At 51.6% G+C, this 230,686-nt stretch carries 211 protein-coding genes, 5 tRNA genes, 4 rRNA genes, 1 other RNA gene, 1 pseudogene and 1 riboswitch (1 of these 223 cut by a window edge); of the genes and pseudogenes, 135 read left to right on the forward strand and 87 right to left on the reverse strand.

Features of this window, described 5'->3' with window-relative positions; translation table 11 throughout:
* The 6 genes from CG67_RS00005 to metA form a co-directional block, all read left to right on the forward strand.
* A 23S ribosomal RNA gene (locus CG67_RS00005) occupies positions 1-2,621 on the forward strand; the annotation flags it as partial.
* 511 nt (positions 2,622-3,132) lie between these two features.
* Positions 3,133-3,248 (forward strand): 5S ribosomal RNA (gene rrf, locus CG67_RS00010).
* 183 nt (positions 3,249-3,431) lie between these two features.
* Positions 3,432-3,547: ribosomal RNA gene (rrf, locus tag CG67_RS00015) — 5S ribosomal RNA — on the forward strand.
* A gap of 14 nt (positions 3,548-3,561) precedes the next feature.
* Positions 3,562-3,637: transfer RNA gene (locus CG67_RS00020), tRNA-Thr, on the forward strand.
* A 26-nt stretch (positions 3,638-3,663) separates the two neighbouring features.
* Positions 3,664-3,779, forward strand: a 5S ribosomal RNA gene (gene rrf, locus CG67_RS00025).
* Between the two features lie 348 nt (positions 3,780-4,127).
* Positions 4,128-5,057: a homoserine O-succinyltransferase gene (gene metA, locus CG67_RS00030; RefSeq protein WP_025900930.1), complete on the forward strand. Its 930-nt coding sequence runs from the start codon at positions 4,128-4,130 to the stop codon at positions 5,055-5,057.
* Between the two features lie 188 nt (positions 5,058-5,245).
* Here the strand turns inward: metA and citG are convergent, their stop codons facing one another.
* Genes citG through CG67_RS00070 form a run of 8 tightly spaced genes read right to left on the reverse strand, consistent with a single transcriptional unit; the run spans position 5,246 to position 12,648 of the window.
* Positions 5,246-6,133: a triphosphoribosyl-dephospho-CoA synthase CitG gene (citG, locus tag CG67_RS00035; protein WP_025900931.1), complete on the reverse strand. Its 888-nt coding sequence runs from the start codon at positions 6,131-6,133 to the stop codon at positions 5,246-5,248.
* Positions 6,111-6,650 carry a citrate lyase holo-[acyl-carrier protein] synthase gene (citX, locus tag CG67_RS00040; protein WP_025900932.1) on the reverse strand — a complete coding sequence of 180 codons (540 nt, stop codon included), beginning with the start codon at positions 6,648-6,650 and terminating at the stop codon, positions 6,111-6,113. The genes citG and citX overlap by 23 nt, the downstream gene beginning before the upstream one ends.
* Before the next feature lie 2 nt (positions 6,651-6,652).
* On the reverse strand, positions 6,653-8,164 hold the full coding sequence (citF, locus tag CG67_RS00045) for a citrate lyase subunit alpha (RefSeq protein ID WP_025900933.1): 1,512 nt from the start codon (positions 8,162-8,164) through the stop codon (positions 6,653-6,655).
* A gap of 10 nt (positions 8,165-8,174) precedes the next feature.
* Complete coding sequence (gene citE / locus CG67_RS00050; protein WP_025900934.1) at positions 8,175-9,050, reverse strand: citrate (pro-3S)-lyase subunit beta; 876 nt, start codon at positions 9,048-9,050, stop codon at positions 8,175-8,177.
* Positions 9,047-9,340, reverse strand: a complete 294-nt coding sequence (citD, locus tag CG67_RS00055) for a citrate lyase acyl carrier protein (protein WP_025900935.1) — start codon at positions 9,338-9,340, stop codon at positions 9,047-9,049. The genes citE and citD overlap by 4 nt, the downstream gene beginning before the upstream one ends.
* 18 nt (positions 9,341-9,358) lie before the next feature.
* Positions 9,359-10,387 (reverse strand): [citrate (pro-3S)-lyase] ligase, encoded by a 1,029-nt coding sequence (gene citC / locus CG67_RS00060; RefSeq protein ID WP_025900936.1) that lies wholly within the window; start codon positions 10,385-10,387, stop codon positions 9,359-9,361.
* A gap of 5 nt (positions 10,388-10,392) precedes the next feature.
* Entirely contained in the window at positions 10,393-11,268 is an 876-nt protein-coding gene (locus CG67_RS00065; RefSeq protein ID WP_025900937.1) for a fumarylacetoacetate hydrolase family protein, read from the reverse strand.
* 21 nt (positions 11,269-11,289) lie between these two features.
* Entirely contained in the window at positions 11,290-12,648 is a 1,359-nt protein-coding gene (locus CG67_RS00070) for a 2-hydroxycarboxylate transporter family protein (protein ID WP_025900938.1), read from the reverse strand.
* A 356-nt stretch (positions 12,649-13,004) separates the two neighbouring features.
* On the opposite strand from CG67_RS00070, the gene CG67_RS00075 reads away from it, so the two are divergent.
* Both CG67_RS00075 and CG67_RS00080 read left to right on the forward strand, forming a co-directional pair.
* A complete protein-coding gene (locus CG67_RS00075; protein WP_025900939.1) occupies positions 13,005-14,612 on the forward strand; it encodes a sensor histidine kinase in 1,608 nt (535 codons plus the stop codon).
* A gap of 34 nt (positions 14,613-14,646) precedes the next feature.
* Positions 14,647-15,345: a response regulator gene (locus tag CG67_RS00080; protein WP_025900940.1), complete on the forward strand. Its 699-nt coding sequence runs from the start codon at positions 14,647-14,649 to the stop codon at positions 15,343-15,345.
* 24 nt (positions 15,346-15,369) lie between these two features.
* On the opposite strand, the gene CG67_RS00085 is transcribed toward CG67_RS00080, so the two are convergent.
* On the reverse strand, positions 15,370-16,047 hold the full coding sequence (locus tag CG67_RS00085) for a UTRA domain-containing protein (RefSeq protein ID WP_025900941.1): 678 nt from the start codon (positions 16,045-16,047) through the stop codon (positions 15,370-15,372).
* A 250-nt stretch (positions 16,048-16,297) separates the two neighbouring features.
* Here CG67_RS00085 and CG67_RS00090 point away from each other — a divergent pair, with 250 nt between their 5' ends.
* From CG67_RS00090 to CG67_RS00115, 6 genes are all read left to right on the forward strand, one after another.
* A complete protein-coding gene (locus CG67_RS00090) occupies positions 16,298-17,359 on the forward strand; it encodes an ABC transporter substrate-binding protein (RefSeq protein WP_025900942.1) in 1,062 nt (353 codons plus the stop codon).
* Positions 17,360-17,380: 21 nt separating this feature from the next.
* Entirely contained in the window at positions 17,381-18,202 is an 822-nt protein-coding gene (locus CG67_RS00095; protein WP_025900943.1) for an alkaline phosphatase family protein, read from the forward strand.
* A complete protein-coding gene (locus CG67_RS00100) occupies positions 18,199-19,044 on the forward strand; it encodes an ABC transporter permease subunit (RefSeq protein WP_025900944.1) in 846 nt (281 codons plus the stop codon). Before CG67_RS00095 ends, CG67_RS00100 begins: the two co-directional genes overlap by 4 nt.
* Before the next feature lie 11 nt (positions 19,045-19,055).
* Positions 19,056-19,835, forward strand: coding sequence for an ABC transporter permease (locus CG67_RS00105; protein ID WP_025900945.1), 780 nt, complete (start codon positions 19,056-19,058; stop codon positions 19,833-19,835).
* Positions 19,836-19,843: 8 nt separating this feature from the next.
* Positions 19,844-20,836 carry an ABC transporter ATP-binding protein gene (locus CG67_RS00110; protein ID WP_025900946.1) on the forward strand — a complete coding sequence of 331 codons (993 nt, stop codon included), beginning with the start codon at positions 19,844-19,846 and terminating at the stop codon, positions 20,834-20,836.
* Positions 20,837-20,962: 126 nt separating this feature from the next.
* Positions 20,963-22,588, forward strand: coding sequence for a Na/Pi cotransporter family protein (locus tag CG67_RS00115; protein WP_025900947.1), 1,626 nt, complete (start codon positions 20,963-20,965; stop codon positions 22,586-22,588).
* A gap of 32 nt (positions 22,589-22,620) precedes the next feature.
* On the opposite strand, the gene CG67_RS00120 is transcribed toward CG67_RS00115, so the two are convergent.
* The 3 genes from CG67_RS00120 to CG67_RS00130 all read right to left on the reverse strand — a co-directional run bounded on the left by CG67_RS00120 (position 22,621) and on the right by CG67_RS00130 (position 27,311).
* Entirely contained in the window at positions 22,621-23,541 is a 921-nt protein-coding gene (locus CG67_RS00120; protein WP_025900948.1) for a bile acid:sodium symporter family protein, read from the reverse strand.
* 264 nt (positions 23,542-23,805) lie between these two features.
* The gene (lysC, locus tag CG67_RS00125; RefSeq protein WP_025900949.1) at positions 23,806-25,161 is read right to left on the reverse strand and encodes a lysine-sensitive aspartokinase 3; all 1,356 of its coding nucleotides are present in this window, start codon (positions 25,159-25,161) and stop codon (positions 23,806-23,808) included.
* An 89-nt stretch (positions 25,162-25,250) separates the two neighbouring features.
* A riboswitch (Lysine riboswitch) is annotated at positions 25,251-25,448 on the reverse strand.
* Positions 25,449-25,499: 51 nt separating this feature from the next.
* On the reverse strand, positions 25,500-27,311 hold the full coding sequence (locus tag CG67_RS00130; protein ID WP_025900950.1) for a sodium:proton antiporter: 1,812 nt from the start codon (positions 27,309-27,311) through the stop codon (positions 25,500-25,502).
* 199 nt (positions 27,312-27,510) lie between these two features.
* On the opposite strand from CG67_RS00130, the gene pgi reads away from it, so the two are divergent.
* On the forward strand, positions 27,511-29,157 hold the full coding sequence (pgi, locus tag CG67_RS00135; RefSeq protein WP_025900951.1) for a glucose-6-phosphate isomerase: 1,647 nt from the start codon (positions 27,511-27,513) through the stop codon (positions 29,155-29,157).
* A 358-nt stretch (positions 29,158-29,515) separates the two neighbouring features.
* Here pgi and CG67_RS00140 read toward each other — a convergent pair whose 3' ends face one another.
* A complete protein-coding gene (locus tag CG67_RS00140; RefSeq protein ID WP_025900952.1) occupies positions 29,516-31,579 on the reverse strand; it encodes a YadA family autotransporter adhesin in 2,064 nt (687 codons plus the stop codon).
* Positions 31,580-32,144: 565 nt separating this feature from the next.
* On the opposite strand from CG67_RS00140, the gene psiE reads away from it, so the two are divergent.
* The 3 genes from psiE to ubiA all read left to right on the forward strand — a co-directional run bounded on the left by psiE (position 32,145) and on the right by ubiA (position 34,148).
* Positions 32,145-32,570, forward strand: coding sequence for a phosphate-starvation-inducible protein PsiE (gene psiE / locus CG67_RS00145; RefSeq protein WP_025900953.1), 426 nt, complete (start codon positions 32,145-32,147; stop codon positions 32,568-32,570).
* A 157-nt stretch (positions 32,571-32,727) separates the two neighbouring features.
* The gene (gene ubiC / locus CG67_RS00150) at positions 32,728-33,255 is read left to right on the forward strand and encodes a chorismate lyase (protein ID WP_025900954.1); all 528 of its coding nucleotides are present in this window, start codon (positions 32,728-32,730) and stop codon (positions 33,253-33,255) included.
* A gap of 8 nt (positions 33,256-33,263) precedes the next feature.
* Positions 33,264-34,148: a 4-hydroxybenzoate octaprenyltransferase gene (gene ubiA / locus CG67_RS00155; RefSeq protein WP_025900955.1), complete on the forward strand. Its 885-nt coding sequence runs from the start codon at positions 33,264-33,266 to the stop codon at positions 34,146-34,148.
* A gap of 65 nt (positions 34,149-34,213) precedes the next feature.
* Here ubiA and plsB read toward each other — a convergent pair whose 3' ends face one another.
* Positions 34,214-36,652, reverse strand: coding sequence for a glycerol-3-phosphate 1-O-acyltransferase PlsB (plsB, locus tag CG67_RS00160; RefSeq protein WP_025900956.1), 2,439 nt, complete (start codon positions 36,650-36,652; stop codon positions 34,214-34,216).
* A gap of 109 nt (positions 36,653-36,761) precedes the next feature.
* Here plsB and CG67_RS00165 point away from each other — a divergent pair, with 109 nt between their 5' ends.
* The 3 genes from CG67_RS00165 (at position 36,762) to dinF (ending at position 39,344) form a co-directional block, all read left to right on the forward strand.
* Complete coding sequence (locus CG67_RS00165) at positions 36,762-37,139, forward strand: diacylglycerol kinase (protein WP_025900957.1); 378 nt, start codon at positions 36,762-36,764, stop codon at positions 37,137-37,139.
* A gap of 96 nt (positions 37,140-37,235) precedes the next feature.
* On the forward strand, positions 37,236-37,850 hold the full coding sequence (gene lexA, locus CG67_RS00170) for a transcriptional repressor LexA (protein WP_025900958.1): 615 nt from the start codon (positions 37,236-37,238) through the stop codon (positions 37,848-37,850).
* A gap of 171 nt (positions 37,851-38,021) precedes the next feature.
* The gene (gene dinF, locus CG67_RS00175) at positions 38,022-39,344 is read left to right on the forward strand and encodes an MATE family efflux transporter DinF (RefSeq protein WP_025900959.1); all 1,323 of its coding nucleotides are present in this window, start codon (positions 38,022-38,024) and stop codon (positions 39,342-39,344) included.
* 23 nt (positions 39,345-39,367) lie between these two features.
* Here the strand turns inward: dinF and zur are convergent, their stop codons facing one another.
* Positions 39,368-39,886, reverse strand: coding sequence for a zinc uptake transcriptional repressor Zur (gene zur, locus CG67_RS00180; protein WP_025900960.1), 519 nt, complete (start codon positions 39,884-39,886; stop codon positions 39,368-39,370).
* 46 nt (positions 39,887-39,932) lie between these two features.
* Here zur and CG67_RS00185 point away from each other — a divergent pair, with 46 nt between their 5' ends.
* The 3 genes from CG67_RS00185 to pspG all read left to right on the forward strand — a co-directional run bounded on the left by CG67_RS00185 (position 39,933) and on the right by pspG (position 41,662).
* A complete protein-coding gene (locus CG67_RS00185; protein ID WP_152975017.1) occupies positions 39,933-40,169 on the forward strand; it encodes a hypothetical protein in 237 nt (78 codons plus the stop codon).
* Entirely contained in the window at positions 40,156-41,190 is a 1,035-nt protein-coding gene (gene dusA, locus CG67_RS00190; RefSeq protein WP_025900962.1) for a tRNA dihydrouridine(20/20a) synthase DusA, read from the forward strand. Before CG67_RS00185 ends, dusA begins: the two co-directional genes overlap by 14 nt.
* A 199-nt stretch (positions 41,191-41,389) precedes the next feature.
* On the forward strand, positions 41,390-41,662 hold the full coding sequence (gene pspG, locus CG67_RS00195) for an envelope stress response protein PspG (RefSeq protein ID WP_025900963.1): 273 nt from the start codon (positions 41,390-41,392) through the stop codon (positions 41,660-41,662).
* 195 nt (positions 41,663-41,857) lie between these two features.
* On the opposite strand, the gene CG67_RS00200 is transcribed toward pspG, so the two are convergent.
* On the reverse strand, positions 41,858-42,841 hold the full coding sequence (locus CG67_RS00200; RefSeq protein ID WP_025900964.1) for a quinone oxidoreductase: 984 nt from the start codon (positions 42,839-42,841) through the stop codon (positions 41,858-41,860).
* Between the two features lie 106 nt (positions 42,842-42,947).
* Here CG67_RS00200 and dnaB point away from each other — a divergent pair, with 106 nt between their 5' ends.
* The 6 genes from dnaB (at position 42,948) to CG67_RS00230 (ending at position 48,650) form a co-directional block, all read left to right on the forward strand.
* Positions 42,948-44,354 carry a replicative DNA helicase gene (gene dnaB, locus CG67_RS00205; protein WP_025900965.1) on the forward strand — a complete coding sequence of 469 codons (1,407 nt, stop codon included), beginning with the start codon at positions 42,948-42,950 and terminating at the stop codon, positions 44,352-44,354.
* A gap of 83 nt (positions 44,355-44,437) precedes the next feature.
* Positions 44,438-44,917, forward strand: coding sequence for an Lrp/AsnC family transcriptional regulator (locus CG67_RS00210; RefSeq protein WP_025900966.1), 480 nt, complete (start codon positions 44,438-44,440; stop codon positions 44,915-44,917).
* Between the two features lie 229 nt (positions 44,918-45,146).
* Entirely contained in the window at positions 45,147-45,758 is a 612-nt protein-coding gene (locus CG67_RS00215; protein WP_025900967.1) for a YitT family protein, read from the forward strand.
* A gap of 46 nt (positions 45,759-45,804) precedes the next feature.
* Positions 45,805-46,995 (forward strand): amino acid aminotransferase, encoded by a 1,191-nt coding sequence (locus tag CG67_RS00220; RefSeq protein WP_025900968.1) that lies wholly within the window; start codon positions 45,805-45,807, stop codon positions 46,993-46,995.
* A 200-nt stretch (positions 46,996-47,195) separates the two neighbouring features.
* Complete coding sequence (locus CG67_RS00225) at positions 47,196-48,320, forward strand: alkene reductase (RefSeq protein ID WP_025900969.1); 1,125 nt, start codon at positions 47,196-47,198, stop codon at positions 48,318-48,320.
* 15 nt (positions 48,321-48,335) lie between these two features.
* Entirely contained in the window at positions 48,336-48,650 is a 315-nt protein-coding gene (locus CG67_RS00230; protein ID WP_025900970.1) for a helix-turn-helix transcriptional regulator, read from the forward strand.
* A gap of 39 nt (positions 48,651-48,689) precedes the next feature.
* Here CG67_RS00230 and CG67_RS00235 read toward each other — a convergent pair whose 3' ends face one another.
* Positions 48,690-49,079, reverse strand: a complete 390-nt coding sequence (locus tag CG67_RS00235; RefSeq protein WP_025900971.1) for a tautomerase family protein — start codon at positions 49,077-49,079, stop codon at positions 48,690-48,692.
* Positions 49,080-49,181: 102 nt separating this feature from the next.
* Here CG67_RS00235 and CG67_RS00240 point away from each other — a divergent pair, with 102 nt between their 5' ends.
* Together CG67_RS00240 and CG67_RS00245 are read left to right on the forward strand one after the other, a co-directional pair.
* The gene (locus CG67_RS00240; protein WP_025900972.1) at positions 49,182-50,117 is read left to right on the forward strand and encodes a LysR family transcriptional regulator; all 936 of its coding nucleotides are present in this window, start codon (positions 49,182-49,184) and stop codon (positions 50,115-50,117) included.
* A 163-nt stretch (positions 50,118-50,280) separates the two neighbouring features.
* Positions 50,281-51,099: a DUF4225 domain-containing protein gene (locus CG67_RS00245; protein WP_025900973.1), complete on the forward strand. Its 819-nt coding sequence runs from the start codon at positions 50,281-50,283 to the stop codon at positions 51,097-51,099.
* Here the strand turns inward: CG67_RS00245 and CG67_RS00250 are convergent.
* The 3 genes from CG67_RS00250 to uvrA all read right to left on the reverse strand — a co-directional run bounded on the left by CG67_RS00250 (position 51,096) and on the right by uvrA (position 55,719).
* The gene (locus CG67_RS00250) at positions 51,096-51,410 is read right to left on the reverse strand and encodes a hypothetical protein (RefSeq protein ID WP_025900974.1); all 315 of its coding nucleotides are present in this window, start codon (positions 51,408-51,410) and stop codon (positions 51,096-51,098) included. The two genes, CG67_RS00245 and CG67_RS00250, sit on opposite strands and share 4 nt — an antisense overlap.
* Positions 51,411-51,644: 234 nt before the next feature.
* Complete coding sequence (locus CG67_RS00255) at positions 51,645-52,709, reverse strand: NAD(P)-dependent alcohol dehydrogenase (RefSeq protein ID WP_025900975.1); 1,065 nt, start codon at positions 52,707-52,709, stop codon at positions 51,645-51,647.
* A 178-nt stretch (positions 52,710-52,887) separates the two neighbouring features.
* On the reverse strand, positions 52,888-55,719 hold the full coding sequence (gene uvrA / locus CG67_RS00260; RefSeq protein WP_025900976.1) for an excinuclease ABC subunit UvrA: 2,832 nt from the start codon (positions 55,717-55,719) through the stop codon (positions 52,888-52,890).
* 452 nt (positions 55,720-56,171) lie between these two features.
* Between uvrA and ssb1 the strand changes: the two genes are divergently transcribed.
* Together ssb1 and CG67_RS00270 are read left to right on the forward strand one after the other, a co-directional pair.
* Positions 56,172-56,717, forward strand: coding sequence for a single-stranded DNA-binding protein SSB1 (ssb1, locus tag CG67_RS00265; RefSeq protein ID WP_025900977.1), 546 nt, complete (start codon positions 56,172-56,174; stop codon positions 56,715-56,717).
* A 209-nt stretch (positions 56,718-56,926) separates the two neighbouring features.
* Positions 56,927-57,217 (forward strand): hypothetical protein, encoded by a 291-nt coding sequence (locus CG67_RS00270; RefSeq protein WP_152975018.1) that lies wholly within the window; start codon positions 56,927-56,929, stop codon positions 57,215-57,217.
* A 1,049-nt stretch (positions 57,218-58,266) separates the two neighbouring features.
* Here CG67_RS00270 and CG67_RS00275 read toward each other — a convergent pair.
* The 3 genes from CG67_RS00275 to CG67_RS00285 are packed head-to-tail and all read right to left on the reverse strand — an operon-like array spanning position 58,267 to position 63,212.
* Positions 58,267-59,418 carry a response regulator gene (locus CG67_RS00275; protein WP_025900979.1) on the reverse strand — a complete coding sequence of 384 codons (1,152 nt, stop codon included), beginning with the start codon at positions 59,416-59,418 and terminating at the stop codon, positions 58,267-58,269.
* Complete coding sequence (locus CG67_RS00280) at positions 59,415-59,879, reverse strand: hypothetical protein (protein WP_025900980.1); 465 nt, start codon at positions 59,877-59,879, stop codon at positions 59,415-59,417. Before CG67_RS00280 ends, CG67_RS00275 begins: the two co-directional genes overlap by 4 nt.
* Positions 59,880-63,212, reverse strand: coding sequence for a hypothetical protein (locus tag CG67_RS00285; RefSeq protein WP_025900981.1), 3,333 nt, complete (start codon positions 63,210-63,212; stop codon positions 59,880-59,882).
* Positions 63,213-64,071: 859 nt separating this feature from the next.
* On the opposite strand from CG67_RS00285, the pseudogene CG67_RS17215 reads away from it, so the two are divergent.
* Positions 64,072-64,206, forward strand: a pseudogene (locus CG67_RS17215) (transposase); the annotation flags it as partial.
* A 92-nt stretch (positions 64,207-64,298) separates the two neighbouring features.
* On the forward strand, positions 64,299-64,757 hold the full coding sequence (gene tnpA, locus CG67_RS00290; RefSeq protein ID WP_025900982.1) for an IS200/IS605 family transposase: 459 nt from the start codon (positions 64,299-64,301) through the stop codon (positions 64,755-64,757).
* A 173-nt stretch (positions 64,758-64,930) separates the two neighbouring features.
* Here the strand turns inward: tnpA and CG67_RS00295 are convergent, their stop codons facing one another.
* Genes CG67_RS00295 through CG67_RS00325 form a run of 7 tightly spaced genes read right to left on the reverse strand, consistent with a single transcriptional unit; the run spans position 64,931 to position 71,157 of the window.
* Positions 64,931-67,003 (reverse strand): flagellar biosynthesis protein FlhA, encoded by a 2,073-nt coding sequence (locus CG67_RS00295; RefSeq protein ID WP_051546275.1) that lies wholly within the window; start codon positions 67,001-67,003, stop codon positions 64,931-64,933.
* Between the two features lies 1 nt (position 67,004).
* A complete protein-coding gene (gene flhB, locus CG67_RS00300) occupies positions 67,005-68,129 on the reverse strand; it encodes a flagellar type III secretion system protein FlhB (protein ID WP_025900984.1) in 1,125 nt (374 codons plus the stop codon).
* A complete protein-coding gene (gene fliR / locus CG67_RS00305) occupies positions 68,113-68,895 on the reverse strand; it encodes a flagellar biosynthetic protein FliR (protein WP_025900985.1) in 783 nt (260 codons plus the stop codon). Before fliR ends, flhB begins: the two co-directional genes overlap by 17 nt.
* A 5-nt stretch (positions 68,896-68,900) precedes the next feature.
* Positions 68,901-69,173 carry a flagellar biosynthesis protein FliQ gene (gene fliQ / locus CG67_RS00310; RefSeq protein WP_025900986.1) on the reverse strand — a complete coding sequence of 91 codons (273 nt, stop codon included), beginning with the start codon at positions 69,171-69,173 and terminating at the stop codon, positions 68,901-68,903.
* 2 nt (positions 69,174-69,175) lie between these two features.
* Entirely contained in the window at positions 69,176-69,925 is a 750-nt protein-coding gene (fliP, locus tag CG67_RS00315) for a flagellar type III secretion system pore protein FliP (protein ID WP_025900987.1), read from the reverse strand.
* Entirely contained in the window at positions 69,922-70,302 is a 381-nt protein-coding gene (locus CG67_RS00320; protein WP_025900988.1) for a FliM/FliN family flagellar motor switch protein, read from the reverse strand. The genes fliP and CG67_RS00320 overlap by 4 nt, the downstream gene beginning before the upstream one ends.
* 3 nt (positions 70,303-70,305) lie before the next feature.
* The gene (locus CG67_RS00325; protein ID WP_025900989.1) at positions 70,306-71,157 is read right to left on the reverse strand and encodes a FliM/FliN family flagellar motor switch protein; all 852 of its coding nucleotides are present in this window, start codon (positions 71,155-71,157) and stop codon (positions 70,306-70,308) included.
* Between the two features lie 352 nt (positions 71,158-71,509).
* On the opposite strand from CG67_RS00325, the gene CG67_RS00330 reads away from it, so the two are divergent.
* The 7 genes from CG67_RS00330 to CG67_RS00360 are packed head-to-tail and all read left to right on the forward strand — an operon-like array spanning position 71,510 to position 77,873.
* A complete protein-coding gene (locus CG67_RS00330; RefSeq protein ID WP_025900990.1) occupies positions 71,510-72,499 on the forward strand; it encodes a sigma-54-dependent Fis family transcriptional regulator in 990 nt (329 codons plus the stop codon).
* Positions 72,500-72,519: 20 nt separating this feature from the next.
* Positions 72,520-72,855: a flagellar hook-basal body complex protein FliE gene (gene fliE, locus CG67_RS00335; protein ID WP_025900991.1), complete on the forward strand. Its 336-nt coding sequence runs from the start codon at positions 72,520-72,522 to the stop codon at positions 72,853-72,855.
* 12 nt (positions 72,856-72,867) lie between these two features.
* Positions 72,868-74,442, forward strand: coding sequence for a flagellar basal-body MS-ring/collar protein FliF (gene fliF / locus CG67_RS00340; protein WP_025900992.1), 1,575 nt, complete (start codon positions 72,868-72,870; stop codon positions 74,440-74,442).
* Complete coding sequence (locus CG67_RS00345) at positions 74,417-75,448, forward strand: FliG C-terminal domain-containing protein (protein WP_025900993.1); 1,032 nt, start codon at positions 74,417-74,419, stop codon at positions 75,446-75,448. The genes fliF and CG67_RS00345 overlap by 26 nt, the downstream gene beginning before the upstream one ends.
* Before the next feature lie 12 nt (positions 75,449-75,460).
* Positions 75,461-76,138 carry a FliH/SctL family protein gene (locus CG67_RS00350; protein WP_025900994.1) on the forward strand — a complete coding sequence of 226 codons (678 nt, stop codon included), beginning with the start codon at positions 75,461-75,463 and terminating at the stop codon, positions 76,136-76,138.
* Positions 76,135-77,457, forward strand: coding sequence for a FliI/YscN family ATPase (locus CG67_RS00355; RefSeq protein ID WP_025900995.1), 1,323 nt, complete (start codon positions 76,135-76,137; stop codon positions 77,455-77,457). Before CG67_RS00350 ends, CG67_RS00355 begins: the two co-directional genes overlap by 4 nt.
* Positions 77,454-77,873 (forward strand): flagellar FliJ family protein, encoded by a 420-nt coding sequence (locus tag CG67_RS00360; RefSeq protein WP_025900996.1) that lies wholly within the window; start codon positions 77,454-77,456, stop codon positions 77,871-77,873. Before CG67_RS00355 ends, CG67_RS00360 begins: the two co-directional genes overlap by 4 nt.
* On the opposite strand, the gene CG67_RS00365 is transcribed toward CG67_RS00360, so the two are convergent.
* From CG67_RS00365 to flgA, 3 genes are all read right to left on the reverse strand, one after another.
* Positions 77,870-78,316: a flagellar protein FlgN gene (locus tag CG67_RS00365; RefSeq protein ID WP_025900997.1), complete on the reverse strand. Its 447-nt coding sequence runs from the start codon at positions 78,314-78,316 to the stop codon at positions 77,870-77,872. The two genes, CG67_RS00360 and CG67_RS00365, sit on opposite strands and share 4 nt — an antisense overlap.
* Complete coding sequence (flgM, locus tag CG67_RS00370) at positions 78,313-78,591, reverse strand: flagellar biosynthesis anti-sigma factor FlgM (protein WP_025900998.1); 279 nt, start codon at positions 78,589-78,591, stop codon at positions 78,313-78,315. The genes CG67_RS00365 and flgM overlap by 4 nt, the downstream gene beginning before the upstream one ends.
* Before the next feature lie 65 nt (positions 78,592-78,656).
* Positions 78,657-79,352 carry a flagellar basal body P-ring formation chaperone FlgA gene (gene flgA / locus CG67_RS00375; RefSeq protein ID WP_025900999.1) on the reverse strand — a complete coding sequence of 232 codons (696 nt, stop codon included), beginning with the start codon at positions 79,350-79,352 and terminating at the stop codon, positions 78,657-78,659.
* Between the two features lie 166 nt (positions 79,353-79,518).
* On the opposite strand from flgA, the gene flgB reads away from it, so the two are divergent.
* The 24 genes from flgB to CG67_RS00495 all read left to right on the forward strand — a co-directional run bounded on the left by flgB (position 79,519) and on the right by CG67_RS00495 (position 100,345).
* Positions 79,519-79,866: a flagellar basal body rod protein FlgB gene (gene flgB, locus CG67_RS00380; RefSeq protein WP_025901000.1), complete on the forward strand. Its 348-nt coding sequence runs from the start codon at positions 79,519-79,521 to the stop codon at positions 79,864-79,866.
* Positions 79,867-79,884: 18 nt separating this feature from the next.
* Positions 79,885-80,307 carry a flagellar basal body rod protein FlgC gene (flgC, locus tag CG67_RS00385; RefSeq protein WP_025901001.1) on the forward strand — a complete coding sequence of 141 codons (423 nt, stop codon included), beginning with the start codon at positions 79,885-79,887 and terminating at the stop codon, positions 80,305-80,307.
* The gene (locus tag CG67_RS00390) at positions 80,304-80,960 is read left to right on the forward strand and encodes a flagellar hook capping FlgD N-terminal domain-containing protein (protein WP_025901002.1); all 657 of its coding nucleotides are present in this window, start codon (positions 80,304-80,306) and stop codon (positions 80,958-80,960) included. Before flgC ends, CG67_RS00390 begins: the two co-directional genes overlap by 4 nt.
* A gap of 33 nt (positions 80,961-80,993) precedes the next feature.
* Entirely contained in the window at positions 80,994-81,809 is an 816-nt protein-coding gene (locus CG67_RS00395) for a flagellar hook-basal body complex protein (protein WP_025901003.1), read from the forward strand.
* The gene (gene flgF / locus CG67_RS00400; RefSeq protein WP_025901004.1) at positions 81,809-82,540 is read left to right on the forward strand and encodes a flagellar basal-body rod protein FlgF; all 732 of its coding nucleotides are present in this window, start codon (positions 81,809-81,811) and stop codon (positions 82,538-82,540) included. Before CG67_RS00395 ends, flgF begins: the two co-directional genes overlap by 1 nt.
* A gap of 27 nt (positions 82,541-82,567) precedes the next feature.
* Positions 82,568-83,353: a flagellar basal-body rod protein FlgG gene (gene flgG / locus CG67_RS00405; protein WP_025901005.1), complete on the forward strand. Its 786-nt coding sequence runs from the start codon at positions 82,568-82,570 to the stop codon at positions 83,351-83,353.
* A 9-nt stretch (positions 83,354-83,362) separates the two neighbouring features.
* Positions 83,363-84,031, forward strand: a complete 669-nt coding sequence (gene flgH / locus CG67_RS00410) for a flagellar basal body L-ring protein FlgH (protein WP_025901006.1) — start codon at positions 83,363-83,365, stop codon at positions 84,029-84,031.
* Between the two features lie 30 nt (positions 84,032-84,061).
* On the forward strand, positions 84,062-85,135 hold the full coding sequence (locus tag CG67_RS00415; protein ID WP_029990526.1) for a flagellar basal body P-ring protein FlgI: 1,074 nt from the start codon (positions 84,062-84,064) through the stop codon (positions 85,133-85,135).
* Positions 85,132-85,506 carry a rod-binding protein gene (locus CG67_RS00420; RefSeq protein ID WP_025901008.1) on the forward strand — a complete coding sequence of 125 codons (375 nt, stop codon included), beginning with the start codon at positions 85,132-85,134 and terminating at the stop codon, positions 85,504-85,506. The genes CG67_RS00415 and CG67_RS00420 overlap by 4 nt, the downstream gene beginning before the upstream one ends.
* The gene (flgK, locus tag CG67_RS00425; RefSeq protein WP_025901009.1) at positions 85,506-86,855 is read left to right on the forward strand and encodes a flagellar hook-associated protein FlgK; all 1,350 of its coding nucleotides are present in this window, start codon (positions 85,506-85,508) and stop codon (positions 86,853-86,855) included. Before CG67_RS00420 ends, flgK begins: the two co-directional genes overlap by 1 nt.
* Before the next feature lie 14 nt (positions 86,856-86,869).
* Positions 86,870-87,781, forward strand: a complete 912-nt coding sequence (locus CG67_RS00430; protein WP_025901010.1) for a hypothetical protein — start codon at positions 86,870-86,872, stop codon at positions 87,779-87,781.
* Between the two features lie 2 nt (positions 87,782-87,783).
* On the forward strand, positions 87,784-88,806 hold the full coding sequence (locus CG67_RS00435; RefSeq protein ID WP_025901011.1) for a hypothetical protein: 1,023 nt from the start codon (positions 87,784-87,786) through the stop codon (positions 88,804-88,806).
* A 93-nt stretch (positions 88,807-88,899) separates the two neighbouring features.
* Positions 88,900-89,763 carry a flagellin gene (locus CG67_RS00440; RefSeq protein WP_025901012.1) on the forward strand — a complete coding sequence of 288 codons (864 nt, stop codon included), beginning with the start codon at positions 88,900-88,902 and terminating at the stop codon, positions 89,761-89,763.
* Positions 89,764-89,943: 180 nt separating this feature from the next.
* Positions 89,944-91,218 (forward strand): flagellar filament capping protein FliD, encoded by a 1,275-nt coding sequence (fliD, locus tag CG67_RS00445; RefSeq protein WP_025901013.1) that lies wholly within the window; start codon positions 89,944-89,946, stop codon positions 91,216-91,218.
* 12 nt (positions 91,219-91,230) lie between these two features.
* Positions 91,231-91,617: a flagellar export chaperone FliS gene (gene fliS, locus CG67_RS00450; protein WP_025901014.1), complete on the forward strand. Its 387-nt coding sequence runs from the start codon at positions 91,231-91,233 to the stop codon at positions 91,615-91,617.
* A gap of 1 nt (position 91,618) precedes the next feature.
* Entirely contained in the window at positions 91,619-91,921 is a 303-nt protein-coding gene (locus CG67_RS00455; RefSeq protein ID WP_025901015.1) for a hypothetical protein, read from the forward strand.
* A gap of 4 nt (positions 91,922-91,925) precedes the next feature.
* Positions 91,926-93,167, forward strand: a complete 1,242-nt coding sequence (locus CG67_RS00460; RefSeq protein ID WP_025901016.1) for a flagellar hook-length control protein FliK — start codon at positions 91,926-91,928, stop codon at positions 93,165-93,167.
* A gap of 22 nt (positions 93,168-93,189) precedes the next feature.
* Positions 93,190-93,633 (forward strand): flagellar basal body-associated FliL family protein, encoded by a 444-nt coding sequence (locus tag CG67_RS00465; protein WP_160318950.1) that lies wholly within the window; start codon positions 93,190-93,192, stop codon positions 93,631-93,633.
* A 9-nt stretch (positions 93,634-93,642) separates the two neighbouring features.
* Positions 93,643-94,362, forward strand: a complete 720-nt coding sequence (locus CG67_RS00470; RefSeq protein ID WP_025901018.1) for a FliA/WhiG family RNA polymerase sigma factor — start codon at positions 93,643-93,645, stop codon at positions 94,360-94,362.
* Positions 94,356-95,225 (forward strand): flagellar motor stator protein MotA, encoded by an 870-nt coding sequence (gene motA / locus CG67_RS00475; RefSeq protein WP_025901019.1) that lies wholly within the window; start codon positions 94,356-94,358, stop codon positions 95,223-95,225. Before CG67_RS00470 ends, motA begins: the two co-directional genes overlap by 7 nt.
* Positions 95,222-96,142 (forward strand): flagellar motor protein MotB, encoded by a 921-nt coding sequence (locus CG67_RS00480; RefSeq protein WP_025901020.1) that lies wholly within the window; start codon positions 95,222-95,224, stop codon positions 96,140-96,142. The genes motA and CG67_RS00480 overlap by 4 nt, the downstream gene beginning before the upstream one ends.
* Positions 96,142-96,882: a C40 family peptidase gene (locus CG67_RS00485; protein WP_025901021.1), complete on the forward strand. Its 741-nt coding sequence runs from the start codon at positions 96,142-96,144 to the stop codon at positions 96,880-96,882. The genes CG67_RS00480 and CG67_RS00485 overlap by 1 nt, the downstream gene beginning before the upstream one ends.
* A gap of 602 nt (positions 96,883-97,484) precedes the next feature.
* Positions 97,485-99,866 (forward strand): glucose/quinate/shikimate family membrane-bound PQQ-dependent dehydrogenase, encoded by a 2,382-nt coding sequence (locus tag CG67_RS00490; RefSeq protein WP_025901022.1) that lies wholly within the window; start codon positions 97,485-97,487, stop codon positions 99,864-99,866.
* A gap of 149 nt (positions 99,867-100,015) precedes the next feature.
* Positions 100,016-100,345: a hypothetical protein gene (locus CG67_RS00495; protein WP_025901023.1), complete on the forward strand. Its 330-nt coding sequence runs from the start codon at positions 100,016-100,018 to the stop codon at positions 100,343-100,345.
* A 24-nt stretch (positions 100,346-100,369) separates the two neighbouring features.
* Here the strand turns inward: CG67_RS00495 and soxS are convergent, their stop codons facing one another.
* A complete protein-coding gene (gene soxS, locus CG67_RS00500) occupies positions 100,370-100,780 on the reverse strand; it encodes a superoxide response transcriptional regulator SoxS (RefSeq protein ID WP_025901024.1) in 411 nt (136 codons plus the stop codon).
* A 100-nt stretch (positions 100,781-100,880) separates the two neighbouring features.
* On the opposite strand from soxS, the gene soxR reads away from it, so the two are divergent.
* The 3 genes from soxR to CG67_RS00515 all read left to right on the forward strand — a co-directional run bounded on the left by soxR (position 100,881) and on the right by CG67_RS00515 (position 104,720).
* Positions 100,881-101,411, forward strand: a complete 531-nt coding sequence (gene soxR, locus CG67_RS00505) for a redox-sensitive transcriptional activator SoxR (protein ID WP_025901025.1) — start codon at positions 100,881-100,883, stop codon at positions 101,409-101,411.
* Positions 101,412-101,566: 155 nt separating this feature from the next.
* The gene (locus CG67_RS00510) at positions 101,567-102,916 is read left to right on the forward strand and encodes an NCS2 family permease (protein WP_025901026.1); all 1,350 of its coding nucleotides are present in this window, start codon (positions 101,567-101,569) and stop codon (positions 102,914-102,916) included.
* A gap of 154 nt (positions 102,917-103,070) precedes the next feature.
* Positions 103,071-104,720: a Na+/H+ antiporter gene (locus CG67_RS00515; RefSeq protein WP_025901027.1), complete on the forward strand. Its 1,650-nt coding sequence runs from the start codon at positions 103,071-103,073 to the stop codon at positions 104,718-104,720.
* Between the two features lie 37 nt (positions 104,721-104,757).
* Here the strand turns inward: CG67_RS00515 and CG67_RS00520 are convergent, their stop codons facing one another.
* Positions 104,758-105,660: a LysR family transcriptional regulator gene (locus CG67_RS00520; protein WP_025901028.1), complete on the reverse strand. Its 903-nt coding sequence runs from the start codon at positions 105,658-105,660 to the stop codon at positions 104,758-104,760.
* A 102-nt stretch (positions 105,661-105,762) separates the two neighbouring features.
* Here CG67_RS00520 and CG67_RS00525 point away from each other — a divergent pair, with 102 nt between their 5' ends.
* From CG67_RS00525 to CG67_RS00535, 3 genes are all read left to right on the forward strand, one after another.
* Positions 105,763-106,191: a CidA/LrgA family protein gene (locus CG67_RS00525; protein WP_025901029.1), complete on the forward strand. Its 429-nt coding sequence runs from the start codon at positions 105,763-105,765 to the stop codon at positions 106,189-106,191.
* Positions 106,184-106,885 carry an LrgB family protein gene (locus CG67_RS00530; RefSeq protein WP_025901030.1) on the forward strand — a complete coding sequence of 234 codons (702 nt, stop codon included), beginning with the start codon at positions 106,184-106,186 and terminating at the stop codon, positions 106,883-106,885. Before CG67_RS00525 ends, CG67_RS00530 begins: the two co-directional genes overlap by 8 nt.
* A gap of 118 nt (positions 106,886-107,003) precedes the next feature.
* Entirely contained in the window at positions 107,004-107,546 is a 543-nt protein-coding gene (locus tag CG67_RS00535) for a YfaZ family outer membrane protein (protein WP_025901031.1), read from the forward strand.
* Between the two features lie 67 nt (positions 107,547-107,613).
* Here the strand turns inward: CG67_RS00535 and acs are convergent, their stop codons facing one another.
* Positions 107,614-109,578: an acetate--CoA ligase gene (acs, locus tag CG67_RS00540; protein WP_025901032.1), complete on the reverse strand. Its 1,965-nt coding sequence runs from the start codon at positions 109,576-109,578 to the stop codon at positions 107,614-107,616.
* Between the two features lie 510 nt (positions 109,579-110,088).
* On the opposite strand from acs, the gene gltP reads away from it, so the two are divergent.
* From gltP to CG67_RS00555, 3 genes are all read left to right on the forward strand, one after another.
* The gene (gene gltP / locus CG67_RS00545; RefSeq protein WP_025901033.1) at positions 110,089-111,399 is read left to right on the forward strand and encodes a glutamate/aspartate:proton symporter GltP; all 1,311 of its coding nucleotides are present in this window, start codon (positions 110,089-110,091) and stop codon (positions 111,397-111,399) included.
* A 159-nt stretch (positions 111,400-111,558) separates the two neighbouring features.
* The gene (gene murQ / locus CG67_RS00550; protein ID WP_025901034.1) at positions 111,559-112,473 is read left to right on the forward strand and encodes an N-acetylmuramic acid 6-phosphate etherase; all 915 of its coding nucleotides are present in this window, start codon (positions 111,559-111,561) and stop codon (positions 112,471-112,473) included.
* A gap of 238 nt (positions 112,474-112,711) precedes the next feature.
* Positions 112,712-113,755 (forward strand): YncE family protein, encoded by a 1,044-nt coding sequence (locus CG67_RS00555; protein ID WP_025901035.1) that lies wholly within the window; start codon positions 112,712-112,714, stop codon positions 113,753-113,755.
* A 37-nt stretch (positions 113,756-113,792) separates the two neighbouring features.
* Here CG67_RS00555 and CG67_RS00560 read toward each other — a convergent pair whose 3' ends face one another.
* Positions 113,793-114,704 (reverse strand): ParB/Srx family N-terminal domain-containing protein, encoded by a 912-nt coding sequence (locus CG67_RS00560; protein ID WP_025901036.1) that lies wholly within the window; start codon positions 114,702-114,704, stop codon positions 113,793-113,795.
* A gap of 224 nt (positions 114,705-114,928) precedes the next feature.
* A complete protein-coding gene (gene sbmA, locus CG67_RS00565) occupies positions 114,929-116,164 on the reverse strand; it encodes a peptide antibiotic transporter SbmA (protein ID WP_025901037.1) in 1,236 nt (411 codons plus the stop codon).
* Positions 116,165-116,466: 302 nt separating this feature from the next.
* On the opposite strand from sbmA, the gene CG67_RS00570 reads away from it, so the two are divergent.
* Genes CG67_RS00570 through CG67_RS00580 form a run of 3 tightly spaced genes read left to right on the forward strand, consistent with a single transcriptional unit; the run spans position 116,467 to position 120,326 of the window.
* Positions 116,467-117,204, forward strand: a complete 738-nt coding sequence (locus CG67_RS00570; protein ID WP_025901038.1) for a gluconate 2-dehydrogenase subunit 3 family protein — start codon at positions 116,467-116,469, stop codon at positions 117,202-117,204.
* A gap of 2 nt (positions 117,205-117,206) precedes the next feature.
* Positions 117,207-118,991: a GMC family oxidoreductase gene (locus CG67_RS00575; protein ID WP_025901039.1), complete on the forward strand. Its 1,785-nt coding sequence runs from the start codon at positions 117,207-117,209 to the stop codon at positions 118,989-118,991.
* A gap of 12 nt (positions 118,992-119,003) precedes the next feature.
* A complete protein-coding gene (locus tag CG67_RS00580; protein WP_025901040.1) occupies positions 119,004-120,326 on the forward strand; it encodes a cytochrome c in 1,323 nt (440 codons plus the stop codon).
* 68 nt (positions 120,327-120,394) lie between these two features.
* On the opposite strand, the gene CG67_RS00585 is transcribed toward CG67_RS00580, so the two are convergent.
* Positions 120,395-121,804, reverse strand: coding sequence for an MFS transporter (locus CG67_RS00585; RefSeq protein ID WP_025901041.1), 1,410 nt, complete (start codon positions 121,802-121,804; stop codon positions 120,395-120,397).
* A gap of 222 nt (positions 121,805-122,026) precedes the next feature.
* The gene (locus tag CG67_RS00590; protein WP_025901042.1) at positions 122,027-122,899 is read right to left on the reverse strand and encodes a nucleoside-specific channel-forming protein Tsx; all 873 of its coding nucleotides are present in this window, start codon (positions 122,897-122,899) and stop codon (positions 122,027-122,029) included.
* Positions 122,900-123,339: 440 nt separating this feature from the next.
* On the opposite strand from CG67_RS00590, the gene CG67_RS00595 reads away from it, so the two are divergent.
* From CG67_RS00595 to CG67_RS00605, 3 genes are all read left to right on the forward strand, one after another.
* Positions 123,340-123,813, forward strand: a complete 474-nt coding sequence (locus CG67_RS00595; protein WP_025901043.1) for an OsmC family protein — start codon at positions 123,340-123,342, stop codon at positions 123,811-123,813.
* 38 nt (positions 123,814-123,851) lie between these two features.
* Complete coding sequence (locus CG67_RS00600) at positions 123,852-124,748, forward strand: LysR family transcriptional regulator (protein ID WP_025901044.1); 897 nt, start codon at positions 123,852-123,854, stop codon at positions 124,746-124,748.
* A 114-nt stretch (positions 124,749-124,862) separates the two neighbouring features.
* Positions 124,863-126,068 (forward strand): MFS transporter, encoded by a 1,206-nt coding sequence (locus tag CG67_RS00605; RefSeq protein ID WP_025901045.1) that lies wholly within the window; start codon positions 124,863-124,865, stop codon positions 126,066-126,068.
* 35 nt (positions 126,069-126,103) lie between these two features.
* Here CG67_RS00605 and CG67_RS00610 read toward each other — a convergent pair whose 3' ends face one another.
* On the reverse strand, positions 126,104-127,573 hold the full coding sequence (locus tag CG67_RS00610; RefSeq protein WP_025901046.1) for a peptide MFS transporter: 1,470 nt from the start codon (positions 127,571-127,573) through the stop codon (positions 126,104-126,106).
* Between the two features lie 490 nt (positions 127,574-128,063).
* Here CG67_RS00610 and CG67_RS00620 point away from each other — a divergent pair, with 490 nt between their 5' ends.
* Positions 128,064-128,762 (forward strand): EAL domain-containing protein, encoded by a 699-nt coding sequence (locus CG67_RS00620; RefSeq protein WP_025901048.1) that lies wholly within the window; start codon positions 128,064-128,066, stop codon positions 128,760-128,762.
* Between the two features lie 141 nt (positions 128,763-128,903).
* Positions 128,904-129,611 carry a hypothetical protein gene (locus CG67_RS00625; protein ID WP_025901049.1) on the forward strand — a complete coding sequence of 236 codons (708 nt, stop codon included), beginning with the start codon at positions 128,904-128,906 and terminating at the stop codon, positions 129,609-129,611.
* 133 nt (positions 129,612-129,744) lie between these two features.
* On the opposite strand, the gene CG67_RS00630 is transcribed toward CG67_RS00625, so the two are convergent.
* The 8 genes from CG67_RS00630 to frmR all read right to left on the reverse strand — a co-directional run bounded on the left by CG67_RS00630 (position 129,745) and on the right by frmR (position 139,259).
* Entirely contained in the window at positions 129,745-130,806 is a 1,062-nt protein-coding gene (locus tag CG67_RS00630; protein WP_025901050.1) for a fimbrial protein, read from the reverse strand.
* Between the two features lie 11 nt (positions 130,807-130,817).
* Positions 130,818-133,376 carry a fimbria/pilus outer membrane usher protein gene (locus CG67_RS00635; protein WP_200910033.1) on the reverse strand — a complete coding sequence of 853 codons (2,559 nt, stop codon included), beginning with the start codon at positions 133,374-133,376 and terminating at the stop codon, positions 130,818-130,820.
* 23 nt (positions 133,377-133,399) lie between these two features.
* A complete protein-coding gene (locus CG67_RS00640; protein ID WP_235501088.1) occupies positions 133,400-134,083 on the reverse strand; it encodes a molecular chaperone in 684 nt (227 codons plus the stop codon).
* A 32-nt stretch (positions 134,084-134,115) separates the two neighbouring features.
* Complete coding sequence (locus CG67_RS00645) at positions 134,116-134,658, reverse strand: fimbrial protein (RefSeq protein ID WP_038024494.1); 543 nt, start codon at positions 134,656-134,658, stop codon at positions 134,116-134,118.
* Positions 134,659-135,206: 548 nt separating this feature from the next.
* A complete protein-coding gene (gene copC / locus CG67_RS00650) occupies positions 135,207-135,581 on the reverse strand; it encodes a copper homeostasis periplasmic binding protein CopC (protein ID WP_025901054.1) in 375 nt (124 codons plus the stop codon).
* 488 nt (positions 135,582-136,069) lie between these two features.
* On the reverse strand, positions 136,070-137,461 hold the full coding sequence (locus CG67_RS00665) for a uracil-xanthine permease family protein (protein ID WP_025901056.1): 1,392 nt from the start codon (positions 137,459-137,461) through the stop codon (positions 136,070-136,072).
* Between the two features lie 380 nt (positions 137,462-137,841).
* Positions 137,842-138,951, reverse strand: a complete 1,110-nt coding sequence (locus tag CG67_RS00670) for an S-(hydroxymethyl)glutathione dehydrogenase/class III alcohol dehydrogenase (protein ID WP_025901057.1) — start codon at positions 138,949-138,951, stop codon at positions 137,842-137,844.
* Positions 138,952-138,983: 32 nt separating this feature from the next.
* Positions 138,984-139,259, reverse strand: coding sequence for a formaldehyde-responsive transcriptional repressor FrmR (gene frmR, locus CG67_RS00675; protein ID WP_025901058.1), 276 nt, complete (start codon positions 139,257-139,259; stop codon positions 138,984-138,986).
* 258 nt (positions 139,260-139,517) lie between these two features.
* Between frmR and CG67_RS00680 the strand changes: the two genes are divergently transcribed.
* Together CG67_RS00680 and CG67_RS00685 are read left to right on the forward strand one after the other, a co-directional pair.
* On the forward strand, positions 139,518-139,817 hold the full coding sequence (locus tag CG67_RS00680) for a putative quinol monooxygenase (RefSeq protein ID WP_025901059.1): 300 nt from the start codon (positions 139,518-139,520) through the stop codon (positions 139,815-139,817).
* A gap of 164 nt (positions 139,818-139,981) precedes the next feature.
* On the forward strand, positions 139,982-140,518 hold the full coding sequence (locus CG67_RS00685) for a GNAT family N-acetyltransferase (RefSeq protein WP_025901060.1): 537 nt from the start codon (positions 139,982-139,984) through the stop codon (positions 140,516-140,518).
* A 93-nt stretch (positions 140,519-140,611) separates the two neighbouring features.
* Here the strand turns inward: CG67_RS00685 and CG67_RS00690 are convergent.
* The 5 genes from CG67_RS00690 to aspA form a co-directional block, all read right to left on the reverse strand.
* Positions 140,612-140,687: transfer RNA gene (locus CG67_RS00690), tRNA-Phe, on the reverse strand.
* Between the two features lie 322 nt (positions 140,688-141,009).
* Entirely contained in the window at positions 141,010-141,576 is a 567-nt protein-coding gene (locus CG67_RS00695; RefSeq protein ID WP_029991381.1) for a transcriptional regulator, read from the reverse strand.
* Between the two features lie 50 nt (positions 141,577-141,626).
* A complete protein-coding gene (locus CG67_RS00700; protein WP_025901062.1) occupies positions 141,627-143,369 on the reverse strand; it encodes a protein-disulfide reductase DsbD in 1,743 nt (580 codons plus the stop codon).
* Positions 143,345-143,668: a divalent cation tolerance protein CutA gene (cutA, locus tag CG67_RS00705; protein ID WP_025901063.1), complete on the reverse strand. Its 324-nt coding sequence runs from the start codon at positions 143,666-143,668 to the stop codon at positions 143,345-143,347. The genes CG67_RS00700 and cutA overlap by 25 nt, the downstream gene beginning before the upstream one ends.
* Before the next feature lie 117 nt (positions 143,669-143,785).
* On the reverse strand, positions 143,786-145,219 hold the full coding sequence (gene aspA, locus CG67_RS00710) for an aspartate ammonia-lyase (RefSeq protein ID WP_025901064.1): 1,434 nt from the start codon (positions 145,217-145,219) through the stop codon (positions 143,786-143,788).
* 364 nt (positions 145,220-145,583) lie between these two features.
* Here aspA and CG67_RS00715 point away from each other — a divergent pair, with 364 nt between their 5' ends.
* The 4 genes from CG67_RS00715 (at position 145,584) to CG67_RS00730 (ending at position 148,979) form a co-directional block, all read left to right on the forward strand.
* Entirely contained in the window at positions 145,584-146,048 is a 465-nt protein-coding gene (locus CG67_RS00715) for an FxsA family protein (RefSeq protein WP_025901065.1), read from the forward strand.
* A 283-nt stretch (positions 146,049-146,331) separates the two neighbouring features.
* Entirely contained in the window at positions 146,332-146,625 is a 294-nt protein-coding gene (locus CG67_RS00720; protein WP_025901066.1) for a co-chaperone GroES, read from the forward strand.
* A gap of 48 nt (positions 146,626-146,673) precedes the next feature.
* On the forward strand, positions 146,674-148,320 hold the full coding sequence (gene groL / locus CG67_RS00725) for a chaperonin GroEL (protein ID WP_025901067.1): 1,647 nt from the start codon (positions 146,674-146,676) through the stop codon (positions 148,318-148,320).
* 305 nt (positions 148,321-148,625) lie between these two features.
* On the forward strand, positions 148,626-148,979 hold the full coding sequence (locus tag CG67_RS00730; RefSeq protein WP_025901068.1) for a DUF4156 domain-containing protein: 354 nt from the start codon (positions 148,626-148,628) through the stop codon (positions 148,977-148,979).
* Between the two features lie 69 nt (positions 148,980-149,048).
* Here CG67_RS00730 and CG67_RS00735 read toward each other — a convergent pair whose 3' ends face one another.
* A complete protein-coding gene (locus tag CG67_RS00735) occupies positions 149,049-149,474 on the reverse strand; it encodes a DUF1090 domain-containing protein (RefSeq protein ID WP_025901069.1) in 426 nt (141 codons plus the stop codon).
* Positions 149,475-149,665: 191 nt separating this feature from the next.
* Complete coding sequence (gene epmB, locus CG67_RS00740) at positions 149,666-150,694, reverse strand: EF-P beta-lysylation protein EpmB (protein ID WP_025901070.1); 1,029 nt, start codon at positions 150,692-150,694, stop codon at positions 149,666-149,668.
* A gap of 42 nt (positions 150,695-150,736) precedes the next feature.
* Here epmB and efp point away from each other — a divergent pair, with 42 nt between their 5' ends.
* The 3 genes from efp to epmA all read left to right on the forward strand — a co-directional run bounded on the left by efp (position 150,737) and on the right by epmA (position 152,757).
* The gene (efp, locus tag CG67_RS00745) at positions 150,737-151,303 is read left to right on the forward strand and encodes an elongation factor P (protein WP_025901071.1); all 567 of its coding nucleotides are present in this window, start codon (positions 150,737-150,739) and stop codon (positions 151,301-151,303) included.
* Positions 151,304-151,354: 51 nt separating this feature from the next.
* Positions 151,355-151,486, forward strand: coding sequence for an entericidin A/B family lipoprotein (locus tag CG67_RS17220; protein ID WP_174371900.1), 132 nt, complete (start codon positions 151,355-151,357; stop codon positions 151,484-151,486).
* A gap of 293 nt (positions 151,487-151,779) precedes the next feature.
* Entirely contained in the window at positions 151,780-152,757 is a 978-nt protein-coding gene (gene epmA, locus CG67_RS00750) for an elongation factor P--(R)-beta-lysine ligase (protein WP_025901072.1), read from the forward strand.
* 46 nt (positions 152,758-152,803) lie between these two features.
* Here epmA and mscM read toward each other — a convergent pair whose 3' ends face one another.
* The 3 genes from mscM to rsgA all read right to left on the reverse strand — a co-directional run bounded on the left by mscM (position 152,804) and on the right by rsgA (position 158,189).
* On the reverse strand, positions 152,804-156,133 hold the full coding sequence (gene mscM / locus CG67_RS00755; RefSeq protein ID WP_025901073.1) for a miniconductance mechanosensitive channel MscM: 3,330 nt from the start codon (positions 156,131-156,133) through the stop codon (positions 152,804-152,806).
* 17 nt (positions 156,134-156,150) lie between these two features.
* Entirely contained in the window at positions 156,151-157,047 is an 897-nt protein-coding gene (gene asd / locus CG67_RS00760) for an archaetidylserine decarboxylase (protein ID WP_025901074.1), read from the reverse strand.
* 89 nt (positions 157,048-157,136) lie between these two features.
* Positions 157,137-158,189, reverse strand: a complete 1,053-nt coding sequence (rsgA, locus tag CG67_RS00765) for a small ribosomal subunit biogenesis GTPase RsgA (protein WP_025901075.1) — start codon at positions 158,187-158,189, stop codon at positions 157,137-157,139.
* Between the two features lie 101 nt (positions 158,190-158,290).
* On the opposite strand from rsgA, the gene orn reads away from it, so the two are divergent.
* The 4 genes from orn (at position 158,291) to CG67_RS00785 (ending at position 159,285) form a co-directional block, all read left to right on the forward strand.
* Positions 158,291-158,839 carry an oligoribonuclease gene (gene orn / locus CG67_RS00770; RefSeq protein ID WP_025901076.1) on the forward strand — a complete coding sequence of 183 codons (549 nt, stop codon included), beginning with the start codon at positions 158,291-158,293 and terminating at the stop codon, positions 158,837-158,839.
* A gap of 149 nt (positions 158,840-158,988) precedes the next feature.
* Positions 158,989-159,064: transfer RNA gene (locus CG67_RS00775), tRNA-Gly, on the forward strand.
* A gap of 35 nt (positions 159,065-159,099) precedes the next feature.
* Positions 159,100-159,175 (forward strand) — tRNA-Gly (locus CG67_RS00780).
* Between the two features lie 34 nt (positions 159,176-159,209).
* Positions 159,210-159,285, forward strand: a tRNA-Gly gene (locus CG67_RS00785).
* Between the two features lie 307 nt (positions 159,286-159,592).
* Here the strand turns inward: CG67_RS00785 and CG67_RS00790 are convergent.
* Both CG67_RS00790 and CG67_RS18620 read right to left on the reverse strand, forming a co-directional pair.
* A complete protein-coding gene (locus CG67_RS00790) occupies positions 159,593-160,450 on the reverse strand; it encodes a branched-chain amino acid aminotransferase (protein ID WP_025901077.1) in 858 nt (285 codons plus the stop codon).
* 534 nt (positions 160,451-160,984) lie between these two features.
* Positions 160,985-161,110, reverse strand: coding sequence for a hypothetical protein (locus CG67_RS18620; protein WP_256360137.1), 126 nt, complete (start codon positions 161,108-161,110; stop codon positions 160,985-160,987).
* Between the two features lie 149 nt (positions 161,111-161,259).
* Between CG67_RS18620 and CG67_RS00795 the strand changes: the two genes are divergently transcribed.
* The 14 genes from CG67_RS00795 to rlmB all read left to right on the forward strand — a co-directional run bounded on the left by CG67_RS00795 (position 161,260) and on the right by rlmB (position 177,470).
* The gene (locus tag CG67_RS00795) at positions 161,260-162,765 is read left to right on the forward strand and encodes an NAD(P)H-hydrate dehydratase (RefSeq protein WP_025901078.1); all 1,506 of its coding nucleotides are present in this window, start codon (positions 161,260-161,262) and stop codon (positions 162,763-162,765) included.
* 3 nt (positions 162,766-162,768) lie between these two features.
* Entirely contained in the window at positions 162,769-163,245 is a 477-nt protein-coding gene (gene tsaE / locus CG67_RS00800; RefSeq protein ID WP_025901079.1) for a tRNA (adenosine(37)-N6)-threonylcarbamoyltransferase complex ATPase subunit type 1 TsaE, read from the forward strand.
* The gene (gene amiB, locus CG67_RS00805) at positions 163,242-164,846 is read left to right on the forward strand and encodes an N-acetylmuramoyl-L-alanine amidase AmiB (RefSeq protein WP_038024453.1); all 1,605 of its coding nucleotides are present in this window, start codon (positions 163,242-163,244) and stop codon (positions 164,844-164,846) included. The genes tsaE and amiB overlap by 4 nt, the downstream gene beginning before the upstream one ends.
* A gap of 50 nt (positions 164,847-164,896) precedes the next feature.
* Positions 164,897-166,789 carry a DNA mismatch repair endonuclease MutL gene (mutL, locus tag CG67_RS00810; protein WP_025901081.1) on the forward strand — a complete coding sequence of 631 codons (1,893 nt, stop codon included), beginning with the start codon at positions 164,897-164,899 and terminating at the stop codon, positions 166,787-166,789.
* A complete protein-coding gene (gene miaA / locus CG67_RS00815; protein ID WP_025901082.1) occupies positions 166,782-167,732 on the forward strand; it encodes a tRNA (adenosine(37)-N6)-dimethylallyltransferase MiaA in 951 nt (316 codons plus the stop codon). Before mutL ends, miaA begins: the two co-directional genes overlap by 8 nt.
* A 97-nt stretch (positions 167,733-167,829) precedes the next feature.
* Positions 167,830-168,129, forward strand: coding sequence for an RNA chaperone Hfq (gene hfq, locus CG67_RS00820; protein WP_025901083.1), 300 nt, complete (start codon positions 167,830-167,832; stop codon positions 168,127-168,129).
* A 76-nt stretch (positions 168,130-168,205) separates the two neighbouring features.
* Positions 168,206-169,486, forward strand: a complete 1,281-nt coding sequence (gene hflX / locus CG67_RS00825) for a ribosome rescue GTPase HflX (RefSeq protein WP_025901084.1) — start codon at positions 168,206-168,208, stop codon at positions 169,484-169,486.
* 92 nt (positions 169,487-169,578) lie between these two features.
* Positions 169,579-170,808, forward strand: a complete 1,230-nt coding sequence (hflK, locus tag CG67_RS00830) for an FtsH protease activity modulator HflK (protein ID WP_025901085.1) — start codon at positions 169,579-169,581, stop codon at positions 170,806-170,808.
* The gene (hflC, locus tag CG67_RS00835; RefSeq protein WP_025901086.1) at positions 170,808-171,812 is read left to right on the forward strand and encodes a protease modulator HflC; all 1,005 of its coding nucleotides are present in this window, start codon (positions 170,808-170,810) and stop codon (positions 171,810-171,812) included. The genes hflK and hflC overlap by 1 nt, the downstream gene beginning before the upstream one ends.
* A 59-nt stretch (positions 171,813-171,871) precedes the next feature.
* Positions 171,872-172,060 carry a DUF2065 domain-containing protein gene (locus tag CG67_RS00840; protein WP_025901087.1) on the forward strand — a complete coding sequence of 63 codons (189 nt, stop codon included), beginning with the start codon at positions 171,872-171,874 and terminating at the stop codon, positions 172,058-172,060.
* Between the two features lie 158 nt (positions 172,061-172,218).
* Positions 172,219-173,517, forward strand: a complete 1,299-nt coding sequence (locus CG67_RS00845) for an adenylosuccinate synthase (protein ID WP_025901088.1) — start codon at positions 172,219-172,221, stop codon at positions 173,515-173,517.
* A 199-nt stretch (positions 173,518-173,716) separates the two neighbouring features.
* On the forward strand, positions 173,717-174,160 hold the full coding sequence (nsrR, locus tag CG67_RS00850) for a nitric oxide-sensing transcriptional repressor NsrR (protein ID WP_025901089.1): 444 nt from the start codon (positions 173,717-173,719) through the stop codon (positions 174,158-174,160).
* A gap of 14 nt (positions 174,161-174,174) precedes the next feature.
* Entirely contained in the window at positions 174,175-176,667 is a 2,493-nt protein-coding gene (rnr, locus tag CG67_RS00855; RefSeq protein WP_025901090.1) for a ribonuclease R, read from the forward strand.
* 68 nt (positions 176,668-176,735) lie between these two features.
* Positions 176,736-177,470, forward strand: coding sequence for a 23S rRNA (guanosine(2251)-2'-O)-methyltransferase RlmB (rlmB, locus tag CG67_RS00860; RefSeq protein WP_025901091.1), 735 nt, complete (start codon positions 176,736-176,738; stop codon positions 177,468-177,470).
* A 27-nt stretch (positions 177,471-177,497) separates the two neighbouring features.
* Here rlmB and bsmA read toward each other — a convergent pair whose 3' ends face one another.
* Positions 177,498-177,839 (reverse strand): biofilm peroxide resistance protein BsmA, encoded by a 342-nt coding sequence (gene bsmA / locus CG67_RS00865; protein WP_025901092.1) that lies wholly within the window; start codon positions 177,837-177,839, stop codon positions 177,498-177,500.
* A gap of 41 nt (positions 177,840-177,880) precedes the next feature.
* A complete protein-coding gene (locus CG67_RS00870; protein WP_235501089.1) occupies positions 177,881-178,342 on the reverse strand; it encodes an Ivy family c-type lysozyme inhibitor in 462 nt (153 codons plus the stop codon).
* Between the two features lie 277 nt (positions 178,343-178,619).
* Here CG67_RS00870 and rpsF point away from each other — a divergent pair, with 277 nt between their 5' ends.
* Genes rpsF through rplI form a run of 4 tightly spaced genes read left to right on the forward strand, consistent with a single transcriptional unit; the run spans position 178,620 to position 180,060 of the window.
* A complete protein-coding gene (gene rpsF, locus CG67_RS00875) occupies positions 178,620-179,015 on the forward strand; it encodes a 30S ribosomal protein S6 (protein ID WP_025901094.1) in 396 nt (131 codons plus the stop codon).
* A gap of 3 nt (positions 179,016-179,018) precedes the next feature.
* The gene (priB, locus tag CG67_RS00880) at positions 179,019-179,339 is read left to right on the forward strand and encodes a primosomal replication protein N (RefSeq protein WP_025901095.1); all 321 of its coding nucleotides are present in this window, start codon (positions 179,019-179,021) and stop codon (positions 179,337-179,339) included.
* Between the two features lie 4 nt (positions 179,340-179,343).
* A complete protein-coding gene (gene rpsR / locus CG67_RS00885; protein WP_000135199.1) occupies positions 179,344-179,571 on the forward strand; it encodes a 30S ribosomal protein S18 in 228 nt (75 codons plus the stop codon).
* Between the two features lie 39 nt (positions 179,572-179,610).
* On the forward strand, positions 179,611-180,060 hold the full coding sequence (rplI, locus tag CG67_RS00890; protein WP_025901096.1) for a 50S ribosomal protein L9: 450 nt from the start codon (positions 179,611-179,613) through the stop codon (positions 180,058-180,060).
* Between the two features lie 74 nt (positions 180,061-180,134).
* On the opposite strand, the gene CG67_RS00895 is transcribed toward rplI, so the two are convergent.
* Positions 180,135-180,677 carry an OapA family protein gene (locus CG67_RS00895; RefSeq protein WP_038024455.1) on the reverse strand — a complete coding sequence of 181 codons (543 nt, stop codon included), beginning with the start codon at positions 180,675-180,677 and terminating at the stop codon, positions 180,135-180,137.
* A gap of 320 nt (positions 180,678-180,997) precedes the next feature.
* Between CG67_RS00895 and fklB the strand changes: the two genes are divergently transcribed.
* The 3 genes from fklB (at position 180,998) to CG67_RS00910 (ending at position 184,718) form a co-directional block, all read left to right on the forward strand.
* Entirely contained in the window at positions 180,998-181,618 is a 621-nt protein-coding gene (fklB, locus tag CG67_RS00900; RefSeq protein ID WP_025901098.1) for an FKBP-type peptidyl-prolyl cis-trans isomerase, read from the forward strand.
* Positions 181,619-181,795: 177 nt separating this feature from the next.
* The gene (cysQ, locus tag CG67_RS00905) at positions 181,796-182,536 is read left to right on the forward strand and encodes a 3'(2'),5'-bisphosphate nucleotidase CysQ (protein WP_025901099.1); all 741 of its coding nucleotides are present in this window, start codon (positions 181,796-181,798) and stop codon (positions 182,534-182,536) included.
* Positions 182,537-184,511: 1,975 nt separating this feature from the next.
* A complete protein-coding gene (locus tag CG67_RS00910; protein WP_025901100.1) occupies positions 184,512-184,718 on the forward strand; it encodes a DUF1107 domain-containing protein in 207 nt (68 codons plus the stop codon).
* Positions 184,719-184,757: 39 nt separating this feature from the next.
* Here CG67_RS00910 and CG67_RS00915 read toward each other — a convergent pair whose 3' ends face one another.
* The gene (locus tag CG67_RS00915) at positions 184,758-186,080 is read right to left on the reverse strand and encodes a hemolysin family protein (RefSeq protein WP_025901101.1); all 1,323 of its coding nucleotides are present in this window, start codon (positions 186,078-186,080) and stop codon (positions 184,758-184,760) included.
* Between the two features lie 535 nt (positions 186,081-186,615).
* Between CG67_RS00915 and CG67_RS00920 the strand changes: the two genes are divergently transcribed.
* From CG67_RS00920 to CG67_RS00930, 3 genes are read left to right on the forward strand one after another with little or no spacing between them, the layout of a single operon-like run.
* Complete coding sequence (locus CG67_RS00920) at positions 186,616-188,322, forward strand: autotransporter assembly complex family protein (RefSeq protein ID WP_038024501.1); 1,707 nt, start codon at positions 186,616-186,618, stop codon at positions 188,320-188,322.
* Positions 188,319-192,140 (forward strand): translocation/assembly module TamB domain-containing protein, encoded by a 3,822-nt coding sequence (locus tag CG67_RS00925; RefSeq protein WP_025901103.1) that lies wholly within the window; start codon positions 188,319-188,321, stop codon positions 192,138-192,140. Before CG67_RS00920 ends, CG67_RS00925 begins: the two co-directional genes overlap by 4 nt.
* Positions 192,140-192,478: a gamma-glutamylcyclotransferase gene (locus CG67_RS00930; RefSeq protein WP_025901104.1), complete on the forward strand. Its 339-nt coding sequence runs from the start codon at positions 192,140-192,142 to the stop codon at positions 192,476-192,478. Before CG67_RS00925 ends, CG67_RS00930 begins: the two co-directional genes overlap by 1 nt.
* 66 nt (positions 192,479-192,544) lie before the next feature.
* On the opposite strand, the gene ppa is transcribed toward CG67_RS00930, so the two are convergent.
* Together ppa and fbp are read right to left on the reverse strand one after the other, a co-directional pair.
* Entirely contained in the window at positions 192,545-193,072 is a 528-nt protein-coding gene (gene ppa, locus CG67_RS00935) for an inorganic diphosphatase (RefSeq protein ID WP_025901105.1), read from the reverse strand.
* A gap of 343 nt (positions 193,073-193,415) precedes the next feature.
* On the reverse strand, positions 193,416-194,423 hold the full coding sequence (fbp, locus tag CG67_RS00945) for a class 1 fructose-bisphosphatase (RefSeq protein WP_025901107.1): 1,008 nt from the start codon (positions 194,421-194,423) through the stop codon (positions 193,416-193,418).
* Positions 194,424-194,573: 150 nt separating this feature from the next.
* On the opposite strand from fbp, the gene mpl reads away from it, so the two are divergent.
* Positions 194,574-195,935: a UDP-N-acetylmuramate:L-alanyl-gamma-D-glutamyl-meso-diaminopimelate ligase gene (gene mpl / locus CG67_RS00950; protein WP_025901108.1), complete on the forward strand. Its 1,362-nt coding sequence runs from the start codon at positions 194,574-194,576 to the stop codon at positions 195,933-195,935.
* Between the two features lie 39 nt (positions 195,936-195,974).
* Here the strand turns inward: mpl and yjgA are convergent, their stop codons facing one another.
* The gene (gene yjgA, locus CG67_RS00955) at positions 195,975-196,520 is read right to left on the reverse strand and encodes a ribosome biogenesis factor YjgA (protein ID WP_025901109.1); all 546 of its coding nucleotides are present in this window, start codon (positions 196,518-196,520) and stop codon (positions 195,975-195,977) included.
* A 114-nt stretch (positions 196,521-196,634) separates the two neighbouring features.
* Between yjgA and pmbA the strand changes: the two genes are divergently transcribed.
* Positions 196,635-197,975 (forward strand): metalloprotease PmbA, encoded by a 1,341-nt coding sequence (pmbA, locus tag CG67_RS00960; protein ID WP_025901110.1) that lies wholly within the window; start codon positions 196,635-196,637, stop codon positions 197,973-197,975.
* Positions 197,976-198,050: 75 nt separating this feature from the next.
* Positions 198,051-198,437 carry a cytochrome b562 gene (cybC, locus tag CG67_RS00965; RefSeq protein WP_025901111.1) on the forward strand — a complete coding sequence of 129 codons (387 nt, stop codon included), beginning with the start codon at positions 198,051-198,053 and terminating at the stop codon, positions 198,435-198,437.
* A gap of 216 nt (positions 198,438-198,653) precedes the next feature.
* Here the strand turns inward: cybC and rnpB are convergent.
* Together rnpB and rsmI are read right to left on the reverse strand one after the other, a co-directional pair.
* An RNA gene (rnpB, locus tag CG67_RS02030) (RNase P RNA component class A) lies at positions 198,654-199,028 on the reverse strand.
* A 33-nt stretch (positions 199,029-199,061) separates the two neighbouring features.
* Entirely contained in the window at positions 199,062-199,937 is an 876-nt protein-coding gene (rsmI, locus tag CG67_RS00970) for a 16S rRNA (cytidine(1402)-2'-O)-methyltransferase (RefSeq protein ID WP_025901112.1), read from the reverse strand.
* Between the two features lie 62 nt (positions 199,938-199,999).
* Between rsmI and CG67_RS00975 the strand changes: the two genes are divergently transcribed.
* The 4 genes from CG67_RS00975 to dolP are packed head-to-tail and all read left to right on the forward strand — an operon-like array spanning position 200,000 to position 203,723.
* Positions 200,000-202,195, forward strand: a complete 2,196-nt coding sequence (locus CG67_RS00975; protein WP_025901113.1) for a penicillin-binding protein activator — start codon at positions 200,000-200,002, stop codon at positions 202,193-202,195.
* The gene (locus CG67_RS00980; RefSeq protein ID WP_025901114.1) at positions 202,141-202,536 is read left to right on the forward strand and encodes a YraN family protein; all 396 of its coding nucleotides are present in this window, start codon (positions 202,141-202,143) and stop codon (positions 202,534-202,536) included. Before CG67_RS00975 ends, CG67_RS00980 begins: the two co-directional genes overlap by 55 nt.
* 15 nt (positions 202,537-202,551) lie before the next feature.
* The gene (gene diaA, locus CG67_RS00985) at positions 202,552-203,139 is read left to right on the forward strand and encodes a DnaA initiator-associating protein DiaA (RefSeq protein WP_025901115.1); all 588 of its coding nucleotides are present in this window, start codon (positions 202,552-202,554) and stop codon (positions 203,137-203,139) included.
* 14 nt (positions 203,140-203,153) lie between these two features.
* Positions 203,154-203,723 (forward strand): division/outer membrane stress-associated lipid-binding lipoprotein, encoded by a 570-nt coding sequence (gene dolP / locus CG67_RS00990; RefSeq protein WP_025901116.1) that lies wholly within the window; start codon positions 203,154-203,156, stop codon positions 203,721-203,723.
* A gap of 32 nt (positions 203,724-203,755) precedes the next feature.
* Here dolP and CG67_RS00995 read toward each other — a convergent pair whose 3' ends face one another.
* A complete protein-coding gene (locus CG67_RS00995) occupies positions 203,756-204,469 on the reverse strand; it encodes a pirin family protein (protein WP_025901117.1) in 714 nt (237 codons plus the stop codon).
* Positions 204,470-204,575: 106 nt separating this feature from the next.
* Here CG67_RS00995 and CG67_RS01000 point away from each other — a divergent pair, with 106 nt between their 5' ends.
* Positions 204,576-205,490: a LysR family transcriptional regulator gene (locus CG67_RS01000; RefSeq protein ID WP_025901118.1), complete on the forward strand. Its 915-nt coding sequence runs from the start codon at positions 204,576-204,578 to the stop codon at positions 205,488-205,490.
* A 32-nt stretch (positions 205,491-205,522) separates the two neighbouring features.
* On the opposite strand, the gene CG67_RS01005 is transcribed toward CG67_RS01000, so the two are convergent.
* The 9 genes from CG67_RS01005 to CG67_RS01045 form a co-directional block, all read right to left on the reverse strand.
* Positions 205,523-206,503, reverse strand: a complete 981-nt coding sequence (locus tag CG67_RS01005; protein ID WP_025901119.1) for a glutathione S-transferase family protein — start codon at positions 206,501-206,503, stop codon at positions 205,523-205,525.
* Positions 206,504-206,661: 158 nt separating this feature from the next.
* The gene (locus tag CG67_RS01010) at positions 206,662-206,946 is read right to left on the reverse strand and encodes a YqjK-like family protein (RefSeq protein ID WP_025901120.1); all 285 of its coding nucleotides are present in this window, start codon (positions 206,944-206,946) and stop codon (positions 206,662-206,664) included.
* A complete protein-coding gene (locus CG67_RS01015) occupies positions 206,943-207,341 on the reverse strand; it encodes a phage holin family protein (RefSeq protein ID WP_025901121.1) in 399 nt (132 codons plus the stop codon). The genes CG67_RS01010 and CG67_RS01015 overlap by 4 nt, the downstream gene beginning before the upstream one ends.
* 2 nt (positions 207,342-207,343) lie before the next feature.
* A complete protein-coding gene (locus CG67_RS01020) occupies positions 207,344-207,649 on the reverse strand; it encodes a YqjD family protein (RefSeq protein ID WP_025901122.1) in 306 nt (101 codons plus the stop codon).
* 110 nt (positions 207,650-207,759) lie between these two features.
* A complete protein-coding gene (locus CG67_RS01025) occupies positions 207,760-208,008 on the reverse strand; it encodes a DUF1090 family protein (protein ID WP_025901123.1) in 249 nt (82 codons plus the stop codon).
* A gap of 168 nt (positions 208,009-208,176) precedes the next feature.
* Complete coding sequence (gene mzrA / locus CG67_RS01030) at positions 208,177-208,497, reverse strand: EnvZ/OmpR regulon moderator MzrA (protein WP_025901124.1); 321 nt, start codon at positions 208,495-208,497, stop codon at positions 208,177-208,179.
* Complete coding sequence (locus tag CG67_RS01035) at positions 208,497-209,168, reverse strand: DedA family protein (RefSeq protein WP_025901125.1); 672 nt, start codon at positions 209,166-209,168, stop codon at positions 208,497-208,499. The genes mzrA and CG67_RS01035 overlap by 1 nt, the downstream gene beginning before the upstream one ends.
* A 329-nt stretch (positions 209,169-209,497) precedes the next feature.
* A complete protein-coding gene (gene sstT, locus CG67_RS01040) occupies positions 209,498-210,766 on the reverse strand; it encodes a serine/threonine transporter SstT (protein ID WP_025901126.1) in 1,269 nt (422 codons plus the stop codon).
* Between the two features lie 244 nt (positions 210,767-211,010).
* The gene (locus tag CG67_RS01045) at positions 211,011-211,973 is read right to left on the reverse strand and encodes a TerC family protein (protein ID WP_025901127.1); all 963 of its coding nucleotides are present in this window, start codon (positions 211,971-211,973) and stop codon (positions 211,011-211,013) included.
* 341 nt (positions 211,974-212,314) lie between these two features.
* On the opposite strand from CG67_RS01045, the gene CG67_RS01050 reads away from it, so the two are divergent.
* Positions 212,315-214,003, forward strand: a complete 1,689-nt coding sequence (locus CG67_RS01050; protein ID WP_025901128.1) for a chloride channel protein — start codon at positions 212,315-212,317, stop codon at positions 214,001-214,003.
* A gap of 101 nt (positions 214,004-214,104) precedes the next feature.
* Positions 214,105-215,229, forward strand: a complete 1,125-nt coding sequence (gene rlmG / locus CG67_RS01055; RefSeq protein ID WP_025901129.1) for a 23S rRNA (guanine(1835)-N(2))-methyltransferase RlmG — start codon at positions 214,105-214,107, stop codon at positions 215,227-215,229.
* A gap of 187 nt (positions 215,230-215,416) precedes the next feature.
* On the opposite strand, the gene CG67_RS01060 is transcribed toward rlmG, so the two are convergent.
* Positions 215,417-216,163, reverse strand: a complete 747-nt coding sequence (locus CG67_RS01060) for a polyphenol oxidase family protein (RefSeq protein WP_025901130.1) — start codon at positions 216,161-216,163, stop codon at positions 215,417-215,419.
* Positions 216,164-216,274: 111 nt separating this feature from the next.
* Here CG67_RS01060 and CG67_RS01065 point away from each other — a divergent pair, with 111 nt between their 5' ends.
* Entirely contained in the window at positions 216,275-217,072 is a 798-nt protein-coding gene (locus CG67_RS01065) for a 5'-nucleotidase, lipoprotein e(P4) family (RefSeq protein ID WP_025901131.1), read from the forward strand.
* A gap of 147 nt (positions 217,073-217,219) precedes the next feature.
* On the opposite strand, the gene ddlA is transcribed toward CG67_RS01065, so the two are convergent.
* The 6 genes from ddlA to betI form a co-directional block, all read right to left on the reverse strand.
* Positions 217,220-218,320: a D-alanine--D-alanine ligase gene (ddlA, locus tag CG67_RS01070; RefSeq protein WP_025901132.1), complete on the reverse strand. Its 1,101-nt coding sequence runs from the start codon at positions 218,318-218,320 to the stop codon at positions 217,220-217,222.
* 117 nt (positions 218,321-218,437) lie between these two features.
* Positions 218,438-219,112 carry a Fe2+-dependent dioxygenase gene (locus CG67_RS01075; protein ID WP_025901133.1) on the reverse strand — a complete coding sequence of 225 codons (675 nt, stop codon included), beginning with the start codon at positions 219,110-219,112 and terminating at the stop codon, positions 218,438-218,440.
* Between the two features lie 49 nt (positions 219,113-219,161).
* Positions 219,162-221,477 (reverse strand): catecholate siderophore receptor Fiu, encoded by a 2,316-nt coding sequence (locus tag CG67_RS01080; protein WP_029989780.1) that lies wholly within the window; start codon positions 221,475-221,477, stop codon positions 219,162-219,164.
* A gap of 220 nt (positions 221,478-221,697) precedes the next feature.
* Positions 221,698-223,377 carry a choline dehydrogenase gene (betA, locus tag CG67_RS01085; RefSeq protein ID WP_025901135.1) on the reverse strand — a complete coding sequence of 560 codons (1,680 nt, stop codon included), beginning with the start codon at positions 223,375-223,377 and terminating at the stop codon, positions 221,698-221,700.
* A gap of 22 nt (positions 223,378-223,399) precedes the next feature.
* Entirely contained in the window at positions 223,400-224,872 is a 1,473-nt protein-coding gene (gene betB / locus CG67_RS01090) for a betaine-aldehyde dehydrogenase (protein WP_025901136.1), read from the reverse strand.
* Between the two features lie 3 nt (positions 224,873-224,875).
* On the reverse strand, positions 224,876-225,481 hold the full coding sequence (betI, locus tag CG67_RS01095; protein ID WP_025901137.1) for a transcriptional regulator BetI: 606 nt from the start codon (positions 225,479-225,481) through the stop codon (positions 224,876-224,878).
* Between the two features lie 260 nt (positions 225,482-225,741).
* Here betI and CG67_RS01100 point away from each other — a divergent pair, with 260 nt between their 5' ends.
* The 3 genes from CG67_RS01100 to CG67_RS01110 form a co-directional block, all read left to right on the forward strand.
* The gene (locus tag CG67_RS01100) at positions 225,742-227,772 is read left to right on the forward strand and encodes a choline transporter (protein ID WP_025901138.1); all 2,031 of its coding nucleotides are present in this window, start codon (positions 225,742-225,744) and stop codon (positions 227,770-227,772) included.
* 117 nt (positions 227,773-227,889) lie between these two features.
* On the forward strand, positions 227,890-229,257 hold the full coding sequence (locus CG67_RS01105; RefSeq protein WP_025901139.1) for an MFS transporter: 1,368 nt from the start codon (positions 227,890-227,892) through the stop codon (positions 229,255-229,257).
* A gap of 365 nt (positions 229,258-229,622) precedes the next feature.
* Positions 229,623-230,686, forward strand: partial view of an aldehyde dehydrogenase family protein gene (locus CG67_RS01110; protein WP_025901140.1) — the 5' portion only. It continues 313 nt past the right edge of the window; 1,064 of the gene's 1,377 nt are visible here — the first part of the coding sequence; it begins with the start codon at positions 229,623-229,625; its stop codon lies off the right edge, out of view.

Genomic DNA, 230,686 nt, shown 5'->3' on the forward strand with positions numbered 1-230,686 from the left:
GTGTGTTAATGGAAGCGTCTGGAAAGTCGCACGATACAGGGTGATAGTCCCGTACATGAAAATGCACACATTGTGAGTTCGAAGAGTAGGGCGGGACACGTGGTATCCTGTCTGAATATGGGGGGACCATCCTCCAAGGCTAAATACTCCTGACTGACCGATAGTGAACCAGTACCGTGAGGGAAAGGCGAAAAGAACCCCGGCGAGGGGAGTGAAAAGAACCTGAAACCGTGTACGTACAAGCAGTGGGAGCACCTTTTAGGGTGTGACTGCGTACCTTTTGTATAATGGGTCAGCGACTTATATTCTGTAGCAAGGTTAACCGTATAGGGGAGCCGCAGGGAAACCGAGTCTTAACTGGGCGTTAAGTTGCAGGGTATAGACCCGAAACCCGGTGATCTAGCCATGGGCAGGTTGAAGGTTGGGTAACACTAACTGGAGGACCGAACCGACTAATGTTGAAAAATTAGCGGATGACCTGTGGCTGGGGGTGAAAGGCCAATCAAACCGGGAGATAGCTGGTTCTCCCCGAAAGCTATTTAGGTAGCGCCTCGTGAATTCATCTCCGGGGGTAGAGCACTGTTTCGGCTAGGGGGCCATCCCGGCTTACCAACCCGATGCAAACTGCGAATACCGGAGAATGTTATCACGGGAGACACACGGCGGGTGCTAACGTCCGTCGTGAAGAGGGAAACAACCCAGACCGCCAGCTAAGGTCCCAAAGTCATAGTTAAGTGGGAAACGATGTGGGAAGGCTCAGACAGCCAGGATGTTGGCTTAGAAGCAGCCATCATTTAAAGAAAGCGTAATAGCTCACTGGTCGAGTCGGCCTGCGCGGAAGATGTAACGGGGCTAAACTATGCACCGAAGCTGCGGCAGCGACACTTATGTGTTGTTGGGTAGGGGAGCGTTCTGTAAGCCGTTGAAGGTGGTCTGTGAGGGCTGCTGGAGGTATCAGAAGTGCGAATGCTGACATGAGTAACGATAAAGCGGGTGAAAAACCCGCTCGCCGGAAGACCAAGGGTTCCTGTCCAACGTTAATCGGGGCAGGGTGAGTCGACCCCTAAGGCGAGGCTGAAAAGCGTAGTCGATGGGAAACAGGTTAATATTCCTGTACTTGGTGTTACTGCGAAGGGGGGACGGAGAAGGCTATGTCATCCGGGCGACGGTTGTCCCGGTTTAAGCGTGTAGGCTGAGATCCCAGGCAAATCCGGGATCTCTTAAGGCTGAGGCGTGATGACGAGGTACCACGGTACTGAAGTGACAGATGCCCTGCTTCCGGGAAAAGCCTCTAAGCTCCAGGTAACACGAAATCGTACCCCAAACCGACACAGGTGGTCAGGTAGAGAATACCAAGGCGCTTGAGAGAACTCGGGTGAAGGAACTAGGCAAAATGGTGCCGTAACTTCGGGAGAAGGCACGCTGGCGCGTAGGTGAAGGGACTTGCTCCCGGAGCTGAAGCCAGTCGAAGATACCAGCTGGCTGCAACTGTTTATTAAAAACACAGCACTGTGCAAACACGAAAGTGGACGTATACGGTGTGACGCCTGCCCGGTGCCGGAAGGTTAATTGATGGGGTTATCCGTAAGGAGAAGCTCTTGATCGAAGCCCCGGTAAACGGCGGCCGTAACTATAACGGTCCTAAGGTAGCGAAATTCCTTGTCGGGTAAGTTCCGACCTGCACGAATGGCGTAATGATGGCCAGGCTGTCTCCACCCGAGACTCAGTGAAATTGAAATCGCTGTGAAGATGCAGTGTACCCGCGGCAAGACGGAAAGACCCCGTGAACCTTTACTATAGCTTGACACTGAATATTGAGCCTTGATGTGCAGGATAGGTGGGAGGCACTGAAGTACGGACGCCAGTTCGTACGGAGCCAACCTTGAAATACCACCCTTTAATGTTTGATATTCTAACGTAGACCCGTAATCCGGGTTGCGGACAGTGTCTGGTGGGTAGTTTGACTGGGGCGGTCTCCTCCCAAAGAGTAACGGAGGAGCACGAAGGTTAGCTAATCACGGTCGGACATCGTGAGGTTAGTGCAAAGGCATAAGCTAGCTTGACTGCGAGAGTGACGGTTCGAGCAGGTGCGAAAGCAGGTCTTAGTGATCCGGTGGTTCTGAATGGAAGGGCCATCGCTCAACGGATAAAAGGTACTCCGGGGATAACAGGCTGATACCGCCCAAGAGTTCATATCGACGGCGGTGTTTGGCACCTCGATGTCGGCTCATCACATCCTGGGGCTGAAGTAGGTCCCAAGGGTACGGCTGTTCGCCGTTTAAAGTGGTACGCGAGCTGGGTTTAGAACGTCGTGAGACAGTTCGGTCCCTATCTGCCGTGGGCGCTGGAGAATTGAGGGGGGTTGCTCCTAGTACGAGAGGACCGGAGTGAACGCACCACTGGTGTTCGGGTTGTCATGCCAATGGCATTGCCCGGTAGCTAAGTGCGGAAAAGATAAGTGCTGAAAGCATCTAAGCACGAAACTTGCCCCGAGATGAGTTCTCCCTGACTCCTTGAGAGTCCTGAAGGGACGTTGAAGACTACGACGTTGATAGGCCGGATGTGTAAGTGCAGCGATGCATTGAGCTAACCGGTACTAATGACCCGTGAGGCTTAACCTTACAACGCCAGAGGCGTTTTGCNCTGGAGAATTGAGGGGGGTTGCTCCTAGTACGAGAGGACCGGAGTGAACGCACCACTGGTGTTCGGGTTGTCATGCCAATGGCATTGCCCGGTAGCTAAGTGCGGAAAAGATAAGTGCTGAAAGCATCTAAGCACGAAACTTGCCCCGAGATGAGTTCTCCCTGACTCCTTGAGAGTCCTGAAGGGACGTTGAAGACTACGACGTTGATAGGCCGGATGTGTAAGTGCAGCGATGCATTGAGCTAACCGGTACTAATGACCCGTGAGGCTTAACCTTACAACGCCAGAGGCGTTTTGCAGAGACGCAAAGAATTTTCAGCGAAGTTCCGGATTGCTAATTTAACAATTTAGTGGGAATGAAAGATTTTACGTTCAGACAAGGCGGTAACCGCGTGATGAGAAGGAGCATACATAAGTATGTGACTGAACAGCACAAGGGAAACCAACGCCGTATGAACGAAAAAGATTCATTTCCGCACAAAGAATTTGCCTGGCGGCAAGAGCGCGGTGGTCCCACCTGACCCCATGCCGAACTCAGAAGTGAAACGCCGTAGCGCCGATGGTAGTGTGGGGTCTCCCCATGCGAGAGTAGGGAACTGCCAGGCATCCAATNTTCAGCGAAGTTCCGGATTGCTAATTTAACAATTTAGTGGGAATGAAAGATTTTACGTTCAGACAAGGCGGTAACCGCGTGATGAGAAGGAGCATACATAAGTATGTGACTGAACAGCACAAGGGAAACCAACGCCGTATGAACGAAAAAGATTCATTTCCGCACAAAGAATTTGCCTGGCGGCAAGAGCGCGGTGGTCCCACCTGACCCCATGCCGAACTCAGAAGTGAAACGCCGTAGCGCCGATGGTAGTGTGGGGTCTCCCCATGCGAGAGTAGGGAACTGCCAGGCATCCAATTTAAAGTGCTGATATGGCTCAGTTGGTAGAGCGCACCCTTGGTAAGGGTGAGGTCCCCAGTTCGACTCTGGGTATCAGCACCAGTTATACAATTAAGTAAAAGAATTTGCCTGGCGGCAAGAGCGCGATGGTCCCACCTGAACCCATGCCGAACTCAGAAGTGAAACGTTGTAGCGCCGATGGTAGTGTGGGGTCTCCCCATGCGAGAGTAGGGAACTGCCAGGCACCAAATCAAGTAAAAGGCCCTGTCTGATGACAGGGCCTTTTATTTTTCGGGATATAAAGTAGAAAATGGCCGAAACCGCCGGATTTTCTCTCCTGAATGTCAAAAGGCCACCCGAAAGGGTGGCCTTTTTGCGTTTAATCCTCTCCCAAACTGCCGATAAAACCGGCCACAGGTTGTTTTTACGCCTTTTTTCCCGCGCAACCCACCGTCTTTTGCGGAGAGTTGCTAAACTAAGCTGAAACATTTTCATTATCGGCGAATCATTCTCGACTTTTCTGCAGTCCCACGTTAACCTTGGCTATCTGGATGTCTAAACGTTTATATGGTTAAATAAAAGGTGTCAGGTAATGCCAATCAGAGTGCCGGATGAACTCCCTGCAGTAAATTTTTTGCGTAATGAAAATGTCTTTGTGATGACCTCATCCCGTGCGCTGGTGCAGAATATCCGGCCGCTAAAAATTCTGATCCTCAACCTGATGCCAAAAAAGATAGAAACTGAAAATCAGTTTCTGCGCCTGCTTTCTAACTCGCCACTGCAACTGGATATTCAGTTATTGCGGATTGATAACCGTGAATCCAGAAACACGCCGACAGAGCATCTGGACACTTTTTACCGTAATTTCGCCGATATTCGCGATGAAAACTATGATGGTCTGATTGTCACCGGTGCGCCGCTGGGTCTGGTTGACTTTGATGATGTGGCTTACTGGCCACAGATACAGCAGGTATTACACTGGGCGAAAGATCACGTCACTTCCACGCTGTTTGTCTGCTGGGCTGTTCAGGCGGCACTAAATATTCTTTATGGGTTACCTAAAATTACCCGTGAGCAAAAGTTATCGGGCGTATACCAGCATAGTCTGGTACAGCCGCATGCATTACTGACCCGGGGGTTTGATGATCAGTTTCTGGCCCCGCATTCACGCTATGCAGATTTTCCGACGGATATTATCCGTGAACATACGGATCTTGACCTGTTTGCTGTCTCAGAAGAGACCGGGGCCTATCTGATGGCGAGCCGGGATAAACGTCTGGTCTTTGTGACCGGCCATCCGGAATATGATTCACATACATTGGCCGACGAATATTTGCGGGATATCGGTGCCGGTATTGATTCGCCGCTGCCTTATAATTACTTTCCGGGCAATAATTGTCGCCTGACACCACAAGCCAGCTGGCGTAGTCATGGTCATCTGCTGTTCTCAAACTGGCTGAATTATTATGTTTACCAGATAACACCGTATGATCTTAAACATATGACGCCGACCCTGGATTAACCCCTCCTTTCACAGGAAACCGCAGTCAGACACGATTCAGCCTTATGAAACTGCCGGTCCGATAAAATATTTATCGTCGACCCGGATTGTCTCCCGATATTCTGAGATCCGGGTAGCCCCGCCGTGGCGTCCGGCAACAGGTTACGGCCTCAGCCATTTATCATGCTGTCTGCCCGGGTTCGTTACCTTCACCTGCAGCTCACCGTCTGGCATGGAATTTTATAGAATGCTGATTCCGGAGGAGACGGTAAAAAGTCTGCCAGTACCATGGCGACGGCCAGTAAATCTGCACTTCCGCCAGGGCTCAGTCTTCGCAGAATAAAGTGACGATCCATTTCTTCCAGCTCCGTCGTTCCCCAGGGAGCCATCAGTGCTCTCTGCGCAGAATGGCGTACGAACTGCAGACCCTCTATCCCGCCGCGGGAAACCAGGTTACTGTCTGCGTTGACGGCCATTAGTCTTAACAAAGCATTATGATGCTGCCGGTCACCGCTTTCCTGGTGCCAGTAAGGTAGTACATACCGGCGGACGGTAAGAAATCCGCTTTCTGCTTCTCCTCTGGCACCGGTCAGGGAATACTGCTGATAGAGCCTGGCGCCCGCAGATGACGGTGCCTGACCAGAGGCCAGTTCACGGGCCACCATTCCCTGACAGATAGCGCTGATTTCCAGGCACAATGCCGTGGTGCTGAGGGGCTCTTTTCGCCCGGCTAAACGACCGGCAGCACAGCACAGCAGTCCCAGAGAAAATATCCCTCCCTGATGAGTATTCACCTGCCCGGTGGCAGAAAACATCGCTTTTTCACATGCCAGCCCTGCGGGCCGTAGCAAAGACAACTGATTTTCCGCCGGCAGGAAAGCGTGTCTGTACCCCAGTTGCTCAAATACCGTAAACCACGGGGTGATTGCACGGATACTCTGCATAAACAGAGCGTGATCCATATCATGGTGGGCACCGTTATTATTACGGTCAACCAGTCCCGGCTTGGGGGTCAGGTCCAGCTCACGTTGTAGTGCGGCGATCACTTTTTCCGGCAGCGTGGTGACCGGAGCACTAATTACGGGTAAACCAGTCATTGATGATCTTCTCTACGCTTGCCAGGACCTCTGTCTGAGAATGGCATTGTGAACGGGAACAACAGGCTGCTGGTTCATTGCATACCAGGCATCTGCGGCTATGCCGGTTCAGTGATTGCCTGCCGACGGGGCCGGCGACCGGACAGATGACATCAAAGTCCCAGAGCCTGCCCAGCGGATGGGTTTGTTCAGTGTCAATCAGATGTGCTTTTACCTCCGGGGCCGGGTGATCGACACACCATAAGGCTTCCGGCCCTGTCGGCAGCCAGTTTACTTCCCTGGCGATGACTGGCCAGCCATTATTCCTCAGCCGCTGGTCACACACCCGGAGCGCAACCCCCATGATATTTTCATAGCGGGCACTGGTTTTCACCGGGCCCGGCGTGACCAGAGTCAGAGAAATGAGCGGCCGGGAATAACGGCCTGACCATTCCGCCTGACGTTTCGCGCGTTCTTCTTTAGCCAGTAACAACGCTTCCAGGCTGACAGAAGTCCGGGTATGCCCCCGAATCACCATAATTATTCCTCCTTCAGTATCTGGCGGACCACATCAATGACACTGCCGTCACGGTAGTGGATGATACCGACGACTTTATCGGTAAATTTTATCGGCTGTGGCTCACCACAAATCAGTAATGCGCGCTGCCAGAGATCATCAATGGACAGGATGGCCATCCCCGCATCAATAAGACGCTGGCGGAGATCCGGGCGGGAAGGGTTGACGGCAATCCCATGGTCAGTGACCAGAATATCGATGCTTTCTCCGGGGGTGACCCGCGTAGTGACGCGTTTGACCACTGTCGGAATACGGGTGCGGATTAAAGGGGCGACCACAATGGTCAGATTCGCGGCTGCAGCGACGTCACAATGCCCTCCGGATGCGCCCCGCATCACACCATCTGACCCGGTGATCACATTGACGTTAAAATCGAGATCGATCTCCAGTGCACTGAGGATCACCACATCCAGTTGGTCACAGCTGGCACCTTTACTGGCAGGGTTTGCGTAGACATTAGTGGAGATTTCAATGTGCTGAGGATTACGGGCCAGAGATCCGGCGGCCTGACTGTCAAAGCACTGTGTATCGAGCAGCGTTTCGATCAATCCTTTTTCATGAAGATCCACCAGGCTCCCGGTGATCCCGCCGAGAGCAAAACGGGCGTGGATCCCCTGCGCGGCCATTTTGTCGCCCAGGAACCGGGTACAGGCGGTTGCTGCGGCTCCGGAGCCGGTCTGCATAGAAAAACCTGGTGTGAAATAGCCTGAATGTTCAATAACATCAGCGGCACGGCGGGCAATCAGTAACTCACGGGGGTTGCCCGTCATCCTCGCTGCGCCAACACCGATCTTTGCAGGATCGCCCACGCATGCCGTACGAACAACATAATCCACCTGATCCTGCAAAATACTGGCCGGTAAATTCGGGTAGGGCAGCAGATCTTCGGTCAGCAGTATCACTGTGCGGGCATAACGGGCATCAGTCATTGCATAGCCGAGTGAGCCACAGGCCGAATGGCTGCCTGTGCCACGGGCATTGCCGAACTCATCGCAACCGGGGACGGCCAGGAAGGCAACATCAATCGTGATTTCACCGTCCTGCAGTAGTTTCACCCGTCCGCCGTGTGAATGGATATGAACGGGGTTTTCCATCAATCCGTTGGAGATGGCTTCTGCCAGCTTACCTCGCATTCCGGACGTATAAATGGAGGTGATGACCCCCTGACGGATCGGTTCAATCAGGGGAGAGTTGCAGCTCATTAACGAACTGGATGCTAACGTCAGATCCTTAAAGCCCAGAGAGGCCAGCACGGTCACCACATCATTAATGACCTTATCCCCTTCGCGGAAGGCATGATGAAAAGAGATGGTCATCCCGTCTTTTAACCCGCTACGGCGTATTGCCTCCTCCAGTGAGTGACAGAGTTTACGGGTGCGTTTTTCCCGCGGGTCAGCAAGCCAGGGAGTGGCGTCATTCGCACCGCCGAAAGGTACAGAAGGGGTAGTGCCGGACAGGCTATCGATAGCGTTCATTCTCTCATCCTTAGTGATATAAACCGGAGGCAGCAGCACGTTCAAGAACGGTCTGCGCATGGTTGATAATGGGGGCATCGATCATTTTTCCGTTCAGTGAGACCACGCCCAGACCTTGTTTTTCTCCTTCACTGGCCGCTTCAATCACCTGTTTTGCATGTTCTACTTCCTGCGGAGTCGGGGAAAAGGCATGGTGCAACAGCGCTATCTGACGGGGATTGATCAGTGATTTCCCGTTAAATCCCATCCGGCGGATCAGGTCGGTTTCTTTCAGGAAACCTTGCTCATCATTGATATCGGACCAGACCACATCAAACGCATCAATACCGGCGGCCCGGGCAGCGTGGAGCACTGCACAACGCGCATAAAACAATTCGGTACCGTCACCCCGCTCGGTCTGCATATCCATGACATAATCGAAAGCGGCCAGTGCTATCCCTATCAGGCGTGGTGAACTGCGGGCGATGGCCACGGCATTAATGACTCCGGTCGCGGACTCTATCGCGGCCATCAGGCGTGTCGAGCCTGTCTGGCGTCCGCAGGCTTTTTCAATGGCTTCGAGATGCGTTTCCAGTACGTAAATATCTTCCGGTGAGTCTGTTTTTGGAAGGCGGATTACATCGGCACCGGCGTATACGGCAGCATGAAGATCCTTTAGTCCGAAAGGGGTGGTTAATGCATTGATACGGACAACTTTTTCAATATCCCGGTACATCGGATGCTGTAATGCGTGAAATACCAGCAGTCGTCCTGCATCTTTTTCATGTACCGACACAGCATCTTCCAGATCGAACATAATGGAATCCGGCCGATAGATAAATGCAGTGGAAAGCATGGCCGCACTGGTCCCGGGCACAAACAGCATACTGCGACGAAGTTTTTTCATACCAGCTTCTCCGGGTCCAGTGAAGTGACTTCTGCGGCACGTAAAACGGCGCACTGTATCCGTGCGCGAAGCACGCAATCGAGAGCGCCTTTATCTTCGATAATGACTAATCCGCTGTTAACGCCCAGAGTTGCCAGTGTTTGTACGGCGACCGCATGGATTTGCTGTCCGAACTGCTGCATGACCTCACTGCGGATCACTATTTCTGTTATGCCGTCCGCAGGGATCACTTTGATCTTTGCATCTCCGGATTCCAGAGTGCCTGCTAACGCCTCTCTGAGAATATTCATGATATTTTTCCTTTTTATTCAGTGTGATACCAGTTGCGCGCTATGCTGCGCCTCCAGATACGAATAGGTGGTCCGCGGAACCTTGTTACGTAGCTGGTCATAATGCCGGCCAGCCAGTAACCGGCGAACTTCTGAGGCTGAAACTGCCGTTCCGTCAGGGCTGGAAATTCGGGGTATTTCTTTCACCGTTATCTTTCCGGCCAGCAGGGTATGCATCGTTTCGTTATAACGACGGGTGGTCGGACAAAAGGGCTCAGAGCCGATATAGCGGTGGGTGATCCCCAGTGCCGGTGCGATGTGATCGCGAAAAAGGAGAAGATCGATAGCGCACCAGGCCTGATCGACGACGGGAGTTTCTTTCAGGAAATAGGCCGGGAAGGTCGCTCGTGAAATAATGTAGGGAGACCCGCCATGCACCGTGACATTGGGCAGATGTGCCACCCCCCGGGTGACCAGAGTAAGCCTGTCGGCATAAGAAAAGAACGAACCTTCTTCACCGACTAAAAACAGGTGTAACCAGTCACACTGACGTGCCGCCTGCTCTGCGAGGAACTGATGGCCAAGGGTGAATGGATTAGCATTCATCACAATTGCTGCGATTTTCCCCCCGGGTTGACGCCATTGCGCTAACTGCCGGCAGTAATGCTGCAGACCCACGGGATTATTTTCCATCAGAACTGCACGATCCCCCTCCTGTGCCAGGGGCCAGAAACCACACTGGCGGAACTGCCCGATATTCTCCGGACGGGTACAGAGGAACAGTGTGGAGATCCGGTTCCTCAGAGCGAAACCTTCCAGTTCAGACAGTAACCGGGCGGTCAGATTCATGCCGCGCCAGGGAAGGTCAGTCACCACACATTTGATGATATTGCCGGCGAGACCGGCACAGCCCGCCAGCCGGTGGCCGATAAAGGCTTCGGCAAAAAATTCGATATCGGCATCGGGTTGTATATTGTACTGCTGAAGAAACGTGTTAATGCGTTCAACGCGCTGAGCGTGTCCGGCGACGCGGGTGAGACGCAGTTGAAATGCGGGCAGTCTGTCCATGGCATTCAGGCGCTCCTTTTTCTCGCAGGCAATGTCGTCACCACGGGATCATCGGCGACGGTGTTGATCAGATGGCCGATCTGTTCTATTTCCACTTCGACCCGATCTCCGGCGTACATAAAAAGAGGAGGATGGCGCTTTTTCCCGACCCCGCCGGGGGACCCGGTAATGATGACATCGCCGGGGCTGAGCCGGGTGAACGTGCTGATATATTCAATCAGCCCGGGAATTTTATGGATCATATGGCAGGTATTATCCTGCTGAACGACGTTGCCGTTCAGCCAGGTTCTGATCATCAGGTTATGGGGATCGTCGATTTCATCGCTGGTGGTCAGGCAGGGCCCGAAGCTGCCGGTATTACGCCAGTTTTTCCCTGCGGTAAACCAGCTGTGCTGCCAGTCTCGTGCTGAGCCATCCATATAACAGCTGTAACCGGCAATATGGTTAAGCGCCTGGCTGCGGGGAATATGGCTGCCCCCGATACCGATAATGACCGCCAGCTCACCTTCATAGTCAAATTCATTGGAATAATAAGGTTTAAGCAGCGGTGTGTTATGGCCGGTCTGTGAATCCGGAAAACGAATAAATAAGGTCGGTGCAGGATCCGTTTGCTCAAATTCCTGACGTTTTTCAGCGTAATTCATCCCGACACACAGTATTTTATTCGGATGCTCAATGACCGGTAAGTAATGAACTTCCTGCCCGGTAAAGTCTGCCTCCTCTCCGAGATACTGCTGTACGGAAGCGAGTTGCCCCGCCTCCAGTAATGATTTCAGGTCAGGAAACCGGAGGCTCAGGCGACTGCCTAAATCGATAATCCCCTCAGGTGTCACTATCCCGTAACTGCGGGTTCCCTGGTGCAGATAACTGGCAATTTTCATTTTACGTCCTGCAAAATACGGTTAAATAAGGAAGTTACCCAGAATAAGTAACGACACTGAAACGTTAATGGCCCCCCCGATACGGGTCGCAATCTGTGCGAATGGCATTAACACCATCCGGTTGCCTGCGGTAAGAATGGCGACATCCCCGGTGCCGCCTTGTCCGCTCTGACAGCAGGAAATGATGGCGACATCAATGGGGTGCATGCCCAGTTTTTTACCCACGAAGAAGCCGGTGACGACCAGTGAGAAGACGGTGCTGATAATGATCAGCAGATTACTCAGCGTGAAGGCATTCACCAGTTCCTGCCACGGTGTGATAGCGACGCCGACAGCAAACAGAATCGGGTAGGTGACGGCGGTCTGAAAGAATTTGTACACCACCTGAGAGCCCGCCAGCAGACGGGGAGATACGCCGTTGACGAGTTTGATAAACACCGCGACGAAGAGCATGCCGACCGGAGCGGGTAAGCCGATGTATTTATGGCCCAGCATACCGACCATATAGAGCAGTACGGCCAGCAGCACTCCGGAGGCAAAGGTGGTGACATCCGGTGCAGCACTGACCGGCTGAGGGAGCTCTTCAGGTTTACCGGAAAGACCGGCGTTAGCTGAAGATGCCGGCATAAGCTGACCTTCTCCGGTTAAGTGCGGGTAACGTTTACCGAGCTGATTTAAGCAGCCGGAAATCACGATGGCGGTCAGACTACCGAGCATGACCATCGGCAGCACCCGGCCGAGTGCCACGCCCTGTTCCATGTGAAGTAACGTGGCATAGCCAATCGACAGAGGGATGGCCCCCTCACCGACACCGCCGGCCATAATGGGTAAGATGATAAAGAAGAAAATCTGGAAAGGTTCCAGCCCGAGTGCGATCCCGACCCCCATACCGACCAGCATCCCCACGATTTCACCGCACAGCATCGGGAAAAAGATACGCAGGAACCCCTGAATTAACGTGGTCCGGTTCATACTCATAATACTGCCGACAATAATGCAGCAGATATAAAGATAAAGAATGTTAGTGGATTTATAGAACGTCTTCGTGGACTGAATGACGACGTCCGGTAGTAAACCATAATAAACCAGTGCCGAGGGAATAAAGGTCGCACAGATAGCCGCGGCACCAATTTTACCGACAATCGGCAGCCGCTTACCAAATTCACCACAGGCGAAACCGAAAAAGGCAAGGGTTGCGACCATGACGACAATATCACTGGCAAGCTGACCTGCCAGACAATCAATAGTGATAAGAACACCGCAGAGTATAAATAAAGGCAGCGGAATAATTCCTATTTTCCAGGTATCCAGGATATGCCACCACTTTTCTTTTAGCGATTTTTTTTCCGTCGTGGGTACTGAGATATGTTTTATCATCATTGCTCTCCTTATTGTTACGCTAAAGTGTGCAGGTGCCGGGCTATTGATGTTGTGATAAGGCATTTAATTATTGAGGAGATTTTATGGCGATTATGGTTTTTATGGATTTTAAGGCGTTAATGGATTTAAACAGCAGAAGTCAGCTCAGGGATATTAATTTTAATTTAGTAATATGTTTTATTTTTGTTTTCTTTTTTTTGAATTTATGTTTTTCGGATTGAAGAAGCGCAACTGAAATGAATCCTTCGCAGACAAATAAGCTGTGCAAAGGATCACAAGTTCTTTTGAAAATAAAATAGGATGAAATGAATAATGTTATATTACCAATAGTGTCAGCATACTCTGGCGGACGGGATATGAAACTCTCTTTTCAGATAAAGTTATTTATCTCACTGATGGTGATGTTTTTATTATTATTTTCGGTTTTTGCACTCTATTACTATCTCGAGGCAGGGCGACGGGTTTCTCAGGAAATGGGCGTACGGACACGGGTGCAGGCGGATTTGATCTCTGCTATGCCGGAATTACGTTCTGCGGTAATCCAAAGAGATCTTCAGAAAATAAAACACGTTATGAGTAATATCGTTCCGCTGAGTGACGCCAGTTTTATTGTTATCGGAGATAATAAAATAAATCACTTATATCATTCGGTGAGCCAGGAAAAAGTCGGCACTCCGCTGGTGGGCGGGGATAACGATGAAGTCCTGCGGGGTAAAACGGTGATCACCTGCCGTCGGGGCGGGTTAGGGATCTCTTTACGGAGTAAAGCCCCGGTATTTGATAACCTGGGAAATGTGGTCGGGATTGTTTCTGTCGGATATCTGAAAAGCGATATTGATAATATTACGTTAAGCAAAGCAGTTAATGCGTTCATTATTCTTTCCCTTCTGCTGGTAAGTTTATTTATATATTCCTGGTTTTTTACACGAAGTATAAAAAAACAGATGTTTTCTCTGGAACCCGGGGAGATAGGGCTGCTGGTCCGGCAGCAAAAAGCGATGCTTGAATCCATTTTTGAAGGCGTGATTGCTATCGATGACCAGTTAAGCGTTATTGTGGTGAATAAAGCGGCTCAGCTCCTGCTCGGGATTAATGGTACAGAAAAAGCGCTTACGGAAAAAAAGATCCATCAGCTGATAAAGCCGGTGACATTCTTTGATCTGCCGGTCATGCTGGAAAACGATACCCATGATGAAATTTGTCATTTTAATCAGCGGACCGTTATCGCCAGCCGTGTCCGTATATGGCAGGAAGATAAATTACAGGGATGGGTGATTACGTTTCGTGATCGACAGGAAATAGAGAGTCTGACCGCTCGCTTAAGCCAGGTGAAGTGTTATCTGGAAAATTTACGGATAATGCATCATGAGCAGTTAAACCAGACCACCGTGATCTCCGGATTATTACAATCCGGCCGATATCAGGAAGCCATCAACTTTATTCAGTTACAGTCTGAACATGCACAAAGTGTTCTGGATTTTATCTCAGCGCATTTTGCTTCGCCAATGTTATGCGGCTTGCTGCTGGGGAAAGTCTCACGTGCCAGGGAGAAAGGGGTCGAACTGATTTTTGACCCGACCAGTGAGCTGTTACAGCCTTTTCACGGGCTACCGGAATCGGAACTGATCTCTGTGATCGGTAATTTGCTGGATAATGCGATTGAAGCGACGCAACAGGTTGATCCTTTACACCGAAGGATCGAGGTGTTGATTGCCGGGGGGAATGGGGAGCTGATCATTGAAGTCGCTGATAACGGTGTCGGGATCCCGCCAGAGCTGAAAGATCATCTGTTTGAGCGCGGAATAACCTCAAAGGATAGTGAAGGCCACGGTATCGGACTGTATCTGGTTCACAGCTTTGTCACGCAGGCAGGGGGAGTGATTGAAGTGACTGAAAACCCCGGGGGAGGGACCCTTTTTTCTGTATTTATTCCTGAACGCCCGTCGGATCTGACTGATCCCTGAATGTCAGGATCAGCACTAACGAAAGATAACGCTTATGCCTGATGATCACATTGATGTACTGATTGTTGAAGATGAAAGTGCCCTGGCACAGTTACATGCCGGGCTTGTGAATAATTTTCCGTGTCTGCGGGTCATCGGGATTGCTTCCACCCTCCGGCAGGCCAAAGAGATGATTGAACAACGCAGTCCGCAACTGGTATTGCTGGATAACTATTTACCGGACGGACAGGGGATCACATTAATCAGCTCAGCCATGTTCAGTCGCGCTCAGTGTGCCGTTATTTTTATTACCGCCGCCAGTGATATGAATACCTGCAGCCAGGCCATCCGTGTGGGGGCCTTCGACTATATTCTTAAACCGGTATCGTTGAAGCGATTAAGCCAGTCGCTGGAAAACTTTATCCGTTTCAGCCGGCAGCAACGGGAGTGGAAAATTGTAGACCAGAAAAATGTAGATTCCCTCTACCAGCTACAGGCTAAAAATTTTCGACAGCGGGAAACGGATAAAGGGATTGAGGAAAATACCCTGGCCCGGGTACGAAAGCTTTTTACGGATGACCAATCCTGTCTGAGTGTGGATGAGGTGATGACAGGCTCCGGCCTGAGTAAAACAACGGCCAGGCGCTATCTGGAATACTGTGTCAGAGCAAAGTTACTGGGCGTGGAACTGGTTTACGGCAAAATAGGCCACCCCCGACGTTTGTATCGTCACCGTAAAGCAGGTGAGCCGTGACGGGATCCCGGCGGAAAGTCGTGGTCAGGTTTCAACATTGATGCACAGGGCATCATATCGCCAGTATTCATGATCACAATCGATTACCTGCTGATGCTGGTTCTGATTAATCCGTGTGATACAAATTCCCGGGCTGCCCGAGGCGACATTCAGTGCCGGGGCGGCAAATACCGGCAGAGGGCCAGGCAGAACGGTAAAGCGCACCCCGCCATAACGAATGTTATAGAGTTTCTCATACAAATGGGTCAGGGAAAGGGTCAGGTCTTCCTGCAGCAGATTCGGGAAAAAAGCCGGATTCAGATAATGCTCTACATAGAGGACTGCCCGTCCATCAATACGTCTTCTCCGCCGGATACAAAACAGGGTATCGCCGGTCCCGACCTGTAATTGCTGTGCCAGTAGCGGGGTTGCGGAGATCTTGTCGGCACTGAGCACTTCGGTATTTGCCTGTCTGCCCTGACGGGCCGCCATTTCATGAAAATGGCTGCGTAACAGAGGGTTATAGACCAGTCTGGGAGGGGCGATAAACCATCCGCGTCGGAGTTCACGATAGATCTCGCCGCGCGATTCAAGTAAGGCTAATGCTTCACGCAGAGTAATTCGGGTGGTGGAGTATTCTTCGCTGAGTTGCCTTTCTGAAGGCAGGCGTCTGTTGATAAACTCATTGTTCTTCAGTCTCTTAAATAAAGAGTCCGCAATCATATCTACCGTTTTAGTGTTTCCGGAGATCACGTGTCAGCCCTGTGTTGGTGCATACCTGCACTTACGGAGTTCATTTTCAGAAGAAAGTCAGATGTCAGTTCTGTCAGCGGCCACCGCTGCAGCTTGCAGAGTATTGTAAAAACACAGCTATCACAACGCTGTCATAAAATTTTCATACGCTGTCACTATATTGGCTTGGATTTTGCTGGACTAGACCAGTGAGCTTGTCACTTATCCGCAGGAGCCCGATATGAAAGCCAGTATTGTAACTCTGTTATCAGCCGCTATTTTTCTTGCTCTTCCCGCGGCGCATGCTGCGGACAATAACCTTGCTGCGCTTGAGAAAGCCGCCCGTAGCGAAGGTCAGGTCAACAGTGTCGGTATGCCTGATAGCTGGGCAGACTGGAAAGATACCTGGAATGACATCAGCCGGACGTATGGTATTAAGCACAGCGACACGGATATGTCATCGGCACAGGAGCTGGCGAAATTTGCCGCCGAAAAACAGAATGCCACCGCAGATATCGGCGATGTCGGGGCAGCATTTGGTCCGATCGCAGTCGAAAGAGGTCTGGCGATGGCTTACAAGCCGGATCACTGGGATCAGATCCCTGACTGGGCGAAGGATCAAGGGGGCCACTGGATGCTGGCTTATACCGGTACCATCGCCTTCCTGGTGGATAAACAGCAGGTAAAAGATGTCCCTCACAGCTGGGCTGACCTGAAAAAAGGCAAATATGTTGTCACCATCGGGGATGTCGGGGTAGCGGCACAGGCGGCGAATGGTGTGCTGGCCGCTAACTATGCCCTGGGCGGTGATGAAAAGAACCTGAAACCGGCGCTGACCTTCTTCGGTGATTTAGCCAAACAAGGGCGTCTTGGCTTAACCGATCCGGTGATCGCGAATATCGAAAAAGGTGAGATCCAGGTGGCTGTCGTCTGGGATTTCAACGGACTTAACTACCGTGATCAGATCGATAAAAACCGTTATGAAGTGATCATCCCGTCAGACGGATCGGTCACTTCCGGCTATACCACTATCATCAACAAATACGCAAAACATCCGAATGCCGCCAAACTGGCGCGGGAATTTATTTTCTCCGATGCCGGACAAATTAACCTGGCACGCGGCTACGCCCGCCCTATCCGTGCGCAATATCTTAAATTACCTGCCGATGTTCAGGCCAAACTGCTGCCTGCCTCAGAATATAAAAATGCCCGTCCTGTCAGGGATCAGGCCGCCTGGGATAAGTCATCGAAAATGTTGCCGTCTCTGTGGCAGCAATACGTGATGATCAATATGCAGCAATAACCGATGACCCGGAGGTAAGTGATGAAAACAATACTGGTGGTACTGGATGGGCTGAGTGACAGCGTGGCCGGGTATGCCATGGGGTATTTACACGCTGAATGTGCTCAGGGTAATGGCCAGTATTATTCCATTACCTGTGAATTACCTTCACTGTCGAGACCGCTCTATGAATGTATCCTGACCGGCGTTCCGCCGGTCATCAGCGGGATCATTCATAACGGTGTCTCCCGTATGAGTCACCAGCGCAGTATTTTCCATTATGCCCGTGCGGCCGGGCAGGTGACGGCGGCGGCCGCTTACCACTGGGTCAGTGAGCTTTATAACCGCACGCCGTTTAATGCGGTCCGCGACCGCCATACCCTGGATCCTGAATTGCCCATTCAGTACGGGCATTTCTATTCCGATGACAGTTATCCGGACTCTCACCTGTTCGAGGATGCTGAAAGTTTGAGATTGCAGCACGACCCGGATTTTTTACTGATCCATCCGATGAATGTGGATGATGCCGGGCATAAGTTCGGGCTTGATTCCACCCAATACCGTAACCGGGCCCGCAGAGCTGATGGTTATCTGTCGCACTGGATGCCGCAATGGCTGGCACAGGGCTATCAGGTGATTGTGACCTCTGACCACGGTATGAATGAGGACCATTCGCACGGAGGAACACTCCCTGAAGAAACCGGGGTCCCGCTATTTGTGTTTGGTCAGGCATTCTCACTACAGAAGGTTCTCAGCCCACGACAGACCGAGCTTTGCGGCACGGTATGTGAAATTCTGGGTGTTCCTCACGATAAACCCGTTTGCCGGGGTTTGTTAGCACGAGCCTTCAGGGAGGAGGAATGAAAGGAAAACGTGTAGCCCTGCTGTGGCTGCTCCCCTTTGCTGTCTTTTATCTGGCTTTCCAGGTCGCTCCGCTGGCCTGGGTTGCCGGAAACAGTTTCTGGAGCGATGTTAACAGCCGCTGGGGGCTGGATAATTACCATGACATTCTGACCTCACCGTTCTATCTGCAGGCGATCCGTTTTTCGCTGGATATTTCGTTCTGGTCGAGTCTGTATGGCGTGTTGATCTCGCTGGTGGCAGGGTACTCCCTCAGTCAGCTGGCAGAAAGCAAACTGCATCGGTTCCTGCTGGCTTTCACCAATATGACCAGTAACTTTGCCGGTGTGCCGCTGGCCTTTGCCTTTATTATTCTGCTGGGGCTGAACGGGTGCCTGACACTCATCATGCGCCGCTATGGTATGGGCGGAGACTTCCGGCTGTTTTCCCGTGACGGCATGATAGTGGTCTATACCTGGTTTCAGATCCCGCTCGGGGTGATGTTACTGCTGCCTGCTTTTGATGGCCTGAAAAAGGAGTGGCGGGAATCTGCAGCGTTGCTCGGTGCCGGACGTCTTAGCTACTGGCGTCACGTTGCACTGCCCATTCTCTCACCGGCATTACTGGGTACATTTGTGATCCTTCTGGCAAATGCTCTCGGAGCGTATGCCACCATCTATGCATTGACCAGCGGTAATTTTAACGTCGTCCCCGTACGGATCGCAGCTCTGGTCTCCGGAGATATTTCACTCGACCCCTATATGGGGAGCGCGTTAGCGATGTTGCTGGTTGTGCTGCTGACAGTGATCACCGTCGTACAGCAGTACCTGGTGCGTCGCAGCTACTTAAATGTTAAACGCAGTTGAAGGGAGTCACTATGTCTCAGGCTGAAAAACTGTATCACCGGGTCGTTTGTGGCGTATTACTGGTCATCCTCGCACTTCCGTTACTGGCGACATTGCTCTATGCCCTGTCCCGGGAATGGAGTGACACTATTATGCCGCAGGGGTTGACGCTGTCATGGTTTATTGAGCTTTGGCAGGACCCGCGTTTTCTGGCCGCGCTGGTTCACTCATTAGTCATCTGTCTCGGGGCATTAGTTTTCTCGTTACTGCTGGTACTGCCAGCGATGTTTGTGATTGCTTACTATTACCCCAGGCTGGATAGCATCATGGGTGTGTTGATACTAATGCCCTTTGCTGTGCCCCCGGTGGTTTCTTCGGTCGGCTTGTTGCAACTCTATTCCTCAGAGCCACTAATGCTGACCGGTACCCCCTGGATCCTGATTGGCTGTTATTTCACTATCGCGTTGCCTTTTATGTATCGCGCTATCGCTAACAATATGCAGTCAGTCAACCTTAAAGAACTGATGGATGCGGCACATCTGTTAGGTGCAGGGACTTTCCGTGCCGCGCTGTTTGTTGTGTTACCCAATCTGCGTAAAGGCGTGATGGTCGCGGTGCTCCTGTCCTTCTCCTTTCTGATAGGTGAGTTTGTATTCGCTAACCTGCTGACAGGCAACAGCTATGAAACTCTGCAGGTGTATCTCTACAACATGCGCAACGGCAGTGGTCATTTTACCAGTGCGTTAGTGATCTCCTATTTCACTGTTATTTTACTGGTCACCGGGGTGGCCAATCTGCTTAACCGTAAGTGAGGCTCTGTATGGCAACGCTGAATGTAAAAAAACTGAATAAGAGCTTTGGTACGACGTCTGTGTTCCGGGACATCAATTTTACGGCGAACGAAGGTGAATTTGTCACTTTACTGGGGCCGAGTGGTTGCGGGAAATCGACGTTATTACGTTGTCTGGCAGGGTTAACCCCGGTGGATAGCGGGGAGATTTTTTTAGCGAATAAAAATATCGTTAACCAGCCGGTTCAGCAGCGGGGAATTGGCATGGTGTTTCAGAGTTATGCCCTGTTTCCGAATATGACCGTCGAAAAAAACGTCGCTTTTGGACTGAAAATGCAAAAACTCCCCGCCACGGAGATCCGTCGGCGGGTTGCTGAGGCGCTGGAAATGGTCGAACTGAATGAGTTTGCCAATCGCTATCCTCATCAGTTGTCCGGTGGCCAGTGTCAGCGTGTGGCGCTGGCTCGCTCGCTGGTGACCCGACCGGCATTATTGTTACTGGACGAGCCGCTTTCTGCCCTGGATGCCCGTATCCGCCGTCATTTACGTGATCAAATCCGCCTGATCCAGAAAGAACTTAATCTGACGACTATTTTTGTCACTCATGACCAGGAAGAAGCTCTGACGCTATCGGATCGTATCGTTTTGATGAATAAAGGTAATATTGTACAAAACGGTGGGGCTGAAGAACTGTATACTCAACCGGCAGATTTGTTTGCTGCCGGATTTATAGGCAACTACAATTTACTCACGCCGGAACAGGCAACACGGTTAACCGGGCAGGTCTTCAGCGCTCATGTGGCTATCCGGCCGGAAACCTTGAGTTTCTGCCAGAGCGGTCAGGGGTTAGCCGCACGTATCCTGAGCAGCAGTTTGCTGGGAAATATCATCCGCTACCGGGTGGAGTGCCAGGGCATTGAATTATCAGTCGATATTCTCAATCGTCACGATGATGATCTCTATGCTGCCGGGCAGCGAATCGACTTACTGGTGGATGCTGGCACATTACGGAATGTTGCCTGAGACAGACGTCAGGCGATGTGATTCAGTAAGACGGAGGTGAAGGGCCTGAATGCGATAGCCTGTCCGGAGGAGATTGGCTCATTTTCGTCACCGGCGGAAATAGACAGGAAAAGGAGCAACCTTAGCGTGTTAACACTATTAAATTTACTTTCAGCGGTCGCATTACTGGTATGGGGCACACATATTGTCCGTACCGGGATTATGCGGGTTTACGGGGCGGATCTACGCCGGGTCATCAGCCGTAGTGTGGAAAAAAAGCCTCTGGCTTTTCTTGCCGGCATCGGTGTCACCGCTCTGGTACAAAGCAGTAACGCCACCACGTTACTGGTAACCTCTTTCGTGTCGCAAAATCTGATGGCACTGACCCCTGCGCTGGTGGTGGTGCTGGGGGCCGATGTCGGGACCGCCATTATGGCCCGGATCCTGACCTATGATCTGTCCTGGCTATCCCCCTTATTTATCTTTATCGGTGTCATTTTCTTTCTTAGCCGTAAACAGACCCGGCTCGGGCAAATCGGCCGAACCAGTATTGGCCTCGGGCTGATCTTACTGGCGCTGCAACTGATTGTGCAGGCGTCTCATCCCATCACTCAGGCCGCCGGGGTACAGGTGCTTTTTTCTTCACTGACCGGGGATATTCTGCTGGATGCGCTGGTCGGTGCCGTCTTTGCGATTGTCAGTTACTCCAGTCTGGCTGCTGTGTTAATCACCGCGACCCTGACCGCGACCGATGTTATCTCGTTTAAGGTGGCGTTGTGCCTGGTGATTGGTGCGAACCTGGGGAGCGGGTTACTGGCCATGATCAATAACAGCGGCTCGACGACAGCAGGAAAGCGGGTAGCGCTGGGTAGTCTGTTGTTTAAGCTGATCGGCTGCGTCATCATCCTGCCGTTTGTGAATCTGATTGCAAACGGGCTGTCGACCGTGCCGATGAGTAATTCCGAACTGGTGATCTCCTTCCATGTTTTCTATAACGTCATCCGGTGTGTCGCTCTGGTACCGTTCAGCGGCATGATGGCCGCATTGTGCCGGCGACTGATTGCCGATGATGTTGAGCATGATCTGCGTTTGCGCCCGAAACACCTGGATTACAGTATGCTGGATACCCCGGCATTGGCACTGGTGAATGCGGCCCGGGAAACCCTGCGTATCGGCGATGTGGTTGAGCAGATGCTGGAAACGCTGAATAAGGTATTGCAGGGTGAAGTGCGTGAAGAGCGCAATATCCGGCGGCTGGATGATGACGTGGATGTATTGTATACCGCGATAAAACTCTATCTGGCACAGATGCCGAAAGAAGATCTGGCGGCGGAAGATTCCCGGCGCTGGGCGGAGATTATCGATCTGGCGCTGAATCTTGAGCAGGCTGGCGATATTATTGAACGGATGTCCGCAGAAATTGCGGCGAAATCTCTGGCTGCCCACCGTCCGTTTTCTTCTGAAGGGGTGCTGGAGCTGGAATCGATGCAGGAACAACTGCTGAAAAACCTGCATCTGAGTATGTCGGTCTTTATTTCACGGGACATCACCACGGCAAAAAGGTTACGCCGGGCGAAACACCGTTTCCGCATCCTGAACCAGCGTTATTCACTGGCCCACGTCAATCGTCTGCATCAGCAGAATGTGCAGAGTATCGAAACCAGTTCGCTGCATCTCGGATTGCTGGGGGATATGAAACGGCTGAACTCGCTTTTCTGTTCTGTGGCTTACAGTGTGCTGGAACAGCCGGAAGAAAATGACCTCCGCGACTGATCCGGATGCCGGACGTGCCGGCATCCCTGGTTTTAGTCTTTGCGTGTAATCGGTTTGCCTGACCAGTAACCCGACAGTAAAGAGCCGGAAAAGTTATGCCAGACGGAAAATAAAGCGCCGGGTAATGCGGCGACCGGGGTGAAATAGAGTTTGCCCAGGGTCGCCGCCAGTCCTGAATTCTGCATACCCACTTCCAGTGCCAGCGTCCTGCAGGTCGATTCATCAAATCCGAACAGCTTACCGCCGAAATATCCTCCCAGCAGACCAATGGCGTTATGCAGGATCACGGCGGCAATCACCACCAATCCCACAGAGCCGATAAACGCCCGGCTGCCTGCCACCACGGCACTGATGATCAGCAGAATACAGACCATCGAAAACGCGGGCAGATAAGGCTCTGCTTTCTTTACCAGGCGCGTCGCGCTGTGATGCACTATCAGGCCCAGGCCAATCGGGATCAGAACGATTTCTATAATGCTCCAGAGCATGCCGGCAATATCGACCTGAATATGTGTATCCACATACAGCCGGGTCAGCAGCGGAGTCGCTACGACACCGACCAGGGCGGAAACAGACGAAATGGTCACCGAGAGTGCCACATCGCCTTTGGCAAGATAAATCATGACATTAGACGCCGTACCACTGGCCACACTGCCGACCAGGATCATCCCTGCCGCCAGATCCGGGGGCATATGGAACAGCTTCGCCAGCCCCCAGGCCGCCAGTGGCATCACAAAATAGTGTAAAAATGTGCCGGCCAGTACGGGGGCCGGGCGGGTGATCACACGCTTAAAGTCATCAATACTCAGCGTCACACCCATGGCGAACATAATCAGCATCAGTAATTCACTGACCCAGGGACCGATAGGCAGAAACAGGCCGGGTGAAAAATAAGCCACCACAGAAAGCAGAATAGCCCAGAGGGGGAACAGACGGGTGATGTTGGCGAGCATAGCCGGGAGTCCTTATAATTTTAACGTTACTTTTTTATCATGAGCAGGATTGCCACAGAAAAATGCCTCCGGGTGCATTCAGGAAGGCAAAATTTATCATAACATTTCGATCTGAATGCAACAGGGACATCACAGAACTTCGCCGGATGTGCTTTGAAAAACAGGAAAACCAGAGGATTATCAGGCCATTCAGGGCAGGAATAGCCTGTCTTAAGGGAAGACGGACAGACTGCAGTGGATCATTGCTGTCCGTCCGTCGGCGGCTTAGCCGAAAAGATGTTTATGCAGGGTACGAACGACGTCTTCTGCTTCGTCCGACGGGATCAGGAAACACAAGTTATGGCTGCTGGCACCATAGCAAATCAGGCGCAGGCTGAACGGATCCAGAACGCCGAATACCTCTTTACCCATTCCGGTGGCTTCTGCCAGGTGGTTGCCTATCAGGGCTACCAGAGACAGGTTTTCCTCGACTTCCACACGACAGAGTGATGAAAGCTCAGTGAGTAATCCCTGGGTCAGCAGACTGCCTTTAGACGAGGTAGAACCGGTCGTATCCAGCGTTAATGCCACACTGACTTCGGAAGTCGTGATCAGGTCGACCGAAATATTATGACGGGCCAGAATGGCAAACACCTCGGCGAGAAAACCCCGCGCATGCAGCATATTCAGGCTGTGAAGGGTTAACAGCGTCTGGCTGCGGCGTAACGTCACGGCCCGGAACTGAGGCTGATGCCGTGTCTGGTTATCGACCAGCGTTCCGCCGGCTTCCGGGGTTTTACTTGACCCGACGAAGACCGGAATATCATTGCGTACTGCCGGGATCAGCGTGGCCGGATGCAGCACTTTTGCGCCGAACGTCGCCATTTCAGCGGCTTCTTCAAAGGTAATTTCATCGATACGCACGGCCTCAGGCACGATGCGGGGGTCGGTGGTATAAATTCCGGGCACATCCGTCCAGATATCGATGCGGCGTGCCTGTAAGGCTTCACCGAGTAATGCGGCGGTATAATCACTGCCGCCCCGGCCGAGGGTCGTCGTCAGGCCGTTTTCTTCACAGCCAATAAAGCCCTGGGTTATCACCAGAGAATCATTGACCAGGGGCACGAGCAGGGACTGAGCAAGCTCCGCCAGTGTGGCAATATTGGGTTCGGCACGCCCGAAATGATTATTGGTTTTCATGACCTTGCGGACATCAAACCACTGCGCGGGCACATCGCGCTCGCGTAAAATTTCGGTAAACAGCAGGGTGGACAGTAACTCGCCGTGACTGACTATTTCATCGGTCAGTTCTGCACAAGGGGAGTGGGTGGCTTTTGCCGCCAGCAAAGCGACATTTTCAATGATACGTTCGATTTCAGTGTGGATCACTGCGGCCGATCGCAGGCGATTGGCAATGGCATACTGTATTTGACCGAGGTTTTTCAGTAAATGCTGACGTTCGTCGTCAGGTTGGCCTTCGGCCAGAGAAACCAGCAGGTTAGTGACGCCGGCAGAAGCTGAAAGAACGACAACTTTTACGTCGGGCCGGGACAGGACAATATCAGCGCTACGATTCATTGCTTCATAATCAGCAACGCTGGTTCCGCCAAATTTAGCAACGATTAATGCGGATTGGGACATGCAAATACAACCTCGAGTCAGGGTCTTAATTCAGGCTTGACACAAGGGTGAGCGGATACAGGCAGACCGGTGCAGCATTAAACAACGAGTCAGCCAGAAGCGCCCCACCTTGTGAAACATTCATCACGAACGCTACGCTACGGTGACAACCCAGAGGATTCAGCCCCTGTGGTCGGCATAACAAACACTCCGCATGTTTGTTGCCTCGGCGCCGCTCCCCCTGATATGCCGTCACCGGATACGGATCCTCTGACATACTGCCTGGGCGGCGCGCCTCTTCTGGTCTACGCATCAATACGTAAGAACTTCTTTAGAAATATCGTGTAATGGGCTGACTGTCAACGGCTATCGGCCTGAATCTCCTCATTTTTTACCAATGCAATCAGCGTGCAAGGCAGCTCCGGCGGTTGACCCGTGCCTATCGGCGTCAGCTTTTTCTCTTCATTCAGGCTGAATAAGGGAATAACCCCATGATTTTTATTGAGATAATCCTCCCAGCCGAAGTTTTCATTCAGTCGGGTCGCTTTTATCGTCGCTCCGGCAGAAATTAAGCGGCTGAGATGGCCAAAGGTATACTCCGGACTGAACAGGGTTTCCTGTCGGCGGAAGCGGCTGCTTTCCCTGTCATGCTTACCACGGACACTCTGGGTATTACCTGAACGCACGGCAGAGACCTTGTCTTTACCGAGAATGTGACTGAAATGATAGACCGCCAGCGCATTCTGGTGCCGGTTTGACGACATGGCCAGTACCCGTGACGTCATGTTCAGGTCCAGATAGTTTTCCGCATGTTCTGACCAGGCATAGCCATAGTAAGCCGTCAGGCCATCCATCCGCGCCTGACGATAATTTTCCCAGCCATTATCGGTCAGTTGTACCGCTAACCCCTGTTTCTGTAACGCCTGTGCCAGAGCACGGGCAACACTGTTTGCCCCGATGATCAGCACGCCCCGCGGCTGTTTTTTCTGCACCTGTAGCCAGCGGGCGATCGGCAGACTGGTCAGACTCTGTAGCACCACGGTACCAATAATGATGGCAAAAACGACCGTGACTAAGCGATCTGCACCGGGATAGCCATTTTTGGCCAGGGTCAGCGCAAATAACGAACTGACGGCTGCGGCGACAATACCGCGGGGGGCAATCCAGCACAGCAATAACCGGTCGCGCCAGCTCAGAGAAGAACCGGTCGTTGAGGCGGTAATACAGAGTGGTCGTGCAACAAACTGTACTATCAGCAGCACACCGACTAACGGCCAGCCCATGCCGGTTAAGGCATGGATATCCAGACGAGCCGCCAGGATGATAAATAACCCGGAAATCAGCAGGGCAGAAAGCTGTTCTTTAAACTCAATAATGTCCGTCAGGTCGACATCACGCATATTGGCCAGCCAGATCCCCATCACGGTGACCGTGAGCAGGCCGGATTCATCCGCCAGGGCATTCGATAAACCAAAGGCACCCAGCATCATAGCCAGTACGGCAAAGTTCTGCAGGTAGCCAGGCAGCCAGACTTTACGCAGTGCCAGACCGACGATCCACCCGGCAACAATGCCGGCGATTAACCCGACACCTGCCGTTTTTCCGAGTGTCATGAACAGGTGTGAATAGGATCCAGCCTGCTGATGCAGCACAATAAATTCAAACACCAGCAGGGTAAAAATCGCCCCGACCGGGTCGATAATAATCCCCTCCCAGCGCAACACCTGATTGATGGTATTCTTCGGCCGCACCACCCGCATTAACGGGGCGATAACGGTCGGACCGGTCACGACCGTAACGGCCCCGACCAGTGCAGACAATTCGGCCGAAAAGTGCAACAGCAGATGGCAGGCGATACTGATGACCAGAAAGGTAATCAGCATACCGACGGTCACCAGGTTGCGTACCACGCCGCCCAGCCCGCGAATTTCACTGAACCTCAGGGTTAGCGCACCTTCGAACAAAATGATGGCCACTGATAGTGATACTAAGGGAAATAACAAATTACCGAACAGTAAATCCGGTTGTAGTATATGAGTCGCAGGCCCGAGCAGGACCCCGAAAATCAGTAACGGCAGAATGGCGGGAAGTCGCAGTAACCATGCCAGCCATTGGGCTGCCAGTGAACTGAGACCTATAATAACCAATAATAGCGGGGGCGATAACGCCATAAACGTTTTCCTTTCAACAGCAAGAGTCGTCATACTGGGGGTAATCATCCGTCGTGCTGGCTGGTAAATGCAAGCGACGTCGGGGTTTCTGTTTAATCATAGCTTCACTTTGTGGCAATGTATGGCCAGGGTCAGCCTGGCACAAGTGAAGCGTTGTCAAAGCCAGATTCTGAATTCATTAATCAATAAGAGTGTTGTTATGAAAAATATCAATCCGACACAAACTGATGCATGGAAGGCGTTACAACAGCATTTCTCTGACATGAAAGCGGTGAGTATTGCTGATTTGTTTGCCCGTGACCCGCAACGTTTCTCAAAATTTTCCGCCACGTTCGATGATCAGCTGCTGGTGGACTATTCAAAAAACCGTATCACCGGCGAAACGCTGGACAAATTACTGGCGCTGGCAAAAGAAACTGACCTGGATGGCGCGATTGCCGCCATGTTTGCGGCCGAAAAAATTAACCGCACCGAAGATCGCGCCGTTCTGCACATCGCATTGCGTAATCGCAGTAATACGCCAATCCTGCTGGATGGCAAAGATGTGATGCCGGAAGTCAACGCGGTATTGGCAAAAATGAAAAGCTTCTCTGAACGCATTATCAGCGGAGAGTGGAAAGGTTACACCGGTAAGGCGATCACGGATGTGGTGAACATTGGTATCGGCGGGTCCGACCTGGGGCCACTGATGGTCACAGAGGCACTGCGTCCTTACAAAAACCATCTCAACATGCATTTTGTCTCCAATGTCGATGGTACGCACATTGCGGAGACCCTGAAAACGCTGAACCCTGAGACAACGTTATTCCTGGTGGCGTCAAAAACCTTTACCACTCAGGAAACCATGACCAACGCGCACAGTGCCCGTGACTGGTTCCTGGCCAGTGCCGGGGATGAAAAGCATGTCGCCAGCCACTTTGCAGCGCTGTCGACTAACGCCAAGTCGGTCGGTGAATTCGGTATCGATACCGCTAACATGTTTGAGTTCTGGGACTGGGTCGGCGGTCGTTATTCACTGTGGTCGGCGATTGGTCTGTCGATTGTCCTGTCTGTCGGCTATGACAACTTTGAAAAACTGCTGGCAGGTGCCCATGCGATGGATAAGCACTTTGCAGAAACCCCGGCAGAAAAGAATATCCCTGTGCTGCTGGCACTGATCGGTATCTGGTATAACAATTTCTTTGGTACCGAAACCGAAGCGATTCTGCCTTATGATCAGTATATGCACCGTTTTGCGGCCTACTTCCAGCAGGGGAATATGGAATCTAACGGTAAGTACGTTGACCGTGAAGGTCATGCGGTAGATTACCAGACAGGACCGATTATCTGGGGTGAACCAGGCACCAACGGCCAGCATGCGTTTTATCAGCTGATCCATCAGGGGACAAAGACTATCCCTTGTGACTTTATCGCCCCGGCGGTGAGCCATAATGCGTTAAGCGATCACCACCCGAAATTACTGTCTAACTTCTTTGCGCAGACGGAAGCTCTGGCCTTCGGGAAATCCCGTGATGAGGTAGAAAAAGAGTTCGCCGATGCCGGTAAAGCGCCTCAGGACGTGGCCCATATCGTGCCGTTTAAAGTATTTGAAGGTAACCGCCCGACGAACTCCCTGCTGCTGCGTGAAATTACCCCGTATTCACTGGGAGCGCTGATTGCGCTGTATGAACATAAGATCTTCACTCAGGGCGCTATCCTGAACATTTTCAGTTTTGATCAGTGGGGTGTGGAACTTGGTAAGCAACTGGCGAACCGTATTCTGCCTGAACTGAGCGGAAACGAAGATGTCACCAGTCATGACAGTTCGACCAATGGCCTGATTAATCGTTATAAAAACTGGCGTTAAGTGACGCAGATGCGAAACAGGAAGCGGCCGCAGGGCCGCTTTTTTTGTTCCTGCGGCCGTGCCGCGGATTCATTATTGTGATATTAATTACTCTATCGCAGTAATGATTCTCGCTGACCGAAAATTTTTATGGCTATGTAATGATGAGTGACTTTGTCGTGTGACGGGGCAAGCGGCGGGACGGAATCTCTCAGGATTTCGCTCATACAGCCAATCATCAGCAGGTAAGATTGACGTATCATCGTTGTAAAAGAACCGTCCGATATGGACGGTTCTTTATATCTGCCGATCAATTCCTGCCAGGTAAGGCAGGTGTTCTGATATATCCTGTCAGACTATCTCTTACAAGGACGGTGACTTACCACCCCCCTGCAAAGCCAACACCAAGCGCGCTGTTATGAGATGAGTCCAGGGACATATTCACTCTGACCGCAGTTCTTTCTGAGGTTCTCACCTGAACACCCCCGGCAATAGCCTGTCCGTTACTGTAAGTACCTGCACCAACACCATACGATACGTGATAGTTATTCAGATAAGGAATAGACGCAATTGCGGTTACTCCGGCAATACCAGCATTTAATCGATTATTAGTCTTATTAATTTCGTTATTTAACCTTTTAAAATTCTCATTATTTTGTGAATTTACTGAAGAAATCTGGCTGTTCGTATAAGTATTAGCCGAATTCAGTGTTTTATCAGCTGTATTATCCGTGTACTCATTAGCGGATTTCAGAGTGCTTTTGGCTGAGTTATCCGTGTACGTATTAGCCGAGTTCAGGGTACTTTTCGCTGAGTTATCCGTGTACGTATTGGCCGATTTCAGCGTATTTTTGGCTGAGTTATCTGTGTACGTATTGGCCGAGCTCAGGGTACTTTTCGCCGAGCTGTCTGTGTACGTATTGGCGGACTTCAGGGTATTTTTCGCTGAGTTATCCGTGTACGTATTAGCCGAGTTCAGGGTACTTTTGGCTGAGTTATCCGTGTACGTATTAGCCGAGTTCAGGGTACTTTTCGCTGAATTATCTGTGTACGTATTGGCAGAGTCCAGCGTATTTTTGGCTGAATTATCTGTGTACGTATTGGCAGAGTTCAGGGTACTTTTGGCTGAGTTATCTGTGTACGTATTGGCAGAGTCCAGCGTATTTTTGGCTGAATTATCTGTGTACGTATTGGCAGAGTTCAGCGTGTTTTTGGCTGAACTGTCTGTGTACGTATTGGCAGAGTTCAGCGTGTTTTTGGCTGAACTGTCTGTGTACGTATTGGCAGAGTCCAGCGTATTTTTGGCTGAACTGTCTGTGTACGTATTGGCAGAGTTCAGCGTGTTTTTGGCTGAACTGTCTGTGTACGTATTGGCAGAGTCCAGCGTATTTTTGGCTGAACTGTCTGTGTACGTATTGGCAGAGTTCAGCGTGTTTTTGGCTGAGCTGTCTGTGTACGTATTGGCAGAGCTCAGGGTACTTTTCGCTGAGTTATCCGTGTACGTATTGGCAGAACTCAGGGTACTTTTCGCTGAGTTATCTGTGTACGTATTAGCAGAGTCCAGCGTATTTTTGGCTGAATTATCTGTGTACGTATTGGCCGCGCTCAGCGTTTTTTCTGCGGAGCTATCCGTGTAGGTATTGGCCGCGCTTAACGTTTTTTCTGCGGAGCTATCAGTATAGGAATTCGCTGCGCTTAACGTGCTGGCAGCCTTTTCATTTAACTGAGTGACATTCACAGCATCAGTATCTGCAGTCCCCGCAGCGACATTGGTAACCTGACGTTCACTCCCCGAGCTACCCACAGATACCGTATTAGCACGATCAGCCACTGAATTTGAACCTAATGCGACCGATTGAGCTGCACTGGCGGTACTCCCGGAACCAATAGCAGTGGAGCTTGTCGTGCTGGCCGTCGAGTTGGAACCAATCGCAGTCGCCTGGGATCCTGTTGCATTGGCTCTGAAACCGTTTGCAACCGCATTATTTGCGGTAGCAGACGATGCAGCACCGGTGGCTGTGCTATTTGTCCCGCTAGCGATACTGCTGGCACCTGTAGCGGTACTTCCCTGCGATGTCGCTTTACTCGCATATCCGGTCGCAAGGCTATTGTCGCCGGATGCATTGCTCTTATTACCCATAGCTACGCTGTTAAGGCCACTTGCAGTACTTGCCTGTCCTGTCGCTGTACTTGACTGTCCAGTGGCTGAGCTTGCCTGACCGGTTGCAGTACTGCTTGAACCACTGGCTGTACTCGATTGCCCTGTGGCGGTGCTGGAGTATCCGGTCGCGTTACTATTTTGTCCGGTTGCAGTGCTGTTAGTGCCATTGGCTACGCTGGAATCTCCGGTAGCCGTATTGCCTGTGCTATCTGCATAGGCAACATTCATAGAGAAAGATAAAAGGCTAAGAACAAGCAGTGATAACTTATTTTTCTTATACATAAGATAATCCGGTTATGACCAAACGAAGGTCGTAGTGAAATAAAATAGATGAGCGGCATCACATGGGAAGCTAAGAAATAACCCGGTATGCCCTCATCATCATTGAGTGTGAAATTTTAGTTTTTAGATTTTTATTGATTATTGGTGCTAATTTTTTCAGGAGGAATGTAACAAAATAAAAACAATTTAACAATTGGCTTGGCCTATTAAATTCCTGTCATTGATAGGTGTTTGTTGTTTTTGGTGATTTTTTTTGCATAATTATATTTAATGTATGTGCGAGGGCGTCCACGAAATTTCTTGTTTTACGAATAGTTAATTAAGCACCTTCACTGCGTTACAGGCATGCTCATGCTCCTGGCTTAGGATAATCTCTGATTTCACAGATAAGATTCTTTAACTGATATGATATTGAAAAGAGCATCACAATCCGACAGGGTCAGAGAGGAGAGTTTGGTGATAGAAGATATAAATAATACAATGAAATGAAATAGTATAAGCTGCCTGGTATCACTATCAGTTGTCGCATTATGCACTCTCCGGAGTACGGTATTCAGAGGACAGAATGGAAAGCACAAATAAGGTCGTTAAATCCACCGTGGCTAGCCTGATTGCTGCAGTATTGCAGTGGGTATTAAATATTGGTCTGATTATTCTGGCCGTTATTCTGGCGATTTTCTTAGGCAAAGAAACATTGCACCTGGCCAATGTGCTGTTTCATACGGGAGAAGAGTCATCCTCGTATCTGCTGATTGAAGGCATCGTGATTTACTTCCTGTACTTCGAGTTTATTGCGCTGATCGTGAAATATTTCCAGTCAGGCTTCCATTTTCCGCTGCGCTATTTTATTTATATCGGCATCACCGCCATCATTCGTTTAATCATTGTTGACCATAAAGATCCGCTGGATACGTTATTCTACTCCGGTTCGATCCTGATTCTGGTCGCTACCTTATGGCTGGCCAATACGAAACGGCTGAAGCGGGAATAAGCCGGTTCGTCCTGTCGCCCCGGCAGGCCGGACTTCCGGGGCTTTACACAGAACACCCTGCTTCATTCGCATGAGTCTGGTATAGTTCAGCCCTGACATGCGCTGTGTTTATTTCCGGCAGCGCAGAGGGTTATTAACCGGTTTTCTGAGAGTAACAATGTCTGCACAGGAATTGCGCAAGCTGTATCAGTTGCAGTGGCTACCGCTGTCTTCTCCGAAACTCACTCCTGAGTTATCTGACTGGCTGTCAGAAGAAACGTCGATGACAGTCCGTCTGGAACGTTATTGTCGCGAACTGACGGTGAAAGTGGTCAGAGAAGGTTTTGTCGGCAGGCAGGCGTTACTCGGACATGAATCCGGGTATTCCGGTTTTGATAACGAGACCCGATTCTGGTTACGCGAAGTGATTCTGTACGGAGATGGTCATCCCTGGCTGGCCGGGCGAACTATTTTACCGGAAGATACCCTGAGCGGGCCGGAAAAATCCCTGATGAGTCTTGGTGAGTCCCCGCTGGGACGTTACCTGTTTTCCTCTCCCTTACTGAGCCGGGATTTTATTGTCCCGGGGTACAGCGGCTCTCTCCGGGGACGGTATTCATTGTTACGGCTCTCAGGCAAACCTCTGATACTCACAGAAATGTTTTTACCACATTCACCACCGTATACACCCCGGGCGAAAGGATAACAAACCCCGTGCAGGACACCATAAAACTCACCAAATTCCAGGCCTATCAGCGCCTGATGCGTATCGATAAACCCATAGGAACACTGTTGCTGCTCTGGCCGACGCTCTGGGCTTTGTGGCTCTCGGGAAGGACATTGCCTCCTTTTAAGGTTCTGGTCGTCTTTGTGCTGGGCGTGATTGTGATGCGTGCCGCAGGTTGCGTGATCAATGATTATGCTGACCGGAAAGTCGATGGCCATGTAGAGCGTACGCGTCAGCGCCCGTTACCTGCCGGGCTTATCAGCGAACGTGAAGCGAAAGGTCTGTTTGTGGCACTGGTACTGGTGGCATTTCTGTTGGTGCTTACCATGAGTGGTATGACCATCCTGCTTTCGGTGGGCGGCATCCTGCTGGCCAGTGCTTATCCTTTTATGAAACGCTACACCCATCTGCCGCAGGTGGTGCTGGGGGCGGCTTTTGGCTGGGCCATCCCGATGGCATGGATGGCAGTGAGTGGGGACTTACCTCTTTCCTGCTGGCTGGTATTCCTGGCGAATGTTTGCTGGACAGTGGCCTACGATACCTTCTATGCCATGGTGGATCGCGATGATGACCTTAAAATCGGGGTGAAGTCGACCGCGATCCTGTTCGGGAAATATGATTGCCTGATTATTGGCGGGCTGCAGGTGGCGACTCTGGCGCTGCTGGCCGTGACGGGTCGGTTATTGCACCTGAATGGCTGCTATTATCTGTCGTTACTGGTCGCCGCTGGCTTCTTTATCTATCAGCAACGTCTGGCTATCGGTCGGGAGCGTCAGGCCTGTTTCCGCGCCTTCCTGAATAACAATTATGTCGGACTGGTGATTTTTGTCGGTGTGGTACTCAGCACACTGCCTTTTATTAATCTGATGTAAGCGTCATCGTCTGGCGGTAAAAAAAAGGGCGTTCCTCAGGAACGCCCTTTTTTAGTGGACAGGGATCAGGCTGAAGGTTCCGCCTCAGACTCAATAGCATTCTCAATCGTCTGGCGAACATCGCGGGTCGTCAGATCCAGCAATATCTGACGCATTCCCCGGGTTTTCTCCGGTTCCGCATCATCTTTATCACGGATATAGCCTTCATCACGCAGAGTGAGTACTAACCCCGTGAATACTGCCTTGTCGAAGAACTCCGGCGCATTTATCCCGTGAAGTACGGATAAACGTTGTGCCAGAGTACGGCTTTCTTTCTCAAGCGTTCCGCGGTTAATCGTCGGTTTGGCATTGAGGATCGCAAAGGTGATCGCGTAGCGTTGCAGCGTCTCCCGTACCCCTGCGGCCAGTAAGCCGAGCACCCGATGGCGTGCCGGCTGAACAGAATAGTGTTCACCGTCCTGAGTGATCAGTGACTGGTTCACCAGCTCTCCGCACAGGCGGTCCAGCACTTCCGGTAACTGCTCTTTATCCCAGCGAAGGAATAATTCACTCCTGAGCATCGGATAAATCAGGGAGACCTGACGCAATAACTCTTCTTTATGCAGCGTGCCGTGTTGCTGAATAATGGCAGCAATCAGGGATGGCATCACCAGCAGGTGCAGAATGTTATTGCGGTAGTAGGTCATCAGCACCGCCTGCTCTTTCGGCAGAATAATAATGTCGCCAATATTATCCTGTTCGGTGGTGAACTTATTCATGCTCATCGCATGGTCAAGCAGGTCTTCAACGCTCATATCCGGCACAGTACTGCCTTCAGAGTACGGAACATTACGCAATAAACCGGTATAACACCTCAGTTGATCAAGCAATTGTTCGCGTGTCAGGGAACGCTGTGGTGACGCCAGTAATGCCGTCACACACAGGTTCATGGCATTGGCAGCACCGGCGTTATTGATACGGACCATAATCTGCTGTGCGACATCATTGACGACCGGGGTCATCCATGCCGGACGCTGTGATTCTATCGGGTCGATAGAATCACGCCATTCCGGGACATGGGTATTCAGGTAATTGACCAGCGGCAGTGGTTCGCCGAAGTTCACATAGCCCTGACCCAGGTTACGCAGCTTGCGTAGCCCGCGCAGCATCTGCAGCAGACTCTCTTTCTCTTTGGTCGCACCGCGCAGTTCTTTGGCGTAAGTGGCCACTTCCATCACATGCTCGTAACCAATATAGATAGGTACCAGTGTGATAGGACGATTCCCTCCGCGTAACATCGCCTGCAGTGTCATCGTCAGTGTGCCGGTTTTCGGGTCGAGCAGACGCCCGGTACGGGAACGGCCGCCTTCGACAAAATATTCTACCGAGTAGCCACGGCTGAACAGTTCACCCAGATATTCACGGAAAACGGTGGAATAGAGCTTATTGCCTTTAAACGTCCGTCGGATGAAGAACGCGCCCAGGTGACGGAAAATCGGACCGGCAGGCCAGAAGTTCAGGTTGATGCCGGCCGCGATATGCGGTGGTACCAGCCCCTGATGATAAAGGACATAAGAGAGCAGCAGATAATCCATATGACTGCGGTGGCAGGGCACATAGACCAGCTCGTGGCCGTCCTGAGCTAACTGACGGATACGTTCGCCACCACTGACATTGATCCCTTTATACAAGCGACTCCACAACCAGCCCATCACGCGGTCGGTGATACGGATAGCTTCGTAGGTGAAATCAGCCGCAATCTCTTCCATCATGGCTACTGCATTTTTCCGGGCCATCTCGATAGAGATTTTCTTACTGCGGGCCTCGTCTTCAACGGCTTTCGCAATCGCTTTGGATTGCAGCAGCTTGTTGAACAGATCCTGGCGGGCCGGTAGACGCGGACCGACAGCAGCCAGACGCTGGCGGGAAAAATGAATATGAGCTACCCGGGAAAGCTTCTGAGCAATCGACTGGTCGGTACCGTGTTCATCGGCCATCTGGCGTAAGGACATTTTCGGGGAGAAGCGGATAAAGCTATCCCGCCCCAGCCAGAGGATGGCACAGAATTTCTGTAATCCGTTGAGTTCACGCAGTAATGGTGTCTGCGTCCCCTGAGTTTCCTTGCCTGGCGCCCGGCCAAACATTACCGACACCGGCACCAGTTGAACATCCAGCGCCGGATTATTCCTGTGCAGATCCAGATAATCGTGGAAAATTTTCACGGTTTCCTGGTTCGGAGTGAAATAAGGCAATAACCGCGGGCCGTCATGAATAAAGACATGACGCGGTAGCAAACTGCCGTCGATTTCCAGAGGTTCTAAAGGGTCCGGCAGATCATGCTTCAGGCATTCGGTACGAAGTGCCAGCAGATCTGCTTTGGAATCATAGGGAAATACATAGATAATAGGGCGGGTAGGGTCCAGACCGAGTTCGGCCACAGGATCACCCGGGATCACCTTGCTCTTTACCAGCAAAGATAATGGAATACTTAGTAATTTATAATAAAGTTTACGCCAGCCTGACATAGATAAATCCGGAGCCTCTTTTGATAGCAAAGCGGCGCAATCATACCAGAAACTGCAAAGAAGATCTGTGACCAGGTGCAGTATTGAAAATTAACAGGAGAGCGGGCGAATGGCAGGAAGGACAACGGGATGGCGGCGTCTGGTGAAGGCGAGCGGCTATTCATGGCAGGGGTTGCGGGCTGCCTGGCAGCATGAGGCGGCCTTCCGGCAGGAAACCGTGGTGGCTATCGTGGCCATCGTCATTGCCGGCTGGCTGGATGTGGATACGGTTTCACGTATTCTGCTGATTGGCTCGGTGGTGCTGATTATGATCGTTGAAATTATCAACAGTGCGATAGAGGCCGTGGTCGATCGGCTGGGCCCGGAAATACACCCCTTATCCGGACGGGCGAAAGACCTGGGATCGGCCGCGGTATTACTGGCGATCCTGCTTGCGGTGTTTGTCTGGGGAAGTGTGCTCTGGCAATGGTGGTCACTGGCGGGATAATGACCGACAGTTGTTTGTTTTATGACGGTTTTTGGTTTTCATTTCCGAAAGACCTGTATATACTCACAGCGACTGTATAAACAACCAGGGGGCGGGATGAAAGCATTAACCAGCAGGCAGCAGCAGGTCTATGACCTGATTCGCGACCATATTCAACAGACGGGTATGCCGCCGACACGTGCGGAAATTGCTGCCCGCCTCGGTTTTCGCTCCCCGAATGCGGCAGAAGAACATCTGAAAGCCCTGGCACGTAAAGGTGTCATTGAGATTGTCTCCGGAGCCTCACGCGGTATCCGCCTGCTGATGGAAGAAGAAACGCCGGAAGGTCTGCCTCTGATTGGCCGGGTGGCTGCGGGCGAACCTCTGCTGGCCCAGCAACATATTGAAAGCCACTATCAGGTCGATCCCGGGCTGTTTAAGCCGGGGGCTGATTTTCTGCTACGTGTCAGCGGGATGTCGATGAAAGATATCGGTATCCTGGACGGAGACCTGCTGGCGGTTCATAAAACCCAGGATGTCCGTAACGGGCAGGTTGTGGTGGCCAGAATCGATGACGAAGTGACCGTGAAACGCTGGAAAAAACAGGGGAATACGGTACAGTTATTGCCTGAGAACAGCGAATTTTCTCCGATTGTGGTGGATGTCCGCGAACAGAACCTGACGGTGGAAGGGCTGGCCGTGGGTGTTATTCGTAACGGAGAATGGCTGTAACTGACGGGCGATTGTCCGTCAGCCGGTGACCGGCAGAGAGTCACTCCGGTCGCTAAGATTGACCCCGCACCCTAATACACTACGCTGAGTTGCTTCTGCGGCTATCAGCGTTCGTCCGCCGGTCACCTTTTCCCCGTCCGGCGGAGACACTGTGCTCTGTCAGGAAAATCCATGTCCTTTTTGAATACCACCGACAAAAAACTCTGGCGACTGGCATTACCGATGGTGTTATCCAATATTACGGTTCCGTTACTGGGACTGGTGGATACCGCGGTGATCGGGCATCTGGACAGTGCTATCTACCTGGGCGGTGTTGCCATCGGTACTACGGTCACCAGCTTCCTGTTTATGCTGCTGCTTTTCCTGCGTATGAGTACGACGGGGATGACGGCTCAGGCATGGGGATCCGGAAATTCAGCCGCCCTTGCCAGGGCACTGGCTCAGCCACTGATCATCAGTCTGGTGGCCGGGCTCATCTTTATTGTGGTGCGTGACCCGGTCAGCCAGCTGGCCAGCGGAGTGATCGGCGGTGATGCGGATACGCTGGAACAGGCTCGTGTGTTTATCCGTATGCGCTGGCTCAGTGCGCCAGCGACCTTTGCGAATCTGGTGCTCCTTGGCTGGCTGCTGGGCGTTCAGTATGCCAGGGCTCCGGTGATCCTGCTGGTGGCCGGTAACCTGGTCAATATTCTGCTGGAAGTATGGTTTGTTCTGCACCTGCATCTGGGTGTCCGGGGGGCAGCGGCGGCCACAGTGATCTCTGAATATGTCTCGCTGCTGGTCGGTGTTCTGCTGGTGTTGCAGGTATTTCGTCGGCGCAAGATATCGGTACGTTTACTGCTGGAGGGCTGGCGTGGCGATATTAAACGTTTGCTGGGCCTGAACCGCGATATTCTCCTGCGGACGTTACTGTTGCAGGTCTGCTTTGCTTCCCTGACTCTTATCGGTGCCCGGATGGGAGCACAGGTCGTTGCGGTGAATGCACTGCTGATGATGTTTCTTACGTTTACCGCCTATGCACTGGATGGATTTGCCTATGCGGTGGAGGCGGTGTCCGGAGAAGCCTACGGGGCGCGTGAAGCCGGAAAACTGCATGAAGTCTGGCGCGCCTCCTGCCGTCAGGCAGGCATTGTCGCACTGCTCTTTTCGCTGGTGTATGCGCTGGCCGGGCAGTACATCATTGCGATGATGACCTCACTGCCTTCCCTTCGCCATCTGGCGGATCACTACCTGATCTGGCAGGTTATTCTGCCTCTGGCAGGCGTCGGCGGGTATTTACTGGATGGTTTGTTTATCGGTGCCACGCGCGGACGGGAAATGCGTAACAGTATGGCGATTGCCGCGGCAGGGTATGGCCTGACATTGTGCAGCGTTCCCTGGCTGGGTAATCACGGCCTCTGGCTGGCGCTCTGTGTCTTTATGCTATTGCGGGGGATCACGCTTTGGCACTGCTGGCAGCAACATCAGCGCAGGGGAACCTGGTTTGATCACTGACCCTTCACTGAACTCACGGGGAGTTAGCGGCCTGCCCGTTTTTTAACTTCGCTGCTGTGATCATGCTGGCACTGCTCCTGATTATCACAGGCCGCGATCTCTGCACATTTCACACACAAGCCATGGGCTTCAATCACACTGTGGCGCAGAACAAAACCCGCCTGCTTTGCCTGGGTGACAATCAGATGTTCCACCCCTTCAGCATGACGTTCGCTCACCGAAGCACAGTTATCGCAGACCAGCATCACAGAGGTATGAGACGGGTGTTCAAAGTGCGGACACACCACATAGCTGTTATTGGATGCCACCCGGTGAATAAACCCCTGTTCCAGCAGAAAATCCAGCGCACGATAGACTGTCGGTGGCTTGGCCTGTGGCTCGCTGATCCGCAGTTTATCCAGCAGGTCATAGGCGCTGATCGCACCTTGTTCTTCGGCCATCAGACGTAACACTTCTGCGCGCTGGGGTGTCATACGTACCCCACGTTTCAGGCAGAGGCTCTGCGCCTCGGCAAGGATCTGAGCGGGAAGTTGCTGTTGCATGATGGCTTTCTCCAACGAATAATCTGCGGTAACGGGCTATCTTAGCATGGCTGGCGCGTTAATGCTGATCCTCTATGGCGGAGGGCGGCGGGCGACATTCGCTGCCTGCAGGTTGCCTTTACTTCGTGGCCCGGGGGGAAGCTTTGCGGTCACCCCCGAACTGCCGTTTTTCTATGCTATAGTAGCGCATGATTTTGTCCCTTTTTTCAGTCCTTCCTGCCACTCCCGGGTGATGACGGGGGCTGTTTTACCTGATGATATGAAGAAAAATGCACGAAAATAAAGAAACCTCTTACCCGCACCCGACCTCTCAACCGCAGGCCGCAACGCCTGAATATCCGGCCGGACGTTTTTCCGTCGCGCCGATGCTCGACTGGACCGATCGTCATTGCCGTTATTTCCACCGTAAACTGACCGGTCAAACGTTGCTGTATACTGAAATGGTGACAACAGGTGCGATCATTCATGGTAAAGGTGATTACCTGGCGTATAACGACGCGGAACATCCGGTGGCGTTACAGCTGGGAGGCAGTGATCCTGCGGCTCTGGCACAATGCGCCAGGCTGGCTGAACAACGGGGCTATGATGAAATCAACCTGAACGTGGGCTGTCCGTCTGACAGGGTGCAGAATGGTCGTTTCGGAGCCTGTCTGATGGGGGAAGCGGCATTAGTCGCAGACTGTATTAAGGCGATGCGTGATGTGGTTTCGGTGCCGGTCACCGTGAAAACCCGTATCGGTATTGATGAGCAGGACAGCTACGCGTTCCTGTGCGACTTTATCCGTACCGTGGCGGAGAAGGGCGGATGCGAGTCTTTCACTATCCATGCCCGTAAAGCCTGGTTGTCGGGCCTGAGTCCGAAAGAAAACCGTGAGGTTCCGCCGCTGGATTACCCGCGTGTTTATCAGTTAAAGCGTGATTTCCCGCACCTGACGATGGCGATTAACGGGGGAGTCAAAACCCTGGAAGAAGCCAAAGCTCACCTGCAACATGTGGACGGGGTGATGATGGGGCGTGAAGCCTACCAGAACCCGGGGATCCTCGCGCAGGTGGATAATGAGATTTTCGGCAGCACGTCGGCCAGCCCGGATCCGTTTGACGTCGTACGCTCAATGTACCCGTATATTGAAGCAGAACTGAGCCAGGGCACGTATCTTGGACACATTACCCGCCATATGCTGGGACTGTTTCAGGGGATCCCGGGGGCCCGTCAATGGCGCCGGCACCTGAGCGAAAATGCGCATAAAGCCGGAGCCGATGTCCGTGTGGTAGAGCAGGCCCTGTCACTGGTGGCCTCCCGCTAAGTCGTATGCCGGGGAGAGCCCCCGGCAATGCCATACCGCGAATTACGCCAATTCCTGGTTTTTTTCACCTCTTCCGGCAGCAACATTATTTTCAATATTTTGTTGTTATTCATGCGGTTAACAGGATGGCATGATCCTTGTATCTGTCATAGCAGACGCGTTAATCGCTAACGCATTATTCTGCGGTGAAAGAGGTCTCATGGAAGTCTTATTTGTTATCGGTTTTTTTGTGGTGTTGTTACTGACCGGCGTTTCAGTGATCGGAGTACTGGTCGCGTTATTTGCCGGTGCAGTGTTGCTGATGTTCTCCGGTTTCTTATTGCTGGCGATGAAGCTGCTGCCCTGGTTGCTGCTGGCGGTCGCGGTCGCCTGGATTTATCAGACAGTTATTGCGCCGAAATCATCACCTCCGGCCACGCGTCGCTTTGATAAGACCATGGCTAAAATTGACCGGATGAACCGGCGCGGCTAACCGGCGGTAAGGGGTGAGGCACAGTTTCTGACGTCAGAGTTCGGAAATGTGAATTACCCCGTATTTCCGGCAGACAAGTTCTGCGATGATAGCAGCGTATTTCGGCGAAAAGCTGACGCTCTGTCCCTACACCAGTGCGAAAAATAAAAAAACAGGGCTTTCTACGGGAAGCCCTTTTCTATGCACCAAACGACATCAGGGGATGAGCAGGCAGGAGCCTTGGGTGGCACGGCTTTCCAGTTGCTGATGGGCAAGAGCGGCGTCTTTCAGAGCAAACTTCTGGTGCTCCGGGACCTCCGTTTTAATGGCTCCGCTGGCCAGCAGAGTAAAGAGCTCGTGGCTTGCAGCATCCAGTTCCTCCGGCGTGGTAATGTAACCAAACAACGATGGACGGGTGACAAACAGGGAGCCTTTGCGGGTGAGGATCCCGAGGTCAACCCCGGTTACCGGGCCGGAGGCATTGCCGAAGCTGACCATCAGCCCGCGGCGTTGCAGACAATCCAGTGAGGCTTGCCAGGTGTCTTTACCGACCGAATCATAGACGACCGGCACTTTTTTACCGTCCGTCAGTTCGCTCAGGCGGGCGGCAATATCTTCCTCGCGGTAGTTAATCGTCGCCCAGGCCCCTGCCTGGCGTGCAGCGTCTGCTTTTTCTGCTGACCCGACAGTTCCTATCAGCTTCGCTCCCAGCGCTTTTGCCCACTGACAGGCAATCAGCCCGACGCCCCCGGCAGCGGCATGAAACAGAAAGGTTTCTCCGGCCTTAATCTGATAGGTCTGGCGCAACAGATACTGGACCGTCAGCCCTTTCAGGAAAGAGGCTGCGGCCTGCTCAAACGAAATGGCCTCCGGCAGGATCGCCAGCCTGTCTTCGTGAACAATATGGCTTTCACTGTAGGCTCCGGCCGCTGACAGCGCATAGACTACCCGATCGCCCGGCGAAACCCGGCGGACGGCCCGGCCGGTGCGCACCACAATACCGGCGGCTTCGGTACCGAGACCTGCGGGCAGGGAAGGCGGAGGATAAAGTCCGCTACGAAAATAGGTATCGATGTAATTGATACCTATTGCCTTATTTTCCACCACGACCTCATGATCGCCTGGTTCCGGCGATGTAAATGAAGTCCACTCCAGAACTTCCGGCCCGCCGTGGCGGCGATACTGGATCCGGTTTGGCATAGCAGCTCCTTGAAATCATCTTGTTTGCCGGGGACAGGGCGACAATTCGGGTAAAAAAAAAGTATACTGTGACGCCCCTTGTTTAACACTGGTAATGACATTCACTATGGCAGGAAATACACCCGCGAACAAATCCAACGAATCCCGTGATCGTCAGCTGGAAGGCGTGAAGATGCCGCCCCATTCTGTCGAGGCAGAGCAGTCCGTTCTGGGGGGATTAATGCTGGACAATGAGCGCTGGGACAATGTTTCCGAGCGTGTGGTTGCCGGCGATTTCTACAGCAGACCTCACCGGCTGATTTTCTCCGAGATGCAGCGTTTGCTGGAACTCGGTCAGCCCATCGATCTGATCACCCTGTCAGAATCCCTGGAAACCCGCGGAGAGCTGGAGCTTGTCGGGGGGTTCGCCTATCTGGCGGAGCTGGCTAAGAATACCCCGAGTGCGGCGAATATCGGTGCCTATGCGGATATCGTGCGCGAGCGTGCCGTCGTCCGTGAAATGATCTCAGTGGCGAATGAGATAGCGGATGCCGGGTACGATCCTCAGGGACGTAATAGTGAAGATCTGCTGGATCTGGCGGAATCCAGCGTGTTTAAAATCGCCGAAAAGCGGGCAAATAAAGAAGACGGTCCGCAAAATATTGAGCAGGTTCTGGAAGCGACCATCAACCGTATCGAATCACTGGTCGGCACACCCCATGACGGTGTGACCGGCATTGATACCGGTTATCAGGATCTGAATAAGAAAACCGCTGGCCTGCAGGGATCCGATCTGATCATTGTCGCCGCCCGTCCTTCGATGGGTAAGACGACGTTTGCCATGAACCTGTGTGAAAATGCGGCAATGATGCAGGATAAGCCGGTACTGATTTTCAGTCTGGAAATGCCCAGTGAGCAGCTGATGATGCGTATGCTGGCCTCTCTGTCCCGGGTCGACCAGACGCGTATCCGTACCGGCCAGCTGGATGATGAGGACTGGTCGCGTATTTCCGGCGCCATGGGCATTCTGCTGGAAAAGAAAAACATGTATATCGATGACTCTTCCGGCCTGACACCGACAGAGGTTCGTTCCCGTGCCCGACGAATTTTCCGTGAAAATGGCGGCCTGAGCATGATAATGATCGATTACCTGCAACTGATGCGGGTACCTTCATTGTCTGATAACCGTACCCTGGAAATCGCCGAAATCTCCCGATCACTGAAAGCGCTGGCAAAAGAGCTGAATGTGCCAGTGGTTGCTCTTTCTCAGTTAAACCGTTCACTGGAACAACGTGCCGATAAACGACCGGTCAACTCGGATTTGCGTGAATCCGGATCCATTGAGCAGGATGCGGACCTGATCATGTTTATCTACCGGGATGAGGTCTACCACGAAAACAGCGACCTGAAAGGGATTGCTGAAATCATTCTGGGTAAACAGCGTAATGGCCCGATCGGTACCGTCCGTCTGACATTTAATGGTCAATGGTCGCGGTTTGATAACTATGCCGGCCCGCAGTACGACGACGAATAACGGCCTGAGCAGCCTAACGACTCATTTTTACAACAATGCGGAGCCTCTCCGCTTTTTTGTCAGCCCGGGGAACGGAGCACAGTATGGATCGTATTGATGATCACGATATTCACATCCTGAGGTTATTACAGGGTAACGGGCGGTTGACCAATCAGGAACTCAGTGAGCTGGTCGGGCTGTCCGCGTCCCAGTGCTCCCGGCGCCGTATACAGTTGGAACAGACCAGCAAGATCCTCGGCTACTATGCCAGGCTTTCGCCCGATGCGCTGGGGCCGGAAATTACCGGTCTGATTGAAGTCCGGCTGATGAATCATACCCCCGAGTATGTGGACGATTTCCATCACCGTATCATTAATGATCCTTCTATTATCGATGCCTATAAGACGACCGGGGATGCCGATTATCTGTTAAAAGTGACCGTGACCGACCTCAATTCACTGAGCACACTGATAAGTCAGTTGGTGGCCGGCTACCAGAGTGTGGCGCATGTGAAGACCTCGGTGGTGCTTAACCGTATCAAAGAAGGCGGGCGGATACTGAAGACCCCCGACGGATCCGCATAATTTTTTTCTGCACGACCCGTTCGGGATCGTGCATTTCCCCTCAAATAATGCATAAATAGTGCGGCGGAGTGGTTTGTGATGCATGTTATGCCTTTTATTGCCGGTATGACCGCATGCCTCTGTTACCGTACCGGTATTTTCATAAACACGGCAACGTGACTCTTCCGGACAGTAAGGAAGGGCTCTTTGTGCTGATTGACTGTTTTGTTACGGGGGGAATATGTCATTAATGAAAACGGCCGAAGCGGAGAAAATTCCGCACAGCCTGGCGGAAGATGCACTGGCCATACTGTTCGGTACCTTACTGGTGTCGTTCGGGATTGTGATGCTGAAACAGGCGGGCGCGCTGACCGGCAGTACCGCCGGTATCGCTTTTTTAATCAGTTATATTTCACCCTTATCCTTTGGTGGTGCTTTTTTCCTGATTAACCTGCCATTTTACTGGCTTGCCGTGAAACAAATGGGCTGGGAATTTACGCTGAAAACCTTCAGTGCGGTGGCACTGGTCTCGCTGTTTACGCATCTGCACCCACTATTTATTCACTTTTCGTTGCTTAACCCTTTCTATGCAGCCCTGTTTGGTAATATTGTGATGGGCATGGGGTTCATTGTGTTATTCCGTCATAAAGCCAGCCTGGGAGGCGTGAATATTCTCGCGCTCTGGCTTCAGCAACGGATCGGACTACGGGCAGGAAAATTACAGATGGCGGTGGATACCTGTGTGGTACTGGCGTCTTTGTGGGTCGTGTCTTTGCCAATGTTGCTGGCGTCAGTCTGCGGTGCTGTGATACTGAATCTGATTATTGCGATGAACCACCGTCCCGGTCGCTACAGTGTATAAGCCTGCCTGCGACCCTTTACATTGATCAATGATGGAGAAGTCCACCGTGTTCCAACATGTCGATGCCTATGGCGGCGATCCTATCCTCACTTTGATGGAAAAATATAAAGAAGACCCACGCGCAGAGAAAGTAAACCTGAGTATCGGTCTCTACTATAACGAACAGGGGATTATTCCGCAGCTTCAGGCCGTGGCGGAGGCCGAAAAAAGGTTACAGGGCGCGTCCGAAGAGGCTTCGCTCTACCTGCCGATGGAAGGGATGACCGCTTACCGCCAGGCTATCGTTGAGCTATTGTTTGGCACGCAGGCACCGGCCGATCACGATCGGATTGCCTGTATTCAGACACTGGGCGGCTCCGGCGCACTGAAAGTCGGGGCTGACTTCCTGAAGGCGTATTTTCCGCACTCTGACGTCTGGGTGAGTGACCCGACGTGGGAAAACCATATCGCGATTTTCTCCGGGGCGGGTTTCAATGTGCATCGTTATCCGTGGTATGACGCTGCGACCGGGGGAGTCAATTTCCCGGCCTTTATTGATGCCATCAGCGCACTCCCGGAACGCAGTATTGTGCTGTTGCATCCTTGCTGCCATAACCCGACCGGTGCTGACCTCACTCCGGCACAATGGGACCAGACTCTCGATGTGCTGAAATCACGCCAGCTTATTCCGTTTATGGATATCGCTTATCAGGGCTTCGGTGCCGGGGCGGAAGAGGACTGTTATGCTATCCGCGCGGCGGCGAAAGCCGGACTTCCGGCCCTGGTCAGTAACTCCTTCTCGAAAATATTTTCACTGTACGGTGAGCGCGTCGGTGGCTTATCGGTTCTCTGTGAAAGCAGCGATGAAGCGGGTTGTGTTCTGGGTCAGTTAAAAGCCGCGGTACGTCGTAACTATTCAAGCCCGCCGACGTACGGTGCAAAGCTTGTGATGACCGTGCTGAAAGACAACGGATTACGCGCACAGTGGCTGGCTGAGCTGGAGGCGATGCGTTTACGTATTCTGGAGATGCGTCAGGCACTGGTTGAAACACTGAGCCAGGCGCTGCCGGACCGGGATTTCAGCTATCTGGAGAAGCAGCGGGGGATGTTCAGCTATACCGGGCTGAGTGCACAGCAGGTGGACAGATTACGTGAAGAGTTCGGTATCTATCTGATAGCGAGTGGCCGTATGTGTGTCGCCGGACTGAACCGCAGTAATATTCATCGCGTTGCGGAAGCTTTTGCCGCAGTGATGTAAGCCTCTGTCAGGGTCACCGTATCCTCTGTACGACCGGTGCGGTGACCTTACTGAACATTCTGTGCGACCTGTGATTTTGTATTCAATTGATATTTAACAATTTTTGTTTCACTTCTTCGCTTTTTTATATTTATACATTTAAATATTTAAATGTATAAATATAATGGCGCATCAGACTTATCAGATGAAGGAAGATTGTTGTGCAGAAACAGACCCTGTTCAGCCCGCTAAAACTGTCCGGCTTTACCTTACGCAACCGGATTGTCCTGCCCCCGCTTACCCGTTGCCGCAGCCAGCAACCGGGCAATATTGCCGGCGATTTAATGGTGGAATACTATCGCCAGCGTGCCAGCGCAGGTTTTATGATCACCGAAGGGACGCAAATCGAACCGCGAGGACAGGGCTATGCCTGGACGCCCGGGATCCATAGCGCGGAACAGATTGCGGGCTGGAAAAAAGTAACAGAGGCGGTTCATCAGGAGGGCGGAGTGATTTTCTGTCAGCTCTGGCATGTGGGGCGAGTTTCCCATACCGCGTTACAGCCAGACGGGCAGCCTCCGGTGGCTCCCTCTGCGATCCCGGCAACCAATGTCAGGGTCTTTATCGAAACAGGTCCGGGGACCGGGGAACTGACTCAGCCTTCGGCACCCCGCGCATTAACAACGGAAGAGGTCCGTGAGCTGGTGGAACTTTACCGCCAGGCAGCGCGGAATGCGAAAGAAGCCGGTTTTGATGGCGTTGAGTTACATGCGGCGAATGGCTACCTGATCAATCAGTTTATTTCTGAGCATACCAACGTCCGCACCGATGAATACGGCGGTTCACTGAAAAATCGTCTGCGTTTTCTGCAAGAGGTGACCCGGGCCGTCAGCGATGTCTTCGGCAGCCGTAATGTGGGTGTTCGTTTTGCCCCCTTATTCTCCAGCACCGATGAAGACCGGGTGTATCTGGGGCTGGTGGAGCCGGATCCGCAACTGACTTATCTGAGTGCAGCGCAGATGCTGAATGATATGCAGATTGGGTATTTATCGATTGCCGAGCCGGACTGGGACAATAGCCCTGATTTACCGGAAACATTCCGCCAGAGCCTGCGTGAAACCTTTGACGCGCCGATCCTGTGTGCCGGGCGTTATACCCGCGAGAAAGCCATGCATATTCTGGAAAACGGCTGGGCAGACTTATTTGGTTTTGGCAGAACATTTATTGCCAACCCGGATCTGCCGTACCGTTTACAGAACAACCTGCCGCTGAACGATACCGATGTAACATCGCTGTATGGGGGGAACGCTGCAGGGTATACTGATTACCCCGTTTATCGTTCCTGAAGAATATGAGGCAGCATGACACCAGAAAACGCCATAAAGCTTCTGGCAAACCCGACCAGGATGTCAGTATTACAGTGGCTCAAAGATCCGCATACTTCATTTGCAGAGTACAGCCAGCTTTATGATTTCAGTACCTATGGTGTCTGTGCCAGCCTGATCAGTGAAAAAGCCGGGCTGTCTCAGCCAGCGACCTCATTATGCCTGAAAGCGTTATCTGAGGCCGGATTGCTTGATGCCAGCAAAGTCGGTAAGTGGACGTATTACCGTCGCAATGAGGCAAAGATGCATGATATGACGACCATGGTCGCCCGGCACCTGCAGGCGCTGTAACCGGTACTGTCCTTCGGGGCAGTACCGGGAACGGCAGGATTATAACGTGCCCGTCATATACTGCGCTTCGCCATAACCAAAGCTCCAGTCGCCTTTGTTATTGCTGATAAATGAGATCATCAGGTCATTCCCTTCAATACCACAGACGGTGCGGAGTTCTTCTGCCAGTCGTTTCATAAAGAACTGTTTTTGCTCGTCACTGCGCGGGCTGGTGAAGACCCGGAGCATCACAAACTTTTCACTGCGTTCAAAGCCGAGCCCGGTATCCTGGAAGACCATCTGCCATGCTTTATTTTCATGAACAATCTGATAGCGATCACGTTCAGGCACGCTGAAGGCTTCCAGCACGACCTTATGCGCCGTATCCAGCAGTGTTTTTACTTCCTCTTCGCTACGACCTTCAATAATATCAAACTGTAGTAATGGCATTTCTCTTCTCCTGAACGGTTGAGTCTGATTATTCTGGCCCGTAAATGCCGTAAGAAAAAGCGCTGTCAGTGAAATGATTGTTTAACAGGGTGAACAATAACGATGAAAAAAAGCCATGCCGACGCATTATGGGTACACCTGCACTGGCTGATTGTGCTGGCCGAACAGGAAAGTTTTACGCGTGCGGCTGAACAACTGGAAGTCAGTAAAGCGGCGGTCAGCCAGAAGATAAAACAACTGGAAACCCTGGCCGGTGTGGCGCTGGTACAGCGAACGACCCGCAGTGTGCGTCTTACGGAAGCGGGTAAAAAGCTGGTGGCGGATTTGCGCCAACCTTTTGAGCAGATTGAACAGCATTTTAATGCTCTCCGTGACACCAGCGGGCCTCTGCGTGGCGTTATCCGCGTGACAGCGCCGGTGGCCTTTGCCAGGCAACAGTTACTGGAGCCTGTACGACAGTTTTTGCGTCAGTATCCGGAGGTTCGCATTCAGCTTGAAGTCTCTGACCAGCTATTATCGCTGGCCAGTGAAGGCTATGATCTGGCTATCCGCCATAGCCATCGGGTGCCGGACACCCATGTAGTGTTGCCCCTGTGCGATACCAAAACAGTGCTGGTGGCCGCCCCGGATTATCTGATGCAGGCGGGCAGCCCGCAGCATCCGCAGGATCTGGCCCGTCACGATTGTCTTTACTACCCACGGGGGAATGAGCTTCCGCACTGGAAACTCTGCCACCCGCAGACCACAGAGTCTTTTTCTGTGGCAGTCAAAGGCGGGTTTGCCACCAATAACAGCGAATCGATCCGTGATGCCGCGATCAGTGGCCTGGGGATTGCGATGTTACCCGATTTCAGCGCGCGTGCGGCGCTGGCCTGCGGCCAACTGTTACCGGTACTGGAAGACTGGCAGGTTGCCGGCGGATTTGCGGATAAAATCTGGCTGGTACGGCCTTATTCCGCCCGGGTTCCGCGGGCGGTTACTGTCTTCAGCCACTGGTTGCAGGAGTGTTTCCGGGCGCAGCGGCGCCCGGCAGGGTAATGGCGTATACCCTGGGGGGAAGGCGGCCGGTAGCGTTATCTGGCGGCCATTTTTTCGAACACTTCGGGATAGCGTGACCCGGCAATATTTTCCGGACGGAAAAATAGTTTATAGCTGATAATACCGGAGCTTGGTTGGTGAATTAATATACAGGGAGAACAGAATGGACGCGGCATTCCCCGATATGATGCGCTCAGGCGGGAGAAATAAAGCCCGGGATGAAACAATGATTAACCTTGAAGCCAGAAAGCTGGTTGATACTGCTAACAGACTTTCCGCCTGTCACCTTCAGGACGGTCTTACCCGAATTAATTTTATTCAGGAAATAAAATATGTTGCAGAGCAGCAATTTGCTGCAGCCCGTCGCGCGGAATCAGATGACGAGTGCATAGCGTGCATCAAAAATCTGAGAGCAGAGACCGAAAACCTCGAAGAACAGGGCCGGATGTTACGTATTAAGACGGCAAAACTTTATGCCAAAGTGGAGTTCGTCCGGGAAAATAACAAAATTGCAGGTTATGTGATTTCTGCTGTTCATATTGTGGTATCAGGTGCAGCATTGTTTGGCGGAATGATCATGATGTCGACAATGACTCCTATTGGAGTGCTTGCCGGAGCAATACTTTTCGTTGACGGTATCAATGGGATCACAAAAGAGGCCAGCCATCTTCGTTATGGCGATCAGTTCAAGTCAGAGGGAATATTTGCAGACAGTTCTAAGGAAGCTGCTAAGTATATGGGTTTTAAACCTGAAGCAGGGCTGGCAATTTATAATGCAGTTACGTTAAGTGCCAGTGTCTATAGTATTTTGGGGCTGGCAAAACAGCCCGGAGCCTGGCGCTTATTCAGATGGCTTCCCCGGGATTATTACCGGAAAGTTGAAACTATAAGCAGAACAAAACTCACGATGAAAATTGTGGGTTATGGTGTAAAAGCAAAGGTCATTTTTGACCTTTTGACCACAGATAACCCCTGCACTTAACGTCGATGAATTCTTTGATAACGCCAACATTTATAGGCAAGCACTGGCGGTTGTACAAATATTGCCACCGCAATACCGCAAAGCAGCCCGACTGAGCCAGAGAACAGGATTTCGGCTGAACCAAACAGAACCAGCAAAACGAATACGGTAAGGCAACCCGCGACTACAGACAGGGCTATGACAAAGCGATTCGCCAGATCCCGAAGGGTATCACCCATTGAACCCCCGTAATCTTCGGTATTGCTTTTAATTTTCAGGATATCGGTATGACTGAAGCCGGACTCCAGCAGTGTTTCTTCGCTCACTTTCATGAATTTTTATCCCTAAAATTCATCAGAACATCTCCGGTCAGCTTACCCAAAACCGGGTAATAAATCACCACCGAAAACCCGGTTTTGACATTATCCGTCACGCCAGCAGATGCGGCCGGTATTACGCGCGTTTATCGGTTTTTTTCTGCCATCAGCGCTGCTCCCGGCAGGGCTAAGCAGACGGCGGTGTAGCATGCTGGCAGCCTGGCTGCCAGCATAAGGGGCTCAGATAACTCAGGCCGCGGTGCTGTTTCTCAATGTATTGATATCAATAACAAAACGGTATTTTACGTCGCTTTTCAGCATCCGTTCATAGGCCTCATTGACCTGTGCAATATCGATTAGCTCAATATCGGAAATAATATTGTGCTGCCCGCAGAAATCGAGCATCTCCTGGGTTTCGGCGATCCCGCCGATCAGTGATCCTGAGACACTGCGACGTTTAAAAATCAGGCTGGCGATGTCGGGGGCCGGATGGTTATGTTCAGGGACACCCACCAGCGTCATATTCCCGTCCCGCTTCAGCAGATTAATAAAGGGCGTCAGATCATGGGTGGCCGCGACCGTATTAAGAATAAAATCAAAACTATGGGTGTGTGCTTCCATCTGTTGCGGATCTTTAGAGACGACGACTTCATCTGCCCCCAGGCGTTTACCGTCCGCAATTTTTGAGGCAGAGGTGGTAAACAGAACGACTTTTGCGCCCATGGCATGGGCAAGTTTGACTCCCATGTGTCCCAGCCCTCCCAGGCCGACGATCCCGACTTTCATGCCCGGACCGACTTTCCAGTGTTTCAGTGGGGAGTAGGTGGTGATCCCTGCGCATAACAAAGGAGCGACGCCTTTAAGATCCAGATGCTCCGGCACCTTCAGGACAAAATCTTCATGCACCACGACCCCGGTCGCATAGCCGCCGAAGGTTATTTGATTATCAACGCGGTCTCTGGCGTTATAGGTGGCGGTAAAACCTTCTTCACAATACTGTTCCACCCCTTCTTCACAGCTTTCACAATGGCGGCAGGAATCGACCATACACCCAACACCGACCAGGTCACCGATGCTGAATTTATGGGTTTTTGCACCCACAGCCGTGACCCGGCCGACAATTTCATGGCCCGGTACCATGGGGAAAATACTGTTACGCCATTCATTGCGGGCCTGGTGCAGGTCGGAATGGCAGACGCCACAGAACTCAATTTCTATCTGAATATCGTGGTCACGTAGCTGTCGGGGTTCATAACTGAAGGGGGCAAGGGGAGAGTTTTCGTTCTGCGCGGCGTAAGCATGGATAATCTTCATCATTTCTCCTGTCAGACAGATCACAGCTAATCCCCGGTGATACATCCGGGAGTGAGGAACCTGAAATAAGGATAGTCAGAGATACGGCAGAGGGACACCGCCGATCGCAGCGAATACCCCCGGGCCTGATCCTTTTCAGGATCAGGCCCGTCAAGGAAATTACTGCAACGTTATGATGTTAAACAGATTTTAGTAATGGTTTCAGGAAGCGAGCGGTATGTGATGCGTCACATTCTGCAATAGTTTCCGGGCTACCGGCAACCAGGATCTCGCCACCACCGCTGCCGCCTTCCGGCCCCAGGTCGACTATCCAGTCTGCGGTTTTAATCACATCGAGGTTATGTTCGATAACCACAATGGTATTCCCCTGGTCCCGTAACTGATGGAGCACGGCCAGCAGTTGCTGGATATCCGCGAAGTGGAGGCCGGTGGTCGGTTCGTCCAGAATATACAGCGTCTGACCCGTTCCGCGTTTAGAAAGCTCGCGCGCCAGTTTCACCCGCTGTGCTTCCCCGCCCGACAGCGTGGTCGCTGACTGACCCAGACGGATATAGGACAAGCCGACATCCATCAGGGTTTGCAGTTTACGCGCCAGTGCCGGTACCGCTTCGAAGAAGTCACGGGCTTCTTCGATGGTCATTTCCAGCACTTCGTGGATGCTCTTGCCCTTGTATTTTATCTCCAGTGTTTCGCGGTTATAACGTTTACCCTGGCACTGGTCACAAGGGACATAGATGTCCGGCAGAAAGTGCATTTCCACCTTAATCACCCCATCCCCCTGGCAGGCTTCGCAGCGTCCGCCACGCACGTTAAAACTAAAGCGGCCCGGCGTATATCCACGGCTGCGGGATTCCGGTACCCCGGCAAACAGTTCACGTACCGGGGTGAAAATACCGGTATAGGTCGCCGGGTTGGAACGCGGTGTCCTGCCGATCGGGCTTTGATCGATGTCGATCACCTTATCGAAATGCTCCAGTCCTTTAATATCACGGTACGGCGCCGGTTCGATGACGGTTGCCCCGTTTAACTGGCGCTGAGCCAGCGGGAACAAGGTGTCGTTGATCAGGGTAGATTTCCCGGAACCGGACACCCCGGTCACACAGGTAAACAGACCCACAGGCAACGTCAGCGTCACATTCTTCAGGTTATTACCGCGGGCACCGGTCAGGGTTAATACCTTATCCGGCGACCCTTTTACCCGTTCTGCCGGGACTTCAATGCTGCGTTTGCCGCTGAGGAATTGCCCGGTAAGGGAGGCTTCATTGGCCATAATCGCATTAACATCCCCTTCCGCGACGACCTGACCGCCATGAACCCCGGCACCGGGGCCGATATCGATCACATGGTCAGCCGCCCGGATAGCATCTTCGTCATGCTCGACCACAATGACGGTATTCCCCAGGTCACGCAGGTGCACCAGGGTACTCAGCAGGCGTTCATTATCACGCTGATGTAAGCCGATTGAGGGTTCATCAAGCACATACATCACTCCGACCAGTCCGGCACCGATCTGGCTTGCCAGACGGATACGTTGTGCTTCACCCCCGGAGAGGGTATCCGCAGAGCGGGAGAGCGACAGGTAATTCAGACCGACATTGACCAGAAAGCTCAGACGTTCGCTGATCTCTTTTAAGACTTTTTCGGCAATTTTTGCCCGCTGGCCTTCCAGCTGTAGCTCATCAAAGAAAGTGGTCGCGTGACCGATACTCATCTCTGAAATTTCCGGCAACGTTGTTTCTGCGACAAAGACGTGACGTGCTTCTTCACGCAAACGGGTGCCATGACAACTGGTGCAGGAGCGGTTACTGATATATTTTGCCAGCTCGTCACGGACGGCATTGGATTCCGTCTCTTTGTAGCGGCGCTCCATATTATGCAGCACCCCTTCAAACGGGTGACGACGTACAGAGGTATCTCCGCGGTCGTTCACGTATTTGAATTCGATGTTTTCTTTACCGGATCCGTAAAGAATGACTTTTTTCACCTTGTCACTCAGGGTGTTAAAGGGGGCTTCCACATCGAACTCATAATGTTCGCCCAGCGAACGTAGCATCTGGAAATAATAGAAGTTACGACGGTCCCAGCCACGGATAGCGCCGCCGGCCAGAGAGATATCTTCATTCTGTACTACGCGCTGCGGGTCAAAAAATTGCTGTACCCCCAGGCCGTCACAGGTCGGGCAGGCCCCGGCCGGGTTATTAAAGGAAAACAGACGCGGTTCCAGCTCACGCATGCTGTAGCCGCAGACCGGACAGGCAAAGTTCGCTGAGAACAGTAATTCCGCGACGCTGCTGTCATCCATATCGGCGACAATGGCTGTGCCGCCGGAGAGTTCGAGTGTCGTTTCGAAGGATTCCGCCAGTCGGGTGGCCAGATCATCACGCACTTTGAAACGGTCGACAACGACCTCAATGGTATGTTTCTTTTGCAGTTCCAGTTTTGGCGGATCAGACAGGTCACAGACTTCACCGTCGATCCTGGCACGGATATAGCCCTGCGCGGCCAGGTTTTCCAGTGTCTTACTGTGCTCACCTTTACGGTCTTTGATGACCGGTGCGAGCAGCATCAACCGGGTGCCTTCCGGCTGCTGCAACACCTGGTCGACCATCTGGCTGACGGTCTGGGCCGCTAAAGGCACATTATGTTCAGGGCACCGCGGTTCACCGACTCTGGCAAATAACAGGCGCAGGTAGTCATGGATTTCGGTGATGGTACCGACCGTCGAACGCGGGTTGTGTGAGGTCGACTTCTGCTCAATAGAAATGGCCGGAGACAGCCCTTCAATATGGTCGACATCCGGCTTTTCCATCAGTGATAAAAACTGACGGGCATAGGCGGACAATGATTCCACATAACGGCGCTGACCTTCTGCATACAGTGTGTCGAATGCCAGCGAGGATTTGCCAGAACCTGATAACCCGGTGACAACGACCAGCTTGTCGCGAGGGATAATCAGATTGATGTTTTTCAGGTTATGGGTGCGGGCACCCCGTACTTCTATCTTATCCATTCACCTTTCCCGGAGTATCAGCGTCGTCCATGCCTGCTGAGGAGACATGGGGAGAATCAAACGAACCATTATGGCATAAAAAATAAACTGATTAAATATCCAGTAGTCTGACGAAAGAACCGGTCACCGGCAGAGGCAGGTCAGTCCCGGACGTGCGTATCTGTTTTTCGTCAGTGACTGCCTTTTACTATAGATGATTTATGTCAGGCTGCTGTGTCGTGGCGTGTGGCGCACGGCTGTCTGGCGGAATTTCCGGCAGAAAAAGGCCCGCCGGCTGTTTTTTTAATCATCCGCGGCAGGGGAGCATCGGGGTTTTCGGCCTCCGCCCGGGGCGCAGAGTGAGAAGTGCGGCATGACTGCCGGAAAGCGGTTCGAAAGTATCACTATCGGTACGTGACGTGGTATGATTTACCGCTTAGACTTTGAGTAATTATTCTTCAGGAGAGACCTCTATGGCCAGTCGCGGCGTTAACAAAGTGATTCTTGTCGGGAATCTGGGACAGGACCCGGAAGTCCGTTATATGCCAAATGGTGGTGCGGTTACCAACATTACACTGGCCACCTCAGAAAGCTGGCGTGACAAGCAGACCGGTGAAAACAAAGAAATTACCGAATGGCACCGTGTGGTCCTGTTCGGCAAACTGGCTGAAGTTGCCGGTGAGTATCTGCGTAAAGGTTCTCAGGTTTACATCGAAGGTCAGTTACGTACCCGTAAATGGCAGGATCAGGGTGGCCAGGACCGTTACACGACCGAAGTGGTTGTTAACGTTGGTGGCACCATGCAGATGCTGGGTAGCCGTCAGGGCGGTAACGGCGGAGCACCTGCCGGCGGGCAGGGGAATAATAATGGCTGGGGTCAGCCACAGCAGCCGCAGCAGTCACAGGGCGGTAACCAGTTCAGCGGCGGCGGTTCAGCACCGGCAGCACGTCCGCAACAGAACAGCGCCCCGGCCAGCAGCGAACCACCGATGGATTTCGACGACGATATCCCGTTCTGATATTTAACTAAAAATGATTTAGTGAGTTATCTATCAAGCCCCTGTGAAGACAGGGGCTTTTTGTTTTTTATTTCTGAATAGTGTCAAACTCCGATAGACATCTCTTTGCCAGGTCCTGTGAGGAATTCCCGGATTACGTCAATTATGATGTACAGGTTCGTATTAAAGGTGATAGTACAGAAATATTGGATCGAATTAGGAAACGCTTGGTGACGTTGGAAGAAATGCTTTCTATTGCTGATGCAGTAGTAAAAAGCGGCGAGATGGGGGCTGATCGCTGGTATCACCGAAAGAAAACTGTCACTCGGCTTAGTGAGTTAGACGCTATTTTAGATAATGCAGATATTGAAAATGGTGCTCAGATTAAACTTCGGGGCAATGATTTCAGCCAGCTTCGCCGCGCTGCCGATACAAAGTCTATTGAGGTTATTGAGCAAAAAGGCAAAGAAGCTGTGAGGTTGGATAATTTGACTGCTTTGTTAGGAGGTGGCTTTGGATAACCTATTGGTAAATATAGATATTAATTCCATCGTGAACCTAATTCGAAGGTGGCAGGAACCAAAACTGTCCTGGTCAGCAATCTGTGAGGCGGTAGAACCATTGGCTTAAAAGTTGCCGTCAAGACAGCTCCTTAATGTACATGAAGCAATAGTGACTGCCTATCAAACGAAGAAAGAAGCACTTAAAGGGTGTGCTACCAAAAATCCGCGTCCAGCTAGTTTGAATATTGCAGCAGCCAGGATTGAAATCTTGAAAGTGAAATTGAAGAGCGAAAGGAACAGAACCGGAGGTAGAAACAGCAGTTTATGATCTGGCAATACAATGCATACAAACATGGAATGACAGAACATCAACTTAATGCGCAGCTGACAAAGATTGACCGTGAGCGTTCTGATGGAAAAAGAAGATAACTGTTAAATCCGGTGACGAGTTTTGTGTTTTGCATAGGTGAGTTTTTTAGCTTGTGTAAAGGATGAGATAATTAAGCTAATAAAAAGTTAATAAACAAAATAGTAATATTGGGCTTTTAATGGGGGAGGGATTTATTCTTGACTAGGGCTATATATCACAAGGGATAGTTGGCTTAAATAATAAAGTTAAAATGAATATTTTATTTAAATATAGAATCCTTAAGTTGTAGAATTTTAATGATATTTTAGCTTGAACTATAAAAGTCAATTAGTAAAAAGCAATGATGCTCTGTGCTCTTGAATATTTATACCATGGTATTTTCTTTGATTCCCATATATAAAACAAGAACAAGGTGTACAGTAGATTTTTCCTACAAGTTTAGGTGTCTTAGCTATCGTACTTCTATATCTATTTCGCTGGGATTTTAAACGAAATATATGATGGCGACGCCAGGCCCGACTTCTAAGAAATTAGATTTACTCCAATTTTCTAGCGCGGCGTCATGCCGCGCCCTTATCAACCTTTGGAGAGTGATATCAAAATTATCATTTATTAATACCTCTAGAGTTTTCAATTATATTAATCACTATCAAACAAAATTGGTTATGCTTACATTATACGTCTAACATTAATTTTGTCATTGCAAATAAATAATGAAAATTATAGCTATTACAGGAATGTATGTGGCCTTGACTATCGGAGCAATTAAATTCATCACAGAGTCAATGCTCTCAGCGAAGATATTAGTACCCCTCATGTCAAATAGATCAACTTCTGAGTTCTCTATCGCATTAAACCAGCTGTGCAATATATTATTCTTTTCAGAAAAGAAAGTACTATGCCCACCCTTAAAAAAACGATTTACTAAATTCTCGTGATAGCCATTAAATCCTATTCTACCTGCATGACCGAGTCCAAAACAAAACATATTGCTAAATATAAGGGCTTTATCGTCATAGGCACAATCATTAATCAGTTTCAGAGTTCGCGTCTTATCTATAAAATCAGAAATGTCGTAATCTTGTTTTAAAACACTGCCACATAGAATTATATTATTAATTTCCGGAGGGAACAAAAAATTAGCATTTTTCAAAGCTGTTATCGTCATGTATGTTCCAAAACTATGAGAAATGAAATTAAGTTCAGCTGTCGGGTGTTCTTGGCATGTTTTTATTACAAAGTCCACATAGGAATTCAATATTTTTTTACGAGTCCGAGGCAGAAGTATTTTAAAGGCTGAAAAGTGAGGGTATCTAAAAGGAATAATCTCTTTGGCTGTATCTTTAAAAACCTCGGTTACTTGTGATTGCCATTTCCCACTAGTCATAATCCCATGAGTTAATATGATGATTTTATCATGACCAGATCTCTCTGCTACACTTGTAGTGTATTTAAGTATCCATTTTAGTTTTCGCGAAAGGACATCCTTCCAGATATCGATATTATAATCATAAATGTTAAAATCAAATTTTTGAAACTTAGGTCTTTCATTTTCTGACAAATCTGAAAATTGTGTTAACCCAATAACATGGCTAGGTGTTAAAAAGTATGGACTCGTCAATTTGTATAAAATCGTGGAACCACCATCTGGGATTGGATGGCCTGATTTTCGTAACGGTAAACTCAAATCAAGTAAAAGAACGTCGTATTTTTTTTCCCTTAAAAGAGTAAGTGCATCATTAACATTATCAACAGTTTTAATACTTAATGACATGACACCTTCATTGATTAAAAAGGTTATGATGTCCTGTGCTTTATTGTCATCATCTTCAACAATGAGAATGTTCATTTTAGTTCCATGTTTAAAATAAAGTTATCTAATTTTGACTTCCAAGAGTCTGATTGGAAATCAAATAAAACCGAGCCCTTTATAATATCTGGATAAAGTCCATTTATTTCATTAAATATATCATCGATTGAAGTTAGTTGATTATGCCTCCCAAAAACTTCAAATTGAGTAACTAGTATGACGGGTGAGCAAAGCTTTCTATAGGCCATGGACGAAATTATTTCCTTCCCAGCTAAAGGTCTGTTTCTGCTTTCACTAACTGTAGCGGACTTGTCATTTGAATCAAAAGTAGGCATGGTCATATCTAACAGGATTAATGAGAAAATATTCTCAAATATTTGCTTTCTAGTTGAATTAAATGAATAACTCTGGCTTATGTCCGCATCAGGAAATTTATTTTTTATATATGCGCTAAGGATGTCTTGTTTATAGATGCTATCATCAGCAATAAGAATTTTCAATTACTTTTCCTTAATTGGTTCAATGTCTTCGATAAGAATTAAAACTTCAAATTTCTTATTTGAATATACAACGGTAACTCTATTTTCAACTTTTAGATGATGTGTAATTATTTTTTTTACTTTATAAATACCACTGCCATTATCTTTAGTGGAATTATCAATCCTATTTTCGGCAAGGTCTTCATTTATTTGTACTATTTTCTTGCATTGTTCTTCATGTAAATCAAAATCTAAGATGTTTGTAAAAATCAGTTGCAATGAATTATTATGCTCATTAATATTGTAGGTGATAGAGTAATTATCACGAGGATTTGAATGTTTTAGTGCATTATCTATAATTAAGGTTAAAACCATAACAGTGTCGGTAAAATATTGACCGAGAAAATTAGATGTAGAGTTGTTATATCCACTTAAATTGAACTTTAACCAGGGATAGTATTGACTGGCAGCAGACTCTGCTTTTTTAAGTGCAACGTTTAAATCGAAATTTGTTTTAGTTTGTTTAGCCCAGTCAAACCACGTTCTTAATTGGATAAATGATTCTTTCAACTCATCCTTTGATTTTGATACCGCGCGCTGAATTGCTATAACATCCAACCCATCACTTTCAAGTTTATCCTTGAGATTTTTTATTTCTTCAAACATTTCCTTTTCAATTGAATCCACGAACTCTCCTCTTGCAATAGCCATTTTCTCATTCGTCTGCTTGTCAAGATAAAGGAATACATCATCAATTAACGTTTCTGCAGATAGAGAGTCTATTCTACTTGCTACAGAGGCTTGGTAGTCAGGTTCAAGCGAAAACTCGAATAGTTTAGAGTTGTAACCAAACTCACCAGTATCTATATGAACTTTATTTTTTGCTTGGTTGATTATTGCATTTGCCTTTTTATTAAAATCGACCAAAGCATTGTCGATGCCATCAAGGATTGAATCATTAAAATATCCAAAGTCTGTACGCCAAACTGGGTTGGGTGAGAATTTATTTTCATCATGTTTTTTAGCTGAAATATTGTTACGTTTAAGAGGCGCCCAAAGTAAATTAACAAATCCTCCATGCCTTATTCCCATGTTCAATGACTGATCGAGACCATATAATTTATCCAAAGTATAAGCGTTTGTGATTTTATATAATAATGCCATTACGCCATTGAAAAATTCGTTATCAGAACTATAAAATAATGCATCATATTCTTCATCTGTATCCTGTATTTGATATGACAAATCACGCTCTTCATATTTTTTCAATATATCTAAATCATTTTTCACTTCGTCATTGATTTTGTTTCTTATACTGGTTTTGTCTATGTATATTCTGCCAGCGCCAGCCTCATGGGAACATAAATTAATAACAATTTTATTCAGAAGAGATCGAGCTTCCTCAAAAATAAAGCTGCGTTTTTTAATATTATAAGAGTCTAGATTAGACAGCAAAGTTCTATTGATGGATACTCTAAAAAAGAGCACATCGCTATCCGTATTGAAAAATGTACTCATGCCATCAAGCACTTCTAAATTTAATATTCTCTCTAATAAAAAAGTGTTTATATTTGGATTTTCAAATTTAATTTCATGATATTCAAAAATACCAAGATTATTAAAATAATTCTCACAAATATCTGATAGAGGTTGGGTGTAATCGTTAGAAATATATTGGTTGTAATAGTGTAAGATTATAGCGGAATTCAATAGTTTATTATTGTCAGTGGTGAAGGTAATGTTTTTTATAATGTCGTTAACTATAATTTTTATTGGTAAAGTTTTAGGATTCGTCTCCTTTAGTAATTCCGTGGCCATAATTTCATTAGCCTTATCAGTATTGCCCAGTTTGTAATAGCACTGTATTATTTTAGAGCGTGCATATGATTCATCACGCGAATTTAGCATTTTATAGTATTTTAGTGCTTGCTTATATTCTGTTGAGTGATATAGGTGATCAGCTGTATACTTATTTTTTCGCCAATCCGGTATTGATTCGTTATTGATGATATCTTTGCTGAGTTCATCAAGATCCATTATGTTATTGTTAAGTGAACATAAGTCTACAAAACTGTATTTTTTATGAGTGTTACTATCACCTTCAGCGTTATAACTAGCTAGAACACAGTTTAGGATGAATGACCAATTATAATCATTCAGTACTTGACTTATTTTCATTAACTGCGCAAGGGAGTTCTCAGTGTCGTTATCTAATGTAATATTAATTATTAAATTGATGATCTCACCCAAGACATTATTAAAGGAACAGTATTTTCCAAGTTGTATTAATGATTTTGCGTAAGGGATATAGATAACAGATAAGTTAGGTTCGTCAACCAGTGTACGTTCACATAAATCTACTACTTCTTCATATGACTCCTCAAGGTAAAGCATTATGATTTTTTGGTATAAAACCTGACCCTCATTTATTCTGTTATGATTAAAATCACGCATATTACTTACTAAGTTTTTTAGCTCTTTATCATCGATCAGTAAATTTAATTGCTTTAAGGTGGATTCTGATTCATCGGATAGTAAACTACAATTTTTCAAATATAAAACAAACCTCAGATAGGAAATATATTGGTCTATTATTCTTATGTCATAGTCATTTTTATATATGTTAATTATAGATTCATAGTTGGCTGAAGGGTCGAATAAATGCCTGTAACAAATTGTATCGATCGCATGAAAAGCGCCATCCAACCTCACTTCCTCAATCATTTTTCCAATAGAAAAAACGTATCTTTCAGCCGAGATATTCCTGTTGCATCTTACTACCTCATATCCTATGCGAGATTTAGAATATGAATGTTCGAGTAATTGCATTTCTTTAGATATACGGTTGAATTCTGCCAAATCTTTTTTGAAATAGACTAGTATCATCTTGTTTGTCAAACTCCAAAAAGTTTTCCCAAATTTATGCTCTATTCCGTCTAATAGTTTTTCTGCTTCACCAAATGATGAATTCATAAGTGATTTAATGAATTCATTTCTCATTAATATAAACTCATTAATTTCATTCGAGAAATATGATAATGTGGTTGTTACCCAATTTATAATATCCGTGCTTGTTTCTTTTTCAATTACGCGTATGTGACTGATTTTAAATATATTTTTGTCATTGGATATATATCTTGCGCGCATTAACTTATCGGCATCTTTAGTGCTTAAGAAATTTTTGTAGGCATGTATAGCTGCTGTAGTAGAAGTCTGTCTTAGTAGTGATAATTCATTAAATATAATTGATGTTTTTTCTTCATTTGTTTTATTTTGCTTAATTATTTTTTCAAACTTTCGTTTTTGGCTTTCCATCTTGCTTCTCACAGAGGTAAATCTTTTGTTCGTTTTCATTATGATTCCTTTTGTAATAGAATGTTCTAATTTGTAAACAAATTATAAGGAGTATATTTGCATTTAGTCTGGCCGGAAATTTAGTGATTCTATGAAATATATAACTGTTAGGATGATCAGTGGAGTATTGTTTTAGTGAAAATTTTTAAGTCTTTTGTTGATCTTACTATCGATGGGTTAATTAATTTGAGGCTAGGGGTATGCTACCGCCCTCACTTATTGGTGTTGCTTAAGTGATCGAGAATGTGATTGTAACAGACTATAACTCATAGTTGGACGCATAAGAAATGAAAATTTAGTCACTAGCGTGGATTTCTTTATTTCGCGGGGGGGGGGGAGGGGAGGGGACGTTATTTAGATGGTTTCAATAAGTGAAAAAATATTCAGCGTGCGGTTTCCAAGAGGTTTCAACGCAATCTTCGAATGACTAGGCTCGGGTTTAACAGGCACTTCACAGTCCATCAGACTAACCTATCCTCTTAGTAGTCGCTGACAACAATGTAATGTTTCACAGAGTATGCTATAAAAAATTTTACATATAAAATTACACTTTGTGGTTTTGGTCGAAAAGATTGTGATAATTTTCTCTACTATATAAGCATTTATTGTTTTCATGAGATTGTTCATGGTATATCAGGTAAACCTAACCGTTCTGATCATCGTCTGATCAAAGCGATTTTGTCTGTCGATAAGGCCCCGTAACACGGGGCTTTTTTGTATCCAGAAAACCCCCAGCTAGGCTGGGGGTTCCGTAAAGCTTTCAGCTTTGGGCCGTATATAAAAACCCCTTTTGATTTGTTAAAACACCTTGCGGTCTGGCAACTGCAAAGGTTCAACAGGAAATCAAAAGGGGGTCCCAATGAGGGACGAAAAGAGCTTAGCGCATACCCGATGGAACTGTAAATATCACATAGTTTTCGCACCTAAGTACCGAAGGCAGGTCTTTTATGGAGAGCGGCGAAGGGCAATAGGGAGCATTTTAAGAAAGCTGTGTGAATGGAAAAATGTNAACCCCTTTTGATTTGTTAAAACACCTTGCGGTCTGGCAACTGCAAAGGTTCAACAGGAAATCAAAAGGGGGTCCCAATGAGGGACGAAAAGAGCTTAGCGCATACCCGATGGAACTGTAAATATCACATAGTTTTCGCACCTAAGTACCGAAGGCAGGTCTTTTATGGAGAGCGGCGAAGGGCAATAGGGAGCATTTTAAGAAAGCTGTGTGAATGGAAAAATGTGAATATCCTGGAAGCGGAATGTTGTGCTGATCATATTCATATGCTTTTGGAGATCCCGCCGAAGATGAGTGTCTCGGGCTTTATGGGGTATCTGAAGGGCAAAAGCAGTCTGATGCTGTATGAACAGTTCGGGGATTTGAAATTTAAGTATAGAAACAGGGAGTTCTGGTGCCGTGGATACTATGCAGACACGGTAGACAAGAACACGAAAAAGATACAGGAATATATAAAGCACCAGCTCGAAGCGGATAAAATGGGAGAGCAGTTGTCGATCCCTTATCCGGGAAGCCCGTTTACGGGCCGTAAGTAATCCAAAATGCAAATGTCAGATTGCGATGCGCCTGTTAGGGCGCTGCTGGTAAGAGAGCCTTACAGGCGCATTTGAAAAACCTCCGGCTATGCCGGAGGATATTTATTTATGCCAAAAAAAGCGGTTCTGTCCGGCCAGCCTTTTGCCGGAGATACGGCGGTCACCCGCCGGGTTTAAGACAGATGCCCGCGGATCACCACTTCCAGGTCTTCAGGGACCTCGTTATAAGAAAGCACAAACAGCTCACGTGAAAATGAACGGGCATAGCGCGCCAGCAGTGGCCGTAATGCCGGTGGGACGATCAGTACCGGAGGCAGGTTTTCGGCTTTCATCTGTTCGGTGATCAGCGGCATATTGGTTTGTAACTGCGTTAACAGATGCGGATCCAGCGGCACGTTATCCAGTTCTTTATTACCTGCCGCCTGCTGGGCGCGTAACAGCAGGTCCTCTAAGGCATCACTGAGGGTGAATACCGCAAACTGCCGGCGATCCTTATTGATCCCGTGGACTATCTGACGACGAAGAGCGTAGCGGATATCGGCGGATAACAGCAGCGGATCTTTGGTGATCTGGTGCCCGGCGAGCAGTGCCGTGGCAATGGTGACAATATCCTTCAGGCTGACATTGTCGGTCAGTAACTGACGGTAGATACGTAACTGTTGGGTGTAATTCAGTGCTGCATTTAAGTCTTCACTTAACCGGGGTGCGGGCTGGGCTAACCGGCGATGCAGTGCCGTAATATCATCGTACTGAAAAAGCTCCGGCAGATACTGCTTCACGACTTTATTTACATGCGTTGCAATTACGCTGGCGCAATCGACTACCTGATACCCGAAGCGTAGCGCCTGGCTTTTCTGTGCAGGATCAATCCAGATAGCAGACATACCATAGGCGGGATCGGTCCCGAGAATACCGTCCAGTTCGCCATAGACTTCACTGCTGGCGAGCGCCATCAGTTTATCGGCATGGACTTCCCCCAATGCGGCGCGGACACCATGGATCATAATACTGTACTGCATGGGCTTCAGACGGAAGTTTTCCCGTACCTGAATTTCGGGCAGCAACACACCGCTACTCTCAGAAAGTACCTGCCTGACGCCGGTGATCCGCTGAGACAATAAACCGCCCTGATGTTTGTCGATCAGGCTGACCAGCCGGTAACCGAGGTTAAGGCCGACCGGTTCGGTGACGGAGAGGTTTTCCCAGTGCAGCTGAGGGACTTCCGGCTCCAGCGCATTCTCCACCACATCCGTCGCGGACTGGCTGGCTGCCAGAACACGTTTTGACTGACGCCATCCGGCAAAACTCAGCAAAAGCGCAAAGCTCAGGAAGGCAACATGTGGCATCCCGGGGACGAGCGCCATGGCGAGCATAATGCCGGCAACGGTATACAGAATGGCAGGCTGGGCCAGTAGCTGTTGACGAACTTCGTGGCGGATATCCTGGCCATCACTGACCCGGGTCACAATGATCGCGGCCGCCGTTGACAGCAGCAGTGAAGGCAGTTGCGCGACCAGACCATCGCCGATCGTCAGCAGGGCATACTGCTGAAAGGCATGACCGGCATCCAGATGGTGTTTAAATATGCCGATAGCGACGCCACCGACCATATTGATCACCAGAATCAACATACCGGCGATCGCATCACCCCGCACAAACTTCGAGGCCCCATCCATCGACCCATAGAAGTCAGCTTCGCGGGTCACTTCAGAACGTCGTTCGCGGGCCTGGGCCTGAGTAATGATCCCGGCGTTAAGGTCGGCATCAATGGCCATTTGTTTGCCGGGCATGGCATCCAGCGTAAAGCGTGCGGAGACCTCAGAAATACGTTCCGCGCCTTTGGTGATCACCACGAAGTTAACGATCATCAGGATCACAAAAACGACAAACCCGACCAGGAAGTCTCCGCCAATCACGACCTGACCGAAGGCTTCTATCACTTTCCCTGCCGCCCCTTCGCCTTCCTGACCATGCAGCAGCACAACCCGCGTTGAGGCGACATTCATGGACAGTCTCAGCAGCGTGGTGATCAGCAGCAGTGTCGGAAAGATACTGAAATCCAGGGGTCGTTGTGCATTGACGGAGACCAGCAGGATCAATATTGCCAGCACAATATTGAAGGTGAACAGGCAATCCAGTATCAGTGGGTCCAGCGGCAAAATGATCATGGCCAGCACTGCCATAATCAGCAGTGGCAGGCCCAGCGGAAGCGCTTTGCCGCGCCGGAGCCAGTGAATCAATGGCAATTTATTCACGGAATTGTCCTTCTGAAGGCATCGGGATTTTTCGATTGATGGTCGGTTTTAGCTGAGATTTATCCTGCCGCCAGCGTCGTAATTGCATGACGTAGGTCAGTACATGGGCGATGGCCTGATAAAGCTGATTCGGGATCTGCTGATTCACACGTGTCGAGGCATAGACGGCCCGGGCCAGCGGCGCGAACTCAACGATTTCTATCTGATGTTCTTCGCCAATCTGTCGGATATAAAGCGCCAGTTCATCGGCCCCTTTCGCGACCACATACGGTGCTGCCGCCGCCTGCGGATCATATTTCAGTGCCACCGCATAGTGGGTCGGGTTGGTGATAATCACATTGGCCTGCGGCACGGTTTTTCTGAGTTGCCCCTGGGCCAGCTGGCGTTGTAACTGGCGTAAACGTCCTTTGATCTGCGGGTTCCCTTCGCTGTGTTTAAATTCATCTTTGACTTCCTGTCGCGTCATTCGCATTTTACGCCGGAACTGATAGCGGCTGAGTGGCCATTCAATCAGGGCAAACCCCAGCATCAGCAGCACAAAATAGCCGAAAAGACGGGCGACCAGAGTCAGTCCTTTGCTCATCGCCACAGGCCAGCCGAGCTGCGATAACAACATGATTTCCTGTAGTGAATGGCGTAATAACAGGCTTAGCATCAGTAAAATAAGCCCGGCTTTCAGTATCACTTTCGCTAATTCGATAAAATTATCGGCGGCAAACAAGCGGGTAAAACCGGTTAACGGATTCAGTCGTTTACCGTCCGGCACGATTTTTTTCAGGCTGAATATCCACCCGCCGCTGAACAGCGTAGCGATACCGGCGGCCAGCGGAACCGCACAAAAGCTGAGTGTGATGGTTAATAACAATCCCAGCGCTTTACCGGTCAGCAGAATTAAACGTGACCCCGGGTCAGGGGTATGCGCTATCTCAGACGCTTGCCGGAAAAAATCGCCAATCAGATGCCAGTACCAGGGAAGTAACCCGGTCAGGGTCATAAAGGCGACTGCCAGTGAAATTGCGGATGAAAACTCTTTGGCCCGCCCGGTATCGCCTTTTTCGCGGGCTTTTTTAAGTTTTGCCGGTGTTGCCTTCTCGCTTTTATCACTGGCCTGAGACATGGGCTGTCCTCAGCAGGTCAAACTGATGAATGACCTGATCCGTCAGTGAGAGATAGTGTCCGGACAGGGTCGGGATCAGTAAGGCAATACTGATTATCCCGGCCAGTGCCGCCAGCGGGAAACCCAGAGAGAATAAATTCAGTGTCGGTGATATTTTATTCAGTAAACCAAAGACGCCCTGAATTAATAACATGATCACCGTTGAGGGCAGGGCGATGATCACCGCCGCAGAGATTATCCAGCCAAAACTGATAATTAAGGTATTTACCGAAGGCCAGTTAAGTGCCGAGCCTACCGGCCAATAGACAAATCCCTGATACAACACCGTCACCAGTAATAAGTGGCCGTTGGCTGCAAAAAAGATCAGCACCATGGTTAAATTAAACAGTTGTGAGACCAGGGTATTACTGGTGCCATTGATCGGGTCGTTCTGTACTGCCATCGACAGGCCCATATTCATGGCAATGATCTGGCCTGCTGTCTGTAATGCTGAGAAGGCGAGTTGCAGCAGTTGGCCGAAAATGAGTCCCCAGGCAATTTGTTCGGCAACCTGGGTGAGCAGGGCGACGGATAAAAATGTCGGGGGTGAGGTCACCGGCAGCAGGGGGGCAATTAACGCCGTCAGCACCAGTGAGAGGACGATCCTGACTTTTCGCGGAATCAATGTACTGTCAGCCAGCGGGCTGAATTGCAGAAACGACACTATCCTGACCCAGGGTAATAGCAGGGCTAACAGATGGCTGTAAAATCCTGAGAGATCAAGCATGCCGGTTAACCTGAAATATTCCCGGCCTGATGAAAGAGCACCTGCGTAAAGTCGATGAGCTTAATCAGTATCCATTTTCCGGTCACAATCAGTACCAGCAGGGTCACGACCAGACGAGGGAGGAAGCTGAGGGTTTGTTCATTAATCTGTGTGGCCGCCTGGAAGATACTGACACAGAGACCGACCAGTAATCCGGGCAGAATAATAACGGCAGAAATCAGCAGGACTAACTGAATGGCACCGCCCATTTGGTCACTGATGCTATCTAACGTGAACATGATTAAAAACCCTGGATACTTTGGGTCAGCGTGCCGGTGATCAGTGACCAGCCATCACATAATACAAACAGCAGTAATTTGAACGGCAGCGACACCACCATCGGTGAAAGCATCATCATTCCCATGGCCATTAAAATGCTCGAGACAATTAAGTCGATGACCAGGAACGGCAAATAGATCATAAAGCCAATCTGAAACGCCGTCTTTAACTCACTCAGTAAATACGCAGGAGTAATAATGGTCAGATCCTGATCGGCAGGGTTGCCGGTCACATGCGCAATACTCATGATCTGGCTCATGGCTGTTTTACTGGTTTGGGCCAGCATAAATTTCTTCAAAGGCTGGCTGGCGTCAATCAGCGCTTCATTGAGCGAAATTTTCCCCGCCTGATAAGGGATCAGCGCTTCCTGATTGATCGTCGTCCATACCGGGCGCATCACCAGCAGTGTCAGACAAAGCGCGATCCCGGTCAGTACCTTATTCGGTGGGGTTTGCTGTAATCCCAGCGCCTGACGCAGTATGGCTAAGACAATAATAAAGCGGGTGAAACTCGTCATCATCAGTACCATCACCGGCAATAAACCGAGCAAGGTCATCAGGATCAGGATTTCAATATTCACGCTATAGCTCTGCCCGCCCGGGCCACTGCGGGTACTGAATAATGTCAGGCCCGGTTCCGCCGCCGTCAGACAAGGCGTCACTATCATCAGTAAACCGGCGCAGCATTGTCGCCAGTAACGGCAGACATTCATGAGGTCAGGTCACTTAACGGCTGGCCGGTGAATTCGATAATACGTAAACCGTATTTATCATTTACCACGACAACTTCAGCTTTACCAAACAGTACGCCGTTCACTTTTAAATCCAGCGGCTCACCGGCCATTTTATTCAATTCAATGACCGTATTTTTATCCACCGCTAACAGGTCGGCCAGAGAGACACTGACAGAAGCCACTTCTAAGGTCAGTGTTAACGGAATACGGTTAAATAACTGGCGTTTCCGGTTTTCTTCCTGACGTTGTTGTGAGTTCACTGCGGCATTATCTTCCGTCGTGGTGGCGGATAACTCATCAAAATTAATATCATCCAGAGAAAAAGCTGACGGTGTTTGATTATCTTCGTAATTCATTATTTACCCGGTGTAATGATCAATAAATTCTGACAGGACGAGCTGCCCCTGATGTTCAGAGACTTTGGCATGAAATAACACTTCATCGCCTGATGTGACGGGAACGGACTCATTAAGAAAAACAGGTAAAACATCATCAACCTGCAGACGGAGTAATTTTTCCAGGGTGGTTTCCATACACACTAACTGTGCGTTGAGTGTGAAAGGAAGACGACGTAACTGTGATTCCAGGCAGGCTTCAGAAAATGTCGTTTGCTCCGCCTGCTCAGTATCATTGCGTAATGTGCTCAGTATCTGATCAATCAGGGGATGGTCAAAACGTAAGGTAATGTCACCCTGCGGATAGCCGCGTAACCGGAAAGAAAGGCACCAGGCCCAATGACTGTGCTGCTGATTATGGACAGGCGTCATCGACAGAGGCTGGCCGGCGACTTCCGGTGTCAAAAATATTTTGCAGATCTCATCCCCGAGGCGTTCCTGCAACCGTTTTTCGGTCTGAGTAATCTCAGTGTTATTGTCTGTCTCAGGGGTATCACTGACGCCATAAAAGTCATGTAATAAATTCAGCAACAGGGCACGATCAATTTCAAAGGCTATTTTTCCCGCAGCACAGGAATATATTTGATGGCATTTTTTATTCTCTTCAATAGTGAAGTTAATGTTAGCCAGCGAAGTATTTACCCTGAACTTATTCAGGAAATAACGGCTTAATGCAGCATCAAAATTATCATAATTTTTATTAATGTGTTCAGCCAGTTTGTGCCAGGGTTTTCCCAACTGACTTACCCCTAAAGGCAGAATAGTGTCATTCGGGCTGATGTTTAGTTTTTTTAAAATATTTTTGCAAAGAACCATGGGCTGCCCAGTGTCTGCATGCAGTATCTAATTAGTTATACTTAGCATTAGGCCGGAAATTTTTGGAATCTTATGAGATATTGGTTGCCAGTTGCAAGGGATTTGTTTAGATTTAAATGAGAATTATCCGTTTATTTCTTTAAGGGATGGGCGGTGCTGTTCTTTTAGTCACCTGTAACCTATAAACTATAAAAATATCAGGGGGTTCAGAATCTCTGCAGATAGGTTAGATTAAATAAAAACAAGATTTATCTGACCAGTTTTTATTAATGATGTTAATGAAACTGGTTCCATTGCTTCGGTTTTTTGAAAAAATTTAAATAAAAATTCACATTACTTCCGGGAAATATCAATGAGTAGTTATTCTTCAGGGATAAATACTGCTGATGCTGATCTTATTTCATACTCTGCCAGGAGTATGGAAACTCTGCGCATGGCCGAAAAAATGGCCAGAGTCGCTGTGCCGGTATTAATTTATGGTGAATCAGGCACAGGAAAAGAGTGTATTGCGCGTTATATTCACCGCCAGCAATTCGGTACGCTTAGCTCTGCCCCCTATATCGGTGTTAACTGTGCAGCGATCCCTGACAGCCTGTTGGAGGCCACCTTATTCGGTTATGAAAAAGGGGCATTTACCGGTGCTGTGCAATCCATGCCCGGTAAATTTGAACAGGCAAATGGTGGCACATTATTACTGGATGAAATTGGCGATATGCCACTGTCATTGCAAGCCAAGTTATTAAGGGTATTGCAGGAGCAGGAAGTGGAACGTCTGGGCAGTACCCGCCGCATTAAATTATCTGTCAGGATCATTGCGGCCACGCATCAGCATTTACCCACGGCCGTGGCTGAAGGCCGCTTCAGGCAGGATCTGTTCTACCGGCTCGCGGTTTTACCACTGACCATTGCTCCTCTGCGTGAACGGCGTGAAGATATCCTGCCACTGGTCAGTTGTTTTTTAAAAAAATACCGCGCCTTTTCAGCCACGGAAGCCGAATTATCCCCTGAGGTATGTCAGGCGTTACTGGACTACGACTGGCCGGGAAATGTCCGTGAACTCGAAAATAAAATTCAGTGCGGGTTAATTCTGTGTCAGCAAGGCAAGTTAACGCTGGCTGACCTCGGATTACCGGCCCCCGCGGCTCCGTCAGAAAGATCATTACCTCAGCAGAATACCCCCTCTATCCGTCAGATGGGTAAACGGGTCGAGCAACAATATATTCTTGATCTTCTGGAACAATGCGAAGGCAATAAAACACTGACCGCTAAAAAACTGGGGATCACCCCGCGTGCATTACGTTATCGGCTGACATCAATGCGTCAGGCAGGATTGAGTATTTAAGTATCAGGAATAACAAGATCATGGTTTTAGATCCTTTAGTATCGTTATCGACAGCGGTACCCGCATCAAGCCTTAGTGATGTTTCGCCGGTAATTTCGGCAGATGAAGGCGCTTTTCTTCCTGCACTCTCTCAGGAAAGCAGTTTTCAGTCGGTATTGTCGCAATCTGTTTCTCAGGTGAATCAGCTGCAACTGGATGCCGCCTCCAGACAGCAGGCCTTAAATGCCGGGCAAAGCGATGACCTGGCCGGTGCGATGGTGGCCAGCCAGAAAGCGAATATCAGTTTTTCCGCACTCCTGCAGGTACGGAATAAGCTGACCAGTGCCCTGGATGACCTCCTTAATACCCCTCTTTAATTCGGAGCCATCGTGCTTAATTCGCTACAAAGCTGGTTCGCCCGGCAGCAGTTTCCCATCGATACCGTCAAAAAGCCCTGGGTGCTTGCGACCCTGGGTGCAGTATTCAGTCTGCTGATTGTTGCTATTCTCTGGCGTGGTCAGTCTCACTATGTCCCTTTATATGGCACTCATCAGAAAGTCTCTGCGGATGCGGTGGCGAACGCGTTAGCCACTGAACATATTGATTTCCGTGTTAACCCGGATAACGGCCAGATTCTGGTGGCCGATGATGTGCTGCCCCGTGCCCGGATGGTACTGGCCGGTAAAAATATTCAGCCCATGGTCGCCCCGGGTTTCGAACTGATGGATAAGGATGAAATCCTTGGCGCAAGCCAGTATATCCAGAATATCCGTTATCAGCGGGGGCTGGAAGGAGAGCTGGCTCGCAGTATTATGTCGATTCAGGGCGTTGAAGACGCCAGGGTGCATCTGGGCATTCAGGCTGAAAGCGGCTTTGTATTATCCAATCAACCCCCGAGCAGTGCCTCGGTGGTACTGACGCTTTCCGCCGGTGTCCGCTTAACACCGGCTCAGGTACGTGCGATCACCCAGCTTGTGGCGGGCAGTGTGCCCGGTTTACTGGCCACGAATGTCCACGTGGTCGATCAAACCGGGGCGTTGCTGGATGGGACCGTTGATGATCAGTCAGTGTCGGATGACTTGCTGCAGGCGGTCGCCCGGCCGGTGACCAGAAACCTGACGCAACTGCTCGACTCTGCGGTGGGCCATAACAATTATCGTGTGACCGTGATGCCGGCTCTGGATTTGCGTAAATCGGAAGAGACGGATGAGGTATTACAAGGGGATCCCAGGGTTCTGGAAGAACAGATCAACAGTGATGATACAGTCCTGGCCCCGGCCTCCGGGGTCCCCGGGACGTTAAGTAACCGTCCGCCAGCCGAAAGTAAGCCTGACAGTAATGCTAAAACGGCCCAAAATCACAGCCAGACGCAACGTAAATATGCGTATGACCGGCAAATCAGACACATTAAATACCCTGACCAGCAACTGGCTCGTTTACAGGTAGCCGTTGCACTGAATTCCTCCGCCGGAAACATCGCGAAGATGTCTGAGGAGCAGCTTGGTCAGTTAAAAAGCCTGTTAGAAAATGCCGCGGGTATTGATAGTTCACGCGGTGATACGTTATCGCTGGATAAGCTGAGTTTTGTGGCTCCGCCAGCGGTTTCCGTCCCTGTGATTGCCTGGTGGCAGCAACCGGATATTCAGTTCTGGGTCACCCGGGGAGGCATAGGCCTGTTAGCCTTGCTGATGATCGTGCTGGTGATCCGTCCGCGGATGATGGCACGGAAGCAGCAATTACAGACAAATGCTGACAGAACCGGGCCTGCGATGGGCGAGGGCGATGGCAATGCGTCGGCCAGCGGACATCAGTTTGATAATGAAGCTGAGCTGCCGCCACGCGCCTCAGGTATAGAAGATAAAGTGGCTTATTTACAGCAACTTGCTGAGAATGAGACCGACCGGATCGCTGAAGTGATTAAACAATGGATAAATAGTAATGACCGATCCCGCGACAACGTCTAACGTCTCTTTGCTGACACGGCAACGAAACAGTCTCGAGCAGGCGGCGATCCTTTTGCTGAGCATTGGTGAAAATGCCGCGTCAAAAGTGATGCAGAAGCTCTCCCGCGAAGAGGTGATTATTCTGAGTGAAACCATGGCACGCTTACAGGGTGTTAAAGTTTCGCAAGCACACCAGGCCTTTAATCACTTCTTTGATGATTATCGCCAGCAAAGCGGGATCCATGGCGGTTCCCGGATTTACCTGCAAAACATTTTGCAGAAGTCACTGGGGCCGGAAATTGCGATGAGCGTGATGAACCACATTTATGGCGATGCTATCCGTTACCGGATGGCGCGTCTGCAATGGGTGGATACATCGCAGTTATCTGCGCTGATCTGTCAGGAACATGTACAGCTTCAGGCTATCTTCCTGGCCTTTCTGCCGCCCGATGTGGCGGCCGGTGTGCTGGCGATGCAACCCGCGTCCCGCCAGGATGAAATCCTGTTAAGGATCGCCCGTCTGGATGACATTAACCGCGATGTGATTGATGAACTGGATAAGCTCATTGAGCGGGGCATTGCCATTATTTCGGAACATGGCTCCCGTATTACCGGCGCAAAACATGCTGCCAATATTATCAATCGCCTTCCTGAGCAGCAAAATCAGTTGCTGGAGCAACTGAAACAGCAGGATGCTTCGCTGGTGAAAGCCCTGGAAGATCAGATGTATGAGTTCTTTATTCTGAGTCGTCAGAGTGAAGAAACATTACAGCGTCTGTTTGATGAAATTCCGCTGGAAGAGTGGGCCATCGCGCTTAAAGGTGCCGAACCGGTATTACGTAATGCCGTCTTCAGCATTATGCCGAAACGGCAAATCGGTCAGCTGGAGCAGACCTCTGCGCGCCTGGGACCGGTGCCGGTAAGCCGTATTGAGCAGGTCCGCCGTGACATCATGGGCACCCTTCGTCAGCTGGCCGAAGAGGGTGAAATCAGGATCCAGATGTACGCTGAACGTACTGTCGAATAACAGGAGAACCTGATGGATCACTCTTTCAGCCGTTATCGTTTTCCGGCCCTGCGCTCTGAAGAGAGCAAGAGCACTGCCGTATCACCTGCGCCTGAAACGGTATCTCTGGCCGCCCGGGAAACGGCTTTCGAACAAGCGAAAGCCGACGGCTACCGCCAGGGGCTGGCAGAAGGCAAGACTGAGGGATTCTCTCTCGGCCTGAGCGAAGGGAAAGCACAGGGCCTTGCGGAAGGCAGGGCACAGGGACTGGCAGAAAGTCAGGCCCTTTTTCAGCAAGCCTGTGCCCCGCTGGATGCCGCCGCAGAACAGCTTACCGCCTGGTATGCACAAGCCGAAAAACAACAGAATGAAGCCACACTTGCGCTGGTCACCCGTATTGCCGGTCTGGTGATCCGCCATGAAATTACCAGTCGTCCCGAACTGTTACTTTCGCTGATTGAAGACAAGCTGGCCTCCGAGCAACTCAGTGAACACTCCTTTGCGGTTCGGGTGGCTGAAGCCGATTTTGACGCCATTGTTAAGCTTGCCCCTGAAAAACAAGCGGCATGGAATTTACAGTCAGTTCCGGATCTGGCCCGGGGGGAATGTATTATCGATACGGCGGAACAGGAAATTGACCTCGGTTGTCAGCAACGTCTGAACACCTGCCTGGCGACGCTGGAAAAAAGTCTGCAAGAGCCAAATACGTGAAGGGCCTGGATCACGCACTGGCCTCACTGGCGGCGGTGCCTCTGAGCCTGGATGCCGGGAAACTTTGCCGGGTCACCGGGCCGCTGATGGAAGTCAGTGGCTGTCCGTTAGCCATTGGTCAGCGCTGTGAAATCGAAACCGCTCACCGGCAGAGAATTGTTGCGGAAGTGGTGGGTTTCAATCGTGAACTGACGTATCTGATGCCTTTGCAGAATCCTTCGGGTTTACACAGTGGTGCCCGCGTCTTCCCTGCCGGCAATTCAGCCGGTCTGGCCATCGGTGAAGAGTGGTTAGGCCGTATTTTCAATGGACTGGGTGAGCCGGTCGATGAGGCTGGCCCTGTCGGTGGCGCATTTGTCGTCCCGGATCAGCTTCCCGCCGTCCCTGCACTGAAACGCAGACCGGTCAGTGACCCGCTGGATGTCGGGATCCGTGCGATCAATGGTTTCCTGACCCTGGGACGTGGTCAGCGCGTCGGCCTGATGGCAGGCAGTGGCGTCGGGAAAAGTGTTTTACTGGGCATGATGGCACGGGCGACAGAAGCACAAATCGTGGTGGTCGGTCTGATCGGTGAGCGTGGCCGTGAAGTGAATGAATTCCTGAATCATACCCTGGGGGAGCAGGGGCGGAAGAAGGCGATTGTGATTGTTGCGCCCGCGGATGAAAGCCCGCTAATGCGTTTAAAAGCGACCGAACTTTGCCATACCGTGGCGGCTTTTTTCCGTGACCAGGGCTTTCATGTGCTGCTGATGATCGACTCTTTAACCCGTTACGCTATGGCACAGCGTGAAATCGCCTTATCGCTGGGGGAAGCGCCAGCGACGAAAGGGTATCCGGCATCGGTATTTTCGTTGATCCCGCGACTGGTGGAAGCCGCAGGTAATGGCGAAGGCACAGGGAGCCTGACGGCGATTTATACCGTCCTCGCCGAAGGGGATGATCAGCAGGATCCGATAGTCGATGCGGCACGCGCCGTACTCGACGGACATATTGTGTTATCACGTACGCTGGCAGAAGCCGGTCATTTCCCCGCCATTGATATCAGTCAATCCGTCAGTCGCTGTATGAGTCTGGTCGCGTCTGATGATCACCGTCGTGCGGCCAGACAGCTCAGGCAGCAATATGCCCGTTTCAGGGAAATTAAGCCGATGATGGCCCTGGGAGGCTATGTGGCAGGGGCCGATCCTGAGGTGGATCTGGCGGTGGAGCAATCCCCGTCTCTCCATCGTTTTTTACAACAGGAAGAGCAGCAACTGAGTGCATTTGCGGACAGCCGGCAGCAATTACTGGCGCTGGCACACGGGACGGCGGGTGAATGAGCCAGACAGATCCGCTGAAGACGCTTGAACGCCTTCGCCGTCAGCAGTTACAACAGTGTCAGCAGCGGGTCAATGAACAGCAGAAGGTCATTCGCGGTATGCAGTCCCGAATCCATACCTTGCAGGAATTTTTGCATGCGCCCGTCAGTCCGCTGACCCATGGCTTAGCCCTGCATAACCAGGAGAATTATGCCCGGGAACTGCGTCAATTGCTCCGCTGGCAGCAGCAGCAGCAGCTTACCGCTGAGCAGGAGTTAGTCCGGCGTCAATCGGCGTTACTGGAAAGTCATTTACAGTATAAGCGGCTGGAAAGTTATGGTCATGAAGTGGCGCGGACCGGATTGCAGCAGCAACACCGGCAGGAGCAAAAGAGTACGGATGCCTTAGCTGCCCTCCGTTTTGCCCGAAAATCCTAAGCGTGCGGGCCTGGCTGATAAAGCCAGGACAGTCCCTCGCCCGTCGCAGGCAGGCTGTTCTGTAATATATCGTATTGCATTTCAATGAGTTGCTGGTTATGGCTATTGGCCTGCTGGCAATGCTGCAGTCGCTCTGTTATTTCCTGCCATGCGGATTGCAACGGCTGCCGGGCGGCTTCCGGTAGTTCTGCCAGTAATTGCGTCATGCCCTGCGGGGCTGCGGGTAATCCCAGTTGCTGTAAACCCGCTATGCGCTGTCGGGCATGCTGATGTAACTGCCGGTAGTGTTGCATCAATTGCTGATTCAGTTCGTCGAGTTCAGACTGTGCATACGTCAGGATCGCCTGACGCTGGGCCGATAATATCGCGTTGATCGCGTGCAGATGTTGCCTGTCTGCCAGCAGTTCCGTGCACAGCGTGCGAACCAGGTCAGCCTTACTCATTCAGACCTCTGGTAAAAACCGAGCATAGACCGGGCCAGTCCGTCGCTGTCCGCAGTGAGTTCACCAAGGCTTAAGGCGGCTTTCATTTCGGCGACCTTCGCGCTATCCACCTCTGGCATGGCGGCTAATGTTTGCCGGGCGTCCATCATGGTCTGCTCTGTGGAGGCAGACAAGACTTTCGGGGCAGACGTTTTAATCGCCGTTTCATTATTTTGCGAAGAAATAACGGGGGTATTTACCCTGTCGTTATGCGTCACAGATGTCAGCTTTATCATAAATAATCTCCGTTTCCTGCTTATAACGACGCTGTCTGGCTATAAATTAAGTGGCAGCCCCTGATTTATTCAATGGCTCTGACGCTGACCTGTTGTTCATTGATGACCTTGCCGATAAGCACCCGGCCGCTGCTGCTGTTTTTTACCTTAATGATCGCCCCTCTGACACCATTTTGCAAAGCAACCCCCGGCGCGGAAAGCTCCAGGCCCGGCTGCCGGATCAGTAAGGTGACCGGCTGCTCACGGCGGATCAGTAAAGGCGCTTTTAACACACTGAGCGTCAACGGTTGCCCGGCGGGCAGTGAACGCTTCAGCGCCATCTGCATAATATCTTCTGCGCGTGTCAGGATCCCGGGCCGTTGTCCCGGCAGGATCTGTACCTTCGTCGTTTTTGTATTATCAGGGCTAAGCACGGTGCCGGCAGGCAGGTCGTCTGCGGTGACAATCGCCTGCAGCGTAATACTGCTTATGGCTTCGGCCCGGGTCTTCCAGCTTCCCGCGGGGTCGGCACAGCTGATCAACAACGGGAAACGTGTCACCGGTGCATTTCGTGCCGGCGCACTGAAGGTAAGTCCGGAAGGGCAGGGTTGCAGCCGGTTCTCCCCGGTAAAAAAAGAGACCTTCGGCCGGACGGTGACCTGCTGCCAGCCTTGTTGCAGGGCATAAGCCCGTACCTGCTGTCCGACCCACTGCTCCGCCTGCGTTTCGACAGACGTCTCGCTACGGGCAGCCAGCGGGGAAAACATCAGCAGTATCGTCATCAACCGGCAGGAAATTCCCCGGACGTCCGGGCGGAAGTTTCTTTTCCTCATTGGCCGCGGCATTCTTTTAACCTTATGAATTTATTATTTAAAATATTATTTTATTTCTGGCATGTAAATTGCATTCAGACTGCGAAAGTTTCTGAATAACACAGGCAAGATTCTGATGAGTATCTCTTTCGATCGGGCGTTGGGTAATAGCCCTCAGGCTATCGATCTACGGCTACAACGTGCCGAAATCCTCAGTGCAAACTTAGCGAATGCGGATACGCCCGGTTTCCAGGCTAAAGATATTGATTTTGCCGCTGAGATGCAACGGCAGCAAGGCAGTACCCTTCCGCAGGTGGCAGAAACGCTGTACCGGATACCGCAGCAGGCGAGCGCCGACGGGAACACCGTTGAATTACATAACGAGCAAACGGCTTTTGCCAGCAACAGCCAAAGCTTTCAGATGAGCCTCACCTTTTTAAATATGCAATTCGGCAACCTGCGGAGCGCAATTGAAGGCAAGTAACGGCCAGGAGACCTAATCATGGGATTTAATGCCATCTATCAGATAGCGGGCTCTGCCATGAATGCGCAGATGATCCGCCTTAACACGGTTGCCAGTAATCTGGCCAACGCCGATACCGCCGCGGGTTCCGCAGAGAGTGTTTATAAGGCACGGCAGCCGGTCTTCAGTGCGGTACTTGACCAGTCCATGGGGTCAGACGGAGCCTCTGCCAGTGTTGCCGTGACGGCCATTACCGAACAACCGGGGGCCATCGCCCGCTATGAACCTCATCATCCGCTGGCCGATGCGAAGGGATATGTCTATTACCCCGAGGTCAATACGGTGGATGAAATGGCCGATATGATGTCGGCGAGCCGGAGCTTTGAAACCAATGTGGATGTGCTGAGTAATATTAAAAGTATGCAGCAAAGCCTGCTCAGACTGGGGGAAGGTAACTCATGAATATCAGTACCAGTACAACGGCGACCGGCACGACCGGCAGCACCACGGCCTCAGCGTCCGGGGCCGGGAGTCAGATCAGCGATATGTTTTTGCAACTGCTGGTGGCTCAGATTCAGAACCAGGATCCGACCAATCCTACGGATGGTAAAGAATATGTCAGTCAGCTGGCACAACTGAGCCAGGTGCAATCGATGGACAGTATGACCAGCCTGATGACCGGTACGTCGCGGCAGGTCAGTTCTCTGCAAAAACAAAGCATTGGTGCGCTGACCGGGCAGTCTGTCATGGTGCAGGCCGACTCGCTGACAACGGACGGAACCACCGCCATCAGCGGACGGACCACCCTCAGCCATGCCGCTTCGCAGGTGACGCTGACCCTGACAGACAGCAGCGGTCACGCGTATCCGGTGTCTCTGGGATCTGCGGCGGCCGGTGATGTCAGCTTTACTCTGGATCCTGCGGCCGCGGGCTTACCTGCAGGCACCTATAGTCTGAGTGTCACTACGGATAACGACCAGAGCGGATTAACCGCTGAACTGGCAGGAACGGTCAAATCCGTCCGTTTCCCGTTATCCGGCAGCGATCCCATCCTGAATATTCAGGGGCTGGGAGATGTCAGCTACAGCGCAATTACACAATTCAGCATGGCTTAACGCGGTTTATCGACGACCAGAGGAAAACAGATCATGAGTTTTAATATCGCTATTCGTGGATTAAATGCGGTCAGCGCCCAGCTAAACACGATTTCCAACAATATTGCCAATGCCGATACTGTCGGCTTCAAATCAGGACGGGAGAACTTTTCCGCTCTGTATGTGAATGGCACCGGTAACGGTGTGCTGGACCAGGGCGCTCAGCAAAGTATCGATGCGAACGGGTCATTAGTGAGCAGTTCCAGCAGCCTGGATATGGCCATCAGCGGTAAGGGTTTCTTTGTATTACATGATTCCAATAAAAGCCAGAAATTCAGCCGTGCGGGTTACGTACAGGTCGATAAAGACGGGAAGCTGGTCAATAACACCGGCTTACAGTACGAGGGGTATATGTTAGCTAACCCGGTAGAGAAAACCGCGGGAAGTACCACCGCAATCCCGACAAGCACGACCGAGGTATCACCTCTTACGGTAGCCCAGAAGAGTAGTGATGGCAGTGATCTGAGCGGCGTCAGTCTGGATGAGCAGGGAAATGTACTGGCGACCTATACCAATGGTCATACATATACTGTTGGACAGGTGGCACTGGCCAGTTTTCCGAATGAAGACCAACTGCAGGCGGAAGACGGTACCACCTGGAGCGCGACCGGGGAATCCGGCGCAGCACAGTTCGGTGTTGCACAAAGCGGTGTGTTAGGCAGCCTGCATAACGGTTCGTTAGAGTCCTCCAACGTTGATCTGACCGGCGAACTGGTCAACCTGATGAGTGCCCAGCGCAACTATCAGGCGAATACCAAAGTGATCAGCACCGATAGCAGCATGTTCACCGCCTTATTCCAGGCCATCTGATGGATCGCTTATTGTACACCGCGCTCAGCGGGGCCAGTGTGGCCCAGCAGGAGCAGCAGATCCATGCGAACAACCTGGCGAACGTCAATACAGAAGGCTTTCGTGCTGACCTGGCATTAGCGCAGCAGCAGGCTTTATCGGCTAATCCCGGAGAAACACGGGTGATGAACAGCGAAAGCCCTTCCGGGGTCGATCTGTCTGCCGGTGCCATCCAGGCCACCGGCCGGAACCTGGATGTGGCGATCCAGGGGCAGGGGTATCTGACCGTAGTGACGGGAAAAGGCGAAGCTTTTACCCGTGACGGCCAGTTGACCATTGATTCTCAGGGGCAAATGTATGCTCACGGGTATCCGGTCGCCGGGGATAACGGGCCGGTGATCCTGCCGCCGTTTTCGTCGGTCAGTATCGGTCAGGACGGCATTATTTCTATTGTTCCGCAGGAAAGCGGTAACACCACGCCCGTCGACGTCGATCGCCTCAGGCTGGTTAACCCCCCGGCTTCGTCGTTATCTAAAAATGAGCAAGGGCTGCTGGTCAGCTCTCAGCGTAATAATCCCGCCGATGAAGGTGTCCGGGTCGTCTCCGGGCATCTTGAGAGCTCGAACGTGTCTGCCGTCGGGGAAATGCTCGCCAGTATGTCGGTTAACCGGCAGTTTGAAGCGCAAATTAAAATGATGAAAACCGCCGATGATTTAGCCTCAGCGGGTAATCAGCTGCTGAGAAACAGCTAATCTGCAGCGTTAACATGAGAAGCGATAATGAATCCTGCATTGTGGATCAGTAAAACCGGATTAAGTGCACAGGATGCACGTCTGACAACCATTTCCAATAACCTGGCAAACGTTAATACCACGGCGTTTAAAAAGGATCGCACGCTGTTTGCCGATCTTTTCTATCAGAATCAGCGATCTGCCGGCAGTCCGCTGGATCAGCAGAACACGACGCCCACCGGCACACAATACGGGACCGGGGTTAAAATTGTCGGCACGCAGAAAGAGTTCAGTGTGGGCAATATCCAGAACACCGGGCAGAAATTAGATGTGGCGATCACCGGGGACGGGTTCTTCCAGGTGCAGCTCGCCAACGGGGATACCGGGTATACCCGGGCGGGGAATTTCCAGCGTAATCAGGACGGCGTCCTGACTACGGCGGAAGGCTTACCGTTACAGCCGGAAATTACTATCCCCGCTAATACGACAGATATCCAGATAGGCAAAGACGGCACCGTCAGAGCCACGGTTGCCGGTGAAACCGATCCGCAGGAGCTGGGGCAACTGACGCTGGTGAATTTTATGAACCCGGCCGGGCTTTCAGCCCAGGGGGATAACCTTTATCAGGCAACGGCAGCCAGTGGAGATGCGACGGAAGGAACCCCCGGTGAAGATGGTCTCGGTCAGCTTGAACAGGGCGCGCTGGAAGGCTCGAACGTGCAGGTCGTTGAAGAAATGGTGGATATGATCACGGTGCAACGGGCATATGAGATGAATGCCAAAATGGTCTCTGCGGCAGATGACATGCTGAAATTTGTGACCCAGACGCTATAGGGACGACGGATGCGCTATTCATTACTGATTTTCTGGGGACTGTGTTGCTTACTGACGGGCTGTGAAAGCTCACCCTATTTAGTGAGAAAAGATGACGCGGCCTATGCTCCGCCGGATGAAATTATGGCTCCGGAGCCGGCAGTTCACGGAGGCGGTTTATACAGCACCGGATTTAACTGGTCGCTGACCCAGGATCGCCGCGCCTATCGTGTCGGGGATATCCTGACGGTCAAACTGGATGAAGCGACACAGGCGAGTAAGCAGGCGAAAACCGGGTTTGATAAGAAGAATGATACCACTTTCGGGATCCCGAATATCTTCGGACATTCGGTGAACAGCCTGTCAGCCTCCGTCGACGGAGACCGGACGTTTAACGGTAACGGCAGTTCACAACAGCAGAACAGCCTGAAAGGCTATATTACGGTCGCGGTTTATCGTGTGCTGCCGAATGGCGTATTAGTGATCCGCGGTGAGAAATGGCTGACCCTGAATCAGGGCGATGAATATATTCGTGTCACCGGCCTGGTTCGGGCGGATGATATTGACCGCGATAATTCGGTAAATTCACAACGCATTGCCAACGCCCGTATTTCCTATGCGGGACGAGGTGCGCTGAGTGATGCTAACAGCGCCGGCTGGTTAACGCGTTTCTTTAACCATCCGCTCTTCCCGATGTAAGGAGTCAGGGTGCGTATCTTTCTGAGTATTATGTTTTTTTTTGCCGGGGTGAATGTGGCCAGCGCGGCACGGTTAGGTGATTTAGTGGATGTGGAAGGTATCCGCGGTAATCAGCTGATTGGTTATAGCTTAGTCGTGGGGCTGGACGGTACCGGCGATAAAAATCAGGTGCGGTTCACCAGCCAGTCAGTGACGAATATGTTACGTCAGTTCGGGGTTCAGCTCCCGGCGAAGGTCGACCCTAAAGTTAAAAATGTGGCTGCTGTTGCTGTCAGTGCTGTACTGCCTCCAGGATATAGCCGGGGGCAGTCGATTGATGTCACGGTCTCTTCCATCGGGGATGCTAAAAGCCTGCGAGGCGGCACATTGCTTCTGGCGCAGCTACGGGGCGCTGATGGCGAAATTTATGCGCTGGCTCAGGGAAATGTCGTTGTTGGCGGAACCCAGGCACAGGGGAATAGCGGTTCAAGTATTACGGTGAATACCCCGACGGCGGGCCTGATCCCTAACGGAGCCACGGTCGAACGAGAGATACCGACTGACTTTCAAAGTAATGACAAGGTCTATCTGAGCCTTCATCTTCCGGAATTTAAGACGGCCAATAATATTGTGAATGCGCTGAACGGAACCTTTGGTGAGGGGACGGCCACGGCGGAAAGTGCGACCCGTATTGCTGTTAATGCGCCCCGCAGCCCCGGCGCGCGCGTGGCATTTATGTCTGCGCTGGAGGATGTTTCGGTCACGCCAGGCCGGATGTCACCCCGGGTGGTCTTTAATTCACGTACCGGAACGGTGGTTATCGGCGAAAATGTGGTGGTACATGCCGCTGCGGTTTCCCACGGAAACCTGACGGTGACTATCCGTGAGTCGGCGAATGTCAGCCAGCCATCGGCTCTCAGTGGCGGACGAACTGCCGTGACCCCGCAAAGCGAATTACGGGTCAGCCAGGGCAGTGGTCACAGTGTGGTGATCCCGACCGCGACCACACTGAGAAGTATTGTGAATGCCTTAAACGGATTAGGTGCCTCCCCGGACGACATTATGTCAATCCTGCAGGCGCTTCACGAAGCGGGTGCACTCGATGCCGAACTGGTGGTGATATGAAGTTAATGCCGACCTCCGGCCCCGGGCTGGCTGAGGCGCTGTTACCCGGCGATATCGGGACACAGCGTAAGCCTCAGAATCTGTCTCAGGCCGCAGAACAATTTGAGGATCAGTTTCTGCGGCAGATGATTAAAGAGATGCGGCAGGCGACGCAGGCGCTGGTCCCGGACTCCCCGCTGGACAGTAAGCAGCAGGGAATGTGGCGGGATTTTTATGATGATCAGCTCAGTGCACAGTTAGCGGCAACGCATTCGACCGGACTTGCCGAAATGATCGTAAAACAGCTATCACCTGCCGTCGCCCCTTCAGATAAGGCATCGCCGGGTCGTTCTGTTATTACAGAGACTACTACGGCGGATAAAGGCGCGTGATGAACTTATTCACTATTGCTTCTCAGGGAGCACAGGCAGCACAGAATCAACTGTCGGTTGCGGCAGGGAATATTGCCAACCAGCAAACGGCAGGGTATTCACGTCAGCAGGTAAGCCAGAGCGCGACGGTGGTTTCTCAGACCGGCAGCGGGGTGAAAACCAGTGATGCCGCGAGGGTCACGGACCAGCACATCAATCAGGCACTGTGGCAGAGCCAGACGGCGGCCGGGTATTATCAGTCGATGAATAGCTGGGGGACATCCCTGGAGCAGGTGATCTCGACGGACAGTACACAACCCGGCACGCTGCTGACGACCTTTTTTAACTCATTGAGTGCCCTGACCAGTCAGCCCGATTCCACGGCGTATCGCCAGCAGCTATTGAGCAGTGCCTCCGGTGTGGCCTCCGGGTTGTCACAGACGGCAGAAACCCTGGCCGGGCAGCAAACCAGCATCACTGACCAGCAGAGTGCGGCAACGCAGCAAATTACACAGATTTCTGCCGGGATAGCCGCGCTTAATAAGCAAATTCAGCGGATTGGCCCCGGTGCAGAGAGTAATACTCTGCAGGACCAGCGGGATCAGCAAGTCAAATCACTCAGTAGCCTGATGTCAGTCTCCGTTGAGAAAACATCAGAAGGAAGTTATCACCTGACGGCGGCCAACGGAGCCACGCTGGTGGACGGGGATCAGGCGGCTACCGCGACTTCAGTTCAGAATGAACAGGGCGTCCGGGAACTCCGGCTCAGCCTCAACCAGCAGACCTCCACCGTGACGGAGAATGTCGGCGGACAACTGGGCGCACTCTATGACTACCAGCAACAGGTACTGTCTCCGTTGCAAACCCGGGTGTCGGGATTAATGCAGTCAGTCAGCGACCAGGTGAACAGTACCCTGGCAAAAGGCTATGACCTGAACGGGCAGTCCGGGGGCGCTCTGTTCTCGGTGGACACCAGTAGCAGCGGGGTGATGAGTTTAAAAACGACGGCGTTACAGGCCAGTGAACTCGGGCTGTCGGCAAGTAAAGACAGACCGGCCAACGGCGATAATCTGCAGGCATTACTGGCTCTGCAGACCGCGAGCGGACAGACACAGAACAGCAGCTTAGCGGATCAGGCCAGCGGGATCACCAGTACTCTGGCGCTGGCCAACAGCCAGAGCAGCAGTCAGCTGACCGCCGCCACCGCCGTGAACGACCAGTGGCAGCAGCAACGGGACAATCTGAGCGGGGTGAATAAGGACGAAGAGGCAGTGAACCTGCAAACGTACTTACAATCTTACCAGGCCAATATGAAAGTGATGACGGTGGGTAATCAATTGTTCGCTGATTTACTGAACGCATTCAGTTAACGGAGAGATATCGCATGAGGATCAGTAGTCTCAGTCAGCCACAGTGGATGTTATCTGCCCTGGAAAACGGCAACAGCCAGATCCGGAAGCTGTCAGATCAGTTATCGACCCAGCAGAAGCAGTCATTGCCTTCAGAGGATCCGCTGAATGCATCACGCACCGCGGCCCTGCAACAGCAACAAGCAGTGACTGCCCAGTATCAGCAGAATATCACCGCCGTCACGGGCTCACTCACCAGCCAGGAAACACTGCTGACCAGCATCAATAACCAGGTACTGGCACTGCAGGATCAGTTCCGCAGCATGAACAATGCCTCTCATACAGGTGCTGAAAACCCGGGGTATGCGGCGCAGATTGGCAGTCTGACGGACGGGATTGTCAGTCTGTTAAACAGTCAGGATGCCAACGGACATTATCTGTTCGCAGGGACCAATAATACGCAGCCACCGGTGGTGAAGGTGGATGGCCAGTATCAGTGGCAGGGCAATAATCAGACACAGTCTGTGCAGGTGGGTCAGCAACAATGGATAGCCGGTAACACGGATGCCGGCACACTGTTTTCTTCCGGGGAGGATGCGATGGGCTTTCTTAATCAGCTCACGACCTTACAGACATCGCTGACGCAGACCGGCAGTAACGCCACCCCGGATAGCGGGACACTCGGCGAACTTATCCGGCAAAGCAGTGATATCTCGGACAGAGTCAGTAGTGCGGTGTCCTCCATTGGTTCACGGCAAAATCAGCTCACCCGGCTGACAAATGTCTATACCGATCTTACCACCGCCAATAGTGGAGTATTGAGTAGCTTACAGAGTACCGATACTGCGCAGACGACCTTACAACTGCAATCCTGGTTACAGACCGTGGAATACAGCAGTAAAGCGTACAGTCTGATGAATCAGTTCTCCTTATTTGACGAAATGTAATCATGTTATCCCCCATTATCTCCGGCGCCCCGGGGCGTCTTCGTACCGGTGATATCGGTGCCCGTCCGGGGGGTATCCCGGCCACACCGACAGCAGAAGTGATTGAACGACTGTCACCGTCGCACCGGGGACTTCGTTTCCCGGACGAACTGCTGATCAGTCGTGACCCGCAACGTTTTAATACCTTTCTGAACCAGCAAATTACGGCAGTACAGCGCGCCAGTGATTATCTCGGAGAAACGGAACTGGCTCTGCGCCAGCTGGCCAGGCCGCTGGAAAGTGAAAAACGGTACCGGCAATTACAGCGGGCCAGGCAGTGGGTGGCCCGTCGCGCTCTGCTGTCGGGTGGCACGATTGACCGGAATTTTCAGCCCTGCCTCGACAGACCCGCACGGGTGATTTTCCAGTGCCCGCCCTTGCAGGCGTTACTGTTTACGGAGCAGCGAGAGGTCATCACTTTTGCGCTGGGGGAAGGCACCTTCCGGCATTGGTCTTCGCTGGTGATTGAGCCGGAGATGCCGCTGACACAGCGTATTTTCACACTCAACAGAGCGCTGGGGCAATCGCACATCTGGTGCCACTATGAACTGGCTGAACAGCGTCTGCTATTTACGGTACCGGAGGATCGCTGGGCGTCGTTAAGCCATTGGGCCGTCAGGGGAGGCGGCGTCTGTTTTCCGGCGGACAGCTTAACCTTACTGCAACCGCAGCCCCTGCTCAGTTTTGAACAGCAGTTACAGGACTTACTGACCGGCAACCCCGGGTCACTCCCTCTGACGGCAGAGCAGGCAGTACGCCACCTGCAGAGTGAACGACAGAAACTGCATGTTTCGCGGCAGCAGGTAGACAGTCAGCTGGCACAGCGACCGGCGCTACTGGATGCCCTGAAAGCACAATCACTGGCTGAACATTTACGAGTGCAGCTTGCAGGCTATCGCGGAGACTATCGCGGCTTAAATCAGGCACTGGCCTGTCAGGCAAACCTGCCGCTGGCGCTGGTCTGTCAGCTGGTGGATAGCCGGTAAAATATTTTTTTACCCGGCCCTTTATTTTATGGATCGGCGGGTCGTTTTTACTCAGTGTTATCAGGTTAATACCACTTTTAAAGGAGCCTTCAGATGGCCATTACACTGTTTACAAACTCATCCGCGATGTCAGCCAGTAATGCATTGCAAAAAGCCAACACCACGCTGTCCAGTGCTATGGAGCGTTTAGGCACCGGTAAGCGTATCAACTCTGCGTCTGATGATGCGGCAGGCCTGCAGGTCGCGACCCGTTTACAGGGCCAGACCAACGGGATGGCGGTCGCTCAGCGTAATATCTCTGATGCTTCCACCATGCTGCAAACCGGCGAAGGTTCAATGGATGAAGTCAGCAATATCATGTATCGCATGAAAGACCTGGCGACTCAGGGCGCGAGTGATACCAACACCGCAGAAAGCCGTAAAGCGATCGATGCCGAGATGACCAGCCTGAATACCGAACTGGGCAGCATTATGAGCAACACCTCATACGCGGGTGACAATCTGTTCACTGCTAAAGCCGATGGTACCAAGGCGAAAATGACTCAGGCGATGACCTTCCAGACCGGTTCTGAGCAAGGGGAAACCACCAGTGTCGATGTCAGCAGCCAGCTGAGCGCGGTCCAGACCAGCATCACCGGCTTGGCGTCAGCATCGGTTTCCGGCGACGATGGTACTAAAAATGCGAACGCCCTGATCGATACCCTGAACACCGCGCTGGATAACGTTTCCAGCTTACGCTCTGCATTCGGTGCCTCTATTAACGGGTTAAGCCACGCTTCTGCGAACCTGACCAATATGAAAGATAATACCGACCAGGCGTTGGGTAACATCCAGGATGCGGACTTTGCTTCTGAAGCCTCAACCATGACCCGCAGCCAGATGCTGGCACAGACCAGTACTTCCATGCTGAAACAATCTAACAGCATGTCCAGCCTGGTGATGAGTATCTTAGGCTAAGTGATCTCCGGTGAATCCCCCGGGCATTGACCGGGATCCTTCCTCCTGATTGTTAAAGCGGAAAGTCTCTTTCCGCTTTGTTCTTCTCTCATCGACCGGTACCGCGACTTTAATTATTGGCATGATTTTTGCTTAAGCAGTTGCCTTGCGTTGATGAGTCTCTTTGCGGATGTAGCCATAATGACCGATATCAGTTCACTTGACCCGACAACACTGGCCACTCAGATGGCTGGTTATGATATCCAGGCGGCGAAGAATGCGGCGACGGCTCAACAGACGACGCTGACGACGCAGACCACGAACCTGAGTAAATTAAAGACAGCGTTAACGACGTTTCGCAGCAGCCTTGCCAGTCTGAATACGTCAACGCAGGGGATGCTGAACAATAGCGCGACACTCAGTCAGTCGTCAGTAGCCACCGTGACCACCACCTCACAGGCAAACCGGGGCACCTATAACCTGACCGTGAGTCAGCTGGCCTCGGCCCAGCAAACGGCTTATACCGGGCTTACCGATGACATGATGAAGCAGGCCACCGGAACACTGTCGCTGTCGGTACAGGGAAAAAGTATGTCAGTCGATATGAGCAGTGTCTCATCGCTGGCCGACTTTGCCGATGCGGTGAATCAGTCTTCCGATAATCCCGGCGTGACGGCATCGCTGATAAAAACTGACGGCAAAGTACAGTTGATGTTAAGCAGTGACGAAAGCGGTACTGCCAACGAGATCCAGCTGGATACTCAGCAACTGGATAGCCAGAGTGCCGGGGCATTCGCTCAGGGGACGCAGATCTCGGCGGCACAGGACGCCAAAGTGAGTATCGGGTCGCTGGCGCTGACCAGCAGCTCGAATAAACTGGACTCCCTTATTCAGGGGGTCACGATTAATCTGCAGTCGGTCACCGCGGCAGATACACCGCTGACGCTTACTGTAGGCACAGATACCAGCGGCACTCAGAGCAATTTGCAGAGTTTTGTGGATGCCTATAACACTCTGCGCAGCGTCTTAGATACTCAGGGATCCGCCAGTGGCGGTAATGACGGCTTAGTGTCGTCACTGACAACCACCCTGAATAGCCAGATCCGTACTCAGGTCAACGGACTCGATATGACCAGCTTCGGGATCACATCGGATAAAGACGGCAAGCTGACATTAAACAGTGACACCCTGAAAACGCAACTGGCGAAGAACCCGCAATCGATCAATACCTTTTTTAATAGTCAGGGGTTACTGAACACCCTTGATAAAACGATGAACAGCTACCTGAGCACCAGCCAGGGCGTATTACAGAGCCGGCAGGCGGTACTGGATCGTCAGCAATCGGATTTAACCGATCGGCAGGACAAAATTACGACACGCTATAACGATGCTTACAACCGCTATTTATCACAGTTCACCCGGCTAAAAAGTTCGATGCAGGAGATGAACAGTACGTTAAGTAGTCTTTTAAGCTGATGAGAATTCATTATGTACGATAACGACACCCACGGCAGTTACGATTATCAGTCTGCGGATTTAGAAAGGCAGGTCGCCACCGCGACGCCCCATCAACTGGTACTCATTATGTTTAACGGGCTGATGGATGAGTTAATCAGGGCTAAAAGCCATATCCAGGCAAAACGCTATGCGCAAAAGGCGCAGAGTATCAATCGTTGCATCGATATTCTTAATGCGTTAAGCAGCGCGTTAAATTACGAACAGGGCGGAGAGTTAGCAAAAACGCTCGCCAGTTTATATGACTACTGCGTGCGCTGTTTATACGAAGCCAGCCACCAGTTATCCGTGGATAAGGTCAGTGAAGTGGAACGCTTATTAGGCGAAATTGAAGCCGGATGGCGGGAAATGGCGCAGTAATATGGATAATCAGCACTTGCCAGACGCATCGCTGGACACACTGTTAGAGGCATTGTCCGGGGCTATCCGCCTGCAGGACTGGCAGGCGTTATCGCGTATTAATCGTCAGATTACGGTCAGCTTCCCGCGGGGGAGTCTTTCTGCCACTGAGCAACAGCAGTTACGGACGGCCTATCAGGCCGGGCTGGCCCAATGTCAGCGTGATGCCGACGACCTGTGGCACAAAATACAACAAACGCTGGCAGAGCGTGAAGCGATGGCAGCCTATGCCTGTTTTGCGGATCAGGACAGTTTTACCGGATGAATCCATGATGCCATTTCCTGTCGCCCGTCAGAGTGTTATTACCAATAATACCGCAGGGCCGGATATTTCCGGCCCTGCGGTGCCCCGCAGCGGAAACACGACATTTTCGGCGGTGCTGACACCGTCGTCCGGGGAGAAGGCCGCAGCAGCCAGTGATACCCCGGCCGGACCGGTACCGGTAACGCCGTCCGATCAGCAGTCCTTATTTAACAGTTTACAGGCGCAGGCTGACTATCCGGCACGCGGGCAGTCGGTGACAACCGCGGCCTGCGGAAAGGCTGTGGAAACAGCGGCTGAAGAAGGGCAAGCGCAGAATATACCGTCGGCTACCGCTCTGCCGGTGTGGCTGCCGGTCAATGGCGATAGCCGCGGGGAGAAAACCGGAAAGGTTCCCCCGGCAGAAGAACAACCGCAGGACAAGCCACAGGATCCTTCCGGTGTTGTGCCGATCTTCCTGTCACCTGTCCTGCCCTCCGGTATTCAGCGCCCCCGCGAGCACTCACCGGCAGCATCTTCGTCGTTATCAACCGGTGGCGCAGTCCCGTTTCCTGCTTCAGGCGCAACAACGGATCTGCCGTATCACAATGATCCGGCGCTCACGTCCTCTGATGGCAACCCCTTAGCGGCGCTAATGCCCTCCACCGTTTCCGATACCACAAAGCCTGCCCCGGTAAAAGGCGGTGAAGAGGCTATCACCCCGGCGACGGATAGCAGTCTGCTACCGGTGTATAGCGGAGGCCATGAAAATGCCACCCGGCCCGGATCGTCATCCACGGTAACGGCGGAAGTACAGGCTCAGGCGACGGCATCGCCGGTCACTCAGTTGTTCAGTTTAACGGTCGGTCACGAAAGCCAGCAGCAGCGACTCACCAGCGCATTAGGTGAGCATTTACAGTGGCAGGCAACTCAGCAGATACAGAGCGCAGAAGTGCGTCTGCACCCGGCGGAGCTGGGATCCATTGCGATCACTTTACATCTGGAGTCAGGAAAAACCGTCGTTCATCTCAGTGCTGACATGCCGGACACCCTGCAACTTCTGCAGCAAACCGCCAGTGATCTGAAAGAAAAACTGGTCGTCACGCAGGGCGGGCAGGTACAGGTTGATGTCTCCGCGCAGGGAGATCAACAACGTCGTCAGGCACAACGGGAGCAGCAGGAAAAACGGGAAGTCAGTATGGCGAGAAAGTATCAGTTTTCTTCTGCGGCGGTAACATCGACCGATCAGTCTATTTTAATGACGTTATAAGAGCACCTTAATGAAAAAGTCCGTGGTTATTGTATCCCTTATTTTGCTACTGGTGCTGACAGGACTGGGTGGCTGGTGGTTTTTCGCTGCCAGGCAGAGTCCGGAGGCAGCAGGCGGGTTGAGTAAGTTGTTTGAAAGTGCCCCGCCGCAGGCAAGCTTTATTGATGTCAAAGATCTGATCATTACCCTGCAGGGAGAAAACGGCCGCGAACGTTATCTGTTACTCGACCTGGTGCTGGTGGTGAGAGGGGAGGAACAAGCTGCCCGGGCCATGGCCTTTGAGCCTGCCGTCCGGAGTGCAACGGTCGGGCTACTCAATAACCAGCCGTATGCTGCACTGCGCGCACGTCAGATCCCCGAATTACATGATCAGCTGCTTAAAAAGTACCGGGAAGACGCGGCACGACTGGGTGTCACCCCGCTGCCGTTTGAGGATGTGATGATCAGTAAAATGGTTTTCCAGTGAAGCGCTGCGATGTCAGTCACTGAATATTCTCTCGACGAGACCTTCAGTGCGGAACAGGAAGCAGCCTGTGTTCGCCAGTATTTACCGTTGGTCCATAAAATCCTGCGGCAAATTGCTCACCATGCGAGTGTGGTGATGGATTATCAGGATTTACAACAAATTGCGCTGATGGGGTTGCTGACCGCACTGAGACGCTATGGGGTCCCGGATGAGGCTTTCCCGGGCTATGCAAAATACCGGATCCGTGGGGCCATTCTGGATGAACTGCGCCAGGCGGACTGGCGGCCGCGCACGGTCAGACAACAGACCCATGATATTGCCAGACAAATCCGCCAGCTCGCAAAGCAGACAGGCCGTGAACCTGAGTGGCCGGAGATCCGGCAGGCACTGCAGATAGATGCTCAGACCTATCATGATTATCTGCAAAGTGAGTATCTGGCCAGCATTGAAAGTCTGGATGCGGTGATGGAAAGTGAGGGCGAAGGCCGGTTCGGGTCCGAACGGGACAATCCCGAACGTTACTACGCACGTCAGCAGCAGCTTTCACAGGCCATCGCGGTACTGGATAAGCGGGAACAGCTGATCCTGACCCTCTATTATCAGCACGATATGAACCTGAAAGAGATAGCGCTGGTGCTGGAAATCAGTGAAGCCCGGGTCTGTCAGTTGAACAAACGGTTGAACGATAAATTAGTCGCGCATTTAAAGCAAAGTGAGTCAGTATGTTAAAGATTGGTGGGATCCTGATTGTATTTATCTGTCTGATTTGGGGATATATGCATTCAGGCGGACGTTTAGCGGCTTTCTGGCAGCCCGGAGAGATTGTCATTATTCTTGGGTGCGGTATCGGGACACTTATTCTGGCGAACTCCTCCACGGTGCTGAAGCAGATCATTGCCCAGTTAAAAGGCGTTATGCGTAAAAACAGTTACTCGGCTGATTACTCACAACAGCTATTACTGCTGATGTATGAATTGCTGGATAGTGTACAGAATGGCGGACTCCGCAGCCTGGATAATCATATTGAGAACCCTACCGACAGTGAGGTGTTTCAGCGTTATCCGTTGATCGCCAGCGATTCAGAGCTGTGTACCTTTATTGCCGACAATTTTCGGATGATGGCGATGGGTAAAATCAATGAGCATGAACTGGAAGGGTTGCTGGAACAGGAACTCCATTCGGTTGAAGAAAATCTGTTACAGGCCTCCCGTTCTTTACAGCGTACCGGGGAAGCGATGCCCGGCTTCGGGATTTGTGCCGCCGTACTGGGTATTGTGATCACCATGCAGTCTATCGATGGCTCGATTGCCGTGATCGGTGTCAAAGTGGCTGCCGCACTGATCGGTACCTTTCTGGGGGTTTTTATCTGTTATTGCCTGATTGACCCGCTGGCGAATGCGATGGAGCAATTGGTTAAGAAAAAAATGACCGCTTTTGAATGTCTGCGGACCATTATGGTCAATCAGGTCGCAGGCAAACCGCCCTTACTGGCCGTGGATGCCGGCAGAAAAATGTTACCCGTGGAAATTAAACCCTCCTTTTCTCAGCTGGAAGCCTGGGTAGATAGCCGTCAGGAGCCTGATTCGCTATGAGCGGGCGTCAGAAGAATTCGACAACAATTATTAAACGGAATATCCGCCGGACTCATGCCGGCGGGCATGGTGGTGCATGGAAAGTCGCTTTTGCCGATTTTATGCTGGCTCTGATGTCACTGTTTATGGTGATGTGGATCATGGGGCAGGTGTCTGAAAAAGATCGTAAAGCGATCATGTATACCTTAAATAATCAGTCGGTTTTTGAAAGCCATTCTTTCAGCCCAATCTCCTTTTCAGGGCAGGATCCGGCGGCATCGGTTTCACCTGATATTTCACCTCATACCTCGTCGCAGGACGCTCACTCGCAGAGCCCGCAGAGCCAGGAGGGACAAACGGCAGAGACAGCTCCGGTTGCCGCTCAGGATAAAACAGCCCCGCAGCAGGATCCCCTGCAAACTGCCTTACAGGACTTTGTCGCGGGGCAGAAGGCGCAGAACAATATGCGTATTGAAAAACTGGCGATGGGGCTGCGGGTGGTGGTGAATGATGATCCCCATCGCGCCATGTTTGAACGCGGGAGTGCCAGGGTCACGCCTTATTTTCAGCAACTCCTGACCGGACTGGTACCGGTACTGGATAAAAGCCGTGATCATATGATCATTATTGGCCATACGGATGCGACCCCGTATCCGCAGAACCCTTACTACGATAACTGGAGCTTGTCGGTAGACCGGGCACAGTCTGCGCGGCAGGTGATGCTCCATGCCGGCTTTCCCGGGGATAAAATCGTCCAGCTTTCCGGCGTGGCGGATCAAAAGCCCCTGGATAACCGTCAGCCGACGAATCCCATTAACCGGCGTATCGAGTTTATTATTTTATCGGAGCAGGGGCTGGCGCAGTGGGAAGAAACATTTTCGTCTCAGGCCCGCTCGCTGTCGCCGCATGACCATAATTCGATGACCGATGTCCCCTGATGAGAATGCTGTCTGCCCGGGCGTGGCTGCTGATGGTGGTGCTCAGCGCCGTGTTACTGCCCCCGCAGGGAGAAGCCGCGAAGCCTGCTGATAGCGGAGCCAGAGCCGCGAAAATGGAACGTGAGCGTAATCGTCAACGCCTGTGGCGTCAGGCCGCGATGTCGGCAGGCATGGCCGCGACGTCCGCGCATTCGCTGGCATTACGTCAGAAAAAACAGCGGCAAGCCACGCTGGCATTACTTCGGCGAGGTATTATTCCAGGCGATACCGGCCTTGGCTGGGCACCGTTAGCCACCGATGAATTACTGAGAGAAACCGGGTCTCCGCAGTTACTTTCTGCACTGGAAAAAGTGCTGGATACGCTGGACACTCAGATTGGCCGTCCCTATCGCTGGGGAGGGCAGACGCCGGGGCAGGGGTTTGATTGCAGCGGACTCGTCTGGTTTGCGTTCCGTGACTACGTTAACTGGCCCATCCCGCGGACGGCCCGGGCGTTGTTTGCAGATACCCGTATGGCGGCGGTTTTTACGACGGAACTCCGGCGGGGTGACCTCGTCTTTTTCTATATTCACCGGCGTGATGTGCCCGACCATGTCGGTGTTTATCTCGGAAATCATCAGTTTATCGAAGCTCCCCGCACAGGACTGTCCATCCGTATCAGCCAGCTGGACCAGCCCTTCTGGCAACAGCATTATGCCGGTGCGCGACGTGTGCTTACAGAGCGTAACCTGCGCCACTGATCAGTAAGGTACAGAGGTCACGGACGTAAGCTTGCTGCGCAGCCTATACGGCCCGGTAACGTCACCACACAGGCACAGGCACAGGCGTTTCCCGGGGAGGCAGTGTACGGAGAGTTAAATAATACGTGCGGGGGCTCTATAGTTCCGGATAAGAGGGGGTATTTTCCCCGGCAAACCCGATACCAGAGTTATTGCTGCCACGGGCTGTGACGAGGATCAGTGTCGTAACGGCACCGGTATGCCAGCGGACAAATGACCGGGTAAGAGGATGTAACCGATACCATTTATTTGAGTCTGTTTTTTAAACAGTTTAGGGCATTTTTTTTTATTCCTATTTTTCATCTAAGCTTTGTTTTATTTAACTTTTTGCTATATATGGCCAATGGGTAAAATTCCTAATTTTGCAGCTAACGTTTAGTTTTTTTTCAGGAAATTGTTCAGATAAATGAGGATAATTGTTGGTGCATTGTCATGAGAAATATTAACAAATGTTATTGTCAATGTGCTCTGATCACAAAAAACGATACTAATAGACAGAAAAAAGGAATACCCTATTGCAACTTTTACGTATGTATACAGTTGTTAACTTAAAGGTTAATTGAATGTCACGGCAATCCAGAGGCTTACGCCTCATCACTCTACTTATATCGGTATTCTGTACCCTGTGGTTGATCATCGGCGGTGGCTGGTTGCTCTCCCTGGGTGGCAGTGCTTACTACCTGATCAGCGGCATCGCGATGGCGGTGTTTACTGTCCTGCTGTTAAAGAAAAGAAGCTGTGCTTTTTATCTTTACGCACTCATCCTGTTAGCGACCGCTATCTGGTCCTACTACGAAGCCGGTCTGGACTTCTGGGCATTGGCGCCACGTCTGGATATTTGGGTACTGTTTGGTATCTGGATGATCCTGCCGTTCGTCTACCGCCAGCTGGCAGCGCCTAACAAGAAATCTACCGCTCTGATGGTTATCGCAATTGTGATTAACCTGGCGATGGTAGTGACGGCGTTCTTCGGTAAGGATCCTCAGTCAGTCTACGGCACTCTGAACCTTCAGAATTCCGGCGTTGAGCAGCCAGGCGCGAATATGCCGGCAGCAAACTGGGAAGCTTATGGCCGTACTCAGGCCGGTGACCGCTATTCTCCGCTGAGCCAGATTAACGACACTAACGTTAAAAACCTGCAAGTGGCCTGGGTTTATCAGTCGGGCGACCTGAAGCGTGCGGATGATCCGGGTGAAATCACCAACGAAGCGACGCCACTGAAAGTCGGTAACCTGCTCTATACCTGTACTGCGCACCAGATCCTGGTCGCCATCGATGCAGCGACCGGTAAAGAAAAATGGCGTTTTGATCCGAAGATCAAATACAACCCGACCTTCCAGCACATGACTTGTCGTGGTGTTGCTTACCATGAAATTCAGCCAGCAGTGGCTCCGGGTAATGCTCCTGTGGCTCCGGCAATGTGTTCACGTCGTATTTACCTGCCGGTCAACGATGGTCGTCTGATTGCTGTTGATGCAGAAAGCGGACAACTGTGTAAAGACTTCGGTAACAACGGTACGCTGGATCTGCAACATCAGCAGCCTAACGCTTATCCGGGTGGCTATGAGCCAACTTCACCGCCGGTGATCACCAATAACGTGATTGTTGTTGCCGGTGCGGTGACTGATAACTACTCAACCCGTGAGCCTTCAGGTGTTATCCGTGGCTTCGATGTGAATACCGGTAAACTGGTATGGGCATTCGACCCGGGTGCGAAAGATCCTAACGCTATCCCGGCAGACGGTCAGCACTATACGCCTAACTCCCCTAACTCCTGGGCACCTGCAGCGTACGATGCCAAACTGGATTTAGTCTACCTGCCTATGGGTGTCACCACACCGGATATCTGGGGTGGCGATCGTACTCCTGATCAGGAACGTTATGCGAGTGGTATCCTGGCGTTACACGCCTCTACCGGTAAAGAAGCCTGGTTCTACCAGACTGTCCACCACGACCTGTGGGATATGGATATTCCGGCACAGCCTTCACTGGCTAATATCACCGATAAAGACGGTAAAACCATTCCGGTCATCTATGTTCCGACCAAAGTGGGTAACATCTTTGTCCTGAACCGTGAAACCGGCCAGCTGGTGGTTCCTGCCACTGAGCGTCCTGTACCACAGGGCCCTGCCAAAGGTGACCACCTGTCTCCGACTCAGCCATTCTCAGACCTGACTTTCCGTCCTGAGGCTAAGCTGACCGGTAAGCAGATGTGGGGCGGCACCATGTTCGACCAGATGGTGTGTCGTATCATGTTCCATCGCCTGCGTTACGAAGGGACTTTCACTCCTCCTTCAGAGCAGGGTACTCTGGTATTCCCGGGTAACCTGGGGATGTTCGAGTGGGGCGGTATTTCAGTGAACGGTCAGGATCAGTTCGCGATTGCTAACCCGATGCAGCTGCCATTCGTTTCTAAACTGATCCCTCGTGGTCCGAACAACCCGGAGGAACCTGGTGAAGGTGCAGCGGGTGGTTCAGGTTCAGAAGCCGGTCTGCAGCACATGTACGGTGTTCCTTATGGTGTTGAACTGAGTGCATTCCTGTCACCATTAGGTCTGCCTTGTATGGAACCATCATGGGGCTTCGTTTCAGCGATTGACCTGAAAACCAACAAAATTGTGTGGAAAAAACGTATCGGTACTATCCGTGACAGCGGCGGTCCGATCCCATTACCACCAATGACTGTCGGTACCCCAATGCTGGGCGCACCAATCACGACGGCTGGTAACGTATTCTTTATCGCTGCAACACTGGATGACTACATCCGTGCTTACAGTGTGCGTGACGGCAAACTGCTGTGGCAGGCTCGTCTGCCAGCAGGGGGTCAGGCAACACCGATGACCTATGAAGTAGACGGTAAGCAGTATCTGGTGATTGTTGCCGGCGGCCACGGTTCGTTCGGTACCAAACTGGGTGACTACATCGTTGCTTATAAATTACCTTAAGTGTTAATGACGCGGGCACCCCGGGGTGTCCGCTGTCAGAGACCAGGTAAATCCATCCCCGCCGGCATGCGAATGTCAGCGGGGATTTTTTTGCCCTTTTTTCAGCGGGCCAGGTCACCATTCGCTAAACGACAAGGGATCGTACCGGAGTGACATCTGATACCGGGACGACGCTATGGCGTTACGGACACGTATCGGCGGGTCAGTGCCTGGTGGCCGGGGAGAAGATCTCACACCTGCTGAAACCGGGTGAGGCAACGATATTACTGCGGGCCGGTATTGGCAGTATTGAGTGGCAGTGCCGGGGGAGGCTGAGCCTGAAGGCTGCCGGGAGAAGCGTAACGGTGACGTTATTTCCGGCCGGGTCTGGCGGGCAGTCACGGGATGACACCGGGAAATCGCTATCAGGCCGGGGAGCACGGAAAAGGGGAGAGAAGACTAAAGAGGGAGGCAGGCTGGGGCATGCACTCCCGCAGTAGAGATAAGACAGGGAAACGACAGGATTATAAGATCCCGGAGGCTAACGGAGTATGTCGCTCGCCACGAGCGCTTTCATGACGGGGAGCGGAAGAGCCTCTCGGGATCTGACTACGCATGGCCTGACGGTATGCGGTCGGTGTCTGATCAAACTGCCGGCGAAATACGCGTGAAAAGGTCTGCTGCGAATCGTAGCCAAACTGCAAAGCGATATCGAAGACCGGCCGCCGTGTTTTACACAAGGCATCGGCCGCCATTTCCAGGCGTCTTTCACGAATATAGTCCCCGAGTGTCTGCTGTGTGACCGCACGGAACATACGTTGCAGGTGCCATTTCGAATATCCTGATTTGGCGGCGACTTCATCGATCGATAATTGTTTACCCAGATTCTGATTAATCCACTGGGTGAGCGAATGAATGATCTCTTCTTGCATCATAGTCCTGTCCTTACGGCGATATCTGTACCCGGGGCGGGAGTTCGAAATATTCAACGGTCTGAAGTATAATTCCTCAAGTTAACTTGAGGTAAAGCATGAAATGAAAAAAGAGAGAAATTATCCTAAGCCGGTACTGACCCCCGGAGAGGTGGCCAGGCGAAGCGGGGTTGCTGTCTCCGCGCTGCATTTCTACGAGAGTAAGGGGCTGATCTCCAGTAGCAGAAATAGCGGCAATCAGCGCCGCTATAGCCGTGATGTGCTGCGCCGTGTCGCCATTATTAAGGTGGCTCAGCGTATCGGCCTGCCGTTATCCGAGGTCAGCGATAACCTGGCCTTACTGCCTGCAGATAAACGGATGTCTGCCAGTGAGTGGGAAACGCTGACCGGTTACTGGCGGGCAGAACTGGATAAGCGGATAGAATCACTGACCCGCCTGCGGGATGATTTGAACGGCTGTATCGGTTGTGGCTGTTTATCCATGCGGGATTGTCCGTTACGTAATCCGGGGGATCATTTAGCTGACCGCGGGCAGGGGGCGGTCCTGCTGGAACAAGGGCAGGAAGAGCACGCCGACGGCCATTCTGCTGCGCTGTCAGGCCGGCAAAAGAAGCAATTCCAAAACAAAGGTTGAAAGTCGCTCTTATAACCGGATAATCACCGACCTTTCAGGGGCGGTGACGCGTGTTTATCCTGCTCCGGCGGCATCCGCCGCCATCTCAAAAAAATGCTGCTCTGACGACAGACGCATCACTAATAAATAATAATATCTATACCAGAGGACTTTTTATGTCTTACGACCCGCGGCCATCTTCAGGACGGCTGGACAGGTGGTTTAAAATTTCTGAGCGGGGCAGCAGTCTGCGCCAGGAAGTGATTGCCGGGCTTACTACCTTTCTGGCCATGGTCTATTCAGTGATTGTTGTGCCGGAGATGCTGGGTTCTGCCGGGTTTTCGCCCCAGGCAACCTTTGTTGCGACCTGCCTGGTGGCCTGTTTTGGTTCTTTGCTGATGGGATTGTGGGCAAATCTGCCGCTGGCGATAGGTTGTGCGATATCACTGACGGCGTTTACGGCATTCAGCCTGGTGATTGGCAAACATATCTCTGTCCTTGTGGCGACCGGAGCGGTGTTTCTGATGGGCGTGCTGTTTACCCTGGTTTCTGTGACCGGCATCCGGGGCTGGATCTTACGTAACCTTCCTAAGGGCATCGCCCACGGAACCGGCGTCGGGATTGGCTTATTTCTGTTATTGATCGCCGCAAACGGTGTCGGGCTGGTGGTAAAAAATCCGGAAGCGGGTTTACCGGTTGCGCTGGGGCATTTTACGTCGCTTCAGGCACTGATGGCGCTGGGCGGACTGGCTGCCATTATCGGCCTCGAAAAACGTCGTGTCCCTGGCAGTATCGTCTGGGTGATCATTGCCATTTCTCTGGCAGGATTGTGGCTTGATCCGTCTATCCGCTATCAGGGCATTTTTGCTTTGCCTCACCTGCAGGATGCTCAGGGGCATTCGCAGTGGTTCAGCCTGGATATCGCCGGAGCATTACATCCGGCGGTCTTACCCGTGGTACTGGCACTGGTCATGACGGCGGTCTTCGATGCCAGCGGCACCATCCGTGCGGTGGCCGGTCAGGCCGATCTGCTGGATGACGACGGGCAAATTATCAACGGCGGAAAAGCACTGACCAGTGATTCGGTGACCAGCCTGTTTGCCGCAGTGGTCGGGGCTTCCCCGGCGGCAGTCTATATCGAGTCAGCGGCAGGAACGGCTGCAGGCGGGAAAACCGGGCTGACGGCCGTGGTGGTCGGGTTGCTGTTTTTAATGGTGTTGTTTATGTCGCCGCTGGCCGGTCTGGTTCCGGCGTATGCCACGGCACCGGCGCTGATGTATGTCGGCTTACTGATGTTAAAAAATGTCGCCAAAGTCGTTTCCGGCGATACTGTGGATGCCATGTCGGGACTGGTCACCGCCGTGTTTATTGTACTGACCTGTAATATCGTGACCGGGATTATGCTGGGGTTTGTGACCCTGGTCATCGGACGGTTGTTTGCGGGTGAGTGGCGGAAGCTGAACAGTGCCATCGTGATTATTGCTGCGGCGCTGGCGATATTTTACGCAGGAGGCTGGGCGCTTTAGCGCCTGTCCCCGGGGGATTACACTGTAAACCTCTGACAATTATGGTCTGTCGCACATCAGGATGCACGTATTGTAATGGTTTTGTTTTACACTATGGGCATTCCGGAAATGTGCTATCACCATTAACTGTTGCAGAAGAGGCTAGAAAGTAAGCATGGAAATCTTCTTTACCATACTGATTATGACCCTGGTGGTCTCCCTGTCCGGGGTGGCCAGCCGGTTACTCCCTTTCCATATTCCACTGCCTCTGATGCAGATTATTGCCGGGGCCATTCTTGCATGGCCTTCTATCGGGTTACATGTTGATTTCGACCCGGAACTCTTCCTGGTATTGTTTATTCCGCCGTTGTTATTTGCCGATGGCTGGAAAACGCCGACCAGTGAGTTTCTGCATCATGGCCGTGAAATCATCGGGCTGGCACTGGTGCTGGTGTTGATCACGGTGGTGGGGATCGGTTATCTGATCTACTGGACGGTACCCGGTATCCCGTTGATCCCGGCCTTTGCGCTGGCGGCTGTGCTTTCCCCGACAGATGCGGTCGCACTGTCCGGGATTGTCGGTGAGGGCAGGATCCCTAAGAAAATCATGTCGATTGTCCAGGGGGAAGCGTTGATGAACGATGCCTCCGGCCTGGTGTCACTGAAATTTGCGGTCGCGGTCGCGATGGGAACCATGGTGTTTACCTGGTCAGGTGCCACTATTGAGTTTCTGAAAGTGGCCGTGGGCGGGCTGCTGGCCGGTGTTGCCATTTGCTGGCTGTACGGTAAATCATTACGTTTGCTGAGCCGCTGGAGCGGTGATGATCCGGCCACACAGACCGTCCTGCTGCTGTTACTGCCTTTTGCCTCTTACCTGATTGCTGAACATTTCGGTTTCTCAGGTATCCTGGCGGCTGTCGCGGCCGGGATGACCATCACCCGTTCCGGCATTATCCGTCAGGCCCCGCTGGCGATGCGCTTACGTGCAAACAGTGTCTGGCAGATGCTGGAATTTGTCTTTAACGGCATGGTGTTCCTGATGCTCGGGTTACAATTACCGAGCATCCTGGAAACATCGATTGTTCAGGCCAATGCCGATCAGAATGTCAGTATCTGGATCCTGTTGATGGATGTTGGCATGATTTACATCGCGCTACTGGCCGTGCGGTTTGGCTGGTTGTATGTGATGCAACGTTTCAGTCTGCGCTTACTGAAGAAGAGTCCGCTGGAATTCAGCAACTATTCCTTGCGTGAATTGTTCGTTGCCACCTTCGCCGGGGTACGCGGGGCGGTGACGCTGGCCGGTGTGTTATCTATTCCGCTGTTCATGGTCAATGGTGATGCTTTCCCTGCCCGTTACGAACTGGTTTTTCTGGCCACCGGCGTTATCATGTTCTCGCTGATTGCCGGGGTGGTTATCTTACCGTTGCTGCTACGGGGAATGCCGGGAATGGATCACAGTGAGAATGCCCGTGAGCTGCGGACGGCCAGGGCGGTGATGGCAAAAGTCGCTATCGACAGTCTCTATAAAATGGAAGAGCGTCTGGCCAAAGACAGTGAAGAAAACATCGACCCGGATCTTCTGAAGGAGGTCAGTTCCCGGGTGAGCGGTAATCTGCGTCGCAGAATTGACGGTAAGGACGATCCTGAACGGGTACTGTTTGCAGAGAACCTGGAACGGCGTTTCCGTCTGACCGCACTACGTTCTGAAAGGGCAGAGGTTTATCATATGCGCGCCACTCAGCAGATCAGCAATGAGTCGATGCAAAAACTGTTGCGTGACCTGGATTTGCTGGAAGCATTACTGATAGAAAAAGAAGAGTAAGGCGGATGGCCGGGGAACGCAGCTCCCCGGCCGGATATCAGAGTGTTAACAGCGCAGAACTGTCCGGCCAGTAGTCCCGACAGCATTGGATCCATGCCCGGGTACTGCTTGAGATGTAATTACCTTCCCGCCAGACCAGCCCCAGAGTCCAGGTCAGTTCCGATTCCAGAGGCAGCCAGAGCAGTGATGCCGGGTCAAGGCGCTGACAAATAGGCTCCGGTAAAATCGCCACCCCCATCCCTGCCTGTACCATGGTTGCCAGAAAATCCCATTGTCCGCTCTGGATAGCAATATCCGGGGTCAGCCCCTGGCGCTGGAAAGATTTACTGATTTGGCGATTAAGCGAAAATTCTTCGTTGAAAACCAGCAGAGGATAACGGGCAACCTCTTCCAGCGTCAGACGCTCGCGGGCCTGCCACTCTTCGGTGCGCGGTACCAGCACACATAACCGGTGTTCTAACAGAGGCAGAACCTGGAGAGGGAATTCATTTTCTGCCGGCAGCGCCGTCATGGCGATATCCAGCCGTCCCTGCAGTACGGCCTGTTGGGCGGCCAGTCCGCCGAATTCGGAAATTTTAAGTTCCACACCCGGATAACGTTTATGGAAAGCAGAAATAGAGCCGACAATCTGCATACCGACCATGGGCGGAATACCCAGCCTGAGTTCGCCGGTTTTTAACTGGTTGATATCGCCGATTTCGGCTTCCAGCTGGCGGAATTCCTGCAGTATCGTCAGTCCGCGCTGATAAACCGCTTTACCGCTGTCGGTCAGGTAGAGCTTACGCCCTTCTCTTAGTAACAGCGTGCATCCCAGCTCTTCTTCCAGCTGACGCAGCATTTTGCTGATGGTCGGCTGGGTGACGTATAACTTTTCTGCCGCACGGGTAAAACTCTGCTGACGGACTACTTCAGTAAAGTAGCGAATCGCCTTTACATCCATAACTATTCCTAAATGGCATGGTTAAGATAATTTTAGTTCATTTTATTCACCCGGTAACCAGGTTGTATACTTCCTGTATCAATTATTCGTGAGGAGTTCACCATGCTTGCAGCCCTTCGTTCACAGCGGCTGACAAAATTACCCCATTTGTTGCAGTTGCCTGTGCAGGTACTGATTTATATTGGTCTGTTTTTATTTTCTGAACAATTGGTGGTCTGGCTGCATATTCCCCTGCCGGCGAATATTGTAGGCATGGTACTTCTGCTGTTTCTGATTGTGAGCCGCGTCCTGCCATTAAAATGGGTAAAAGCAGGGTCCAACTGGCTGCTGGCCGAGATGTTACTGTTTTTTATCCCTGCGGTGGTGGCGGTCATTAATTACGGCCCGTTGTTACGCCAGGATGGCGTGCGTATCTGCCTGGTGATCGCTATCAGTACCATGCTGGTACTTGTTGCAACCTCGCTGGTGGTGCAACGTATCTACCAGTTTGAGATCGCTCGTGCAGAGCGTAAGCTGGTCCGTCATGAGTGATTTTCTTGTCAGTGTTCTTTGTTTTGTACTGACGCTACTGGTGTATTACGTGAATAAGCGGCTGTATACCCGCTGGCGTAAGCTGATCCTGATGCCACTGGTGATGACCCCGATGGTACTGGTGGTCATGCTGCTTATTACGCATATTACCTGGAAAGATTATATTGCCGACAGCCACTGGCTGATCTGGTTGCTGGGGCCTGCCACACTGGCGTTTGCGGTTCCGGTGTATGAGAACATTGCCATTATCAAACGCCACTGGATGTCACTGACCGCGGGTGTGATCACGGCAACCCTGGTTGCCGTCTGTAGTTCTGTGTGGCTGGCCCGGTTATTTACCCTGCCGGTGGAGATCCAGCGGAGTCTGGCGGTTCGCTCGATTACCACGCCTTTTGCGCTGGCAGCCGCTAAGCCGGTAGGAGGACAGCCGGATCTTGTCGCATTGTTTGTGGTGCTGACCGGGGTATTTGGTATGGCAATGGGAGATTTTCTGTTTCTGCGTATTGCCATCAAACAGGGCATGGCGAAGGGCGCAGGTCTGGGTGCTGCGTCACACGGTGCCGGCACGGCCAGAGCCTATCAGATAGGCCCTCAGGAGGGGGTGGTCTCCAGCCTGGTGATGATGCTGGCTGGCGTGGTGACGGTGCTGGCTGCGCCTATTATTGGTCATGTTATGTGGACGTTGAAAAACTAAAGCATTTCAGAATACGACGAAAGTTACTTCCGTTTACTTAGAAACCTGTTGCCGGTTGTTTTCCTTGCTGTTCAAATACCCGCGCAGCACGTCTTTTAATTTTTCGGGAGTAAATATAATGAAAAAAACCATCCTGGCCCTCGGGCTGGCCGGTCTGGTCACCAGCGGTATGGCGCAGGCCGTTGAAGGAAGTGTGGATGTCGGGGAACACAGCACTAACCTGAGTGTGGGACTTGGCAGTCAGTCTCCGGGCCTGTTCCTGAAAGGAAACTGGTTACGCAGCAATGATGATGGCAGCGTGAGTGGTGCCACACTGGGCTATAACCTCTCTGTGGGGCCGTTTAACGTCTCTCCGGCCGCTAAAGCCCTGTTTACCCATCCGGCAGACGGTAAAGACGGCTTTACCGTAGCGGTCGGCTCCGGTGCAAGCTACCAGCTTAACAGCATGTGGGGCCTGTACGGTGAGTATTACTATGCACCAAAATCCTTCTCTGACCACCTGGAGCGCTATCAGGAAGTCGCTGGCGGGATAAGCTTCAGCCCGATTTCACTGGTAAGCTTACGTGCCGGCTATCAGTATGTGGGCCTGAAGAACACCAACAATAATAAGGATAACGTGCTGGTTGACGGTCCTTATATCAGTGCTTCAGTCAGCTTCTGATCATGATATAGTCCCGCGGAAGGTGATCCCGCGGGACACCGCAGGGACGCAAACTGCGTCCCTGGTTTCAGCCCTTGCCGGGCAGGTTAATCGTCTGTTGTTCTTCCAGTAATCTCTCAACGACCCCCGGGTCTGCCAGCGTGGATGTGTCGCCAAGCCCTGAGGTTTCTCCGGCCGCAATCTTACGCAGGATCCTGCGCATAATTTTCCCTGACCGGGTTTTCGGTAACATCTCCGCCCAGTGTAAAACATCCGGAGTCGCTAGCGGGCCGATTTCTTTACGTACCCACTGGCGGACGTCTGTATAGAGTTCCGGTGTCGGCTCTTCGCCGGCATTGAGCGTAACATACGCATAAATGGCCTGGCCCTTGATGGCATGAGGGATCCCGACAACCGCCGCTTCGGCAATTTTAGGGTGTGACACCAGTGCGGACTCAATCTCTGCCGTGCCCAGGCGGTGCCCGGAAACATTTAAGACATCATCCACCCGCCCGGTGATCCAGTAGTCACCGTCGGCATCACGGCGTGCACCGTCGCCACTGAAGTAACAATTTCTGAACGTCGAGAAATAGGTTTGTTCAAAGCGTTCATGGTCCCCGAACAGGGTTCGTGCCTGGCCCGGCCAGGAATCAGTGATCACCAGATTCCCTTCACAGGCGCCTTCCAGCGGAACCCCGTCGTTATCCAGCAAGGCCGGTTGTACACCAAAGAACGGACGTGTGGCCGACCCGGCTTTGAGTTCGGTTACCCCGGGTAGCGGGGTGATCATTAAGCCGCCGGTTTCTGTCTGCCACCAGGTGTCGACAATCGGGCAATGACTGTTACCGATGGCGCGGTAATACCATTCCCAGGCTTCCGGGTTAATCGGCTCACCGACGGAACCCAGAATACGCAGGCTGTCACGCCGGGTGCCGGCAATGGCACTTTCCCCTTCGGCCATTAGCGCACGGATAGCTGTGGGTGCGGTGTAGAGGATAGACACCTGATATTTGTCGACCACCTGGGCCATCCGGGCCGGTGTTGGCCAGTTAGGCACACCTTCAAACATCAGGGTGGTTGCACCACAGGCCAGCGGGCCGTAGACCAGATAGCTATGACCGGTGATCCAGCCAACATCCGCGGTACACCAGTAAATATCTTCAGGATGATAATCAAAGACATATTTAAAGGTCGTGGCTGCGTATACCAGATATCCGCCGGTCGTATGCAGAACGCCTTTGGGTTTCCCTGTAGAACCCGAGGTGTAGAGGATAAATAGCGGATCTTCGGCATTGACCGGCACCGGGGTGTGTTCTGCATCGGCAGACGCCATCAGCTCATGCCACCAGAGATCCCGCCCGGTCAGCCATTCGCCCGGGGCGCCGGTACGTTTGAAGACAATGACTTTTTCGGCGCTGGTGACCGTCGGGTTTTTCAGTGCTTCGTCGACGTTTTTCTTCAGCGGAATAGGACGTCCGGCACGGATACCTTCATCTGCGGTGATCACGACTTTGGCGGCGCAGTCAGTAATACGTCCGGCCACCGCATCCGGCGAAAAACCGCCAAAAATGACGGTATGCACGGCACCGATACGGGCGCAGGCCAGCATTGCGATAGCGGCTTCAGGCACCATCGGCATATAAATGGCCACCACATCCCCTTTTTTCACGTTCAGGGCCGTCAGCATATTTGCTGCGCGGCAAACCTGCTCATGCAGTTGACGGTAAGTCAGTTGCCGGCTCTGGCTGGCATCATCGCCTTCCCAGAGGATAGCGGTTTTATCCGGGTGAGTGGCCAGATGGCGGTCAATACAGTTAGCGGCAAGATTCAGTGTCCCGTCTTCATACCAACGGATACGTATATCACCCGGTGCAAAAGAGGTATTTTTTACTGTCTGATAAGGTGTGATCCAGTCGAGGATGTGGCCCTGTCGACCCCAAAAAATATCCGGTTGTTCCACGGACTGCTGATACATCGCGGTATATTGCTCGGCATTAATCAACGCGTTGGCGGCAATTTCCGGGGATATCGGGTGCTTATCATGGTGGCTCATAGCAGGTTTCCACGTCTGTTTGTTGGTTTTATGGTTATACAATTTTGTTTAGAGGGTGTTAAAAAAATGTGTTGTATTTGAGTTGCTGATCACGCAGCGGAGAAAAGTCGGATTATCAGGCGGTAACTCCCTGAACTATAAAGTAACGATTGAAAGTAACAGTTATTACCTTTTCCTATGAATCACTCTGTAAATCTATAAGATTTATGAAATTTATTGTCGTGATGATCGGACAATGAGACGGGGATTTGCAGTGGATTATCTCTTTTTATAACAGTTAGTTATATAAAAACTGAAGATCCTGAATGACCTTTTCGGGTTAAGTTAACTTTTTACAGATTTCGGAATAAGGTTGCCAGAACCGGGGTGAAAATGGTACTTATCTCACTCTTATGCAGGGTGTTATGTGTTTTTTCCCACGGAAAAGATCTGTTTTACCCGGTGTTTGTTCACTTCACTGAGTAGTTTTTTGCTGAAAAGCGAAAAGGAAGTCTGACTAAGGAATTAAAAATGAAAAAAGGCATAAAGATTAGTCTTGCCTGGCAAATACTGATTGCACTGATTTTAGGTATTGTAGCGGGTACCGTTTTGCATAATCAGCCTGAATACCGTGACTGGTTAATCCTCAATATTCTGAAACCGGCCGGTGATATTTTTATTCATCTGATTAAGATGATTGTTGTTCCTATTGTGGTTTCTTCACTGATTATCGGTATTGCCGGTGTCGGTGATGCTAAAAAGCTGGGGCGGATCGGCGTTAAAACGATCCTCTATTTTGAGATAATCACCACGGTTGCCATTATCCTTGGGATCACGCTGGCTAATGTGTTCCATCCGGGCGCGGGCATCGATATGTCAACGCTGACCACGACGGATATCTCTAAATACGAGGCGACCACCCAACAGGTAGAAAGTGGTGCGCACAGCCTGGTCAGCACTATCTTATCCATTATCCCGCAGAACATTTTTGTATCGCTGGTGAATGGCGATATGCTGGCCATTATTTTCTTCTCTGTACTGTTTGGCATGGGGCTGTCTGCGCTGCCTGCGGAACAACGTGACCCTCTGGTCTCTGTGTTCCGTGGCGTGTCTGAAACCATGTTCAAAGTGACGAATATGATCATGCGCTATGCACCGGTGGGTGTTTTTGCCCTGATCACCGTCACACTGGCGAATTTTGGTTTTGCCTCACTGCTGCCGTTGGCAAAGCTGGTCGGTCTGGTGTACGTGGCCATTTTACTGTTCGCCTTTGTGGTTCTGGGGATCGTCGCCAGGATTTGCGGACTGCGCATTATGACGATTATGCGCATCCTTAAAGATGAACTGATCCTCGCTTATTCCACCTCGAGTTCAGAGACGGTACTGCCACGGATCATGGAAAAGATGGAGGCCTATGGTGCGCCAAAGTCAATTACCAGCTTTGTGGTGCCGACGGGTTATTCTTTTAACCTGGATGGTTCGACGCTGTATCAGAGTATTGCCGCCATCTTTATCGCGCAGTTGTATGGTATCGATTTATCGCTGACCAGCGAAATTGTCCTGGTGCTGACCCTGATGGTGACCTCGAAAGGTATTGCCGGTGTGCCGGGCGTATCCTTTGTGGTACTGCTGGCGACCCTGGGCAGTGTGGGTATCCCGCTCGAAGGTCTGGCCTTTATTGCCGGGGTTGACCGTATTATGGATATGGCGCGTACCGCCCTCAATGTCGTGGGTAATGCACTGGCAGTATTAGTGATTTCCCGCTGGGAAGGGCAGTTCGATACTGAAAAAGCCTTAGCCTATGAGCAAAAAATGAAGGCGCATCAGCTGGCTAACGACTAAGCACTGTTTGTTTGTCCCGGCTCTCTGCCCGGTCCTGCCGGTGCAGAGAGCCGCTTTCCTGAATATCCCCGGTATGACCTCCCTGTGCTGAACGGCACTTTTCCCTCTGCGATGCATGTTTTATGATGCGGGCTGTCCTGATCTCATTCCGGAGTCATTATGACCCTCAATCTGAACGCCCTGATTACGGAAAGCCGTAATCCTGCCAGTGAAAATATTGACCAGTTGTCGACAGAAGAGATGCTGGCAGTGATCAACCAGGAAGATAAGAAAGTGGCCCTGGCCGTGGAAGCGATATTGCCGCAGATTGCCCGGGCCGTTGATGCCATTACACAGGCATTTTCCCGCGGTGGCCGGTTAATTTATTGCGGTGCCGGTACCTCAGGCAGGTTAGGGATCCTTGATGCAAGTGAGTGCCCGCCAACCTTCGGTACCCCGCACGAGCAGGTGGTAGGCCTGATTGCGGGCGGGAAACCGGCTATCCTGAAAGCGGTAGAGAATGCAGAAGATAACGACAGCCAGGGTCGCGCAGATTTAGAGGCCATCGGTTTTACTGCCAGCGATATTCTGGTGGGTATTGCGGCCAGCGGCAGGACGCCCTATGTTCTCGGGGCAATGGCTTATGCGGCCCGTTGTGGCGCGAAAACCGTGGCCCTGAGCTGTAATCCTGACAGCGAAATGGCAGCGCGGGCAGATATCGCCCTGACGCCGGTGGTCGGGCCGGAAGTCGTGACCGGGTCGTCGCGAATGAAAGCAGGAACCGCACAAAAACTGGTCCTGAATATGCTGACCACCGGGGCGATGATCCGCCGGGGAAAAGTCTTTGGTAATCTGATGGTGGATGTCGAGGCAACCAATGCCAAACTGGTCAAACGGCAGGTCAACATTGTGATGCAGGCTACCGATTGCACAGGCTCTGAAGCGGAGCAGGCACTCACTGACTGCAATGGCCACTGCAAAACCGCTATCCTGATGATCCTGGCGGGCCTGACAGCAACACAGGCCGCAGAACTGCTGACAGCACATCAGGGATTTATACGCCCCGCACTGACGGCGGCGGCAGAAAAACACTGATTTTCACTCCCATACCTACCGGCAGAAGGTTCTGTCGGTAAGTGACCATTCACTCTCTTATCTTCTCTTTCGCTGTATTCTGACGGTCTCCTGGTAGCGGATAAAAAGCTGTTCATTTAAAGTGTAAATGATTATCCTTATCATAAAGAAAATCATTTATTACCCCTGGCAGCGGAAAAGGATAGCCTCCGCAGAAGTCCGATCATACGTCGTTTATTACTCTGGAGATACTTACAACATGATGGCTCATCAGACGTTTTTCCGCCCTCTGGTGCTGGTAGCAGCACTGTTTTCCGCAGGCAGCTTTGCAGCCCAACCGGTTTCCACCCTCCATCAGCCGGTCGGAAAGGGACTCTATGAACTTGCCTACAGTCAGACGGGGAATGCGCTTTATGTTTCAGGCGCTCAGGGACGTGACGAACAGGGCGGAGTTGTCTACCGGCTGGACCCGCAGGACTTAAAAACAACTCAAACCCTGAAAAGCCAGTATAAGCCTTTTGGGATGGCACTGGATGCGCGTACCGGTATCCTCTACCTCGGTAACAGCCGCGAAAGTTCGCTGACCTCCATTGATACCCGCAGTGGCGAACAACTGAAACACCTGGTGCTGGATAGCCGTCAGCGCAGTGAGACGGTCAGACCGCTGCAGATCCGTGAAATCGCGATTGATACGGAAAACGACCGTCTTTATATCCCGGGGGTCGGTGCGGACAGTGTGGTCTGGGTGGTTGATGCGAAGAACCTGACGCTGCTGAATACCATCGAACATACCGGCAAACTGGGGGCCGGTGTTGCGCTGGATAGCGCCCGTCATCGGCTGTACATCTCTAACGCCGACGGCGAGCTGGTCGTGATCAACACAACGACTCAGCGTATTGAAAAGAAAGAGAAACTCATCGAGAAAGGCGACAGTGCGCTGCTGAATATTGCATCAGACCCGGCGGGCCATCGTCTGTTTATTGCTGATTATAAGCAACCCGGGGTACTGGTGGTGGATACCCGTACCGATAAAGTGATCGATAAAATTACTGTCCCGGAATCCCTGTCTGTGCTGTATAACCCGCAGCGCCATCAGCTGTATGTGACCCACCGGCAGGCCGGTACGGTCAGCATTATTAATACCCAAAATTACCAGCCGGAACAGACCGTGAAAACCCCGGGGCTGCCTAACAGTCTGGCGCTGTCCGCCGACGGTAAGAACCTGTTTGTTACCGTGAAACAGCCGGCTTCCCGTGAGAAACCGGCAACGGCACCGGATGAAGTGATGCGTATAACTCTGTAATCGCCTGAACAGGGGGCGGGTCCCCCTGTTTTTCCTCTCAGGATGTCGCCCTCTCCCCGAATAACACCGACAGTTTCCCGCCTTTTTCACTCAGCTTATCGAGTTTTTTCACATTAACTTTATCCAGCTTACCTGACTGACCGAGCGTCGGTGAGTCCGGGGATGCCGTCGTGTGTTCCGACCCGCTGGCATTCACTAATGCATTGGCGGCACGGGCAAGGTATGCGGCATAGCCGGCTTTGGTTTTCAGCTCTCCGGGTCTCACCGGCTGATGATGGCGTAGCCAGTCACCCAGGTAGAACTCCAGGAACGGCGGGGCATTTTTCGGTTTCTTATACGCCACAGAGCGGAGAAAATAGATCACCGAGCGGTACGTATCGTCCGCCATAAATTGCATGCCGACCTGTGCCGGTAAATCTGCTGGCTTAACACGCTTTCCTGCCGGATCGTTCAGCCAGGTCTGATTATGCTGTTCCATCCATTGCCAGAAGGCCGCCATATCCGGCAACTGACTGAGATCGTTAGTAATACGGACACTGAAGGTAAAGTTCTGATCACCGGCAATGTCACGGAAAATACTGATCGTATGATGTCCGTCGGTCAGATAGACCTGATGATCCGGGGCTATGACCGCACTCTTTACCGCGTCAGGGTAAGTGCCATACGGCGACTGACAGGTGAAACTGCCGGGTCGGGTGATCGCAGAGTGGGTGTTATATTGCCTGACTTTGCCTGCGCCGTTATTCTCACAAAATTCTGTGAATAATTTGGCAGGGTCGGCCTTATCAAGGGCAATTTTGTAGTTTATTTCATCATACCCCACGGCAGATTGGGTGGGATGGATAGCGTTGACCGGAAGTTGTTTTATCGTGGTTTCTGCCGCCATACTTTGTACGGACAGGACGCTGGTCAGCAGGCCCGACAGACAGACGAATAGGGCTCGATTCATTCGGTGATCCTCGGTAAAAAGGCGGGATGATAAACAGGTAACCGCGGGTGGATGTCCGCGGTATCATTCAGGCTTTCTGCGGTCACTCTGACGCATTCTGCGGCCTGACCCCCGGGGATCCTCATACCCTTGTTACCGTGCTTTTTATTATAAAATGGCGACAACGGGCCGGGAAGCGATAAGCCGCGTCCCCGTCCCCCGGGGAACGGAGACGCGGTCTGCCGTTATTCTGCGGCGTCGTTCATCATTTCATCGTGTGGTTTGTTCTGCAGGATCTGTTCGAAACTCCGCAGACGTTTATAGATAGACATCAGCTCTACCAGCGTTGACCAGGAATTGATCAGATACTGGAATGAAGATCGCACCTGGTCAAAGACATTAGAGACCTGGTTCATGATCCCCAGCGTAATGGTCCCGGCAACAATGGACGGGAACAGCACAAACAGCCCGAACACATTATCGACCTGCAGATACAGAATACGGGTGATATTAAAGTACAGGTAGTGGAAGTAGAGCCGGAAGTAATTGTAGCGGACCTGACTGAACAGCTCATGGACGGTAGGCGGTGTCGCCCGGTCGGCATGGTCTTCCCCGTAAATCAGTTCCTTACGGTAGGCCGCTTCAACCCGCTGATTACGGAATTCCAGACCCGGTAATTTAACGCCTACCACCGCCAGTAAACCGGTGCCAAACAGTGCCCACAGCAGAGCAATGATCACCAGCGCATACGGGATATTCCCCAATAGCGGAATATCTTTGACGTAGTGTGACAGCCCTACCAGCACCGGCAGGAAGGCGATAAGCGTCATAATGGCCTGAATAAAGCTCACGCCCCAACTCTCAAGCGTACCGGCAAAACGCATGGTATCTTCCTGCACACGCTGGGCGGCACCTTCGACGTGACGCAGATGCTGCCAGTTAGCAATGTAATAGTTATTCATTGCTGTACGCCAGCGGAATACCCAGTGACTGATAAAGAAGGAGTTCATCACACCAATGACCACGGCCACCAGGGCGATCCCCAGGAAGGCAATGATCTCATCATAAAACACGGTGATCGGCACCGATCCCGCCTTGGTCAGTGCTTTCTGGATCAAATCACCAAAAGGACCGTACCAGGCATTGATAGCAACACCGACCTGAACGCCAAACCAGGTCGAAAAGATGATCAGGGCCGATCCCCAGACCGACCAGAGCTGCCACGGGTGGTTATCAATGGCGCGCCAGACCAGCGCAAAGAGTGCAGTGGCTATCCAGAAATAGAGATAGAACCAGAGCTGACTGAGATGTACGAAGCGGAAAACAGTATTCGGGAGCGGGCTGGCCGCCGCCTTTGCCAGTGCGGGAAAATGCATCGGCGCAGTTTCACCGAAACAGAACCAGCAGACGATGGTGATCAGACTCCATATTGCTGCACTGGTGAAAAAGGGACCCGGTCTGGGAAAGAAACATTTAAACATAACCACTCCATTATTAGTCTCATCCTGTTATAGCGCTAAACCCTGTTAACTGTCTGTTGGGGGATGTTTCTGACAGTGACAGACAGGATTGCATATCACTGTTTATGTAAAACATACCCGCCCGTTATGTTAATAAAATAGTAAATTAATGTTTTTATCTACTGAACCTTATGAATAACAGGTGTAGAATGTCGCAACTTGTTACCGGTAACACTGATTCGTTACGGTTATAGGTAACTCAAAAACATCACTAAAAACTTTAACATTTCATGCTGCATTATATGCGGTACTGAGGCAATGTCATGTCAGAACATAAGAATGGCCAATCGCGCAGGGACTTTTTATTAAGAACCATTACGCTTGCACCGGCAATGGCAGTGGGAAGCACCGCCATTGGTTCATTTGCATTAAGTCCTGCCGCGCAGGCAGCTGATAGTACCGCAAACGGGCAGTCGCTGCCCCGCGACTATCAGCCCACCTGGTTTACCGCAGAAGAATATGCGTTTATTAAAGCAGCGGTCGCTCACCTGATCCCGGCGGATGAACGTGGCCCCGGAGCCATCGAAGCGGGTGTACCCGAGTATATCGACCGTCAGATGAATACGCCGTATGCCACCGGGTCCAACTGGTATATGCAGGGCCCGTTTGCGCCGGATGCGCCAAAAGAACTGGGCTATCAGTTACCTCTGGTCCCGCGCCAGATTTACCGCCTGGGGCTGGCCGATGCGGACGCCTATAGTCAGCAACAGCACCAGAAAGTTTTTGCCGAATTAACCGCGGAACAGCAGGTAAGCCTGCTGAAAGCGTTTGAAAGTGGTGAGGCAGAGTTCAGCCACCTGCCGAGTAAGCTCTTTTTCTCCTACCTGTTACAGAATACCCGTGAAGGATTCTTCAGCGACCCTATCCATGGCGGTAATCAGGGCATGTCGGGCTGGAAACTGATTGGTTTCCCGGGCGCCCGTGCTGATTTTATGGACTGGGTAGAGCGCGGTGAGCATTACCCCTTCCCGCCGGTATCAATTCGTGGAGAAAGAGCGTAATCATGGCGAATGAAATGAAAAAAACAGATGTCGTTATTGTCGGTTTCGGCTGGGCCGGTGCGATTATGGCGAAAGAACTGACAGAAGCCGGACTCAACGTGGTTGCGCTGGAACGTGGCCCCCATCGGGATACCTATCCGGACGGTGCGTATCCGCAGTCCATTGATGAACTGACGTACAACGTGCGTAAGAAACTGTTCCAGGACCTGTCGAAGAGTACCGTCACTGTCCGGCATAATGCCTCGCAGACGGCGTTGCCTTATCGCCAGTTAAATGCGTTCCTGCCTGGAACCGGTACCGGAGGCGCCGGGCTGCACTGGTCAGGTTGTCACTTCCGTGTCGATCCGGTGGAATTACGCCTTCGCAGCCATTATGAAGAGCGTTATGGCAAAGACTTTATCCCTGAAGGAATGACAATTCAGGATTTCGGTGTCAGCTATGATGAGCTGGAGCCATTTTTTGATAAAGCCGAAAAGGTATTCGGTACTTCCGGTACTGCCTGGACCGTTAACGGCAAAGTGGTGGGTAAAGGGAAAGGCGGAAACCCGTACGCTGCTGACCGTTCGGATAACTTTCCGCTGAAGGCACAGGAACGGACCTACTCAGCCCAGTTGTTCGCGGCAGCGTCGGAGTCTGTGGGGTATCATCCTTATGATATGCCTTCGGCGAATACCTCTGGTCCGTACACCAATACCTATGGCGCGCAGATGGGGCCATGTAACTTCTGTGGTTACTGCAGCGGTTACGCCTGCTACATGTATTCGAAAGCCTCGCCTAACGTCAATATCTTACCGGCCCTGCGTCAGGAGCCTAAGTTTGAGCTGCGTAATGACTCTTATGTTCTGCGCGTCAATCTGACTGACGATAAGAAAAAAGCGACCGGCGTGACTTATCTGGATGCCAGCGGGCGTGAACAAGTCCAGCCAGCGGATCTGGTGATCCTGTCAGCTTTCCAGTTCCATAACGTTCACCTGATGCTCTTGTCAGGGATCGGCAAGCCGTATAACCCGATCACCAATGAAGGGGTGGTTGGCCGTAACTTTGCCTATCAGAATATTTCTACCCTGAAAGCGTTGTTTGATAAAAACACCACCACTAACCCGTTTATCGGCGCGGGCGGTGCGGGCGTGGCTATTGATGATTTTAACGCGGATAACTTTGACCATGGTCCGTACGGTTTTGTCGGTGGCTCCCCGATGTGGGTAAACCAGGCGGGCACCAAGCCGGTTTCCGGATTACCTACCCCTCCGGGGACGCCTGCCTGGGGAAGTGAGTGGAAAGCGGCCGTTGCGGAGACTTACACGCACCACGTTTCGATGGATGCTCATGGTGCACACCAGTCGTACCGGGTGAACTACCTGGATCTGGACCCGAATTATAAAGATGCCTACGGACAACCCTTGCTACGCATGACGTTCGACTGGCAGGACAATGACATCAAAATGTCAGAGTTTATGGTCTCTAAAATGCACAACATCGCCAAAGCCATGAACCCGAAACTGATTATGGGCGGTCCGAAAACCCCGGGAACGCACTTTGATACCACGGTGTATCAGACCACCCACATGAATGGCGGGGCCATTATGGGTGAAGATCCGAAAACCAGTGCTATCAACCGTTATCTGCAGAGCTGGGATGTGCCGAATGTCTTTGTACCGGGGGCCTCAGCCTTTCCTCAGGGGCTGGGTTATAACCCGACAGGACTGGTTGCTGCACTGACCTACTGGTCGGCAAAAACGATCCGTGAGGTGTATCTGAAAAATCCGGGTCCGTTGGTACAGGCATAAGAGGCACAGACGATGAAAAAAAGACTATTAGCACTGGTGCTGAGCTCGCTGGCCTTTTCTGCCATGGCTGCTGATGAAAGCGGGCAGGATCTGGTGAAGCGCGGGGAATATCTGGCACGGGCCGGGGACTGTACGGCATGCCATACGAGCGAAGGCGGTCAGCCTTTTGCCGGCGGTCTGCCGATGAAGACACCGATCGGCACGATTTATTCCAGCAATATTACGCCGGATAAGACGTACGGTATCGGTAACTACACCTATGATGATTTCCAGAAAGCTGTGCGTCAGGGGATTGCGAAAAACGGTGAAACGCTCTATCCCGCGATGCCTTACCCGTCCTATGCGGTGGTGAGCGATGATGATATGCATGCTCTGTACGCCTATTTTATGCAGGGTGTCCAGCCGGTGAGTGAACCGGATAAGGCGAGTGATATTCCATGGCCACTTTCTATGCGCTGGCCACTGGCCATCTGGCGGCATATGTTTGCTCCTGACGTCAAACCTGCCGTCGCAGCACCAGGTGAAGACCCTGAACTGGCCCGCGGGCGTTATCTGGTGGAAGGGCTGGGGCACTGTGGTGCCTGCCATACGCCACGGGCCATCACCATGCAGGAAAAAGCGCTCAATAACAGTGAGGGTGACCTCTTCCTGTCGGGCAGCAGTTCCCCGATAGATGGCTGGAATGCCAGCGATTTACGCGGGGATAACCGTGAAGGTCTGGGCCGCTGGAGTACCGACGATATTGCACAATTCCTGCGTTATGGCCGCAATGATCATACCGCTGCTTTTGGCGGGATGACCGACGTGGTACAGCACAGTCTGCAATATATGAGTCAGGACGATATTCAGGCGATTGCCCGTTATCTGAAGTCACTCAGCCCGCAGGATCCTAAGCAGCCGGCATTCACTGCGGATGATTCGGTGGCTCAGGCGCTGCTGAAAGGGGATGACTCTATGACCGGCGCCGCGTCCTATGTTGACAGTTGTGCTGCCTGCCATAAAACAGACGGTACAGGCTACCAGCGTTTCTTCCCGGCCCTGAAAGGGAATCCGGTGGTATTAGCGAAGGATCCGACATCGCTTATTCATATCATTCTTACCGGAGATACGCTGCCGGGTGTGCAAGGCGCACCTTCTGCCATCACCATGCCAGCGTTTGGCTGGCGTCTGAATGATCAGAAAGTCGCTGATGTGGTTAACTTTATCCGCAGCAGCTGGGGGAATAACGCTTCTTCCGGCGTGACCGCAAGCCAGGTGGCTGATATCAGGAACTCGGAATTTGTTCGGGGCCATCAGGGCGGGGCGACGATAAAAGACCTGGAAAAACAGCAGTAACCTCGTGGTAAGTGAGTGAGGAATAAAACGGGTGGCAGTGATGCCGCCCGTTTTTTATGGCGTACAGATCAGATATTTTCTAAATCCAGCCCACGGGTTTTCGGCCCGAAAATACCGACAGAGAGCATGACCATCAGCATACTGAGGATAATGAAGATGATCACTCCCTGACTTCCGGCGTAGGCCAGAATAGAGCCTATCATGACACTACTGAACACCGTCGATAAGCGGCTGAACGAGTAGCAGAACCCGACCGCACGTGCGCGGATATGGGTAGGGAATATCTCGGTCTGGTAAGAGTGGTAACTGAAGGTCAGCCAGGCGTTTGAGTAAGTGATCATAAATCCGCAAAGGATCAGCAGCACAGGTTGCGTCACCAACGCAAACAGTGTGCCGAAGACAACCGTCATCAGCGAGGAGAGGACAATCTGCCATTTGTTTTCTATTTTATCGGCATAGCGACTGCACAGTAACGACCCCAGCGGGTAAGCCAGAGTGATAAAGAAAGAGTAAAGCAGGCTATGGGTCAGGGTTGTGCCTTTGCCGGAAAGCAGGGCCGGTAACCAGTTTCCGAAGCCAAAAAATCCAATCGACTGGAAAAAGTTCATCACGACCAGCATCAGTGTTCTTTTACGCCATTGCGGAGCCCAGATCTCACGGAATTTTCCCTGTACCGGGGGTTTGATACCAGCGGTGTCCGCGTGGAAGTCAGTGACCGGAGTCATACCGCAACGTTTTTCCATGTCACTGAGCACCTGATGTGCTTCCTGATGGCGTCCCTGCTGTGCCAGCCAGCGGGCAGACTCCGGCAGATTACGCCGGATACTCCAGATAATCAGCGAACAGACGGCTCCGGCAATAATTACCCATCGCCATCCTTCCAGAGTCAGAAACGTTTGCGGGATAAGCCACCAGGACATGATGGCCACAACAGGAACGGAAAGAAACTGGATAAAGAAGGAGAAAGCGAAAGCCCGGCTACGTAAATGTGCAGGCATCCATTCCGAGAGATAGGTATCAATAGTCACAAGTTCGACCCCCAGCCCAACACCGACCAGCAAACGGCAAAGAATGATCCCTTCAGCACTGTGCTGGAAGGCCATGAGCAGAGAAAATACCCCGTACCAGGCCAGTGCACACATAAAGGTCAGCCGGCGGCCAAATTTGTCTGCATATTTGGCCAGTAAACTGGCACCCAAAAATAAGCCGAGGAAGGTGACAGAAGCAAAGGCCGCCTGATCAGATATTCCAAAAACACCTTCATGACCCGTATGAAATATCTTTTCTGCCAGTAAACCTGAACTAATATACCCTGTTTCAAATAAATCGTAGAGTTCAAAGAATCCGCCGAGGGCTAAAAGCGAAATAAAACACCAGAGGCTTTTGCTTGCCGGTAATGCATCAATGCGTCCGGCGATTGTCGTATTATTGCTATCGGGGGTGGCAGATAAATCTGCTTTACTCAAAGACGATGACATAAATCATTTAACCTCGGGCTTACTGTATTTGCAATTCTGCTTATCAACTATTTTTATAGGGAAGAAAAGATAAGCAGTGAACGAAAATCCAGAATAGACGAAGGAAATAAAAAAGACGAGGGTAATTTTTTAGTGATTAACCGTAATAATAGCGGGGAGATGTTCCGCGAAATATTTTCGCGGAACAATACCGTTATCAATAATAACGGAGGGCGGGATTAATCAGAAACTATATCCGACGACTGCATAGTATCCCCAACCGGTATTCCGTGTTGAGAAGTCACCCTGACCAAAGTTAAGCGTTGAACCATCGGCCCATTGCCCGCCGTTATGGAAATAACGGGCCACCAGAGAGTAATGCAGGTGGTTATAGGACAGTGACAAGATATGGCTGGAAGCGATGGCGTTACCGGTACGCACAGGGCCAGCCTTCTCACCCAGATCAGAGTCCCAGTCGACATTAGTAAAACCAATGTAGGAGAGGTTTCCGCCCCACAGAGTGGTCAGTGGTAACATGTATTTAATTTTAAAACGGTAGCCATCCCAGCTATTTTCATTAGCCGCACCGTAGTTCTGCCATTGATATTTCGCGTAAACGTTCATGGATAATGCCAGCTTAGTGCCGGTATCAATATCGGTACCCAGACCCATATACCAGGTATTCTGGCGATTGGCATTATTCGGGCCCATATCGTAAATATAGTTATTAGCGAAATACCATTCTTTAAACGGACCAAATGCCAGGCTGGTTCCGGTCAGTTTATCAATAGAAAAGCGAGGTTCAATTTCCATAAACATCGGTGAACCCTTGCGTCTGTCCCAGATGCCGTTGTCATTGCCATTTCCGGTGCCGAAAAATTTTGGCAAATCAACATACCCATAAAAATCAAACCAGTCTTTATGAGCAAAGGCTTCATATTCCAGGTAGAGATCATTATTTAACTGAGGTCCGAAACGGGTGTGATAACTGCCAACGACATTGACACTCTGATGCCACCAGTCAGACACATAGGTCGGTGAGGTGTCTGCAGCATACGTATGGCCAGTCACAGAGCCAGCCAGAAGTGTTGCTGCCATCATTATTTTATATTTCATTTTATCGTCACCATTTGCTGAATACTGAAAGAGCGCATCTGAATACAGACGCAAAAAATGGAGTCAAACCAGATGCATAAGGCTGATAAACCGTGTTAACCCGGAATGATCATGCCGGATATCATACGTTAGTAAATGGAGAATCTTCACAGTTGTTATAATTTGTTTCATTTTTTAGCAAATATAATGTGACCTGAGTCACATTATTGTCCTCTTTCCGGGGAGGAAGGGGATAACTCCACGGAGCCGCTTTACAAAAAAATGCGATATTTCCGGCCTGTCGGGGTGGGAAGCAGGGCCGGGCAGGGATCCTGCAGCATGTCATCAGGATGACTCCGGATAAATCACTTTCCGGAAAATCGCATAAGAAAGTATGATGTTTTAATACTGATGGCCGGGGTCAGAGGCTATCGCCTGAAGCAAAGCTAACGGGGATCATTATGGCAGCAAGACAGCATCATTACCGTGTGACAGTTCGCTGGACCGGAAATCGTGGCGGGGGGACATCATCTTATAAAGCCTATGGACGTGACGGGGAGTTACAGGCTGAAGGGCGGGAGCCGATTGCGTTAAGTGCCGACCCTGCTTTCCGGGGGGATAATAGCCGCTGGAATCCCGAACAACTTCTGCTGGCGTCGGTTTCTGCCTGCCATAAATTGTGGTATCTGCACTTATGTGCAGATGCCGGTATCGTCGTGGAAGAGTATCAGGATGAGGCTGAAGGAACGATGGTGGAAGGGGTAAAAGGCCATTTTACCGGCATTATTCTGAAGCCGCGTATCCGCTTGCAGAATGATCAGGACAGGGATCGGGCGGCTCAACTCCACCACGCCGCGCATGATGCCTGCTTTATCGCAAACTCGGTGAACTTTCCGGTCGGGTGTCAGCCGGAATTTGTGGCCAGCGGCAGGTAATACCCTATATCCCCGCACGACGGATAACAGGATAACGTATGCAACAGGGTGAAAACCTGCAGGCGATGTATATTTTTGCCCGCGTAGTGGAACAACAAAGTTTCAGTCTGGCGGCGGGGGTATTGGGCATATCAACAGCCACAGTCAGCCGCGAAATCGCCGCACTGGAAAACCGTCTGGCGATGAAATTATTACACCGCACCACCCGCAAGGTGAGCATCACGGAATGCGGGCTGTTTTATTATCGCTATTGCGAAAGCCTTAGCAGGCAGGTATCAGCGGCAGATGATTTCATTCACCGCATGCACAGTCAGCCTGCGGGACAGGTCAGGCTGGTCGCGCCGGTGACTTACGGGTGTCAGTGTATTGTCCCGGTGCTGCAACCCTTTATGCAGCAAAATATCCATGTGCGTGTCGATCTTGATCTGAACGACAGGGAACCGGACATGATCCACGACGATATTGACGTCGCGATCGTGGTTCGCCAGCGCCCACCGGATCAGGGGTTGTCACAGCCGCTCTCGGTGATCCCCTGGGGATTGTATGCGACGGAGGCCTATCTGGACAGGCATCCCGTACTGACGTCACCGGAGCAGCTTAGCCGTCACCAGTTACTGACCTTTCACGGGCCGGCCCATCAGGCTGCCCTCAGTTTCCGGAAAGAGAAAAAACGGATAGAAGTGAATGCGGTTAGCCGGTTCCGGGCCAATAACAGTATGGCATTATTAACCGCGGCCTGCGCCGGAGCGGGCATTGCCTGTCTGCCCTCCTACATGGTGCATCAGGCCCTGGCAGAAGGCACATTACGGCCGGTCCTGCCTGAATGGCAGTTGCCCGGGCACCATAGTTATCTGCTGCGAAAGGTCCAGGAGACGTTCTCTTCTCCGGTCACCCGGTTATGTGATTTACTGACTGAAAAGCTCAGAGACGCCTGATTATTGCAACAGTGCAATAATCAGCGGACAGCCGGTAAATATCTTCCGGCGGCTGTTCTTTCACTCTGCCTGACGTTACGCTTTCCTTTTCTATGAGCAAAGCAGGTTATTGAAATGGCAGACTATTCCGGCAATCTTTCAGAGGAAGATCCTCACTGGCAGCGTAATCTCTGGGTTTGTACCCTGGGATCTTTCAGCACACTGATTGCCATGACATTGCTGTTGCCTTTTCTTCCGCTGTATCTGCAGTCCTTAGGTGTTAAAGGCACGAGCAGTATCGCCCACTGGTCTGCGGTGGCCTATGGGGCAACCTTTCTCACGGCGGCATTGACGGCACCCTTATGGGGACGGCTGGCAGATAAATATGGCCGTAAACTGATGCTGATCAGGGCCAGCCTGGGGATGGCTGTTGCTATGTCACTGATGGGTATGGCAACAGCGCCCTGGCAACTGGTGGCTTTACGTTTACTGGCGGGTTTATTGGGGGGTTATGCTTCCGGTTCGATGATTCTGGTCGCAGCACAAACCCCGAAAGAGAAAACAGGTTATGCGATTGGCATCCTTTCCGGCGGGATCATGGCCGGAAATATCGTCGGTCCGCTGGCCGGAGGCATGCTTCCCGCGATTATCGGGATACGCGAAACCTTCCTGCTGACCGGGGGGATTATTTTTCTGGCCTTTCTGGGTACGCTGCTCTTGCTTAAAGAGGAACGCCAGCCGGCCAGGCATTCCCCGTCCCAGTCTGCGGTGCAGCAACCGGTACCTGTCGCGGTGAAGGTAATGTGGGTGTCTGCGATGTTACTGATTTTCGCCACGATGTCTGTGGAACCGATCATTACCCTGTATGTTGCCAGCCTGATCTCTGATCTGACGCAGGCGACGTTGTTTGCCGGGGTTATCATGGCGTCCACGGCCTTAGGCAGCATCATAGCGGCTCCGCGTATCGGCGCATTGGCTGACCGGACAGGGCACTGGCGTGTACTTTCCTGCGGTTTACTGATTTGCGGTATTTTGCTGATCCCGCAGGCCTTTGTGACTGCGGTATGGCAACTGCTGGTGTTGCGTTTTCTGATGGGCCTGGCATTAGGGGGAATGCTGCCCTGTATCACTGCAATTATCCGCCATCATGCACCGGCCGGACAAACCGGTCGCTTACTCGGGTATTCCACGTCGGCACAATATATCGGTCAGGTCTGCGGGCCATTGTTTGGCGGTGTGGTCGCAGGTCAGGCAGGTATGCCGGCCGTTTTTTTGGGGACGGCGGTGATAATGCTGATAGCCTCAGGCATTAACACGGTCTGGTGTAAGAGAAGGGTATAAAAGACGACCCCGGCATTTGCCGGGGTCGGTCACACTCAGGCCTCTGTGCGGACCTGCGGGTTGATCATACGACGTAATAACGGGATAAGTACGGCGATCACCACGGCGGTGATCACTGAACCCCAGCCCAGCAGGTTAAAGACATGGCTGTAGCCCGGGTTGGTTGCCACAGGCGTGGTATTACTGTTATCCGGCATCATGCCGGAGAAATAGTCTGCCAGTACCGATGCCACACCGGTCACCATCATCCAGCTACCCATCATCAGCCCCTGATGCTGTTTCGGTGCCAGTTTTCCGATCATGGCATAGCCAATCGGGGAGATCAGCAGTTCGCCGATACTCTGCAGAATATAACTGATCACTATCCATTTGAACGCCATCAGACCATTACCGCCCGCCAGGGAGATCCCCACCGGTAAGACCAGCATACCCAGGCCGATAAACACCAGCGAAGAGGCAAACTGTAGTGGTATGTCAATCCGGTAACCTTTTTTACGCAGGCGGTTAAAGTACATCGCCATTAACGGACCACCGATCACAATAACGATGGTATTAATGTTCTGGATCCACTGCGGAGCGACTATCCAGCCATAGACATTCAGGTCAATATTATGTTCGGAGAACAGCATCAGTCCCATCGGTGCCAGCTGATACAGTGACCAGAAGACCAGAGAACCGAGCATCAGAATAAGGTAAGCCCCCATACGTGAACGCTCATCGGCCACCGGGTGTTTTAGTGTCATCAGGCACAACAGAATGAAGATCAGACATCCGATAGCGATAACAAAATAGCTGCTGATAGCGGCATAGGTCAGCATCACACGAATAATTGGTAGCAGAACGACCAGGATAGCCACCCCGGCGACCAGACGCTTCCGGTAGGTCGACGGGCTGACCTGTGTCAGTGGGGTGCTTTTATCTTTCAGGTGAGGCCAGAAAACCAGCGCTGCGATGATGGCGATAATGTTCCCCAGCGAAGCAAACAGGAACAGTGCCTTGTAGTTTTCGCTCAGCTGATAATAACCCGCGACAGTAAACCCGATAAAAAAGCCCAGGTTCATCCCTGCATAGTTCCACAGGAAAGCGCTTTCCCGACGATCATCTTCCGGCGCAAAACGCTGTGTCAGCATCATATTGAGGCAGGTCACATTCAGCCCGCTTCCGGTCAGGAACATGGCCAGTCCCCAATAAAGCCCGGTGACGCCGGCGCTGGCAATCAGATAACAGCCGATAACCTGCAACACCATCCCGAGGACAAACAGGTTACGGTTACTCAGATAGCGTCCCCCCAGGTATCCGCCAAACAGGTGAAGACCATAGTTAAACGCACCGAAAACGCCCATGATGGCATTCGCTGAGTCTTCGCTGAAGCCCAGTTTCTTTGTTGCGTACAGAACCAGTGTGGAATAGAGCACGGCAAAGCCGAGCGTAGAAAAAGTCTGGATGAAAAACAGAATGGCGGAACCGCTGATTTTCTCCGGTGTGGTTTTGACTGAAGCGTTCAACGCTTTCCCCTTATGATACAGATGTTGTGTAAATCTCTGGCGCGCACTGCAACAGCAGTGCACCGGACTTTTGTCAGGATTGTCAAAAAATGCCATCTTTCTGTAAAACTAACAACTATTAAATCTGATTATTTATGCATTAAATCCGGCGCAATGCCCATAATCCCCTTAGCAAAGACGACTATTGGTGAATAAGCAGAATAAAATTCCGCCGACTTTTTGTTCGTTTATTTGTACGATGAAGTACGTTGAGGTGCTACTGTCCGGAACCCTGGTGACGAAAAATCCCGGGCTGAGCGTAAGAAAAAATTCATTGGTTTTAACTATCTGAATCAACGTTTTAATCGTTAACTTTTTTAATAAAAGGCCGGAATTCAGGGGGTTCAGCGTTATACTTTCCAGAGTAAACAAAGCGCTGAGTCTTTCATCTATGCCTTGCATGCTGTGCTGGAGATTCTGACCACTAAGCTGTTTTCATCTCAGGTGAGTTATGTCTCCTTTACAGTTTGCTAATTTTTCAATCAATTTTGTTTTCCAGCCGATGTTTGGTAAAACCGGAGAGTTGTTAGCGGTTGAATGTTTATCGAGGATCACCGCCAACCACCAGGGGACAACAATCTCTCCGGAATTTTTTTTCCAAAGCGTCACTCCTGCCATGAGTATTGAGATCCTTAAGGCACAGATTGATTTAATCGGGTCTTACCGTGACTGGTTTATTCGTCACAATGTGATTGTGACGGTGAATATCGATGATAAGTCACTGGGCTTTGTGAACGAGCATTATCTGTCTGAAGGCAATGCCTTTGCGGGGTTTATCCATTTTGAAGTGAATGAATCTTCAGACAGTCTGGTACCTGAGTCTAACCAGGCCCCGGTATTCCATAAGCAGCGGACATTCTGGCTGGATGACTTTGGTTCCGGCCTTTCCGGATTCTCAGCTGTTTTCGATAATCAATTTCGTTATATTAAAATAGACCGATTTTTGTTCTGGAACTTTATGAGTAAGCCTGGCGGAAGCCAGCTGATGGGGGCGTTACTGAACTTCTTTTCATTAAATAATTGTAATGTGGTTGTCGAAGGTATTGAAACCGATCAGCATGAAAAATGGCTGTCTGAAATGCCGTACTATGCGTTACAAGGGAAGCTCTGGAAGGAGCTGACCATTGAAGAGTTGTGCTGTGCTGCCTGACAGAACCGCGGTATGACGTCTGTGGTGTCACAGGCGTGTGGCCTCTGTCTGCTATCTCATAAAGAGAGCAAGCCTTGTGAATACCTTCCTATTTTTATATGTTATTTTAAAGTTTCTCTTAAGTAAGAAGGCTTATCTCCTATGGCTGGTGTTAATACTGATCCGCAGACGCTCAGAAATGATCGTTTTGAACTGGTCGCAATCCTGCGTACCCTGCTGAAAGAAAAACATCGTTTTAGCCTCAGTTCTGAAGAGGGGCACGATTTCGAATTGCTACGTGTTGAATCCAGCCGTGTTTATCTGAGCCTCCCGCAAGCAGATTTTACCTTACCCGCAACTCTTGAACTCAGCGCAGAAGGGAGTGAAGCAAAAATTATTTTTACTCTGAATGCTGTCCGTCAGGAAGAAACCGCCGGGGGGACTGTACTGACCGGCGAGATCGGTAATGAGTTTAATTACTTTCAACGGCGTATTAACCTGCGCGTTCCGCTGCCTTTATGGAAAAACTTTACCCTGACGTTGCCGCTTTCAGGGCTTAGTGCACCCCGACCCTTTATCATCTATGACTTTTCGGTCGGCGGATTAGGCGTTTACACACCGAAGCTGTTGTCAGAAAAAGCCAAAGTCGGCGCGGTATTTAAGAAAGCATTATTGTCTTTAGGAGAATACGGTGAGTTTAAAGCCAATATTGAGATTATTGCGCTCAGTGAACTTGAAGAAGAACTGCCGGAATACCCTGGCTATCAGCAACGGATGTCAGTCAGATTTACGAATCTGTCACTGATAAATCAGCGTAATTTCCAGAAAATTGCCTATGCGTTCGAAGTCAATTTTAAGCGTAAGCGATAACCTGTCTCTGCCTCTTCCCTCCGATAACCGGAGAAAATTTCGGTTCCCCTCACACGACTGATAAACGACATACTCCGTTGCTTCTGCGACAGATAACGCTGTGGACGGCCCCGTGACGGGGCCGGAGCCAGGATTATTTGAACGTTATATTGACGGTGGCGGTGGTATTGAAAGTCCCTACTGTCGGTGAATTGGTAAGCCATTTCAGATAAGCAATATATCCGACCGGGATGGTTGTCGTAGAACTGCTGGTGATCGCGGTTGTGGTGAAGGGGTAGACCTGACCAAAGACAAGCGGTGTCCCGGTATTACTTTGGCTCGTCAGATAAACGCCGATCCCGGGTTTCGTGGACGGAATGAGCAGAGTGGGGTCGCTGGTGCTGACATCGTTACTACTAAAACTGGCGACCAGTTGCTGACCCACGCAGCCCCCCCCGGACACATTTGCGGTGACCGTAAACGGTATGGTTTTCGCTATTTTGCCGACCGCGGAGGTTTCACGCATGACATTACCGAAATTGATATTTGACGGTGAAATAGTCACTGTCGGAGTACACTGTATCACCCTGATATTATTGAAGTTAGTCAGGTTGGCGACATAGTTACTGTTTGGGGTGCTGTTAATGCCCAATACACCATCCACCTGAAATACGCCCGCGGTACCAATGTCTGTAAAGGTTGTTTGTGGTGCGACCCCGGTGGCTTTCAGGTAAATCGAAAAAGTAAAACTGATGGTCAGTGGTCTGGCCTGGCCGTACTTCGCATAATACGCGGAATCAAAAATCGTACCGCGCCCGACATCAATGGCTTTGGTCGCGACAGCGGTGTTAATAGAATCATAGTCTTTACCGTTGATCGTCACACCGACGCTCAGCGAAGGGTCTATTTTACTCAGACCACCCTGCGGGTTCCAATAGAGCCAGGCATCCTCTCCCCCCGGATAGCCTTGCATATCCCAGCAGGTAAAGGTGGCAGTATAGGTAGACGAACGCCATAAGACGTTACCGGCGGTAAAGTCTGATTTAGCAAAGGACACCGATCCAATCGGAAAACTTTGAGAAATAGAGCCTGTCGGTGACGGTGTGTCGGCGTAACTGCCCTGGCGGCAGGAGAGGGCGAAACTTTGCTGGCTGGCGAAAATCGCGCAGAGAACCAGCAAAGAGCCTAATAATTTTCGTAGGGTGTGCAGTGTCATTGCCTGGCTCCTCAGGGGCGTTGGCAGGTCAGTGTAATTTCCTGATATCCACTGGTTTTTGTCTGATCGGCCAGCTTATCGGGGATGAGTAAGAAACATTTATCGTTCGGGCCTTCACCCCATTTCACTGTCAGTTTTTCGCCGGCCGCAATGCCGGAGACAAACAGATCGCCTTTCATTCCCACGGTACCGCTATTACGTCCCCGGGCATTAAACACCCCCGCACCAATCTGCGGATAACTGTGATCCGGCAGGGAGGAATGAATGAGCAGGCTGTGGCCATAAAAGGTATTGAAAGTGACGCGGACAATGGCTTTCTGCATCGGGACGACCTGGATAACTGATTGCGGAATATCCAGCCCCGGACGCATCTCTTCGGTATTCAGTGCGATGGTATTGTACCGGTACGCCGTCAGGTTATTGACAATAGCGTACCCAAAGCGGTCCACTTTAACGCCTGGTGAGTTAAGGATCCCCACACCTTCGGCATTTTTCGCTTTGATGATAGCAAAGGTATCGCCCAGCGGTTGCGAAAGCGTGACTCCACCGGAGTGGACAACCAGACCGCCACTGGCACCCAATGCCGTCTGAGTATAGTTGTTGCTGTAACTGTAACTACCGTTCAGATTACCCATACTGCCCTGATACCCCAGGTTTGCGCCGCTGTTTTGTCCGCCGGTCTGAGTATGGCCGGTCGTCACTCCGTAGCTCAGACGGTTATCATCAAGCAGGGTGCCTGAAACGCCGGTGTTATAGCTGTCGCCCGACTGCTGGTCATGTGCCAGCTGGGTGGTGGAGACAATCGCGTTATTATTATTGTTCCAGACCAGCGGGATAGAAAGTGTCATGTTAATGCTGTTATCGGCATAACCATACTGGGAACGGGTCGACTGCCAGTAGACACCGTAGCTCACATTTTTCCAGGCATTGGAATATCCCAGTTGCACGGTACGGGTTTTCTGACTGGTTCCCCAGTAACGTTGCTGGTTAGCATTAACATAGATACTGCCATAACCTTTCAGGTTCTGGTTAATCGAAACTTCCATACGTTCACGCTTATTGGCATAAACGTTTGAGTAATAAGTCGCGTTATTGGTCTGCGCCCAGGCGGGTGTCCCGTCTGCAGTGTCATTCGGGTCGATATAGTCGCTTTCGTATTGACCATCTTTCCAGTCACGCCTTTCCTGCACGGCATCACTGAAATCATAATATCCGGAGGTCGAATAACGGTACCCTGCCAGCCGGAAATCGGTACCGAAATCACTTAATGACTTCGCATATAAAAGACGATAGCTCTGACCTTCTTTGGTATCACCGGAAGCCAGATTAGTTTTGGCGTAACTGCCATCCAGGGAAACCGCACCCAGATCACCCAGACCGGTCCCCATACCCAGCACGGCCGACTGATAGTTGTCGGCGACAATCACACCGCCGTACGGCGTCAGATTATGGCTGATCCCGCGGGCCACGGTACCCTGAATAAACTGCGGCTGATAACCGCTGATACCATCATGGTAACGACCGGCGGTGACCTCATAGTTCCACAATCCGTTACGCAACATACTGGTGACAGATGAATAGGCAACGGTAAAGGTTTTCCTGGAACCATCGGCTTCCGTCACGGTGACATACAGCGTACCGCTGGTATTGGGATAGAGATCACTGATAGCAAACGGACCCGGCGGCACAGTTGTGCTGTAGACCAGGTAACCATTCTGGCGGATAGTGACCCGGGCGTTGGAGGTCGCTACACCCCGGACGACCGGGGCATAACTCCGCATACTTTCCGGCAGCATGTCATCGACACTACTAAGTTTGACTCCGCGAAACTGGATGCTGTCAAAGACACTGTTGCTGGTAGAGGACTGGCCCACCAGAAAACGGCTGCGCATAGCAATAATATCGGTTTCTGCCCAACTGGAAATATTATTCCAATGAGAGCCGGTAATATTATCATGGGTATAGTTGCCGTTTTGACGTAAACGCCAGCGGCCAAGGTTCAGGCCATTATTTAGCGACAAATACGTATATTCGTTATTATCGGCGACGGATGAACCGCGATAATTGTTTTTGTCGTAGTTGAGCGTGTAATTAACAAATCCGGCATTCACCCCCTGGTCCCAGATACGGGTAGGGATGTATCCCTGAGGAAGCGTTTTCAGGTGGGTTTGCGGGACTGCCAGATCGATACGTTGCTGAGTAATATCTGCGGCGACTTTGGCATCCGGGATATATTTACTGATATCAATACATTGCTTACCGGCCAGAGGGGCGGGAAGAATAATACCATATCCGTACAATTGCTCAGTACTAAAACAAGGACGAACACCTTCCGGCGTTCGGATAAATGTCACCGGCAGGCTATCGACTTTTTGGGAGTTCAGATAAATATCGAACGGGTAAGTGCCTGGCTGAATACTGTCACCGACCGACACCTGACGTGCTGCATTGAGATTGCCTGCACCATGAACGAATTGCATATTAAACTCTTCCGCACTCGCTCCTGACATTGCCAGCAGACCGGGGAGCGCAATAACCAGCGACAAAGAGTAACGTGTTTTTATTTTCATGGTGGCCAGCTTCTGAAGTCTGTTTATTTAACCGGAAAGTTGTTTACTTCGGTGGTCCCACCATAATCATTAACATAGCTGAATGAGACGGTAGATCCGAGCTGAGTATTTGCCGGAAGAGTAAACGCTCTGGTAGAAAAAGGTGAGACCATATCCAGATAAATATCCTGAGCGCTTTCCTTATTCAGGTGCAGACGGTTCAGCGAGATATACATCGGGCCATTATTGGTCACGGTTAACTTATTGCCGTTTTGTGTCCATATCAGTTTCTGCACTTCTTTATCTAAGGTCGTATTCAGGCCCTGAGGACGATAAAAAAGCTTCAAGCGGCTATGAACGGCAATTTGCAGAACATTAGGATCTTTGGCCTCCGGAGGAATTTCCTGAAGATTAATCCAGAATAATGACTCACGGTTAGTCGGTAATCCATGACCGGCGTAAATAAAACGCAGTGTGGCCTCTTTACCCGCATCGATTCGCATAATGGGCGGGATCACCTGCATCGGGATCGGCGCATTACTGCTGCGATCTTCGTTTTCCAGCCAGCTTTGTAACATGTAGTTCTGGTTACTCTCATTTTTTAATGAGAGTGACGCAGAACTGCTGCCTGAATTATAAATGACTCTGGTGGCCTCCAGTTGTATTGCTGCAAACGATGAGACTGAAAACAGCTGGAGCAGTACAAAAAAGATAAACTTCTTCATCATTAGTTCCTGTTTTTCCACCAGAGTATTAGCTGTTACTGATATTCGATAGAGAAATTAGTGGTGGCGTTAGCCTGTCCGCTCGGGGTGCCTTTTGCGAATGCATAGTATCTGGCAGCCAGTTTGATATTCAACGCGCCAGTAGAGTCTGTTGCCTGGAAAGGTACAGAACTGCTGGTATCACCGATAGTATAAACTCCCCCGCTCGCTAAATCCGTAATCTGAATACCGACACTTGTTGACGGATCAGTACCGGCTACACCGGTCGGAGTCAGTTTCAGTAAGGACGGGTATCCTGAAACTGCGGTACCATCAAAGCGAACTTTGATTGAACCGGTAGTACATTTGCTCAGGTCGATTTCAAAAGGACGCGGGCCGGCAGTCTGAGTCGGGGAAGACAGTGCTGAGCTTGAATAGTTACCCATCGCCACAGAGATAGTTTGGTTGGTGGCATTGGTCACTACGCAACCTGACTGCGTGATGCTACCGGTAAAGGAAACGGTTCCATCCGAAGCAAATGTCTGCACTGATGTCAGAGTTAAGGTTAATGCTGCTATTGGTAACAGAACTTTTTTCATTTTACTACCCCATGACTGATTAAAAATAATGATGAAATGTAAGGTTGAGTTCCTCTGGGAACCTGTCGGGGCTCTGCCATTCTGATAACCAGCCTTAAGGGCAAACACATCAGGAAGCATCTCCGTGAACAAAAATATATCACCTGAAATGCGTGGTATTGATAGGAGCTGAAAATTGATAAGGCTGTCTTTGATAGTTAAGTTCTGTTTTACTTTTTGACCAGCAAAGAGATCCATTCATTAACATAACTGTCGAAATACTGTCATATTCCTGAATAGTGTTCTCTTTTGGTCAATATCTTATTGATATGGCGGATCTTCCCGTTTCAGGTTCGTTGGCAGTGGTCAGGGCATAACACACCCCTTTTTTCAGACGAAAATAGGGTATTAACCCGCATGTTCGCAGGCAGAACGGAAAAAAAATCAAATAACGGCGAAAATTCATCAAAACGCACGCAGGAGGCCGTGATAAACGGACAGAATGCCGGGGAAATGGTCGGGAAATGACTGTCAGAAACAGCACCCCCGGGAGGGGGCGCGGGGAAAGATTACTTCACAGTAAAGATATAAGTCCCGGTGGTTTTATGCCCATCAACAGACAGCGCATGCCAGGCGACCTGATATTCACCCGCAGACAGAGGCGCATTCAGCGGGGCCACCAGCGTATTTTTTTCCTGGTCGCTGAGTGAGGCTTTGCCGGTACTGACCGTTTTATCGCCCTGGTGTGTCACCGTGGCATTACTGAATGACGGCTCCAGATCTTCAGAAAAATGCAGTGTTAAGCGGCTGGGGCTGGTGGTGAGTTGGCTTTGCGGTGCCGGTTCGGCTGAGGTCAGATGTGCATGGGCCAGTACCGCCGTGCTGGTCAGCGCGGACACAAGCAGGGAGGTCGTGACGGCCAAAGATTTTACTGAAAAAGACATTGTTTATTTCCTTGTAATAACGTCAAAGTTTACCGGTAAAAAATACACCGGCAGGGATCGGTAAAGTCCGGCTGCTATATTTCGCCAGCCTCCGCCTGCGAAGGCTGGCAGCAGGTGAGTTCGCTGAGACTGCAGATAACGGGACAGGACGGGCGCAATAAACATCATCAGGATTGCCGGTAATGCAATCACTGCAGGATATTTAGCCGGTGACAAGCGGATACTACATGCCAAAGGAGTTACCCATCATTGATCTGTCGCGTTATTGTAATTATTTTCGCACAGAAATGTTAATGGTTAACCCTTTTATTTTACATAGTGATAGCACTGACACTGTACGAAAGGTGAGTAAGGACAGTTATTACCGCGGATCCGGCCGGGGGATGCCGGGAAATCGTTTTCCGGGCATCGCTGCCGTCTTCGGTAAAACAGGATAATGGTGGCTTTATCCGAAATCGTTGCCGGGAGTTCTCTCCCGGCAACGCGTATCAGACATGGGATCTTCCGGAATAGGTCGCACTTTTTTCCGCAGGCGCAGCGACAGGGGCAGTCCGGCGGGGCAGGATCAGATTAAGCAGAATAGCCAGGATGCCCCCGCTGGTGACAGCGCTCTGGAACATATTACGAATAATCGCAGGGAGTGCCTTGAGCACTTCCGGTTGTGATTCAATGCCCAGACCGACACCAAACGCAATGGCAATAATTAACATACCACGGCTATCAATCGGTTCGCGGGTCATGATCCTGATCCCCGCGGCCACGACATTACCGAACATGACCAGTGTGGCACCTCCGAGCACGGGTTTAGGCAACTGTTCGAGCACATGACTGAACATCGGGAAGAGTCCCAGCAGCACAAAAATACCGCCAATCCAGAAACCCGCATAGCGACTGGCGACCTGGGTCATCTGGATGACACCGTTGTTCTGAGCAAAGGTTGTATTCGGGAAGGATGAAAACGTTGCCGCCAGCAGACAACTGACGCCATCGCCCAGGATCCCGCCTTTAATCCGTTTTTCGAATTCCGGACCTTCTACCGGTTGTTTTGACAACATACAGTTGGCTGTCAGGTCCCCGACGGCTTCGATAATAGAGATAAGAGAGACCAGAGCCACGGGAATAAAAAGCGACGGTGTAAAATCCAGGCCGAACCGGAAAGGGATCGGCAGGGTAATCAGTGAGCCCGGCGTGCTGAAGTGCGGGTGAAACGAGCCGGTAAGCCAGGCCGCAACACTGCCGGCCACAATACCGGTGACAATGCCCGAGAGCCGCAGCCAGGGCGAACGGCTGCAATTCATCAGAACAATCACCAGCACTGTCAGGGCGCCGAGCCACAGGTTTGACGGTGCACCGAAGTCAGCTGCGCCGAAACCCCCGCCCCAGTCACTGATACTGACGTTAATCAGACTGATACCGATCAGGACAATGACACTGCCGGTCACCAGCGGGGTGAGTACACGTGAAAACGTATGAATAAACCGGCTGACAATCAGCGGAATAATGGCTGCTACCAGGTTACAGCCAAAGATCATCGCTAACATCTGTTCAGGGCTGGCACCCTGGCTTTTAAGCATCAATCCGCCGGAGATAATGACCCCAAGAAAGGCAAAACTGGTACCCTGCAGGCAGATCATTCCCGCGCCGATGGAGAAAAAACGGCCTGCCTGCAACAGAGTGCCCAGGCCGGAGGCAAACAGCGACATACTGATAAGCCAGGGAAGGTATGAGTTCAGCCCGAGTGTGGACCCGATAATTAATGGCGGAGTAATGACACCCACAATACTGGCCAGCATATGCTGGATGGCAGTAAACAGTGCAGGCACTGCCGGTATCTTCTCATTCAGGCCATACAATAGCTCGGTATCATGCTTATCATTCATCGGGTGCACTCCGGGAAGAAACAAAAGTTTTATATCTCAAGCAATATTCAGGCCATATCGGGGCAGAGTGAAGCTCACCGGTCAGGCATGTATGGCTAACATAATGCTATTAAAAGAAATTAACCGGGTTTGTCTGAACGAATACATTGCAGAATGACGGGGGTGTTCTGGAACGATTGTCTCAGGATGGCTGGCCGGATGCCCCTTTTTTGTGCAACTCCCGGGGTGACGACGACAGCGGTGCATTACGAACGGCGGGAATATCCGTGCTGGCGGACAGGGGAAAGCGGTCTGGCGGGGAAGAGCCTTTAGCAGGGGCGATGTTGTGCTGAACAGGACTTACAAAACAACAGCCCCCTCCATGAGAGGGGGCTGTCCGGTCAGTAATGGATAACCGTACGGATCGACTTACCTTCGTGCATCAGGTCAAAAGCATCATTAATCTCGTCCAGCCCCATGGTATGCGTGACAAACGGTGCCAGTTCAATATCACCTTTCATTGAGTCTTCAACCATACCCGGTAACTGTGAACGGCCTTTCACGCCACCAAAGGCAGAGCCTTTCCAGACGCGCCCGGTTACCAGTTGGAACGGACGGGTCGAAATTTCCTGTCCGGCTCCCGCAACCCCGATAATGACCGACTGGCCCCAGCCCCGGTGCGCACTTTCCAGCGCGGCGCGCATCACATTGACATTACCGATACATTCAAAGGTGTGGTCAACACCCCATTTGGTCAGTTCAACAATCACCTGCTGAATCGGTTTATCGTAGTCGTTCGGGTTCAGGAAATCCGTCGCACCAAACTGTTTAGCCAGTTCGAATTTTTCCGGGTTGGTATCAATGGCAAAGATCCGACCGGCTTTTGCCTGACGGGCCCCCTGAACCACTGCCAGACCAATGCCTCCCAGTCCGAAAACGGCAACGGAATCGCCCGGCTGAACTTTTGCTGTGTTATGAACGGCTCCGATACCGGTAGTGACGCCGCAGCCTAACAGGCAGACATGTTCATGGTTAGCTTCCGGATTAATTTTCGCCAGAGAGACTTCAGAAACCACCGTGTATTCACTGAAGGTTGAGCAGCCCATATAATGGTAGAGAGGCTGGCCCTGATAGGAGAAACGGGAGGTTCCGTCCGGCATGACACCTTTCCCCTGCGTTTCACGTACAGCGACGCACAGGTTAGTTTTACCGGATTTGCAGAAGTCACACTCTCCGCATTCAGCCGTGTACAGCGGGATCACATGGTCACCCACGTTGACGCTGGTCACGCCTTCCCCCAGTTCGACGACGACACCTGCCCCTTCATGTCCCAGTACGACAGGGAACAATCCTTCAGGATCATTACCGGACAGGGTGAATGCATCGGTATGGCAGACGCCGCTGTGGGTTATTTTAATCAGGACTTCACCTTTTTTTGGCGGAGCGACATCGATTTCTACAATTTCCAGCGGTTTGCCCGGGCCGAAAGCAACGGCGGCACGTGATTTCATAACTTTATTCCTGTGACAGAGGGCAGATCCGGCTATTTAAGATAAGCGCGAACCAGCCCGATGGTATCGTTAACTGACGTATTGAGCTGCCGGCTATCGGTCTCAGTACCGTCAAAGGTTTCTCTGATATGGCTTTCCAGCACTTCGGCCATCAGCCCGTTGACTGCGCCACGGACTGCGGCGATTTGCTGCAGAATAGCCCGACACTCTTCCCCTTCATCCAGTGCTCTTTCCAGGGCATCGATTTGCCCGCGAATACGCCGGACCCGGGTCAGTGTCTTCTTTTTTGCTTCCGGAGTGGATGGCATGTTGAACACTCTCACTGAGATGACCGGAACGAATATACTATATGGGAGTATAGTATGTGAAGTGAGATCGGTAAATTTTCCTTTCGTTTTGGTCATCGGAAACGTACGTTATTGATAAGTCACGAATGAAAACGATCCGTGAAGAGCTGCTTATTTATTTTTATCATGAGCGACAGAGAAAAGGCTGTCCCGGAATAAGCAGCACGGTTATGCAGTAATGTCAGCAATAACACAGAGAAAATAACAAACGGGGAACTTATGATCAGACTGACAGGCCGGCTGATAGCGAAAACAGCGGAAGATTCAGCGATTATTCGTCGCTATCTTCCGGAACACCAGCGTTTGTCACGCGCGGAAGACGGGTGTCTGTTTTTTGAAGTGATTGAAAGTGACGATCCGCTGATCTGGCGGGTGGAAGAGCTTTATACGGATCAGCGAACATTTGACGCACATCAGACCAGAACCCGTAACTCTGAGTGGTGGAAACAAACATCCGCTATCTTAAGAGAATATCGTATTCATGAAGGATCGGATGTTCCGGCGGAGTCGCCGCGCTGAACCCCCCGGGCTGACAACGTACTGAAACCCGTCTCGTTCCTGCTCTGCAAAACAGTGAATTGTGTAGCCTGTAGTAATGAGGCAGGGGAAAAATCCCGTGTCACTGCATAAAGTTATCAGGCTACCTGAGTGGGTATTTGGCGGGAAAAAATCACAGGATAACGATGAATATTAAAATCAGAAGTACAGAGGCAGGAGATGCGGCGCAGTACCTGACAATATCGTGCCAACAGACTGTTCAGGAAAATACATTGGGTATGCCCTGCCAGTCACTGAATGACTGGAATGAACGGTTGGCCTGCAACGGTCGTGACGGGATTTATCATTTTGCCGCCGACGCTGACGGGGAGTTAGCCGGAATCATTACTATCCGTAATCCTCAGCACCCCAGGCTCAGGCACACCACCAATCTGGGCATGTTTGTTGATGAAAATCATACAGGCAAAGGCGTGGGTTCCGCATTAATCGAATTTGCTCTCAGATACTCTTTTCACTGGCTTGGTGCGGTCAAAGTTGAACTGGAAGTCTTTACCGATAATGTGGCAGCCATCGGGCTATATAAAAAATTCGGGTTCCGGGAGGAAGGGATCAGAACGAAATCGGCGCTGAGAAACGGCCAATATGTCGATGTTCTGATGATGGGGCTCGAGGTGCAGGATACAGGAACGTCATCCGGCAGCGATCACAGATACTCTGCCTGACAATAAACGATCCCGGCGCCGTGCAACTCCCTCCGTATTCACTGAGGGCCGGAAACGAAAAAGCCCCGCATTTCTGCGAGGCCTTAGAAAGAGTGGTGCCCGAACTCGGAATCGAACCAAGGACACGGGGATTTTCAATCCCCTGCTCTACCGACTGAGCTATTCGGGCAACGGGGCGCATTAAACCGTAATGGCCCTGAGACGTCAACTCTTTTTACCAGACAAAAGCAGAAAAAGGCACTGACTGTCTGCTTAATAGACAAAACTCACTGATTTGCTGTTTTTTCCGTCAGGCTGTCTGTCCGGCCAAGGGGGACTCAGGCACCATTCTGTTTCATGGTCGAGCCCCCGCAGAGCAGACCGCCGGTAGCATCATGCGGTGAGGCTGCGTAATACCGTCTTCACCGGTGAACGGTTGAAAACGCTACGGCTGTCAGTGTCTGGCAGTGAATGTCCTGGCACTGACTGACCTCTGGCCGCCGGACCCGTTGTTAGCCCAGAGCACCGTTTTTACGGCACAGTGCGACCTGCAAAATATCCTCAGCCAGACGACGGGCGATAGCGATATCCTGCAGGTTGCGTTTGACCAGTAACTTACTCAGGCAGCCTTCCAGTATCAGTTCCAGTTGGTCGGTAACCATGGTCGGGTTATCGGTTTCCAGAGATAAAAGGTACTGATGGGTATACTGCCATGATGCCTGTTTTTGTTTTTCAGCTTCCTGATGGATGGGGTGATGTGGGGCAGGGAAAGCACTGCAGGCCGCGATAAACAGACATCCCGGAAAGCGACCGCGTTGAACGTGCTCTGATAACAGCTCATAGCGTTTCAGAATTTTTTGCTCAGTGGTCAGTGAACTGTCCTGGCGGATATCCTGACGCCACCCGGCAATTTGTTGCCCGTGGAACGCGAGAGCATTACGCATTAACTGCTCTTCATGGGTATCCTCACCGACCAGTATCCCCAGTTCACCCAATTGTTGCTTCAGCGTACCTGCGGCAGCGAATCCCTGCTGCTCAAGCAAATGTAATACCTGTTCTGATATTTTTTCCGGTGACACACGAACCTCCAAAAAAGCGATACCGGCCTATGCCGGTATCGTCAGAGTAATCAGGGTTGAAGTTTTTGTAAATGTGCCGCGAATTCACGACCATCCATATATCCGGTGACGCGTGAACCCGGGATTTCATGGCCTTCGGCATCGAAAAAGAGCAAGGTGGGCAGCCCCAGCACCTTCAGATGGCTGAGCAGGGCATTATCCTGTGCGCTGTTAGCGGTCACATTGGCTCGCAGCAACTGATACTGTTTCAGGCGCTGCGCTACCTCCGGGGCCGTAAAGGTATATTTTGCAAACTCTTTACAGGCCACGCACCAGTCAGCGTAGAGATCCACCAGGGTGATTTTCCCCTGAGAGTGTGCCAGGCGCTGATCAAGCAGGGAAATCGAGCTGACATCCTCGAAAGGCAGGCCGTGGGTTTCTGCGCTCAGAGTCGCCGGCGATGCAGACGGGAATGCCCAGTCCTGAAGCGGACGTGCAGCGATAATGGCCAGCAGTAACCAGACTATCTGCAGAATACGCATACCACCTTTGTGGCTCTTCAGACTCAGGCTGAAGGCCCAGCCGCAGAATGCCACGCTTAACAGACTCCAGAGGCGCAGCCCCCATAAATCGCCTGCCACACGTTCTATCAGAAAGACCGGCAGCGCCAGGATGACAAAACCGAACCCTTCTTTTACGGCTTGCATCCAGGGGCCACTTTTTGGCAGTAACCGGTTGCCGAACAGTGTGACCAGAATAAGCGGCAGTCCCATTCCCAGGGCATACAGATAGAGCGTTCCGCCGCCGGCCAGCAGATTACCGCTTTGTGCAATATAGAGCAGGATGGCACTTAACGGGGCTGTGGTGCAGGGAGAGCAAATTAATCCTGCCACCGCCCCCATCAGCAAGACCCCGGCCAGCGAACCGCTTTTTTGCCGGTTGCTCCACAGAGTGAGTCGGGTTTGTAACGCGGAAGGTAATTGCAGTGTAAAAGCACCAAACATTGAGAGCGCTAGCAGAATAAAGACCCCGGCCAGCGTCAGCAGTACGGCAGGGCTTTGCAGGGCTGCCTGAAAACGTAAACCGGCGGCCGCCACGACCATTCCCATTAGCGTATAGGTGAGAGCCATCCCCTGGACATAAACAAAGGCCAGCAGGAAGATACGTGAGGTGCGGATAGTGCGTCTGTCACCGAGAATAATCGCCGAAATCAGCGGATACATAGGGAGGACACAGGGAGTAAATGCCACACCGATCCCAATCAGCAGCGCCCAAAGGGGGGAAAACGGTAAATGCGTTGCCGGCAGGGCAGGTTCGCTCCGGGCGCCGGCAGACGTGGCTTCCGCCGCCGCAGGGGAGACCGCAGTATCGGAAGGGCTGGCCTGAGAGAGCGGGACAACCCGGGTCTCCGGAGGATAACAGAATCCTGCGGCCGCACATCCCTGGTAACTGACGGTCAGGCTGGCTGAAGGCCTGATATCGTGCAGTGAAACCGGCACCCGGAGATCGCTGGTAAATATCTGACTTTTCCCGAAAAATTCATCTTCGTGGGGCTGGCCGGCGGGCATTGCGATCTGCGCGATCTGCGCCTGGCTGGCGGTCAGGGTGATTTTTTGCTGATAAAGGTAGTAGCCTGGCCTGATATTCCACTTCAGCACTAACTGATTGCCGTTCTGACTGAAATCGAACCCGAAGGCTTGATCTACCGTCACAAAATGTGGCGATGAGGCGGGCCCACTGAATAATGAGGCCTGTGTCTGCAGGCTGAATAATGTAAGTGCCAGGATAATCAGGCGAGCGATGCGTGCAACCATGACAGGTATTCATTCTCTCCGTGTTGGACAGGGATCACCAGTAACTCAGGGACATCATAAGGATGTGCCTGCTTGAGCAGTGACAGTAAGGCGTGTTGATGTTCAGTATTACTTTTCAGGATAAGCTGGCACTCTTCGGCACATTCGAGCTTATCCTGCCAGAGATAATAAGACGTCATCCAGGGAAGAATGTTCACGCAGGCCGCCAATTGGCTTCGGATAGCGCATTCAGCCAAAGCCGTTGCGGAAGCCTTATCGGGGGTAGTGCATAACACAATGACGGCGTCTGATGTTTTCATGACTCACTCCTGAAACGGTCAGGCATGATAGCACTATTTTTCATCAGTACAGAATAACGCAGGCACAGAATGGTTCAGGGCAGGGAGAGTACAGGGCCTGGTCAGGCCCTGATAAGGTTACTGGCTATCTTCGGTATAGCGTTTTGCTTTGTAAACCGGGTGCATCAGGTTTTCAACCGAGAAAATATCATCCAACTGGGCTTCGCTGAGCAGTCCCCGTTCCAGGACCACTTCTCTGACACTTTTGCCGGTTTCGGCACAGATTTTACCGACGATATCGCCATTATGGTGGCCGATATACGGATTCAGGTAGGTGACTATCCCGATAGAATTAAAGACATAGGACTCACAAATTTGCTGGTTCGCAGTGATCCCGCTGACACATTTTTCCAGCAGATTAAAGCAGGCATTACTGAGAATAGAGACCGATTCAAACAGTGCCTGTCCAATCACCGGCTCCATCACGTTGAGCTGTAATTGTCCGGCTTCTGCCGCCATGGTGACGGTAATATCATTACCAATCACTTTAAAGCAGACCTGGTTGACCACTTCCGGGACGACCGGGTTCACCTTCGCCGGCATAATGGAAGAACCCGCCTGCAGCTGTGGCAGATTAATCTCGTTTAAACCCGCCCGGGGACCGGAAGACAGCAGGCGCAGATCATTACAGATCTTCGACAGTTTCACCGCCAGCCGTTTAAGAGATGAATGTACCATCACGTAAGCGCCGCAGTCCGAGGTGGCTTCAATTAAATCTTCGGCGGCAACGACCGGCAGACGGCTGACCTCAGCCAGATATTTTACGGCCAGTGGCTGATAGCCGTCCGGCGTATTCAGCCGGGTTCCGATAGCGGTTGCTCCAAGGTTAACCTCAAGCAGCAGCTCAGCCGTACGCAAAATGCTGCGGGTTTCTTCTTTCAGCAGAATACTGAAGGCATTAAATTCCTGACCCAGAGTCATCGGAACGGCATCCTGAAGCTGTGTGCGCCCCATTTTCAGGATGTTTTTAAATTCAATGGCTTTGCGTTGAAAACCTTCGGCCAGTGCGTTAATCGCATCGACCAGTTTCAGCAAAGAGTTGTAGACGGCAATACGAAATCCGGTCGGATAGGCATCGTTGGTTGACTGACACATATTCACATGGTCATTAGGGTTAAGGTACTGATATTCCCCTTTATTATGACCCATCAGCTCAAGGCCGATATTCGCCAGCACCTCATTCGTATTCATATTTACCGAGGTTCCGGCCCCTCCCTGATAGACATCAACAGGGAACTGATCCATGCAGGTTCCGTTATTCAGGACTTCATCACAGGCCTGGATAATGTGGTCTGCAATATGCCGTGGAATAGTCTGCAGCTCTTTGTTGGCCAGGGCTGCGGCTTTCTTCACCATCACCATTCCGCGAACAAACTCAGGAATATCACTGATTTTACTGCTGCTGATATAAAAATTTTCTATCGCCCGTAGCGTATGAATACCGTAATAAGCATCCGCAGGAACTTCACGCATGCCGAGCAGGTCTTCTTCGATACGAATGTTGTTAACCATGGTAACCTTCTTAGAGTGACTGTCTTGCCGGAGGCCATGAACACAAGTTACGTGTTTGTTGTGCGTGCCTGGTTCCGGAATTTTATCCGGATATGATCCGTGCTGCACGATGATATCCGGTTTATGTTATAAATAAGCAACACAGGTCACTTATTTTTTACAGCGTGGTAAAAAAATGTGCTGCCTTAGACGGAAATCTTAACGTTAATGACGTTCCGTCAGGATCACGGGATAGTTATAACGAATTTCTGCCTGATGGTTGAAATCACTTTTTATTATACCCATCTTCATTATTCCATCTTTATGATGTTATCTATTTTCGTCGCCCTGCCTGAGCAGGGGGGCTAACTGACAGGAGACCGCCGTGCGCTGGTTACCGTTTATTGCTTTTTTCTTACTTGCCTGGATTGAAATTTCACTGTTTATTCAGGTCGCTCACGTGGTGGGTGTATTAATGACCATGGTGTTGGTGATCTTTACTTCCGCTATCGGTATTTCGCTGGTTAAACATCAGGGGATTAAAAACTTCAGATTATTACAGGAAAAAATGTTGCGGCAGGAAAATCCAGCGGCTGAGATGACGAAAAGTGTTTCGCTGTTGATTGCCGGTTTCCTGTTAGTCCTGCCTGGCTTTTTTACTGATTTCCTCGGCCTGCTGTTGTTATTGCCCCCGGTACAAAAGCATCTGACCCTGAAGCTGATGCCCTATCTGAAGGTCAGACGTGGCGGAAACGCTGAACCGGACGGCTTTACCGTGGAAGGGGAATTTGAGCGTAAAGAGTACGATGTTATCGAGCATAAAGACGACTCCTCATCTCATCCGCGCTAAGTCATGCCAATAAGGGCTATGTGTCTGCATAGCCCCCTTATGCCTTCTTTCGTTCCCTGACCTTTCTTTGGTGTTTTATTTCACGTAACCGACTGAAAATCCGCATATCCTGCTACTGTAAACCTGAAGTGCGGTGACGGCCGGAAAAATAAAAAAAATTTTTTTTTACCACTTGAAAGCGTTCCTCCAAGGCCTTATCTCTGAATGCACGAAGCCGATGCCATCGGGCCGGTATTCAACCCTAAACAACCTGTGACTGAGCATTTCGAAGGAGAGCTATCAAATGACTATTCGTCCATTGCATGATCGCGTTATCGTCAAGCGTAAAGAAGTAGAAGCTAAATCTGCTGGCGGCATCGTTCTGACCGGTTCTGCTGCGGGTAAATCTACGCGTGGTGAAGTTCTGGCCGTAGGCAATGGCCGCATCCTTGAAAGCGGTGAAGTAAAACCTTTGGATGTGAAAGTGGGTGATGTTGTCATTTTTAACGAAGGCTACGGCGCTAAAACTGAGAAGATTGACAATCAGGAAGTCCTGATTATTTCAGAAAACGATATCCTGGCCGTTGTTACTGAGTAACCGGACAACCAATTCCACTAACTTAAATAAATTTAAGGGAAATCTCAAATGGCAGCTAAAGACGTAAAATTTGGTAATGACGCGCGCGTAAAAATGCTGCGCGGTGTTAACGTACTGGCAGATGCAGTAAAAGTTACCCTGGGCCCGAAAGGCCGTAACGTGGTTCTGGATAAATCTTTTGGTGCACCGACTATCACTAAAGACGGTGTTTCTGTTGCTCGTGAAATCGAACTGGAAGATAAGTTCGAAAACATGGGTGCGCAGATGGTGAAAGAAGTTGCCTCTAAAGCAAACGATGCTGCCGGTGATGGCACAACCACTGCGACCGTTCTGGCTCAGTCTATCGTCAACGAAGGTCTGAAAGCTGTTGCCGCGGGTATGAACCCGATGGACCTGAAGCGCGGTATCGACAAAGCAGTTATCTCTGCGGTTGAAAAACTGAAAGCGCTGTCTGTGCCTTGTTCAGATTCTAAAGCAGTTGCTCAGGTCGGCACTATCTCTGCAAACTCTGATGAAAGCGTCGGTACCCTGATCGCACAGGCGATGGAAAAAGTGGGTAAAGAAGGCGTTATCACCGTTGAAGAAGGTACCGGTCTGCAGGACGAACTGGACGTGGTTGAAGGTATGCAGTTCGACCGTGGTTACCTGTCTCCTTACTTCATCAACAAACCGGAAACCGGTGCCGTTGAACTGGAAAGCCCGTTCATTCTGTTAGCGGATAAGAAAATCTCTAACATCCGTGAACTGCTGCCTGTACTGGAAGCTGTTGCTAAAGCCGGTAAGCCTCTGCTGATCATCGCTGAAGATGTTGAAGGTGAAGCGCTGGCAACGCTGGTGGTCAACACCATGCGTGGTATCGTGAAAGTGGCTGCGGTTAAAGCACCTGGCTTCGGCGACCGTCGTAAAGCCATGCTGCAGGATATTGCCATCCTGACCGGCGGTACTGTTATCTCCGAAGAAATCGGTATGGAACTGGAAAAAGCTGTCCTGGAAGATATGGGTCAGGCTAAGCGTGTTGTTATTAATAAAGACACCACCACCATTATCGATGGCGTAGGTGAAGAAACTGCTATCGGTGGCCGTGTTTCTCAGATCCGTCAGCAGATCGAAGAAGCGACTTCTGATTACGATAAAGAAAAACTTCAGGAACGTGTGGCTAAACTGGCAGGCGGTGTTGCCGTACTGAAAGTCGGTGCTGCGACTGAAGTTGAAATGAAAGAGAAAAAAGCACGCGTTGAAGATGCGCTGCACGCAACCCGTGCTGCAGTAGAAGAAGGCGTGGTTGCTGGTGGTGGTGTGGCTCTGGTACGTGTTGCTGCACAGATCGCTGGCCTGACCGGACAGAACGAAGATCAGAACGTCGGTATCCGTGTTGCACTGCGTGCGATGGAAGCCCCTCTGCGTCAGATCGTTGCGAACGCCGGTGAAGAGCCTTCCGTTATCGCTGATAAAGTGAAACACGGCGAAGGTAACTTTGGTTACAACGCAGCCACTGAAGAATACGGTAACATGATCGACTTCGGTATCCTGGACCCAACCAAAGTGACCCGTTCAGCGCTGCAGTATGCGGCCTCTGTTGCTGGCCTGATGATCACCACCGAATGTATGGTGACTGATCTGCCAAAAGAAGAAAAAGCTGACTTAGGTGCTGCCGGTGGTATGGGTGGCATGGGCGGAATGGGCGGAATGATGTAATTCCCCCTGTACTGACAGTGTCTTAGTCAGTACGCAGGACGGTATGATTAACGTCTGCCGTTCGCCTGTAGTCTGCAGACCCGGCTCCGTAAGGAGCCGGGTTTTTTTACGCCTGACGACGGGAAATACGGGTGTGAAGACCAGGGGCCGTAAACGCTTCCGGCTGAGCGCATCTGTCGACAGGTTTTTTAATTTAGCCAATGCTATGGTGTAATATGTCATTGCAGATTATATTTCACTCTCTTCGGACAGATGGTTGCCACTTGAGCAGTGACTGGCATGATGAAAAATAATGAGGAAGAATAATGCGTTTACAAATCTCTGCTGCAGTCTTTTTTTCGGCTGCACTACTGACGGGATGCAGCACTGCCGGTAATCAATTAACCTCAGGCGGTCAGGATGTGCGTTTTGTTGATGAACAGCCCGCCGCGCAATGCAAGTTTCTGGGCACCCTGACCGGTGAGCAAAGTAACTGGTTATCGTCTCAGGGGACGGAAGGTGGCAGCTCCATGCGCGGTGCTGCGAACGATCTACGTAATAAAGCGGCGGCAATGGGAGGTAATGTTATCTATGGTGCCAGTACACCGGGCCTGTCCGTGATCTCCAATTTTGTGCCTCTGGCGACGAAAATGTCTGGTCAGATCTATAAATGTCCTTAATCCCTTCCTGAGGTTTCCGGACTGAAACGGATCAGGCAGAGCGATCAGGCTCTGCCTGTGTAAGAAGACTTATTTCAGTGCAGATAAATCAGAACGGCTTTGATCCAGCCGACGGGTAAGGGTACTGAGCTCCTGCTTCTTCTCCGCGACCTTATCCTGATATTTTCTTATCTTATCTTTGTTACCCCGACGGATAGCCTGCTGCAGTTCCTCTTCTGCCTCTTTGACATCAGCCTGTTTTTCAGACTGCTTTTTCTGCAGTTTTTCGACCTGTGCATGGGCATCCTGGCGAACCGATTCCGGCGAGCAATGGGTATTCACCTGATCTAATGCCTTTTCTAATCCTGCCAGTTTGCCGGTATTATTGTGCTGACGCGCATATCCCATCTCTTTTTCAATGGCAATGCGTTTATCGGTACAGGTTTCGGCGGCTAATGCATTCATTGTCAGCAGTGAAAGCACTGACAGGCTCAGTACGGTCATGACTTTTTTCATAAAAGCTCCTTTCAATTCGGGCCGTGCCCGGGTGACTTATGGAAAGCTACCTTGGATACCTGGCGCGGATCCCGGGAGGCTGAACTGCCCGAACAGAGGGCAGTGCAAAGAATATTCCCGGGAGCGTACCAGGCAGCATCATAAATCCTTTTACTGTCAGCCATACTGAACCTGATCAGCTAAGTTCCGGGTCAGTCCTGCCGGAGCTGTAAATCGAGGGGAGTTTTACTCGGTTCACCGCCGATTTCTCGTGCCAGTTTGGGGACCAGATAGCCGGAGATCATCGCCAGCAGCTCGCGCATAATTTTTCGGGCTTCCTCATCGGACACGTAGAAATGAGCCGCTCCCTGAACTTTATCCAGCACATGCAAATAATAGGGCAGGATCCCGGCGTTAAATAGCGCGTTACTGAGGGCGGCAAGTGTGGCTGCGCTATCATTAATCCCTTTCAGCAGCACCCCCTGATTGAGTAACAGAACCCCGGCACGTTTCAGCCTGGCCATCGCCTCCGTTAAGGCCGGGTCAATCTCATTAGCGTGGTTGATGTGGGTCACCATAATGACCTGCAACCGTGTCTGAGATAACCGCTGGCATAACCCCGGGGTGATCCTGTCCGGGATCACCACCGGTAACCGGCTATGGATACGCAAGCGGAGAATATGGGGGATTGCCTCAAGCTCGCTGATAAGCCAGTCCAGCTCGTGGTCTTTCGCCATCAAGGGGTCCCCGCCGGAAAAGATAATTTCATCCAGCTCCGGGTGATGGCGGATATAGTCGAGGGCGGCCTGCCAGTTCCGCTTATTTCCCTGATTATCCTGGTAGGGAAAATGCCGGCGGAAGCAATAGCGACAGTTAACCGCACAGCCTCCTTTGACCAGCAATAACGCACGGTTACGATACTTATGCAGCAGCCCCGGTACGGCATTTTGCTGCTCTTCCAGCGGGTCGATACTGTAGCCAGGCGTGGAAATAAATTCTTCCTGCTGGGTAATGACCTGCAGTAACAGAGGGTCCTGCGGATTGCCTTTTTCCATTTTACGGATAAACGCCCGCGGGACACGCAGGGCAAATAACCGGCGTGCGCCGGCTCCGGCCTGTAGTGCCGGCAGATGCTCCAGATTTAAAAGCTTCAGTAATTCATCAGGTTCGGTGACAACTTCCGTAAGTTGTTGCAACCAATCTTCTCTGGAGGGGGTATTTAGGGTTACAATGTTTGCCATTTTTTTGGCTTTGTCCAGTATCCATATTTGTCGAGGGCCTTCATGGCAACATATTCTAGCAACGATTTTCGTAACGGTCTTAAAATTATGATTGATGGCGAGCCTTACGCCATTGAAGCCAGTGAGTTCGTAAAACCAGGAAAAGGGCAGGCATTTGCACGCGTTAAAATGCGTCGTCTGCTGACCGGTAAGCTTATCGAGAAGACCTTTAAGTCTACCGACTCTGCTGAAGGTGCGGATGTTGTTGATGTGACTCTGACTTACCTGTACAACGACGGTGAGTTCTGGCACTTCATGAATAACAACACCTTTGAACAACTGGCGGCTGACGCGAAAGCGGTCGGTGAGAACGGGAAATGGTTGCAGGACCAGGCGGAATGTATCGTTACTTTATGGAACGGTAACCCGATCACCATCACTCCTCCGAACTTCATTGAAGCTGAAATCACTGAAACTGACCCGGGTCTGAAAGGTGATACCGCCGGTACCGGTGGTAAGCCTGCAACCCTGAGCACGGGTGCTGTGGTTAAAGTTCCTCTGTTCGTTCAGATTGGCGAAGTGATCAGAGTGGATACCCGTTCCGGTGAATACGTTTCACGCGTGAAATAAGTCCTACAGGCACCCCCTTCTCCGGGGGTGCCTGATGACAGGTGAATGATGATGCAAAAACGTCTAATGCAGGTCCTCTTCCTCTGTGCGCTCACGTCATTTCTTAGCGGATGCAACACCTTTCGTGGTTTTGGTGAAGATGTCTCACACCTTGGTAATGCCATTTCCCGCGTGGCGAGTTGATCCGTTAACTTTGTGAACCTCCTCACTGTCCGGCCTTCTGCACTGTAAAAAAACGGCTATGCTTACTGTGTTGTTTCACTGTGCTGTGACTACGATGAGGATATTTTTGCTCCCGGCCCTCATGTCTGCTTCCTCGTTGAAAAACCAACTCTTTTCTGCCTGCCGGCGTCACAGACCTTTGGAACGAAAATTACTCTCTGTCGTCACGGCGGTTTCGCCCATGCATGACGTCATTGTTTGTCGGTGATGTTGCATGTAGACTGCACCACTTTTGTCATCCCGGGAGTACGACAATGAACGAAACCACACACTGGCAGCCGAGTGCACCGATTGCCAATCTACTGAAACGTGCGGCAATTGTAGCGGATATCCGGCGTTTTTTTGCAGATCGTGGTGTCCTTGAAGTAGAGACTCCGGCGATGAGCCAGGCAACCGTCACCGACATCCACCTGGTGCCGTTCAAAACACGGTTTGTCGGGCCGGGCGCGTCTCAGGGACTGGATTTATGGTTAATGACCAGCCCCGAGTATCATATGAAGCGCCTGCTGGCCGCGGGTAGCGGTCCGATTTACCAGATGAATCGTAGCTTCCGTAATGAAGAAGCGGGACGGCACCATAATCCTGAATTCACCATGCTGGAATGGTACCGGCCGCATTATGATATGTACCGGTTAATCAACGAAGTTGATGACCTGCTGCAACAGATCCTGGAATGTGGTGAGGCGGAGTCATTATCCTATCAGCAGGCGTTTCTGCGTTGCCTGAATATTGACCCCCTGACTGCAGAAAAAGAGGCTCTGGTTGCGGTTGCAGCGACACTGGGAGTGGGAGATTTAGCCGCGGCCGAAGATGACCGCGATACTCTGCTGCAACTGCTGTTTATGCTGGGGGTAGAGCCTAAGATTGGTCAGGAAAGGCCTGCGTTTGTCTATCACTTCCCGGCATCTCAGGCCTCGCTGGCAGAAATCAGTACTGAAGATCATCGGGTGGCAGAGCGTTTTGAGGTTTACTATCGCGGGATCGAGCTGGCTAATGGCTTCCGGGAACTGACCGACGCCAGGGAACAACGTCTGCGGTTTGAACAGGATAATCGCCGTCGTGCAGAAAAAGGATTACCTGAGCAGCCGATTGATCAGTTACTGCTGGCGGCGTTAGAGCATGGTCTGCCTGATTGCTCCGGAGTGGCGTTAGGCGTTGATCGTCTTATTATGCTGGCGTTGAAAGCCGAATCTCTGAACGATGTGATCGCTTTCCCGGTCGATCGTTGCTGATCTTATCCGGCCCTGTTCTCCCCGGGGCCGGAAAATACAGTCTTTCTTACAACCCTCCGGACTTATAAACTTTCGTTTGTGGCGTTCCCTGAGCACCCGGCAATGGCGTACTGACTTTCTCCATACGAACCTGGAAAGGCGGGAAGGGCATTTCGATATGGTTGTCTTTGAAGCCTTTCAGTATCAACTGATGAAGCTCATGGCGCAGAGGCATCCTGTGGCCCATTTCTGCGGCGTAAATACGTAACTCAAACAGCTGAATACCTTGCTGAAGATCCACCAGGAAAGCTTCAGGAAGCGGGGTTTTCAGCACGTAGCTACAACGCTCTGCCGCCTGCTTCAGTACCCCGGTGACCAGTTCACTGTTGATATGCGCCGGGGCCGGGATGGTCAGCACGACCCGAGTGACAGCATCAGAAAGTGACCAGTTAACAAACTGTTCGGTAATAAATGCCTTATTCGGCACAATAATTTCTTTACGATCCCAGTCAGTGATCGTGGTGGCGCGGGTATTTATTTTCGAAATGGTTCCTGTCAGCTCACGAATAGTTACGGTATCACCGATACGTATCGGTTTTTCAAACAGAATGATCAGGCCGGAAATAAAGTTTGCGAAGATCTCCTGTAACCCGAACCCTAATCCGACGCCCAGTGCCGCGACCAGCCATTGCAGCTTAGCCCAGTCAATGCCCAGCATCGAAAACGCTGTCATCACACCGATAATCATCAGCACATATTTGGTTAAGGTGGTAATCGCATACCCGGTCCCTGGTGTCAGACTCAGGTGCTGTAATAAGGCCAGCTCCAGCAAGGCGGGCATGTTTCTGACCAGTTGCAGGGTGATAATCAGTACCAGAATGGCTATCAACACTGCACCCAGTGTCACCGGCTGGATATTTTCTCCGCCGGCCGGGGATGCATCCCATAACGGAATATTTTCCAGAAATGCGAAGGCAGAATGCAGCTCTGACCACAGTAAAATCAGTGAGACTAACGCCACCAGCGTCAATAAGGAACGCACCAGGCGCAGCGACTGGGCACTGATGGTATCGAGGTCGATAACGGGTTCATCAACATCATAAGAGTCGTTACTGAAGCCGTTATGCTCTTTTTCTTCTTCACCGTTACGGGCACGGCTGGCAAGCATATCTGCGCGTTTCTGTCGTGCACGATCGAACTCAATTCTGCGTCGCTGGATAAGCATCCAGCGACGTATAACATGATAAATTACTAACAGTACAAACCAGATAGCCAGTGAGCTCTCCAGACGTGCCAGCAGTGCCTGTGCGGTTGCCAGGTACCCGATGCAGGACGCGAGCGCAGCAATCAGAGGAATAGCCATCATGACATCCCAGAGAATGGTATTGGTCATGTTGTCACTGTTGCCCTGGCGGTCAAAATACAACGGCAAGCCAGCCCGTTTCAGAGCGTTTGTCACGACAGTCAGAGAGATACAGATAAAAATGAAGCAAAGTCTGCCCAGAGAGGCAGAAAACTGGCGGTCTTCAAGATTATCGAAGGTAATCAGCACCATAATGAGCGGTACAATGACACCCACCGTCAGGGAGTAGTAGCGCATCGCTTTGGCGACACTGGCTTGTGGCCAGCGGAAGTGTGTAATAAACAATCCATGGGGTCTGGCAAAGGCCGCACTGATCATAAATGCCCATAATACCGGCAGAGTTGCGGTAACACCGTCGCCAATCGCCACGGCGATGGGATAAGGCCAGGCATGCTGAAGACCATACCCGAGCGCCGCCCATAATACCGGCAGGGGAAGCGCAACCAGAATTGACCAGAAGACGGTACGCACGGTAAGGCTGAATTTATCCAGGGTGACTTTTCCGACTTTACCGGCTGAGCGTTCGAGGAAAGCCTGGTAATGACGACGCGAACTGATACTGATGACCACCAGAAAGAATGCCCCCAGGATAGGGACAATGGTTTCTCTGCTGGTAAACATCATTATTGTGGCTTTACCCAGTTGCCCGAAAGTATCGAGGGAAAGGAGACGTGACAGATCCTGGACGACCTGCACCGGATAATGGAAGGTGACCGGGCCTACATCAGCCGTCCAGAACAGATAGCGGTGGGTGGCATCTTTCACATCATCCAATGCATCCTGCAATTGGGTATTGGCCACTTTAAGTTTGGTGATCTCCAGAATCAGAGAATCACAACCGGAGATCAGCGAGCCGAGTAATTCGCGCTGGGTGCGTAGCTGGGCATCCAGAATACGTGTCTGGCTGGTGGTCAGGGGAGTGCCATCTTCCTGGGTCAGTGAGTGCAAACTCCCTTGCCGGCTTAGCAGATCTTCATAATGCAGCCGTTGTACCCGCAACTCACCCATTTCACTGTCAATCTGTTGCTGTTTCGGGACTTCCGGCAGGCGGGCGACCTGAGCACGCAGGGCTTCTCCCAGCAGGTTAGATTCGCCAAGCCATTGAGATTGCTCCCGCAGTGTGCTGAGCGCCTGTCTGACCTGCAGAGTCTGGCTGGCGGCGAGTCTCTGCTGAGAGGCCACCAGATCCATCCGCTGAGCCTGTTGATTCAAATCGTTGGAAAGATCGCGGTTGATACGGAACTGTTCACTGATACCGGGAGGAAGCTCACCGCTGTTTTCAGCCAGTTGCTCGGTACGTTCCAGTGCCTGTTGTGCTTCCTGCTGGCGCAGGGTATTCAGCTGGTTTCTCAGTGCCTGCAGATAGTTATCCAGCTGCGTCATGGTCTTCTGATGCAGCTCAGCCCGTAATCGTGCCAGCTCCTGACGATTACTTGCAGACAACTGAGCCAGTTCCAGTTCGTTGACACGGGCTTTGCTTGCGGCATTCCCGGTTTCACGTGCCCAGGCCGTGGCTTGCCCGCGGGCAGTGGCAGAAACGGAAAGACTTTGCAGACGATGATCACTGTCAGTCAGCGCCCGCCTGGCTTCGGTTTGTTGCTGCGGCAATTGTGTGATGGAATCACTGATTTCCCGGACCCGATCCTGTTCCTGCTGGGCCTGACGGCCTTCTTCCAGTAACTGGCTGCTGACCCGTAAAATCTCCTGCTCCAGCTCATTACTGCTCAGTGACGGACTGACCGTTTTCGGGGTATCTGTCACCGAGACAATTTGCTGCTGTATTTCCCGGGACAATTTAGGGAAATTATCGATAACAGACTGATACTGACGTGCCTGCTCGATCGATGCGGTACGCTGATCGATAAAATCCAGGGCAGTCTGTAACGTCTGAACCAGTTCTGCCTGCGCCGGGCTGGCTTTACTGTTTTTAGCTGTTTCCAGCGCCTGTTTTATCTGTGCGGCCTCGGGAAGCGGGGCCGCATACAGTGAAAAGCTGAGCCCGAGGCTCAGCAGTAAAGCCACAATCACGCGCACGTCATCGTTCTCCGGGCTTACTCAGTGACAGGACTGTCAGAGGGAGTCTCAGAGAAAGTTCTGGCCAGAGGCTGTCCCAGTCGGGTTTTCGCTTCGGCTTCCAGAGACTCACTCAGCATGACTTTATTTTTTGCAAACAGATTAATGACTGTGGAACCGAGCTTAAAGCGGCCCATTTCATCACCTTTCAGTAGCACAACTGCACCTTCTGTCTCTGCTGCAGGGTAGTGCCAGCGCTTAATCACCCCTTCACGTGGTGGCGTAATGGTTCCTGCCCAGACCGTTTCGATACTGCCGACAATGGTGGCACCGACCAGTATCTGAACCATCGGGCCGAAGTCGGTATCAAAGTAGCAAATCACGCGCTCGTTACGGGCAAACAGGTTGGGAATATTGCGCGCAGTCAGCGGATTCACGGAGTACAGGTCTCCGGGCACATACACCATTTCGCGCAGGATACCATTGCAGGGCATATGGACACGGTGGTAATCACGCGGCGCGAGGTAAGTAGTTACAAACTGGCCGTTGTAAAAATCGGCGGCACGGCGCTCATCACCTGCGAGTAAGGCTTCCAGGGTGTACTGATGACCCTTTGCCTGGAAGATCTGATTTTCTTCGATACGTCCGGCCTGACTCACGGCACCATCTGCGGGCTGGACCAGCAGATTAGGGTCGTTATCAATCGGGCGGGCACCTTCTTTTAACGGACGGACGAAGAAGTCATTGAAGGTCGGGTAGGCCGACGTTTCTTTCTTCACCGCCTCAGACATGTCCACTTTATAGTACCAGACAAACAGGTCTATTACTGAACGGGTAAGCCATCCTCCGCGACGGCTGGCAGCCCAGCCAGCCAGTTCGGTTAGCGCTTTTTTAGGTAAAACAGCATTGATGCCAAGTTTAATTTTTTCGAGCATGTTGCCTCCTGGCATGATCACGATATGCAGATAAAAGCGGGCGCAACTCAGGCGACCCTGGTAAATTGGCGATCCCGCCAGTATGTCAGTTAGTCCTCACTGACAGAAAAGTTTTTCCGGACTTTAACCTGTGCCATGCTTTCCAGAATACGGTGGTAACTTTCGAAGCGTACTTCGTCAATCTTGCCGTCTTCTACGGCCTGACGTATTGCACAACCCGGATCGTTATCATGTTTGCAGTCGCGGAATTTACAATGACCAAGATAGTCCGCAAATTCGACAAATCCCCGGGTAATTTGTTCCGGTTCCAGATGCCAGAGACCAAACTCCCTGACCCCCGGGGAGTCGATCACATCTCCGCCCTGCGGGAAGTGATACAGGCGGGCGGCGGTAGTGGTGTGCTGGCCCAGACCTGAATTATCTGACACATCATTGGTCAGGATCTCATCTTCACTGGCGGCATCCAGTCCTAACAGCCGGTTCAGCAGGCTGGATTTACCCACACCGGACTGGCCTGCAAAAATACTGATCCTGTCAGTCAGTGCCTGCTCCAGGGGTTCCAGTCCCTGACGTTCGTAGCTCGATACCATCAATACCGGATACCCGATCCTGCGGTAAATATCCATTTGCTCGTTCACAAAGGCCCGTGCCGCCTCATCCAGCAGATCGGTTTTATTCAACACCAGCAGTGGCGCAACCCCCAGCGTTTCACAGGCCACCAGATAGCGGTCGATAATATTCAGCGATAATTCCGGTAAAATGGCCGACACAATGACAATCTGATCAATATTGGCAGCGATCGGCTTCAGGCCGTCGTAATAATCCGGGCGGGTCAGCATCGAGGTTCTTTCATGAACGGCTTCGACAATCCCTTTCCCGGCACCACTTTGTGGTGCGCGCCAGACCACACGGTCACCGGTGACCAGTGAACGGATAGTCCGGCGGATATTACACCGCAGAATATTCCCCGTGCTGTCTTCCACATCGGCATGCATACCAAAGCGGCTGATCACAATCCCTTCTTCCGGTTCGCTAAAGAGGCTGTCATCAGGCTCTGCTTTTTCCGGTCGTGTTTTCAGGCGTCGCTGATGGTTAGCATTAACACGACGCTGCTGACCTTTTGACAGTTTATTTTTGCTCACACTTCCTCTCATGATTTGCCAGACTTCGCCCGGCGGGACAAAACGTCTATGATACCATTATTAGTCATCAATAGACGATTTTAGCAACGGTGAGAGAGTGTATGGCAACTGCAAGTGAAAACAATCTGATTTGGATTGACCTCGAAATGACCGGCCTGGACCCGGAACGGGATCGGATCATAGAAATCGCAACGCTGGTGACCGATGCGGACCTGAATATTCTTGCCGAAGGGCCAGTGATTGCGGTTCACCAGTCCGCCGAACAACTGTCTCTGATGGATGACTGGAATGTTCGTACCCATACCGGCAGCGGTCTGGTTGAACGGGTTAAGCAGAGTCAGTACGATGACCGGGCGGCAGAGCTTGCCACGCTGGAATTTTTAAAACAGTGGGTCCCCGCGAATGCCTCCCCTATTTGCGGGAACAGTATCGGTCAGGATCGCCGTTTCCTCTACAAGTATATGCCTGAACTGGAAGCATGGTTCCATTACCGGGCACTGGATGTGAGTACGCTGAAAGAGCTGGCTCGTCGCTGGAAACCGGAAATCCTGCCGGGTTTCAGTAAAGCGGGGACGCATCAGGCACTGGATGATATTCGTGAGTCAGTGGCTGAATTGCGCTACTACCGGGATAATTTCCTCAGTCTTTAAGTAAAGTTGACTAATCTGACAACAACATGATGCATTAATCATCAGTCAGACGAAAAGCTGCAAAAATATTGGTAACGGGGCTTGCGTAGCGGAATTATTCTCGTATAATTCGCACCCCGTAACGATGAAGAATTTATGTCGTTGCCGGCGCGGGAATAGCTCAGTTGGTAGAGCACGACCTTGCCAAGGTCGGGGTCGCGAGTTCGAGTCTCGTTTCCCGCTCCAGATTAAAAAAAGTAGTTGCAGTAGTATCCTCCGATGCGGGAATAGCTCAGTTGGTAGAGCACGACCTTGCCAAGGTCGGGGTCGCGAGTTCGAGTCTCGTTTCCCGCTCCAGAGAATAAACGTAGTTGCAGTTGTACCTCCTAATGCGGGAATAGCTCAGTTGGTAGAGCACGACCTTGCCAAGGTCGGGGTCGCGAGTTCGAGTCTCGTTTCCCGCTCCAGATTTTCTTCGGTATTTTCTTCCGTTTGACACTTCTCTTTCTTATCCTGATTTGCTGATTTGCTGATTTGCTGATTTGCTGATTTGCTGATTTGCTGATTTGCTGATTTGCTGATTTGCTGATTTGCTGATTTGCTGATTTGCTGATTTGCTGATTTGCTGATTTGCTGATTTGCTGATTTGCTGATTTGCTGATTTGCTGTGCCGGGAATCGCGGGTAAAAAAAATCAGCGCACCAGGTACGCTGATCGATATTGCCGGATGACAGGGGAAGGCGGACGCTATGCGTTACCTTATCCGCGGTGACTTCACCCCTGAACTTTTTCTGAGGCTTCGGTAAAGGCCTGATATAGCTCACGGGCACGGGCACTGACAGGGCCACGGGTCAGCTCTCTGTCTTCAATACGGTTACAGTGCAGAACCTTACCGTGGTTACCGGTACTGAAGATTTCGTCTGCATTCAGGACATCTTCCGGGGTTAACGTCACTTCTTCTACCGTAATACCGTCTTCACGTAACAGGGCAATCACCCGCTGACGGGTAATTCCGTTCAGGAAAGTCCCGTTAGGCACCGGGGTATAGGCCGTACCATTTTTGACGATCCACAGGTTAGCCGCTGCAAATTCTGCCACATTTCCTTCACCGTCCAGTACCACTGCGGTGTAAAAGTCACGCTGGCTGGCTTCCCGGATAATACGTTGTGTATTCGGATACAGGCAGGAAGCTTTGGCTTCCGTGGGAGCCATGGTCGCGTCGGGGCGACGGAACGGACTGAACGTTGCGCTGAATCCGTTATCTTCCGGCAGGGCTGTTTCAAAAATATGTAATGCAAAAGTTGTGCTTTCAGGATCCGGCAGCAGGAACCCGCCAGGAGAGAAGAACAGAACTTTAATGTAGTAATCGGTATCGTGAGGAAGGCGGGCCAGCCCCTGGTGGACTAAACGAATAATTTCGTCTGCGGTAATTTTAGGTTCCATTCCCATAGAAAGCGCGGAGCGAATAGCGCGCTGACAGTGGGCTTCCAGGTCCGGAAGATGGCCTTTGACAGCGCGCGCGCCGTCAAACACAGTAGAGGCCATCCATAATGCATGATCGGTGATACCAATCGCAGGTTTATCTGTCGTGCTCCATTCGCCGTTGTACCAGATGATTTCTTGGTTATTCATTGTCTTCCTCAGTACCCATAATGTCCTGTCACCAGGCTGCCGTTATAATTGATGTTTTGTGAACTGTTATTGGCATGCCGGACGTTAATGCCAGCAGTTAACTTCAGCTTAGCAAGAAATCAGATATAGCTGAATAACTTCTCTTCGCCAGATCCGCCACTTTTTTACTTTTTGTCGGGCGATCGGCAAAGGATCGTTTGTCATACAGAGGATCTATCTACCCTGCTGATATTTATCATGTATTCCGGGAGGCTGATCCCCGGGGCTGCGTCAGCGTTTAGCTATTTGTATAAATAACCATCGATCAGTGCGCATCATTGCGTTTGCTAGTTGCTATCACAGTGCGTTCTCTGCATAATACGCCTCCCCGAAATACTGTATCTCTGATGTGCTATTTCGTACCGCACAAAGGAAAGCCTTTATTTTTACAAAGGATTCATCCGTGAGTGCCCTATACAGGCATCTTTTTTGTAGTCTGTAAACAGAGTTATCCACAGTTTTAACCTTTTTTTACCTTCGCTCTCCTGTATACAGTCATTGCCAGAGATAGTTAGCAACCGATTGATTTAAATAAAAATATTTTATTTTCACCGCAATGTGACTTTCGTCATTTTCCCTCTGTATACCTTGAATAAAAAAGATATTTTTATTTTTATCCACAGACAAAGATCTCCTGCAAAAAGAAACCCTATAAAATGATTTAGCCAGGTATCTGTGTGGCGAATACGTGCCTGTCAGGGACCGGCTCCCTATTTTTGCCTGCTATGTTATCCTGTCGGCCTCTCTTTCCCGTGATTAAGAGGTCGCCAATGTCTGAGCATCATCAGGATCTTTCTTCATCGTCGGCTGTCTGGCCGGTTAACGCCTTCCCTGAACTCGAACGTGCTCTGTGTGAGAGCGGTGATATTACCTGCTGGCAGCTGATGCAGCAGGCAGGTATGGCTGCGTTTACGTATCTGCGGCAGACCTGGCCGGCAGCACGGCATTTACGCATCTTATGCGGGGCCGGAAATAATGGCGGGGATGGTTATGTACTGGCGACCCTGGCAAGTATGGCGGGTTATACCGTCAGTGTGATGGCGTGTGATCATAAAGATCTTCCGCCGGAAGCCGCACAAGCCAGAGATCAATGGCTGGCCTGTGGCGGGGAATGTCAGCCTGCAGACGGGGAGTGGATCGGGCAGGAGGATCTGATCGTTGATGCTTTGCTGGGGATCGGTCTGAATCGCGCACCTGAAGATCCTTATCTGTCGTTGATCGAAAAAACCCGCCAACGGCAGGTGCCTATCCTGGCCCTGGACATCCCTTCCGGCGTCATGGCGGATAGCGGGGCAGTACCGGGGGCTGCTATCAAGGCCACCGTGACACTGAGTTTTATCGCGCTGAAAGCCGGACTGCTGACCGGTAAAGCGCGGGATTATTGCGGCAGGGTGACGCTGGATCCTCTCGGAACGCTACCTGACCCGGTACTGACTGCAGCGCCGATCTGGCGCAGAACCGCGCGGGATCTGTCGCGGTGGCTGCAGCCCCGTCAGGGGACGTCCCATAAAGGGAATAATGGGCGGTTAGTCTTCATCGGGGGCGCAGAAGGGACCGGGGGAGCAATACGCCTTGCCGCAGAGGCGGCATTACGCAGCGGAGCTGGCCTGGTCAGAGTATTGACTCACGCCAGCAATATCCCGGCCATTCTGAGCGCACGTCCGGAACTGATGGTTGCCGAAGCCTCGGACGAAAAACTGCAGGAAGCTTTGGAATGGGCCGATATGCTGGTTATCGGTCCGGGACTGGGCCAGAGCCAGCGTGCCCGACAGATCCTGAACCAGGTAAAAAAAAGTAAAAAAGACACACTTTGGGATGCTGATGCCCTTAACCTTCTGGCAATCGACCCCGATACACGTCAAAATCGAATTCTTACCCCTCACCCCGGTGAAGCCGCTCGATTACTTGGGTCGACGGTCAGTGCTGTCGAACGCGACCGGCTACAGGCCGCACGCGAACTGACACGGCGTTATGGCGGGGTTGTCGTACTGAAAGGGGCAGGCACGCTGATCACGTCTTTCAAAGACGAAATGACGATTGCCGATGCAGGGAATCCCGGGATGGCGACCGGGGGGATGGGAGACGTGCTGAGCGGTGTGATTGCCGCACTTGCCGGGCAGAAACTCTCTCTTTATGATGCGGCCTGCGCCGGTGTCGTCGCCCATAGTGCCGCGGCCGATGCTGTTGCCAGCGAATCAGGCATGCGTGGTATGTTAGCCAGTGATTTATTTATTCCGCTTAGGCGATTTGTTAATCCTGATATGAACGTAAAATAAAGAATGAAAACCTCTGTTATCGCTTTACCTGATGAATCGGCCACTCTGGCTTTAGGCGCATCTCTTGCACAGGCCAGTCACCGTGCCACGGTTATCTATCTGCACGGTGATCTGGGGGCCGGAAAAACCACCTTTAGTCGTGGTTTTATCCAGGCGCTCGGGCATCAGGGGAACGTGAAAAGCCCGACCTACACCCTGGTGGAACCTTATACCCTTGGGCAGCGTACTGTTTACCATTTCGATCTGTATCGTCTGGCGGATCCTGAAGAACTGGAATTTATGGGGATCCGTGATTATTTCGGCGCAGAGGCTATCTGCCTGGTCGAATGGCCACAGCAGGGAAAAGGCTTTTTACCTGAGCCGGATCTGACGATCACCATGAGTTACGTGGACGACTGCCGGCAGGCAGAGATCGTTGCCCATACCCCTTATGGGGAAAATATTGTCGCGAAGTCGGTCACAGACAGGGATGGAGTATGACCTTACGGCATTTGTCCCGGTATGGACTGTTATTGCTACTGACCCTCCTGTTGCCGGGGCTAAGTGTTGCAGCATCGTTATCCAATATCAGTGTCGATAATGGCGGTTCACTGGCCACGGTGACACTGCATTTTAACGGTAAACCCACCTACTCATGGTTTTCTCTCCATAAACCCGAACGGGTAGTGATGGATATCAATCAGTCGGGGGTGATTAAAGGCCTGCCGCTGAATTTTAGTGGTGAGAATATCGTAAAGCGTATTCGTACCAGCAAACCGGTTAATGCGAACAGCTTTCGCCTGGTCTTTGAGCTGACACAGTCGGCGAAAACCACGACCCGGATGAATGTGCAGGGGGATGAATATCAGGTTATTTTTTCTTTGCATGGAAAAAATGCCGTCACTTCGGCCGCGAAAGCGACGCCGGCCAGTGACCCTTTCAAAGGGCAGAATGGGGCGACGGTGACGAATAGCAATACGACAACGTATCCCGGCGGTAAGATCCGTAATAACGACCGGGTGATCATCGCTATTGATGCCGGGCATGGTGGCCAGGATCCCGGGGCAATAGGCCAGAACGGGCTTAAAGAGAAAAATGTCACCATCGCCATCGCCCGTAAACTGCAAAAACTGCTGAATGCAGACCCTATGTTTAAAGCCGTTATGACCCGAACCGGGGACTACTATGTCTCCGTGAAGGGGCGTTCTGAGGTTGCACGCAAAGAAAAGGCGAATCTGCTGCTCTCCATTCATGCGGATTCGGCCCCGAATCGTTCTGCCACGGGGGCTTCTGTCTGGGTGCTTTCCAACCGGCGGGCAAACTCAGAAATGGCAGGCTGGCTCGAAAAGAGAGAAAAACAGTCTGAATTACTGGGCGGTGCGGGTGATCTTCTGGCAAACAATCAGGCGGATCCGTATTTCAGTCAGGCGGTACTGGACTTGCAGTTTGGCCATTCACAGCGCGTAGGGTATGACGTTGCGGTCAAAGTGATCCAGCAGCTACGGGTTGTAACAGTGATGCATAAACGCTTGCCTGAACATGCGAGCCTTGGGGTATTGCGTTCGCCGGATATTCCCTCCTTACTGGTTGAAACCGGATTTATCAGTAACCGGAAGGAAGAACGTCTGCTGGGAACCAGCGCCTATCAGGATAAGATTGCCAGAGCGATTTACTCAGGGCTGCATAACTATTTTAAACTGCACCCTCAGCAAAATGTGCCGGACAGAGAGAATAAAGCGCAACCTGCCATACCGGCCAGGCCTGTTTCATCAGCGATCCATGTTGTGCGGCAGGGTGAAACGCTGACAGGAATTGCACGGCGTTATGGTGTGACGAACCGTGTGCTGATTGATCTTAACCGTCTGAAGAACGAAAATGTGATGACAGGGCAGCGTCTGAAAATCCCCGCAACCGGGGGGAACCCGCAAAATACGTTAGCGACCAAACCTCCGGCAATTGTCCGGCATAAAGTGGTCAGAGGAGATACACTCAGTAGTATTTCCGCTAAGTATGGTGTGAGCTCAACGCGTATAATGCAGCAAAATCATATGCGTTCTGAAAATGTCATGCTGGGCCAGACACTGACAATCTCTCCGCCATGATCCGCTGACAGAAGAGAACTTCTGGTCATCAACGTTCTGTGAGGAAGGGAATGACAATAAAAATATTACCACCTCAACTGGCGAACCAAATCGCCGCCGGAGAAGTGGTTGAAAGACCGGCCTCGGTCGTTAAAGAGCTGACAGAAAACAGCCTGGATGCCGGGGCGACCCGCATTGAGATAGAAATTGATAAAGGTGGCGCCAGGCGGATATCCATCCGTGATAATGGTTGCGGGATAGCGAAAGATGAACTCCCGATGGCATTAGCCCGTCATGCGACCAGTAAAATCGCCAGCCTGGATGATCTGGAAGCCATTATGAGCCTGGGGTTTCGCGGTGAAGCCCTGGCCAGTATCAGTTCAGTGTCACGACTGACACTGACCTCCCGTCCGGAAGCGCAGGAAGGGGCATGGCAGGCGTATGCTCAGGGGCGGGAAATGGACGTTTCTCTCAAACCGGCAGCGCATCCCTGCGGTACCACTCTGGAAGTCCTGGACCTGTTCTATAACACACCGGCCCGGCGAAAGTTTCTGCGTACCGAAAAAACTGAATTTGCACATATTGATGAAGTGATCCGCCGCATTGCCTTAGTGCGTTTTGATGTGGAGTTCTCCCTCAGCCACAATGGTAAACGGGTTCGTCATTACCGCGCAGCCAGTGAACAGAAGCAGCAGGAGCGCCGGCTGGCCGCCATCTGCGGGTCCGCCTTCCTTGAACATGCTCTGCATCTCGAATGGCAGCATGATTCTCTGGGCCTGACCGGTTGGGTGGCAGACCCCCGTGCGGCAGGGCAGTTCTCAGACTTACAGTACTGCTATGTGAATGGCCGTATGATGCGCGATAAACTCATCAATCACGCTATCCGGCAGGCCTACCAGGATAAACTGGGAGCAGATCAGCAGCCCGCCTATGTCCTTTACCTGACCATCGACCCGCACCAGGTGGATGTGAATGTTCATCCGGCAAAACATGAAGTCCGTTTTCACCAATCGCGACTGGTCCATGACTTTATTTACCAGGGCGTACTGAGTGCGTTACAAAGTGCGACGGAAACACTGCCGGAGATGACGGAGACACCGGTGACCTCCGGGGCAACGAACAGAAGCGCCGCAGGGGAGAACCTGTATGCTTCACCAACGCGGCCAGCGACGGCCGACCGCGGTGCGGTGCCGGCCGATGACAGTGGCCGGAGGCGGGAGCAAACCGCCAGCCGCGGTGCCGGGGCTACGCCCCCGGTCTCCTATACCGCACCGCGTTATCAGACCCGGGAAGGGGAGCTGTACCAGCGGATGCTCTCTTCGGCTCAGCTACCGGCGTCAGCACAGGAGAAGGTTTCAGCCCCGGAGCGGAGTCAGTCAGCGGATCCCGGCGTGCCATTAGCCTCACACCCGCGAAGTTTTGGCCGGGTGCTGACCGTTCTGCGTCAGGCCTATGCGCTGACCGAACATCAGGAGGGACTGCAACTTATTTCTCTGCCAGTGGCCTCGCGTTGGCTTATCCAGGCTCAGTTGCAGCCGGGGGAGGCCCCTCTGCGCTCTCAGCCCTTACTGATCCCTGTCCGGCTGAAAACAGAAAAATCAGAGCGTCAGGCACTGTCCATACACAGTGAATCGTTGCAGTCTATGGGGCTGGAGTTTGCGACGGATGCCCAGCATGTCACATTGCGTGGGGTGCCTTTACCATTGCGCACACAACATTTACAAAACTTGATTCCGGAGCTGTTAGGCTATCTTGCCCGACAATCAGAGGTCAGTGCAGAGCAGCTTGCCCGATGGCTGGCAACCCGCTGTAACACCGGACACTCTGAATGGAATCACTCACAGGCTATTGCTTTACTGGCAGACCTGGAGAGGCTGACACCGTCACTGGTGACCGCTCCTCCCGCCGGATTATTACAGGCAGTAGATTTAAACAATGTATTTGAAGCGTTGAAAAATGAGTGAAATAAATCAGTCCGGCCGGCCAAAGGCTATTTTCCTGATGGGGCCGACGGCTTCCGGTAAAACGGCCCAGGCCATAGCATTACGCCAGAAACTGCCGGTAGAAATTATCAGTGTCGACTCTGCATTAATTTATAAAGGTATGGATATCGGGACAGCCAAACCTTCCGCAGAAGAACTGGCACTGGCGCCGCATCGTCTGCTGGATATTCGTGACCCGGCACAGGCCTATTCGGCGGCAGAGTTTCGCCGTGATGCTCTGAAAGAAATGAATGAAATTTCACAGAGCGGGCGTATTCCATTGCTGGTGGGCGGGACAATGCTCTATTACAAGGCATTACTGGAGGGGTTATCCCCGTTGCCTGCGGCTGACCCGGAAATTCGCCGGCAGATAGAAGCAAGAGCGGAAGCGGAAGGCTGGGAAGCGCTTCATCAGGATTTATGCCGTATTGATCCTGAAGCAGGGCATCGTATTCATCCGAATGATCCCCAGAGACTGTCGAGGGCACTGGAAGTTTTCTATATTTCAGGTAAAACTTTAACAGGGCTGACAAAAACATCTGGCGAAGCGTTACCTTATGATGTCATACAGTTTGCAATTGCTCCCTCCAGTCGCGAATTGTTGCACCAGCGCATCGCATTGCGTTTTCAGCAGATGCTGGCGTCGGGGTTTGAGACAGAAGTGCGAAAATTATTTATGCGGGGTGATTTGCATACAGATATGCCCTCTGTCCGCTGTGTAGGGTATCGCCAGATGTGGTCATGGTTATCGGGTGAAATCGATTACGATGAAATGGTTTTTCGCGGGATCTGCGCGACACGACAGCTGGCCAAGCGGCAGATCACCTGGTTACGGGGATGGGAAAATGTCCACTGGCTTGACAGTGATCAACCTCTGTTAGCACAGGAAGCAATAATGAAGGTAGTTAGTGCTAACATTGGGTGATTGTGTACAATTGACGGGTTACCGTGCGCAAAATTTTCGCAATTTTAAACTGTTGGTTCTGAAATAATAAACAACAAGCATATAAGGAAAAGATAGAATGGCTAAAGGGCAATCATTACAAGACCCGTTTTTAAACGCATTGCGTCGCGAACGTGTACCGGTTTCGATTTATCTGGTTAATGGTATTAAATTGCAAGGTCAGATCGAATCCTTCGATCAATTCGTCATTCTGTTAAAAAATACCGTCAGCCAGATGGTGTATAAGCACGCTATCTCTACGGTAGTACCGTCACGACCGGTATCTCACCACACTAATGCGCCGGCGGGTGGCAGTAACTATCATAATAATGGAACTGCATCTGCTCAGTCACAACAAGACGGTGATAGCGCAGAGTAATTTGTCACTGTAATTCCAGGGTCGGTGTCTGTAACAAGGCCGCCGCCCTGGTTTTTTTATTAAGAGAGGTTTTCGCTTGTTTGAGCGTTATGAAGCTGGCGAGCAGGCTGTTCTGGTCCATATCTGGTTTACCCAGGACCGGGATCAGGAAGATTTACAGGAATTTGAAACACTCGTATCTTCTGCGGGCGTAGAAGCCCTGCAGGTAGTGACCGGTAGCCGCAAGGCGCCCCACCCCAAATATTTTGTGGGCGAAGGAAAAGCACAGGAAATTGCTGATGCGGTCAAAGCGACCGGTGCCTCCGTCGTCCTGTTTGATCATGCATTATCCCCGGCTCAGGAACGTAACCTGGAAGCTATCTGTCAGTGCCGGGTCGTTGATCGTACCGGCTTGATCCTCGATATTTTTGCGCAGCGTGCTCGTACCCATGAAGGTAAATTGCAGGTCGAACTGGCTCAGTTACGTCATCTGGCGACACGGCTGGTCAGAGGCTGGACCCATCTGGAACGCCAGAAAGGCGGGATAGGTTTGCGCGGGCCCGGTGAAACCCAGCTGGAAACGGACCGCCGTTTACTGCGTAATCGCATCAGTCTGATCCTCTCGCGCCTGAGTCGCGTGGAAAAGCAGCGTGAGCAGGGGCGTCAGGCGCGGGCAAAAGCGGATATTCCTACCGTGTCGCTGGTGGGGTATACCAACGCCGGGAAATCCACCCTGTTTAACAAGGTGACGTCGGCTGACGTTTATGCCGCTGACCAGTTATTTGCCACGCTGGACCCTACGTTACGCCGTCTGCATATCGCGGATGTCGGGGATGTGGTTCTTGCCGATACGGTGGGTTTCATTCGTCACCTGCCGCATGACCTGGTGGCTGCATTTAAAGCAACGTTACAGGAAACCCGTGAGGCATCGCTGCTGATGCATGTTGTCGATGCGGCGGATGTGCGTCTGGATGAAAATATTGATGCCGTTGATGAAGTGCTGGCCGAAATTGAAGCCGATGAAATCCCGGCATTACTGGTGATGAATAAGATAGACCGGCTGGAAGGTTTTGAGCCGCGAATCGATCGCAATGAAGAGAATATGCCGGTCCGTGTCTGGTTATCGGCACAAAGCGGTGCCGGCATTCCTTTGCTCTGGCAGGCGCTTTCTGAACGTCTGGCGGGGGAAATTGCTCAGTACGAATTACGTCTGCCGCCTCATGCCGGTAAGTTACGCAGCCGCTTTTACCAGTTACATGCGATCGAAAAAGAATGGAATGAAGATGATGGCAGCACAGGCCTGCACATCCGGATGCCCGTCGTTGACTGGCGCAGGATGTGTAAGCAGGAGCCATCTGTGATTGATTATATTGTCTGATTTATTTTTTCAATACCAGAACGACGTATCTCAGTATCCGATACCACCGCACTTAAAATTTTCACCGCAATTACTATAAATGGAGTGTAAGCATGGCGTGGAATCAGCCCGGTAATAACGGACAGGACCGCGATCCTTGGGGGAGCCGCAATAAAAAAGGCGCTAACCCCGGGGATAATCGTGGCGGGCGTGATCAGGGACCCCCTGATTTAGACGATGTATTCCGTAAACTCAGCGAGAAGCTGGGTAAATTTGGCGGATCAAAATCAGGCGGCACCGGTCAGCCGGGCGGAAAAATCGCCGGCGTGGTGGTACTTATTGCGGTGGTGGTCTGGGCAGCCAGTGGTTTTTACACTATCGGTGAAGCAGAACGTGGGGTGGTTACCCGTTTTGGTAAGTTCAGCCATCTGGTTGAACCCGGCCTGAACTGGAAGCCGACCTTTATCGACCATGTGCGTGCCGTTAACGTTGAGGCCGTCAGAGAGCTCGCGACTTCCGGAGCGATGCTGACGTCTGATGAAAACGTGGTTCATGTTGAAATGAACGTCCAATATCAGGTCACCGATCCTGAACAGTATCTTTATTCCGTCACCGATGCGGATGACAGCCTGCGCCAGGCGACAGACAGTGCCTTACGTGGTGTGATTGGTCGCTCGACGATGGATCGTGTACTGACGGAAGGCCGGACTGTGGTCCGCAGTGAAACCCAGCGTGAAATTGAAGAAACGATCCGTCCATACCATATGGGGATCAGCATACTGGATGTTAACTTCCAGGCAGCTCGTCCTCCGGAGCAGGTGAAAGCCGCATTTGATGATGCGATTGCTGCACGTGAAAACCGTGAGCAGTACGTGCGTGAAGCCGAGGCTTATGCTAACGAAGTTCAGCCGCGCGCCAATGGACAGGCTCAGCGTATTCTGGAAGAAGCCCGTGCGTACAAAGAACGGACGGTACTGGAAGCGCAGGGTGAGGTCGCTCGTTTCTCTGAAATCCTGCCGGAATATAAAGCGGCACCTCAGATAACCAAAGAGCGTCTGTATATCGATACCATGGAACGGGTATTATCCGAAACCCGCAAAGTGGTTGTCGGGGATAAAAGCAATAATCTGATGGTACTTCCCCTTGATCAATTAATGAATGGCGGATCAACTTCGCAAAGTCACGGGGCTCGTCAAACCGTCCCTCCGCTGAAAGCTCCATCAGCAGCCTCTTCTGCCGTTAATACACGTCGTAATACGTCGTCATTATCGACGGAAAGCATTATGGATCAGCGCAGAGCGAATGCACTGCGTAATGATGGCTTGCGCGAAGGAGAGGAATAATGCGTAAATCTGTAATAGTTGTCGCAGTGGTCGTGCTGGTACTGCTGTTCACCTCAATGTTTATTGTGCCGGAAGGGCAGCGGGGCATCGTTGTTCGCTTTGGTAAAGTATTACGCGATAATGAAAACAAGCCACTGGTCTATTCGCCAGGCCTGCATTTCAAAATCCCGTTCTTTGAAACAGTGAAAACCCTGGATGCACGTATTCAAACGATGGATAACCAGGCGGATCGTTTTGTGACCAAAGAGAAGAAAGATCTGATTGTCGATTCCTATATCAAATGGCGTATCAGTGATTTCAGTCGCTATTACCTGGCGACCGGCGGGGGAGATATTTCTCAGGCAGAGCTGTTACTGAAACGCAAGTTCAGTGACCGTCTGCGTTCAGAAATGGGCCGGCTGGATGTGAAAGACATTGTGACTGATTCGCGGGGCCGTCTGACCACCGATGTGCGTGATGCACTGAATACCGGGAGTGCCGGGGTGGATGATGACGTCCGGACGCCGGCAGCAGACGATGCTATTGCCAGTGCGGCAGCCCGGGTAGAGAAAGAAACTCAGGGCAAAGTCGCGGCCGTGAATCCGAACAGTATGGCAGCCCTGGGTATTGATGTTGTTGATGTCCGCATTAAACAAATCAACTTACCGGCGGAAGTCTCTGATGCGATTTATAACCGTATGCGTGCGGAACGTGAATCTGTTGCCCGTAGCCAGCGTTCTCAGGGCCAGGAAGAAGCTGAGAAAATACGCGCCCAGGCCGATTATCAGGTGACCAAAACACTGGCAGAAGCACAACGCCAGGCGCTGATCACCCGGGGTGAAGGGGATGCAGAAGCCACAAAATTATTTGCGGATGCCTTCAGTAAAGATCCGGACTTCTTTACCTTTGTCAGAAGCCTGCGCGCTTATGAAAATAGTTTTAAAGGTGATCGTGATGTGATCGTGATGAGCCCGGACAGTGATTTCTTAAGGTTTATGAAATCACCCGCTCAGACGACGCACTGACAGGCGGTGTTAAATGTTCAGGCCGGCCCATCGCCGGCCTTTTTTATTGGATAAAGACTATGAATTCAACAATATGGATGGCTCTGGCCCTGGTATTGGTTCTTGAAGGGTTGGGCCCGATGTTGTATCCGGGCGGCTGGCGGAAATTCATTGCGGCAATGACACGGCTACCGGACACCCTGCTGCGCCGTTTTGGCGGCGGGCTGGTGGTTGCCGGTATGGTTATCTTTTATATGGTGAGCCGCTGATGCCTGTAAAGACAGACGTCCGGCCTGTCATGGGATACCACGTATAGCAGCATGATGAGAATTACGTCAAAAAAAGTGCGCAATCGTATGCTAAAAATGCTGAAAGTGAATTTTTCAGATGGTAGAATCCTTTTTTAAGCAATCGGTGGTTTTGGAAAATGGGTAAGAACGTTGTCGTCCTTGGCACCCAATGGGGTGATGAAGGCAAAGGTAAAATCGTAGATCTTCTGACTGAACGTGCTAATTATGTTGTCCGTTACCAGGGCGGCCACAATGCCGGTCACACACTTGTCATCAACGGTGAGAAAACCGTCCTCCACTTAATTCCATCAGGTATTCTGCGTGAAAACGTTACCAGCATCATTGGTAACGGCGTCGTATTATCACCTGAAGCTCTGATGAAAGAGATGAAAGGCCTGGAAGATCGCGGAATTCCTGTACGCGAACGTCTCCTGCTATCCGAAGCCTGCCCGCTGATCCTTCAGTATCATGTGGCGATGGATCTGGCACGCGAAAAGGCCCGTGGCGATAAAGCTATCGGTACCACAGGACGCGGCATTGGTCCTGCGTACGAAGATAAAGTTGCCCGTCGTGGTCTGCGTGTTGGTGATCTTTTTGATAAAGAAACCTTTGCCGTTAAGCTGAAAGAAATTGTTGAGTATTACAACTTCCAGCTGGTTCATTACTACAAAGCCGAAGCCGTTGATTACGATAAAGTACTGAACGATGTACTGGCGATTGCTGACATCCTGACCGGAATGGTGGTGGATGTTTCTGAATTACTGGATAACGCGCGTAAACGCGGTGATCTGGTGATGTTTGAAGGGGCACAGGGAACGCTGCTGGATATTGACCACGGTACTTACCCGTATGTCACCTCTTCAAACACAACCGCAGGTGGCGTAGCAACGGGTTCCGGACTGGGACCACGTTATGTTGATTATGTCCTGGGGATTGTAAAAGCCTATTCTACCCGTGTGGGTGCAGGTCCTTTCCCGACAGAACTGTTTGATGATGTCGGTGAATATCTGGGGCAGAAAGGTAATGAGTTTGGCGCAACGACAGGTCGTCGTCGTCGTACCGGCTGGCTTGACGCTATTGCCGTCCGTCGTGCAGTGCAGATCAACTCATTATCCGGTTTCTGCCTGACCAAACTGGACGTGCTGGATGGATTAGAGACCGTCAAAATTTGTGTCGGGTACCGTATGCCTGATGGCCGTGAAGTAACGACCACGCCACTGGCTGCAGAAGGCTGGGAAGGCATTGAGCCGATTTACGAATCAATGCCAGGCTGGACGGAGAGTACTTTCGGTGTGAAAACGCCTGAAGGGTTGCCGCAGGCAGCGCACAACTATATTAAGCGTATTGAAGAACTTACCGGAGTACCGATCGATATTATTTCCACCGGTCCCGATCGCAGTGAAACGATGATTTTACGCGACCCGTTTGATGCTTAATCATACTCTGGCCGGAATTTTTCCGGCCTTTGTCTCTCCTGCCATCAACTGCAATTTCCCTCTGTTTGCTGATCAAGTTCATCGGTTACTTAAATAATTCTCCGCAAATCCGGACTCTGGTTTATTATCAGTACACAGAGATGCCTTTTGCTTACCTGCCGTTCATCAATGTTTGTTCGGTATACATTCCGGGGATACAGTGCAGCTAACCAGCTTTACAGATTACGCTCTTCGGGCATTAATTTTTATGGCGACATTGCCGGAAGGCCAGATGACCAGTATCACTGAAGTGACTGATGTCTATGGAGTTTCACGGCATCACATGGTCAAAATTATTAATCAGCTGAGCCACGAAGGCTTTGTTCAGACCAGTCGTGGTAAAAATGGCGGGATCCGCCTCGGGATGCGCGCAGAGGCGATTAACCTGGGCTACGTCGTCCGGCGACTGGAGCCTTTGCAGTTAGTGAATTGTGATGAGTGTGCTATTACCCCGGCTTGCCGCCTGAAAGCAGCGTTATATAGTGCAATGGAACAATTTCTGAAAGAACTGGACACCTATACGCTTGCGGATATCGTTAGAGATAACAACAATTTATATAAAATTCTTATCACGGATGCCGCTGTGGTAAATACACATTCATGACATCGGAGGTACCTATGTCACAAGACCCTTTTCAGCAACGGGAAGCGGAAAAATACGAAAACCCGATCCCCAGCAGGGAGTTTATCCTTGCTCATCTGGAAAAACGCGAGAAACCTGCACGCCGCGATGAGCTGGCACAGGAACTTAATATCACCAGCGAAGAACAAACCGAAGCACTGCGCCGTCGCCTCCGTGCGATGGAAAGAGACGGTCAGCTGGTATTCACCCGCCGCCAGTGCTATGCCTTACCGGAGCGGCTGGATTTGCTGCGCGGAAAAGTTATCGGCCACCGTGATGGCTATGGCTTTCTGAGACTCGAAAACGCGAAGGATGATCTCTATTTATCTGCTGAGCAGATGAAGTTCTGTATGCATGGCGACATTATTCTGGCGCAGGCGGCAGGTGCAGACCGTCGTGGTCGCCGCGAAGCCCGGGTGGTCCGCGTTGTTGAACCCCGTAACAACCAGATCGTCGGGCGTTATTTTGTCGATGCCGGGGCGGGGTTTGTTGTCCCGGATGATAGCCGTCTGAGTTTTGATATTCTGATTGAGCCGGAACATACTCAGAATGCCCGCATGGGCGCTGTCGTGGTGGTGGAGCTGGAAAAACGCCCTACCCGCAGAGCAAAAGCGATTGGCCGGGTGATCGAAATTCTCGGGGATAATATGGGCACCGGGCTGGCTGTGGATATGGCCTTACGGACCCATGAAATCCCGCATGACTGGCCGGAAGCTGTTGAACAGCAAATGGCGGCGCTCAGTGAACAGGTCCCGGAAAAGGCGAAAGCCGGACGGGTTGACCTGCGTCAGTTACCCCTGGTCACCATTGATGGTGAAGATGCCCGTGACTTCGACGATGCCGTTTACTGCCAGAAAAAACGCGGTGGCGGCTGGCGTCTGTGGGTAGCTATCGCGGATGTCAGCTACTACGTCCGTCCGGGCACTGAGCTTGATAACGAAGCACAGGCGCGTGGTACATCGGTTTACTTCCCTTCACAGGTTGTGCCTATGTTGCCGGAGGTTCTGTCCAACGGGCTGTGCTCGCTGAATCCTCAGGTCGACCGTCTGTGTATGGTCTGTGAGATGACCATCTCGGCCAGCGGTAAACTCAGTGGCTATAAGCACTATGAAGCGGTCATGAATTCGCATGCGCGCCTGACCTATACCAAAGTGTGGAATATCCTGCAGGGCAATGAAGAACTGCGTGAACAGTATGCCCCGCTGGTCGGCGACCTGGAAGAATTGCACCGCATGTATCAGGTGCTGGAACAGGCCCGTGCTCAGCGTGGTGGTATTTCTTTCGAAACGGAAGAAGCGAAATTTATCTTTAACGCCGATCGTCGTATTGAGCGTGTCGAGCGAACCGCGCGTAATGATGCACATAAACTGATTGAAGAGTGCATGATCCTGGCAAATATTGCCTCGGCACGCTTTGTCGAAAAACATCAGGAACCGGCGCTGTTCCGTGACCATGACCGTCCTTCTGATGACAGCATCAAAAGCTTCCGTACCGTATTGAGTGAGCTGGGCCTGACTCTGTCTGGCGGAACGAAACCGGCACCTGTGGATTATTCAGAATTGCTGGAGAAGATCTCGGGGCGTCCGGATGCGGAAATGCTGCAAACCATGCTGCTGCGTTCAATGAAACAGGCAGTCTATGACCCGGAGAACCGCGGTCACTTTGGTCTGGCATTGACGTCCTATGCACACTTTACGTCGCCTATCCGTCGTTATCCTGATTTATTACTGCACCGGGCCATTAAATACCTGTTGGCTAAAGATGCTAATGAATTACAGGGGAACACGACACCGACCGGCGGCTATCACTATGATATGCAACAGATGTTGCAGCTCGGCCAGCACTGTTCTCTGACAGAGCGCCGTGCAGATGAGGCCACCCGTGATGTGGCGGACTGGCTGAAATGTGATTTCATGCAGGACCAGGTCGGAAACACCTTTAGTGGTGTTATCTCAAGTGTGACCGGGTTCGGCTTCTTTGTCCGTCTGAGCGACCTGTTTATTGATGGTCTGGTACACGTATCGAGCCTGGACAATGACTACTACCGGTTTGACCCGGTCGGTCAGCGACTGATCGGAGAGTCCGGTGCGCATACCTATCGGTTGGGGGATATTGTTGAAGTCCGTGTTGAAGCTGTCCATATGGACGAACGTAAAATCGATTTCGCCCTGATCTCCAGCAAACGTCAGCCGCGCGGTGCAGGAAAAACGGCGCGAGAAAAAGACGCCAAAGCGGGTACCGCGGCGGGCAAAAGCCGTAAAGGCGCGCGCTCCGGGGCTAACTTCGAAGCGGATGAAACCTTCCGCAGTGAGAAGAAAAAATCCGGTAAAAAACGCGGGAAAAAGAAGCCTGCGGCGAAAGAGACTGTGACAGAAGCTCCGGTGAAGAAAGTTAAAAAAGTCTCGGAGAAAACACGTAAAATCGCCGCCGCGACCAAAGCGAAGCGGGCAGCAAAAAAAGATAAGTCTGTGACTAAAAAAGCAGACTGATCTCAACAGCACAGGTTCCCTTCGGGAGGCTGTGCCTGATATTTAACGTCTAACCATTGAACTGAGTTATGAGCGAAATAATTTTTGGCATTCATGCCGTTGAAGCCTTACTGGAGCGTGATCCTCAACGTTTTCAGGAAGTATATATTCTGAAAGGGCGCGATGATCGTCGCCTGCAACCGTTGGTATCCGCACTGGAAACTCAGGGGGTTGCGGTTCAGGTGACAACCCGCCAGTGGCTGGACAGCAAAGCCGAAGGTGCTGTGCATCAGGGGATTGTGGCGCTGGTGAAACCCGGCCGCCAGTATCAGGAAGGTGACCTTCCGGATCTGCTGGAAAAAACCGAACAGCCGTTTCTGTTGATCCTCGACGGTGTTACCGACCCCCATAACCTCGGCGCTTGTCTGCGTAGTGCAGATGCTGCCGGGGTACATGCCGTCATTGTGCCGAAAGATCGCTCAGCTTCGCTGAATGCGACCGCCAAAAAAGTGGCCTGCGGTGCGGCGGAGACAGTTCCGCTGATCCGTGTGACCAACCTGGCGCGCACGATGCGTTTGTTGCAGGAATACCATATCTGGATCGTCGGTACTGCAGGCGAAGCGGATCATACATTGTATCAGAGCAAAATGACCGGCCCGATGGCCCTGGTCATGGGGGCTGAGGGTGAAGGAATGCGCCGTCTGACCCGTGAACATTGCGATGAACTGATCAGTATCCCGATGGCAGGCAGTGTGTCTTCACTGAATGTCTCTGTGGCGACAGGGATTTGTCTGTTTGAAGCCGTGCGTCAGCGTCAGAGCTGATTTGCAGGGCAGTGCTCTGCAGCCCGCTCAGGGCTGTGGAGCGCTTACCGCACAGGAACCGGCATAGGTTCCGTAAAAGATTGCCTCTGCGTACCACCTCCCCGGAATGACCGTTTCACTGACCATAATAATGCGATACCAGCGGACGCCCGTCCGGTTAGCTTTATCTGCGATAGCTCGTTGTGCATCGTCCGGTGAACCCCGGACAACCACATGCACCTCTCCGGTTTTACACAGGTCGTACGTCATGCTTCGGCTCAGTTCCTGAGCATAGGGCTGCAAAGGGGGGCGGGGAACCGGTGCAGGCGTCAGCAAGGCGCAGCCGCTAAGCCCGAAAAGAAGGGGGAGTACCAGAGTTAGCCGGTGCATCTCAGATCTCCACAGGCCGGCAGGGACTTACGGTACATCGGTCAGTTATCTGCATAATTAAATGCCTGCGGGTGGTTCTGCAGGCTGCCGCTAAGGGCGGCGTATAAAACGGTTTTACCGTCAATCGACAGGGCATCGCTGATATTCAGCCACTGTAACTGTTCACGATGTCGGGCTTCATCATTACGGGCATACAGGCCGCTCATCGTGTTTTCGGCGGGGGAGTAAATCAGCGCAAAATTCTCGCTGGCACAATCATGGGGCTTGCAGGCACTGTATACCTGATAAGTAATGCCCTTGAGCGTCACCTGCTGCATCGGGCTTTCAACCCCGCCTTTTTTTATCCAGTCCGGCAGGTGCTGATGGGCAATGAGTTGAGCAAAGGCGGTGCCCCCCTGCGGACTGGCCACCAGGCTGCTCAGTGTGGGCGTTTGGGCCAGGGCAGTAAAAGAAACCCCTGTGCAGCAAAGGGTAGTGAAAAGAGCCATTGTGCTTAATTTCATAATATCCTCAGTCCGTCATGGTATTGGGTTAAGTATATCGTTAATTCTGAGGATCACCGGGTATCGGGGTATTCTGCTGCCCGTTTTACGGGGGAGCCTGCAGATATTGTGGCTGTTTTCCCCTGCCACGTGATTTAACGATTTATTTGCTTGAGTTTCGGGCACCGTACCAGTATTATTACGCGTCAATTTTTCAGCCGCATTTTAACACGTTCCTTGCTTCCATGGGCCGCGGCTGACCCTGACAGGAGGCTGAATAATCCGTAAGGAGCAACCGATGCGTCATTACGAAATCGTATTTATGGTCCATCCTGACCAGAGCGAGCAGGTTCCTGGCATGATCGAGCGTTACACTGGTGCTATCACTGGTGCTGAAGGCACGATCCATCGTCTGGAAGACTGGGGTCGCCGTCAGCTGGCTTACCCGATCAACAAACTGCACAAAGCACATTACGTTCTGCTGAACGTAGAAGCTCCGCAGAGCGTTATCGATGAGCTGGAAACTAACTTCCGCTTCAACGACGCCGTTATCCGTAGCATGGTTATGCGCGTTAAAAACGCGGTAACTGAAGCATCTCCGATGGTTAAAGCGAAAGAAGAACGTCGTGATCGTCGTGAAGACTTCGCTAACGAAACCTCTGATGACTCAAGTGCTGAGGATTCTGAAGAGTAATCCATGACGGTGGCGAATCGTCTGCGTCTGTCCGGCAATGTCTGTGGCAGAGTCGTCAGAAAGACCAGCCCCTCAGGAATTCCTCACTGCCAGTTTGTGCTTGAGCACCAATCGATGCAGGAGGAAGCCGGATTATCGCGGCATGCATGGTGTCGTATTCCTGTCATTGTCAGTGGTACAGCACACCTGCAGATTACTCAACATATAACGGTCGGCACGCAACTCATTCTTGACGGTTTCCTGCACTGCCATCAGGCAGCGACAGGACAGAGCAAAATGGTGTTACATGCCGAGCAGATTGAATTGATAGATTCTGGAGACTAGCCTAATGGCACGTTATTTCCGTCGTCGCAAGTTCTGCCGTTTCACCGCGGAAGGCGTTCAAGAGATCGATTATAAAGATATCGCAACGCTGAAAAACTACATCACTGAAAGTGGCAAAATTGTACCGAGCCGTATTACCGGTACTCGCGCAAAATACCAGCGTCAGCTGGCCCGTGCTATCAAGCGCGCGCGCTACCTGTCTCTGCTGCCGTACACTGATCGTCATCAGTAATCGGCCACTGTCCATTAACGACTTTGAGAGGATAAGGTAATGCAAGTTATTCTGCTTGATAAAGTAACAAACCTGGGTAACCTGGGTGATCAGGTTAACGTTAAAGCGGGCTACGCTCGTAACTTCCTGGTACCAAAGGGCAAAGCTGTCCCTGCGACCAAAACTAACATCGAGTTTTTCGAAACTCGTCGTGCAGAGCTGGAAGCCAAACAGGCTGAAACTCAGGCTGCTGCCAATGCCCGTGCTGAGAAAATCAACGCACTGGGTACTGTAACCATTACTTCTAAAGCCGGTGACGGTGGCAGACTGTTTGGTTCTATCGGCGCGCGTGACATTGCTGATGCAGTGTCTGCAGCAGGTGTTGAAGTTGCTAAAGGTGAAGTACGTTTACCGGAAGGCGTTCTGCGCACTACTGGTGAGTACGAAGTTAATTTCCAGGTTCATAGCGACGTTGTTGCTAAACTGGTTGTTAACGTTGTTGCTGCGTAATCGCAGACAACATACAAACGCCGGCCTTGTGCCGGCGTTTTTGTTTTCAGCGCTCTGCGTTTTTACGGTGGGTATCAACGGGCCTGAAGAAAAGTGCCATCCTGTTGACGTATAAAGAGTACCTGACCCTTTTTCGTCGCCAGAGTCAGCCCGGTCACTGTACCGCGGTCATTAATTCGTAATCTCACTTCCTGGCCGGTCTGTAAGTTACTGAGCGGTTTATCCTGGCCTTCCACATCGGCCATAGCAAACACATCCCCGACCGGTAAATTGTTGTCGCGGAATAACTGCGCCAGTGTTTGTCCGGCAGCAATATGGTAGCTATGCCATTGTCCCTGTGGATCATCAGAAGATGGCGGCGGCGAGGCTACAGTATTGTCCTGAGGGTTATCCAGTTGTGCCTGCATGACCGTGGACGATGGCGGTGTAATGGCATGTTCCACCGGAAACTGTTGTGTCTCGCCCGGCAGCAGAAACCCCACGATCAGCAAGACCACTCCGGCAAAAATACCCCAGCGATGAAACAGCGAGAGTGGGTCCATCCAGTGCAGCTTCTCTGGCCAGTGCCCCATCGCGCTGACAAACGTTGTGCTACCGTTAATTCTCTGTTTACGCATAGCCGCTCCCTTGCCCGGGGATATCCCTTTCCTGACCAGGCCTTGATATGACTTCAGTGTTTCCGTGATTCGGTTACGGATTCCGTTGTGTTGCCGACGGGCGAAATGGCCCATAGAGTTTCTCGCTTATAACACGGGTGATACCCGGGGATTGATATACCGTCATAGTGTTTATAGCAGAACGACGGATATCTGCATTTTAAGTGTCATATTCTTCATCTTTCGTAAAAAAAAGTCATCAGTGACAGGTTCGGTTTTACCCGGGAAGCATGCGCTGTTATGCTTTCGTTTCACATATAGTTGATAAATCAGGAACAGAAATGACGACTCTTTCTTTTGATAGCGTTGAAGCGCAGGCAAGTTATGGTATTGGTCTGCAAGTAGGACAGCAACTGCTGGAATCAGGTTTACAGGGTTTACAGCCTGAAGCGTTACTGGCCGGCCTGCGTGATGCACTGGAAGGAAACTCGCCCGCTGTGCCTGTAGATGTCGTTCATCGCGCACTGCGTGAAGTCCATGAGCGTGCTGACGCTGTTCGTCAGGAACGTACGCAGCAGATGGCAGCAGAAGGCCTGAAATATCTGGAAGAGAACCGTCAGCGTGAAGGTGTTAACAGCACCGAGTCGGGCTTACAGTTCCGTGTGCTGAAGCAAGGTGAGGGGGCTATCCCTTCTCGTCAGGATCGCGTGCGTGTGCATTACACCGGTAAACTTATCGACGGAACTGTCTTTGATAGTTCGGTTCAGCGTGGCGAGCCTGCTGAATTCCCGGTCAGCGGCGTGATTGCTGGCTGGATTGAAGCCCTGACGCTGATGCCGGTTGGTTCTAAATGGGAACTGGTTATTCCTCAGCAGCTGGCCTACGGTGAGCGTGGTGCCGGAGCATCTATCCCGCCACTGAGCACACTGGTATTTGAAGTTGAGCTGTTAGAAATCCTGTAATAAATTGTCGTTCAGGACAGTTATAAAGCCGGTCAGATGACCGGCTTTTTTTATTCCCGGAACCCGGACTTATCACAATTCCCGGGGTCTGCGTTATAGAAAAAATCGGTTACACTGACGGAATATGCTGAAGATAACGCACCTGTTCGCGGGGTGCCGAAAGTAATGAGGTGAATGATGCTGGAACAAATCTGCCAGCTGGCACGGGATGCCGGACTGGAAATTATGGAGATTTATCATGCCGCTCATCCTGCTGAAGTTTCGCATAAGGCTGATAATTCGCCGGTGACTGCCGCAGATATGGCTGCACACCATGTGATCCTTAACGGACTGACGCAGCTCACACCGGAGATCCCGGTGCTTTCTGAAGAGTCACCGACAGACTGGGAAGAACGCCGTCATTGGCAGCGTTACTGGCTGGTTGACCCCCTGGACGGCACAAAAGAGTTTATTCAGCGTAATGGTGAGTTCACCGTAAATATCGCACTGATAGAGCAGGGCGTGCCGGTGACTGGCGTTGTTTACGCACCTGCCAGTGGTCTGATGTATCTGGCCGCCGACGGTAAAGCCTGGAAAGAAGAAAACGGGGTCCGGACGGAGATTCGGGTACAGGAAGCCCATCCTCCTTTGGTGGTAGTGAGCCGTTCACATGGTGATGCGGAGTTAGAGGAATACCTGCAACAGTTAGGTGAGCATCAAACCGTTGCCGTTGGGTCATCGCTGAAGTTTTGTCTGGTGGCTGAAGGGAAAGCGCAATTGTATCCGCGTTTCGGGCCGACCAATATCTGGGATACCGGGGCCGGACATGCTGTCGCCAGGGCTGCCGGCGCACATGTGACTGACTGGACAGGTAAGACGCTTGATTATACGCCGCGGGAATCTTTTCTGAATCCGGGATTTCGCGTGAGTCTGTTCTGAAAATAAGGCGAACGGGATATTCACTGGTCTGACATAAAGAATGTATCTGTTTCCCGTGGATCCGCTCTGAGCAGGTTCCGCCCGTCATGCGTACAGTAGTTTCAGTTGCCGCGTGGCGGCTGCCGGGTTAAGACCCGAAGGCGCGGGCCTTAACAATCCGCGCCTGGCGCAGGTCCTCGCTGTCCCCTCACTTATCGCTCCGGCCTGACGGCCCGCCCGGATCCGCCGTCCTGGCTCAGCCGTGCTTTCGCCGGCGTCCCTGCCGGCTCAGCCTGGCCGTCACTCTGCGTTCGGCGCTGCGGATAGCGCCCCAAAACCTTCCACCCGGGCAGTGGTTCCCGTGTTTAGTCTTTTAAAATACGGAAAATGTCTTCTTATCTGATGCTAACACCGTGGGTCGGGCGACATCGCACCGCTGAGCGAGTGAATGTGGCCAGGACGAGCCGCATGGACGCGGCGAGAGGTCATGCTGAGCAGGAGCGAATCATGACCGGTCCGTAAAGGACATATGCGCGAGTGAAGGTACCGCGCAGCGGCGGGCAGGCCTGTCGCAAGGCAGGGAGTGCAGAGGGCGCGGCCAGGCGCCCTTTGCCCGGTCGCCCGTGGCGGATTACAGGCAGCAAGCCTTACCACAAAGCGAACGGAATATTCACCGTGCTGATAATAAAATATGTATCTGTTTCCCGTGGATCCGCTCTGAGCAGGTTCCGCCCGTTATACGTGAAGTAGTTTCAGTTGCCGCGTGGCGGCGGCCGGGTTAAGACCCGAAGGCGCGGGCCTTAACAATCCGCGCCTGGCGCAGGTCCTCGCTGTCCCCTCACTTATCGCTCCGGCCTGACGGCCCGCCCGGATCCGCCGTCCTGGCTCAACCGTGCTTTCGCCGGCGTCCCTGCCGGCTCAGCCTGGCCGTCACTCTGCGTTCGGCGCTGCGGATAGCGCCCCAAAACCTTCCACCCGGGCAGTGGTTCCCGTGTTTAGTCTTTTAAAATACGAAAAATTTCTTCTTATCTGATGTCTGCACCGTTGGTCGGGCGACATCGCACCGCTGAGCGAGTGAATGTGGCCAGGACGAGCCGCATGGATGCGGCGAGAGGTCATGCTGAGCAGGAGCGAATCATGACCGGTCCGTAAAGGACACATGAATGAGTGAAGGTACCGCGTAGCGGCTGGCAGGCTTGTCGCAAGGCAGGGAGTGCAGAGGGCGCGGCCTGGCGCCCTTTGCCCGGTCGCCTGCGGCGGGGTGCAGGCAGCAAGCCTTACCACAAAGCGAACGGAATATTCACCGTGCTGAGATGAAAAACAACGGACGAACTCATTACCCACAAACCTGAGACAAAAATCTTATCCGCTTTTCCGCGGATGTTTGCACCGTTAGTCGGGCGACATCGCACCGCTGAGCGAGGAAATGTGTCCAGGACGAGCCGCATGGACGCGGCGAGAGGTCATGCTGAGCAGGAGCGAATCATGACCGGTCCGTAAAGGACACATGAGTGAGTGAAGGTACCGCGGAGCGGCGGGCAGGCTTGTCGCAAGGCAGGGAGTGCAGAGGGCGCGGCCTGGCGCCCTTTGCCCGGTCGCCTGTGGCGGATTACAGGCAGCAAGCCTTACCACAAAGCGAACGGAATATTCACCGTGCTGATTAAAAAACTACAGATGAACCGAACACTCACAAACCTGAGACAAAAATCCCCCGGTTTTCCCCGGCCTCACACCCCGGCCCCCCCTTCATTTTACTGCAACATCTTTCCGGCAGAATATCTCTCCGGCTGAATGTTAAAATTTTGTGTGCAAACGCACAGTTATGATTTTTATTCTGCATTAGCATTAATAAACAAAATATAAGACTAATCCATAGCAGAATTGTGGTTTATCTGATGGGTATTCTGGCACTTTTTCGGTAACCTGTTGTCTTAACCGTGCCACCTGAAAGCAAGGGCACAGTGATACAGGACATAAGTCAGTAAGGATCAAAAGGATGAAGATTTTTCAGCGATATAACCCTTTGCAGATTGCCAAATACGTCAAAATATTGTTCAAAGGGCGCTTATACATTCGCGGAATCGGTACGTTTGACTTCGATAAAGGCAGGGTGTTACTGCCTGTCGTGAAAGATAAGCAGCAGCTTAATGTCATGTCGGAGATTAACCGGCAGGTACTACGTTTACAGACGGATTATCGGTAATAATAACGGGAGCTTCAGATGCCCCCGTGATAGCAGAAATTATTCGGCAGTGAGGCTTCCCGCAGGTAAGACCGCAGGGCGCTCATCAATACGGGTCACCAGTAATTGATCGATGCGGTAGCTGTCGATATCCACCACTTCAAATTTATACCCGGAGAACATCACGAAATCAGTGCGTTTCGGGATCTTCCTCAGCATATACATCATAAACCCGCCGATCGTTTCGTAGTTGCCGGACTGCGGGAATTCATCAATGTTCAGTACCCGCATCACATCATCGATAGGTGTTCCGCCTTCAACCAGCCAGGAATTAGCGTCACGCGCAACAATCTGCTCTTCAAAGCCCTGACCGACCAGGTCTCCCATCAGCGTGGTCATCACATCATTTAGCGTAATGATCCCGACGACTAATGCATATTCGTTCATGATAACGGCAAAGTCTTCACCGGCAGATTTAAAGCTTTCCAGCGCTTCTGACAGGGTCAATGTATCCGGCACAATCAGTGCCGAGCGGATCTGAACACCGCTATTCAGTGTCAGGCTCTGATTACCTAACACCCGTAATAGCAGCTCCTTGGAATCCACATAACCAATAATGTGGTCGATATCGTTATTACAGACCAGGAACTTGGAATGCGGATGACGGGCAATTTTCGATTTCAGCGTAGCTTCGTCTTCGTTTAAATCGAACCAGACAATATTTTCCCTGGAGGTCATTGATGAAGGAACGGTACGTGACTCCAGCTCAAAGACGTTTTCAATAAGCTCATGCTCCTGTTTACGCAGTACCCCGGCAAGGGCACCGGCTTCAACAACCGCATAGATATCATCGGGCGTAATATCGTCTTTACGGACCATCGGAATTTTAAACAGGCGGAAAATATTATTCGCCATACCGTTAAAGAACCAGACCAGCGGGCGGAACACGGTCAGACAAAACCGCATCGGATGAATAATCCGTAAAGCGATAGCTTCCGGGGCGATCATGCCAATCCGTTTTGGTGTTAAATCTGCAAATAAAATAAACAGGCTGGTGACTATCGTAAACGAACAGATAAAACTCAGCTGTTCCGCCCATTCCGGAGAGAGAAAACGTAAAAATAACTGGTTAAATGCCGGAGAAAACGCAGAATCACCCACAATACCACCGAGGATAGCGACAGCATTCAGCCCGATTTGTACTACGGTAAAGAACATCCCGGGGGATTCCTGCATGTTCAGAATGTGTTGCGCTCGTATATCCCCTTCATCTGCCAGCAGTTTCAGTTTAATTTTTCGGGCTGCTGCCAGAGATATTTCAGAGAGAGAGAAAAAAGAACTAATAACAATCAACAATAAGATGACAAGTAAGTTATCTAACATAAGAGATCCAATTTTTATACTCTTGTCATTTTTGGCCTGGGCAACACAATCACGGGTTACCGTAAGAAAATACAGTCCCGTGGGCTATCCGCGCCAAAAATGTCTGTCCCGCACCCGGGGCCGGGCACTTGTCGGACAGAAACACATCAGGATGACCTGAAGCGCCCATTATAACAGCAGCCGCAGAGAGCCTGCCAGAGGCAAAATTGATTAAATATTGGCCGGCGATATTGGTGCGGATAAAACAGGGTCAGCCTGATTTAAGGCAACCAGAGGCAGGCAGAGACCGGAAAAGTTCCGGGTAACTGCGTTTTATCTGTTGTCAGGTGTTGTGTTAGCCGGAGCATTTTCAGACAATACCTGCCTGAAAGCGGAGAGCTTTTTATCGTTTTTCCTCTCCGCTTCCGGAATGGACGACTACGCTGTAGTTGAGCAATTTTATACTGACAGAGAAATCCCCTCTGCAGAAGAGAACGGTTTTTGAACAGGAGTTTACGTGCCACGTCTACGTTTATCACTGTATGGTCTGACACTGATGTTGCTGGCTGCGCCCGCAATTCAGGCAGCGACCGTTCGGTTACAACTGGAAGGCTTGTCGGGCGAATTACAAAATAACGTCAGACTCGGTCTCGCCTCGATATCCAGTGATGAAGTTTCGGCAGACAGTCGCTTTCAGGCACGTTTGACGGATTCAATTAAAAAAAGTCTCAGCGCACTGGGGTATTTTCAGCCAGTGATCACCTTTCAGACGTTACCTGAAGCACTGACAACAAAAAATAGTGTGATTAAAGTGACGGTTGACCCTGGTCCTCCGGTCAAAATTGCCGGCAGTACCATTGTGCTGGAAGGGGATGCCAGACTGGACCCGGAATATCAGGCCTGGATTAAAAAAGGCCGCCCTGAAACAGGCACCATACTAAATCAGGGCGATTACGATAGCTTCAAAAATGGATTTTCCAGCCTGGCCCTGCGTAACGGCTATTTCGATGGTGAGTTTAAAAAAAGTGAACTTGGCGTGTCGGTCGACAGGGGCGAAGCCTTCTGGGATCTGGACTATGACAGCGGCAAACGTTACCGCTTTGGCGATGTGATTTTCCAGGGGTCGCAAATCCGTGAGGAATATCTGCGCCGTCTGGTTCCTTTTCATAAAGGCGATAAATACAGTTCTCTTGATCTTGCTGAATTAAACCGTCGCTTATCAGCAAGCGGCTGGTTCAGCTCCGTGGTGGCCTCTCCGGACTTTACGAAAGCACATACCTCAAAAGTATTACCTATCGATACCGTACTGACACCGGCGGTCAAAAATACGGTAGAAACAGGGGTAGGGTACTCCACTGATGTCGGACCCCATGTGAAAGCGACCTGGAAACGCCCCTGGGTGAACGATGGCGGGCAGAGCATGTCCTTCAGCACCTATCTGTCTCAGCCCGAGCAGCAACTGGATATGAGTTATAAAGTCCCGTTACTGAAGAGCCCGCTGGAACAGTATTATCTCTTCCAGGGTGGGTTGAAACGTACTGACCTGAATGATACCAATGCCGATACCTCGACCCTGGCGGTTTCCCGCTACTGGGAAAACAGCTCAGGCTGGCAGAAAGCATTGAACCTGCGTTGGAGGCTGGATCACTATACACAGGGAACCGTGACCGATACCACCATGCTGCTTTACCCGGGGGTTAGCGTTAACCGCACCCGTTCACGGGGAGGAATGATGCCGACCTGGGGCGATTCACAGCGTTACTCTGTAGATGTTTCTGATACCACCTGGGGTTCTGATATTGATTTTGTCATTCTGCAGGCACAGAACGTCTGGATCCGCACGCTGGCAGAAAGACACCGGTTTGTTTTCCGTGGCAATGTGGGCTGGATAGAAACTAATAATTTTGATCGTGTGCCGCCGGATTTACGCTTCTTCGCCGGGGGCGACCGCAGTATCCGTGGTTATAAATATAAAGATGTCTCTCCGCGCGATTCCGATGACAAGCTGACCGGGGCCTCAAAAATGGCGACCGGGTCGGTAGAGTATCAATATAACTTCACCGGAAAATGGTGGGGAGCCGTGTTCCTTGATTCCGGTGAAGCGGTGAATGATATCAAAGATACCGATATCAAAACCGGTACCGGGGTAGGGATCCGCTGGGCATCGCCGGTGGGGCCAATCAAACTGGATATTGCCCGTGCGGTGGGTGATAAAGATGAACGCGGATTACAGTTTTACATCGGGTTGGGGCCGGAATTATGACGCTATGGAAGAAAGTCCTGACAGGGATCCTGGTATTCTTATTACTGCTGATAGTGATTATCGGGGTGCTGATCGGTACAGCTCCGGGGCTGCACCTGGTCCTTAATAGTGCTGCCCGCTGGGTACCGGGATTGAAGATCCAACAGGTAAACGGCGGCTGGAAAGATCTGACGATTAAAGGTCTCGGGTATCAGATGCCCGGGGTCAGTGTATCCGGTGGCGAGCTTCATTTATCGCTGGATGCCCGTTGTCTGATCCATTCGTCGGTCTGTGTTAACGATATCACGCTGAAAGATGTGAGTGTGGTGGTGGATAGCAGCAAAATGGCTCCGTCATCACCGTCCAAAAGTGAGGACAAAAGCAGCGGAGAAATCTCAACCCCTTATCCGATACTGCTGCGGCATGTGGCCTTAGAGAATGTGAATGTCAAAGTCGATGACACCGCCATCTCGCTGGGGAGTTTTTCCACAGGGCTTAACTGGCAGGGCCGTCAGCTGACGCTGACCCCGACACGGATAGAGAACCTGCTTCTGGCTCTGCCAAAAACGAAAACCGCGGTGGCGAGCGCGGCGACCGATACCGTGGTAAAAACTACCGGCAGTACGGCGGTGCAAAACACGGAGACAAAGAAAGTCAGCACAGTGACGGAAAAGGTTCCGGCACAGTCTCCGGCCGATATGCTGAACGCGCTTTTTGCCAAACCATTGCTCAACCTTCCTGAATTCCGCTTACCGCTGGATATTCGTATCGATGAAATCCTGGGTGAGGATCTGCGTCTGACAGGAGACACCGACATTACGGTGAACCGTCTGCAGTTAAATGCTCAGGCTATTGATAATAAAGTCGATTTACAAACCCTGCGTATCAATGCTCAGCAGGGGATCCTGAGTGCGACCGGACAGGCGACCCTCAGTGGTGACTGGCCATTGAACCTGACCCTGAACAGTGATGTGAATATGGCTCCGGTGAAGGGCCAGAAAGTCAAACTGGTGATCGGCGGAGCGGCGAAAAAGCAGGTTAACCTGAGTCTGAATTTGTCCGGCCCGGTCCGTGCACAGCTGCAGGCGATGGCTCAGCCTGCCGTCATCGGACTGCCATTCTCTCTTCACCTGACCAGCCCGCAATTACGCTGGCCTCTGAGCGGTAAGTCCGAATGGTTGGTGAATAATCTTTCATTAGCAACCGGCGGGAAAGCGACCGACTACACTATCGCGTTCCGGAGTTCGGTGTCGGGCAGTACGATCCCTCCTGCGGATATTTCGCTGGACGGGAAAGGGAACACAGAACATTTCTCACTCGATAAACTGCATATCGGTGCTTTACAGGGGAGTGCGGATATTAAGGCGCTGGTTGACTGGACGAAAGCTATCAGCTGGAACAGTGAACTGACGCTGGCCGGAATCAATACGGCGAAGCAGTATCCGCAATGGCCGTCACGCCTTGACGGGACGATCACCACCCGGGGCAGTATGTACGGAGGAAGCTGGCAGGTCAGCGTTCCGACGTTATTGCTGAAGGGGAACGTTAAACAGAATGCCGTGAACGTTAAAGGCTCTCTGTCGGGTAACAGTTATAATCAATGGAATATCCCGGGGATTAACGTGCAGCTGGGACAAAACCGGCTGGATATTAAAGGGACACTGGATAAAAAAATCAGCCTGGATGCTGATATTGATGCCTCGCATCTGGATAACGCGTTACCCGGTCTCGGCGGCGTGGTGAAAGGCTCGGTGAAAGCCCGCGGTACACTGGAGGCTCCGGAAGTGCAGGCGGATCTTCGTGGTCAGGCATTACGCTGGCAGCAGTTGCAGGTCCATGATTTCAGTCTGCAAGGTAACGTGACTTCCGGTAAAGAAATTGCAGGCAAAATGGCACTGCGTATTAACCAGCTCCGGCAGGATACGCTGGATATTCGCAGTGTGGTGCTGGATGCCAGCGGCAGTGAAAAGCAGCATCAGCTCAGACTGACGGTTGAAGGTAAGCCGGTTTCCGGTCAGTTAACTCTGAACGGCAGTTTTGACCGCCAGCAGCAGCGCTGGCAGGGCACCCTTAGCAATACCCGCTTTGCAACGCCGGTGGGTGACTGGCAGTTAAGTAAAGCGGTCAGTCTGGATTATAAAAATACACTGAAAAGTATCACTATCGGCAGTCATTGCTGGCTGAGCCCGGATGCACAGATTTGTGTACCGGAGCCGATTGTTGCTGGCGCCGACGGGCATGCGCGTATTCAGTTAGTCCGTGTTGATCTGGCTATGCTGAAGCCGCTGTTACCCGGCACGACACAGCTTAAAGGGGTTTTCAGTGGTGATGCCCGCGTAAACTGGAAAGCCGGTTCAGGCTTACCTACCGGAAATGTCGTTCTGGACGGTAAAGGGGTAGAAGTGAAGCAGGAGGTCCAGGGGAAATTCCTGCCTGTTGCATTTGATGTTCTTACTCTGAAAGCGTCTCTGGTCAACGGCAAAGCACAGCTAGGCTGGCTTATCCGGCTTGCAAATAACGGTCAGCTGGACGGAAACATACAGATTAATGACCCGCAAAAAGCCCGTAATCTGAGTGGTAACATCAATATTAATAATTTCTCTCTCGGGTTGTTTAATCCGGTGCTGGTCACAGGAGAGAATATTAAAGGTATGCTTAACAGTCAGTTACGGCTGTCAGGTAATCTTTCTGCTCCCCGGGTGTACGGCCAGACAGCACTGACCGATGTGGATATTAACGGTAATTTTATGCCGATCGATATGACCACCGGCAACCTGAAGCTGGTATTCAACGGCGTCAGCTCCACGCTGGAAGGGATGATTGGCACACGACAGGGGAGCCTTAACCTGACAGGGAATGCAGACTGGAGTCAGCTGGATAACTGGCGGGCCAGGATTGCCGCGAAAGGTGAAAAAATCCGTGTCACTGTGCCACCGATGGTCAGAATGGATGTTTCGCCGGACCTGGTGTTTGAAGCAACGCCGGCGGCATTTAATCTGGATGGCCGGGTCGACATTCCATGGGCCAGAATTACTGTGCAGTCCGTACCACAAAGCGCCGTCGGTAATTCTTCAGATCTGGTGATGCTGGATGATAACTTGCAGCCTATTAAGCCAAAAACAACCTCTGTTCCTATAAACAGCAATTTAATCATACATATAGGTAACGATGTTCGTTTGTCAGCCTTTGGGCTGGATGCCAGCCTGACCGGAGATTTGAAAGTATTACAGGATAAAAATGGACTCGGGCTGAATGGACAGATTAATATCCCTTCAGGACGCTTCCATGCGTATGGGCAGGATCTGCTGGTTCGCAAAGGACAGTTACAGTTCTCCGGACCGCCATCCGAACCTTATGTCAATCTGGAAGCTATCCGTAACCCTGAAGCGACAGAGGATGATGTCACCGCAGGTATTCGTGTCACCGGTCTGGCAGATTCACCTAAAGTAGAAGTGTTCTCTGACCCGACAATGTCACAACAGGAAGCTCTGTCGTACCTGTTACGCGGGCAAGGTCTGGGCAGTGACGGTGACAGCAATGCGCTGACCTCGGCTTTGATTGGTCTCGGGGTTGCACAAAGTGGCCAGGTGTTAGGCAAAATTGGTGAGACCTTTGGTGTCAGTAACCTGGCGCTTGATACCACGGGTGTCGGCGATAGTCAGCAAGTGCAGGTCAGTGGATATGTCCTGCCGGGACTGCAGGTAAAATATGGTGTCGGCTTATTCGATTCACTGGCGACACTGACGCTGCGTTACCGGCTGATGCCTAAACTCTATTTGGAAGCCGTGTCTGGCGTTGACCAGGCGCTGGATTTGCTTTATCAGTTCGAGTTTCAGTAATGCGAATAATTGTCTATGGCAGTTTAAGGCGCAAGCAGGGAAATAGTCACTGGATGACCAATGCGCAGTGGTTAGGGGATTACCGGGCCGAGGGATATGAGCTTTATCATCTGGGGTTGTATCCGGGGGTGGTTGCAGGAGAAGGGAGTGTCTATTGTGAAGTCTACCGGATTGATGCCACCACACTGGGGGAGCTTGATGCGTTGAGAACCCGTGGGGGGGAATATACACGCCGGTTAATTTCTACCCCTTACGGCAGCGCATGGATGTATATCTATCAACGTCCTGTGGCCGGGCGTCAGCGAATTGACAGCGGCGACTGGCTGGAAAGGGACTGAACATCGCCATAAATAAAAAACGCCGTCGGTGCGAACCGGACGGCGTTTTTTTTCGTTCAGCAGAAATTATTTCTGTGCGCGTTTGAAAGATTCCAGAATTTCAGCTTTTGCAGCAGCAGCGTCAGCCCATCCGTCAACTTTCACCCACTTACCTTTTTCCAGGTCTTTGTAGTGCTCAAAGAAATGCGTGATCTGAGCGCGCAGTAGTTCCGGAAGATCATTCACATCTTTAACGTGATCATATTCTTTGGTCAGTTTGCTGTGTGGTACAGCAACGACTTTCGCATCTTCACCGGACTCATCAGTCATTTTCAGAACACCCACCGGGCGGCAACGGATCACTGAACCATGCTCTAACGGATACGGTGTCGGTACCAGTACGTCTACCGGATCACCATCCAGTGACAGGGTATGGTTGATGTAACCATAGTTACATGGGTAGAACATGGCAGTAGACATGAAACGATCGACAAACAGAGCACCTGACTCTTTATCCACTTCGTATTTGATAGGGTCAGCGTTCGCCGGGATTTCAATGATAACGTAGATATCTTCTGGCAGATCTTTACCTGCCTCAACCAGGTTCAAACTCATCGTTTAATTCCTTTAGTGACGTAAATTGAGTGCCCGGTATTATAGCTAACTGACAGTGAAAGTATTGTCTCTTTTTCTTCTTTCAGAGTGATCTGCCAGGAGGGAGAAGGCCGCCGGCCAGGTGAAGGGATACGATGGATAAAAACCACACAGCCGCTGCAGAAACAGGGTAAACATCGGGCTTTTGCATTCATGGCCCGCCAGAGCGGGCGTTTGGGGGGATCCACTTACCGGCGCGCGGGAAATGCGACCGGGCAGGCGAGGGTAGACGCAATCCTGATGTCATGCTGGAAGATGCACATCATGATCTATACCGCACGTCCGGCCTGCCGGTAGCGGAAGGTTAGCGCGGAGCCTGTTCCGGGTTTTCACGCATAAAACGTTCCACGTCATCGACCATTGCCGTGTTACCCACGAAGAACGGGCTACGCTGGTGGATACTCTGTGGCTTCAGCTCAAGAATACGGTTGGCACCATCACTGGCTTTCCCCCCGGCCTGCTCCGCCAGGAAGGCCATCGGGTTGCATTCATACAATAAACGTAATTTGCCCTTAGGGTACTGAGCCGTGCTCGGATACAGGTAAATACCCCCTTTCAGCAGGTTACGGTGAAAGTCAGCCACCAGTGAGCCGATATACCGTGAAGTGTAAGGGCGGCGGCTGGCTTCATCATCTTCCTGACAGAATTTAATATATCTTTTTACGCCTTTCGGGAAACGTGAGTAGTAACCCTCATTAATGGAGTAAGTATTGCCTTGCGGCGGGAATGCCATACGCTCCTGACTCAGGCAAAACAGACCGAGTGACGGATCATAGGTAAAGGCATGCACCCCATGGCCGGTCGTGTACACCAGCATGGTGGAAGAACCGTAGACCACATAGCCTGCTGCAACCTGCTGTGTTCCGGGTTGCATAAAGTCTTCTTCGGTCACCGGCGTACCGGCCGGAGTGATACGATGATAGATAGAGAAAATGGTACCGACAGAGACATTGACATCAATGTTAGAAGAGCCATCGAGCGGATCCATCAGGACCACATACTTACCATCTTCGACCCCTTCAAAGATGACGAATTCATCTTCTTCTTCAGAGGCAATTCCGGCGACGATCCCGCGGGCTTTCAGAGCGGCTTTCAGCTTTTCATTGGCGAACCAATCCAGCTTCATTTGCTGTTCGCCCTGGATATTTTCGACACCACTGGTGCCCAGAATATCGACCAGGCCGGCTTTATTAATATCACGATGAATCACCTTGGCACCCAGCTTAATAGCTGAAATCAGTGCGGTAAGCTCACCGGTGGCATGAGGAAAGTCATGCTGCTTTTCAACAATAAATTCGCCCAATGTTTTCATAACAACTCTCTGGTTTGTTAATTAATGACTCACCTGATATTAACACTAATGTAACCTTATCGGGGCTGAACAACTTAATCAATCATCTGTTTCTTAGTTGTCGGCTCAGGAGTTACACTGTAGCTGAACTTTTGGGTAATGGATCTGTTTATGCGAATTCACATTCTGGGTATTTGTGGCACATTTATGGGCGGGTTAGCCATACTCGCCCGTGCGCTGGGACATGAGGTCACCGGCTCGGACAACAATGTTTACCCGCCAATGAGCACACTGCTGGAACAGCAGGGTATTGAATTAACTCAGGGTTATGACCCGGAACAGTTGGAACCGGCCCCGGACCTGGTGATCATCGGTAATGCGATGGCCAGGGGAAATCCCTGTGTGGAAGCGGTACTGGAAAAAAATATTCCGTATCTCTCCGGTCCTCAATGGCTGCACGATTTTGTGCTGCGGGACCGCTGGGTTCTTGCGGTTGCTGGCACCCACGGCAAAACGACCACCTCAGGTATGGTGGCATGGATCCTGGAAGCTGCCGGGTTAGCTCCGGGGTTTGTGATTGGCGGTGTGCCGGGTAATTTTGATGTTTCCGCCCGACTGGGTGAAAGTCCGTTTTTCGTGATCGAAGCCGATGAATATGACAGTGCATTCTTTGATAAGCGTTCCAAATTCGTCCATTACTGCCCGCGCACTCTGATCCTCAATAACCTTGAGTTCGATCATGCGGATATCTTTGATGACTTACGGGCTATCCAGCGTCAGTTCCATCACCTGGTGCGCATCGTCCCTGGTCAGGGGAAAATCCTGTGGCCGGAACAGGACAGCAATCTTCGTCAGGTCATTAATATGGGCTGCTGGAGTGAACAGGAAACGCTGGGCGAGCATGGTCACTGGCAGGCACAAAAGATCACGGCAGATGCTTCCCGCTGGAAAGTCCTCTATGACGGTGAACAGGTAGCTGAGGTGAGCTGGTCGCTGGTGGGGGAACACAACATGCATAACGGGCTGATGGCGATGGCCGCAGCGCGACATGTCGGGGTGACCCCGGAAAATGCAGCGCTCGCGCTCAATGATTTTGTGAATGCCAAACGTCGTCTTGAACTGCGTGGACAGTTTAATGGTATCGATGTTTATGATGATTTTGCCCATCATCCGACGGCCATACTGGCGACCCTGTCAGCGCTGCGCAGTAAGGTTGGGAACAAAGGACGGATTCTGGCAGTGCTTGAACCCCGCTCCAATACCATGAAACTGGGTGTCAGTAAGGATGAGCTTGCTCCTTCGCTTGCTAAGGCCGATCATGTCTTTCTTTATCAGCCACACCATATAGGCTGGCAGGTGTCAGAAGTGGCAGAGGCTTGTCTTCAGCCGGCACACTGGAGTGCAGACATTGATACTCTGGTCGACATGATTGCCCGGGAAGCGAAACCGGGTGATACCGTGCTGGTCATGAGTAATGGCGGATTTGAAGGTATTCACCAGAAACTTCAGCAGCGGTTACTGCAGGCCGGATAAGGTCTCAGCCGGGCGAGGTGACTCGCCCGGTCTGAACGCTTATTCTGCTTCAGCCAGCTCGCGCAGATACTGAAAGATTAACCGCGCAGATTTCGGCGCTTTGTTTGCCGCCTTCTCTTTTTGTGCGTTACGGACAAAACTCCGTAGCTGCTGCCGGTCAGCGGCAGGGTAGAGGCTAATGACTTCAGCGATGGCGTCATCACCTTGCTCAATTAACCGGTCGCGGATCCCTTCCAGCTTGTGAAATAACGACACCTGCTGATTATGACGGTTTTTAAGCTTATCCAGCGCCTGGCGGATAGGCTCGACATCACGGGAGCGTAACAGCTTACCAATCAGCTGGATCTGCCGGCGACGCGCTTCTTTTTTAATACGCTGCGCCAGTTCTATCGCTTCACGTAATTGCTCATCCAGCGGAATACGCTCCAGAGAACTTTTACTCAGGTCGACAAGCTCGGTACCCAGGCGTTTTAGTTCTTCAGCGTCCCGCTTTATCTCACTTTTACTGACCCAGATAATCTCATCATCTTCATCTTCTAGCGGGTCCGGCTCGTGATCGAGCCACTCTTCGGGTTGTTTTGTCATTATCTGGCTCCTGAAAAAAGAGGCTAATGCTAACAGGTTACAGGGTGACTGCGAAATTGTTCTCTGACTCTGATAGACTGATTATATTCATACATAAGAGTAGACGGCAGATCGATGAACGTATCAACTCAGGTTGCAGAACAACGTAAAGTACTGGAACAGGCAGTTTCTCACGCGCTTGAACTGGCGAAAGCCACCACCGATGGCGCAGAAGTCGCCGTAAGTAAAACGACAGGCCTCAGCGTCAGTACCCGCTACGGCGAGGTGGAAAACGTTGAATTCAATAGCGATGGTGCGTTAGGGATCACCGTTTACCTGCAGCAGCGTAAAGGCAGCGCGTCTTCGACAGATCTGAGCCCTGAAGCTATTCAGCGGACGGTGCAGGCAGCGGTAGACATTGCACGTTACACCTCGCCGGACCCTTATGCCGATGTCGCAGAAAAAGATCTGCTGGCATGGACCCCCCCTGATCTGGACCTCTTTCACCCGCTGGACATCGACGTTGACCGGGCGATTGAACTGGCCGCAGAAGCCGAACAGAGTGCCTTACAGGCGGATAAGCGTATTGTGAATACCGAAGGGGGGAGTTTCAACAGCCATGCGAGTATCCGCGTATTCGGTAACAGCCACGGTCTGCTGAACAGTTATTGCAGCAGCCGTCACGGTATATCCGGCAGTGTGATTGCAGAGCAGGACGGGCATATGGAGCGTAACTACGCCTATACCGCTGCCCGTGATTTTGCCGATTTGAAATCTGCACAATGGGTGGGTGAGGAGTGTGCCCGCCGGACATTGGCCCGCCTGGCTCCGCGCAAACTGGCGACCATGAAAGCGCCGGTGATTTTTGCCTCTGAAGTGGCGACAGGATTATTTGGTCATCTGGTCGGCGCGATCAGCGGCGGCAGTGTCTACCGCAAATCCACCTTCCTCCTCGACGCATTGGGTGAAGAAATTTTCCCGCACTGGCTGAATATTGAAGAACGACCGCATGTCCTGAAAGGGGTGGCCTCCACGCCGTTTGACAGCGAAGGTGTGAGTACGCGCGATCGTACGATTATTGACAACGGTGTCTTACAGCAATGGCTGCTGACCAGCTACTCAGCCAGGAAACTGGGTCTGCACAGCACGGGGCATGCGGGAGGCATCCATAACTGGCGTATTGCCGGTCAGGGGCATTCTTTTGACCAGTTACTGAAACAGATGGGCACCGGGCTGGTAGTGACTGAGCTCATGGGGCAGGGCGTCAGTGCCATGACCGGAGACTACTCCCGTGGCGCTTCCGGCTTCTGGGTAGAAAACGGTGAGATTCAGTATCCGGTCAGTGAAATTACTATTGCCGGGAATCTCCGCGATATGTGGAAGAATATTGTCACTGTGGGTGATGATATCGAAACACGCAGTAATATTCAGTGTGGTTCAGTTCTGTTACCGGAAATGAAAATTGCCGGTCAGTGACCGTTTGAACTGAAAGTAAAATAATAACAGAAAGGGGGCCGCCATCGCGGCCCTGTTTACCGTAAGGAGTGAGCAATGCGTCTATCTTCAGTCATGGTTTTCACCGCGTCATTATTATGTTTTCCCTTGATTGCCAATGCGCTGCCTCTTGAGCAGGACATGGATATTCTGGGTTCTCAGCTAGTGACAGTACAAAATACCGGCAGCGCTCAGGAAATGCATCAGTCGCTGGAAAAAATGCGTCAGGCAGCGGAAGATGCCAGAAAAGATACCCCCTATACTCTGCAGGGGCAGGCTGCTGACAGTGACAATATGAAAGCCTACCGTGCAGGAATTGATCAGCTGATCGCCCAGATTAAGGTCGTGGATGCATTGGCGGTGAACAATAAATTACCGGAAGCTAAAGCCGCGGCCAAAAAACTGATTGAAATCCGCAATCAGAACCACCGTAAGTTCCGCTAACCGCAAAGCGTTTCTGTTGCCCGGGATCCCCGGGCCTGTGACGCACAGACGTTGCTGCGGTTGTGTTTCGGCGAAGGATGATGGCCGGATGCGCTGAGGGGCGTTGTTCTGTCACCTGCGCCGGCAACGTCAGAAAACGGAAACAAAAAGGGGCTGTTCCTTCCGCGCCCGGTCATCCGGTATGCGATAAGAAACAGCCCCTGATTGTGTCGAATGAGTCGAAGCTGACCGGTAAGCCGGGTTCTGTCGTGGACAGTCATTCGTCTAGGCCAGCAATCGCTCACTGGCTCAAGCAGCCTACCCGGGTTCAGTACGGGCCGTACCATGTGAACCCCTATTTGGCCTTGCTCCGGGTGGAGTTTACCGTGCCACGGACTGTTGCCAGCCGCGCGGTGCGCTCTTACCGCACCCTTTCACCCTTACCTGATCCCGTAAACGGGCCATCGGCGGTTTGCTCTCTGTTGCACTGGTCGTAGGCTTGCGCCTCCCAGGCGTTACCTGGCACCCTGCCCTATGGAGCCCGGACTTTCCTCCCCTCCGCCCGTCTCCCCGAAAGGACGACGACGAAGCGGCGACTGTCTGGTCAGCTTCGGCGGCGGATGATAGGGCATTTGACGCCATTTGTCACGCGTCTTCCTGATCTTCCTGCTGATCAAGAGCGTAACGGTATAACGCATTTTTCTTCACGCCGTGAATTTCAGCGGTGAGGGCGGCGGCTTTTTTCAGTGGCAGTTCGCGCTGCAGCAGGCCCAGGGTCCGTAAGGCTTCCGGAGGCAGGGCTTCTTCATCGGCATGATAGCCTTCGACAATCAGCACCATCTCACCTTTACGGCGGTTATCATCTTCGCGGACCCAGTCGAGCAGTTCTGCGACCGGTGCTCCGTGAATGCTTTCCCAGGTTTTGGTAATTTCACGGGCCAGTACCACAAAACGGTCACCGCCGAATTCCTGCACCATATCCTGCAGGCAGTCCAGTAACCGGTGGGTGGATTCATAGAAAATCAGCGTCCGGGGTTCCTGTACCAGGGCACGAAGTGCATCGCAACGACCCTTGGTTTTTGCCGGCAGAAATCCTTCGTAACAGAATCGATCGGACGGTAATCCCGAGGCACTTAATGCTGTGATCGCCGCACAGGCACCGGGGAGGGGCACAACTTTCAGTCCGGCTTCCCGGCATTTACTGACCAGATGATACCCCGGGTCATTAATTAATGGCGTTCCTGCATCTGAGACCAGAGCTATACTTTGACCTGCCTGTAAGCGGCTTATCAGGTGGTCAGCTTTTTGCTGTTCATTATGGTCGTGCAGTGCGAACAGGCGCGCATTGATTGCGAAATGTTGTAGTAACATACCCGTGTGGCGTGTATCTTCTGCGGCAATCAAGTCTGCATCTGACAGGACAGTCAGCGCACGCTGAGTGATATCGCCCAGGTTACCAATGGGGGTCGGGACGATGTAGAGCGTGCCCGCAGAAATCTCTGTCTGATCGTTTTGTTTCATTGTTTCATCCGAATTGCCGATTTAATATTAGGCGTTCTGAGAAAAACATAACCGGATACCGTATGCTTCTTTCAAAAGTGAATCGTCGTAAAGCAGGGCGTTTTGTCCCCGTTGTTCTCGCCGGGCTGATTCTGGCGGCCTGTACCACTCAGGAGCCTCAGGCACCTGCTGTTGATGTGCAGGGGCCGGAAACAGGCACCTCTGCATATTATCTGCAGCAGATGCAGCAAAGTCGTGATGATAGCAAGACCGGCTGGCAATTACTCGCAATCCGCGCGCTAATCAACGAGGGTAAATCACCTGAGGCTCTAAAACAGCTGCAGGCACTCCCTGACAACATGACTGCCGTGCAAAAGCAAGAGCTGAGCTTACTGAAGGCGCAATACGCGGTATCTGTGCATAACGCGACTGGCGCCGTGCAGCAGCTGAAAACGATTGATCTGAGCAGCTTATCTGCCGATCAGCAATCCCGGTATTACCGCACATTTATTGCGGCAACCGCCGCACAACCGACGCTGGATACCCTGCGGGCCTTTATCGCTCTTCAGCCTCTGTTGCAGTCTACTGACGAGCAGCAGAAGAATATTAATGCGACCTGGCAGGCACTGCGCACTATCCCTCAGCAGCAGGCGAATAATTTTGTTATTAATGCCAACGAGAATATCCTGCAAGGCTGGCTCGATCTGCTGGGGGTGTACTACCGCAGCAACAATAATCAGGATGCCCTGAAAGCGGGCGTAAAAGACTGGCAGATCCGTTATCCGGATAACCCGGCGTCAAAAAGGCTGCCTGCCGGATTGCTGCAAAGTATGAATATGACAGCGGCTTCAACGAATACCATTGCCCTGCTGCTACCGTTAACCGGCCCGGCGGCAATTTTCTCGCAGGCCATAGAGCAGGGGTTTGAGGATGCCCGTAACGGTGTACTGGCGCAGACACCGCCACCGCAAACATCAGGAACCCCGACCGGACAAGCGACGCCTGCAACAGCGGCACCGACCGGGACGACTGCCCCGGTCATTGGCAGCGCTGATATGCCTATCAGCGCCACAGGGCCGGCTCCGGCGACTGCAACGGCCAGTCCCCCGGCAGCCACCCCGGCCAGCCCGAATGCGGTAGTCAGCCCTTCCGCCGTATCTGTGACATCGCTGACTGAACCGGCAACGGGTACTTCGTCTGCAACGGCAGCCCCTGCAGGGCAGGTGAACGGTACTTCGGCAACACCGGCAACACCTGCCACGGCACCGGCTAACAGTCAGGCACAAATCCGGGTTTATGATACTAACGCGCAGCCGGTGGATCAGTTATTACAGCAGGCACAGAATGATGGCGCGACATTGGTGGTCGGCCCGCTGCTGAAAGAGAATATACAGCAGGTGGCCAACACGTCCACTCCTCTCAAAATCCTGGCGCTGAATGAACCGGATGGTTTACAGAATCATGACAATATGTGTTATTTCGCCCTGTCCCCGGAAGATGAGGCCCGTGAAGCGGCTCGCCATATGTGGGCACAGAATAAGCGAATGCCGCTGTTGTTAATCCCGTCGAACAGTTATGGGCAACGGGTCGCGCAAGCTTTCGCGCAGGAATGGCAAAAGCTGGGTGGTCCACTGGTTGAAGAGCAAACCTTTGGTTCGGTGGCTGACCTGAAAGCCCGTATCAACAGTAATTCGGGTATCGCAATGACAGGGACACCGGTCACGGTACAACCGGCAAGCAGCACCGCTGCCGGGTCTGCGGTATCAGTGGCAGGTATGACGTTTAATGCGCCACAGGCACCTTCGGAGGCCCCTGTGGCAGCGCCAGGCAACATTGACTCGGTGTATATTGTGGCCAGCCAGGGTGAACTGGCGCTGATAAAACCGATGATCACCATGCGTACCGGCTCCCGCAGCAATATTGCGCTGTACGCCAGCTCCCGGAGTTCTCAGTCCGGAGACGGCCCGGATTTCCGTTTTGAGATGGATGGTCTGCAGTTCAGTGATATCCCATTGCTGTCCGGTGCGGATCCTGCTCTGATGGAACAGGTACTGAAGAAGTTTGATGACGACTATTCACTGGCGCGTCTGTATGCGATGGGGGTTGATGCCTGGACACTGGCTAACCACTTTAACCAGTTACGGAACAGCGCCGGTTATCAGATTAACGGAAATACCGGGATTCTGAGTGCCGGAGCAAATTGTGTGATCGACAGGACGTTGTCATGGAATCAGTATTCTCAGGGACAGATCGTTCCGGTACCACAGACCGGACACTGATCGGTAAAGGGTATGAGTGGCGGGCACGCCACTTTTTACAACAGGCCGGATTACAGTGGGTAGCCAGTAATGTTCGCTACCCTTACGGTGAAATAGACCTCATTATGCGTGATACCTGCGGATGGGTATTCGTCGAGGTTCGTTTCAGAAAAAATGATCGCTTTGGCGGTGCACTGGCAAGCATCACCCGGGATAAAAAACGACGTCTTCTTCGTGCCGCGGCGGCATGGCTTGCCGCCCGTCAGCAAAGTTTTGCTACGGATTGCTGTCGTTTTGATATCATTGCCGTGACAGGAAACGATGTGCAATGGATTCAAAACGCTTTTGATACCGAAATGTAATTATCAGGTGGTTGTGTGCTGGAAAGAATAAAATCTTGTTTTACCGAAAGTATACAGACGCAGATAGCCGCGGCCGAAGCGTTGCCGGATGCGATTTCCCGTGCGGCCCTGACGCTGGTTCAGTCTTTACTTAACGGGCATAAAATACTGAGCTGTGGCAACGGAGCATCCGCCGCTAATGCTCAGCATTTTACTGCAACGATGATCAATCACTTTGAGAATGAACGACCCAGCCTGCCGGCAGTCTCATTAAGTGCCGATAACATTATGTTAACTGCCATCGGTAATGACCGGCAACATGATGAAATCTACGCGAAACAGGTGCGTGCACTGGGCCAGGCGGGTGATGTCTTACTGGCAATATCGACTCACGGCAATAGCCGGGATATTGTCAAAGCGGTGGAAGCCGCAGTCACCCGGGATATGACGATTGTCGCATTAACCGGCTATGATGGCGGAGAACTGGCGGGCTTATTAGGGCCGCATGATGTTGAAATTCGTATTCCCTCGCATCGCAGTGCAAGGATTCAGGAAATGCATATGCTGACGGTGAATTGTCTGTGTGAACTGATTGATAACACGCTGTTTCCCCAGCAGGAATAATTGAAGGAGTATTCATGAAAATATTTTCTGTGTTAGCGGTAGTGATATCCGCTTTGTTATTGCAGGGTTGTGCTGCGGTTGTGATCGGCAGTGCTGCAGTCGCCACAAAAACCGCGACTGACCCGCGTACGGTCGGGACTCAGGTGGATGATGGCACGCTGGAGCTTCGGGTGGCGAATGCGCTGGCGACAGATAAGCAGGTGAAAGCTGCTCATATCAATGCCACAGCATATCAGGGCAAAGTGTTGCTGACGGGTGAAGCTCCGGATCAGTCAGTTGCGGATAAAGCTAAACAGATCACCGCCGGTGTCGAAGGGGCTACCGAGGTGTATAACGAAATCCGTATCGGGCCAAATGCGAGTCTGGGGACTTCATCTTCGGATACCTGGATCACCACAAAAGTCCGTTCACAGCTGCTGGCGAGCGATAAAGTGAAATCGTCTAATGTGAAAGTGACCACTGAGCAGGGGGAAGTTTTCCTGCTGGGACTGGTGACGGCACAGGAAGGCCAGGCGGCTGCAGAAATTGCCAGTAAAATCAGCGGCGTCAAACACGTCACCACCGCGTTTACTTTACTGAAATAACCTCTCTGTCAGGCAGCCGTTCAGGCAGCCGTTCAGGCTGCCTGTTCACTCCCGGAACAGTCAATAATCAGTAACCTGCAGTCGGTCATGGCGTTGATACGCAATTGTTTTTCATCACTTATCAATACACCGTCTCCGCACCCCGCCTGAAGAGAGGGACTCTCTCCTTCAAGTTCCACTCTGCCATACACAGATTGCAGATAGCAACGTGACCCTTGCAGGGGGAAAATGTGCGTCTCTTCGTGCTGTAAGGATAACTGAAAGACCCTGATGTTTTGACGGAGTTTCAGGCTGCCTTGCTGCCCGTCACCGGAGGCTATCAGCAGACATTTTTCGCTCTCAGGTAATTGCAGGTGTTGTAGCTGAGGGGAATTTTGTTCCGGGCAAGTCTGCAACCAGAGTTGTAAACGAACAAGATCGGTATCCGGAGAGGCGTTACTTTCCTGGTAAATGGTATTATCACCGGCAAACAGCAGTGCGTCACCGGCACGCGCATGGGTCATCTGCCCGTCACTGCTGCGGTATCCGGCCTCGCCCTGCAAAATAATATTCAGCACATCCACTCTCGGGAAGCTGCGCGGCTGGAAAGTCGCTCCTGCTGCCAGCACTTCCTGATTAAGCACCTGCAGATAGCCAAAACCGAGTAATTGCGGGTCAAAGTAGTGCCCGAAGGAAAAACTGTATCGGGATTTCAGCCAGCCATAGTCAGCACTGCCACACTTTTCAGCGGCTCTTAACCTAAACATTTTTCCTCCGATCAGTGATATCGCCCATTTATCTTAAAGGGCTGGACGGCGGAATGTTAGCCAGTTAATCTGCCTGCTATATTCAAATTTACTGAAAGAGAATCCGATTGTGAGAGAACGGGCACTGACACTAGAAGCTCTGCGCGTGATGGATGCTATAGATCGACGCGGGAGCTTTGCAGCAGCAGCAGATGAACTCGGTCGGGTTCCCTCAGCCCTCAGTTACACCATGCAGAAGCTGGAAGAAGAGCTGGATGTGGTGCTATTTGACCGCTCAGGACACCGTACAAAATTCACCAATGTCGGTCGTCTGTTACTGGAACGCGGCCGTGTTTTACTGGAAGCCGCTGACAAACTGACAACAGATGCGGAAGCCCTGGCTCGTGGCTGGGAACCCCATCTGTCCATCGTGACGGAAGCCCTGGTGCCCTGTGAACATCTGTTCCCGCTGGTCAACCGGCTGGCCGAAAAATCGAATACTCAGCTTTCACTGCAGACAGAAGTCCTGGCCGGGGCCTGGGAGCGTTTAGATCAGGGGAGAGCGGATATTGTGGTTGCCCCGGCCCTGCATTTCAGGACCTCCAGCGAAATTAATACCCGTAAAATTTACAGCATGATGAGCGTGTATGTTGCCAGTCCTGATCATCCTATTCATCAGGAGCCGGAGCCGCTGTCAGAAACGACCCGGGTAAAGTATCGGGGGATCGCTGTAGCAGATACCGCCCGTGAACGTCCGGTGATTACGGTGGAGTTACTGGATAAACAACAGCGTCTTACCGTGAGTTCGCTGGGGGATAAACGTAAAGCGCTGCTTGCCGGTCTGGGCGTGGCCACCATGCCCTGGCCATGGATAGAAAAAGATGTCGCCGAAGGGCGTCTGAAAGTGGTGAGCCCGGAGTATAAGATCGACATTAATATTATTATGGCCTGGCGCCGGGACAGTATGGGGGAGGCGAAAGCCTGGGCCCTGCGAGAGATCCCGCGGTTACTGACGAAATATCAGACTTCCTCACGGTGGTAACAGAGTGCCGCCTTAAGCTGCACTGTTATCACTCAACCCGCAGCCCTGTGATGCGGGGCGAGCCAGTCATGCGGCAGGGGACCGGGGACAATGCCGGCAGGATTAAGCCGGGAATGACTGCGGTAATAATGATGACAGATATGACGCAGGTCTACCGTATCGGCAATACCGGGCTGTTGATAGATATCGCGTAAGTAGCCATAGAGATTAGGATAGTCGCTGATACGACGGCGATGGCATTTAAAATGAGTGACATAGACGTCATCGAACCGGATCAGTGTCGTCCACAGGCGGATATCAGCCTCTGTCAGCTGCTCTCCGGTCAGATACCGTTGTTGTGACAGGATCTCCTCGGCTTTATCCAGTCCGTCAAATACAGCCTCTGCCGCGCTATCGTAGGCCTGTTGAGTCGTAGCAAACCCCGCCTGATAAACACCGTTATTAATTTGCGGATAAATCCATGCGTTCAGTGCATCAATCTGCGGGCGTAAAGCCTGCGGGTAATAGTCGGGCGTCACAGCATTGTTGCCTGTAAACGCCGTATTCAGCATACGGACGATATCCGCTGATTCATTACTGACGATGGTTTCCTGTTGTTTATCCCATAGCACGGGTACCGTAACGCGCGTCGTGGCCTGCGGATCGGCCTTTTGATACACCTGATAGAGATACTCCAGCCGGTAAAGCGGATCGCCGTCTGCACGGGGAAAATCCCGGGCGAATGTCCAGCCATTTTCCAGCATCAGCGGGTGAACGACAGAAACTGAGATTACCTCCTGTAACTGTTTCAGCTGTCGCATAATAAGCGTCCGGTGTGCCCACGGGCAGGCCAGAGAAACATACAGGTGATAGCGTCCCGGCTCAGCTATAAAACCGCTCTTTCCGCTAATACCCGCCCGTCCGTCGGCCGTGATCCAGTGACGCCATTGTGATTGTGTACGTACAAACTTACCCTGGCTGGCTTTGGTATCATAGCCGATGTCGACCCAGCGACCTTCCTGCAGCATGCCCATCCGGCCCTCCCGGAATGTATTCCTGTTTTATAGAAAAAGTGGGGTATCAGGCAAGACAGAGAATAAAAGGGTGAGACGTTAAATGTCGGTTTTATTCCGGCCTGATGAGAGAAGATCTTTTCAGTCAGCGACTGGCTGACTGAAAAGGGAGCAGATGATCAACGCCGTGGCAATGCTTTGCGGATCATCCGCCAGCTACTCCATAAACCAAATCCACGTTTAGCCCAGCGGACAATAAACGCAGGATGGCGCATAGACCAGACGGCCGCCAGTCCGCTACCGATGGTAATATAACGACGTAGTCCTACGACGGTATGCCACAGAGTGTCATACCTTGCAGTGCCCTGGTACCAGTCACGTTCGCAGGACTTTAAATCCAGGCGTTGTTGCTGAATGAGTACCAACAGGGCATTTTTACGTCGTTCAATATCACGACGGCTCATGACTGACGTTCCTCCAGTAGCTTACGGTCTGTGGAGAGTTCTTCACGGGAACTGCTCAGCAAGGTTGAACGCCGGGATTTCACAATGACCCAGATACCCAGTATCAGCGCCAGAGCAAACAGCACCCCGGTGGTAATCGCAATTGCCATCAGACGATATTGAGGTTCAACAGCAACGATAACCAGAATCATCAAACTCATCAGCCCGAATGCGGTAAAAAGCATGGTTAATCCGACCATCAGTAACATCTGGATCAGATTGGCTTTTTCCTCTTCTAACTCGACAATTGCCAGACGAACCCTTGTCTCTACAATACTGACCAGGGTAGTGACCATGCGCTGGCCGACATTAATCAGGCCTTTTCCAGGACCTTCGTTCTGTGAATGATTGTCCATAATTATCGACGCGAGATAAGAATACCGAAGACCACACCAATCGCCGCACCGATCCCGACACCGTGCCACGGATTATCGCTGACATATTCATGAGCTTTCTGCGCTGCTTCACGAGTGGTTTTGCTGAGCTGCTGACCGGATTCACCCAGGCTTTCCCGGGTCGAGTCCAATGTTGCCCGTGCTTTTTTGTGTAACTTATCGACTTCAGATTTCGACTTATCACTGGCCCCACTCAGCACTTCTTCCAGTGTGTCCGCCAAAGCAGACAGTTCAGCACGCAGATCCTTTGAAGATGGAATATCAGCCATATAAAACTCCTTCTGAAAGATGTTGGTTGGCTCCGCTACGCGGAAAAAAGTACACAGGCACTTAAAAGAGAACGTTCAGGCAGCAGAACAAAGTGTCACTCTTGTCTGCATTATCCCGGGGATCCCGGATGCAGCGCAGCATGGGATACCCTGCTGCGGGAGCACTGGCGCTGAATATCGGCTAAAGCCTGTTTCAGACCATCGATCCTGTGTTGATTGTGATGCTGGCGGGCCAATGAGATTTCATACTCAATGCTCCCGGTTTTATCCTGAAGGCATTGCGGGCTTTGCTGCCCGCAGGCACCGGCAGTGGCCGGCAATATCATCAGAACAGTTAGCAGACAATCTACATTCTTCATCAGGATCCCTCATCCCGGGCCCTAAGTACATGACATCAAAACGTCACTGTAAATTTACCTGACTGTTTTTACTTAGTTATCTGAGTATAGATAGCCATGGCGGAAAGTTCAAAGTCAGGACGACGATGAAATGCAGACAGTCCGGGATTCCGGTGTGCAGTAACCCGGTCAGACGGTGGTATAGGCATCAGATAAAATGTGGCTAAGAAGAAGGCGGGCGGCCAACTGTTGTTCTTCATTGGCCAGATGAATGACCATGCTGTCCTGGTCCGGGGTAATACTTTTTACAGAGATCCCGCTTTCTGTCAGCTGCTGGTAAAGAAAGAATCCGTCTGGCAGGTTCATCCCTTTATGGGTCACCGTAATACGTATGACCGGGTCATTGACGGTCAGACCGGGCATCAGCCGTAGTGTCGTTATCACCATCAAGGTGATGATCACCACAAAAGGGAGCAGCCGATACCCGGAAAAAAGCTTTTGGCGGAACATTACAGAGATTTCCCGCCTTGCTGCGAACGTTTACGCCACAGAATATATAAGGATCCGAACAGACCAAAGACCAGCAGGACCAAAGGTAACAGCATCAGACAAAACATCAGCTGATCTTCATACTTCTGGAAGAGTGGTGTTTTACCGAGGGCAAAGCCGGCACATGTCAGGATCAAAACCCAGAGTAACCCGCTGAACCAGTTGAAAAACTGGAACCTGGCACTGCTGAGCCCGGAGATACCGGCGATGGTCGGAAGGAGTGTGCGGACAAAGGCGATAAACCGGCCTATCAGTAATGCCGATAGCCCATGCCGGTGGAAAAGTGCGTGTGCCCGCTGGTGATATTGTTCCGGAAGGTGAGAGAGCCACTTCCTGACCAGCGGGGTGTTACCCAGCCATCGCCCCTGAATATAACTGACCCAGCACCCCAGACTGGCGGCAACGGTGAGGATAAACAGGGTCATCGGGAAGCCCATAGTCCCTTTTGCGATCAACACGCCCACCAGGATGAGCAGACTATCGCCCGGCAAGAAAGCGGCAGGCAGCAGGCCATTTTCCAGGAATAAAATAATAAATAAAATGCCGTAAATAGCCCATACCAGAGAAGGATCGGCGAGTGTCTCAAAATCCTGTTGCCAGAGTGCATGCAGTAGGGCGTTTAGGGTATCCATTAACTGTTCCTGACCATCATTAATATTTCCGGAAGAAGTCTTAAAGATAACGCATTCCGGAAAAACCGGAAGAACAATGAGGTGATTTATGCTCACTTCACCACTATGACCCCGGGAGGGGGGACAGTGAATAATTGTAACAAAAAATAATCAAAGACAGTAAGTTTAATCGGGAAGAGACACAGAGTTTTACCTGTTCTGCGCGATTAAAAAAGGATATTTACAAGGACTGACATTATCCGCCCTCTGCCGGTCAGACAGTAAAACGGCAACGGGCAGAGGAGATGAGGAAGAAACGGTACGGAAGAGACTCCGTACCGTCACAGACGTTACTCGGCAGACGCCCGACGTTCGGGGGTTTCAGTGCTATCGATGGCGGATTTTTTCATCGCTTCCGACTGACACACGGCGGCGGTAAACAGAATATCGGTGGAAGAGTTCAGCGCTGTTTCCGCAGAGTCCTGTAACACACTGATCAGGAACCCGACCGCGACGACCTGCATGGCAATGTCATTCGGGATCCCGAACATATTACAGGCCACGGGGATTAACAGCAGTGAACCACCCGCCACCCCGGAAGCTCCGCAGGCACATAACGATGCTACCAGGCTCAGGACTACCGCCGTCGGTAAATCGACGGCGATGTTCAGGGTATGGACGGCCGCCAGGGTCATCACGGTGATGGTGATAGACGCTCCCGCCATACTGATGTTCGCCCCCAGCGGAATCGAGACTGAATAGGTGTCTTCATCCAGATCCAGACGCTTGGCGATCGCCATATTTACCGGAATATTCGCGGCGGAGCTGCGGGTGAAAAAGGCGGTCACGCCACTTTCCCGAAGACATAAAAACACCAGCGGATAAGGGTTACGACGAATTTTCCAGAACACCAGTAACGGGTTGACGACCAGCGCCATAATCAGCATACAGCCCAGCAGCAGTGACAATAACGCCGCGTAGCCCCACAGCGCAGAGAAGCCGTTAGTTGCCAGCACCGAGGAAACCAGGCCAAAAATACCGAGCGGAGCACAGCGAATAACTTTACGTACCAGCCAGGTGACCGCTGATGACATATCATTCAGAACCTGTCGGGTGGTATCGCTGCTGTGGCGGAAAGCGAGGCCAAGACCGATGGCCCAGACCAGAATACCGATATAATTGGCGTTCAGCAGTGCATCGAGCGGGTTAACGACAATACTTAACAATAAGCCGCGCAGGATCTCTTCAATGCCCCGGGGCGGGGTAACCCCCTGATGAGCATCCGACAGGCTTAATACCTGAGGAAAATGGAAACTGGCAACCACAGCAACCACCGCTGCGAAGAACGTGCTGAGCAGATAAAGAATAGCAATCGGTTTGATATTCGTTTTCTGCCCCTGAGCGTGGTTAGCAATAGAAGAAATCACCAGCACCAGCACCAGGATTGGGGCGACGGCTTTTAAGGCATGAACAAAGAGTTCACCCAGTAACCCGACGTCGCGCGCACTTTCTTTTGACACCATTGCCAGCAGAATACCTGCAAGCAAACCCGCAATGATCTGTCCAATCAGATTACCTGAGCTCAGCCAGAGCATCAGTTTGTTATTTTTTTTAATCATATAATATTTACTTATTTTTTATGGAATTCTCATTTTCCTGACGCGGTTAGCGCCACTGAAAATAATGGGTCGCGGGCAAGTATAAGTAAAAGATATACATAATAAAGCAGAAATCAGACGGCTAAAATATTCCGGCAGTGTGAAAATCGTTTCAGATGTCGGCTTATCAGCGCTTAATCATGCAGATTAATTTTTCTGTGAAGGATTAGAGGGGGTTTTACACCCCCTCCGGGATATTGTTTTGTTATGGTTTTTGCGGCATCCGACGATTTTTCAGATGATTTATGCCCAGAGTGATCAACAGGATGGCGGCCACCACCGTCAGGGATACGGCGGCAGGAATATGATAAAGCTCCAGCAGCAGCATTTTCACCCCGATAAAGACCAGGATCACGGCCAGCCCGTACTTCAGTAATGAGAACCGCTCCGCAACACCTGCCAGCATAAAATACATCGCCCTCAGACCGAGTATGGCAAACAGATTAGAGGTCAGGACAATAAAAGGGTCAGTCGTGACTGCGAAAATGGCCGGGATGCTGTCGACAGCAAAAATAACATCGCTGAATTCCACCATGATCAAGGCCAGAAACAGGGGAGTGGCATAGCGGAGTCCCTGGCGTTTGATAAAGAACTGTTCACCCTCCAGGGATTCCGTCATACGTATGTGGCGGCGTAACCAGCGGACGATCGGCTTTTCGGTGCTGTTGCCGGCGGTCTCATCGGAAGGGATCGCCATTCTGACCCCGGTGATCACCAGGAAGGCACCAAACAGATAAAGGATCCAGCTGAACTCACTGACCAGCCAGCTACCGGCGAAAATCATGGCGGTACGCAGTACGATGGCACCGAGAACGCCATAAACCAGTACCCGTTGTTGCAGAGCCGCCGGAATAGCAAAGTAATTGAATAGCATAAGCCAGACGAATACGTTATCTACCGCCAGCGCTTTTTCCAGTACATAGCCGGTGAGGAAAGCCAGAGTTTGCGAGGAGGCAACCGCAGGGCCTGCGTGTTCACGTAAGTACCACCACAATGCGGCACCGAACAGCAATGAAAGGGCGACCCAGACCACTGACCAGAGAGCGGCCTGTCTGACTGTCATACCGGCACGATCCCGGCGGCCCTGTAAGCGAAGATCAACTAACAGCATGATCACGACAATAACGATAAAACTGCCCCAGAGGAGTGGGTTTCCTACGCTGTGCATAATGGTGTCCCCGAAAAAAACGGCTGAGATCAGAAGATATCAGCCGCTGTGCTATGACGGGCAAACCTTACCTTCCGGCAAGGTCTCACTTACAACACCGGATTTCCGGGTTGCGCGGCGACCGGTTGTGATACACAACGTAATGACGATCCGCCGGCTTTAAGTTACTCCCCTTTGCTTGCTTCAGGCTAGAAAGAATTACGTATAAATTCAAGTAAAAAATGAAACATAATGAAACATTCTGAACAATCTGATCACTGAATTCCGGTAAACAGAGCCGATTGCCACCGACGGACGACAGTTTTATCATAGCGGTTCTCTCCCCAGGCCCAGGATACTCAGTGAAAGAAGGTAAGTACGTACTCCGATGGATGGCACTACTGATAGCGATTCCGGTCGGATTTGCCGGCGCGATGGTCACGCTGGCATTTCGTCATACCCTTGATTTTTTCAACCGTCTGCTGTTCGGGCGCAGTGATGATATTACTCTGGCGATGCATGCCTGGCCCTGGTATTGCTGGCCCCTGATCGTCGGTGGCGGGGGGGTGATTGCCGGTATTTTTCTGCAATATGCGGTCAGATTAGAGAAAAAACAGCGCATTAATACCGACTATCTGGATGTCATTAATGCCCGGCTGGACGCTGTACCGACCCGCACCTCGTTATTTCGGGCGCTCTCGTCTATCGCCAGTATTTCCAGCGGTGCATCGATAGGGAAAGAAGGACCGATGGTCCAGTTAGCGGCACTGTGCGGTAGTATTATGGGTCGTTTCCTGCCCGCCGCCACTTTACTGAAGAACTGTGATGTCGTGGCCATGGCTGCGGCTGCCGGCCTGGCTTCGGTTTACCATGCCCCACTGGCCTCCGCAATTTTTGTTGCTGAAGTGGCTTTTGGTATTTCCGCCTTACAGCGGTTGATCCCGCTGGTGATTTCAGCAGCGGTCTCGGTGATGACCTTGTGGTGGCTGGGGTACCGCTCTGCACTCTATCCGCTGGCTGATGTACAGTTTAGCGTCAGTGTTGCCAGTGTTGTGACGGTAGTGGCGATTGGCTGCATCGGCGGACTGGCCGGGGCGGGGTTCATTACCCTGGCCGGTTACAGTAAAAAACAGTTTTCCCGTATAACCAGCCTGCCTTGCCGGCTGGCAAGCGGGGGGATCGCCGTGGGCCTGTTAGCCATTCTGTCCACAGATATTCTGGGAAATGGCTATGATGTGATCGTGAATATCTTTCGTGGTCACTACCTGTTTGACGGACTGTTGCTGGTGCTGGTGTTAAAACTGCTGGCCACTTGTTGCTCTGTAGGCTCTTCTGCCGTCGGCGGAATGTTTACCCCCTCATTACTGATAGGGGCGCTGCTGGGGGCGATGTTTACGCTGCTGACGGAGCATCTGGGGCTTGGCGGGCAACCCGGCTGGCTTTATGCGGCAGTGGGGATGGGGGCCGTCCTGGCGGCTATCAGCCAGGCTCCGTTAATGGCAATGCTGATGGTCCTGGAAATGACACTGAACAGCAGCCTGCTGTTCCCGCTGATGATAGCGACGGTACTGGCCACGATGGTAACTTATCGTTTGCAGTCAGCCGTGACTTATCCGCTGATCACTACCCATTTTTCCCGTGCAGAAGCGAAGTTTGATTTTGATAACACCGCGATTGCTGAACTGATCATCCCCGGAGCCGCTATTTTGCCGGGAACCCCGGTCAGCGATGCTCTGGCGATCAGTACACTGAAGCGTGAACGCTACGTCTATGTCATTAATGAAAGCGGGCGCTTCCTGGGTGTGGTTTCCATTCATGAAATCGCTGCCAGTGTACTTTCTCAGAAAATTACGTCAGATTCCCCGGTCAGTGCCGTGATGGATAACGAGTTTCCGTATGTCTGTCAGGGACAGAGTCTGCGGGAAGGCTGGGAGGCTTTTGAGAAAGTCACGTTAGAGCGTTTGCCGGTACTGAGCAGTGATACCGAACGCTATTTTCTGGGAGCGCTGACGAAAACCAGTCTGATACGTAAAGCCGGGGCGTTTATCTGAGCCTGGCTGGCCGGTCTTTGCTGTTGGGTTTATCGGCTAAAGCCAGTATACTGCGCCCCTTTTCACAAGCCCCTCTTTGCCAGACCCGTGCCGGAGATATCATGACCCTATTTGAAATGAGTGATTATTCACTTAACCTGCAACGCTTCCCGCGGACAGGCGATGACAGTGCTTTACAGGCCTGGGATGCCGCAGATGAATATCTGTTACAGCAGGAGATACCTCAGGGGCCGGTGTTCGTCTTTAATGACAACTTCGGTGCGCTGACCTGTGCGCTGGTCCATCAGGGGCGTCAGGTCTGGCATATCAGCGACTCACTGAACAGCCAGCAGTCGGCACAGCAGAACCTGGCACTGAATGGCCTGGATGAAAGCAATGTCACGTTTATCGACAGCATGACGGCGCTGCCGTTAACGCCAGCCGTGGTACTGATTAAAGTGCCTAAGACCCTGGCACTGCTGGAATTCCAGCTCGGGACGCTGCGTGAGGTGCTGCAGCCTGAAACAGTGATCATTGCCGGGGCGAAAGCGAAGGATATCCATAACTCCACGCTGGCGTTGTTTGAACGTATTATCGGCGAAACAAAAACTTCACTGGCAAAGAAAAAGGCACGACTCATTTTCAGTCGCTTCACGGTAGCGGAAATGACCCCGCGTGATGTTACAGAGCGCTGGCCGCTGGAAGGTACCCCGTATATTATCCATAACCACGCGAATGTATTTTCCCGTCAGTCGCTGGATATCGGTGCCCGTTTCTTTATGCGCCATCTGCCACGCGGTCTGGAAGGGGATATTATTGACCTCGGCTGTGGTAACGGCGTGATCGGCCTGAAAGCGCTGGCGGATAACCCTGACGCTTGTGTTCACTTTGTGGATGAGTCCTGGATGGCCGTTGCCTCGGCACAGATTAACGCGGAAACGAATCTGCCCCATGAGCTTTCCCGTTGTCGCTTCACGGTGAACAATGTGCTGAGTGGTTTTGCCCCGGACAGCTATTCGGCGGTTTTATGCAACCCGCCATTCCACCAGCAAAATGCGATCACTGAACATGTCGCCTGGCAGATGTTCCGTGATGCGTTCCGTTGTCTGCAATACGGCGGGGAATTAAGGATTGTTGCCAACCGTCACCTCGACCATGATCGTAAACTGAAAAAACTTTTCGGTAACTGTCAGGTGGTGGGGTCTGATACTAAATTTGTGGTGCTGCGTTCCGTTAAACTCCGCTAAACAACACGAGACCGGGAAGGCCACCGTGTGTGGCCTGCCCGGTCTTCCGGGCGTCGATAAAAGCCGGTACGTCCCGGCGAAAGCACACATCTTCCGGTAACACCGTTTCTTTCGCGGCGTCCTGCCTCTTCCTGTTAACGTTAGCGCCTCCGGCGAAGGCCGCTGCCTCCTGTTCCGCTCCCCGTCGTCAGTCTGCCCCCGGCAACGGCACGGAATGTTCACTGGCAATCCATGAGAAGCGTAACTGATAGCCTTCATCCGTATGGGTATTACGCCGGTAACTGGCCCCCGGCTCTGCCATACAGTAAGTGCACTGGTTCAGGTTATCTATCCGTGATGCCGCAACCCCTTCCTGTAGCAACATTTGCGTTGCCAGGGCCGGTAAATCCAGCCAGAACGCGGGTTGTGTGACGGGCGCTGTCGGGCGTCGGGCGAGGGGATTCACCGCCGGATGGAAAGCGCCGGGGATCGGATCCCTGACGTAACGGCAGGCTTTAATTTCTTCAAACAGGGGTAACCCCAGTTCATAGCAACAGGGGCCTATCGCCGGACCGATTGCGATATAAAGATCAGACGCTGCCGAACCCTCTGCAAAAAAACGGCTCAGAGTCTGTTGCAGTATACCGGCCAGCGTCCCTTTCAGCCCCGCATGCGCCGCCGCCACCTGATGTGTTTTCTCCGAAGCGATAAGTACCGGTAAACAGTCGGCAGTATAGATCGCGACCGGTTGTCCGTGATGGCTGAACAACGCATCTGCCACGGATTGTTTAGGGGGGAAATTACTGTCTGCGGGGCAGACGGTGTCAGTATGGCGTTGCAGTGCGTAGGCCGTGTTATCGGGAGGGCGCTGGCCTGCAGGTAAAAAACCATGCCTGACCCACCCGAGAGAGAGGAGAAGGGGCGATTGCTGAGCTGCGGACGAAGGAAGGGACATAGGCATTTCCTGTTGAATAATTTCATTCAGCGATTGCATTTATAGTGAAGATACTGCGATAGTCCTTACGGGGTCAATGATTGAATATTAACAATAAGATGAGGAAATTTAATGAAAAAGCGCTGGCTTTTAACCTTACCTGCGCTGGTGGTTCTTGGACTATCCGGCTGTGCGCAAAACACACAACAACGACTCAATGACCAGACAGTCACTGCCGTGAACTGGATGCAGCAATCCGGTGAATATCAGGCACTGACCTGGCAGGCGTTCAATGCAGCGACGGCAGCGTTCGATCATGCCACCTCGCTGACCGGTAAACCGAAAGCGGTGATTGTCGACCTGGATGAAACCATGCTGGATAACAGCGCCTATTCAGCCTGGCAGGCGAAGAACGGTAAGTCTTTCAGTGATGCAACCTGGTCAGCCTGGACACAGGCGAAGCAAGCCCGTGCAATTCCGGGTGCGGTAGAATTTGCCCGTTATGTCGATAGCCATGGCGGTACGGTGTTCTATGTCTCTAACCGTGATCAGAAAGATTATCAGGCTACTGTCGAAAATATGCAGGCACTGGGCTTTCCTGGTGTGAACGAAAAAACCGTGTTCCTGAGCACCGGTTCTTCTAATAAGCAGGCCCGTTTTGACCAGATCACCCAATCCGGAGCGAATGTGGTGCTGTATATCGGTGATAACCTGAATGACTTTGGCGGAGCGACCTGGCATAAAGACAATGCTGAACGTCGTAATTTTGTCAGCCGTAACCATCAGTTGTTTGGTACCCGTTTTATTATTCTGCCAAACGCAGAGTACGGTGACTGGGAAAGCGGAATGGCGCCTGGTTATAATTCTCTGACTGACCAGCAGAAGATTGATGTCCGTGAGCAGCATCTGCGTGCATGGGACGGAAAATAAGCGTTAATTTTTAGGACGGCATCCCCTGGCCTGACGTCTTTTGCAACGTCCGGCCAGGTGAGTTACCTGTAAGCTCAAACGCAGTGGCAGAAACCGGACAACACCTGTCTGGCAGGAGCCTGCCAGACAGGTACAGAGTGACATGGCTTAGTGGTCAAAGGCCGATGTCATTTGCTTATCCTGCTCATGCCGGTCAAAAGCCAGTTCGATCAGCCGGGTGATCAGCTCACTGTATCCGAGGCCGCTGGCCTGCCAAAGCTTAGGGTACATACTGATGTTGGTGAACCCGGGTAATGTATTGATTTCGTTTATAATCACCTGGTCATCCGGGGTCAGGAACACATCGACACGAGCCATTCCACAACACTCCAGTGCCTGAAACGCCTGCAGTGCAATTTCGCGGATGCGGGTATCGGCTTCCGGGGTTATCTCTGCCGGCACCACGACCTGTGCACCTTTTTCATTGATGTACTTGGTCTGATAAGAATAAAACTCATCACTGAGTACGATTTCGCCACAGTGGCTGGCTTCAGGCTGGTCGTTGCCCAGCACCGCACATTCGATTTCGCGTCCGACGATACCGGTTTCGATCAGCACCTTACGGTCATACCGGAAGGCTTCCTGCAGCGCAGGCAGTAATTCGCCGGCATGGTGAACCTTACTCACCCCGACAGAAGAGCCCTGATTCGCCGGTTTCACAAACAGTGGCAGCCCCAGCTCCGCAATCACCGCGGCCGGATCGATCGCTTCCTGACGGTTACGGTACGCGGTAATGAAAGGTGCAACCTGTAATCCGGCATCCCGTAACAGGCGTTTAGTGACTTCCTTATCCATACTGACCGCAGAGCCGAGGACGCCGGAACCGACAAAGGGCAGATTGGCCATCCGCAGCAGTCCCTGAAGTGAACCGTCTTCACCCAGCGTGCCGTGGACTATGGGGAAGATCACATCTACCTGCGGCACAGGTGCCAGAGCATTACGCTCAACTAACTGTTGCTGTTCCTTACCCGGAACTAATGCGACCTCGCGGGCAGAGCGGTTCAGCGCAATATGCTGAGGGTCATGAGCATGCAGTAAGAAGTCAGACTGCTCATTCAGTTGCCAGTATCCCTGCTTATTAATCCCCAGAAGCACAACTTCAAATTTTGTTTTATCAATAGCATCAATGATATTTTTGGCTGACTGTAATGAGACTTCATGCTCAGCCGATTTCCCACCAAAAATAATTCCTACACGTTGTTTTGTCATTCTGGTCTGCCTGAATAGCCTGGTACAAAGGCACAACATACCATGCAGCGAAAGGCGACAACAGTATTCTGCTTGATTCCGCACAGGGTTAATCATTTTTCAGACCCGCGGCAAGCATTACTCCCCGGTCCACTCCCGTAACAGATTATGGTACAGGTGCAGTAACGAAACACTGACTTCCGTGGCCTGTGCGTTTTGCTGCAGTGCGCGGATGTTTTCATCAAGAGAAATCAGCATTGCGCGTTTGCTTTCATCGCGGATCATCGACTGGATCCACATAAAAGAAGCCAGTCGTTCGCCTGACGTGACCGGCGTGACACAATGCAAACTGCCGGAAGGATAGAGCAGCATATCTCCCGCGGGCAACCTGACCCGATGCTCGCCGTAGGTGTCCTTGATCACCAGTTCTCCGCCCTGATAACTGTCCGGGTCAGAGAGAAATAAGGTGGCCGAAATGTCTGTTCTCAGCCAGGCATTCCCTTCACGTCGCACCGCGCCATCCACATGAAAACCATAGGTGCCCCCTTCGCGGTAACGGTTAAACAGCGGGCTGGAAATATTGACCGGCAGGGTCGCTGAGAAAAACTGCGGATGGCTGTTAAGCTTATCCAGCACATAGCGTTGTAATTCCTGCCATTCCTGGCTGGCGGTGTCGACCTGCTGGTTAGATTTTACCTCCGCTCCCAGATGACCGGTGGTGGCCCGGCCATCTATCCAGGGGCTGACGGCCAGCTTGTTACGGACCAGCATAACTTCTTCCGGACTGAGCAGGCCGGAGATTTTTTGCATCATAAACAGGCTCCTGCAAAGATGCCGCAGCCAGGCTGCGGCATGTCGGGGATTAGAAATGAACGTTGGCGGTTAGCATCCAGCTGCGCTCTGCACCCGGGAAGTACCGGTAGCCGCTTTTATTAATGGACGCCACATAATGGGTATTAAAGACGTTATAAACGTTCAGTTGCAGGTCCAGATTACTGTTCACACGGTAACCGGCCATGGCATCGGCGACCCAGTAACTATCGACTTTATCCGGCGTCCCTGCTGCTCCATCAGTCCCGCGGTGCATACTCCCCACATAGCGGGCTCCGGCTCCGGCCAGCAGCTTATCGGTCAACTGATAAGTCGTCCAGGAGGTGAAAGCATGTTTCGGGGTATAACTCAGCGCAGAAGAGCCATCATTGCTGACGGTGCTGCCTTCTTTGACGACGGCATTTTGCAGGGTATACCCCAGCATGACATGCCATTTATCGGTCAGATTACCATTCGCGGTCAGTTCGTAACCCTGAACGCGCTTGCGCCCTGTCTGGACGTAGTCGAGCGTAATCGGGTCCTGAGTCACTTCATTGCGGATATCGGTACGGAACAGGGCACCGCTCAGCAACAGGGTATTATCAAACAGGCTCCACTTGGTACCGACTTCTGCGGTTGCCGTTTTTTGTGGCTGGAAGTCGGTACGGTTCGCACTGTTGCCGCTTCCGCTTTCGGCCAGCTGGAAGTTACTGCCACCCGGAGGTTGCTGTGAAACGCCATAGTTAATATAGACATTCCCCTGCGGGGTCAGATGATAAAGCGCACCGGCTTTCCAGTTAAACAGGTTACCGCTTTTAGCCGTATCCACCGTCGATACCGGGGTACCGCTCGCCACACCTGCCGGACAACTGACAGCACCGCGTCCTGTGCCGCCGCAGACGGATAAGGCGCTATAACGGGTACGGTAACTGTCCAGACGGACACCGCCATTCAGTTCAAACGCTGGCGTGACCTGTAAGGTATCAAAGGCATAGACCCCAAAGGTATCGGTCGTCCCCCGCGCATCGGCTCCGGTCGGTGTCAGCCCGCCAATAGAGACATCGCTGTCAGGATGATAGATATTCACGGCAGGTGCAGTCAGGGATTGCACACCGTAGTTGATCTGAGTTTCACGCGTCACTTCCACCCCGGTGCTGATATCGTGACTTACGTCGCCGGTGTTAAAACGGGAGGTCAGATTGGTCTGGTTAGTGACTATCTTATTCAGAGCATCTTTGGTGTTGATCAGTCTTGCCCAGTCCCAGTCGCCCGCGGAGGCGGACCCATGGGTAGTGATCTGGGTGTTTCCGCCCATAATCGACGTCAGTAAATATTTCTGACGTGTCTCTGACCAGCGGGTGGTATTACGCAGCGTCGTGCTATCGGAAAAGTCATGTTCGAAACGCAGAGTCGCGGTATCACTGTCGGAATGATCAAAATCAGAGTCAGTGCCGTAATAGTTGTGGGTGTTTACTTTCCCGCTCCCGTTCAGGGCCTCAAAGCCTGACGGGGCGGTATAGCCGGGCAGACCGATCGTCGGGATACCGCCATCCGGGGTATTGTTCTGATGCACATGTTCATAGTCCAGATAGAGCCGCGTTGGCGTATCCAGTCCGAAAGCAATGGAGGGGGCAATACCATACTTTTCATGGCTGATATTGTTACGGGTATTACTGTGGCCTTTATCGCCCATCATATTGACACGGAAAGCCGTCGTATCATTAATCATCTGGTTATAGTCGACGGTGGCGCGTCGTTCAGAACCGCTACCATAGCTCACCGATCCTGCGACAGATGTCCCCGGCAGAGGCTGTTTGGAAATCCGGTTAATGGAGCCTGAAGGGGCACTGCGGCCATAATCCGATCCGGAGGCACCTTTAATGACTTCAACACTCTCGGTGTTAAAGGTGTCGCGGGTTGTACTGCTGATATCGCGGATACCGTCCAGATAGATGCTGGACGACGTATCGATACCGCGCATATAAATCGTATCCCCGGTCGAGGTGCTGCCGTTCTCTCCGGCAAAAAATGCACCGGCACCGGCCACGTTTTTCAGGGCGTCGGTCAGGGTCGTGGCGTGTTGTTCCTGCATGACCTGTTGCGGGATGATTGTGACCGTGCGTGTGGTGTCAGCCAGCGGGCGGGTAAATTTAGGGTCAGACAGTGTCTGCGGCAGGTAAAGCGAGGGTAAGGCGCCTTTGACTACCAGAGTCTCGTCCGCCGGAGCCGCGGCTTTTTTTGTACTTGTGGCGACGGGGGCCGGGGCGGTTAACGCGGTCCCGGTGGCTGACATCGCGGGTGCAGACAGGCCGACACACAGACTGGCAAAAACAGTCAGCGTGCCTGAGACAGGGAAAGCAGGTGAAATATTAGGTTCAGGTTTCAAACGAAAAATCTCCTCAAATGTTAAATGTAATGAGAATTATTATCATGATTATTCTCATTATGGCGATTTTCATTTTTCAGGTAAAGGGATGTAAATTAATATTGCTGAAAAGAGGTGAAACTGACAAAAATTGACGAGAAAGCGAACAGAAGATCAAAAAAAGGGGCAGCCATGGCTGCCCCCGGGGAGATGTTTTATCAGATTATTTACGTACCGGAGCCTTACGTGCCGGGGCATCGCCCGCAATATAGTAAGGTGCGGTACTGCGTGGCAGTGGCTGACGACCCCGGATAATATCCGCCATCTTTTCGCCGATCATGATGGTGGTTGCGTTCAGGTTACCTGTAACAATTTCAGGCATGATCGAGGCATCAACGACACGCAGCCCCTGAAGCCCGTGAACACGGCCTTCTGCATCAACAACCGCCATCTCATCGTTACCCATTTTACAGGTTCCGCAAGGGTGGTAAGCCGTTTCCGCATGGTTACGCACAAACTCATCCAGCTGTTCATCGCTCTGGCAGTCCATGCCCGGGCTCAGTTCTTTGCCGCGATATTTATCCAGCGCGGGCTGATTGATAATCTCACGGGTCAGGCGGATACAGTCACGGAATTCCTGCCAGTCCTGCTCATGGGACATATAGTTAAACAGAATCGACGGATGTTCATGAGGATCGCGTGATTTCAGCTGTACACGACCACGGCTCGGTGAACGCATAGATCCGACATGACACTGGAAGCCATGGGCTTCAATGGCATTGGTACCGTTGTAGTTGATCGCGACCGGCAGGAAATGGTACTGGATGTTCGGCCAGGTGAACTCTTCGCGGCTGCGGATAAACCCGCCGGCCTCAAACTGGTTACTGGCACCGATACCGGTACCGTTGAACATCCACTCCGCACCGATTTTTGGCTGATTCCACCATTTCAGTGCCGGATACAGGGATACCGGTTCTTTACATTCATATTGCAGATACATTTCCAGGTGGTCCTGCAGATTTTCCCCGACACCGGGTAAATCATGAACGACCGGAATATTGAATTTTTTCAGCAACTCCGCAGGGCCGACACCGGAGCGTTGCAGGATCTGTGGTGAAGCGATGGCGCCGGCGGACAGCAGCACTTCTTTGCGTGCGGTAGCACGGACAGGGGTTTTGTTATCACCCTGCAGGTATTCCACGGCGATGGCCCGCTTACCTTCGAACAGAATACGATCTGTGGTGGCATGGGTCACAATGGTCAGGTTACTGCGTTGTTTGGCCTGATCCAGATAACCGCGTGCGGTGCTGGAGCGGCGACCGTTTTTGGTCACGGTGCGATCCATCGGACCGAAACCTTCCTGCTGAAAACCATTCAGATCATCCGTCCGCGGGTAACCGGCCTGCACACCGGCTTCAACCATGGCGTCGAATAACGGGTTTTTATCCGCTTTCGGCGTTGCAACACTGACCGGGCCTTCGCCACCGTGATAATCATTCGGGCCGATATCGCGGGTTTCCGCCTTACGGTAGTAGGGCAGGCAGTCCGCATAGGTCCAGTTTTCCAGCCCCGGGGCTTTAGACCAGTTTTCCAGGTCCATCGCGTTACCGCGGATATAGCACATGCCGTTGATCAGCGAGGATCCGCCGAGGCCTTTTCCTCGCCCGCACTCCATGCGGCGATTATTCATATGGGGTTCCGGGTCGGTTTCATAGGCCCAGTTATAGCGCTTACCCTGTAGCGGATAGGCCAGTGCCGCCGGCATCTGAGTCCGGAAATCGGCACGATAGTCGGGGCCGCCCGCTTCCAGCAGTAAGACGTTAACCTTGCTGTCTTCGGTAAGACGAGTGGCCAGTACGTTACCGGCAGAGCCGGCACCGATAACAATATAATCAAATTCCATCATTATTCCTCAGGCTAAGTGTTTAAAATACGGACTGGAAGGTTTCCAGTTCGACCTGAACAGATTTCACCCGGGTATAACTTTGCAGCGTCATTTGTCCGTTTTCACGGCCGATCCCTGAATGTTTATAGCCACCGACCGGCATTTCTGCCGGGGATTCTCCCCAGGTATTGATCCAGCAAATCCCGGCTTCCAGCTGGTGGATAATGCGATGAGCCCGGTTGATTGACGGTGTCACTACACCGGCGGCCAGACCGAAATCGGTATCATTGGCCCGGCGGATGACTTCTTCTTCATCCTCATAAGTCAGGATCGACATCACCGGACCAAAGATCTCTTCACGGACAATTTCCATATCATCGGTGCAATCGGTAAAGACGGTAGGGGCAACCCAGGCACCCTCTGCAAAGCCCGGAGACGTCAGCGCTTCACCCCCGCACAGTAAGGTAGCGCCACTTTCGATACCGGAACGGATGAAACGCAGCACATTATCGCGATGGGCAAAGCTGACCAGCGGTCCGAAGTTAGTGTCCGGCTGCTGCGGATCACCGGCACGGATGCGGGCAACGCGGGTCATGATCTTTTGCTCAAATTCCTTTTTCAGTGCCGACGGAATAAAGACACGGGTACCGTTGGTACAGACCTGACCGGAACTGTAAAAGTTAGCCATCATGGCGATATCGGCGGCCAGATCCAGGTCAGCATCGTCACAAATCACCAGCGGTGATTTTCCGCCCAGTTCCATGGTGACTTCTTTCAGAGTAGAGCCGGCAGCATTGGCCATGACTTTACGGCCACTGACCACGCCTCCGGTAAAGGAGACTTTATCGATCCCCGGATGTTCAGTCAGCGCCTGGCCGGTAATCGCACCGGTGCCCGGCAATACGTTGAAGACGCCATCCGGCACACCGGCTTCAGTATAGATTTCAGCCAGTTTCAGGGCGGTCAGTGGGGTGACTTCACTGGGTTTGAAAATCATGGCATTACCCGCGGCCAGGGCCGGGGCAGATTTCCAGAGTGCAATCTGAATCGGATAGTTCCAGGCACCGATACCGGCAACCACACCCAGGGGTTCACGGCGGGTGTAGGCGAATGAGGTATCACGCAGCGGAATTTGCTGACCTTCAAGCGTGGTGGCCAGGCCGGCATAATATTCCAGTACATCAGCCCCGGTGACGATATCGACGGCCTGTGTTTCGCTCAGGGGTTTCCCGGTATCCAGGGTTTCCAGTGCGGCCAGCTCGTCGTTGCGTTCACGCAACAGATCCACGGCTTTGCGCAGAATACGTGAACGTTCGACAGCCGTCATCGCTGCCCAGATTTTCTGGCCCCGGCGCGCTGCCGCCACTGCAAGTTCCACATCTTCCTGCCCGGCTTCATGGACCGTGGCAAGAACTTCTCCATTGGCGGGGTTCACCGTCTGAAACGTCGAACCGCTCTGTGCGGGCACACTGGCTCCGTTGATGTACAGTAACTGTTCTGCGAATCGTGACATAGTTTATTCTCCGTCAGTTGATTTTTTGTCCGCCAGTTGCTGGCGGATGAATTGGGTGGTGAGCGCTTTCGCTGAGGCTTTATCGAAAGGTTTTCCGCTCAGTGCGGCACGCAGCCACAACCCGTCAATGAGTGCTGATAGCCCATACCCGGCAATTCTGGCCTTGTCCCGGGGCAGTTCACGGCGAAATTCCGAAATCAGTGTCGACAGCAGCCGTTGGCTGCTGGCGACCTGTAAGCGGTGCAGCATCGGCTGATGCATACTGCTGGCCCAGAAATCGAGCCAGGCCTTCATTGCGGCACTGTGTAACTGTGTATCATCAAAGTTACCATCAACGATCGCCGATAAACGAGCACTGGCATCGGCGTCCGGTTGTTGCTTTAACCGGCTGAGGACAGCGGTCCGAAGCTGTGAAGTAATGTCACGCATCGTGGCTTCCAGCAGCCCGTTTTTGTCCCCGAAATAGTGGCTGATGATCCCTGTTGAAACCCCTGCACGTTTCGCTATCTGCGCGATAGTGGCGTAATGCAGCCCGACATCATTGATAGTTTCCAGTGTGGCATCGATAAGCTGACGCCGACGAATGGGTTGCATACCTACTTTAGGCATACCGCTGACTCCCCGACACTTTGTTATGAGGTATTAAATCTTTTTTTGATTGGATGTTCAATATAAAAAAGGAAATTGTTATGATTAGCCGGTCCGGCAGGTATAAGGTCAGGAGAAAAGGCCTGACCTCAGAATAAATAACTGCTTCAGGACATTTTCGCAGAGAATATTTTTAGCCCGTTATGCTGGTGTCTTCTGAGTCTTCCCCGACATAAACGGGCCCGCCTGCAGTCTTACATCGCTCAACCCGGAGGTATTGAATGAATCACCCACCCGCCGAAGGAAAAGACAGAATCAACCCGGTGGTGTTTTACACCTCCGCAGGATTGATCCTGCTGTTTTCGCTGATGACGTTTTTCTTCAGCGAGACTTCAGCCAGGATCATTCAGACGACAGTCAATTGGGTATCCGCCACCTTTGGCTGGTACTACATGCTGGCCGCAACCCTGTATATTGTCTTCGTGCTGTTTATGGCCGTGTCCCGCTTTGGTGCCATTAAACTTGGCCCGGAACACTCGAAACCGGAATTCAGCTTACCGAGCTGGGCTGCCATGCTGTTTGCCGCTGGTATCGGTATTGACCTGATGTTTTTCTCGGTGGCAGAACCGGTCACCCAGTATATGCAGCCCCCGGAAGGGGCAGGGCAGACTCTGGAAGCTGCCAGACAGTCGATGGTCTGGACATTATTCCATTACGGGGTGACGGGCTGGTCGATGTATGCCCTGATGGGCATCGCACTCGGTTACTTCAGTTACCGCTATAACCTGCCTCTGACCATCCGTTCGGCCTTATACCCGATATTCGGTAAGCGGGTGAATGGCCCTATCGGACATACGGTTGATATTGCTGCGGTGGTGGGGACTATTTTCGGGATTGCGACCACTCTGGGCATTGGCGTCGTACAGCTGAACTACGGGCTGAATGTGTTATTTCATATCCCGGACAGCCTGAGCACTAAAGCCGCCCTGATCGTGCTTTCTGTGATCATCGCGACCATTTCAGTGACCTCCGGGGTGGATAAAGGGATCCGCTTACTCTCTGAACTCAATGTCCTGCTGGCACTGGGCTTGATCCTCTTTGTGCTATTTTTTGGCAATACCGAATTTTTACTCAATGCGCTGGTGCTGAATGTCGGTGATTATATTAACCGCTTTATGGGCATGACGCTGAACACCTTTGCCTTTAATCGTCCGACCGAATGGATGAATAACTGGACCCTGTTTTTCTGGGCCTGGTGGGTCGCCTGGTCGCCGTTTGTCGGCCTGTTTCTGGCGCGTATCTCCCGTGGCCGTACCATCCGGGAATTTGTGCTCGGTACCCTGATTATTCCCTTTGCCTTCACGCTGTTATGGCTTTCGGTGTTCGGAAATGCAGCGCTCTACCAGATTATTCACGGTAATCTGAGTTTCGCCAACGATGTAATGCAGCATCCTGAGCGCGGTTTTTATAACCTGCTGGCACAATATCCGGCCTTTACCTTTAGTGCGTCGGTGGCCACCATTACCGGCTTACTGTTTTATGTGACGTCGGCGGATTCGGGGGCACTGGTATTAGGGAACTTCACCTCACGCCTGAAGGATATCAATAGTGATGCGCCTAACTGGATCCGTATTTTCTGGTCGGTCGTCATTGGGGTACTGACTCTGGGGATGCTGATGGCTAACGGGATCTCGGCGCTGCAAAGCACCACCGTGATTATGGGATTACCGTTCAGTTTTGTTATTTTCTTTGTGATGGCAGGGCTGTATAAGTCGCTGAAAGTTGAGGATTATCGCCGTGTCAGTGCCAGCCGTGACACTGCGCCTTATCTGGCCACGGCTCATGACCGCCGTAGCTGGAAAAAACGGCTTTCCCGATTGATGAACTATCCGGGCACAGGGTATACCCGTGAAATGCTTGAGCAGACCTGCTGGCCTGCGATGCAGGAAGTGGCGAAAGAGCTTGAATTACGCGGTGCACAGGTGGCCTCGGAGAACCTGCTGCCGGAAGGAGATGACGATCTGGGGCACCTCTCACTGAAGGTGAACCTGGGTGAAGAGCAAAACTTTGTGTATGAGATCTGGCCGCAGAAATATTCGGTTCCCGGCTTCACCTATCGGGCACGGAGCGGTAAGTCCAGTTACTACCGGCTGGAAACTTTTTTGCTTGAAGGAAGCCAGGGCAACGATTTAATGGACTACAGTAAAGAGCAGGTGATCATTGATATCCTTGATCAATATGAACGCCACCTGAACTTTATCCATTTACACCGGGAAGCGCCTGGAAATCATATCAATTTTCCGCATTTATAAGGGGGATTGACCCGGCAGAGGAACACCCTCTGCCATTATCTGCGGGGCCGGGGAGCGGCCCCGGTCAGCATGTTTCCGGCGTTATCGCATCCTGTGAACTGCACTCAGGGAGATGTAATGCAAAAAATCCTTAATACCTTTCTGCCCCTTTACACCACGACACTTCTGATGCTGCTGGGCTCCGGCCTGCTGACGACCTATGTTTCGTTACGGCTGGCCCATGAAAATGTGAGCGGTACGGTCATCGGTCTGATCACTGCGGCAAACTATGTCGGGCTGGTGGTCGGCGGTAAGATTGGACATAACCTGATTGCCCGCGTGGGACATATCCGCGCCTATGTCGCCTGCGCGGGGATTATTACTGCGTCAGTGATAGGCCATGGGCTGAGTAGTTATGTCCCGGTCTGGATTGTGCTGCGTTTTATCATCGGGTTATGCATGATGAGCCAGTATATGGTTTTGGAAAGCTGGCTGAATGATCAGGCGGAGTCTGATCAGCGTGGCGTTATTTTTGGTTTTTATATGGTGGCGACTTACCTGGGGCTCTCTGCCGGGCAGATTATTCTGTCGCTGGAAACTGGTTTCGGGATGCTACCGCTACTGATAGTCGCCCTCTGTTTTGCCCTGTGTCTGGTCCCTATTGCGCTGACCACCCGAACAAAAGTGCAGCCGATGTCGCCCGCTCCGCTGGAACTGGGGTATTTTCTGAAGAAAATTCCGAAGATCCTGATCATTACGCTGGTCACCGGGATGGTGGTCGGAGCGTTCTATGGTATGGCTCCGGTCTACGCTAACCAGATGGTGCTGTCGACTTCACAGACCGGTACCTTTATGGCGGTCACTATTTTTGCCGGACTGGTGACTCAGTTTCCACTGAGCTGGTTATCCGACCGTTATGATCGCGGACACCTGTTGTTTTTTATTGCGATTTTGTTTCTCATCACCTCGCTGCCGCTGGCGTTCCTGAAACATCTCAGTTTTATCACTATTCTCGGCATCTCCTTTGTCGTCAGTATGATGCAGTTTGCGTTATATCCGCTGGCGGTGGCGATGGCTAATGACCGGATTGTGGCTGAGCGCCGGGTCTCCCTGACCGCGTGCCTGCTGATGTCTTATGGTATCGGAGCCAGTATCGGACCGCTGCTGACCGGTGCAGTGATGCAGCCTCTGGGCGGCAATATGTTATATCTGTTTTTTGCATGTTGTGGTGTGGTCATTATCGGGCTGACCTGGTTCAGATCACCGGTTCCGGTCGCGCTGCAGGAAAGTCAGGTTCCGCACGTTCCGCTGACCGATGGTCTGGTAAGTTCACCACTGGCCGCTGCGTTGAACCCGACGCTGGATGAAGAAGATATTCAGAATACGATGGTCAATACGCCGGAAGACGACGAGACAGAAAATGACACAACAGACGCCCCGGAGGGTGAGAAGGCTGCCGTACAGCCACCGCAGGAAGAGGAGCACCACCGTGAGCCGTGGCCCTGACAGGGGCTTTTAACGGCCTGACCGGCAGCGGCAGACAAAGCATGTCTCTGCGCCGGTCGGACCTGCTAACGGTTATTTTCATCATAGGGAAAATCTGATTTATATCACCCTGTAAAAGTGTCGATTATAATCAACAGAGACTCTTTATGATTGAATTTCGAGGTGAACGTGCTGATATTGAAGCCACAGACGAACCCGGCAGGCAGGGCGGGAGTCACCCTATGATCCACCGTAGTTCCTCTTCAACGCGCCGCAGCTCCCTTTCTTAATTTGTGAGCAACTTCGTTATAAATATTCATTTTTAATCATCATTCACCCGGCGTATGGTGTCTCCATTCTCCCTGACATTGCAGCAAGGATCCCTTATGACTGATTATGCTTTATCTCTGAACCCCACTACCGGTGAAGAAATCGCCCGTTATCCGTTTCAGGACGGCGATGCTATTGAAAGCAGCCTGCAGCGCAGCACTACCGCGCTGAAAGAGTGGCGGGTTACTTCAATGGAAGACCGCGTTGAAGTGTTACGGACACTGGCGGTTCGTCTGCGTGAACGTTGTGATGAACTGGCGGAAATGATGACCCTGGAAATGGGCAAGCCGATCGCGCAGGCGCGTGCTGAAGTGAACAAATGTGCGCAGGTGTGTGAATGGTATGCGGACAATGGCCCGGCGGTACTGGCGGCTCAGCCGACCCAGGTTGAAAATCAGCAAGCCTGGCAGGAATTTCGTCCGCTGGGCGTGATCCTGGCGGTTATGCCGTGGAACTTCCCTTACTGGCAGGTACTGCGCGGAGCCGCCGGAATGCTGCTGGCCGGGAACACCTATGTCCTGAAACATGCGCCGAACGTCATGGGATGTGCATTGTTACTGCAGGATGTGATGAACACCGTGGGCTTCCCGGAAGGGACATTTGAATTACTGAATGTCACGAATGAGGGTGTCTCAGCACTGATCAAAGACCCGCGTGTTGCCGCCGTGGCAGTGACCGGTAGTGTCGGTGCGGGTGCAGCGATTGCTACACAGGCAGGGGCTGCGCTGAAGAAAACGGTGCTGGAACTGGGCGGGTCCGATCCGTTTATTGTGCTGGCCGATGCGGATCTGGATGAAGCGGTGAAAGCAGCCGTCGCGGGTCGTTATCAGAATACCGGACAGGTCTGCATGGCAGCGAAGCGCTTTATTATTGAAGCGCCGGTGGCGGCCGAATTTGAAGCCCGCTTCCTGGCCGCAGTACAGGCGCTGAAAATGGGTGATCCGCTGGATGAAGCGAACTACCTGGGGCCAATGGCACGCTACGATCTGCGTGATGAACTGCATAATCAGGTCGTTGAAACCCTGAAGCAGGGTGCCCGTCTGGTCTGTGGTGGTGAGAAAATCGAAGGTGCCGGTAACTATTATGCGCCGACCATCCTGGCCGATGTCAGCGAGTCAAT

The organism is Tatumella sp. UCD-D_suzukii (assembly GCF_000611875.2).
Taxonomy (GTDB): Bacteria; Pseudomonadota; Gammaproteobacteria; order Enterobacterales; family Enterobacteriaceae; genus Tatumella; species Tatumella ptyseos.

What these genes read in the sequence shown, in the direction of transcription:
- metA (WP_025900930.1), top strand. Translation starts at nt 4,128, where the DNA reads ATGCCAATCAGAGTGCCGGATGAACTCCCTGCAGTAAATTTTTTGCGT.
- citG (WP_025900931.1), bottom strand. Translation starts at nt 6,133, where the DNA reads ATGACTGGTTTACCCGTAATTAGTGCTCCGGTCACCACGCTGCCGGAA.
- citX (WP_025900932.1), bottom strand. Translation starts at nt 6,650, where the DNA reads ATGGTGATTCGGGGGCATACCCGGACTTCTGTCAGCCTGGAAGCGTTG.
- citF (WP_025900933.1), bottom strand. Translation starts at nt 8,164, where the DNA reads ATGAACGCTATCGATAGCCTGTCCGGCACTACCCCTTCTGTACCTTTC.
- citE (WP_025900934.1), bottom strand. Translation starts at nt 9,050, where the DNA reads ATGAAAAAACTTCGTCGCAGTATGCTGTTTGTGCCCGGGACCAGTGCG.
- citD (WP_025900935.1), bottom strand. Translation starts at nt 9,340, where the DNA reads ATGAATATTCTCAGAGAGGCGTTAGCAGGCACTCTGGAATCCGGAGAT.
- citC (WP_025900936.1), bottom strand. Translation starts at nt 10,387, where the DNA reads ATGGACAGACTGCCCGCATTTCAACTGCGTCTCACCCGCGTCGCCGGA.
- CG67_RS00065 (WP_025900937.1), bottom strand. Translation starts at nt 11,268, where the DNA reads ATGAAAATTGCCAGTTATCTGCACCAGGGAACCCGCAGTTACGGGATA.
- CG67_RS00070 (WP_025900938.1), bottom strand. Translation starts at nt 12,648, where the DNA reads ATGATGATAAAACATATCTCAGTACCCACGACGGAAAAAAAATCGCTA.
- CG67_RS00075 (WP_025900939.1), top strand. Translation starts at nt 13,005, where the DNA reads ATGAAACTCTCTTTTCAGATAAAGTTATTTATCTCACTGATGGTGATG.
- CG67_RS00080 (WP_025900940.1), top strand. Translation starts at nt 14,647, where the DNA reads ATGCCTGATGATCACATTGATGTACTGATTGTTGAAGATGAAAGTGCC.
- CG67_RS00085 (WP_025900941.1), bottom strand. Translation starts at nt 16,047, where the DNA reads ATGATTGCGGACTCTTTATTTAAGAGACTGAAGAACAATGAGTTTATC.
- CG67_RS00090 (WP_025900942.1), top strand. Translation starts at nt 16,298, where the DNA reads ATGAAAGCCAGTATTGTAACTCTGTTATCAGCCGCTATTTTTCTTGCT.
- CG67_RS00095 (WP_025900943.1), top strand. Translation starts at nt 17,381, where the DNA reads ATGAAAACAATACTGGTGGTACTGGATGGGCTGAGTGACAGCGTGGCC.
- CG67_RS00100 (WP_025900944.1), top strand. Translation starts at nt 18,199, where the DNA reads ATGAAAGGAAAACGTGTAGCCCTGCTGTGGCTGCTCCCCTTTGCTGTC.
- CG67_RS00105 (WP_025900945.1), top strand. Translation starts at nt 19,056, where the DNA reads ATGTCTCAGGCTGAAAAACTGTATCACCGGGTCGTTTGTGGCGTATTA.
- CG67_RS00110 (WP_025900946.1), top strand. Translation starts at nt 19,844, where the DNA reads ATGGCAACGCTGAATGTAAAAAAACTGAATAAGAGCTTTGGTACGACG.
- CG67_RS00120 (WP_025900948.1), bottom strand. Translation starts at nt 23,541, where the DNA reads ATGCTCGCCAACATCACCCGTCTGTTCCCCCTCTGGGCTATTCTGCTT.
- lysC (WP_025900949.1), bottom strand. Translation starts at nt 25,161, where the DNA reads ATGTCCCAATCCGCATTAATCGTTGCTAAATTTGGCGGAACCAGCGTT.
- CG67_RS00130 (WP_025900950.1), bottom strand. Translation starts at nt 27,311, where the DNA reads ATGGCGTTATCGCCCCCGCTATTATTGGTTATTATAGGTCTCAGTTCA.
- pgi (WP_025900951.1), top strand. Translation starts at nt 27,511, where the DNA reads ATGAAAAATATCAATCCGACACAAACTGATGCATGGAAGGCGTTACAA.
- CG67_RS00140 (WP_025900952.1), bottom strand. Translation starts at nt 31,579, where the DNA reads ATGTATAAGAAAAATAAGTTATCACTGCTTGTTCTTAGCCTTTTATCT.
- psiE (WP_025900953.1), top strand. Translation starts at nt 32,145, where the DNA reads ATGGAAAGCACAAATAAGGTCGTTAAATCCACCGTGGCTAGCCTGATT.
- ubiC (WP_025900954.1), top strand. Translation starts at nt 32,728, where the DNA reads ATGTCTGCACAGGAATTGCGCAAGCTGTATCAGTTGCAGTGGCTACCG.
- plsB (WP_025900956.1), bottom strand. Translation starts at nt 36,652, where the DNA reads ATGTCAGGCTGGCGTAAACTTTATTATAAATTACTAAGTATTCCATTA.
- CG67_RS00165 (WP_025900957.1), top strand. Translation starts at nt 36,762, where the DNA reads ATGGCAGGAAGGACAACGGGATGGCGGCGTCTGGTGAAGGCGAGCGGC.
- lexA (WP_025900958.1), top strand. Translation starts at nt 37,236, where the DNA reads ATGAAAGCATTAACCAGCAGGCAGCAGCAGGTCTATGACCTGATTCGC.
- dinF (WP_025900959.1), top strand. Translation starts at nt 38,022, where the DNA reads ATGTCCTTTTTGAATACCACCGACAAAAAACTCTGGCGACTGGCATTA.
- zur (WP_025900960.1), bottom strand. Translation starts at nt 39,886, where the DNA reads ATGCAACAGCAACTTCCCGCTCAGATCCTTGCCGAGGCGCAGAGCCTC.
- CG67_RS00185 (WP_152975017.1), top strand. Translation starts at nt 39,933, where the DNA reads ATGGCTGGCGCGTTAATGCTGATCCTCTATGGCGGAGGGCGGCGGGCG.
- dusA (WP_025900962.1), top strand. Translation starts at nt 40,156, where the DNA reads ATGCACGAAAATAAAGAAACCTCTTACCCGCACCCGACCTCTCAACCG.
- pspG (WP_025900963.1), top strand. Translation starts at nt 41,390, where the DNA reads ATGGAAGTCTTATTTGTTATCGGTTTTTTTGTGGTGTTGTTACTGACC.
- CG67_RS00200 (WP_025900964.1), bottom strand. Translation starts at nt 42,841, where the DNA reads ATGCCAAACCGGATCCAGTATCGCCGCCACGGCGGGCCGGAAGTTCTG.
- dnaB (WP_025900965.1), top strand. Translation starts at nt 42,948, where the DNA reads ATGGCAGGAAATACACCCGCGAACAAATCCAACGAATCCCGTGATCGT.
- CG67_RS00210 (WP_025900966.1), top strand. Translation starts at nt 44,438, where the DNA reads ATGGATCGTATTGATGATCACGATATTCACATCCTGAGGTTATTACAG.
- CG67_RS00215 (WP_025900967.1), top strand. Translation starts at nt 45,147, where the DNA reads ATGAAAACGGCCGAAGCGGAGAAAATTCCGCACAGCCTGGCGGAAGAT.
- CG67_RS00230 (WP_025900970.1), top strand. Translation starts at nt 48,336, where the DNA reads ATGACACCAGAAAACGCCATAAAGCTTCTGGCAAACCCGACCAGGATG.
- CG67_RS00235 (WP_025900971.1), bottom strand. Translation starts at nt 49,079, where the DNA reads ATGCCATTACTACAGTTTGATATTATTGAAGGTCGTAGCGAAGAGGAA.
- CG67_RS00240 (WP_025900972.1), top strand. Translation starts at nt 49,182, where the DNA reads ATGAAAAAAAGCCATGCCGACGCATTATGGGTACACCTGCACTGGCTG.
- CG67_RS00245 (WP_025900973.1), top strand. Translation starts at nt 50,281, where the DNA reads ATGGACGCGGCATTCCCCGATATGATGCGCTCAGGCGGGAGAAATAAA.
- CG67_RS00250 (WP_025900974.1), bottom strand. Translation starts at nt 51,410, where the DNA reads ATGAAAGTGAGCGAAGAAACACTGCTGGAGTCCGGCTTCAGTCATACC.
- CG67_RS00255 (WP_025900975.1), bottom strand. Translation starts at nt 52,709, where the DNA reads ATGAAGATTATCCATGCTTACGCCGCGCAGAACGAAAACTCTCCCCTT.
- uvrA (WP_025900976.1), bottom strand. Translation starts at nt 55,719, where the DNA reads ATGGATAAGATAGAAGTACGGGGTGCCCGCACCCATAACCTGAAAAAC.
- ssb1 (WP_025900977.1), top strand. Translation starts at nt 56,172, where the DNA reads ATGGCCAGTCGCGGCGTTAACAAAGTGATTCTTGTCGGGAATCTGGGA.
- CG67_RS00275 (WP_025900979.1), bottom strand. Translation starts at nt 59,418, where the DNA reads ATGAACATTCTCATTGTTGAAGATGATGACAATAAAGCACAGGACATC.
- CG67_RS00285 (WP_025900981.1), bottom strand. Translation starts at nt 63,212, where the DNA reads ATGAAAACGAACAAAAGATTTACCTCTGTGAGAAGCAAGATGGAAAGC.
- tnpA (WP_025900982.1), top strand. Translation starts at nt 64,299, where the DNA reads ATGAGGGACGAAAAGAGCTTAGCGCATACCCGATGGAACTGTAAATAT.
- flhB (WP_025900984.1), bottom strand. Translation starts at nt 68,129, where the DNA reads ATGTCTCAGGCCAGTGATAAAAGCGAGAAGGCAACACCGGCAAAACTT.
- fliR (WP_025900985.1), bottom strand. Translation starts at nt 68,895, where the DNA reads ATGCTTGATCTCTCAGGATTTTACAGCCATCTGTTAGCCCTGCTATTA.
- fliQ (WP_025900986.1), bottom strand. Translation starts at nt 69,173, where the DNA reads ATGTTCACGTTAGATAGCATCAGTGACCAAATGGGCGGTGCCATTCAG.
- fliP (WP_025900987.1), bottom strand. Translation starts at nt 69,925, where the DNA reads ATGAATGTCTGCCGTTACTGGCGACAATGCTGCGCCGGTTTACTGATG.
- CG67_RS00320 (WP_025900988.1), bottom strand. Translation starts at nt 70,302, where the DNA reads ATGAATTACGAAGATAATCAAACACCGTCAGCTTTTTCTCTGGATGAT.
- CG67_RS00325 (WP_025900989.1), bottom strand. Translation starts at nt 71,157, where the DNA reads ATGGTTCTTTGCAAAAATATTTTAAAAAAACTAAACATCAGCCCGAAT.
- CG67_RS00330 (WP_025900990.1), top strand. Translation starts at nt 71,510, where the DNA reads ATGAGTAGTTATTCTTCAGGGATAAATACTGCTGATGCTGATCTTATT.
- fliE (WP_025900991.1), top strand. Translation starts at nt 72,520, where the DNA reads ATGGTTTTAGATCCTTTAGTATCGTTATCGACAGCGGTACCCGCATCA.
- CG67_RS00345 (WP_025900993.1), top strand. Translation starts at nt 74,417, where the DNA reads ATGACCGATCCCGCGACAACGTCTAACGTCTCTTTGCTGACACGGCAA.
- CG67_RS00350 (WP_025900994.1), top strand. Translation starts at nt 75,461, where the DNA reads ATGGATCACTCTTTCAGCCGTTATCGTTTTCCGGCCCTGCGCTCTGAA.
- CG67_RS00360 (WP_025900996.1), top strand. Translation starts at nt 77,454, where the DNA reads ATGAGCCAGACAGATCCGCTGAAGACGCTTGAACGCCTTCGCCGTCAG.
- CG67_RS00365 (WP_025900997.1), bottom strand. Translation starts at nt 78,316, where the DNA reads ATGAGTAAGGCTGACCTGGTTCGCACGCTGTGCACGGAACTGCTGGCA.
- flgM (WP_025900998.1), bottom strand. Translation starts at nt 78,591, where the DNA reads ATGATAAAGCTGACATCTGTGACGCATAACGACAGGGTAAATACCCCC.
- flgA (WP_025900999.1), bottom strand. Translation starts at nt 79,352, where the DNA reads ATGACGATACTGCTGATGTTTTCCCCGCTGGCTGCCCGTAGCGAGACG.
- flgB (WP_025901000.1), top strand. Translation starts at nt 79,519, where the DNA reads ATGAGTATCTCTTTCGATCGGGCGTTGGGTAATAGCCCTCAGGCTATC.
- flgC (WP_025901001.1), top strand. Translation starts at nt 79,885, where the DNA reads ATGGGATTTAATGCCATCTATCAGATAGCGGGCTCTGCCATGAATGCG.
- CG67_RS00390 (WP_025901002.1), top strand. Translation starts at nt 80,304, where the DNA reads ATGAATATCAGTACCAGTACAACGGCGACCGGCACGACCGGCAGCACC.
- CG67_RS00395 (WP_025901003.1), top strand. Translation starts at nt 80,994, where the DNA reads ATGAGTTTTAATATCGCTATTCGTGGATTAAATGCGGTCAGCGCCCAG.
- flgF (WP_025901004.1), top strand. Translation starts at nt 81,809, where the DNA reads ATGGATCGCTTATTGTACACCGCGCTCAGCGGGGCCAGTGTGGCCCAG.
- flgG (WP_025901005.1), top strand. Translation starts at nt 82,568, where the DNA reads ATGAATCCTGCATTGTGGATCAGTAAAACCGGATTAAGTGCACAGGAT.
- flgH (WP_025901006.1), top strand. Translation starts at nt 83,363, where the DNA reads ATGCGCTATTCATTACTGATTTTCTGGGGACTGTGTTGCTTACTGACG.
- CG67_RS00415 (WP_029990526.1), top strand. Translation starts at nt 84,062, where the DNA reads ATGTTTTTTTTTGCCGGGGTGAATGTGGCCAGCGCGGCACGGTTAGGT.
- CG67_RS00420 (WP_025901008.1), top strand. Translation starts at nt 85,132, where the DNA reads ATGAAGTTAATGCCGACCTCCGGCCCCGGGCTGGCTGAGGCGCTGTTA.
- flgK (WP_025901009.1), top strand. Translation starts at nt 85,506, where the DNA reads ATGAACTTATTCACTATTGCTTCTCAGGGAGCACAGGCAGCACAGAAT.
- CG67_RS00430 (WP_025901010.1), top strand. Translation starts at nt 86,870, where the DNA reads ATGAGGATCAGTAGTCTCAGTCAGCCACAGTGGATGTTATCTGCCCTG.
- CG67_RS00435 (WP_025901011.1), top strand. Translation starts at nt 87,784, where the DNA reads ATGTTATCCCCCATTATCTCCGGCGCCCCGGGGCGTCTTCGTACCGGT.
- CG67_RS00440 (WP_025901012.1), top strand. Translation starts at nt 88,900, where the DNA reads ATGGCCATTACACTGTTTACAAACTCATCCGCGATGTCAGCCAGTAAT.
- fliD (WP_025901013.1), top strand. Translation starts at nt 89,944, where the DNA reads ATGACCGATATCAGTTCACTTGACCCGACAACACTGGCCACTCAGATG.
- fliS (WP_025901014.1), top strand. Translation starts at nt 91,231, where the DNA reads ATGTACGATAACGACACCCACGGCAGTTACGATTATCAGTCTGCGGAT.
- CG67_RS00455 (WP_025901015.1), top strand. Translation starts at nt 91,619, where the DNA reads ATGGATAATCAGCACTTGCCAGACGCATCGCTGGACACACTGTTAGAG.
- CG67_RS00460 (WP_025901016.1), top strand. Translation starts at nt 91,926, where the DNA reads ATGATGCCATTTCCTGTCGCCCGTCAGAGTGTTATTACCAATAATACC.
- CG67_RS00470 (WP_025901018.1), top strand. Translation starts at nt 93,643, where the DNA reads ATGTCAGTCACTGAATATTCTCTCGACGAGACCTTCAGTGCGGAACAG.
- motA (WP_025901019.1), top strand. Translation starts at nt 94,356, where the DNA reads ATGTTAAAGATTGGTGGGATCCTGATTGTATTTATCTGTCTGATTTGG.
- CG67_RS00480 (WP_025901020.1), top strand. Translation starts at nt 95,222, where the DNA reads ATGAGCGGGCGTCAGAAGAATTCGACAACAATTATTAAACGGAATATC.
- CG67_RS00485 (WP_025901021.1), top strand. Translation starts at nt 96,142, where the DNA reads ATGAGAATGCTGTCTGCCCGGGCGTGGCTGCTGATGGTGGTGCTCAGC.
- CG67_RS00490 (WP_025901022.1), top strand. Translation starts at nt 97,485, where the DNA reads ATGTCACGGCAATCCAGAGGCTTACGCCTCATCACTCTACTTATATCG.
- soxS (WP_025901024.1), bottom strand. Translation starts at nt 100,780, where the DNA reads ATGATGCAAGAAGAGATCATTCATTCGCTCACCCAGTGGATTAATCAG.
- soxR (WP_025901025.1), top strand. Translation starts at nt 100,881, where the DNA reads ATGAAAAAAGAGAGAAATTATCCTAAGCCGGTACTGACCCCCGGAGAG.
- CG67_RS00510 (WP_025901026.1), top strand. Translation starts at nt 101,567, where the DNA reads ATGTCTTACGACCCGCGGCCATCTTCAGGACGGCTGGACAGGTGGTTT.
- CG67_RS00515 (WP_025901027.1), top strand. Translation starts at nt 103,071, where the DNA reads ATGGAAATCTTCTTTACCATACTGATTATGACCCTGGTGGTCTCCCTG.
- CG67_RS00520 (WP_025901028.1), bottom strand. Translation starts at nt 105,660, where the DNA reads ATGGATGTAAAGGCGATTCGCTACTTTACTGAAGTAGTCCGTCAGCAG.
- CG67_RS00525 (WP_025901029.1), top strand. Translation starts at nt 105,763, where the DNA reads ATGCTTGCAGCCCTTCGTTCACAGCGGCTGACAAAATTACCCCATTTG.
- CG67_RS00530 (WP_025901030.1), top strand. Translation starts at nt 106,184, where the DNA reads ATGAGTGATTTTCTTGTCAGTGTTCTTTGTTTTGTACTGACGCTACTG.
- CG67_RS00535 (WP_025901031.1), top strand. Translation starts at nt 107,004, where the DNA reads ATGAAAAAAACCATCCTGGCCCTCGGGCTGGCCGGTCTGGTCACCAGC.
- acs (WP_025901032.1), bottom strand. Translation starts at nt 109,578, where the DNA reads ATGAGCCACCATGATAAGCACCCGATATCCCCGGAAATTGCCGCCAAC.
- gltP (WP_025901033.1), top strand. Translation starts at nt 110,089, where the DNA reads ATGAAAAAAGGCATAAAGATTAGTCTTGCCTGGCAAATACTGATTGCA.
- murQ (WP_025901034.1), top strand. Translation starts at nt 111,559, where the DNA reads ATGACCCTCAATCTGAACGCCCTGATTACGGAAAGCCGTAATCCTGCC.
- CG67_RS00555 (WP_025901035.1), top strand. Translation starts at nt 112,712, where the DNA reads ATGATGGCTCATCAGACGTTTTTCCGCCCTCTGGTGCTGGTAGCAGCA.
- CG67_RS00560 (WP_025901036.1), bottom strand. Translation starts at nt 114,704, where the DNA reads ATGAATCGAGCCCTATTCGTCTGTCTGTCGGGCCTGCTGACCAGCGTC.
- sbmA (WP_025901037.1), bottom strand. Translation starts at nt 116,164, where the DNA reads ATGTTTAAATGTTTCTTTCCCAGACCGGGTCCCTTTTTCACCAGTGCA.
- CG67_RS00570 (WP_025901038.1), top strand. Translation starts at nt 116,467, where the DNA reads ATGTCAGAACATAAGAATGGCCAATCGCGCAGGGACTTTTTATTAAGA.
- CG67_RS00575 (WP_025901039.1), top strand. Translation starts at nt 117,207, where the DNA reads ATGGCGAATGAAATGAAAAAAACAGATGTCGTTATTGTCGGTTTCGGC.
- CG67_RS00580 (WP_025901040.1), top strand. Translation starts at nt 119,004, where the DNA reads ATGAAAAAAAGACTATTAGCACTGGTGCTGAGCTCGCTGGCCTTTTCT.
- CG67_RS00585 (WP_025901041.1), bottom strand. Translation starts at nt 121,804, where the DNA reads ATGTCATCGTCTTTGAGTAAAGCAGATTTATCTGCCACCCCCGATAGC.
- CG67_RS00590 (WP_025901042.1), bottom strand. Translation starts at nt 122,899, where the DNA reads ATGAAATATAAAATAATGATGGCAGCAACACTTCTGGCTGGCTCTGTG.
- CG67_RS00595 (WP_025901043.1), top strand. Translation starts at nt 123,340, where the DNA reads ATGGCAGCAAGACAGCATCATTACCGTGTGACAGTTCGCTGGACCGGA.
- CG67_RS00600 (WP_025901044.1), top strand. Translation starts at nt 123,852, where the DNA reads ATGCAACAGGGTGAAAACCTGCAGGCGATGTATATTTTTGCCCGCGTA.
- CG67_RS00605 (WP_025901045.1), top strand. Translation starts at nt 124,863, where the DNA reads ATGGCAGACTATTCCGGCAATCTTTCAGAGGAAGATCCTCACTGGCAG.
- CG67_RS00620 (WP_025901048.1), top strand. Translation starts at nt 128,064, where the DNA reads ATGTCTCCTTTACAGTTTGCTAATTTTTCAATCAATTTTGTTTTCCAG.
- CG67_RS00625 (WP_025901049.1), top strand. Translation starts at nt 128,904, where the DNA reads ATGGCTGGTGTTAATACTGATCCGCAGACGCTCAGAAATGATCGTTTT.
- CG67_RS00630 (WP_025901050.1), bottom strand. Translation starts at nt 130,806, where the DNA reads ATGACACTGCACACCCTACGAAAATTATTAGGCTCTTTGCTGGTTCTC.
- CG67_RS00635 (WP_200910033.1), bottom strand. Translation starts at nt 133,376, where the DNA reads ATGAAAATAAAAACACGTTACTCTTTGTCGCTGGTTATTGCGCTCCCC.
- CG67_RS00640 (WP_235501088.1), bottom strand. Translation starts at nt 134,083, where the DNA reads ATGATGAAGAAGTTTATCTTTTTTGTACTGCTCCAGCTGTTTTCAGTC.
- CG67_RS00645 (WP_038024494.1), bottom strand. Translation starts at nt 134,658, where the DNA reads ATGAAAAAAGTTCTGTTACCAATAGCAGCATTAACCTTAACTCTGACA.
- copC (WP_025901054.1), bottom strand. Translation starts at nt 135,581, where the DNA reads ATGTCTTTTTCAGTAAAATCTTTGGCCGTCACGACCTCCCTGCTTGTG.
- CG67_RS00665 (WP_025901056.1), bottom strand. Translation starts at nt 137,461, where the DNA reads ATGAATGATAAGCATGATACCGAGCTATTGTATGGCCTGAATGAGAAG.
- CG67_RS00670 (WP_025901057.1), bottom strand. Translation starts at nt 138,951, where the DNA reads ATGAAATCACGTGCCGCCGTTGCTTTCGGCCCGGGCAAACCGCTGGAA.
- frmR (WP_025901058.1), bottom strand. Translation starts at nt 139,259, where the DNA reads ATGCCATCCACTCCGGAAGCAAAAAAGAAGACACTGACCCGGGTCCGG.
- CG67_RS00680 (WP_025901059.1), top strand. Translation starts at nt 139,518, where the DNA reads ATGATCAGACTGACAGGCCGGCTGATAGCGAAAACAGCGGAAGATTCA.
- CG67_RS00685 (WP_025901060.1), top strand. Translation starts at nt 139,982, where the DNA reads ATGAATATTAAAATCAGAAGTACAGAGGCAGGAGATGCGGCGCAGTAC.
- CG67_RS00700 (WP_025901062.1), bottom strand. Translation starts at nt 143,369, where the DNA reads ATGGTTGCACGCATCGCTCGCCTGATTATCCTGGCACTTACATTATTC.
- cutA (WP_025901063.1), bottom strand. Translation starts at nt 143,668, where the DNA reads ATGAAAACATCAGACGCCGTCATTGTGTTATGCACTACCCCCGATAAG.
- aspA (WP_025901064.1), bottom strand. Translation starts at nt 145,219, where the DNA reads ATGGTTAACAACATTCGTATCGAAGAAGACCTGCTCGGCATGCGTGAA.
- CG67_RS00720 (WP_025901066.1), top strand. Translation starts at nt 146,332, where the DNA reads ATGACTATTCGTCCATTGCATGATCGCGTTATCGTCAAGCGTAAAGAA.
- groL (WP_025901067.1), top strand. Translation starts at nt 146,674, where the DNA reads ATGGCAGCTAAAGACGTAAAATTTGGTAATGACGCGCGCGTAAAAATG.
- CG67_RS00730 (WP_025901068.1), top strand. Translation starts at nt 148,626, where the DNA reads ATGCGTTTACAAATCTCTGCTGCAGTCTTTTTTTCGGCTGCACTACTG.
- CG67_RS00735 (WP_025901069.1), bottom strand. Translation starts at nt 149,474, where the DNA reads ATGAAAAAAGTCATGACCGTACTGAGCCTGTCAGTGCTTTCACTGCTG.
- epmB (WP_025901070.1), bottom strand. Translation starts at nt 150,694, where the DNA reads ATGGCAAACATTGTAACCCTAAATACCCCCTCCAGAGAAGATTGGTTG.
- efp (WP_025901071.1), top strand. Translation starts at nt 150,737, where the DNA reads ATGGCAACATATTCTAGCAACGATTTTCGTAACGGTCTTAAAATTATG.
- CG67_RS17220 (WP_174371900.1), top strand. Translation starts at nt 151,355, where the DNA reads ATGCAAAAACGTCTAATGCAGGTCCTCTTCCTCTGTGCGCTCACGTCA.
- epmA (WP_025901072.1), top strand. Translation starts at nt 151,780, where the DNA reads ATGAACGAAACCACACACTGGCAGCCGAGTGCACCGATTGCCAATCTA.
- asd (WP_025901074.1), bottom strand. Translation starts at nt 157,047, where the DNA reads ATGCTCGAAAAAATTAAACTTGGCATCAATGCTGTTTTACCTAAAAAA.
- orn (WP_025901076.1), top strand. Translation starts at nt 158,291, where the DNA reads ATGGCAACTGCAAGTGAAAACAATCTGATTTGGATTGACCTCGAAATG.
- CG67_RS00790 (WP_025901077.1), bottom strand. Translation starts at nt 160,450, where the DNA reads ATGAATAACCAAGAAATCATCTGGTACAACGGCGAATGGAGCACGACA.
- CG67_RS00795 (WP_025901078.1), top strand. Translation starts at nt 161,260, where the DNA reads ATGTCTGAGCATCATCAGGATCTTTCTTCATCGTCGGCTGTCTGGCCG.
- tsaE (WP_025901079.1), top strand. Translation starts at nt 162,769, where the DNA reads ATGAAAACCTCTGTTATCGCTTTACCTGATGAATCGGCCACTCTGGCT.
- amiB (WP_038024453.1), top strand. Translation starts at nt 163,242, where the DNA reads ATGACCTTACGGCATTTGTCCCGGTATGGACTGTTATTGCTACTGACC.
- mutL (WP_025901081.1), top strand. Translation starts at nt 164,897, where the DNA reads ATGACAATAAAAATATTACCACCTCAACTGGCGAACCAAATCGCCGCC.
- miaA (WP_025901082.1), top strand. Translation starts at nt 166,782, where the DNA reads ATGAGTGAAATAAATCAGTCCGGCCGGCCAAAGGCTATTTTCCTGATG.
- hfq (WP_025901083.1), top strand. Translation starts at nt 167,830, where the DNA reads ATGGCTAAAGGGCAATCATTACAAGACCCGTTTTTAAACGCATTGCGT.
- hflK (WP_025901085.1), top strand. Translation starts at nt 169,579, where the DNA reads ATGGCGTGGAATCAGCCCGGTAATAACGGACAGGACCGCGATCCTTGG.
- hflC (WP_025901086.1), top strand. Translation starts at nt 170,808, where the DNA reads ATGCGTAAATCTGTAATAGTTGTCGCAGTGGTCGTGCTGGTACTGCTG.
- CG67_RS00840 (WP_025901087.1), top strand. Translation starts at nt 171,872, where the DNA reads ATGAATTCAACAATATGGATGGCTCTGGCCCTGGTATTGGTTCTTGAA.
- CG67_RS00845 (WP_025901088.1), top strand. Translation starts at nt 172,219, where the DNA reads ATGGGTAAGAACGTTGTCGTCCTTGGCACCCAATGGGGTGATGAAGGC.
- rnr (WP_025901090.1), top strand. Translation starts at nt 174,175, where the DNA reads ATGTCACAAGACCCTTTTCAGCAACGGGAAGCGGAAAAATACGAAAAC.
- rlmB (WP_025901091.1), top strand. Translation starts at nt 176,736, where the DNA reads ATGAGCGAAATAATTTTTGGCATTCATGCCGTTGAAGCCTTACTGGAG.
- bsmA (WP_025901092.1), bottom strand. Translation starts at nt 177,839, where the DNA reads ATGCACCGGCTAACTCTGGTACTCCCCCTTCTTTTCGGGCTTAGCGGC.
- CG67_RS00870 (WP_235501089.1), bottom strand. Translation starts at nt 178,342, where the DNA reads ATGAAATTAAGCACAATGGCTCTTTTCACTACCCTTTGCTGCACAGGG.
- rpsF (WP_025901094.1), top strand. Translation starts at nt 178,620, where the DNA reads ATGCGTCATTACGAAATCGTATTTATGGTCCATCCTGACCAGAGCGAG.
- priB (WP_025901095.1), top strand. Translation starts at nt 179,019, where the DNA reads ATGACGGTGGCGAATCGTCTGCGTCTGTCCGGCAATGTCTGTGGCAGA.
- rpsR (WP_000135199.1), top strand. Translation starts at nt 179,344, where the DNA reads ATGGCACGTTATTTCCGTCGTCGCAAGTTCTGCCGTTTCACCGCGGAA.
- rplI (WP_025901096.1), top strand. Translation starts at nt 179,611, where the DNA reads ATGCAAGTTATTCTGCTTGATAAAGTAACAAACCTGGGTAACCTGGGT.
- CG67_RS00895 (WP_038024455.1), bottom strand. Translation starts at nt 180,677, where the DNA reads ATGCGTAAACAGAGAATTAACGGTAGCACAACGTTTGTCAGCGCGATG.
- fklB (WP_025901098.1), top strand. Translation starts at nt 180,998, where the DNA reads ATGACGACTCTTTCTTTTGATAGCGTTGAAGCGCAGGCAAGTTATGGT.
- cysQ (WP_025901099.1), top strand. Translation starts at nt 181,796, where the DNA reads ATGCTGGAACAAATCTGCCAGCTGGCACGGGATGCCGGACTGGAAATT.
- CG67_RS00910 (WP_025901100.1), top strand. Translation starts at nt 184,512, where the DNA reads ATGAAGATTTTTCAGCGATATAACCCTTTGCAGATTGCCAAATACGTC.
- CG67_RS00915 (WP_025901101.1), bottom strand. Translation starts at nt 186,080, where the DNA reads ATGTTAGATAACTTACTTGTCATCTTATTGTTGATTGTTATTAGTTCT.
- CG67_RS00920 (WP_038024501.1), top strand. Translation starts at nt 186,616, where the DNA reads ATGTTGCTGGCTGCGCCCGCAATTCAGGCAGCGACCGTTCGGTTACAA.
- CG67_RS00925 (WP_025901103.1), top strand. Translation starts at nt 188,319, where the DNA reads ATGACGCTATGGAAGAAAGTCCTGACAGGGATCCTGGTATTCTTATTA.
- CG67_RS00930 (WP_025901104.1), top strand. Translation starts at nt 192,140, where the DNA reads ATGCGAATAATTGTCTATGGCAGTTTAAGGCGCAAGCAGGGAAATAGT.
- ppa (WP_025901105.1), bottom strand. Translation starts at nt 193,072, where the DNA reads ATGAGTTTGAACCTGGTTGAGGCAGGTAAAGATCTGCCAGAAGATATC.
- fbp (WP_025901107.1), bottom strand. Translation starts at nt 194,423, where the DNA reads ATGAAAACATTGGGCGAATTTATTGTTGAAAAGCAGCATGACTTTCCT.
- mpl (WP_025901108.1), top strand. Translation starts at nt 194,574, where the DNA reads ATGCGAATTCACATTCTGGGTATTTGTGGCACATTTATGGGCGGGTTA.
- yjgA (WP_025901109.1), bottom strand. Translation starts at nt 196,520, where the DNA reads ATGACAAAACAACCCGAAGAGTGGCTCGATCACGAGCCGGACCCGCTA.
- pmbA (WP_025901110.1), top strand. Translation starts at nt 196,635, where the DNA reads ATGAACGTATCAACTCAGGTTGCAGAACAACGTAAAGTACTGGAACAG.
- cybC (WP_025901111.1), top strand. Translation starts at nt 198,051, where the DNA reads ATGCGTCTATCTTCAGTCATGGTTTTCACCGCGTCATTATTATGTTTT.
- rsmI (WP_025901112.1), bottom strand. Translation starts at nt 199,937, where the DNA reads ATGAAACAAAACGATCAGACAGAGATTTCTGCGGGCACGCTCTACATC.
- CG67_RS00975 (WP_025901113.1), top strand. Translation starts at nt 200,000, where the DNA reads ATGCTTCTTTCAAAAGTGAATCGTCGTAAAGCAGGGCGTTTTGTCCCC.
- CG67_RS00980 (WP_025901114.1), top strand. Translation starts at nt 202,141, where the DNA reads ATGGAATCAGTATTCTCAGGGACAGATCGTTCCGGTACCACAGACCGG.
- dolP (WP_025901116.1), top strand. Translation starts at nt 203,154, where the DNA reads ATGAAAATATTTTCTGTGTTAGCGGTAGTGATATCCGCTTTGTTATTG.
- CG67_RS00995 (WP_025901117.1), bottom strand. Translation starts at nt 204,469, where the DNA reads ATGTTTAGGTTAAGAGCCGCTGAAAAGTGTGGCAGTGCTGACTATGGC.
- CG67_RS01005 (WP_025901119.1), bottom strand. Translation starts at nt 206,503, where the DNA reads ATGGGCATGCTGCAGGAAGGTCGCTGGGTCGACATCGGCTATGATACC.
- CG67_RS01010 (WP_025901120.1), bottom strand. Translation starts at nt 206,946, where the DNA reads ATGAGCCGTCGTGATATTGAACGACGTAAAAATGCCCTGTTGGTACTC.
- CG67_RS01015 (WP_025901121.1), bottom strand. Translation starts at nt 207,341, where the DNA reads ATGGACAATCATTCACAGAACGAAGGTCCTGGAAAAGGCCTGATTAAT.
- CG67_RS01020 (WP_025901122.1), bottom strand. Translation starts at nt 207,649, where the DNA reads ATGGCTGATATTCCATCTTCAAAGGATCTGCGTGCTGAACTGTCTGCT.
- CG67_RS01025 (WP_025901123.1), bottom strand. Translation starts at nt 208,008, where the DNA reads ATGAAGAATGTAGATTGTCTGCTAACTGTTCTGATGATATTGCCGGCC.
- mzrA (WP_025901124.1), bottom strand. Translation starts at nt 208,497, where the DNA reads ATGTTCCGCCAAAAGCTTTTTTCCGGGTATCGGCTGCTCCCTTTTGTG.
- CG67_RS01035 (WP_025901125.1), bottom strand. Translation starts at nt 209,168, where the DNA reads ATGGATACCCTAAACGCCCTACTGCATGCACTCTGGCAACAGGATTTT.
- sstT (WP_025901126.1), bottom strand. Translation starts at nt 210,766, where the DNA reads ATGATTAAAAAAAATAACAAACTGATGCTCTGGCTGAGCTCAGGTAAT.
- CG67_RS01045 (WP_025901127.1), bottom strand. Translation starts at nt 211,973, where the DNA reads ATGCACAGCGTAGGAAACCCACTCCTCTGGGGCAGTTTTATCGTTATT.
- rlmG (WP_025901129.1), top strand. Translation starts at nt 214,105, where the DNA reads ATGACCCTATTTGAAATGAGTGATTATTCACTTAACCTGCAACGCTTC.
- CG67_RS01060 (WP_025901130.1), bottom strand. Translation starts at nt 216,163, where the DNA reads ATGTCCCTTCCTTCGTCCGCAGCTCAGCAATCGCCCCTTCTCCTCTCT.
- CG67_RS01065 (WP_025901131.1), top strand. Translation starts at nt 216,275, where the DNA reads ATGAAAAAGCGCTGGCTTTTAACCTTACCTGCGCTGGTGGTTCTTGGA.
- ddlA (WP_025901132.1), bottom strand. Translation starts at nt 218,320, where the DNA reads ATGACAAAACAACGTGTAGGAATTATTTTTGGTGGGAAATCGGCTGAG.
- CG67_RS01075 (WP_025901133.1), bottom strand. Translation starts at nt 219,112, where the DNA reads ATGATGCAAAAAATCTCCGGCCTGCTCAGTCCGGAAGAAGTTATGCTG.
- betA (WP_025901135.1), bottom strand. Translation starts at nt 223,377, where the DNA reads ATGGAATTTGATTATATTGTTATCGGTGCCGGCTCTGCCGGTAACGTA.
- betB (WP_025901136.1), bottom strand. Translation starts at nt 224,872, where the DNA reads ATGTCACGATTCGCAGAACAGTTACTGTACATCAACGGAGCCAGTGTG.
- betI (WP_025901137.1), bottom strand. Translation starts at nt 225,481, where the DNA reads ATGCCTAAAGTAGGTATGCAACCCATTCGTCGGCGTCAGCTTATCGAT.
- CG67_RS01100 (WP_025901138.1), top strand. Translation starts at nt 225,742, where the DNA reads ATGAATCACCCACCCGCCGAAGGAAAAGACAGAATCAACCCGGTGGTG.
- CG67_RS01105 (WP_025901139.1), top strand. Translation starts at nt 227,890, where the DNA reads ATGCAAAAAATCCTTAATACCTTTCTGCCCCTTTACACCACGACACTT.